Below are 230686 nucleotides of genomic sequence, written 5' to 3' on the forward strand. Positions count from 1 at the left end.
ACAAGCCTCTGATTTGATTAGCCAGCTGTCGTTTCTGCTTTTCAGCTAACGCACGCATTCGCTCTATCGACTGTAAGCTTTGTTGTGCTTGTGTCAGTGATTTACACGGGCGAACATTGGGTGAGAAAGAAGCCGCAGCTATTGCAATGACATCATTTGCATCTGTTTTCTGGCCAACTCTAAATGCTTTGACAAATCGAGGATCTAGAATCACGACTTCATGACCAACACTACGTGCTTTGCGTGCCCAATAATGAGCACCACCACACGATTCCATAACAACTTTACAGCGAGGTGACGTAGTGAGTATGGTCAGTAGCTCTTTTCTGCCCACCGCTTTATTACTTTGAAGTTTTTGATGAAAAAACTTACCGACTTGAAAAACATTTTTTGCCAAGTCGATGCTAATTAGGTTAAATTTTGACATGTATGGATTCCTTATTGGTAAAAGTAATTGTCCAATCTCTTTATACCGTACTCACCCTGTTTGGGGGAGGAGTCCATACATCTCCTACACCTCGCATCTCGCTAACTTTTCAATCTGATAGCTGACGGCTGAAAGCTGATGGCTCCAAACGTTGAGTTTCACCCCGCTCTAACCAACCTACGAGCTAATGAATCAAGCACTGTAGGTCGTCATTTATGGCGACACATAATCGCTAACATTGACGGGCTAAAGCCCGACCTACATCTTGCTTCTGTGGTTTAGATAAGCATCGCGCGAAATAAATTTCACGCTCACCATTTTTTCGACGTTAAAACGCCTACACTCGTATCTCGCAAACTTTCCCCTTTACTTTTGCTAACTTTTCAATCTGAAAGCTGATTGCTCCAAAGTTGGGTTTCGCTCCGCTCTAACCAACCTACGAGCTGACAGCTTCACTCATTAAGTTTTACTTAACACCAAACCAAAACTCAATATCGTAATACAATACTACTGTATTCCTTATAACCCCCTCAATTCATGAACTTACAGTTCAGACCTGTTTTATTACAAATAGGATTGATTCGCATTTTTTTACATGTTTTAATTGCGCCTGTTAAAAATATCTAAACATATACAGGACTCACAATGACACCTAAGTTTATTGTTTCTACGCTTTCGACTGCGGTCGCTTTATCTTTAAGCGCTAATGCTTTTGCAAAAGATGTAACTAAAGAAGAGAAAAACTTCGAGCAAATCACTGTAATTGGCTCTGCATCTGCAATTAACGATATTCCTGGCTCTGCTACTTTTATTGATGAGCAAGAACTAGAAAAGTTTGAATATACTGATATCTCACGTGTTTTAAGTGCTGTACCGGGTGTATATGTACAAGAAGAAGACGGCTATGGCCTTCGTCCTAACATCGGTATGCGTGGTACGGGTACGGGTCGTAACGACAAAATCTCAGTAATGGAAGATGGTGTACTTGTAGCACCAGCACCTTACTCAGCGCCTTCTGCTTACTACTTCCCTACTATGGGTCGTATGGAGTCTATCGAAGTACTTAAAGGTGCAGCTTCTGTTAAGTATGGCCCGCGTACAACAGGCGGTGTTTTAAACTTAGTTTCTCGTAGCCTACCAACTGAAGGTTCTAAAGGTTTACTTAACGCTGAACTTGGTAGTGATGGTTTCTACAAAGGTCATGCTTACTTCGGTAAAAAGAAAAACAATGCTGCGGGCCTTGTAGAAGTATTCACTTACGGTGCAGATGGCTTTAAAGATTTACCAGTAGGTAGCGACAACACAGGCTTCGAAAAGAACGATTTCTTATTAAAGTTTGGCTTTGACTTTGGTGATAACGAAGCACACAGCCTAGAAATGAAATTAAAGTACTCAGACGAGCGCTCTGACGAAACGTACATGGGTCTTACTGACGCTGATTACCAAGAAAACCCTTACCGTCGTTATGCAGCATCGCAAAACGATGAAATGAACACACAACACAATGCATACCAAATCAACTATGCATACCGCTTTGGTAAAGGTTACGAGCTACTTGCTACAGCTTACCTGAACGACTTCCACCGTAACTGGTATAAAGCAAGCAAAGTAGGCACTAGTAACCTTGAGCAATACAGCGAGTTTGAAGCAAACCCAACGAGCGAAGGTATTGAAGGTGTTGGCGTAAAAGCGAATAACCGTGATTACCAAGCGAAAGGCTTACAAACTGAATTCCATATCCCAGCGGGCAACCACTACATCACTGTTGGTGCACGTTACCACGAAGATGAAATGGATCGTTTCCAATGGGAAGACAAGTACACGCTTAACCAAGACCTATCAATGACGCTTACAGAAAAAGGCGTTCCAGGTTCAAACAGCAACCGTTTAGATAGCGCTGAAGCGACTACCCTTTTTATTCAAGATGAGTGGTCACTTGATGCATTAGTTATTAGCGCAGGTCTTCGCTACGAAGACATCACAATCAAACGTGTTGAATGGGCTAAGTCTGATCCAAACCGTGAAAATGGCTTAACAAAAGATATCAGCAACGACACTGAAATCTTAGTACCATCACTAGGTGCGACTTACACTGTAAGCGATAACCTAACGCTTCTTGCTGGTATTCAAAAAGGTTACGCACCAGCAGCCCCAGGTAATGCGGATCAAGAAGAAGAAGAGAGTGTTAACATTGAACTAGGTGGTCGTTACGATTACGCGGGTATTCAAGGTGAAGTAATCTACTTTAACTCTGACTACACAAACATGCACGGTAACTGTACTGCGGCTGTAGGTTGTAGCGATGACAATATTGGCGACCAATACAACTACGGTGAAGTATCTGTGTCTGGTTTTGAGCTAAGCGCAGGTAAAGTGTTTGCTACAAACGCAGCTTCATTCCCAGTACGCTTAACTTACACTTACACGGATTCTGAGTTCGACAATGCGTTTGAATCAGATCTTTGGGGTAGCGTAGAAAAAGGCGATGCAATGCCATACGTGCCTGAAAACCAATTAGCGCTTTCGATGGGTGCTGAGTTCTCAAGCTTCGTATTCGATACGCAAATGCGTTATGTGTCTGATGCACACGCAGACTTAACAGACTCAGGTCGCAATGCAATCGACAGCCGCGTTGTATGGGATTTAGCAGCTAAATACCTAATCGACGACAAACAAAAAGTATACCTAACAGTAGACAACCTGTTTGACAAAACCTACGTTGCAAACCGTGCAAACGGCGGTATTCAACCAGGTAAACCACGTACCCTACAACTAGGTTACAGCTACTCGTTCTAATAAAACGACTTAGCGAAATATCAAAAGCCGTGTGATGAAAATCCCACGGCTTTTTTGTGGGTGTTAGTTAGCAAGTTAGTAGTCGCGATTTTATATCACGCAATTCAATGGATGCTCACAAAGAGGATAAGAGACGCTGCGCTTTAGAGGAAAAGCAACAAAATCTTATGGTCTTTCTCATTCTTTTCTCATTGTCTTCTCTTTGTGCAAAAAATAGTGAACCACAGAGTACACCGAGGCGCTTCGCGCTACATAGAGAAAACATAATTTAAAATAATAATCACAAAGAGGATAAGAGGCGCTGTGCTTTAGAGGAAAAGCAACAAAATCTTATGGTCTTTCTCATTGTCTTCTCTTTGTACAAAAAATTGAACCACAAAAAACAGTAAATTACGCGGGGTAAACGCGCTGCTACGAATTCGGCGTTAAAACGCCACCTACAACTCCTATCTCGCTAACTTTTCAATCTGAAAGCTGATGGCTCCAAGCGCTGGGTTTCGCTCCGCTCTAGCCAACCTACGAGCTAATGAATCAAGCACTGTAAGTCGTCATTTATGGCGACACATAATCGCTAACATTGACGGGCTAAAGCCCGACCTACGTGTTACTTCTGTGGTTTAGATAAGCATCGCGCGAAATAAGTTTCACGCCTACTGATGAGCATTTCAGCTCCTTTGTTTTCAATCTGATAGCTGACGGCTGAAAGCTGATTGCTCCAAAGTTGGGTTTAGCTCCGCTCTAGCCAACCTACGAGCTAATGAATCAAGCACTGTAAGTCGTCATTTATGGCGACACATAATCGCTAACATTGACGGCTAAAGCCCGACCTACGTGTTACTTCTGTGGTTTAGATAAGCATCGCGCGAAATAAATTTCACGCCTACAGGTGAGCATTTCAGCTACTTTGTTTTCAATCTGATAGCTGACGGCTGAAAGCTGTTAGCTTTAGTTTACCCACAAAAAAGCCGCGGTGATGGGCGTACCGCGGCTTTGCCTAACTTGAAAAATTAGTTTGCTGGGTTATTTCCAGCTTCTCATCTTATGGCCTTTTAAGGCGTAGAATAAAATGAATACATAACTTGGGATCATCACAATGTAAGCGCCTTGTGCGCCTAGGCCTGCTACGTTCCCTAAACCGATTAGTAATGGGCCGAGTGCACCACCAGCAATACCCATGATCAGTAAGCCAGATGCAGTACCTGTTAAGCGACCCAAGCCAGCTAAAGCCAGTGGCCAGATTGCAGGCCAAACCATGGCATTAGCAAAGCCTAATAATGCAATGCATAACAATGGGTCTGGTAATTGTGGGCCACCAAATGGCACTAATAATAGGTTTGAAATAATGAACGAGTCATTGCTACCAAGTACCACTAACAACACGGTGATAATACCGGCAATACCCGACATTAATAATGCCGTTTGTTGGCTCATAAAGCGTGGAATAGTCAAAATACCAATCGCGTAACCAATCAACATACACGCCATGGTGTAAGAGGTCATAACTGAGTAGTCAGCAACGCCAATTTGTAAAGCGTACGAGCCAATGGTGTCTGCGGCAATAACTTCAACAGCAACATATAAAGCAATACCCACCACACCTAAAACTAAGTGAGGGTGTGCTAGGGTTTCTTTAATTTCCCCTTTGCCGTTTGATGTTTCGTCTTCATCAAACACTAAGTCAGGCAATGGTGCAAATTTAGCAAAGGCAGCAAATAACATGATTAAAGCAGCAATCAACACATAAGGCATGATAAGGCTATTTGCCATCATGTCTTTTTGTTCTTGCGATAATTTACCTGCGCCATCAACAACACCGCTTACAACTACAGCAGCAAAAATAACAGGCACAATAACACCCGCAAATTTGTTTAATAAGCCCATGATACATACGCGCACAGCGGCTGATTTCTCAGAGCCCATTTTAACCACGTATGGGTTAACAGCGGTTTGTAGTACGGTTTGTCCAACACCTATCATTAATTGTGCGAACAAGAATATTTCGATCATTTGCAGTTTCGCAGCGGGAATATACATCAGCGCCGATAAAGCCATAATCGCACAGCCAATCGCCATACCATTCTTATAACCAACGCGCTTGATCAGCATAGCCGATGGGATACCGGCAACTGTTACCGCAATATAAAAAGAAGAGATGATAAACGAAGCTTGTAACGGCGAAAGCTCAAGCATTTGCTGCAAAAATGGTGTAATTGCACCATTAAGCCACGTTATACACCCTAAGATAAAAAACATTGAGCCGGCCAATATCATTGGCAGCCAGATGCTTTGTTTTGTGTTGTTGTCACACTCAACCGTTGCTTCCATAATTGTTCTCTTAGTTTAATTATTTTTATTTGGTTGGAAACTAGTATACAACCCAACAGAGCTGTTTAATTTCCATACCAATCACAAAAATTTAATCATACACTAACAAAAATGACAGCGCTATCATTTTGCGTTCATATAAGTGCAAAAAAGCCGCGGCTAATTGCTTAGCTGCGGCTTAAACTAAATAGTAACAACTAGTTAGGTGTTATTTACCAATTGCTTCTTTTGCGAACAAATGTTTAATTGGGCCAAGGTTATCAACTAGGCTTAAACCAACACCACGTACAAGTTTTTTCAATGGGTTAGCGCCTGCAAATAGCTCTTTTAAGCCTTGCATCATAGCTATGTGTTTTTGTGCATCAAGCTTACGAGTACGTTCATAATCACGCAGCGTGCGTGCACTTGCAAACTCGCCTTGCTCATTACTTAATAGCTCAATTAAATAAGCGGCGTCTTTTAGGCCAAGGTTCATGCCTAAACCGGCTAATGGATGAATGGTATGCGCTGCATCGCCCATTAAAACCACTTTGCCCGACACCCACTGCTGGGCATAACGCATCTTTAGTGGAAACGCCATGCGCTCGCTTTGCACTTCACATAAACCACATTGGCCATCGAGTGCTGCCATAACCGCTTTATTAAAGTGGCTATCATCAAGTGCTAAAAGTGTGTCGCAATGCTCTGGGCTTGTTGACCAAACAATTGAGTGCGTATGTTTATCTGGCAAGGGTAAAAACGCCAGCGGCCCGGTTGGTAAAAACACTTGGCGTGCCGTGTTGTTATGCTCATCAGCGGTTTTAACCGTGGCAACAATGGCGTGATGGTCATAATCTTTAAAAGTAATTGGCATGTTGAACTGCTTGCGAATAGCCGAGTTAGCACCATCAGCCGCCACTAATAGTTTAGCAATCACAGGCTCGCCGCTTTCAAGAGTAATAAACACATCAGAGTCAGTTTGATGAATTTGCTGATAGCGAGTTTCGAACAATAAAGTAGCATTACTTTGCTTTTCAAGTTCGCCAATTAAAGCGTAGCGAATAATGTCGTTTTCGACGATATGACCTAGTTGCGGTAAGTCGAGATCGTTATGATCAAAATGAATTTTGCCAAAGCTGTCTTGATCACGTACATCCATCGACGTATAGGGTGTAGCACGTTGTTTAATGATCTCTGGCCATACATTTAATGACTCAAATAAACCCTGACTAGCCAAGCTCAATGCGCTCACGCGAAGTGCATAATCATCACCCGGTAAGGTTTGATTTTTACTCGCATCAATCACCACAACGCTGATATCTGCTTTTGCTAAACCAAGTGCTAGCGTAAGGCCCACACAGCCACCACCGACAATACAAACTTGTGCTTGTTTCATATCCGTTTACCTTGCTTAACCTGACCCATAAACTGTTTTGCCAGCGGGGTTTTTAACGAGGAGAATAAATCCATTGAGAAAAGGCCAATGCTGCGACCCAGCGCAAGCAATCGCGATGAGTTTGAGAACAAACGCACTAGGCTGTCTGTGAGTGTCATCACGGTCGTAATATCTTTACTGCGAGTTTGGCTGTAATAACGGGTAAAGGCGTAATCACCAAGATCGCTTCTATTTGCCATATCACACAGTAGTTGCACATCACGCAGGCCTAGATTAAAGCCCTGCCCTGCAATTGGGTGAATAGCATGCCCTGCATTACCAATTAATACCGTACGGTGGCTGCTCAGTGATTCTGCTTTACCATACACAAGCGGATAACTTGCACGCATACCCACTTTACTAAATGCGCCGCCGCAGTAACCAAATGCTTTTTGTAACGCAGCTAAAAAGGCATCGTCTTCAAGCGCCATAGTTTGCTCAATTTGCTCAGGCTCCATGCACCACACCAGTGAGTATCGGTTATTACTCATTGGCAACAACGCCATTGGGCCGTGCTCAGTAAAACGCTCAAAAGCATGATGATGATGACCACCAGCCACTTCGATGTTAGCAATAATCGCCGCTTGCTGATAAGCGCGAGTATTAAATTCAATATTAGCCAGTTTACGGCTTTGCGAATGAGCACCATCGGCAATCACCACAAGCTTCGCGCTTAACTGCTCGCCCGAGTTCAACGTAATATTGGCAAAATCGCTTTGATATTCAAGCTTGGCAACCGTATCTGGGCAAAACAAACTAACATCAGTACGCGTAAGTTGCTGATGAAGGCTGCGCCCAAATGGGTTCACTTCGACCACATAGCCAAGGGCATCATGACCATATTCTTGGCAATCAATATGCGTTTTACCAAAATGACCACGATCAGACACAGTGACTTTTTTAATCGCTGCCGCAAATGGCGCTTGGCAATCAAACGCATTGATTGATTTTAAGTACTGAACAGACTGCTGAGCCAGCGCAATGCTTCTATCATCAAAGCTTGGGTGATAGTCTGCGCTTACTTCATTTGCTTCAATTACAGCGATTGATAACTGCTTATTGCTCTGTTTTAGGCCCAGTGCACAACTTGCACCCGCCATTCCACCGCCGATAATGACAACATCAAACTGCTTTGCCACGCTTGCTCCTAGCCTTTGTTTGCTTGCATCACTGCTTCAATGTCACTAATGGTTTTTGGAACCGAAATGGTCAGGTTTTCATGGCCATCTTCAGTGACAAGTAAGTTATCTTCAATACGAATACCGATGCCTTTATATTGCTCTGGTGCTTTTGCATCTTCGCTAATATATAAACCCGGCTCGATGGTGAGCACCATGCCCGGCTCAAATACGCGCTCTTTTTCATCAAGCTTATATTCGCCAACATCGTGCACATCTAACCCAAGCCAGTGACCAAGGCCATGCATGTAAAACGCTTTGCAGGCTTGGTTTGCCATTAGCTCATCAAGCTCACCGGTTAAAATGCCTAAATCAATAAGCCCTTGTGTTAATACCGTTGAGGCCAGTTCATTCGCTTTCGATAAACTACCGCCCGGCTTTACTTGGCTAAATGCTGCTTCTTGAGCTGCTAATACAATATTGTAAAGCGCCGCTTGTGGTTCGCTAAACTTGCCATTGATTGGGAAAGTACGTGTGATATCTGCCGCATAACCTTCAAGTTCACAGCCAGAGTCAATTAACACTAAATCGCCATCTTTTAGCTCAGCATCATTTTGTGTGTAGTGCAAAATGTTGGCGTTATCGCCACTGCCGACAATCGTGCCATAAGCAGGATGACGAGCACCATTCATTGCATAATGATGATGAAGCTCAGCTTCTAATTGGTATTCAGTTGCGCCAGGTTTGGCAAACTGTATAGCGCGAATATGGCCTTGTGCACTAATTTCGCACGCTGTACGCATAATGTTTAATTCTGCGTCAGATTTAAACAAACGCATTTCATGCACTAAACCACGAATATCTTTAATAGTATGTGGGGCTTTATAGCCTTTTTTAGGTGCGCCGCGAAGAGTGCTTAATAAATCCCAAACCTTTGCATCGAAATTTGCGTAAGTGCCTTGTGCATAAAATAAAATCTGCTGGCCGTTCACCAAATCTAATAATTGTTCATCTAGTTCACTAAGTGGGCAAGTTGCGTCGAATAAGTACTCAGATTTAGCTTTTTCGAAGCCAATTCTACGGCCATGCCAAATTTCAGCTAGTTTATCTTTGTTACGGCAAATTAGGGTACTTGGTGTATCGCTCGACGGGCAAAGCACTAAAACCGCATCTGGTTCGTTAAACCCTGTTAGGTAAAAAAAGTCACTGTCTTGACGAAATGCATATTCAGTATCACGGCTACGTGTTACTTCTCCTGCCGCAGGAATAATAGCCACGCTATTTTTATCCATCATCGCAAGCAAGCGCTCGCGGCGGGCTTTAAATTCAGCTTTATCGATTGCAATAGACGACATGCTAAACCTCTGTAATTTGATTAGTGAAGGGTCTTCTTAGGGTTTTTATCTGCAGGCTCTTTGCCTAATTCAGCAAAACATAAAAGCGCAGAAACACGTACATACTCAATCACTTCGTGCAGTGCTTGGCTGTCTTCTTCGGTCTCTTCAAACATGGTGTCTAGGCGGGTAATTTCACTAAAATCGCTGATCACTTCTTTCACATCAGCAGATAACTTGCCGTAATCTTTTTGTTTTAAACCAAAACCAAGCATAAAACCCGATACCCAAGATACTAAGCCATTGGCTAAATCGATCAGTGTTTCGTCGTCGCTTGGTAAGAATAGGTCAAATTGAAATTCTTCATCGCTAAAGCTGGCAACAACCTGAGAGTACACATCAGCAAAAAATGCTTTTAAATCTTTATTGAAGGCTAAGCCATCATTGAATACATCGCTTAATAAACCTAAGTATTCGTCGGCTTCGATATTGATGCCACAGGCTAATAAACCACTGATCACACCATGGGCTTCTGCTGGTGCGACAAAAATTTCATTCTTTTCTAATAACAATTGGGCTTGTTGGTAATCAGGTAACGTGCTCATAACTTTTTCTTTGTTCGGCTAAGTAACGCCATGCTACCACTCGATAAATCGCAACTCCAATTAATTGTATGATTGAGGTCAAAAAGCAATCTGAAAAGTAAATAAGCAGTTAAAGGTGGGGAAAAACTACGCGAACGATCCGCTTTTTTTTATTCTATGGTTTAAGGATTGAAACTTGTCTTATATACTGAAGGTGTTCCCTAGGGTGCAGGAGCTTGGTTAAGTCCCTGAGCCGATAAATTTTATGTTAGGGTTTCTGTTCGTTTACTATTGTGCAAGCTCGGCATGTACCGAGAAGCCTACGGTAGACCGCAGATCCCCGCCCTGAAACCTCAAGGTTTCAGGACTGACACCGGGCACCGCATACTTGGGGAACACCAACTCTTATTAAGTTATTTTCAACAAGAAAACATTATCCGCGACTTCCTCAAACTTTTCACATTGGCGTAAAGCTTCAATACTAGCCTCAGTAACATAAGTTTCTTTAAAATCCTTTTTACTTTTTTTATCTACAATGTAAAGGCTAAAAAAATCTCCGCATTTAGATACATATAGATCACTTACATTTTCTAATGATATTATGTTGTTATCTATTTTAAGTGATGACTCTTGAACGACTATTGTATTAGGCCAACTTAAAAACCTGAACAAATAAACAACAAAAAATAAACTCGTCAAAGGAAAACTAACAATTACTATAATCCGTTTTACTTCTAATGCCTCCTTTGAAGGCATCAAAATGGCAATCGAAAACCCTACCAAACCAAGAAGTAATAAGATTAAGTGGTTTTGAATATTTTTTAGATTCAACTTTTTATTAAACTCTAAAGTCACAACTTCAGCCTTAGCCTCGATTTCATATCTATAATATAGATGTCGTCATTTATAACGACACATAATCGTTTAATTGACGGGCTAAAGCCCGACCTACGACTTACCCGTTATTTAAGAAATACCGCGCGAAATAAATTTCACGCCTACGGCACCGGGTTTAGCCATAGCAATGTGCTGGCACAATCTAACTTTACTCTTTCCCCTTTCTAACTCGCTAACTTTTTTGTTCTGAAAGCTGATAGCTCCTATGTGTTGGGCTTCATTTCACTCTACCCAACACACATGTTTTCAACCTATCGACCCCTACTTAAAAAATCCCTGAAAGCGCTCCATTAATAGGTAATTAACTGGCACTAATAGTAAGGTGATAAGCGTTGCGAAGATGATCCCAAAGCCAAGGCTTACGGCCATTGGAATAAGGAATTGCGCTTGCGTTGCTTTTTCAAATAACAGCGGCATTAAACCAATAAAGGTGGTTAAACTAGTTAGCATTACTGGGCGAAAACGTGCCGCACCTGCAAGCTTAACGGTTTCAAGTAAATCGCCGCCCTCTTCACGCTTCTTATTAATAAAATCAACCAATACCAATGAGTCATTCACTACAACACCTATCAAGGCAAGCATGCCAAGTAGGCTCATAATGGTTAACTCCATGCCCATTACCCAGTGACCCATTACCGCACCTATCATGCCAAACGGAATAACACTCATCACAATTAATGGCTGCATATATGATTTAAACGGTATCGCTAATAACGCATAAATAATAAAGAATACAAACACCAGACCCCAAGCGAGTGAACCAAATGATTCACGCTGCTCTTTGGCTTCACCTTCGAGCGAGTAATCAACGCCTGGGTATTGCACCATTAGCTCATCTAAGTAGGTTTTTAAGTCTGCTTGCAGTACCGTCATATTGGTATTTGATTTTTCAACATCGGCTGTCACATTCAACGTACGATAGCGATCAATACGATAAATAGACGATGGACTTTGCCCCGGTACTAAGGTCGCCACATGCGACAATGGCACTGTGCCACCCGTTGGGGTTTTAATTAAAATATCAGTTAAATCAGCAACTGAGCGACGCTCTTCAATTGGCAAACGCACCATAACACGTACATCATCACGGCCACGTTGAATACGTTGAACTTGCGCACCAAAGAACGAATTACGCACTTGTTGCGATACATCAACACGGTTTAAACCAAGTGCCAAACCTTGCTCTGTTAGCTCAATTTGCAGCTCGTCTTTACCATCTGACATGCTATCTGCAATTTCGTACACTGTTGGGTAAGTTGCTAAACGTTCTTTTACTTTTTCTGCCACAGCTTCAAGAGTGTCGATTGAGCTGCCACTTAGCTGCACATCAATAGGGTCTGAACTGCGACCAAATTCAGCACGGAAAGTCACACTCTCTGCGCCCGGTATAATACCGATAAGGTCACGCCATTCACTGGCGAGCTCTCGAGAGCCAATATCTGATTCACGTTTTTCGGCTGGTGTGATTTCAAAGCGCACACTACCTGTATTTGATGAACCACCACGGCCACCCGTGGTTGCCAAAATATTTAAAATCACGCTTTGACCATCTTCATCGCGATACTTGTCTTGTAGCTCTTTGGCCTTATCTGACATATCGATGATGTATTTGTTGGTCACTTCAAACGGTGTTCCAGCAGGGAATGTTAGCTCTGCGCGAACGGTTTCACTTGGAATACGCGGGAAGAATATAAACTTCGTCCAACCGCTGGTGATCAGGGTCAAAATGATAAAGAAAATACCTACGAACAAGCTGACCGTTGCTAATTTATTCTTTAGCGCAACATTTAGTAGCGGCTGATAGTACTTCATAATGGCGTGTTCAAAGCCATCGGCAAAACGCTGCTGAAACTGCTGCAGTTTTGACGGATTACTTTTTTCACTTCGTAGTTTTAAGTACTTTAAGTGAGCCGGCAGAACAAATTTAGACTCAATTAAAGAGAACAGTAATACCGGAATAACGACAACAGGAATTTGCGCAAATAAGGCACCACGGTTACCTTCGATAAAGGCTAATGGTAAAAATGCTGCAACCGTTGTAAGTACACCAAAGGTAACGGGTGTCGCAACTTCTTGCGTACCACGTATAGCAGCTTGCTCACCACTTTCGGCTGTTTTTAGGTGGGTGTAGACATTTTCACCGGTCACAATGGCATCATCAACAACAATACCAAGTACCAAAATAAAACCAAATAAACTCATTACATTAAGCGTAATACCAAAAATTGGCATCGCTAAAAACGCGCCCATGAATGACACAGGAATACCAATAAACACCCAAAACGCAATGGCAGGACGCAAGAATAAGGTAAGTAATGCAAGAACTAAAATGCCACCCTGAATAGCATTGGTTGTTAGCGTCGCAATACGGCTTTTCACGATTTCAGAGTCGTCATCCCAAAAGCTTAACTCAAACCCTTCAGGCAGCTGACTTTGATGCTCGGTAATGTAATTTTTTACCGCATCTGCAACTTCAATCGCACTTTGCGGACCAATACGATACACATCAATAAATGCCGCTTGCTTACCATTGAAGCGAGTACGGACTGGGGTTTCTTCGAAGTCATCGGTAATACGGGCAATATCACCTAGGCGAATAATGGTACCATCAGCTTGGTACTTCACCACAACTTGGGCAAACTCATCTTTACGATAGGCTTGGCCTTTAGAACGAATGAGTACATCTCCCCCTTCCGTTTTTAAGTTACCAGCAGAAACATCGGTACTTGAATTACTAATTGCTGAAGAAATGTCCGATAAGCGTAAATCGTATTGGCGCAATGTATCTTGGCTTACTTCAATGGCAATTTCGTAATCTCGCACCCCACTTAGCTCTACCTGAGTGATTTCTGGCAAGCGTAATAAGTCATCACGTACATGTTCGGCATATTCTAAAGTTTCTTTTTCGCCGTATTCACTCGACACGGTAACCGCGATTACTTCACGAGTGCGCTGCGCGAGTGCCACAACTGGTTTTTCGGCATCAACCGGAAAAGTATTAATGGCATCAACCCGACTTTTTATATCGGCTAATAACTCCCGTGGGTCATAGCCGGTATCAACTTCAATTGATACCGAGGCAGAACCTTCTGATGAGCGGCTAGTGATACGCTTTACGCCTTCGAGATCTTGCACCGCTTCTTCAATACGGATAGCGACACCTTTTTCAACATCTTCAGGTGTTGAGCCACGCAGGGTCACACTTACACTAATGCGGTCTGCTTCAAATGATGGGAACACTTCAAGTGGTATTTGCGTCGATACGCTAAATAGCCCCGCTAATAAAATGCTGATCAGCAATAAGTTTGCTGCAACATGATTCTTTGTAAACCAAGCTATCATTATTGCGCTCCTTGCTTACGAGCAGCGCGGCGTTGTTCAATTAATTTTTCAACGGTAATACCTTGCTCTTTTGCTTGCTTTTCAAGCTCTTCACGGCTTGGACGCTGTGCTTTACCACGTGTAGCTTGATACGCTTCGCTTCCCATTACCGTCACTTGGGTACCTGAGCTAACTTGACCAAGCGGCGTAATCACTAAGTGATCTCCTGCTGATAAGCCTTCGGCAACCATAGCTTGAGTCGCGTTTTGCCAAGCCAGTGAGATGTTTTTGCGACGCAACACACCTTGCTCTTCAACATAAACATAGGTGCCTTGATAAATAGCACTGTTTGGGATCACAATGGCATTTTCAATCGCCTTGCCGGTAATTTGCGCTTTGATGTACTGACCAATTTTAATTGGGTATTGATTAGCTGAAGTGGCTTTGTAAGGGTCATTAATTTGTGCAACCACATAAAGCTGCTGCGCGCTTTCATCAATGGCACCTTCGGTGCGAATAACTTGACCTTGCCATTGCTGTTTACCAACAAGATCTGAGCTAAATTTAACGAGTGAACCGGCACTATTTTTAGCACCATCACGAAATTGTTCTGGTAAGTTAATGAACGGCAGATCTTTATTTTTGATCGGTAAGCGAATTTCAACACGATCAATGGCATAAATACTGGCAAGTTCCATGTTATTACTCACCACCTGACCTAAATCTACGCTGCGGCTTAAAACTCGCCCCGCGTATGGAGCAGTGATTTTTGTACGCTCTAAATCAAGTTTCGCTTTTTCAAGCGTCGCTTGGGCAGACAATACACTTGCTTCGGCAGCTGCAAGTTGTGGCTTACGCAGTACCAGGCTACTTGCTTGTTCACCCTTTCCTAAGCGCTCCCAATCGGTAATTGCTTGACGACCACGAGCTTGCTCTTCAAGTAGGCTTTGCTCAGCGGTTAATAAAGCTGCTTGTGCTGATTTTACTTCGGCGCGGTGATCTCTATCATCTAATTGCAACAACACATCGCCTTTTTCGAAAAAGCCACCTTCACGAAATTGCTCACTAATTTCGATAATTTGCCCTGAAGCCTGCGCGACTAGCATACTTTGCGTGCGTGGCTTTACGGTGCCAAAACTATCAATCATCACCTGATAAGTTTCTGGTGTTAGGGTTTTAACAGCCACATTCACTTTTGCTTTTGGCGGTGAAGAAAAGCGGTTTGCTTGAGGCGGATTGCCTTTTATAAACATGATAAGCAGTACCGTCACAACGATCACTACCAATGGAATTAAAATTTTACGTGTCTTGCTATTCATGATTATTGCTCTGCTACTTCGCTGTTTGCTTCACTAAAATCACCACCAAGGGCAATATGTAAGTTGATTCTGTTGATAATTAATTGGTTTTTAAGTTCGATTACCGAACTTTGCGCATTGAACGAACGGTCTTGTGCATCGAGTACCGTGGTGTAGGTAACTAAACCACTTTGATATTGTTCAAACGCTAATGCCTCTGCGGTAATGGCATTTTCTTGCGCTTCTAAGGTTTTTTCGTAGCGTACTTTAAGCGCTTGCTCTTGGCTGATGGCTGTTTCAACATCGTTAAAGGCATCGTAAAGTGTGGCAAGATACGCCTGCTCTTGGCGCTTAACGTTTAACCTTGCTTGTTCTTCATTGGCTTTTAAGCGACCACCTTCAAAAAGCGGCATCGAAATACTACCAATCAGCGACCACGCTAAGCTTGAAGGCGAAAATAAGTCGCTCACTCTATCTGTGCCATCACTGATTGATGCAGAAAGATTTAAGCTCGGAAAACGCTGTTTATGCGCATAAGCAAGCCCAGCGTCGGTGCTAAGCAATTGATACCAGCTTGCCATTAACTCAGGTTTGCGAGTGATAAGCTCTGAAGGTAAACCAAGTGGAATGGCACTGTCGAGTAGAGGTAAATCTGCACTAACGCTTAACGCGCCAGTTGGGTATTGGCCTGTTAAACGCTCTAAATCACGAATTGATTTAGTTAACGTTGCTTGCTGCGCGGCAATGTTTGAGCGCTCAGTATTTAGCTCATTCCGAGCAAGGTAAACATCAAGCGCTTCATTTAAACCTTGGCGATAACCCGACTCAATAATATCTAAATTTTTCTCAGCGTTTTGCTCACGCTGCTTATATAGCTCAAGTAATTTGTGATTCGTAATAACATCAAACCAACCCGCTACCACATCAGCGACTAATTGTTGTTTGCTTTGTGCAAAGGTGGCTTTTTCAGCTAGGTATTCAAGATTTGCTTGTCGTTCTGAAGCTGATAATTTCCCCCATAAATCAACTTCGTAGCTTAATTCTAATGACGCTGAGCTGGCGTTGTTATAATTTACAGGGCGGTTATCTTTACTACGGCTGGCACGTGTTGATAAATCAAGGCTTGGCCATAAATCAGCCCCAGCAGCAATAAGCTGCTGCTCTTTAATCGCGACATCATAGCCCGCTTGTAAAATCGCTTGGTTATGGGCTAATGCTTGCTCAACTAAAGTAAAAACTTGAGGGTCGTGTAATTGCTGCAACCAGTTATCTTCAACAGCAAGCGCTTTGTCGCTAGAAGGGAGTTGCTGCCATGCACTTGGTACTGTCTCAAGCTCAGCAACTCGTTCATTGTGAGTCGGCTGGCTCGCACATGCACTTAGCAAAATTACACTTAAAGCCAATAAACTAGGCTTATATTGCCAATTCATTCTAAAAACCTGAAAAACATCTATTTATGAGTGTAATTCAAGCACCACGTTAAGTTTTGCTCAACTGACTTTACATAACATTACACTGCCTGACATTTGGGGACGATGAACGGTAGGAAAATGGAGGTAAGTTGCAAACTATCAGCTATCGAAAATCTTCCATGTAGTTTTTCTTTTATACAAGTACTTATTATTCTTATTCGCGCGAAATAAATTTCACGCCTACGGCACCGGGTTTAGCCATAGTAATGTGCGGGCACAATCTAACTTTACTCTTTCCCCTTTCTAACTCGCTAACTTTTCAATCTGATAGCTGACGGCTGAAAGCTCTTTAAATTTCACGCCTACGGGAAGTAAAATCGTGATTTGGAGGAGATAAAAACAAAAAAGCCTCGCGATTGCGAGGCTTTAAATTAATGGTGCCCAGAGGCGGAATCGAACCACCGACACGAGGATTTTCAATCCTCTGCTCTACCGACTGAGCTATCTGGGCATAACAAAAAGCTAGATGCTTGATGTTTAAATAAATGGTGCCGACTATCCGAGTTGAACGGATGACCTACTGATTACAAGTCAGTTGCTCTACCAACTGAGCTAAGTCGGCACACTGAATTTGTGTGCTATGCACTTAATCACGTTGTGATTATAAATAATGGTGCCCAGAGGCGGAATCGAACCACCGACACGAGGATTTTCAATCCTCTGCTCTACCGACTGAGCTATCTGGGCAAAATTTAGTTTTATGCAGAATATCCACAAGGATTTTCAATGCAGTTCCCGATGGCTCTACCGACTGAGCTATCTGGGCAAAACAATTAGCTAAATGCTAACTATTAAAATAAATGGTGCCGACTATCCGAGTTGAACGGATGACCTACTGATTACAAGTCAGTTGCTCTACCAACTGAGCTAAGTCGGCACACTAAAATCGTGTGCGTTGTGCACTATAATCACTTTAAAAGAGATTATCAAATAATGGTGCCCAGAGGCGGAATCGAACCACCGACACGAGGATTTTCAATCCTCTGCTCTACCGACTGAGCTATCTGGGCAAAATTTAGTTTTATGCAGAATATCCACAAGGATTTTCAATGCAACTCCCGATGGCTCTACTGACTGAGCTATCTGGGCAAAACAATTAGCTAAATGCTAACTATTAAATAAATGGTGCCGACTATCCGAGTTGAACGGATGACCTACTGATTACAAGTCAGTTGCTCTACCAACTGAGCTAAGTCGGCACACTAAATTTGTGTGCTTGGCACGATATTGATGTTTAAATCATAAGTTAAACACCAATATACTAAATAATGGTGCCCAGAGGCGGAATCGAACCACCGACACGAGGATTTTCAATCCTCTGCTCTACCGACTGAGCTATCTGGGCGTGCGGCGTATTAAACGGGTTTTGCCTTCTCAAGTCAACTTTTTTTTGAGGATTCTAACTGTTTGCACAGTTTTCAATCAAGATTGCTGATTTCAATAGTTTTTAGCTTATTTAACCAACAACTTTTATGCTTTTAAATTGACTCTCATCATAAAAGAGTTACCTCTGTTAAAAACGTGATGAATTTTTCTTCACAGATGGTAGGATTGTCTAAATATCAAGGAAATGTACCTAGCTGTAAAATTGTTGGATAAGAACCATGCCAAGTAAATCGAATTCACCTGTAAAAGGCTTACTACCGCTTTTTATAATTACGAATCTCGTCATCACCCTGTTAGCGGTCGTTGCTTTTTCGTTTTATCCAACTAATGATGAAGCACCAGTAAAAGAGTTGCAGCCAAATTTAACGGCCATTCAAGTTTCAAATCAATTGCGTGCCCCCCTTGTTAGTGCTTTAACAATGCCAGGGCAAGATAAAGTAAAAGAAGTACTGGATTTAAGCTTACTTCTTAATACTGGCTTTGATTACTATTTATATAGATACGAGTTTAACGGTGATGTTTCTTTAGTTTATGCAAACAACAAAGAGCTTATTCAACCCACTAAAGTCAATCAACAACTAGCTGAAAAAACACTAATACATACTGTTCTTGAATTTAATGACCAGCCTGTTGGCGAGTTAATTGTGAAACAACACCCTATTGAGCAGCCTATTACACAATCTTCTGTGCTTTCAATCGGTCTTGCTGGCTTAACGCTTCTAGCTTTAATTATATTATCTGTTGCGCTGAGTATTTTTATCAATAAGCGTTTTAGTAAAAGTAGTTCATCGTTAAATAAAGAGCTAAAAGCTATTACTGACAATGCGGACTACCAAGGGCAAGTAACTGAAACCCTTGACTTTGGCCTAGACTCTGTCGCAAAGCATGTAAATCAATTACTTAAAAAAGTTGAATCAGCAATTACCGAGAACAAAGCAGCACAAGCTGATTTGCAAAAATTACAAAACAGCCTAGAGACAGAGGTACAAAATCGTACTCTCGCTCTTGAGCAAGCAACTCTAAAAGCTGAACAAGCAAACGAAACTAAAACCACTTTCTTGGCTACCATGAGCCATGAGATTCGCACCCCAATGAACGGTGTTATTGGCACAATTGATTTACTTCGCCAAACAGAGCTTGATGGGGCGCAACATAGACTAAGTACAATTATTCGTGATTCTGCATTTTCGTTATTAGGGATATTAGATGACATTCTCGATTTCTCGAAAATCGAAGCGGGTAAATTAAATATCGATAACATTCCTTTTTCAGTATCTGACACGATTGAAGAAGTTGCCCGTGTTTTATCATCGGTTGCCAAAAAGCGTGACCTTGAGCTAGAGCTCGCTATTGCGCCCGATATCCCAACAAACCTAATTGGCGACACAGTACGAGTTCGCCAAGTACTTTACAATCTATGTAGTAATGCAATTAAGTTCACTAGCACAGACGACAAGCAAAAAGGTCATGTAAAAATTTCGGTGGAGGTTGCACAAAACACCACTGATCACTACACATTACGCTTTAGTGTATTAGATAACGGTAAAGGGATGACGCAAGCGCAGCTTCGCGAAATATTTAATCCATTTATTCAAGCTGAAGGGTCAATAACCCGCGAATACGGTGGCACAGGGTTAGGTTTATCGATTTGTAAAAGCTTAACCGAACTAATGTTGGGTACAATTTCTGTAACCAGTGACTTAGGTATTGGCAGTGAGTTTGTCGTTGAATTACCTTTTAGTACACAAGGTAAAGTTGATTATGCTCACAAACAAGTCATGAAAGATCAAAGAGTTGTTGTGGTCTCTAATCATGACGGTCGAAAAAAATTACTGACACGTTATTTATCATTTATGGGGGCAACACCAGTTATCGCCCAAAATAATGAGCAGATTGAAGTTGAGCAGGACCGAAAAGAGCTGATTTGGATCCTTGATGGGATCGAAACCATGGAAGATATTAACTATATCTTACGTCGCTTACTTTACACTTTAGAAGATAATAATCAGCAAGTTATCGTCTTAAGTAGATTAGATGAAGCTGCCGTAAATCATAAGAATATTTTTTATCTAAATGCAGTACCATTATGTAAGTCAAACTTTATGATGTCACTTCTCGTGGCAGCTGGATTACATAAGCCTAAACAAATTTCTTCTACCAAATCATTTAACGACTACCTAAGTGTTGATAAGGCTCGTGAAGAAAACAAGTTAGTACTTCTTGTTGAAGATAACGTGCTAAATCAGCAAGTGCTGACCGATCAGCTACATCTACTAGGCTATGGTGTTGAAATGGCTGAAAATGGTGAGAAAGGTTTAGAAGCATGGCGTGAAGGTAAGCACTCTATTATTTTAACTGATTTACACATGCCAAAAATGTCTGGTTACGATATGGTAGAAAAAATACGCCATGAAGCATCGCAACTTGAAGATATCAACGCCCAGCCTTATGTAATTGCTATAACAGCTAATGCGCTTAAAGGTGAAAAAGAGCGTTGTTTAAGCATAGGCATGAACGATTACATTACAAAACCTGTTGAGCTAAATGTGCTTGAAGGAACACTTCATAAATGTGCTTATAAAGCAAACCCAGAAGCTGCAAAATTAGAAAGTAAAAAACTTACAACACCAATTGATATGGATGTGCTAGGTAAATATGTCAATGATGAAGCGAAGAAGCTACGTTTCTTTAAGATGTATTTAGAACAGAGTAATCAACTCAGTAAAGAGGTAAACGCTGGGGTTATAGAATATGATTTAGATAAAATTATCACTTCCTGCCATCAGCTAAAGTCAATTTCGAAAACCATAGGAGCAATGAAGGTTGCTGAGCTTGCCGCTGGATTTGAACAAACCTGCAAAGAAGGCGAGCCTACAAGCGACGAATTAATTGCACTTAGAGATAGTTTCGAAATTGAATACTCTAAGGTGGCTCAGTTCTTAAAAGAACAAATTAACAAAGCCGAACAAGAAGCTGAATAATACAGATCAAAAAGGGCCATTACGGCCCTTTTTACTTTTGATTATGCGCTTATTTTTCTGGTGGACGGTAGCCTTCTATTTCTACGTCTTTACCTTCAAATAAGAAACCCACCATTTGCTCTTCTAAAAAAGCACGGTGCTCTGGGTCCATCATGTTCAGGTGTTTTTCGTTGATCAGCATTGTTTGCTTGTGTTGCCATTGGCCCCACGCTTCTTTACTGATGTTGTTGAAAATCTTTTCACCAAGCTCACCTGGGTATAGTTGGAAGCCTAAGCCTTCAGCTTCTTTTTGTAACTTTTGACAAAATACTGTACGTGCCATAATTGCTCTCTACTCTTATTGCGTGATGCTATTGTAATCTATTGCGCTTAATTGTTTAACCAGCTTTTTCGTTGGTGCAGCAAGACCAACCTCAACAGACTCATCAAGCGGATACCAAACCAGTTGTCGTTCATTAATGAGATCTGGAATGCTCGGCAAGGTTAAAACATGTGGATTGATGGTTAGCTCAAAATGCGAAAATACATGGGTAAAGGCTTCAAGTGCTTGCGTATTGTTTGATAAACCATGCTGGGCTAAAAATGTTTCTAACTCAGTTAATTCGCTAAACTCAAAAAAGCCAAACAATCCACCCCATATCCCTGAGCTTGGGCGCTTTTCCATAAGCACTTTATTGTCGCAGGCTAGAATGAGCTGATGGCATGACTTTTTCGGTACAGCTTTTTTAGGCTTTGAATGCGGGAACTCTTTTACTTTACCTTCTTTAAAAGCAAGGCATTTACTATTCAAAGGACAAGGCTCACAGTCAAACTTACTACGTGAACAAAGGCTTGCACCTAAATCCATCATTGCCTGATTAAACTCAGTAACCGACTCTTTAGGCGTTAATTGCGATGATAATGACCAAAGTTGATTTTCGACCTTTTTCACTCCGTACCAGCCTTCAACCATAAAAAAGCGTGCTAGCACTCGTTTAACATTGCCATCTAAAATTGGATGATGTTGACCAAGCGATAAAGACAAGATAGCCCCTGCCGTTGAACGACCAATACCCGGCAAGTCCATTACTTCTTCAAGCGTAGTTGGAAACTCACCTTGGTAGTTATCACGGACTATTTTTGCAGTTTTATGTAAGTTACGCGCTCGGGCGTAGTAGCCAAGGCCAGTCCAATGGTGTAACACCTGATCTTCATCGGCATTAGCAAGCGCAATAATGTCAGGAAAGCTTTGCATAAACTTTTCAAAGTATGGAATAACAGTCACCACTTGAGTCTGCTGTAGCATGACCTCAGAGATCCATACCTTATAAGGGGTTTTATTTAACTGCCAAGGGAGAGTTTTACGGCCGTGAAGGTGGTACCAGTCAACCACTTGGTTTGCAAACCAAGTTGACTCCTTATTGCTTAAATTCAAAATAACATCTTTACTTGCTGAAGCTCATTGCGGCCAAGTCTATTGCAGTTGGTTAGGCCAAGCAAGTCGAACAGCCCCTACTTTGCCTAAATAGCTAGCATATGGCTGCAATATTAATCTCATAAGATAAACAAGCCCAGACTATTGTACTCAAGGCGCAGGTCAGGGATAATACGCACCCTTTTTCTATCGTCAGTATTTTTATCAGGCCAAAATATATGAGTGACTCAAGTAACCCAAACCTCGAGCAAGCAAAGCAAGAGGGTAAATATATCCGCACGATTCGTAGTTTCGTAAAGCGCGAAGGTCGCCTCACAAAAGGCCAAGCGGCAGCCATCGAGAAGTGTTGGCCAACGATGGGCCTTGAGCATAAAAATGGCATGCTAAACCTAAAAGAAGTGTTTGGTAACGATAACGATGTGGTACTAGAAATCGGTTTTGGTATGGGTAAATCGCTAGTCGAAATGGCTAAAAACGCACCAGAGCTTAACTTCATCGGTATTGAAGTTCACCGCCCAGGTGTAGGTGCCTGTTTAATGGATGCCGACGAAGCAGGTGTAACAAACTTACGCGTATTCGAACACGATGCAGTTGAAGTTCTAGCTGATTGTATTGCCGATGAAAGCTTATCTAAGCTGCAATTATTCTTCCCTGATCCATGGCATAAAAAACGTCACCATAAGCGTCGTATCGTACAACCAGAGTTTGCGCAAAAGTTACGTAGCAAATTAAAAATTGGCGGTGTTTTCCATATGGCGACTGACTGGGAAAATTATGCTGAGCATATGCTTGAAGTAATGCAAGTTGCTGAAGGTTACAAAAACCAATCAGAAACTAACGATTACGTTCCTCGCCCAGATTCACGTCCACTGACAAAATTTGAGCAGCGCGGTCACCGTTTAGGTCACGGCGTATGGGATCTAATGTTTGAGCGTACTAAGTAACAAAAGGTAAAGCAGCATGAGTAAGTTAACCAACCCAAGTTTATTATTGCTTCGAAATGAAGACGAACTTGTTGGACAATCGATTTTAGTGGTTAACTTTGAGCAAGATGGCTTCTTACGCGAACTTAAAACGCTAAACCCTGACGCAAAAATTACTGCGTTCAGTTATAACCACGCAAATGCCATGTATGCTAGCAAAATTGCCGGTGTACATGCTGTGGTTAGCCACACTATTCCAGATAATAACTACGATTTAGTTATCTATTATTACCCAAAAGCTAAGCCCGAAGCACAAATGTGCCTCGATAACATTCGTGCTGTTAGTAATCAAGACGCGCAACTATTTGTGGTAGGTGAAAATAAAAGCGGTGTTAAATCAGCAGAGAAACAACTAAAAGATCACTGTGGTTTTAGTAACAAAATCGATAGTGCCAAGCACTGTATTTTGTATTTATTCTCTGAGCTTACGCTAAACGATAACTTTGCTATCGGTCGTTATCATAAGCAATTTCAAGTGAAAGCCGGCGATATTGAATTTACGGCGATTAGTGTGCCGGGCGTATTTAACCACGGTGCGCTTGATGTAGGTACCGCGGTACTTCTAAATAATGCGCCAAGTATTAGCAAGGGTAAAGTGCTCGACTTTGCATGTGGCGCAGGCATTATTGCTACTTATTTAGGAAAAAAGCAGCCTGAGCTTGAGTTTGTATGTAGCGATGTAAGTGCTCTTGCTACTTACGCCACAGAGCAAACACTTGCATTAAATAACCTTAAAGGCCAAGCGGTATTAAGTGATGGCTTATCTGATATTAATGGTAAATTCGACTTAATCATCAGTAACCCTCCTTTCCACACCGGTATTGCCACTGATTACACCATTGCCGAGGCATTTCTTAGCTCTGCAAAGCAACACTTGAGTAAGCAAGGTAAACTGACCATAGTTGCAAACAGCTTCTTAAAATACCCACCTATTTTAGAAGCGCAATTTGGCCAATACAGTACCGATTTCAAAAATACAAAATTTGCAGTTTACTCAGCTAAATAAAAGTTGAGTAAATAGCTTATTCGTAGCAAAAATATTTTTTAAAATATTTAGTTACTTTTAAATGTCTTTGCTAGACTAAACTCTTACTAATAAAATAAAAATTTAGGCTTTCTATAGCGCATGTCAATTTTATCGGCACAAACGAGTATTCGTAAGGCATTAACTAATGCGGTTATGCTTGTTACTGCGTTGTGCTTGTCTTTGTCTATCTCTATTTCGACCTACCTAGATGTAAAAGAACAAAAAGCCTTAATTGTCGATAAAATAACTATTCTATCTGAAATTATTGCATATAACGCCCAGGTCACAGTGTTATTTGATGATAACGAAACTGAAACAGAGCGCCTAAAATCTTTCGAGACAGTGCCGCTCATTAAAAACATTCACATATACGCAATTGACGAATTATCGAATGAGCCTGTTTTTTTCAGCAGCTTTAACGCCAATAGAACTCCGCCAGTTCCTATCAAAGTAAACAGTATCAGCGAGCTGTCTGAGCCAAAGTTTAAAGATGATGTAATAGAATTAATAAAACCAATCAAATATGAAGGAGAAGTGATTGGCTATGCCTATGTTCGTGGTGGCTTAGATAGGCTCAATCAGTATATTAACCGTAAAATCTTTATTGATATTTTACTAACCCTATTTGTTTTAGTGTTGGTGTATTTTGTTGCTCTGCGTATTCAAAAACGTATTGCGAACCCAATTGATGAACTGAGTAACTTGCTTCAAGATGTGTCAAAAAACCATAACTATGACACTCGCGCACAAAAAACTAATGTCGATGAAATTAATCAGCTTTCTAGCAGCTTAAATATCATGCTTGCCCGAACCCAAAAGCAAATCGAGCGCCACGAAAAAGACAAACAAGAAATAAAACAGCTTAACCAAAGCCTTGAAGAGAAAGTAAATCAACGTACTATTGCCTTGCGTGAGGCTAACCAAGAACTACTCAATACACTTGAGCGTATGCATCAATACCAAAATCAAATAGTAGAAAATGAAAAAATGGCCTCTTTAGGGCAAATGGTTGCAGGTGTAGCCCATGAGGTAAATACACCTATCGGCTTAGGTATTACGGGTTCAACTTTGCTGCGTGACAAGCTGGCAGAAATCAACACGCAGTTTGAGCAAAAAACACTCACCTCAGCACATTTAAAACGCTTTATAACTGATGGCATTGAAAATCTAGATCTTATCTATCGCAACTTAAACCGAGCCGCAGAGCTAGTCTCAAGCTTTAAGAAAGTGGCAGTTAATCAAGATGTCGAAATAACCACTAACGTAAACTTATATAATTTATTAAATGATGTGATTATGTCGATGCGCTCAGAAATACAATATCGCAATCCTAAAATCACGATTAACTGCAATAATGACTTTAGTATTGAGACTAAATCGGGACCATTACAGCAGGTGTTACAGCAGTTATTGAGTAACTCTGTGATCCATGGTTTTAGCGACGAGCTTGATAACGAGATCACCTTTAACGTTGAGCGCAATGAAAGCAGCTTTATTATTCACTATTTCGATAATGGCGTTGGTGTTGAAAAGACGATTCGAAAACGTATTTTCGACCCATTTGTGACAACCAAACGAGGCGAAGGTGGAAGTGGACTAGGTATGCATTTAGTTTATAACCTGGTAACCCAAGCCTTAGGCGGTACAATAATTCACGATGAGTTAAATACCGAGGGTGCTCATTTTATTATTACTCTCCCCTTATCTGAAGGTAATGCATGATGAAAATCATATGTTGCCTTTTTGCTTTTGTTATTTACGCCACCCCGAGTTTTGCAAAATCACCAGAACAAGTAAAATCTGCGTTTTTATATCAAATTGCTAAGTTCACTAAGTTTACTGAAAGCATGGATCCTCCACCTATTTCTTTCTGTTTTTATAATGTAGAAACAGGGCCTGGGTCGTTCCTAAAGGACAAAAGTGAACTGCAAATTAACAAAAAACCTATCAACGTTATTTTAGTGAAAAAAACTCAGCAAATTTCTGAACTTTCTCAGATTTGTGATATCACATACATTGATGAAACATTAGAAAATGATATACTTCCACTTTGGACCGATACAATTTCATTAAATACTTTAACGATAGGTGAAAGTATTCGCTTTTTAGAGAAAGGCGGAATAGCCTCTCTGGTTCAAGAAGGAAATAAAATCCGACTGTATATCAATAAGCAGCACGTATTGCAGCATAACTTTAAAGTGCAATCTCGATTGTTAGCTATGGCTAAGTTTTATCCAAATTGATTTTACTTGTTAACAATTGGATCTAATCCTATAATCTCTAGTATTCGGTTTTGCTTGATAATACCGAATTTTTGTAAATAAAATTTCCGAAAAGGTTAATATACAATGCAAACGCCAGTCATTCTGATCGTAGAGGATGAAGACGTAACTCGACTAAACCTCGTTAGTTTATTTGAAGCCGAAGGTTACAAAGTTATTGAAGCCATTGATGGCGATGATATGCATGACAAGCTTACAAATAATGATGATGTGAACCTTGTAGTTATGGATATCAACCTACCAGGTAAAAACGGGCTTATTTTAGCGCGTGAATTACGTCAAAAACGTAATGTTGGTTTAATTTTCTTAACAGGTCGTGACAACGACGTTGATCGCATTTTAGGTCTTGAAATTGGTGCTGATGATTACATCACAAAACCATTCAACCCTCGCGAATTAACTATTCGTGCTCGTAACCTTATTTCGCGCACAGCATTAGGTGGCGAAGAAGCGAATATTGAAACAAATGGTGTTATTACATTTAACGGTTGGGAACTTGATGAAAACAGCCGTTGTTTAACATCTCCAAGTGGCGACGCTAAGCGTTTACCTAAAGGTGAATACCGCGCACTTCGTTTAATGCTCGATTCACCGGGCCGTATTTTCAGCCGTGAGCAATTAATTAAGCACATGACTGGCCGTGAGCTTCGCGCAAATGACCGTACTGTAGACGTAACCATTCGTCGTATCAGAAAACACTTTGAAAGCGATAACAGCACCTCTGAGCTGATCAGCACCATCCATGGTGAAGGCTATCGTTTCATTGGTAAAATCGACAGCTAATTAGAATTAATCTTCTAACTGCTGTAAGAATAATTGGAGGGCGTCACGCCCTTCATTTATTTTAACTGCAAGTTCATTAAGCCACTGTTGTAACTCTTCACTACTTTCTTCAAGCGCGCCGTGTTCCATCTTCTTAGCATGTAACTGCACATCGTTTAAGCCTACAGAGCCTGCTGCACCTTTCAATTTATGCGCCACCGATTTGTATTCTTCTCTATCATCTTCAGCTAACGCATCTGCTAGCTCAGTTTGATACTGAGGGTTTAACTTATTAAATAACTCACAGCTACGATTAAAAATAACCAGCCCCATTGAGCCTACAAAGTCTTCGATGGTTTCTATATCGAGAAGCTCAACACGTATACCCGATAAGTCTTTTTCCGTCACGGCTTTAATTGGCTCAGGCTGACAATTTTGTTGCTGTTTGATATCAAATAGCTCGCCGAGCATTTTATCGAGTTTTGTGGTGTTGATAGGCTTAGCGAGTGCACCTTGAATATTAATACCCGCAAGTTCTTCTTCGGCACTACGCACGTTGGCAGTCAAGGCAACGATTGGCAGCTTATCAAAGTGCTCATCATCACGAATTTGACGAGCAACTTCATCACCATTGATGTCTGGTAATTGCATATCAAGTAAAACGAGGTCTAAGTCATCTTCTGTGTAGACAAACGACAGCGCATCTTCACCTGTTTCAGCCCAAATAACTTCGTGGCCACGCTGCTCAAGTAGGTTGGTAGCAATCTCAGCATTTAGCGGCACATCTTCAACTAAAAGAATATTTAAGCTGCGTACCGCATAACTTTGCTCAGCTGGCGCAATACAAAGCTTAAGGGGAATTTCGACAACAAAAACACTGCCCTCACCTTCAGTACTGCTGACATTGATTTCACCTTTCATCGCAGTAACAAGTGCTTTAGTTACTGCAAGACCAATCCCTGAACCAATTGCATTGGTGCCTTTGATATCAGGTGCCTTATAGTACATGTCAAAAATACGGTGCAGCTGCTCTTGAGGAATGCCTTGACCGGTGTCGCTTACACGCATCACTAACCAAGGCCCATCAGCGCGATTCTCACGGCGACATTCAAGCTCAACATGACCCTGTTGGGTGAACTTAACCGCATTATTGATGAGATTCCAAACAACTTGACGTAAACGAGTCGGATCAAGTGACGCATAAACGTCTAACGTACCTTTGCGTTTAATATTGAACTCAAGCCCCTTTTGCTCAGCAATTAAGCCTGCAAAGTTCACCACATCATTTATAAAGTCGGCCACATTGACTGAGTCAGCAACAATATCAAGCTGCTCACGATCAATTTTATCCAAGTCGATAATATCGTTAAATATATTGCCAAGGGTTTCGGCGCTTGAGAATACCGTGTTACACCAACTACGTTGTTGTTTATCAAGTTCTGTATCTAGCAACATGCGGGTTAAACCCACTATACCGTTAAGCGGTGTTCTTAGTTCATGACTTAGAGTCGCAATGAATTTACCTTTATCTTTGTAAGCCGCTTCAAGGGCCTGAGCCGCCTCTTTACGGCTGGTGATATCACGGCCAAAGGCAAGTAAACCAATGTACTCACCTTTTTCATTAATAAAGGGTAACTTACGCATCTCAAACCAACGCTTTTCACCATTAACAGGGTATTCAACGTCAAGTGTAAGAGCTTGGTGAGTTTGAGATACTTTTTTGTCGGTGCGCAGTACTTCTGGTAAATAATCACTTGGGTAGATTTCTTCAACACTCTTACCGATTAACTCATCGCTGCTTTTACCTATCACTTGTTCAAACATTTTATTACAGCCAGCAAATACACCATTGTTATCGCGGTAATAAAATAAATCGGGAGATGAGTCGACAATAGAGCGCAATAGCATGCCTTGTTGCGCAAGTTCTTGTTGGGTCTTCTTACGCTCGGCGATTTCGCGTCTAAGTTCTTCTATTGCTCTGTGCTTAGCATGAAACGCCATTTTACGTTCATCAATCTCTTCGTTTAAGCGACTGATATTGTCTTTTAGCGTTTGATTGAGCAGTTTTTCTTGTTTGGTTGCGCTATCTAGATAACTATAAGATGCTTCTAACTGGCGAATAGAATTGAGCAGCACTGTTATTAATATCGGCGATACTACTGCGGTAAAAAACAACACAGCTAAAACATCAACTAAAGTTACCGTACCGACTGCTACATAATAAAACATGCACGATAAAATCAGCGACATGACCAGTAATAAGGCATAACAGGCAGCGGCAGTTTTAAACTCACCGTACTTAGAAATAAAGCTTGAGAGTGTGCGAGCCCAGGGACTCAAAGAAGAATCAATCATATATTAAAGCTTAGGCACATAATCGAAAAAAAACAGCATAGTTAATTTTATCACTATTCCTTTAGAAATATTCATATTGTGCGATAAACATAGAATTTTTTCATCAACGCCGCTTTTTTATATTTTTTCATGTAAAATACCGCGCTTTAATAATTGCAAAGAATGAGTATTACCATGCAAACCACAATGCCAGATATTGCTGATACGGCTCCCGCCTTACAAACAGGTAAATTAGACTGGGTTGGCATGGGCGAAATTGAACTTCCTTTCATTTTTGAAACTCGCAATATTGCCCCTGTAAACGTAATTGCCAAGGCACGCGCTTTTGTAAACTTGCATAAAGAAGACGCCAAAGGCATTCATATGTCGCGTCTATTTTTAGCCCTTGATACCTTATCAACCGAGCAGCAAGTTAATCCACAAACTCTCAAGCAAGCACTTGATGCCTTTATTAGCAGCCATGATGATTTAAGTGACCAAGCACAAATCGAATTTAGGTTTGAGCTACCACTGCGCCGAAAATCTTTATTAAGTGGCAAAGTAGGTTGGAAAAACTACCCGATTCATCTGATCGCTAAGATCAACCAAGGCATTGTAAGCTTTGAGTTAATGGTTGATGTCACTTACTCGTCAACATGCCCATGTTCAGCGGCTCTTGCTCGTCAATTAATTCAAAACGCTTTTAGCGAAAAGTTTGCAGAGCAAAATGTTGATAAGCAAACTGTTTTAGAATGGCTAGGCACAACTGACGGGATTGTAGCTACACCACACTCACAGCGTTCAATCGCCAACGTGAAAGTAAAACTCGACAGCCAAATTGACAGCTTTGATGTGGTTGGCTTAATTGATGCTTTAGAAGCTGAGCTAAAAACGCCAGTACAAGCGGCGGTTAAACGTGAAGATGAGCAAGAGTTTGCCCGCTTAAATGGTCAAAACCTCATGTTCTGCGAAGATGCTGCACGTAAAATTAAAGGCTTACTTGAACAGCATAACTACGCAGATTACTGGCTACAAATAAACCACTACGAATCACTTCATGCCCATGACGCGGTAGCAATCGCTGTTAAAGGGGTTGCTGGCGGATACACGGCTTAAAAATTTCGGGTAGCTCCATACAGTTAGGCACGCTAATTGCTATTAGTTTTCAGTGTCAATTTGTTGTTGTGGAGTTACCGTATGGAATTCGCTTTATTATCAATTTTAGTATTAGTCGTCGTAGCCTCTGTTGTTGCGTCAAAGTTTACCGATGAAGGCGGAAACCCTTACCCTTTCACTCGTAAGCAAACTGTTTTTACGCAAGTTGAGAGTGCTTTTTTACACCTGCTAGAACGTGCTGTAGGTGACCAGTACAAAATCGTCAGCCGTGTTAAACTGATTGATTTAATCGACTGTAAGCAAGGCTTATCTGTCAAAGCTAAACGTGCTGCAATGGCTAAAGCCAAAAACAAACAGTTAGATTACGTGCTTATCGACAAGGACAAACTTAGCATTGTTGCCGCTGTTGATTTAGTAAATAACACCAACCGCGACGGCCATAAAGCACAACGTGACTGGTTTGTCAGTGGCGCGTTAGAAGCGGCAGGCATTCCGCATATTCGTATGAAAGTAAAATCAGGCTATCAACCAAGAGAAGTGCGTGACGCTATCATGTTTAAACTTGGTAAACCTGCAGCAGCACCGGCAAGACCTGCACGCAATCGAGTAACTAAACCAGCAGTACTATCACCATCACAAGCAAAAGCACACTCAACGGCGCTTGCAGAAATATAGTCCGTCATAATATTGGCAAAAGCAGACTTTAAGGTCTGCTTTTTTGTTTGTTTTAGACATTTTTAGGTATAATCACCCTATTCAACCTAAGGAATCAAATATTATGCACGTTGGTATTATTGGCGCGATGGAGCCAGAAGTAAAAATCTTACGCGAAGCAATGGTAAACCCAAGCATCATGACTAAAGCTGGTTTTACCTTTTACACCGGTGAATTAGCGGGTAACACTGTTACTTTAGTTCAATCTGGTATTGGTAAAGTAGCTTCTGCAGTAGCAACGACACTACTAATCGACAACTTCAGCCCAGATTGTGTGATCAACACAGGTTCTGCAGGTGGTTTTGAGCCATCGCTAAATGTAGGTGATGTCGTTATTTCTTCAGAAGTTCGTCACCACGATGTAGACGTGACTGCATTCGGTTACGAAATCGGCCAAGTACCACAAATGCCAGCGGGCTTTGCTGCGCACCCTAAATTGATTGAAGCGGCAGAGCAAAGCGTAAGCCAAATCAGCGATGTTAAAACCATGATTGGCCTAATTTGTACTGGTGATTCATTCATGTGTGACCCGGTAAGAATTGAAAAAACACGCGCAGAATTTCCAACTATGCTTGCAGTAGAAATGGAAGGTGCAGCAATTGCACAAGCTTGTCACGTGCTAGAAACACCATTTGTTGTTATTCGTTCAATGTCTGACATTGCTGGCAAAGAATCGCCGCAATCATTTGAAGAGTATATCGAAACTGCATCTATCAACTCATCTAAAATGGTTGTTGCTCTTTTAGAGAAGCTAACATCGGTGAGTTTATAAGGTGATTGCAAATATTGTTCAAAACCATTTGGACATTATTGTATTTTTTGTAGCGCTCTTAGCTGAGCGCTTCTTTCCTTTGGTTAGTTGGTATCATCCTAATACCTTTTTAAGCGTTATTTTCTCTGCCCTCAACGATCGTTTATACAACCCAACGAATCCTAAAAGCTATCAATATTTAGCCTCAACTTTGGCTTTTACACTCACTATTTTAGTGATAGTGACATTAGTTGTGCTGTTTTTAGAGTTTGCTTTTTATCCTGAGTTATTAAGCGGCTTAATTTTATATTTGTTACTCAGTAGCCGCGCGCAAGAGAAGAAATCATTACGTATTGCCAGATTGCTCAAGCTCAACCAAAAAGCGACTGCTAGAGAGCTACTCTCGAGCCTTGTTGCCCGTGATGTATCACGTTTATCGGCTTCTGGAATTTGTAAAGCAACCATGGAGTCACTGGTGTTACAAAGTGCGCGGCATTATTTTGCCGTTATATTCTTTTATCTACTTGGCGGCGCTATCCTTGCTTTAGTTTATCGCTTACTGACATTAATTCATCAAGCATGGCGAAAAAACCAAAAACCCAACAACCCATTTTTGGCTCCCATTGCTAAGTTACTATTTGTATTGGAGTGGTTACCCACTCGATTAGTCGCTTTAACGATTGCAGCAACCAATGCCAGTAGACAGAGCATTCATTACATTAAGCACTATGGCAGACACTTTTATCAAACCAATACGGGTTGGCTGTTAAGTGTTACATCGGCTGCTTTGCAAGTGCAATTAGGCGGCCCTGCCCTTTACCAAGGTGAGCGCTTTAATAAAATGCGTGTTGGTACCGATCGCCTACCAGATGCCGATGATATTCCCGCTTTAGTGAATCGCTTAAATCAAGCGAAAGCATTTTGGTTACTACTTATCATCGCCATTGAAGTGGCTACGCTGTTTATTAACTAAAAAAAGGCACAAAAAAACCAGCCGCAGCTGGTTTTTATTCTGTTAGCTTATTTAAGCTAAGGTGATTTTAGCAAACTTACGTTTACCTACTTGGTAAATCTGTGTAGTGCCTTTAGCAACTTCAAGCTTAGTATCCGTTACTTTTTCTTCACCATTAATCTTTACAGCGCCTTGTTTAATCATACGCATTGCTTCTGACGTACTTGCAACAAGGTTCGCTTCTTTTAATAGATTAGTGATAAACACAGTTTCTTCAGCAATTGTTACTGTTACTTCAGGGATCTCATCTGGTAATGCATTCTTTTGGAAACGCTTGATGAAATCTTGATGAGCACCTTCGGCTGCTTCTTCGCTGTGGAAACGTGCAATCATTTCTTTGGCAAGCTCAATCTTAATGTCGCGCGGGTTTGCACCATCTGCAACACGTTGTTTAAGCGCTGCAATCTCTTCGATAGATAATGCACTTAATAAGTCATAGTAACGCCACATTAGCTCATCACTAATAGACATCACTTTACCAAACATGTCGTTAGGCTCATCAGTAATACCAATGTAATTACCTAATGACTTAGACATTTTCTGAACGCCATCAGTACCTTCAAGCAGTGGCATCATAAGTACTGTTTGTGGCTTTTGACCTTCGTCTTTTTGTAATTCACGACCCATTAATAGGTTAAAGCGTTGGTCTGTACCACCAAGCTCAACATCAGCTTCTAATGCAACTGAGTCCCAACCTTGTACCAGTGGATATAAAAATTCGTGGATAGCAATTGATTGACCGTTGGCATAACGCTTTTTAAAGTCATCACGTTCTAGCATACGTGCTACTGTTTGACGCGCAGCCAGTTTAATCATACCTGCTGCACCTAAGTTCTCCATCCAAGTAGAGTTGAATGCAACTGTAGTTTTAGCAGGATCAAGAATCTTAAATACTTGCTCTTTATAGGTTTCAGCATTAGCTAATACATCTTCACGGGTTAACGGTTTACGCGTTACGTTTTTACCCGTCGGATCACCAATCATACCGGTGAAGTCACCGATCAAGAAAATCACTTCATGACCTAGGTCTTGGAAGGTTTTCATTTTGTTGATAAGAACTGTGTGACCTAAATGCAGATCAGGCGCAGTTGGATCGAAACCCGCTTTGATCTTAAGTTTCTTACCAGACTTTAGCTTTTCGACTAATTCGTCTTCAATTAATATCTCTTCTGCACCGCGTTTTATCTCAGCTAGAGCGGTTTGTAAATCCACTGTGTATTACTCCAAAAATTCAGCTACCGGGGCGTGGTGGCCTGTCAGGGTTATAAATATAGAGCTAAAAACTTTAAAATTTAGCTAGTTAGCACCAAAAAGCGACACTAGAAAAAAGCCTAACTTAAATAGTTTAAGAAACAGCCCTGAAGGCAGCGCGCATGATTGTTCTTTATACCGCGTTATTGCAATTTAATGAAGGGACTTTAGTTAACTAATGTAGATTTAGTTTAACCATAGACATCTGCTGCAATTTTAAACAAAAAAGTTTAACGCGCAGGCCAATTCTAGCGTAAAATAGCGCCAGTTTAAATCTACAAAACACTGGTATTTGCTCTATTTTAGGTATATCCTGCGATATTAGTATTTAAATTTCTTGACAGCAGAAAAGGCACGATATGGTTCACGTAGTGCACAAACTTCCCAAAAAACACAAACTGCTTATTCTCGGTTTGGTTTCTGCTATTGTCGGCTTGGCGTTATTGCCTTCTGAAAAAGCCACCGCATCAAAGGACAACAGTGCAAACGCACTTGAAATTGGTAAACGCTACGAATTACAAGTTAAAGTTGATGATAACGAAAAACTAACTGAGCTTAATTCGGAGCAAGCAGCAGCAAAACTTCCAGAATACGAGCTTATCGACCATGAAGTACGTAATGGCGATAATTTAGCACTTATCTTTAAACGTGCGGGTTTCTCAGCGCAAACATTACACAAACTAGTTAATACCAACGCTGAAACTCGTAAGTTAACAAAAATTCACCCAGGCGAAATCTTAAGCTTTGCAACCGCTGAAGATGGCTCTTTAGCGCAGCTTCGTTATGTGATCTCAAAAACAGATACCTTATACGTTACATTAAATGACGAAGGTAACTACGACACTTCTATCGATAGCAAAGAAATCGAAACGCTAAGTAAATCTGCTGGCGGCGAGATCTCTAATAGCTTTTGGACATCAGGCATTGCCGCTGGCTTAAGCGAGCGTCAAATTATGAATTTTGCTGACATCTTTGGTTGGGATGTCGACTTTGCTAATGACATTCGTAAAGGTGACCAATTTGGTCTTATTTACGAAGCTCACTATGTTGATGGTGAATACATTGGCGACGGTAAAATTATTGCCGCAGAGTTTATTAACCAAGGCGAGCGTTACACTGCTATTCGCCATACCGATGGTAACTTCTATACGCCTGAAGGCCGCAGCATGAAAAAGGCTTTCTTACGTGCGCCAGTTAACTTTAAGTATATTAGTTCGAGCTTTAACCCGCGTCGCTTACACCCAGTGACCAAAACGGTAAAACCACATAACGGTATCGATTACGCAGCGCGTACCGGTACGCCAGTTGTATCATCGGGTAATGGTAAAGTGATTAGAGCAGGCTACAGTAAATACAATGGTAACTATGTATTTATTAGCCATGGCACACAGTATGTAACTAAGTACTTACACTTAGACAAAAAGATGGTTAGAACTGGTCAGAAAGTGAAGCAAGGCCAAAAGATTGGTACGGTTGGTGCGACAGGTCGTGTAACGGGCCCACACTTACACTATGAATTCTTAGTAAACGGTGTACACCGTAATCCGAAAACGGTCAAACTACCTAAATCAGAGCCTTTACCGCGCGATGAGTTAGCTAAGTTTAAACCGATTGCTGATAACTTCTTAGCGCAATTACAACGTAACCGTGAGTTACAATTGGCGCTAAATAAGTAGTTAAGTAAACATAAAAAAGCCGCTTCAATTGAAGCGGCTTTTTTGTGCCAAATAAACCCGGCTAAAACTATTATAGACTTTACTAAAATGAGTACTGATGGCACTGCGGTTTAATGCAACTATTACCTTAAAAGAACATAGATAAGTTGAATAATCAGCGAAATCATCACCAGTGGCCAAATGTACTTTGCATACTTTGTCGCGCCATCAAGCCCCATTCTAGACTGATACTTTTCAAGTAGCGGTATCAGAATAACCAAGGCAACAAAAAGGCATAATAAGATAATAAAAACATTCATGGCGGCTTCCTTACACAACTATCATTTAACTACAATTTCTTTAGGGTGACCCTAGTCTATAGGCAAAAAAAAGCGCAGTAAAATTACTGCGCCAGTCGGTTGGAAGTAAATCGACTTAGCCAACAATCGCTAACAGAATACCTGCTGCAACGGCACTTCCTAATACCCCTGCTACGTTTGGTCCCATGGCATGCATTAACAAGAAGTTATGCGGGTTGCTCTCAAGGCCGACCTTATTAACCACCCGTGCTGCCATTGGTACCGCTGACACACCTGCTGCGCCTACTAATGGGTTGATTGGCGATTTAGAGATCTTATTCAGACCCTTCGCCATAAACACCCCTGAAGCTGTACCAATTGCAAAGGCCAATGCACCTAACACCAAAATACCGATTGTTTCTACGGTTAAGAACTTATCGGCCGCAAGCTTTGAGCCTACCGCTAAGCCTAAGAAAATGGTGGTAATGTTGATGATTTCGTTTTGTGCACTATTGCTTAAACGATCAACCACGCCCGATTCACGCATCAAGTTACCTAGGCAGAACATGCCCACAAGCGGCGTTGCTGCTGGTAAAAACAAGATGGTTAAACTAAGCACCATTAACGGAAAAACAATTTTCTCTTTCTTCGATACTGTACGAAGTTGCGGCATTTGAATTTCGCGCTCTGCTTGCGTTGTTAATGCACGCATAATTGGCGGCTGAATAATTGGCACTAGTGCCATATATGAATAAGCCGCTACAGCAATAGCTCCCAGTAAATCAGGTGCCAACTTAGATGCTAAAAAAATAGCTGTTGGACCATCTGCTCCACCAATAATGGCAATGGCCGATGCATCTTGAAGTGTAAACTCAAAACCAGGAATGAAGTTAAGTAGTATTGCACCAAATAAAGTAGCAAAAATACCAAACTGCGCAGCCGCGCCTAACAGCAACATACGCGGATTTGCTATCAAGGCACTAAAGTCTGTAAGCGCCCCCACGCCCATAAAGATTAAAAGTGGGAACACCCCAGAATCAATCCCGATATCGTACACGTAATAAAGCAAACCACCCGGTTCAGATAACCCGGCTACAGGAATATTAGTTAAAATAGCCCCAAAGCCGATAGGTAATAACAATAATGGCTCAAATTTACGGGCGATTGCGAGATATAATAACCCGCAACCTACCGCAATCATTATTAATGCAGGAAAGGTAAAGTTAGCAATACCTGTCGCATGCCAGAGGTTTAAAACACCATCCATCCTCTGTCTCCTATGCTAGCGCGATTAGCGCATCGCCAGTGGCAACAGAGTCGCCCTCTGCTACTAATACTTCAGCTATTGTACCTGAGTGTGCGGCGCGAACTTCTGTTTCCATTTTCATTGCTTCCATTATGATAACCACATCACCTTCATTTACTGTTTGGCCAGCTTTTACTTTCACTTTGAAAATATTGCCTGCTAACGGCGCGTTTAAGGTTTCGCTAACAGACGCTGAGGCAGATTGAGGAATTAACTCACTGTCTTTTAGAGTTACTTCTTTTAGTTCACCACCTTGCGCTACAACGACATCGTAAACTTTACCGTCAACTTTAACGCTGTATTGCTCTGCTTTTGCAGGACTTGAAGCGGCTGGTTTGCTTTCTGACTTAGCAACTTCACCCGTTGGAATTGCTTCAAACGCATCAGGGTTGTTACGGTTTTTAATAAACTTAAGGCCAATTTGAGGGAATAATGCGTAAGTAAGCACATCATCAATCACGTCATCAGCAAGCTCTAAACCTTGCTCTTTAGCTTCACTTAATAACTCTGCTTCAAGCTTCTCAAGTTCAGGCTCAAGCTTATCAGCAGGACGGCAAGTGATTGCTTCAGCGCCATCTAGTACACGTTCTTGCAGCTCTTTATTCATTGGCGCTGGTGTTGCACCATACTCGCCTTTAAGGACACCCGCAGTTTCTTTAGTGATGGTTTTATATCGCTCGCCAGTCAAAACATTAAGTACCGCTTGAGTACCAACAATTTGCGAGGTTGGTGTAACGAGTGGAATGTAACCTAAGTCTTCGCGAACACGCGGGATCTCGAGTAATACTTGATCAAGTTTGTCAGCAGCACCTTGCTCTTTAAGCTGATTTTCCATATTAGTTAACATGCCGCCCGGCACTTGCGCTAATAAGATACGTCCATCAACGCCTTTAAGGCTACCTTCAAATGCAGCATATTTCTTGCGTACGTCACGGAAGTAAGCAGCAATTTCTTCTAATTGGTTTAAATCAAGGCCTGTGTCTCGCTCAGTGCCTTCTACAATTGAAACGATGGTTTCTGTGGCGCTATGACCATAGGTCATACTCATTGACGAAATAGCCGTATCAAGCATATCGATACCTGCATCGATCGCTTTTTGGTAAGTTGCAGTGCTTAAACCTGTGGTCGCGTGGCATTGCATCGCAATAGGAATAGACACAGTTTCTTTTAAACCTTTGATCAACTGTTCACAATCATAAGGCTTTAATAAACCTGCCATATCTTTGATACAAATTGAATGACAACCAAGATCTTCTAGTTGTTTTGCAAGCTCAAGCCACATATCAAGCGTATGGACTGGGCTTACTGTGTACGAAATAGTACCTTGGGCATGAGCACCTACTTTAACAGCAGCTTTAATGGCAGTTTCAAGGTTACGCACATCGTTCATCGCATCGAAAATACGGAAAACATCAACACCGTTTTTGTGGGCACGCTCAACAAACTTTTCGACTACATCATCAGCATAATGACGGTAACCTAGAAGATTCTGTCCGCGTAGTAGCATTTGTTGCTTAGTATTTGGCATTGCCGCTTTTAGCTCGCGAATACGTTGCCAAGGATCTTCACCTAAATAACGGATACACGAGTCAAACGTCGCACCACCCCATGATTCAATTGACCAATAACCCGCATTATCGAGTTTTTCTGCCATGGGTAGCATGTCGTCTAAGCGCATACGCGTTGCCAAAAGAGACTGGTGTGCGTCACGCAATACTAATTCGGTTAGTTTTAATTTAGCCATGTTTAAGCTGCCCCGTTATTTTTGTTTATTTCGAAATTGAGCAATTGCAGCGCTGATTGCTGCAATATGTGCCTGTGGCACACCCTGTTGAGGTTGAATTTTTGCTGTACGCGTAGGTTCTGCAATTGCAGGATCATCAAATCGACCCACTACCTTTGACATTAAAGTGACTGCTGAAATCAAAATAGTCAGAAAAACAAACACGCCTACCATGCCTGTCACCATCAAACTGGCCGCAGTGGTGAGTAATCCACCTATATCCATACGACTCCCCTCGCTTACTTAAAATAAAAAGTTATTTTTGTTAAATAATTATGCACCAATAATAACAAACAAAATTCATTTGTATAGCACCATTGTAAATTGGTAAAACCAATTAAATTTAAAATAACATGACGTACATATAATTAACACCCCACTATTTATGCATTTAAAGCCCCGCTATAGATGATATAAATAATCAATATAGCCAGTCGTTATATGCTGAACTATTAATTAATAGCAACAAAATGGCTAAAAACCACACACAACAAGGTGTTAGAGGTAGCCAACCCAAATAAAGTTAAATTGGTCTTACCATTTATTGGTGCATTATCTCTTTTTCTCATGCATCTCAATATGAAAAAATATCACTATGAATAAGTTACATGCTTACTCGTAAAAGTTACCAAATGATGAACCCTCTAAAGAACAATAAAAACACACAACCCATTGAAATATATAAAATAAAAGTTCTGGCACAGAACTCGCTTCAGTTACATCGAACTTAAGAAAATTTAAATAGCCAAGGAGACCACTATGTTACGCTGGACAATTACTTTTCTAGTTATCGCGTTAATCGCAGCAGTGTTAGGTTTTGGCGGTATCGCAGGAGCCGCTGCAGGCATCGCTAAGATTATCTTTTTTATATTTTTAGTATTACTTGTTATTTCGCTGGTATCAGGAGCACTTAGAGGCAACGTCCCTAAGTAGTTAAAAGCAGATAACCACTTACTTTATTTTTAAATTTACAAGGAATTTCATTATGAAAAATTCAACTTTAAAAGCCGCAACTATCGCCCTATTTTCAGGTCTTTTCATCATGGGTTGTGAAGACAACTCCGCTGAAGACGCAGGTGAGCGTATTGACGAAGCAATTACTGATACACAAAATGCAGTTGAAGATGCATGTGAAGAAGTAAAAGAAGGTGTTAACGCAGAAGAAACTAACTGCTAATCACTCACCTTACCTAAGAAAAGCGGCCAAGTGCCGCTTTTTTGTTTTTTAAATGATGCATGAGATCTGAGATAATCGTAGGAATGGTTTTAACCGTGAACTTTTGGCTATAGCGTGAGTTTTTCGGCGTTAAAACGCCTCCTACAAGTCTTAACTTGGGTTTAAAGTCTGATGACTTTATAAACCACCGCGCGAAATAAATTTCACGCCTACGTGAGCCTCAAACTCGATAACTTTACTCTTTCCTCTAGAAATTCGCTAACTTGTTGGGTTTCACTCCGTTCTATCCTACATCATGTAGGTCGTCATTTATGGCGACACATGTTTTATTACTCATACCTGACGGGCTAAAGCCCGACCTACGACTTACACGTAGATTTAAGAAACATCGCGCGAAATAAATTTCACGCCTACGTGAGCCTCAAACTCGATAACTTTACTCTTTCCTCTAGAAACTCGCTAATTTGTTGGGTTTTAATCTGATAGCTGACGGCTGAAAGCTGATAGCTCCTTTCTCTAAAAACTCGCTAACTTTCAGCTTTCATTTACAAACCTTAGTGAGGGGCACATTTGTCGTTATACTTGCTATATGCCATTGGCCGTCGATAAAACTTACTTTTGCGACATCGCTTACAGCAAAATCTCCGGGGACATTTAAACGCGTTAAGTTACTCGCTAACTGCTGCTGGCAATATGGGCCGGTATCGCCATGCATTACAAGTACAGGCTTATTGGTGTGCTTTGCGAAGTCGCTGATGGCATCTCGGTATATTTTAAATGCATCACAATTAGAACGTTGTGATTCACTGCAAGCGGGTTTACTGCTTGGATGGTAAATATCAGCCTGAAAGCCAAACACATAGGCCTTAGCATCTTGTTGAACAAGTGCTTGTTTTAACCAAATTAAGTTGTACTTATCACGTTTATCAGCGGCATCAAGTGCTGCGTTTTTGTCACTTTTTAAAATTTGTGAGCGACCATTAAAAGTGCCCGGTATATGCAAAGTACGAAACTCAATACCATCAAACTGCCAACGGGCATTCTCTAGCATTTCAGCTTGTGTGGCATAACCCTGTAATTGCTTCGCTTTTTGTGTATAAGCCTCGTCGAACATTAGGCCTTTAACAAAGCTTAGCCGCTCAAGTTCATCAAAACGCACCGATAGCTTTTCTCGGTCGCAATCGGTCCATTCATTATCACCGGGGGTATAAATAAAAGGCTGTTTGGTCAACGACGTCAATAACGCTTTATTTGTTTGCAAAAGCTTGTTCGTGCAAGCAAGCGCCCCGGATTTCATATCACCAAGATGTATTAAAAAGCCATGAGGTGTTGCTGCGATTGCCTTGGTAATTTTTCCGTCTTTGGCGAGATTAATTTCATCAATCGGGGTGTATGGCATATCGCCCATAACTAAAAAAGTATTTGTGGTCATTGCAAGTGCTAATGACATTGAACTAACAAACATACAACTTACGCCTTTAAAATACACATACCTTAAGCTCTCACAATGACAACTAAATGAAAACCAACTACGGCAGATTTTTTCTATCAATGTTAAACTGCTGTCAGCAAATTAAGTGAGCCCACGAATGACATTAAGTACAACTTACACATTAGATAAACCGTATTATTACGAATGCTTTGATGAGTCTTTGCCTTATTCATCTCAAGCCAAGCCTAAATACCCGCTGTTGATATTGTTAATAACCTTAGGCTTATTGGCGTTTTATCAATTAGAGAACCATTACCTTGGTAGCTTTATGATTATGCTTGCCGTCGTTGAGTGCTTATCGTTTTATTACAAGCGCCCATGGTGGGTCGCAAGACAAATGATGAGCCGTGCATCAGGCAGCGAAGTGACTATCGTATTTGATGATGATGGGGTGAAAGCCGAAAACCCGCATAAAAGCTACCAATTAAGCTGGCAACAGATTAGTGAGATTATTGAAACTGAGCGAGGTTATATTTTAAAGGCACAGCGCGGTATGCAATATATTTCTAAACAAGCGCTAAATGATGAAATGACAGCCGAACTAAATAAAAGAGCCACTCAGTGAGTGGCTCTTAAAATATCTGTCGCTGATTAAACGTTGCCCGGATTTGGGTTAGATTTCTCTGCTTGAATTCGCATGTAGATTTCTTCACGATGTACTGATACATCTTTCGGTGCGTTTACACCAATGCGAACTTGATTTCCTTTAACACCAAGAACAGTAACTGTTACTTCGTCACCGATCATTAGGGTTTCACCTACTCTACGAGTTAGTATTAGCATTCTCTTGCTCCCATGTTCCAAAAAATTAAAAGATTCCGCGTCAAAAACATTCTAATGAAATCTAGACTTAAAAGTAAGTAAAAACTCTAGATCTTATTCATTTTCGGTTAAAAAAACTTTGTGTAGCGCACGTACAGCCAGTTCTAAATACTTTTCGTCAATTAAAACTGATATCTTTATTTCTGATGTCGATACAAGCATCACTTTGATGTTTTCATCGGCAAGGGCATTAAAAAATAAACTTGCCACACCAGAGTGAGATTTCATCCCTACACCTACTGCAGACACCTTGGCAACATTGCTGATCCCTTTAATAGATTCTGCGCTGATACCATCTTGGTTACTGGTCAAAATTTCAAGGGCTTGCTCAAAATCATTTGTGTGCACAGTAAAAGCATAGTCTATTTTTTCAAAGTTATGATTAACTTGATTAATCATATCTATTTCGATGCCAAATTCTGCAAAAAGTTTCAAAATTTTTGCAAGGTTTTCCGTTCCTTGGTGTACGCCATTGACGTAAATCAAGCTTTCGTCACGATTAAAGGCGATACCCGACACAATGTTTGCTTGCACATCCGGCTCCTCAAAACTGATCAAGGTCCCTTGATCCGGGTTAAAACTCGATAACACTCTGAGCGGTATATTGTATTTTCCTGCCGCTTCGACACTACGAATATGCAGTACCTTAGCCCCAAGACTAGCCATTTCGAGCATTTCTTCGAAGGTGACATGGCTCATACGTCGCGCATTAGGCTCAATACGTGGGTCGGTGGTGTATACCCCATCAACATCGGTGTAAATTTGACATTCATCGGCATTGATAGCGCCTGCAATCTCAACCGCAGAGGTATCAGTACCACCGCGACCAAGCGTGGTGATATTGCCTTCAATATCGCGGCCCTGAAAGCCCGCTATTATAGCAATACGGTTATGTTCAAGTTCATGCTTTAGACGAGTCGCCGCAATCTCTTCAATCCGCGCTTTACCAAACATGTTATCGGTGCGAATGTTGACCTGATCAGCAAGTAAGCTTACCGCTGAGTGACCACGTTTAATAATAGCCATAGCGAGTAAAGAGACCGACACTTGCTCACCGGTGGTTAGCAATACATCAAGCTCACGAGCACTGGGTCGAGAATCGATTTGTTTAGCGAGTTCAATTAGACGGTTAGTTTCTCCCGACATCGCCGAGAGCACCACCACAACTTGATGGCCTTGTTGTTTGGTTTTTACAACAAGGTCGGCGACGGCCTCAATTCGCTCTATTGAGCCAACTGAGGTGCCACCGAATTTTTGGACGATAAGTGCCACTAGTGATTAAGAACGCTCAGTTAACCAAGCCGTTACACTTTCTAAGGCTGCAGCTAGGTTCTCTGGCTGAGTACCACCTGCTTGCGCCATATCAGGACGACCACCGCCCTTACCGCCTACTTGTGCAGCCATGTGATTTACAAGTTCACCAGCTTTCACTTTACCTGTTAAGTCTTTAGTTACACCGGCAATTAGGCTTACTTTGTCGCCATTAGCTACACCAAGGGCAATAACACCTGAACCAATCTTCGTTTTCAGGTCATCAACCATGCCGCGTAGTGCTTTAGACTCAGTACCTGCAACATCAGCAACCAGCAGTTTAATACCGTTCACTTCAACAACAGAGTCAAGTAACGATGCACCTGCCGCACTTGCTAGCTTGTCGTTAAGCTGTGCAATTTGCTTCTCAAGGCCTTTTGATTTCTCAAGTAACGCAGTTACTTTTTCAAGTACTGTGCTGCTATCACCTTTAACTAGCGCTGCAACATCATTTAACTGTTGCTCTTGCTCACTTACATAAGCAACTGCTTCAGCACCCGTTACCGCTTCAATACGGCGGATACCGGCAGCGATACCGCTTTCTGATACGATTTTAAATAAACCGATATCACCAGCACGCTTAACGTGAGTACCACCACATAGCTCGATTGAGTAATCACCAATGGTTACTACGCGCACTTCGTCATCGTATTTTTCACCGAATAATGCCATCGCACCTTTTGCTTTTGCATCTTCGATAGCCATTAGCTCAGTTTCAAGCGCAAAGTTACGACGGATTTCATCGTTTACCGCGCGCTCGATTTGACGTAATTCGTCTTTTGTTACCGCTTCAAAGTGTGAGAAGTCAAAACGTAAACGTTCAGGGTCAACTAGTGAACCTTTTTGACTTACGTGCTCACCTAAAATTTGGCGTAATGTTTCATGCAAGATATGCGTTGCAGTGTGGTTTTTCTTGATGCTATCGCGACGTGCTGCATCAATGGTTGCCTCTGCTTTATCGTTTGTACCAATACGACCTTGTACACGACCATGGTGTGCAAATGCATTACCAAGTTTCGTGGTGTTAGTCACTACAAACTCACCACCAGCTACTTTTAACACACCCGTGTCACCAACCTGACCACCTGATTCAGCGTAGAACGGTGTACGGTCTAAGATTGCGATACCTTCTTGACCATCTTCAAGTACAGAAACCGATTGACCTTCAGAGAAAAGTTCAACCACAGTACCTGTGTAATGTTCTGCATCGTAACCTTTAAAGTCTGTGTGTTTTTCAGACTTAAGTTGTTGGTTGTAATCAGCACCAAACTTACCCGCTTGCTGTGCTTGCTTACGCTGAACAGCCATACACTCTTGGAAGCCGTGCTCATCAATCGTCATGAAACGCTCACGCGCCACGTCAGCCGTTAAATCAGCTGGGAAACCGTAAGTGTCGTACAGTTTGAATACCAAGTCACCTGGGATCACATCACCTTCGATGTCAGTTAGGCTTTCTTCTAAAATAGCCAGACCACGCTCAAGTGTTTTACCAAACTGCTCTTCTTCAATACGCAGTACTTTTTCAATAATTTCTTGTTGCTTAGCAAGCTCTGGGTACGCTTGACCCATTTGCTCAATTAGCGCAGCAACTAGCTTGTAGAAGAATGCACCTTTCGCACCTAGCTTGTTACCGTGACGAACAGCACGACGAATGATACGACGTAATACATAACCACGGCCTTCGTTTGACGGCATAACGCCGTCAGATACTAAGAACGCACACGAACGAATGTGGTCAGCCACAACGCGTAACGATTTATCATCTAAATCTTGTGCGTTTGTTACTTTAGCCGCTGCTGCAATAAGCGCTTGGAATAAATCGATTTCGTAGTTTGAGTGCACGCCTTGTAAAATTGCAGAGATACGCTCAAGACCCATACCTGTATCAACAGACTGCTTAGGAAGCGGCTCCATTGTACCGTCGGCATGGCGGTTATACTGCATAAATACTAGGTTCCAGATCTCGATGAAACGGTCACCGTCTTCTTCAGGTGAACCTGGAGGACCACCCCAAATTTCTTCACCGTGATCGTAAAAGATTTCAGAACATGGACCACAAGGACCTGTATCACCCATTGACCAGAAGTTATCGCTAGTTGCAATGCGAATAATACGGTCTTCACTTAGACCCACTTCTTTATGCCAAATGTTGAAGGCTTCTTCATCATCGTGATAAATAGTAACAAGGAGCTTTTCTTGCGGTAGTTTTACAACGTCAGTTAAAAACTCCCAAGCAAATTTGATTGCGTCTTGCTTGAAGTAATCGCCAAAGCTGAAGTTACCTAGCATTTCAAAGAATGTATGGTGGCGTGCAGTGTAGCCTACGTTTTCAAGGTCGTTATGTTTACCACCTGCGCGTACACAACGTTGTGAGCTGGTTGCACGTGAATAAGGGCGGCTTTCCGCACCTAAAAATACATCTTTAAATTGCACCATACCGGCGTTATTGAATAATAACGTGGCATCGTTACCCGGGATCAGCGAGCTTGAAGGAACAATTTGGTGTTGTTTAGAGGCAAAAAAGTCTAAGAACTGTTGCCTGATCTGTGCGGTAGTCATATGCTGCATGTGAAAATCTCACCCGTTTATTGCTGTGCTTGCATTGCAAAATCAATTTGTTCGTAATTAAAGCCTCGATACATCAAGTAGCGTACACGTTTCGCTCTTTCTTTCTGGTCGAGTTCTTTACCTGAATTTGAAAACTTCTTTAAATATGCGTCCTTTGCGAGTTCAAACCAATCGATTTCGAACTCCTCGAGCGTCTTGTCTAGTAGTGCTCGATCTATCCCTTTTGCCATTGCTTCGCTCTGAATGCGTTTTACACCATGATACTTAGCTAAATGGCGGCGTACAAACCCTTCGCAATAGCGCTGTTCGTTAATAAAGTTGTGTGATTCACACCAATCTAACAAGCGCTCTGTAAACTCAGGTGTCGCCTCTTTTTGCTGTAACTTTCGCGTTAAATCCCGACGCGAATAATCTTGTCGGGACAATAACCAAAGTACGTAATTCTTTAACTTTTGTTCTTTATCATCCATTACGCGTCAAAGCGTCCTGATTGTGACTGTGCTTCAGGTGCTTTTGCTTGGTCATCACCTCTTGGCACAACTGGCATAAAAATGGCCTGAAAAGACACGAAGAAGCTAATGTAACAAATTGGCATTAAAACCAATAGTGGAATAAACGATAAAGGAATACAGATCACCATTAAAACAGCGCAAATTAGGCCATAAACACCAAGTGGCGCCATATTATGGTAAAACACCATGAATGAGGTTTTTAAAACCTGAAACATATTGCTTTGCTTTTGAAAATAAACCAAAGGCACTGCATAGGCAAAAGCAGTTAAATACACACAGATCGCCAATAGAAATACCGCAACTTGCCCCATTGAAATGCTTGCTAATAAATCGGCAATATGTGTTTGGTTTTGTGGGTCGAAAGTTTGACTCGAAATAACTGCGTAGGCATCTGCAAAAATGAAATTAGACAGTAAGGCTAATAAAATACCTGCCGCCATCTGATACACGGCAATGCGCACTAAACCTATACGGTTCCCTTTATTACTAAATGGCTTAAAAATATCAGCTTGGCTGATAGTCCCGCCTTGCTGCTTTGTTAGCACAGCTTGATAAAAACCTGCCATCAAAAATGGCGTCACAAATGCACCAACAACTTGCAGTAAAGGTAGCAGCAATGCCAAAAAGCTAATTATCACGATTAGCAGATGCATTAAAATAAAAGTCAAAGGTTGCAGCTTAAAGATTTCCCACCCAGCTTTAAACCATTTAACGCCCGCATCAGCTTTAAAAATACGTACTTCGATCGACATAGTTTCTCATTCAATAACGACAAAACGCACCGAGTATAACTGGGTGCGCCGCTTGTTTATAGTCACCTGTTGTGAAATTTACTCAGGCTTTTTAATTTTTTTAATATCAAGCATGTGCGAGCCATGTTTGATTTTCGTTTCAAGGTAAGCTCGGTTACCTACCACACCCGCTTTAATGTGCGCATGAGTGCCAACCACTGAATCAACTTCAATACCCGCATCACGCAGTGCTTTGAGCTTATTTGGGTTGTTAGTCATTAACTTAACATGCTTTTGATTCAATGCTTCGAGCATTAATACAGCGTCTGAAAAATCACGTAAATCATCAGCAAAACCCAAATGGTTATTTGCTTCATAAGTATTCATACCTTGCGACTGTAATACGTAAGCATCAATCTTATTGTATAAGCCAATACCACGGCCTTCTTGGCGTAAATACAGTAAAATACCACCTTGCTGGTGCATCATCTCGATACACTCATTTAATTGCTCACCACAATCACAACGTGAAGAGTGAAATACATCGCCCGTTAAACACTCTGAATGCATTCGAATTAAAGGAACATCTTGCTCTGTGTCTGCTTGATTAAACACTAAAGCAACATGTTCTTGGCCATCATTTAAGCCACTGAAAGATACGATTTCTGCAGGGATATCACTGTTTTTGCCAACATTCAGCTGGACTCTTGCTCTTACTTGCGCCACGACAAATCCAAATTAAAAAATAAATGCGATACTGCAAATGTGATTACAACAGCTTGAGGTTGTAAGGATGCAACATACGACGAGTGATAACTAATATTGAGGCAGTTACCAGCAATTCAAGTATTATACACTCAAACCACCCCAAGATACGAGCTTTGCGCCTCGCTTTAGTGGCGCTCATCAAACACTTGAAAACTCGCCGTCATACAGCTACCTAATTGAATTGTAATGCGTTTTAAAAAATCACATTCAAAATATTCGAAAAAATAGATTAGTTTAATCTCGATAAACAGTCAGACCTTGTTCAAATTGTTAATAAAAACATACTATGTATCTTAATATTCAACAGTGACACAGCGAGTGTAACTTGCTACCTTGCACCTAATGATGATAATGATTATCATCAACTAGTATTAATTCCCTTCTCTATCTCAGGGCAAAATAATAAGGAATATTATGACAAAGAGCTCGCTTGCCTTATGCATGGCACTTTTATTTAGCCAGCAAAGCATGGCTAATGAAACGACCACCCAAGAGTTTAACGACACCTACCGCGCTTATGTCGCCGCTGTAAAAAATCAGCAAGACAGTAGTGAGCTTGCAAAAAAAGCGTTTGAACTAGGCAAAAAAGTTTATGGCGAAAGCGCCGACAACACTGCGAACCTTGCTATTAACTATGCAAACAGCCTAGATAAAAGCGAGCAAGAGCAACGCTTTGAGTTATATCGTACAGCCTACGAAATACTAGAACAAAATCACGGTAAACTCAGTGCACAAGTGTATGACTCATTAATCGGCATGGCAGAATCAACACCTTCAGCTAAGCGTGCAGATACGTATTTAGATGATGTCATTGCCATTGCTGAAAAACAAAACTCCGCCAAGCTTGTTGCAGATGCAAAAATGACCGCCGCTCGTATCCTTGCATATAAAGGCACTGGTGAGCGCTATTACACAGCAAAGAAATATCTTGAAGAAGCCGATGATTACTATCAAGAGAATTTACCCAATAACGCTGTCGATCGTATTAGCGCTGACTTTTTAGTTGCCGCATTTGCAGAAAATCAACGTAAATACAGCACCGCCATTGAGCGTTTAAATCACGTGGTAAGCGTATTTGATCAAGAGCTAGACTTTGATCATCAAACCGAATTAAACGCCCATTCAAAGCTAGTTCACCTATACGAAAAAACAGGTAAAAGCGACGAAGCAACTAAACATTGCTTAGCGATTGCGAAAATGGTGCCGTGGAAAGAAAGCCAAGAACAAGAGCCGTTATACCGCGTACATCCTAAATATCCAAAATCAAAAGTTCAACGTATGGAAGATGGCAGTGTCGTAATGGAGTTTGAAGTAACCCCGTCAGGCTTTGTAGACAACATTACTGTGGTTGGCTCTGAGGGTGGCTCTGCATTTGAAAGAGAAGCTGTTAAAGCAGTAAAACAGTGGCGTTATGCCCCTAAGTTTGAAAATGGGCAAGCTATTGCTGCGACTTCTCGGGTGCAATTAAATTTTAAAATCAACAACTAAATAACAGGGTCGCAGTGCGACCCTATCATATCTTGTTAAGTAGTTTATCTGCTGCGTTCTCAATTAAATCGAGTACTTTTTCGAAGCCTAGATCGCCACCATAGTAGGGATCAGGGATCTCGCTTTCCCCTGCGTCACCATGACTTAAAAATAGCGACAGCTTATATTGTAAGTGCTCTGGACACTGGGCTTTTAAATCAGCAAGATTTTGCTTGTCGGCTGCGAGGATTAAATCAAACTCATAAAAATCAGCTTGAGTCACAGGTCGCGAATAAATTCCTTTAAAACTATAGCCGCGCTTTTCGGCTGCTGCTTTTGAGCGAGGATCAGGTGGATTACCTTGGTGATAACCAATGGTGCCAGCAGAATCAACTTTGACATTAATACCTAATGACTTTGCTCGACTACGAAGCACCGCTTCAGCTGTGGGTGAGCGGCAAATATTGCCTAAGCAAACAATCAAAATCTTCTTCATTAAAATGAACCACCTTTATTATTTGCTTCAAAAAATTGCTTAAAACTCATAACTCAAGTTGATACCACCATCAACACGTTTATCATCATCGCTTGAGGCTTCACCGTACCCTAATTCAAACCTCAATCGCCAACCGTCTTGGTTTAAGCCACTGAAATTATAGCTGTAACTAAGCCCAATACCATTAGTGGTTTCTTCATCAAACGCTTCAGCGAGAGCACAACCAATTGCGTTGGCAAATGCTGCTGTAAGTTCATCGCTATTTTGAGATTCATCGCACTGAGTATCTACTTCTCTGTTTCCTAATGCGCCAACCAGCAAGCCGATTGCATGTTTATTATTATCACTTATAGCTTGCTCAAAACCCACAGCAAATCCATCATCAAGGCCTATCTTATAATTGCCATACCAACGCTGGCTTAAGTCAGCACTAGCAACAGATACTTCAGGTATTACAAAGTACGGATAGCCACCACCAATCGAAAAACTAATATCATTAGCGCTAGCAAAAGTGGGGCATAGTAGCAGCAACGAGACAACTGTATGTGTTATTTTTTTCATTGTTCACAATCTTTAAAATTTTGACGCAACAAAAAATAAAGCAAAATAGGTACAAAGACAACTTTTTAGTATTGATTTAGTATCTTTTCGTCATACTTATCAACATCTAAAGTTAAATTGTACTGCTGCGCAACACTATCAAGCTCAGCCTGCTTAATTGCCAACTCATCCATGGTAATAGTGTTGTCATCAAGCTGCCATAACAAACGTGACCCCGCATAACTGTATTGAATTGCTAATAAAGCATCGGCATTGCCCTCACGCCCTGCTGCTTTTAACTTTGGCATTTTACGGGTGATTTTATTCAGCGCTTTTTTAAGCTCCCATACATAGACAATTTCAGTCATGTAATCATGATTACGGTACTTATTAAGCACAAAGCCCACCAGCAAACTACACACAACAACACCTAATAGGTTCCAATGAAAATGGCTACCGCTTGGATCAGGAAATAACGCTATCAACGTTTGTGAAATGGCTAAACTGCCAACGGCTAAAGCAATTACACAAGCAATAATTACTTGGTTTAAATGTTTACGGTAACGGGCTTTATCTATTTGAATAAGTTTCATAACAACCTAAAAAACTTGTGAAAAATAAAAAGTGAAAAAAATTTCACCCCTTTTTTATTTGCCAGCCGTTTTAGCTATGAAAGCAATTATCCAAAGAGGAACGGCTATGCATACTTTACCACTAAACTCAGCAAGCTTGAATAACAGCAATGCTGCTTTAAAGACAACCGCAGCAATTATTGGTGGTGGTGTCATGACCTTTGCAGCATTTGCATTTATGCAGTACTTAATTTCTGCTGAGCAAAGAGCCGATGTAGAAACAGGCCCAGACATCACGGTTGAAATTTATGAAGTACCGGAAGACTCAAAAGTACAAGTAAAGCAAACACTGCCGCCACCGCCAGTTGCAAAAATGCCACCAAAAGTGCCACCGCGGCCAACCATTGATACGACCGAAACAGTTGTGGTAGCTGATTTAACACCAACAATGACATTCGATAACATTGGCGACACACTGAGCAAAACTATTAATCAACCAACAGGAGATGCAACGCCAATTGTGCGTATTAACCCTAAGTACCCTCCGGTAGCAGCTCGCGACGGCATTGAAGGTTGGGTGCAAATTAGCTTTAGTATTTCACCGACTGGTGAAGTGATTGATCCTGTTATAATTGATGCTGAGCCTAAACGGGTATTTGACCGTGAAGCAATTCGCGCGATTAAACGTTGGAAATATCGCCCTAAAGTTGTTGAAGGTGTGGCACAATTGCAAACAAACCAAAGCGTTCAACTTGATTTTAAAATAGATGGATAACTGCCTATGCTAATGAGCATCAAGACATGGTTATTTGACAAGCCAAACACAGATTGTTTGGCGCAGTATGCCAAAACGGGCGACAACCGTTACCTTAACCAACTCGTTGCTCAATACGGGAACGATCTTTATCACTATCTAGTTACACAAAGTGATAAAGATCTTGCCCTTGATATATGCCAGCAAACCTGGTTAAAAGTTATTGATAAACGCGACTTTTACAATGATCAAAACAACCCAAAAGCGTGGCTTTTTCGCTTAGCTCGTAATTTATTAATTGATGAATTTCGTAAGCAGCAAAAGTTCGTTGAATTAGAAGACAACCAACTATTTACCGAATCTCAGGATGCAAGTTATCACTACGACTATGAAGCCTTTGATAAAGCACTTATGGCGCTTAGCTTTGTACAACGTGAAGCGCTGACCTTACAACAAGAAGGCTTTAGTCTCGATGATATTGTAGCTATCACACAAAGTAACCCAGAGACCATTAAAACTCGGCTGCGATATGCCCGTCAAAACCTGAAACAACAACTAGGAGGCCATCATGAAGCGTAACGACGAGCAACTCGATACTGATTTAAAAGCACATTTTCAAAAACGTAAGGCAGAACACAGCTTAAGCAGCGATGAGCTTTCACACATGCAAAAACCACTCTCAGCAACGCCAAGACCACAGCGCTTTTTAGGCCTACAAATGACCGGTGTTTTTGCTGCTTTAGCGATTCTTGGTTTTGTCATGCTGCAATACAACAACCGTGAATTAACCGATGTTTACGCCGTGGATTTATCAGATTATCAATGGCTTGAGGTACACGAACTCGACGCCAAAGGCAGCTATGTGAGTAATCTTAAACAACAAAAACAAAACCTAGATGCGAACTACCAACAAGCATTAGCCAATCACCAAGCCCGCACCAGCTTCACCGGCCGTCTAGTCAGTGTTGATAACGACTGGTATATCGCCGACTGCGAGCAAAATGTCATAGTACAAATTAAACAATCACTCCTTGAAGAACTACAAAAACACGGCACCCTAGATACACATATTCACCAAGGTGACCTACTGGCCCTAGACCAGAACAAACAAGGCCAAATCATCGCACTCAAACAACTGACCCATGAGGCGGAAAATTGTACGAGTTAGCGAGCTCGTAGGTTGGGTAGAGCGTAGCGAAACCCAACACACTCAGAGCAGTCAGATTTAAAAAAGTTAGCGAGCTACAAGGGGAAAGAGTAAAGGAGTACCGTGGGCGTGAAATTTATTTCGCGCGATTCTCTCAATTTATGCGGCTGTAAGTCGGGCTTTAGCCCGCCACGTATGAGTGATAAAACATGTTTCGCCATAAATGACGACCTACGTGACGTTGGTTAGAACGGAGTGAAAACCAACACACTCAGAGCTTTCAGCTATCAGATTTAAAACAACCTAGCGAGTTACAAGAGTAAAGTCGCAAGTTTTTAGGTAGCAGCTGGTTTACCCCACGTAGTTAGTCTTCAGATGTCAGATCATTCTTCTGACATCTGATCCCTAATATCAATATCAATCTCACTCCCCTACCTTCGGCAACATGCTTTTACTAATCACTTCAAATGTATCTAAGTCTACCAGCATAGAGTAAACTTCATCGTTGTTGATAAATACAACGAATAAATTGCCTTCAGCGTTGAGGTTAGACTCTACAATGCGGTTGTAACCTGAAATAACTTCGCTGTAGTTTGAGCCATCAATCTTGCTTAGCGCGAAGGTGCGCTTATCTTTGCCATCGAGCAGTTTGTCGTTGTTGGTATCGTTTTTGATAACTTCGTAAGAAACGGCCTTAGGAGCATTGGCTTTTTGCTCATTGTAAACTCGAGTATCAAACTCTTCGTTATGGCTTAAAGCACCAAACTCTATGATCAACTGATCCGTTGTTTTAAATAGCCACTTGGCGTGATTGGTTTTGTCATTAAGAAACAAAATGTTCTTTGAGCGCGTAGGTCTGTATTTATAACCACCGCTAAAATTATTGTAAACTGTTACATCAGCTTTCACCTCGATATCCAGTTTTTCTGATTCCAACGGGATAAAGTAAAAATCACTCCCCTCGACCTTACGGGGGTAACCCAGTTTCCACTTTTCTTGCTGCTTTTCATCTTCAGCTAAGTTTAGTGTTTGTTGCTGAACATGGTTATCGGACTTTAGTAAGTAAGCAACAAAATTATACCCTATTGCTGCAGCTCCAATGATTAAGCCCATAAGTAAAATTAGGCCGTTAACATTCCACACCCATTTAAAAAACTTTTCTGACTTCATACGACTGGTTAAATCCTTTTAAGAATAAGAACTCGCTAAGCTAGCAGATTTAAAACAAGTTAGCGAGCTACAAGGGGGAAAGAGTAAAGGAGTACCGTAGGCGTGAAACTTATTTCGCGCGATGGTTCAACGAGCCATCAGCTTTCAAACTGACGGCTGACGGCTAATACTCCACTCTTTACCTCGCTTTTCCTACCAATAATCGCACATTGCTCTAATGTTAATAACAATTTAATGCTGAACCAGCTAGGCTAGTAACATCGTGTTTAAATATTATGGAGTTACCATGAAAAGGTCTTTGTTTAACAGTTTAATCATTACCTCAATTAGCTTGTCGAGCTTGCAAGCGTGCGCTCAGCCGGAGCAAAAGATCCCTCTGGATGCTAGCGCTAATGACTACAAACTAGAATTAGTAAGTGAAGGAATTCAAATTCCGTGGGGTATGGCTTGGCTTAACGAGCGTGACTTACTCGTTACCGACAGACGTGGCGAGCTTAGATTAATTCGTGATGGCAAACTCGTTGAGCAAATAGTTAAAGGCACACCTAAAGTACATGATGAAGGTCAAGGGGGCTTATTAGACATAGAGCTTGATCCGAACTTTGCCGACAATGGCTGGATTTACTTTTCGTACTCGGGCTATGAAGGCGATGGTGAGGGTTATAACACCTCGATTATGCGCGCCCGCTTTAAAGATATGGCTCTTATCGATCAGCAATTATTGTTTGATGGCGAGCCTAATATTGAAACAACAAAACACTATGGTTCGCGTATTGAGTTCGATAAACAAGGTTACTTGTACTTCTCTATTGGCGACCGTGGCAAAAGGGACGTTCACCCACAAAGCCTTAACTATGATGCAGGCAAAATTCACCGTATCAATAGCGATGGCTCTATCCCTAAATCAAACCCGTTTTATAACCATAAAACAACTCATAAAAGCATTTATTCATATGGACACCGTAACCCTCAAGGTATGGCGATGCACCCAGAAACTGGGGTTATATGGAGTCATGAACATGGCCCCCGTGGCGGCGATGAAATCAACATAGTTAAAGCAGGTGCTAACTATGGTTGGCCTGAGATCACTTATGGGATCAACTACATTGGTACAAAAATTACTGACGAAACCAGTCGCGAGGGAATGGAACAACCTGATTGGTATTGGGTGCCTTCCATTGCCCCTTCTGGAATGGAATTTATCACCAGCGATAAATACCCGCAGTGGCAAGGTCAAATTGCCGTAGGTTCGATGAAGTTTGGTCACCTTGTGTTGGTGAAACTTGATGGTGACAAAGTAACAGGCCACAGCAAGGTATTTGAAGGTGTAGGTCGCGTGCGCAGCCTTGCCACTCACCCTAATGGTGATTTATATCTTGGTGTTGATGGTGTCGGTGTTTATAAGGTTGTACCTAAATCGTAGGTTGGATAGAGCGAAGCGAAACCCAACACACTCAGAGCTTTCAGCCGTCAGCTATCAGATTTAATACAAGGTAGCGAGTTTCAAGGGGAAAGAGTAAAGGAATACCGTAGGCGTGAATTTTATTTCGCGCGATGGTTCAACGAGCCATCAGCTTTCAAACTGACGGCTGACGGCTGACGGCTGACGGCTGACGGCTGACGGCTATCAAACTTGAACATACGACTTACGTTACAAGCAATAAAAAACCACAGACTCCTCTGTGGTTTTTTACTTATAACTTAAGGCTTAAAGCTATTACTTATAAAACAATTATGCTCGTCACTAGGTAAGCAATAAAAGTTAGCGCACCGCCGAATAAAGCGTATGGCATTTGGGTTTTTACGTGAGTTAATAAATCACACCCTGATGCAATGGCCGATACCGCGCTGGTATCTGAAATTGGCGAGCAGTGATCGCCAAACACACCACCACCTAGAATAGCAGCAATGACCAATGAAGGTGGTAAACCTAATGCTTGAATGAGCGGTACACCAATTGGAATAAGTATTGCGAATGTGCCCCACGAGGTACCTGTGGTAAATGAAATTACTGCACCCGTTAAAAACAGCACTGGCACAACCAAGTAAATAGGTAAGAAATCACCGACTAGCCCGGCTACAAACACACCCGTACCTAGGTCTTTTAAGCTTGCACCTAAAGTGAGTGAAAGTAATACAATAGACACTAATGGCAGTAACTCACCCATTCCTTTAAAGCCAATATCAACCAGCTTATGATGCGTAAATTCACGCGAGCTAATCATTAAAAAGTAAGCCACAACACAAGCTAAAATAGTTGCATACAGTACTGATTTAGAGCCGCTGCCGCTGGCAATATCGCCATCGCCAGTCCAGAACATAAAGCCAACCATGCTACCAATTAAAGTGATAAGTGGCACAAGCATGTAACGCGCTTTTGAGCCTTTGACTTCTTCTGCAAGCTCCGTTTCTTGTTGTTCAAAATTTTCTTCTGCTTGCTTTAATGGGCCATGTACCTTGTCGAAAGTAATCGTATAAAACACGATAAGTAGCGCGATAATGGCATAGAAGTTATAACCAATACTGCCCCATAATACCGATACAGCTGACTCTTCCATTTCGTAGTTGCCAAGCAAGCCCAACACATAAGCGCCCCAACCATTTAGCAAGATTAAGATACACACAGGTGCACTAGTACTATCGATAATGTAAGCAAGGCGCGCTCGGCTCATTTTAAATTTATCAAACAAACCACGCGATAAAATCCCCGAGGTTAATACACTTAAATTCGATTCAATGAACACCGCAATACCTGAGAACATGGTTAAGTAACCCACTTGGCGCTTACTTTTTGCAACCCCTTTGTTCATCAGTAAATTAACCGTCGCAGCCACACCGCCAGATTCACGAATGTAGGCAAGTAAAGCACCGATTAGAACACTAAAAATAAGGATACGGCTATTACCAGGGGAGCTGGCAACTTCAATGACTCGCTCTATGGTATTGATAAAGGTGAAAAACAAGGTATTACCTTCACCATTCAGAGCAAGTAAAAACTCAGACGACGCAACCGCGACCAATAACGCCATGATCACTTCTTTGCGCCAAAACACAATTAAGATAGCAATCAAGGGTGGTAAAATTGAATACCAAGACATAAAAACCCTTTTAAATTAAGAACAACATTTTATTTTTATTATGCGAAAACTTGCTAAGCTTAATGGCTTTGCCACCAAACTCAACTTAATTCGACTAGTGATTTAATATACTCTCATAAATCAGTGAGATAATAGAGCCATACTTACCTGTTTCGAAACGCTTGCCGACAAACTGGTAATTTTCTTGCGACCCTTCAATAGGGGTATGACGCGCATTGGTTAGTAGTACAATAGCAAGGTCGTATTCGGGGTCAATAACGGTTACAGTGCCTGTCCAGCCCGTATGACCAAAAGCCCGCGGGCTAGCATAAGGGCCAAAATGCCATTTGCGCGCTTGATGCCCAGCGCGTCGCCACCCTAACCCATAGGTCTCATCGCTTGCTTGGGAGTTTGTGAATTGCTCAAGTACTTGTGGCGTAAAAATTTGTTTGTTGTCGTAACCGCCACCATTGAGTAACACCTGCATAAGTACGGACAAGTCACCAGCGGTACTAAATAGCCCCGCATGCCCCGCTACACCACCTAAAGCATAAAAGGCTTTTTCATCATGTACTTCACCTTGCAGTACATTGGTTCGAATGTTTTCAAACTCAATGCGACCACCTCGGGTGTTGCCGTTAATCTCAGTAGCGGCAATCTGTGAAGCTAAAAAGCCTTTTTGCAATGGATTATAAACCGTATGTGTTAAACCAAGCGGCTGATAAACTTGGCTCTCAACATAGGTATCGAGCGCCATACCGCTGATACGCTCAACTAATACACCAAGCAACATATAATCGATATCAGAATATAGGTGTTTTACGTTACGACCAGCCACAAAAGGCACGCCTGTTAATAACAGGTTTTTAGTACGCAGGCTGTTTTGAGAAAAAAAGCGCTCACCAAATTTATTGTCCTTACGATGAAAATCAACCACTGCTGGGTAACCCGCACTGTGGGTGAGTAAATCTTTTACTAAACGCTGTTCACGACCGCTGCCTCTAAATTCTGGTAGGTAATAAAACAGTGGCTTTTCTACGTCGAGTTTCCCTTCGCTGACAAGCTTCATCAGTGCAAAGTTAGTGGCAAACATTTTTGAATTTGAAGCTATATCAAACAAGGTATCGTTTTGCATGGCTTGTGGGCTTGCAAGCTCACTGCCATCAGCATGGTACTTTTTAGCCGCGCCATAATGGCTTAGTTTGATCAACTTGCCATCTTTAATAACGGCAAGTACTGCGCCCGGAAAGCCCTCTTTAATCTCATGATTAATTAACTCATCAACGGCACTAAAACGCTTTTGACTGTTGTTTGTATCAAGCGTTGGGTAAGGAAAACGTAAGGTTAAGCTTGCCCCTTCAGGCAACACATTCTCTACCTTATAAGTGTTAATGCCATCGCGGGTGCGCTTAGCTAAACTGTATTGATATATTTTTTCGGCTGTTAATGGTGAGGCAATATTAATTTTTTCACCATTAATGAAAATATCAGCACTGGTTGCATCTTGATTTTCTATGATGATTTCACCGCGACCTTTATAGGCTATAAAAGTGCCTCTGTCGTTCACTAGCGCGCGGCTACTCGGATCAAGCGCCGGAATACGCGCTACAACTTGTGCATTGGCCAGTGTTTTTGGCGCAGACTCAACCGCTTGCTGTTGCTGCTGATATTCTTTAAATAACCGCTCAAGCTTTTTAGGAAAGTACTTATCTAGTAATGCAAATAGCACAGCGGCACTTCTTGCATCACTATTACCGCTTACATGCCAAGGCAAAAAGTGCATTTGAAAAGCACTTAGGGCATCGAGCGTTTGCGAATCAAGCTGACCCGTTGCAATCACCTCATAGCCGTAACTACGCAATGCTTTTTGCATTAATTCAACAGAAGGTTTTGATGCGCTAAATAACTGCCAATACTTATCAACGGTGTTGCTGTCATACCACGCACCGATACCTGCTTTATACAGTTGATACCAAGGAAAACGCGGACCTGGGTCGTTCTTTCGGCTTGGAGCAATATCAGAATGGCCAATAACTTGAGTTGGGCCGATATCTGGGTTACGAGCAAGAATATCTTTGCTTAGCTTGATTAGTAGCTCTATTTGCTTAGCGTCGTAGTCAGGAAAAATACATAACTTGCTGGCGTCATTTTCCATCGCAAGCTTAGTTTGCTCCGGAATATGGCAGCTTGGTACATTCACTATTTCAATACCAATTGAATGATCATTTAAATCTTCTCGGCCCTGCCAAAAGCTGCGTCCGGCGTGCCATGCTCTATCTTTTTCATCAACTAGCTGAATAATTTCTAAATCATCTTTTGGGTAACTAGGATCGCCTGATTCGGGTAATAAATAATGTGAACTCAATCCCCCTTCATCCACGAGCGCACGCATTGATTTTTCGTAATCAATAGCGGTGTAATGCATCACTAAAAACTTAACACGATGGCTGTAATTAGCTGATTGTGTGTAGGTATATGGATTACTGGCACAGCTTACTAATAATGCCGCACTACTGAGATAACACAGCTGTTTAAGTAATGTTTTCAAAGGGGTAAAACTCATAACAGATTCATACCTGATGATTTAAGCATTGACGATTCTCAGCAATACAGTAGCAACACCCACTTAACATGTAAAATATTTTATTTCACATTTAAAGAATAAAAAGCATACATTATCGCTAAGTTACTAAAAATAGGGCTTTCTCAATAATTAGTGTTGTATCTATTATGGAATAAAACTATATTATTCCATCTAAATTAAGAAAAATATTCCAAACTTAGGTCTGCTAAAACAAAAATAAGTCGTCGTGTTAAGCAAACAATGCGCCCAAGCCCTGTGTTTATAATAGAACCATCGCTTTGCGTTTTGACTAAGTTAAGCAAACAAAGTGAGCCCTATGTCTACTTTTGTAAAAATTAAAGCCTTACGCCAATCTCTATCGAGCAGCGAAGCTAAGCTTGCTGACTTTACGTTAAATTCAGCGAATGCGATTCGTAATTTATCATCGGTTGAACTAGCAAAAGTGGTTGGTGTAAGCCAATCGAGTGTGGTGAAATTTTCGCAAAAGTTAGGTTATAAAGGCTTCCCTGCTTTTAAGCTTGCGGTAATTGATGCCCTTAACGATGAAACGAGCGAACCTAAGCTACATGGCAAGATCACCCTGAATGACTCGCTAGAGCAAATCGCCGAAAAACTATTAAGCAGTAAATTGGCGGTGTTAACCGAAACAAAAAACCTCAACGAAGCGCCTGCCGTCGAAAAAGCGGTAGAGCTATTAAAATCAGCAAAACGTATTCTGATTTGTGGTTTAGGTGGCTCAGCGCTGGTTGCAAAAGATTTTTCTTATAAATTACAAAAACTCGGTATGCCTGCGATTGCAGAGCCAGATGGGCATGCACAACTTGCGTATGTTGCGACCTTTTCGAAAGGTGATTTGGTCATCGCGATTAGTGAATCAGGTATGACTCGCGAAATTGCCGAAGTCGTTAAGCAAGCCAAGAAAAATTCAAGCTCGGTGATCTCAGTGACAAAATTTGGCAATAGCCTTGTTGCCGACTCAGCTGATGTAAAACTTTACTCGGTTGCTGAGGGTGAGTCTGTACGTTTATCGTCAATCTTAGCGCGAACGGCACAAGATTTTGTCATTGATATTTTGTTTATAGCCCTAACGCAATCAAGCCGTCAAGGCCGTAAGTTACTAGAACATTCTAATGAAGTTGTTGGCGAATTTAAGAATAACTAATTTCTTCATTAAAGTTACTAAAATACTAAAAAGCAGCTTAGGCTGCTTTTTTTGTGTCTATTTTATATTTGTAATTAACAATACATTTTTACCCTCTAAATCATTTACTCGTTTAGCTAAGATACTGACCAAAAAGTCATAATTTCTTACAAAGTTTTGCTAACACTAAATTAGCCACTCGCTAAGGCAAGCCATTGCTAAGCTTTACCTAAAATCGGTTATATATTTTATTCCTAAAAGAACAACTTGAAATAAAAAAATATTCTTGACCACATCCAATAACACCTGTTTAATATATGGGCAACATAATTTTAAAGTTCATAAGTCTCAATTGGGTAAGTAGTCCAGCAAAGCATATAAATATAAGGACGGGAAACAATGAAACAACATGCATCCACACTCGCAATGAGCTATATAGCAAAAGCGACTAGCAATGCACTTCGCGCAAAGAAAACAGCCTTAACCGGTGTTGTTATGGCCGCGGCACTCGCCAGCGCGCCAGCCTTTGCAAATCTAACCGGGGGGATCAAAGGTAAGGTATCATCACCAGAAGCACAGCAGTCACTGGCGGGAATCACCGTTACAGCAAAAAGTAATGTGATGCCAAAACCACGTACTGTCGTTACACGAGAAGACGGCAGCTACGACTTACCACAATTAAAACCGGGTACTTATGAACTGACTTTCACCGATAAAAACGGTGTAACTCAAACCATGACTGTGGATGTTTTACTTGAACAAACTTCGAGCCTAAACGTCACTATGGGTGGTGCTAACGAAAACGTTGAAGTCATCACGGTTACCGGCAGTAAATTATTCCGCCAAGGTAAGTCTGCACTAACTAACTCATTAGGTGAAGAAGCAATCAACAGCGTGCCTGTTGGTCAAGATTATCGTGACCTATTAAAACTTGTACCGGGTGTTGAGCTTTCGGCAAATACAATTTTAGGTCCGTCAGCGGGTGGTTCTGGGGTTGATAACTCTTATGGATTTGACGGTGTAAATGTTTCAATGCCAATGTTTGGTAACTTAGCATCAGAGCCATCAACTCACGACGTTGCTTACGTTACTATGGACCGCGGTGGTGCAAAAGCGGTTGGTTTTAACCGCTCAGGCGGCTTCTCAATCAACACCGTATCAAAATCAGGTACTGACGAGTTTCACGGCAATGTAGAGTACAAAGTACAACCAAAAAGCTTTGTTGCAACACCTGTTGGTGAAGAAAGCTATGAGCTCGATAAAAGCTGGTTAACAGCAAGTTTAGGCGGTCCACTTATTGAGGATACCTTATATTTCTATACCTCTTATTATCGCCCAGAAGAAACTCGCTCGAATAAAGATACTGCCTATGGTGGCGTTAAAGAATATGAAAGTATCCGTGATGAATACTTTGGTAAATTAACTTGGGCGCCAACTGACGATATTTTAATTAATATTTCACAACGTACATCCGACAAAGAAGTTAAAGGTGATTCAATTGGCGCTTACGAAACTGACAGTGTATCTGTCGGTAGTAAAGCTGACCAAGATATTTTTACTTTGGATGGCTCTTGGATTTTAGGCTCTGCAACCACTCTATCATTCCAATACAGTAAGTTTGAATTAGAAACAGGTTCGAAACCAGATACAGAGTTGAGTGTCGTACCTTCATTAAATAGTCAGCTTGATGTTAACAACCTTACTCAGATGGGTTACTTCTCGGTACCAAGCCTTAGAGACTATGATCCTGAAGAAGGCTTCACTGAAGAACAAATTGCTATTTACAATGCTGGAGCTACCGGATTAATTAATACCTACGGTTACACGGAAGATGGAGTGTTAAAAGGCGGTGGTGGAGTTGGCGCTTATTCACAATATGACAATATTAACTTCTATCGTGATTCGTTTGAAATTAGCTTAGAGCATGAATTTGACTGGGGTGACACATACCACACGCTTCATTTTGGTGCTAAGTGGGAAGAAAGTGAAGAGCAACTTACCCGATTATCAAATGGCTGGGGACGCATCTCTTACCTTGGCGGTTTAGTCGATGCTGATGCAGACACTGAGGGCTTTGACCCTGCCGACGCTATATATAGAGCACATGTACAACAAATGAGTCTGGCAACTGAAGATGGAAGCACAGTCTCAGGTATCGATTCTGAAATGCGCAGCCTCAATTTCGAAATAAACGATACTATTGAGCATGGTGACTGGACTTATAATATCGGTTTACTTGTGAGCCAAGATACTTGGTACGGACAAGGCTTAAAAGCGAAGTCAGGAACCGTTTCAGGTTATGAGTTGGCTCCAGGAAATAAGTACGAAATGTATAAAACAGATTGGAGTGATATGCTTCAACCTCGTTTAGGTGCAACCTGGACATACTCTGGCGAAGATTCAGTATTTGCGAACTTTGCTATTTATAACCCTGAAGCAAGCTCTTTGGCTCGTGCAGCTTCATGGGATCGTAATACTCGCGCTGAAATTGAATTACTACTTGATGAATCAGGTAATATTCTTTCTGCATCACCTCGACGCGGCTCGTCAGGTAAAGCATTCCAAGAAGGCATGAAGCCTCGTCGAATTAATGAGTTCACGCTTGGTACCACTAAATACGTGGGTTCTGATTTAGTATTACGTGCTCACGTACGTCACCGTAAAGGTATGCATTTTTGGGAAGATATGCCAAACACGGCACGCTTAACTGACTACTCTGGCGTTGATGCTGATGGCGTACCGCAACATATTGCAGATAAAGGTTTATATGTAGATAACCTAGATGAAATCCGCGATGAAATTGGTGGTTCTTCTTATGTGATTGCTGAAGTCGATGGCGGTGAAACCAAATATTGGGAAGCCAGCATCGAAGCTGAATACTTAGGTGAAAACAGCTACATCAATGCTTCATATGTTTGGAGCCATTACTACGGTAATTTCGACCAAGACAATACCACAACAAGTAATGATGCAAATAACTTTATCGGCTCATCATACTATGGTGATGGTCGCGGTCGTTACTCATGGGATAACCGATACGGGACTCTTTCCGGTGATAAGCCACATAAAGTTAAAGTGTATGGTTACTACACTGTGCCGTGGGAAGCAAACATTGGTGCTTACTTTGTATTCCAATCTGGTCAAGCTTGGGAAAACTGGGATGGTACTATGTATGGTTATCCAACCAGCCATGTTAGCCGCTATGCCGAGCCTGCAGGTTCTCGAAGAACAGCAAGTCACTGGCAACTTGACTTAAACTACACCCAAGACTTTAAGTTCTCAGGTGATATGGAATTACAATTCCGCGCAGATATATTTAATGTCTTTAACCGCCAAACAGGTTACAACAAAAACCCATATGTACTTGATGAAAACTATGGTGAATCACGCAGTTACTATAACCCGCGTAGTTTGCAGCTTTCAGTTAACTTCAAGTTCTAAGTTAATCAATCCTGTTGGGGCCGCTATTGCGGCCCTTTTTTATGCCTCAAAAAAAGTAAAAGACAAAGCTTAAATTGTACAAAATGCTTTTGCAGCATCTATATTAGCCGCCTCTTTCATGAAGTAGTCTAGCTGCACCGTTCGGGTTATCGCTCGCGACTCGCTGTTACTTTTACTTGCCTGCCACAGCCAATGTTTAAGTGACTCTCGCGACACATCGACAAACAACCCTTCAGGGAAGCTCTCTACAAAACGGATATCGGTGGTATTACCTTGTTTATCAATAGTAATAATAAAGCGCGCACAGCCTGTCTGCTTAGATATTAAAGCAGCTTGAGGATAGTTGGGCTTTGTTGCATGTTTAAGTGTCCACAGCTGCTCTGCTGCGTTTTTATCATCACGAAGGTCGAGCAAATCGGTTGAGTTACTTGTTGCACTGTTTGGGAGTTGTGAGCAGCCAGTGAGTAAAGAAAATGCAGCAATTAAATGAACTTTCATGGTATATCCTTATAAATCAAGTCCCTGAACATACCACAATTAATTTTTAGAAATATAAAAAACGAGGCAAGCGCCTCGTTGTTATTTATCTAGTTATCTAATTATTATTGATACAGCAAATATGGCGTTCGCTTGCGTTTAAAAGCACTTAAATCGGCTTGCCAGCTTTTCTTTATTTGCTGCTCAGTTTGGCCAGCTTCAATCGCTAAACGCAATTTATCAGTACCTGCAAGTTTATCCATAAAATCAGCGCGTTCAAAAAACGTTTGCTCATTCGCGCTCAACTGTTGATAAGCCGAAATAAACAAGTTTAAATCTAGGCCATGAATATCAGCATCTCGTAAGTCTTGACCAAATACTTCAACCCCTTTGAATTTAGGGTGCATTGAAGCGCCTTTAATTGCCCTTGGGGTAAAACTAAATTCGCCCAGTTTAACTGGCGAGTAACCGACAACTTGAAACGGAAAATCAGTGCCACGGCCAATAGTTACAGGCGTTGCTTCAAAGAAACACAATGATGGATAAAGCGCAATTGATTGAGCATTCGGTAAGTTAGGGCTTGGCTTTATTGGTAGCTCATAGGCCATAGTACGGTCATAGTTTGTAACAGGCACGACACTTAGCTCAAGCTTATCAGCGTCATTTATCCAGCCTTCGCCTTTGATCATTTGAGCAAGTTCAGCCACTGTCATACCGTGTAGAACAGGAATTTCGTGCATGCCAACAAATGAGCGAAATTGTGGGTCAAGAATAGGCCCATCAACATAGGCAATATTCGGATTAGGTCTATCGAGTACCACAACCTGTTTACCATTTTCAGCGGCAGCTTCCATTACGTAATGCATTGAGCTGATGTAAGTATAAAAACGCACACCAACATCTTGAATATCAAAAATAATGACATCTAGATCTGCAAGCATCTCAGGGCTTGGCTTTTTATTACTGCCATAAATCGACACAACATCAATGCCGGTTTTAGCATCTACTGTGCTTTTAACGTGAGCACCGGCGTCATGATCGCCGCGAAAACCATGCTCTGGGGCAAATATTTTGCCGATCACTACGCCATTATCAAGTAATGCATCAACCAAATGTTGACCATTCACCACTGACGTTTGATTAACGACCAAGCCAACACGTTTACCTTTTAATGCAGGAACATAAGCTTGAAAATTGGCTGCGCCAACCTGTAAAGGCTGTGCATTTTTAGGCGCTTGTGCAGGTGTTTCTTGGCAACCTAAAAGCGCAAAACAACTAAGAAGTAAAATAACTAATAAACGCATTATTCTTCAACCGCCTTACGTAAAAAGCCACCTGCTTTTGACAATAACTGTTTTGCTTCAGGAGCTGGTTTTCCGGTCAACACAATTAAAATAGCCAGTTTTGCGCTTTGCCCTGCTTGCTTTAATGCATCAACGGCTTGCTGCTGCGAACACTCTGTTGCTTGCATCACAATACGAATAGCACGAGCATGTAGCTTTTCGTTACTGGCATTTACATCAACCATCAGGTTTTTATAGACTTTACCTGTGCGGATCATGCTGGCTGTACTTAGCATATTCAACACGAGTTTCTGTGCAGTGCCCGATTTCATACGTGTAGAACCAGTCACAGCTTCTGCACCAACTACAGGGCAAATACCAATTTGTGGTAAACGCATCACAGCTGAGTCTGGGTTACAAGTAACACCCACAGTGACACAACCTAACGATTTAGCGTATTCAATTGCCGAGCAAACATAGGGGGTACGGCCACTGGCAGCTATGCCAACCACGACATCTTTACTGGTTAAACTCACATTTTTTAAATCTTCAACAGCAAGTGTTGTACTATCCTCAGCGCCTTCTACGGCTTTTTTAACCGCGGTGTCACCACCTGCAATAATACCGAGCACTTGCTGATCGCTAACGCTATAGGTAGGCGCACATTCAACTGCATCCAAAATACCTAAGCGACCACTGGTGCCAGCGCCAATGTAGATTAACCTGCCACCTTGTTGAAATGCGTCAACCACATGATCGACAGCTTCACTAATTTGTGGGATCACTTGTTTCACGGCACCCGCTACTTTGTGATCTTCATTATTGATCTTAGTGAGGATCTCAGTGGAGCTGAGCAGATCGATATCCAAAGTGTCTGGGTTTTGCCCTTCGGAGACAATACCGTTTAACTCTTCGAGTAACTCACGTTGTTGCTTAAAGACGTGCTCAGGGCTCATTGGGTTGTCCTTTTTCAATAATGTCATGGTAATGCTTTGCCGCTAAAATGGCGGCACCAGTTAATGAATCTCCTTTACAAGGAGATAATTCGTTTTGTAAGGCTCGTGGCAATAATGGTTGGCTGACTTTCGCTAAACCACCAATTAAAATCACCGGTAACGGCGAGTTACCTCGGCTTTTATCTATTAACCTAACCACCGATTGGGTATGCTCTGTTAATACCGTTTTTGCCGCCTCACAGTCGTTTTGTAAGCTAAACACTAATGGGCTAAATGCTGCATAATCCGCAGGTTTTGCTTGTTTAAGCCAACTACTAATTGTTTGACGAGTGCATCCTAGCTGCTCACTCAAACGAACCGTTAATCGACTTTTTGGTAAATCATAAATATCTATATCGTTTAATAATTGCTGCACTGCCATCAGGCCGATGCGGGCACCACCGCCAAAATCATCAACGGAAAAGCCCCAACCGCTCACCAACTTTGTTTGCTTTTGGGCGTTTAATCGTGCACCGACAGCACCGGTGCCAAGGGCAATAACCACACATGGGTCACCAAGATTAGCACCATATAATGACGTAATTGCATCGCTGGTAATTTGCAAACTGGCAAATTCTATTTCGTACACTAGCTTGAGCATCACTGTTAATTGTTCAGCAAGACTCTGCGATGAGCCACCAGCAACCCCCATAACGGTGACAATTTCACTTGGCTTTGCGCCACTTTGCTGACAAACATCACGGGTCACTTTAACAATGTTTTCTAACGCTAAATCAAGATCATTCGAAATTGATGCCGAACCCGCTTGGGCACGGAAAGTCGCACCACTTGCCTGCTCTTTTAGCTCAGCTAACACTTTGGTGCCGCCGCCATCGATGGCTAAAATATAGCGTAAGGCCATTTATGCGCTCTTCTCGTGTGCCGCTTTACCTAGGCAACATACAAGTGTTGCGAGCAATGTACCTATGCATAGCTGCCAAGTAAATCCTAAGTAAAAGCGCATTGACTCAGGTAGTAGCCAGTCAATCATGTAGGGCTGCATTAATAAGGTCACCATAAAGCCCGCTATTAGCGCCGCTAACACTGAACCTTCACTACCTCGTTTGGTGAACAAGGTAGTAAAATACACACCTAACAAACCGCTGTACGAAAACACCATGACACTTAGCGCAAATTTTAATAATGGCATATCACTGTATTGCTGCCAGAAATAGCAAAGAATAGCCATAAGCGCTAAGGCAAGGCTTACTAGAGCCATACCTACACGACCCGCTTTTACAAAGTGATGGTCATTTACTTGTTTATTGTGTTTTTCCAAGTAAGGGCGATAGATATCTTGTACGATGACTGAAGACATCGAACTAAGCCCAGAGTTCAAAGTAGAAATAGCGGCAGCAATAATACCCACGCTGACTAAACCTTTAACCCCGGCTGGTACTTCGTTTAATACGTAGTACATAAAGATAGTAATTTTTTCGCCATTAAATTCTTGTACGACCGTTTGCCCAGCTTCGCTATTCATTAGTGCAGGTTGCTGATAAACAATATACAGCAGCAAACCAATAAAGATAAAAATAGCCATAACTGGGATCACCATCACCACCGATAGTAATAACGCTTTACTGCCTTCTTTTGGACTTTTACAGGTTAATAAGCGCTGCGTCATATCTTGGTCTAAACCAAATGCAGCGATGTTTAATAGCACAAACCCCGTTAACACAGAGGCCATGTTAAACACACCTGACGGGCCAAAATCTAAATCAAATTTAAACAGCGCAAGTTTTGAATCTGCACCAGGACTTGGCTCACTCAAAGTTGCAATAATGGTTGAGAAATCAGCCGGAATAACACTCAACAAGCACCAAATAACCGCAATAGCCGCACTGACATAAACGATACTTTGCAGTACATCAGAATAAATAACGCTGCGAATGCCACCTAAAAAGGTATAAAGCAGACCCGCAAGCGCCAATACTAAAGTCGCGATGACCACACTATCGGCATCGATATTGCCATACAGAATCATCGCCACAGCAATAGCGGCCATGTATAAACGGGCGCCACTGGCAAACACACGACCAAATAAATACATCATGCCACTACGGCGCTTGGCCTTTGGTCCGATACGTTTTTCAAGCAATTCGTAAACGGTATACACTTTTTGCTGGTAGAACTTCGGAATTAAAAATGCCGATACTATGAAGGCCGCAATAAAGGCACCGATATTAGTCGCAATATAAGAAAAATCACCTTGATAGCCTTGATCAGGCCCACCAATAAACGTTGCCGCTGATTGCGAAGTCGCTAAAACAGAAATAGCCACCATCCACGTTGGCATACTATTTCCGCCTAGAAAAAAATCTTGGCTTGAGTTAGCGCGTTTGCGATTAAACCACCAGCCACTTAGCAATAAAATTGCACCGTAACTTGCGAATACTAGCCAATCGAGAAAAGCGTAATTTGCACTCATTTATTATCCTAACCCAAACCTTAATGGAATATATTATTCCATCATTATGACAAAATTAAAATACTTTTATTTCATTATTTTTATTTAGCTAAGTTAGGTAATTGCCACTGACTTTGCTTTTGTTGATATTGCGCTTTGGTTAAGCTGACTAATAGCGGCTTTTTACGCTCATCTAACCACGCAAGTAACGCATCCATATTGCTTTCTGTCATTGCTGTGCAACCTGCTGTAGGCTTACTTGGCGCCCGCCATAAATGCATAAAGATACAACTGCCCGCGCCATTGATATTGCTTGGGTTATGCTTAACAACAATGCCTTTTTTATAAAGGTTATCTTGGCTGTAAATATCACGACGCATCCATTCTGAAGAGTCTTTTACGGCATCTTCACCAACTTGTGCTTTATCAACCAATTGGTTGTAAAACGGTGAGCCTTTCACATCGATACAATAATCATTTGCTGTCATTGCTTGATAACTAAGGTTCGTTTGTAATGAATCTAGATAGCCAAAAGCAGTACCAAGCTCAAAAATACCTGCCGGCGCTTTACCATCACCTTCTTGTTTTTGCTGACCCGGCTGTGCAGGATGCAGCCCCACTCCCCACGCAAGGCCAGTACGACCCAGTACCACCGCGTGTTGCTGGCCTTGTTGTTGCCAACTACCAGCGGTTTTTTCAAAGCGATACAAGGTAGCATCAATGGCATCACTGTCATTGGCTACCACCACCACGAGCTGTTGATGACTGTTATCAATAATAGGTTTAGGTAACTCTTTACTGGCACAAGCCGATAAACTCATAACTGCAATAAGACTGACTAGTTTTTTCATGCTGGCCATACTCCGTTTGTAATTAGTTCAAGCCCCGTTATTGATTCAATACCAAGACCTGGGGCTTCCGATAAGCGTATTTGTGGGCCGCTAAATTCAACGCCCCCTTGCACAGGGTCATATTGACCAAGGGCTGGACCATCTAAATCGATTTTACTGATTTGCTGCGCTTTGGCAGAGGCTAAATGTGCAGCACCTGCAACGGCAATACTGCCTTCTAGCATACAACCTATCATGCACTCTGCTTGGTATTGGGCTGTGATATTAGCAATCTCAATTGCTCGGCTTAAACCGCCCGTTTTCATTAATTTAATATTGATAATATCAACTGCGCCAAGCTCTAAAAGTTGGATCACTTGCTTCGGTGAAAAGGCGCTTTCATCGGCCATAATCGGGGTGCTCACTCGCTCAGTAATATATTTGAGACCTTGAATATCACTGCTTTTTACTGGCTGCTCAACCAACTCTAATACCACGCCTGCTTGCTCAAGTTGCTGCAGTGCAAACACAGTTTGTTTGGCATTCCAGCCTTGGTTTACATCTAAACGCAGCTGCGCCTTAGCGGCAAAGCCTGCATGGATTGCTTTTACTCGCTCAATATCTTGATTAAGGTTATTGCCGATTTTTATTTTTAATACATCAAAACCTTGCTCAACCGCTCGCTGACAATCACTGAGCATTTTATCTATGTTATCGACACTAATGGTGATATCAGTTTTCAGCGCTGAATTACCACCACCAAGTAGCTTATACAAAGGCGCTTGATAGAACTTGCCCCACAAGTCGTAAACTGCTAACTCTAAAGCCGCTTTTGCACTACTGTTACCAACCACCGTTGATTGAATAATGTGGGTAAGCTGATTGATGTTTTCGATTTCTTGCCCCACTAATTTAGGGGCAATAAACTGCTGAATGACTGCTATCATTCCTTGATGGGTATCGCCTGTAATAACCGGTGTTGAAGCCGCAGAACCATAGCCAATTTGGCCACATTCGGTGTCGATTAAAACCACTAAATCCTCAATAAAACTCACTTCTCTCAGTGCTGTTTTAAATGGGGTAACTAATGGCACTTTGAGCTTTGCAAAGCGAACAGCTTTAATTTTCATACTGGCCTCTAGCGAATACGCTTAATGTTATAGATACGATCTAAGTAGCTGGTTTCTTGAGATAATCTAAGTGGCAATAATGGCGTGACCGACACCCCATTCAAGGCACTATTATAAAAACTACCATCGCCTTTGTTATAACCTAAGCCTTTAACGTCATGAATAACATAAGGCTCACCATGATGCTCTCCTAAGTACATCATTACATGACCCGGAATATAAATTAGATCGCCAATCGCCATGTTTTTAACCTTTGGCAACTTATCATCTGCCGCAGTATTTTTATCAAAACGACTATTTTGCCCGTATTCACTACTGCCTTGCTGACCTGAATTACGCGGCATTAGTAGGCCAAAGCTCTTATAAATTTCACCAACAAAGCCAGTACAGTCGCGACCATTGTAATCATGGCCCCAACCATAACGCTCGCCTAAAAACTTAAAGCCTTGTTTAATCAGATTTTGTTCGTTGTAGTCTAGGTAGCCTAAGTTTACATCGGCAGTTTTACTGATCATCGCCGGTTTAATTACAAGTTTGCCTTGCTCATCGCGGGTTGGTAGCTGTACAACATGGCTAGCATAGCTGTTTTGACCATTTAGCAAATACGGTACTTGCTCACTATCAACTAATGGTAAGCGCACTCCCATATCGAGCTGAACTTCTGAGAGGCCTTCATCATTTGGCACATAAGCAGTATTTACTTTTGCACCGGTTACCACCAAAAAGTTATCTTGTTCGCGATAGGCTTTAATTTTATCTGCATCAGCAAAGGCAAGATCTTCGGCAGGCGTCCACGCAAGATAGTTGTAAGCACGTACTAACAACCATTTTTTATCTGCGCTTTGATGCAATACAGCAACCGCTTCGCCCGGGAACATTCCGCTTTCTTGAAAGCGATCTAAGTCTTGATCAAGGCCGCTATTTAAAACCCGATCCCAGGTTGGAAAAGTGCGTAATGCGGTGCGCTTAACGACCACAGCAAAGCGTACCTCATTGTTATCTCTGACTTTGTTAAGGTTTAAGTTTTCCTGATATTTAGCAAAATCTTTCGCTGTGAGTTGGCGGCCATCGGTAAAAAAGCGCGGGCTTTTTGGAATTGAACTTGCCGAATGAATGGCGCTTGTTAGCTCGTCTTTACTGAGCAATTTTTGAAATGAAAGAGGATCAACAATGTATTTATTATCTTTTACTAGTTTCTCGTTGAAGGCTGCAATTTGCGCCTCTGTCATGATCACTTTTGCTGATGCACCTTGTGCTAGCCAGTAGCTGGGCGAAAGCTGTGACTGCGTGACCCCGATAACATCAGATTGCCAACCCTCAGCATGCATAGGTGCACTAAAAGCAACACCTAAAGTAATTGATAAAGCGATAATTGAACGACGCATAGCTGTACCTTAATTCTTATTGAACGCGTGAATCTAATAATTTTGTAAAAGCATGCTGCAATTTTTGCTGCATTTGCTTACCGACTGTTGGCAAATTGGCTTCGTCGGCTCCCAAAGTTGACTGCTGCACACTAAATGTAAACTCACGGCCACCTTGATAATTGCCTAAACACACATGTGCCAACATAACCGTTTCTGTGGTGGAGCGCGTTTCACTTGGCCCCCAACCAATTTTTTGCCAAACACGCCACTGCCCATTCGTTGCACCATCGAGCACTTCCTTTACTGAGCGACTATCATTTGGTGCAATAACATTTGCCAATGCATTTGTAACGATATGACTGATACCTACCATCATACCGCCAACTTGAGCATGTTCATTTGTATGACCTGTGCCGTTAAGTAGCACGTCAACATCAGTTGCTTGTAAATAAGGCATTTGCGTACTTGGTTCACGCTGATGACTAACCAGACGTTTTAACCATTCCGCTTGAACAAGTGTGGTCATTGCTTTGTTGCCCGTTAAACCACAACCCTCACAACGATACCCTAAATAGCCAGGATCATCACTGCTTGCTTTGAACCGACTTATCTTTGCATCAAGCTCATTATTAACAGGGTTATGCCAGTATTCGTCTGATGGCATAAACTGCTCTGAGCCATATGCGCCGTTAAATAACAAACGCTGATCCTGTAGTTTTAGCCAGCCATCATTAAAAAGCCCACGTAAATATTCGCGCCCTGCGACATTGACAAAATAACTGGCTATCGCATTTGAGTTACCATCAGCTTTACCAAATGCTTCGTAACTATTAATACTGCTGATCAAATCAGCGAGTGCCGTATCACCAGCAAAAGAAGCTGCGCCAAGCTCTGGGTGAGTTTGCTTTACTTTTGACAGCGCACCGCTAAACGCTTGAACCTTCGATGAGCTCCAAGGTTCATACAGCTCATTGTGGCTGCCGTCACTTAAATACCGGTAAGCTAATTGCCCTGCTTGAACTTGATAATCGATTAGGAGTAGCTTGCCCGGTTGCTCTGGGGCTAAAAAATACTGCCAGTCGGCTGCCACTCTGTTTTGCCAACCCACCTGCTGGTAATTAACCTCAGCTGCTGATTTATAGCCTTGCAGCTTAGTTTCACTCTCAAGCGATAAACAGCCGGTATTGGTTAAATCGTTTGGCAAAATAGCAGGCGCTAACATTACCTGCTCGAAGTATTGTTGGTCGGTTATCGGGGCTTTTTCAGTGCTTGTTTGACAACCTGCCAAGAGTATCAGGGTGCAACTTATAGCCAGCCTGTTTTGATATGCACCTTTCACATACATAAAATAAAATTCCCACTTGTTATTATTTTTGGAATATTTTATTAAATCTAACACAAATTGACCATGAAGCAAATTAACTCAATTTTTTAAACGTTTCTTGCATCCAATATTAGCAATTACTCGTTTGTTGATTAGCACCTTTCAAATAAGGATCTTTCAAATGAATAAGCTATGTATCAGTGTTGTAACCTTCTGCTGCTCTTTTAACGCGTTTGCTAATATAGAAAAAATAACGGTTTATGGTCACCGTACTGGATTAATTGGTGAGTCTATAAGCGCCTCTAGCGGTATTATTGGTCAGGGTGAAATAGAAAATAGACCCATGCTTCGATCTACTGAATTGCTTGAGTTAATTCCCGGTATGGCTGTCACCCAACACAGCGGCTCTGGAAAAGCGAATCAATATTTTATTCGTGGCTTTAATCTTGATCATGGAACAGACTTTGCCACGAACATTGATGGTATGCCTATCAATATGCGCAATCATGGTCATGGGCAAGGCTATACTGACTTAAACTTTATAATCCCAGAAACAATTGCCACTGTTAGTTATCAAAAAGGCAGTTATGATGTGCGCCAAGGCGACTTTTCAACGGCTGGCAGTGCTTATTTTCATTTATCTGACAACCCTAAACATGATCAGCTCAGTATCACTGTAGGGGAAGATAACTTCTATAGAGGTGTTGCATTAGGGAGTACCTCAATTGGTAGTGGCAAACTGGTAGGCGCGACAGAGTGGCAAGTTTATGATGGGCCTTGGCAGGATATTAATGAAGACGTTAATAAAAAAAACGCATTGCTACGTTATAGTCGTGATTCAGAACAAGGTAACTTATCAATTACGGCAATGGCTTATGACAACAGTTGGAATTCAGCAGATCAGATCCCGCAAAGGGCTATTGAGCAAGGTATCATTTCAGAGCTTGGCTCACTCGATAAAACACTTGGCGGAGAGTCAAGTCGGTATAGCTTATCGACAAATTGGCAAGGACAAAACTTATCAGTAAGTGCATACCTCATCGACTACGAGCTAAATTTATACTCTAACTTCTCATATTTCCTTAATGATCCAATTAATGGCGATCAGTTTAACCAACGAGATAACCGCACTATCTCAGGTGGAACACTAAGCTATCAATTTACAGCTAATGTAGGTGATATTCCCGTTAATCATACCGTTGGAACAGAGCTTAGGCATGATAATGTGAATAAAGTTGGCCTATACAATACACAAGCCCGAAAGTACCTTTCAACAGTACGACAAGACAGTGTCGAGGAAACAAGCTATACAGCATACTGGCAAACACAACTTCATTTAAGCCAACAGTTAGAGGCAACCCTTGGTGTTAGATATGATTATTTAGATGCTCACGTTGATAGCGACAACAGTTTAAATTCTGGAGATGCAGATGATGATTTACTCGGCTTTAAGGCGAGTCTAACTTACTTATTTACTGATAACCTTGCTGGTTATGCAAACTGGGGGCAGTCTTTTCATTCAAATGATGCTCGAGGCGCCACCATTACCCAAGATCCAGTGTCACTTGAAGCAACAGACACCGTTGACTTATTGGTCAAGAGTGAGGGCGCTGAAGTAGGCATGCGTTACTTCGATGAGCAGCAATTTAACTTCTCCGCGGCACTTTGGTGGTTGAAACTTGATTCAGAATTACTTTTCGTCGGCGATGCAGGTAACACCGAAGCCAGTGATGCATCACAGCGCTATGGTTTAGAGCTGAGTGCCTACTATTGGCTCGCAGACACATTAAGCCTAGATGCAGAAGCATCCTTTACCCACTCACGTTTAAACGTTGACAGCCAAAACGACCGTATTGAAGGAGCCGTTCCTGTTGTTGCAAGTGCAGGTGTTAATTGGCAGTTTGCTCAGCAATGGCAAACCTCATTACGACTACGTCATATTGGTAAACGTATGCTGAGCGATGATGGTAGCAAACGTTCCGAACCGCTAACTGTGGTGAATGGTTTAGTTGCTTATCAGCAAACTCACTGGAAAGCAGAGCTTGAATTACTTAACTTGTTTGATAGTAATGACCATGACATTGATTACTACTACTCATCAAGACTAGCGGGCGAACCAACAGAAGGGGTAGAAGATAATCACTTTCACCCCATTGAGCCACGCACAGTTCGATTAAGCATGAGTTTTTTATTTTAAAGAATTCGCGACTGAAGTCGCTCCTACAACCATACCTACGCGAATTGCAGGCACAAAAAAACCGACTTTCGTCGGTTTATGTCACTTTCAAGAAGAAAGTGGCGGACGCGGGACGTATTTTGAAACAGTGAACCTCCGGCTGCGTGGTTCAAAGTCGCCTAAAGAATAATAAGGTGCAATAAAACGGTATATTTATTCACGACTGAAGTCGCTCCTACAACCACACCTACGCGAATTGCAGGCACAAAAAAACCGACTTTCGTCGGTTTATGTCACTTTCAAGAAAAAAGTGGCGGACGCGGGACGTATTTTGAAACAGTGAACCTTCGGCTGCGTGGTTCAAAGTCGCCTAAAGAATAATAAGGTGCAATAAAACGGTATATTTATTCACGACTGAAGTCGCTCCTACAACCATACCTACGCGAATTGCAGGCACAAAAAACCGACTTTCGTCGGTTTATGTCACTTTCAAATAGAAAGTGGCGGACGCGGGAGGATTCGAACCTCCGACCGCCTGGTTCGTAGCCAGGTACTCTATCCAGCTGAGCTACGCGTCCGCAGTATGTTTCGCATGTTTAAGTCGCGCATTGACCATGTCTTAAAGACAAAAAAACCGACAGCTTGTCGGCTTATATCACTTTCTAAGAGAAAGTGGCGGACGCGGGAGGATTCGAACCTCCGACCGCCTGGTTCGTAGCCAGGTACTCTATCCAGCTGAGCTACGCGTCCGCAGTTGCATTTTATAATCTTGCAATGATTTTATCTTTATACTCGATGTGAGCTTTCAAATATGGCGGTTGCGGGACGTCTCTTGAAAGAGTGAACCTCCGACCAAATTTGTATCTTTATACTCGATGTGAGTTTCAAATATGGCGGACGCGGGAGGATTCGAACCTCCGACCGCCTGGTTCGTAGCCAGGTACTCTATCCAGCTGAGCTACGCGTCCACACGCACATTTGAACATTGCTAATTTATTCTCTTAGCAAGAGACTCAAGTTTATACTCGATGCAGAGTCAAAGTAAAAAGTGGCGGACGCGGGAGGATTCGAACCTCCGACCGCCTGGTTCGTAGCCAGGTACTCTATCCAGCTGAGCTACGCGTCCACACATATTACTTTCAAGACATGCCATTTTAAAAAAAATGGTGGAGAAGGAGGGATTCGAACCCTCGATAGAGCTACAAACCCTATACTCCCTTAGCAGGGGAGCGCCTTCGGCCACTCGGCCACCTCTCCGTCTTGTGGGGCGTATAATAAAGACTTCAGGAAATATGTCAAACACTTTTCAAGGAAAATCGTACAGATGGTTATAGATTATCCACAACGCACAAAAACAACTCGTTTTTGTTTACCCTTTAGTCGTTTTTTCTTTATCACTCAACGGCTCAAGACCCGTCAGTGGGATTAGTTCATCTGTTAATTCGGCTAGGTATTGGTCTTGATAACCCAATTGTTGGAATTCGGCGATGCAGGCACGATAAAAAGCTTCACGTTGATGCTCGCTTGGCGTTGTCTCTACTGAAGACTGCGAAGGCTTTTTTGTCATTATTATTAAGTCCGTTTAAACGTTGAAGAGAATGGCGTAATGATGTCATATCTTGTGTAAAAATAATACTATCGGACTTAGAATTAGTAGAAAAACTTTACAACTTAGTAACTTCGTTTGAAGAATAATTCAGCATTTTCTTTTAGATCAGCTAATTACAATTAAATATAAAAATTGAGAGCAATAAAAATCAGAAAATTCTGATAACAAAAACGCCGCTAAAAAGCGGCGTTTTCAGAACATTTAGCTGATTAGTCAGCTTGAGGACGCATGTGTGGGAATAGGATCACGTCTTTAATTGTTGGTGAGTCAGTAAATAACATCACTAGACGATCGATACCAATACCCTCACCCGCTGTTGGTGGTAAGCCGTACTCTAACGCACGAATGTAATCTTCATCGTAGTGCATTGCTTCATCATCACCTGCGTCTTTCTCTTCAACTTGACGAGCAAAACGCTCAGCTTGATCTTGTGCATCGTTAAGCTCAGAGAAACCATTTGCTAATTCACGGCCACCTACGAAGAATTCAAAACGGTCAGTCACAAATGGGTTTTCATCGTTACGGCGCGCAAGTGGAGACACTTCCCACGGGTAAGCGGTAATGAAAGTTGGTTGAATTAACTTATGCTCAGCAGTCTCTTCGAAGATTTCACACAAGAACTTACCTGGGCCCCATACGCAGTTTTCTGGGATCTTAACGTGTACTTGCTTTGCGTACGCTTTAAGTTCTTCAAAATGGTTTTCAGGGTCATTAAATACCGCAGCATCAAAGTCTGGGTTGTACTTAAGGATAGCCTCGCTCATTGTTAAACGAGCAAAAGGTTGTCCAAAGTCGTACTCTACTGAATCAACAACTTCACCATTTTCATCTTTCGTTGTGTTTACCACAATTGGTGAACCAAGTACGTCTGTCGCAACAGTACGTAACATGTCTTCAGTAATGTTCATCAGGTCAATGTAATCCGCATATGCTTGGTAGAATTCGATCATCGTGAATTCTGGGTTATGACGCGTTGATAAACCTTCGTTACGGAAGTTACGATTGATTTCGAATACACGCTCAAAGCCACCTACAACTAAACGTTTTAAGTAAAGTTCAGGGGCAATACGTAAGTACATGTCGATATCAAGTGCATTGTGGTGTGTGACGAATGGACGAGCAGACGCACCACCTGGGATCACTTGTAGCATCGGTGTTTCAACTTCCATGAAGTCACGATCAGCTAAGAAACGACGGATACCTTCAACAACTTTTGAGCGAATACGGAAAGTTTCACGTGTCGCATCATTCGTAATTAAATCAACATAACGTTGACGGTATTTAGTTTCTTGGTCAGATAAACCATGGAATTTTTCTGGTAACGGACGTAATGACTTTGTCAGTAACTCGTACTCTGTCATTTCTACGTAAAGGTCACCTTTACCTGATTTATTTAGTGCGCCTTTAACACCGATGATGTCACCGATATCAAGTTGACCGTATTTTGCTTTTAATTCTTTTTGTACGTCTTTTGATGCGTACGCTTGAATTTGGCCTTTCATGTCTTGTAACGCAAGGAAAGGACCTCGTTTTGCAAGAATACGACCTGCAACTGATACAACATGTTGCTCAGCAACTAATTCTTCTTTCGATTTATCACCAAACTCAGCTTGCAAATCAGCCGTGTAATGTTCACGACGGAATTGGTTTGGATGACCGTTGGCTGGGCAATTTTCGCGGATTGCGTCTAATTTGCCACGACGCTCAGCGATTAACTTATTTTCGTCTTGGATTTGATCAGTCATTTTTTAGCTCTTTTTTAGCTTGGTGGTTATAGGCCAGATTTAAGGCTGGCTTCAATAAATTTATCTAAGTCGCCGTCAAGAACCGCTTGTGTATTACGGTTTTCAACGCCAGTACGTAAGTCTTTAATGCGCGAGTCATCAAGTACGTATGAACGAATTTGACTACCCCAGCCAATATCAGATTTAGCATCTTCTTGGCTTTGTTTCTCAGCATTTTGCTTTTGAATTTCAAGTTCAAACAATTTCGCTTTTAACTGCTTCATTGCTTGGTCTTTATTCTTGTGCTGTGAACGCTCATTTTGGCACTGTACAACAGTGTTGGTTGGTATGTGAGTAATACGAACCGCTGACTCTGTTGTATTTACGTGCTGACCACCTGCGCCTGATGCGCGGTAAACGTCAATACGTAAGTCTGCCGGATTAATATCAATTTCGATATTATCGTCGATTTCTGGGTAAACGAATGCCGATGCAAACGAAGTATGGCGACGACCACTTGAGTCGAACGGGCTCTTACGCACTAAACGGTGAACACCTGTTTCTGTACGTAACCAACCGTATGCATATTCGCCAACAAAGCGCACTGTTGCGCCCTTGATACCAGCCACATCACCATCAGTTGCTTCAACCAGTTCAACTTTAAAGCCTTTTGCTTCACCCCAACGTAAATACATACGCAGTAGCATGTTGCACCAGTCTTGGGCTTCAGTGCCGCCAGAGCCTGATTGTAAATCAAGGTAAGCATCGTTTTGGTCATGGTCGCCTGAGAACATACGACGGAACTCTAGCTTTTCAAGCTGTGCGTTTAAATCGCCTAATTCAGCTTCAGCTTCAGCGAAGGTTTCTTCATCTTCTGCTTCAACAGCAAGCTCGACTAAACCTTCAACATCTTCGGTACCAGACACTAGATTATCAATGGTCTCAACAATAGCTTCGAGTGCCGACTTTTCACGGCCAAGTGCTTGAGCTCGCTCAGGCTCATTCCACACTGCTGAATCTTCAAGTTCTGCGTTAACTTCTTCTAACCGCTCTTTCTTAAGAGGGTAGTCAAAGGTACCCCCGAAGCAGTTCAGTACGTTCGCGAATTTCCTTGATTTGATTAATCACAGGATTCACTTCAAACATGTACATTACTCCAAAATGGCTGATTTACCGCGCACCGATATCGACAATAAATACGGTAAATTATCTACAAATATTAAAAACGCCCGATTTTAACAAAAAACCGAGCGTTTTATTAGCCTTTTATGTCGATTATAACGATATTTTTATGTCGCTTTTTGTAGCTCTCGAATAATCAACTGTAACGAGAATTTACCACGGAATTCATTTATATCGAGTTGATAAGCAGCTTTTACATAACGCACTTCGGTATCTGGCCATGCACGCACATCAACCCCAAATGCAATGCCGTCAACTAACCGTCCAGACTGATGTTTTAAAACCAGTTTTAAGTGCTTTTCACCAACAATGCGCTGCTGTATTACTTCGAATACATGTTCAAACACTGGCTCTGGAAATTGCTGACCCCAGGGGCCGGCATTTTTTAGCTGGTTTGCAAACTCCATCGAAAAGCACTCATTAGGCAATTCACCATCGGTAAGTAAAATACTTTGCTTATGCTCTTCAGTGAGTGTGTCTGTCACCATTTGCTCAAACACGGTTTTAAATTCAGTAAAACACTGCTCATTGATACTCAGCCCCGCCGCCATGGCATGGCCACCAAATTTACTGATCAAATGCGGGTAGAGCGTATTTACTCGCTCAAGCAAATCACGCATATGCAGCCCTTCAATAGAGCGGCAAGAGCCTTTTATTTCGCCGTTATCACCCGCTGCAAAAATAATCGTCGGGCGGTGATATTTTTCTTTTAAGCGGCCAGCCAAAATACCAATCACACCTTGGTGCCAATCAGCTTGGTATAAACAAATGGCATCAGGCACTGACTCGGTTTTAAATGCTAAACGATCAAGCACCGCTTGTGCTTCAGTTTGCATACCCTGCTCTATTTCACGGCGCTCATGATTGAGGCTGTCGAGCTCACTGGCAATACGGCGAGCTTGGTTTATATCGCTTGATAACAAACAGGCTATACCTAAACTCATATCATCTAAACGCCCAGCTGCATTTAAGCGTGGTGCCAATGAAAAGCCAAAGTCACTGGCACTTAAACGGGCCGCATTGCGATTTGCCACTTCAATGAGAGCACTAATACCAGGGCGTGTTTTACCACTGCGAATACGTGCTAAACCTTGATGAACTAAGGTTCGGTTATTGGCATCAAGCGCGACCACATCGGCAACGGTACCAAGGGCTACAATATCAAGTAACTCAGCCAAATTTGGCATTGGATTTTGCTGAAAGTACCCTTGTTCACGTAAGTGGCTACGTAAAGCAATGAGCAGATAAAAAGCCACCCCAACGCCTGCTATCGATTTCGATGGAAACTGACAGTCATGGCGATTCGGATTCACGATAGCATCTGCATTTGGTAGGGCTTCACCTTGTAAATGATGATCAGTTACCAGCACCTTAATACCTGCTTGCTTTACAATGGCAATGCCATCGATACATGAAATACCGTTATCAACGGTGATCACAAGCTCGGGTTGCATGGTTACTATTTGCTCAGCAAGTGCGGGGCTTAGGCCATAACCTAGGCTGAATCTGTCTGGTACCAAGTAATCAAGGTTCTTTAAGCCGAACATAGCAAGACCTTGCATTAAGGTTGCTGTGCTGGTTGCACCGTCGGCATCAAAGTCACCGACGATTAACACGCGACTTTGATCCGCGAGGGCTTGTTGTAATAGCACAACAGCTTTGTCGATATCTTTAAACAGCTTAAAGTCATGTAATGTTGCAGCGCTATTATCGAGTTCAGTGGCACTTTGCACCTGCCGAGTCGCATATATTTGCTTAATTACAGGATGTAAATGGTGTGGTAAATGCGAATCATCAACATGAGGACGAGCTTGAATTATTTTTTCCATGTCGGAAATGGTACTTCTTTGCTTAAGACAAATAAAAAAGGCCTAAGACAAATAGGCCTTTTCGTTAAAAAAATCAGTTATGAAGATGTTTTTGGTAAAGCATCAAGCGCTTGGCTAATTTGCGCAGCTGATTGATAACCAGGGATCATGGTACCATCTTCTAAAATAATTGCCGGTGTGCCCGACATTCCAAAGCTTTGACCTAGTTGGTAGTGCTCTGCAATTGGTGCGTTACAACCAGGCACGACAGCGACTTCTGCACCCGCTTTTGCTTCTGTTAATGCTTCAGCAGGGTCTTTAGCACACCATACATTCATTAAATCTTGGTAACCTTTACCACGTAAACCACCACGTGGGAAAGCAAGGTATTTAACCGTGATACCCGCATCTAAGAAGTCATCAAGTTCACGGTGTAATTTACGACAATAACCACAGGTGATATCGGTAAAGACTGTGATCGAATGCTTTTCGTCTTTCGCTTTGTAAACGATCATTGAGTCTTCGTACTCAGCAACACCTTCTTTACGAACGTCACTTAGAGCATGCTCTGTTAAATTAACTCGATTATTAAGGTCAATCAGTGTTCCTTGCATTAGAAATTGACCGTCAGGGCTTGCGTACAACACACCTTTGTCAGTAATTAGTTCTTTAAGACCTGCCACTGGGCTTGGGTTGATTTGCTTAACGGTTACGCCTAATTCAGCAAACTTAGCAATGATAGGGGCATCAGCAGCGTCTGTTGTTGATACGCCATTGGCAAACACATTTAAGCTTGTGCCTAGTAGTGCTGTGGCTAAAACTAACTTTTTCATAAATATCCTATATCCTGATCATTTTTTATATAGACCGGTACATCTTTAAAAATCTTGCACTAAGCACGTGGATGATGTTGCTCGTGTACCGACTTCAATCTTTCATTCGCTACATGGGTATAAATTTGTGTTGTTGATAAGTCACTGTGACCTAACATCATTTGCACGACTCTAAGGTCCGCCCCATGATTAAGCAAATGCGTTGCAAACGCGTGTCTGAGCGTATGCGGTGATAACGGCGATTCAACTGATGCCAAAATAGCATAGTGTTTGATGCGATGCCAAAAAGTTTGTCGTGTCATGCCAATCCCGCGCTTTGATGGGAACACAAAGTCAGTGGCATGTTTAATCATTTGCGAACGACCCACTTTTAAAAACTGCTCAAGCCAGTACATTGCTTCTTCGCCTAAGGGAACTAAACGCTCTTTATTACCCTTACCTTTTACAAAGACCACCGCTTGGCGCAAATTAATTTGCTCCATTCTGAGTCCTACTAGCTCTGTAACACGAAGCCCAGTAGCATATAACAGCTCAAGCATAGCTTTATCACGAAGCCCCATTGCATCTTCTATGTCTGGGGCTGCAAGCAAAGCTTCGACTTCGGCTTCTGACAGTGTTTTTGGTAATGACTGCCCAGCTTTTGGCTGAGCAATATTGACCATCGGCGAATCGGCAATGGCTTTTTCGCGTACAAAATACTGATAAAAACGCTTAAGTGCACTGATGCTTCGCGCTGTACTGCGCGACTTCAGTCCTAAATCAACACGGTATGCTAAATACGCTTCAATATCATCTGAGCGGACAGCCAGTAGGTCTTTATCTTTTAAAAATTGGCAAAACTTTTCAAGGTCACTGCGATAAGCGGCGAGTGTATTTTCGCTGACTCCCTGCTCAAGATACAGCGTATCTAAAAATAACTCTAAATGTTCGGCGTTATTTGCTGTTATTACACCTTTTTGGGCTTGTGAATTATTATCAGCCACGCGTACTCTCATCCTTATCAAGGTATCAATTGATTATACCTTACGGTAAACTTACGCCTATCATATCAGGCAAATACACAGTGATAAATACGATGCAGATTGGTTTATTTTATGGTTCTACAACCTGCTACACAGAAATAGCGGCAGAGAAAATTCGCGATATTATTGGTCACGACATCGTGAGCCTTCACAATATCAAAGATGAGCCATTAAAAAATGCAGAGCAATTTGATTTCGTGATCTTCGGCATTTCAACTTGGGATTTTGGTGAGTTGCAAGAAGATTGGGAATCAATCTGGGACGACATTAAAGATGTTAACCTAAACGGCAAAACCGTGGCTCTGTTTGGTATGGGCGATCAACAAGGTTATGGTCAGTGGTTCCAAGATGCACTTGGCATGTTACACGATGAAATTTGTGATCAAAGCATTACCTTGCTAGGCAAATGGCCTAACGATGCAAGTTATGAATTTGAGGCTTCAAAAGCACTCACTGAAGATGGCAAACAATTTGTTGGCCTAGCCCTTGATGAAGACAGTCAATATGAGCTTAGTGATGAACGTATCGCAAGCTGGGTTGAACAAGTCATGACTGAGTACAGTGAAAGCTTGTAAGCCATGAATAAAAAGCCAAGCATTGCTTGGCTTTTTTAATGGTTATTCAACGCGTTGCCAATATTGATTTCGATAGAAAAATGCAATATAGCCGCGTACTTCAAGCACCTTACCTTGTTCTTGTGGCGTCAGTTTAAGGGTATAGGTTTTACCATTGTTCGGGTCAAGAATTTCACCCTCTTGCCAGCTACCATCACCGGCATCTTTAGCACCTTCTATAATTTGTAACCCTAGAATAGGTTGATTTTTCTTATCGCCTTTGCACTCTTCGCAGATTGCGTCTTGCTTGGCTGGGTTAAGGATTTTTTCAACACTGCCAACCAATACACCATCTTGCTCACTAATACGTACTAAAGATTTCGCTTCATTCGTTTCTTCGTCAATGGTTTTCCAAAGACCCACTGGCGTCAATGCGGCATAGCTCAACTGAGAAAATAATAAGGTAGATAAAACAATTGATAAACGGAACATAAAAAACTCGTATAAAACTTAAGACTTTGGCACTATATCAGGGCTTAAGCAAACACACCATTTAGCTTAGCTCTGAAATCGACACAACATTGCGAGGGAACACAATGAGTCAATTCACATTAATTACCGGTGATATTGTCAGTTACGACAGTAACCAGGTAGCTACAATTAACGCCACGGGCGAAATAAAAATAAATCGCTTTGCTGAGCCATTATTTATTCCTGACAGCGCCAAAGCCGCCATTGAGCTGGGTCGGCTTGATGATAACTTATTTAATTTAAAAAAATTATTACGCTCAGGCTATGCTGACCCTTGTCCAACAACCCGCGTACTAATTGAAACTACACATCCTTTACCTGACATCGAAGGTCTGCTGATCAAGCGTCGCTTTAGCATTATTGATTTTTGCAGCGCCGAAATAGAAAAGTCGCACAGTAAAGCTGTATTAAATACCCTATTAAAGCTTGAATATGTGCAGCAAATTCAGCTTGATGAAGTCATGCAATTACAACCACCGGTACAATTTAGCAAACAATAAAGGTACAATGACTTTTTGTTTAGCCTAAACAGCTCCTTCATTTGTAAAAGGAATAACAATGAAAAGTGCGCTACCAATAATAGCTGCCGCAAGCATTTTGCTCGCAGGGTGTGATGAATTAGAAGTTGAAGAAACTCATAACTTTGGCGACGAAATGTATGAGAACAATTACACGCTCGTAAATACCACTGATTTAGAAGTGGATTATTACATGGCGAACACTGATTTATTTGGTGATGCTCAAGAGTTTAAAGACTCTAAATACTATGTTGATACGCTTGCATCGCAATCACCTCCCGTTGATGTAACACATGCTCACAATGAACGCAGTCGTATTTCCTTTTATGTAGTCGATCACAGCGACACAAGTAACTCAGCCACACAGATGTATCAGGTAGCTCAAGATCAACCTTATCATTTTATTGCTTGGCAAAATGCTGAAAAGCTCCGTTTAACACTCGTCAAAAAAGCCAATGATAATAAAGATGACTTTTTTGCGATTCGTATTCTCGCAACTGAAAACCTTCGCTTAAAAGTCGAAAAACAACTCGTTAATTTATATCAGAATCAATTAAGTTACTGGTACCACATTGATGACTGCGCTGATGACTTGAAAATATCAAGAATTAACGATGAGGATAAGCGAGTCTATGAACCCGTCTCAATCTGCGACGCATCATATGGGCAGTCATATACCTTGCTCTTAAGTGAAGATGGCCTTGAAGCGAGCATTGCTGAATAACCATTACATCTTTAGGTAAAAAGCTTTACATAGCTCCTTATAATCTTGGCTGTAGCTGCCATCAGCTGCATGTATGGTTAACGACGTTGTTTCGCATTCACCGTTGTTTTGGCTGAATAGCATCAGGCTTCTGCTCGCTTGCTTTTTGTCGCTGGTGCGAACCAAGCAATGGCGGTTTAAGTACCAGCCAGCTTGCTCGGCAACAGCAATGAATTGTTGTGCCTCTACGCAAGGCAAGATCACATTCAAGCGCGTTTTGCCATGACTGAGCCTAGTACATGTCGCTATTAATTCGTTGAAGCTAAGGCCGTCAGTATGGCGGGCAGTGTTTCGAGCATGGTTTTCACCTTTTAGGCTCGCATTAAAATACGGCGGGTTGGTGATGATTGTATCAAAAGGCTCTGCTGCACTAAATGACTGCACAGCTCCTTCGAAAAGGTTTATATCAGGCCAAGGGCTAGCCGCAAAGTTGTCTCGAGCATCATTACAGGCATCAGAATCAATTTCAATGGCACTTACTTTTGCATCAGGCATTCTTTGTTTTGCCATTAACGCCAACAACCCTGTGCCTGTACCAATGTCTAAAATGTGCTTAGCACCACTCACATCAGCCCACGCCCCTAACAAAATACCATCGGTCGATACTTTCATCGCTGCGCGCGTTTGCGTTACCGTAAATTGTTTAAACACAAAGCCTGACATTTTTTCACCTTTTCATTCACCACAGCCGCGTTAACGCGTATAATTAGGCTCAATTGTCCTCTATTTATGTCACTCTATGCAATTTTCTGAATTTGATATCGATAACAAGCTGTTAAATGCCATTAATAAAATGGGTTTTGATACGCCAACCAGTATTCAACAACAAGCGATCCCTGAAGCACTTCAAGGTCGTGATATTTTGGCATCTGCCCCTACTGGTACGGGTAAAACAGCCGCGTTTTTGATCCCTGCAATTCAATACTTGCTTGATTTCCCGCGTCGCGATCCTGGCTTTGCACGCGTATTGATCATGACACCAACCCGTGAGCTTGCTTACCAAATTCATGAGCAATGTGAATTACTCGCAGCACAAACTCATCTTAAAATTGGGGTTGTGACAGGTGGTATAAACTACGGGACACACAGAGAAATTTTCGAAAGCAATAACGATATTCTCATTGCCACACCAGGGCGTTTAATGGAGTACCTCGAAACAGAGAACTTCCATGCTGAAAACGTTGAAATGCTTATTCTTGATGAAGCTGACCGCATGCTAGACATGGGTTTTCGTAAAGAAATGCTACGCATTTGTGATGAAGCACGTAACCGCCGTCAATGTTTCTTATTCTCAGCCACCCTTGAAGGTGACAGCGTTGAGTTATTTGCAGAGCGAATCTTAAACGATCCGGCACTGCTTGAAGCCGAATCTTCACGTAAAGAAAAAGGCAAAATCCATCAATGGGTTCACCTTGCGGATGACTACGACCACAAGCTAAAAATGTTGGTTGAAACGTTAAATGGTGACGACATTCATAAAGCAATTGTGTTTGTTAAAACTCGTGAACGCCTTGAGACACTGGTTGGCGAGCTAAATAACGAAGGTCTTCGTGTTGCTTGGTTACGCGGTGAAATGCCACAAGATAAGCGCATGAAAGCGATGGAAAACTTTCACTCTGGCCGCAACAATATCCTAGTTGCAACAGATGTTGCTGCTCGTGGTATTGATGTTGCTGATATCAGCCATGTTATCAACTTTGATATGCCACGCACCGCAGACGTATATGTACACCGTATAGGACGTACTGGCCGTGCTGGTAAAAAAGGCATTGCGATATCATTTATTGAAGCTCATGATGTGGCAATTGTTGGTAAAGTTGAGCGCTACATTGAGCAAAAGCTTAAACGCCGCGTAATTAAAGGGCTTGAGCCACAGCACAAAGAAGCGAAGATCCCATCTAAGAAGAAAAAAGATCCAGTAAAAATGAAGGCAAAGAAAAAAGCCAAAGCTAAAACGAAGAAGAAAAAGTAGTTTTAACTTTAACATCATAAAAGTAAAAATGCCGAGCTTGCCTCGGCATTTTTGTACCCTACCCTTTTTACTTATTTAGTGTGTAATTAGTTCACACTTTCTTACCCATACAGACCGGCAAAAATAGAAAATCAATTAAATTCAAAAACTTAAAAAATGGAATAATAATTGTAACTGGTTCAGCAATAGTTCACAGCAGACTAGAACAACGAGGGAATTGTATGAGCCGCTTCAAATTAACCATAGTAATTACTTTATTAAGCTGTATTTTTTTACTTGCTTGCGCAACGAATGTGAGTGCCAATACTAGCGTGCTAACAACCAGCACATCGGCACAACCTCGCCTACAACAAATGGCCCTGAAAAAGTTAACAAATAATCCGAATTTTAAGATTAAGCATCTTCAGGTGATTATCGATGGCAATACTGTTGAATTAAAAGGAATTGCAGAAACAGGATTTCAACGTGCTTTAGCGCAGAAATTTTTGGAGCACAGTCATGGTGTAACCCAGATCAGAAATAACCTTAAAGTGAACGCATTAAACAACCCGACACTTTAAGGTTAATAATTTAACAGAGGTTTATTTACCGCTTGCTTGTAAATTAATGTAGCTAGCTAATTCTTCTGGCTGCCCCATTAACGCCATAATCTGTTGGTTTATCTCCATCATGGTTTTTCCTTCAGGTAAGCTTGCTGACACAGTTAATTCAGACAATCCACTTACGAAGTTTGTGATAGCAGCTGCTAGCTCTTCACTTACTGGCGCCTGTTGTAACTGCATGGCAACAGTCTGTTGGAACTGCTCGTGGCTCATACCTTGTGCTTCTAAGAAACTATCAACAACTGCTTTAAGCTCACCTTCGTCGGCGATCGACATATTAATGCTACGTGGCTCAAGTTGAGTCATTGCAGCCATCATTTTTGATTGCTGTTGCAGTTGTTGCTCTAAAGTCAGCTCTGCACCTTGCGCTTCATTTTGCATTTTACTTATTGCCATTGATGCTTCCATTAATGGCGTTGAGTTGGCAAGGCCTAAGTTAAAACGCACATCAGCAACTTGGTTTGCAATAACGTTTAAAGCAAAATCACTGCTACCAGTGTCTTTATCATAATCTAGCGATGAATTTACGTCATAGCTTGCAGATGCTAACTTATTGTTCGCATTTTCAGGAAGTTGCGCTAAAAAGTCATCACTAAAACGAAAGCTCTTCATTACAAAACCAGTGTGAGGCGGCACTGCATCGACTTCATATCCTGTCACTTCAATATTGTCGATTGTGGCAATCATCTCATCACCAGTATAGCTTTGTACCTTAATCCCTGAAAGCTGCATGCTGCTAGCAAATACATTTGCTGAAATATCATTGTAAGTAATATCTACACCACTTTGCGCTGATAATGCACTTATTTGCTGATCAACGACCTTTTTTACTTCCTGTGTAGCTGCGTAGTTTGCGTAAAACGCACCGCCAACAGCCGCAGCAACAACCGCTGCTATAATTAACTTTTTCATTTTATTTCCTTTAATTGGTGTAAATTTTTAGCAGTGTATCATTAGTTGATTAACGACAATAGTTCATGCACGGTTTTCACTGGCGTGATCTTAGCGCCAAGCCCTTCCATTGATTTATGGTAATTGCGATGCGGAATAAAAATCTCTGTAAAGCCGTGTTGCGCAGCCTCCTTCACTCGAGGTACGCCGCTGTCGATTGGTCTTACATCACCATTTAAACTAAGTTCGCCCATAATACAGGTGGTGCGTGGTACAACAAATTCGTTCAAGCTGCTTAATAACGCTGCAACCAATGCTAAATCGATACAAGTCTCTGACTCATCGATTTTTAAGCCACCGACAATATTAAAAAAGGTGTCGTGAAAGATTTTTGTCTTTGTGTGTTTACGTAAAATTCCCGTGAGCATCTTAATACGGTTCATGTTCAAACCAACACATACCCGCTGTGGAAACTCAGCTTCGGTTTCTGTAGTTAAACATTGAATTTCGAGTAGTAAGTTACGGTTACCTTTACGTATACAGGTAATGGCTGAGCCTGGGGATTCTGTGCTTGAACCTGATAAAAAGATTTCGCTCGGGTTATCAACGCTCAGCATTCCGCGTTCACACATTCTGAAAATACCCACTGTGTCGATATCACCAAAACGGTTTTTATTGGCACGCAATGTTCTGACTTGCCCATCGTTAGTATCAATATGCAGTAAGGCATCAACTATATGTACCAGTGTTTGCGGCCCAGCAATTTCGTTATTTTTGTTTACATGGGCAATGATGAACATAGTTACATCGTTTTGCTTACAGTATTGCGTTAATGCTTGAGCTGCACTTTTTACCTGTGACGGTGAACCTGGACTACCATTTGCCGTTTCTGTCACCACTGCCTGAATTGAATCGATAACTGCAAATTTAATTTTGTTTTTATCGAGTTCTTCAATGATTGCTTCAACACTGGTTTCAGAAAGCAAATAAAGCTCATCTTCGTTATAATCTAAGCGCAAGCGATTCACTCGGTTTTTAAACTGAGATAAAGACTCTTCCGCTGTACAGTATAAAGACGGCATCAGCTTTGACATACGTGCAACTAAATCAGACAACAAAGTCGTTTTACCGGCACCAGGGTCGCCTGAGATAATGTTGACGGAACCTGTCGTTACACCACCGCTTAATACTCTGTCTAACTCACCGATTTCGGTAAGGCGTTTTTCTGCCTCGGTGGTTGCAACTTCGTTGATTTTCTTTGAGCCACCGCTTGCGATACCGGCATAGCCTGCCACTGCAGCACGACTTGCCGCTTGCTTTGATTGCCCTGCCGATGGTTTAAATTCTGCAAGTGTATTCCATGCACCGCACTTACACTGCCCTTGCCAGCGCTGATAGTTCATGCCGCACTCAGTGCAAACAAATTCGATTTTTGCTGATTTTGCCATTCGGCCTTACCTATTGAATTATTCTATTTTGACTAATTAGTAACTTAAAAAACTGACTAGCTAAATATTTCATGTATAGTAGTTTTATGAGCTGAAGCCTTTGAACTTAAATCTGTTCGGCTTTTTTACACAGCTATAAGCGCAATAAAAAGTGCTTTAAGGCACATTTTTTGCTTATAAATAAAACTTTACAAATCTTGCCATTTATTTGGCAGGTACTTATAACAATAACTAATACAATAAAAAAGTAGCGATTACTCAAGTTTTAATAATGTACTGCCTGCAAGTATACCTACTTTTTTAGATAGACGGTGATGGTTTTATAAATGGCTGAAGACATTTTGCTTAAATATGAGAGCCTAGTTGAAGAGCTAAAGGCGCATTTAGGCACTCCTAAGTTTGACAAACTATTTAAATCAAAGACAGCTAGCTTAACGAAGCCAGAGCAGTTTTTGATTAAAATGGAAATGTCACGCTTATCTCAGCCAGTAGCTCGCTTTATTGATTTACGTGGTCAAGTAACTGGTCAAGTCAAACCCTACGAATATGATGGCAAACAACACTTTATGGACGATACCGCCATTGAAGTGTTCGAAGATGCTATAAAACGCCACGGTGGTTATACTCTTGCTGTTTACGAAGCGGTAATGAACACCGAAAACAATCACCGGGTAATGCAGAAAAAAGCCGCTGAGCAAGCTTTAGCTGACGATAGTGCCGCTACAGAGCAGCCAGCTAAGGTTATTAAGTTTGCATCATACGAGAGTCGCCGCGAAGAGCGGATGAATTACTCAATTAAAATCACCGTTGAACTCGATAAAGACAACAAAGTTGCAGCATCAACGTCTGATATTTCTCTGAGCGGCGCTAAAATAAAACTAGCTCCACGTTATCAAGTTAAAAAAGGTCAGTTAATAGGTCTTCGCTTAGTTGGCTTAGAGCAAGATTTTGAGCTTGGTTTAAAAAACGGTATTCAATATGAAATCGTAGCGGTAGAGAAAGTTTCTCGTGAATATAACCATATACGCCTAAAGCGTACCTTTATTGAAAATAACGAAAAATTTGATGAGTTTCTAGAAAGCTTTATCCATGGCAATAAACGTCGCTATAAGGTTAATCTCGACAACACCTTAGATGCTGTTGTTTCAAAAGGCTACGAGCAATACTATATCCCTCGTGTTACCTCACTTTATACCTTTTTAAGCCTACAGGGTGATAAGCTATATCCTAGCCTTGCGCTAACCACAGAAAATAATATTTTTATTCAACGCTATTTTTGTGATGAGCGTAAGTTGTCTTGCCTGTACAGCATCATCAATCAACAACGATTGGGAGACTTACTAAGCTCTCCAGAAGCTGTTAAAGAAGAGTATTTATATACTTTTACTCATACCGTTGCCGGGAAAATTTATTATTATTCTGCAACTCGATCTGAGCTTGATAGCCAACCAAACTTAAAAAATTTATTTTTAGGATTTGGTAGCCAGAAAGATAGCTGGCAATGCTTTAAGCTTCAGTTGATGCCAAGCCATCCGGAAGATTCGTATATTCCACTGTCGCTACCAAGCAGTGCTGGTAAAAACATCGAAAAACTAAATAAGCCACCGACACCTCGTGTGCAAGGGTTGATCAAAGATGTTAAATATCTACTTATTTTGACCTCAATCGGTACTAAGTTTGAACAACAAACGTACCAACAGCTTGATTACAATAAAGATGCGGTAAACCAACTTAAACAGTTTGGTCACAGTAAGCATAAAACGCCCCCTCATTTAGAGCCTGTGGCGCTTGAGTATGTGAACCTTCGTGCTCATAAACGCTATTTATACAAAACAGCTGTAAGTGTAGAACACCATGAGCAAACTATTACAGGCCATACCCGTGACTTATCTGTGATGGGCTTACAAATTGAGTTCGACCAGCCTGTTGAGTTCAAAAAAGGCGATATCATTAAATTAAACTTGCCTGAATTGCAAAAAATCACCAAAAAGCATGATTTAACAAACCTTGCTTATGAAGTCATGGCGGTGAGTAAGTCACTGACGACCGTGAATTTAAAAGTGCATCGAATTACTGACTTACCGCATATGGCAATTAAGTTTTTCACGGTATTAATTGATAACAACAAAGACAAGCTACGTGTTTGTGAAGAATCCCCTAAAATTCCAGGGCTATCAACTGCACTAAGAAATATGGTGACTAAAAGCGTATGCCAGTTTCCGTTTTATTTACATAAAGAAGCAGCGCATTTTAAAACCGGCGCTATTGGCCAAGGCTTATACCCAAGCCCACTGCATGTTTTATTACAAAATTTTGGATTGTTAAATGAAACAACTAGTATCGATGGTTTCTTATCGACAGATCAAATTACAGAAGTGATCACACCGCTGATCAAAGACCGTAGTCGCCAAGACCCACCGTTACCATTCACTTTATTTGTTCGCTTTGACCCACGTAAAACTGTTATAAGCGATGCCATTACTAGTCGTTGTATTAGTGAAGATGACTATAAACCACAAACCTTGTTTGTAAAAAAAGCACTAAAAAGCGATTTAGTATATATTTTCAGGCTGTACATTTCTCGCACAGGGCGGCCTGATATTGATTATTTGGCGAATGAATTGAAATATATTAGCCAGTACGCATTACATAAAGCAAAAGATCTTGAAGAAGCGCTATGGGCAGTAGCTGGCGTAGGCGATATAATTGATATTACCGACGAAGCGCTTACCCATTTTGATATTGACCAAAGGTTGATCAATGAAATGAGTAAACGCAAAGCAACATGGTTAAAGCGAGTAATCTAATGGTAGGCCAAGCAAGTAGGCAACTTGTAGTAATGAGCCTTCATTAATTGCTGTTTGTGCTTGCTCAACTACTTTCTGTTTACCGTGCACAGCAACACCAAGCCCTGCAGCAGCCATCATTTTTAAGTCGTTTGCTCCATCACCCATGGCAACAGTTTGGCGGTTATTTAAGGTAAGCCTTTGTTCGATTCGTTTAAGTACACGGGCTTTTTCCTCAGCATCAACTATCGTGCCTATGACCTTGCCTGTTAAACGATTATCTTTGAACTCAAGGGTATTCGCATGCACTTCATCTAAATCAAGCAGTGACTGCACTTGCTCTGCAAAAGGCACAAAGCCACCTGATGCGATTGCTAAATGCCAATTATGCGCTTTTAGGTATTGGCATAATTCACTCACCCCCGGCATCAGCGGTAAACGCGCTTTCAAGCCATCAATTAAGTCACCATCGATACCTTCAAGCTTAGCAACACGCTGCTTTAAGCTTTGTGCAAAATCTAGTTGACCAGCCATAGCTTGCGCGGTTACCGCTGCAACTTCGTCATAAACATCGGCTAGGCGCGCAATTTCGTCGATACATTCAATAGTAATAGCTGTTGAGTCCATATCCATCAGCAATAAGCCTGGTTCATTTACCGTTGGCGGATCCGTTAATTGCACCAATTGAATACCCAATTGCTTAGCAAACTCAACTAATACTAGTGGACTAAGTACTGTTGTTGTTTCGCTATGAAAGCCCCACGCTACTGGCATGTCTGCGACTGGCTGGTAACAACAAAGCGATAAATTACTAAACCCTTGCGCCGCTAAAAAATCACTAATCGCAAGTAATTGCTCAGCATTAAGCTCATTACCAAAAGCAATACTGAACACGCCTTGATTTGCTTTTGGCGTAAAGTCTGTTGTAATAAGGTGTTTATTTTCAATTTTATACCAGCAATTTAGGCTGATTTGTTCAGCTAAATTTGCTGAAGGTGTAGCAGCTAAGCTAAGCTGTGACATAGTGGCTCCACATTAGACTTATGTCTGTCCTTGGAAGTGCTTTTGGCACTCGCACTCAAGGGGCTGTTAAAGTTATCATGTTGTACCATCAAAATTAAATGCTGTCAGTAACGTATACGGTGACTATGAAAAATAACCAACTTAAAATTCCCTTTTCAGCCACTTATCGCCAACGTGTTGTGCGCTTAAGCTTGGCTACAGCCTGTTTTGTGCTGTTAAGTTGGGTTGCCATGAATAGTAGCTTTCAAAGCCACCAATTACTTTATGATAGCGCTGATAGCACAGCGATAAGCTTAACCAAGTTTATGGCACTGAATGCCAAAACGCCGCTACAAGAAAAAAATAAACCTGAATTAAATGCGTTGTGTAATCACATTGCTGAAGATGAGTATGTGTTAGCGGCAACGATTTACGATCAGCAAGGAATCCAAATTGCTGCCAGTGATAATTGGCAAAGCCACCACACCTTTGGTTTATTACCCGATTCAACCCCAGGTATAAGTAAGCTTAAAACCCCATTTGTAGAGCCTGTGATAAGTGATAATGAAAGGCCTATTGGTTTTGTATCGATAACCTATTTAACACAGGCTTCTATTGCAACCAGCCACAGTAATTTCCATGACTTAGGGCGACAAGTGTTATTAATGTTGGTGATCACCTGTATATTCACTTGGCAATTGGGTCGAGGCTTGAAGCTTTGGCAAATAAATCGTTATATCAAGAAAAGTTCAGAGCAAGAATCGTAGAGTTCTGCAGCCAGTTGCAGCTTTGCATCGCCTGTCGCGCCTTTAAGCTCACATAAATGAGTAAATACATCGCGCACCTTTAGCGGCGTATTAACCTGCCCTTGAAAACCTGCCAGCGGCATTGATGGCGAGTCGGTTTCAAGCACTAAATGCTGCAGCTCAATTAAGCTGATAACTTTACGAGTTTTAGCAGCACGAGGGTAACTTATCACACCACCAACACCAAGTTTAAATCCTTGTTTTATATAACTCTGAGCTTGTTGTTCTGAGCCAGAAAAGGCATGAATTACCCCGCCAAACTTTGGTTTGCAGCGCTTAAATGAGCGAGCAATTAAATCATGGCTTTGCCTATGATGCACAATAAGTGGTAAAGCAAGTTGGTTGGCAAGCTCTATCTGTCCTTCAAATAACTGCGTTTGTTTATCGAGGTTATCGATGCTTCGATCAAGGCCGCACTCACCGATGGCAATAAACTGCCCTGAATGGGTTTTCGCTAATTGCTCTAGTTCAGCGAGATGATGAGTTTGGTGATCAGATAAAAAATAAGGATGTAAACCTAAAGCTACTGAAATACTTGGCTCTGATTTAGTAAACGATAATAGTTTTGTCGATTGCGCCAAGCTCACACCCGGCACAATAAAGTGCTCGATCCCTACTTGCTTACATGCTGTTATGAGCTCTGTGCGAGTCTCATCAAATTCGCTAAAATCAAGGTGACAGTGGGAATCGATAAAACGCATTTACGGATTTAAGCGACCAAACTGCCAACTACCATCGGCTTGGCGTTGATACATAAAGCGGTCATGTAAGCGGTGTGCTCCGCCTTGCCAAAATTCAATTTTAGTAGGCTCAACACAATAGCCTCCCCAAAAATCAGGCAATGGAATTTCACCCTCAGAAAACTTTTGCTTCATTTTCGCAAATGTTTCCATTAATACCTTACGTGATGACACAGGACGACTTTGCTGAGAAGCCCATGCAGCTAACTGGCTTTCTTTAGGACGCGATAAAAAGTACTTAGCCACAGCAGTTGTTGGTAAGGGTTTAGCCTCGCCGTAGACTATGACTTGTCGCTCCATGTGGTGCCATGGGAAATGCAGAGAAATTTTGTTATTACCTTTTAGCTCCTGCGCTTTGCGCGAGCCGGTATTAGTAAAAAACACAAAGCCATTTTCATCAAGATGCTTTAACAGCACAATACGCTGCGAAGGCTGACCATGCTCATCAACCGTTGCAACGACCATCGCCGTAGGATCAGGCAAATTAGTTGCAACAGCTTGCTCAAGCCATTTCTCAAACTGCTTGATTGGAGATGCATCAAGCATGTCTTCAGATAAACCATCCTGTAAATATTCACGGCGAATATCTTCAAGTTTCATAAAATTCCCTCTATCGCTATCAGCTATCAGCTATCAGCTATCAGCTATCAGCTATCAGCTATCAGCTATCAGCTATCAGCTATCAGCTAAAGATTAATCAAGGTTGTTGAGCTGTCAATTTTGTTGGGTTTCGCTACGCTCTACCCAACCTACGAAGCTAGGTTCTACAAGCTACTCCCCTAGCGCCTAGAGTCTAGGGCCTGCGATTTATGTTGGGTTTCGCTGCGCTCTACCCAACCTACGAAGCAGAGTTCACCTAGGTAGTTTAGCCTAAGACAAGGCGGAAAACCGACTTATCCCTACGAGCTCTTAAACGTTCTGCAAGTGTAGGAGTGCTGACAAGGCGAAGTGCTTTTTTATACCAAGGAGCATACGTGTTTTGTATGTGACTTCGGTTAAAAAAGCACGACAACGCAGTCAAAGCGAACTACACGAAGCAGATTACATTTGCTCCATGACTTCGATACCTAAAAGATCCAATCCTGACTTCAGTGTCTTCGCAACCAAATTACACAGTACTAAACGGCTGTCACGAACATTTGGCTCTACGCCTTCTTTTAGAACTGGGCATGCTTCGTAGAACGTCATGTATAGGCTTGCTAGTTCGTATAGGTATCCACATAATACGTGCGGTGTCGCTTCGCTGATCATTAGATCGAGTACTTCTTCTAGCTGAAGAAGTTTAAGTGCCAGCGCTTTTTCTTGCGGCTCGTTGATTGCAACGTCTGCTGTTAATGACGCCGCATCAATACCTGATTTACGGAAGATACTGCGAACACGTGTATATGCATATTGTAAGTAAGGCGCTGTCGCACCTTCAAAGCTCAGCATTGTGTCCCAGTTGAAGATATAGTCGCTAGTACGGTGCTTAGAAAGATCCGCAAATTTTACTGCGCCAATACCTACTTTACGGGCAATTTCGCTACGCTCTTCGTCGCTTAAGTCTGACTCACGCTCAGCTAGTTTAGCTGCGGCACGAGTGATTGACTCTTCAAGTAAATCAGCAAGCTTAACGGTACCGCCAGTACGTGTTTTGAATGGCTTACCGTCTTCACCCATCATGGTGCCGAATGGGCAGAACTCATAACTTGTTTCATCACGTAATAAACCTGCTTTACGTGCGGTTAGCTCAACTTGATTGAAGTGTAAGCTTTGACGTGCATCTACAAAGATTAAGATGCGATCAGCACCCAGTTTATTTGAGCGGTAATCACAAGCAGCTAAGTCAGTTGTCGCATATAAGAAACCACCACCTGATTTCTGTACGATAAACACTGAAGGCTCGCCGTCTTTGTTAGCAAGCTCATCTAAGAACACGACTTGTGCGCCATCAGACTCAACGGCAATATTTTTGTCTTTCAATAGTGCGATGATGTTTGCAAGTTCACTGTTGTAAGCACTTTCTGCCATGATGTCATCTTGCGTAAGTGTTACGTTTAGACGCTTATAAACTTCTTCAGAATGCTTTACAGAAGTGGCAATGAATAACTTCCACAGCTTTTCGCAGTGTGCGTCGCCGCTTTGTAATTTAACAACGTAATTACGGGCTTTGTCGGCAAACCCTTCTTCATCATCAAAGCGTTTTTTCGCATCACGGTAGAAGGTTTCAAGATCGGCCAGCGCTACAGACTCTAAGTCTACACCTTGGTTGATTTGATCTTCTAAGTGCGCGATTAACATACCAAACTGAGTCCCCCAGTCACCCATGTGGTTTTGACGAACAACTTCATCACCACGGAACTCAAGGGCACGAACAACCGCATCACCAATGATGGTTGAACGTAAATGACCTACGTGCATTTCTTTAGCAAGGTTAGGTGATGAGTAATCAACAACGACTTTTTGTGCTGTTGCATGTGGCTCAACTGCTAGCTTTTCGTCTTCGTTTGCTGCTTTTAAGCTAGCTGATAAAAACTCAGGCTTTAAGTGAATGTTGATAAAACCAGGGCCCGCGATTTCTGTTTTTTCTGCGATATCTGCAAGGTCTAGGTTATCAATAATTTTTTGCGCAAGTTCACGCGGGTTTGATTTTAATTTTTTAGCCGCGCCCATTGCGCCATTGATTTGGTAATCACCAAACTGTGGACGTGTGCTTTGTGTTACCGCTGGATTAGTGTCTTCAGGTAACCCTGCTGCAACCATAGCAGCAATTGCTTTGTCGATTAAAAGAGTACGAATATTCATTGTAATTTTTACCTTTATGGCCCGCTGTACGGGCACTTAAATTTGAAGCAGACTTAGCGTATTAGTTTTCGCGCGTATGGTTAAACTTGATGTCTGGATAGCGTTCCATCGACAAGTTTAGGTTTACACGGCTTGGCGCGATATAAGTAAGGTTATCGCCACCATCAAGCGCTAAGTTGCTTTCGCACTTACGCTTAAACTCTTCAAGCTTTTTGGTATCGTCTGAGCTTACCCAACGTGCAGTGTTAACACTCACACCTTCGTAAATCGCATCAACGTTGTATTCTGCTTTTAAGCGCGCAACAACTACGTCAAACTGTAGTACACCGACCGCACCAACGATAAGGTCGTTATTAATAAGCGGTCTAAATACTTGCACAGCACCTTCTTCAGATAACTGAACTAAGCCTTTTAACAATTGCTTTTGTTTTAATGGATCTTTTAAGCGAATACGACGGAATAATTCTGGCGCGAAGTTAGGAATACCACCAAACTTCATTTTTTCACCTTGCGTGAAGGTATCACCAATTTGAATTGTACCGTGGTTATGTAAACCAATGATGTCACCTGCGTAAGCATCTTGCGCTCGCTCACGATCACCAGCCATAAAGGTTACCGCATCAGAAATACTCACTTGCTTACCAATACGCACATGGTTCATCTTCATACCTTGGCTATATTTGCCAGATACTATACGCATAAAGGCGATACGGTCACGGTGTTTAGGGTCCATGTTCGCTTGGATTTTAAATACGAAGCCAGAGAAGTTATCTTCTGTTGCAGCAACTTGGCGGTCTTCTGTTTCGCGTGGTAATGGCGCAGGAGCCCACTCAGTTAAGCCATCAAGAACATGGTCAACACCAAAGTTACCAAGTGCTGTACCAAAGTAGACTGGTGATAGTTCGCCCGCTAAGAACAGATCTAAATCAAACTCGTGTGATGCACCAATTACTAACTCTAGCTCTTCACGAAGCTGCTCAGCAAGTTCGCTACCAATCGCAGTATCAAGCTCAGGATTATCTAAACCTTTGATAACGCGAACTTCTTGAATTGTGTGGCCTTGACCTGTGCTATACAAAATCGTTTCTTCACGGTGGATGTGATACACACCTTTAAACTCTTTACCACAACCAATCGGCCAAGTTACCGGCGCACAGGCAATGTTTAGCTCAGTTTCAACTTCGTCTAATAACTCCATTGGATCACGAATATCACGGTCACACTTATTCATGAAAGTTACGATAGGTGTGGTACGTAAGCGTGTTACTTCCATTAATTTACGAGTACGATCCTCAACACCTTTCGCTGCGTCGATGACCATTAGGCATGAGTCAACCGCAGTCAGTGTACGATAAGTATCTTCAGAGAAGTCTTCGTGTCCCGGAGTATCAAGTAAGTTAACTAGACGCTCATTGTAAGGAAATTGCATAACAGACGTAGTTACCGAGATACCACGTTCTTTTTCCATTTCCATCCAGTCTGATTTTGCGTGCTGGTTTGAGCCACGACCCTTTACGGTACCCGCTTTTTGAATCGCTTGTCCGAATAACAGAACTTTTTCTGTAATCGTGGTTTTACCCGCATCCGGGTGCGAGATGATCGCAAAGGTGCGTCGTTTATTAATTTCGGTAGTTAAATTAGACATGTAAGCTGCTTTTAGTCATAACAAAGCGCACTTAACTGCCTTATAAATTATAAAGCTCGGTGCGCACTGTAAAAATAAAATAGAATTGCCGAGCATTATACCTTGTTTGTCTTAGCCAAAAAAGCAGCGATTGCGAGTAATTACTCCCTTTTAGTTGGGTATTTTCGTTGTTCACTTTTTTGCTAGGCTTGTGTAATCAAGTTGTAACGCATACTATTGATAAATTGCACGGAGGGATGTCAATTTAGGTCATGAAAACCAGTAAGCTCAGTATTCGATTATTGTGGTATATCACACCATTAGTGATCTTACCTTTGTTGTTTTTAGGTGGCTTTACATTAACAAATGTGACCAATTCAACAAAAAAACAAGCTGAACTTATTGTCAGTCGCTTTGTTGAGCAACAGCAACAAAAAATCTTTAATTACATTGACTCATTTCACTCGATTACTAAGCTACTCTCAACCTCTCCTGTATTAGCAGACTTTTTAGCCCGCGAACCTGACTCAAAAAACCAATACATTGAACGTCTTGGCGAGTTGATGAATGTATTTGCAAGCTATTCAGAAGCTTACCCAGATATTGTTAGCATTAATTATGTTGCCCCAGACGGTAAAAGCGATGCATTTTATTCAAGTCAATTAACTCCAGCACCTAAAAGTTACCCGTTTTTTGAGCAAGTGCTACAATCGAATTTACGCCAGCAACAATTCATGATCCCCAAAGAAGATGGCTCTACTAGCCTCTACTTTGTGCACCCCATTTATAATATTGATTACTACTTAAAACAGCCGCAGCAACTGGGGTTTATTGTTGTGCATGTAGAACCATCAATATTGAATGCTAGTATTCTAGAAGCACCATTTAATAACACGCTAAATTTATTTTTAACGACTAAGGGGCAGATTTTATTTAGCTCCGACTATGACTTACGCGGCAATTATTTAAGTGAATATGAGCTTGAGCAAATTAAACAACTCGCTAACTACGGCAAACTTGCCAATATCGAACTTTCAAGTATTGATAAAGAAGAACGCATAATTTACGCAGTTGAAATGACTGATGGCGATTATTTGATCTCAACCACCCCTAAAGATTTACTCTACCAGTCAGGTAAAGCCATTAGTTTAATCACAGCACTTATAGTTATTATTTCTGTGATTTCGCTGCCTATTCTTATCTACATTGTAGTACGCAACTTACTGCTGACCCCAGTTGAACTATTAGGTGCGGCAAGTCATCGGGTTGGTGATGGTGATTTATCTGTGTACTTGCCAGCCCACACAAACGATGAAGTAGGCGTGCTTTTCAACGATTTTAATCACATGGTGAACCAAATTCGTCATTACCAAGACGAGCTTGAAGAATATAAACATCACCTAGAAGAAAAAGTAGAGAGCAGAACGAAAGCACTCGAAGCAATGAACAGCAAGCTAGAAGTAGCCATTGCGCAAGCTGAACAAGCAAACCAACTTAAAAGCCGCTTTTTAGCGAATATGAGTCATGAAATTCGTACTCCACTTACCGCAATTATGGGCTTTACAGAGCAACTTCTGCACAACAAAGATGCGGTAAATGATGAACAGCATTTAAGCACTATTTTACGTAACTCTAAGCACTTGCTTGAGCTTATTAACAACATTCTTGATTTATCAAAAATAGAAGCTGAAAAACTCGCCGTTGAACGCGGACCATGTAATGTAGTGCAGCTTATACATGATATTGATTCAATTATTCGCCCACTGGCTAATGAAAAACAACTTACATTTAATATTAACTACCAACTACCAGTACCCAAAACCATTAATAGCGATACCACACGTTTAAAACAAATCTTGATCAATATTGCCAGCAACGCAGTTAAGTTCACTGAGAAAGGCAGCATCTCGATTGATATTAGCTACAACAGCAATAAACAACATTTAGAGTTTGCGATTCAAGACACAGGTATTGGTATGTCAGAGCGTGAGGTTGAAAGGGTATTCAAACCGTTTGAACAAGCCGATGCGACGACAACTCGCCGCTTTGGCGGTACAGGTCTTGGTTTGTGTATTTCAAAGAACTTAGCCCAGTTGCTAGGCGGTGATGTACAGCTTATTAGTGAACCTGGAAACGGCAGTTGTTTTACCATACAAGTTGCTGCTCATTTAAACGCCGAGCAGTTACAAGCAGAGGCGTTTATTCATAGCTACGAGCAACTCTCACCAAGTAAAGACGTTCAGCTTTCATTCGCAGCGAATAGCTTTGATGCCAATATACTAGTGGCCGAAGATAACCCAGATAACCAGTTGCTGATCAAACTATTGTTACAAACCTGGGGACTTGAGCCTGACATCGCGAAAAACGGTGCAGAAGCAGTAGAAATGGCATTAGTTAATGATTATCAGCTGATCATCATGGATATGCAGATGCCAGTCATGGGCGGCTTAGAAGCAACGCAAATGCTACGTCACGCAGCCTATGATGGCCCTATTATTGCGCTTACGGCCAATGTAATGAAGACTGATGTTGATACCTATATTGAAGCGGGCTGTGATGAAGCACTCGCCAAACCAATCGACAAAGATGCCCTAGAGCAAGTACTTGTAAGCTACTTGCATATCGAAAAAGACAGTCAAAACAAGTGGGAAAACTTACTGAAAAGTGAGAAGTTCCAACAAATTAACGACAACTATCGCTCAAAACTACCTGATTATTTAAGCCAAGTCGTGCAGTTGTATCGTGCTAAAGAATGGGAAGCGCTACGTTCATTAGCACACAGCTTAAAAGGCAGTGCGGGGTGTTTTAGTTTTGAAGCTATTCACAAGACTGCGGGTCAGCTTGAAAATGCGCTACGCAGTAATCAAACTGATCAGGTAGAGCAATGCTACGATGCACTTATCAATGCCCTTGAAGAAGCATCTTAAAGGCTAAAGCTCATCCCCATCAAAATAGCGTCTTCATTGCCTGTTGCGGTTGGATAGTAGTTCTTGCGCACCGACATATGTGAAAAGCCAGCACTTTCATACAGGCCAATAGCGGGTGCATTAGACTCACGCACTTCTAAAAATAGGTTTTCGGCTTGGTGCTGCTCGCCGTGCTCAATAAAGGCATTTAACAACTGCTTAGCAATGCCCTGCCCTTGGTACTTCGGCGCAACACAAATATCCATTAAAGTGTAATCTGGGCCCGCTTGTTCACCGATATAAAAACCTAGCATCTCATCACCTTGAAAAGCGGCCAGGTTAAAATAACGCCCAGCTAAACACGACAGCATGGTTTTCTCTGTCCAAGGGTGACTATGGCAGGCGTTTTCGATAGCCATTAACTGGCTAATATAGGTTGCATCTACAGGTTTAAAGCTTATCAAGTTGTTCACCGATTAAAGACCAAAGTTGTTTTTTCTGTTCGCCATTCAGCTTATCGCTTGGTAAGCCTAAGCAGCCCTCTTGCCAGCTAATATTTGCTGTTTTAACGATTTGAGTAATAACTAACGGCGCAAATGCCTTTTCGAGGTCTTGGTGAAACTGTAACGGGAGTGTCAGTGTTTCTTGTTGAGTGTTTGGCATCTGTTCGCCAGAAGTAGCAGGCGCAGTTCGATAGTGTTGATTCAACTCTAAAGATTGTACAGAGAATATCGCAGCGTAACTTGGATTCATAACAACTCAATCATGATTAAGAGCAAGTAATATAGGGAGATTTGCGATTAAAGTAAATAAGGAAGAAATGGCAGGGGCGGAGAGATTCGAACTCCCAACCGTCGGTTTTGGAGACCGCTGTTCTACCAATTGGAACTACGCCCCTGCAATGACGACGAATTATATAGAGCTTTTTTCAAAGGTAAAGTAAAAAAACACAGTTTTTAGTTTAACTGCTTCTTAAATAAACAAAGCGGCGAATTAGCAAGCTATCAAAGCTCATTTTAAACATACCCAAGTTATCTGCGGATAATTAAAAGAGCCAAACACAGTTATAATAATTTAAATAGCTTCACTCATCTGAAAGATAGTGTTGCTGAATCACAAGTTGCAGGTACTCAAGAAATGCTTTTACTTTTTTGAACGGATATCGACGCCCAGAATAAAAAGCGTACAAAACTAAATCTTCAGGCTCATCAGCTAGGGAATCTATTTTTATTAACAGTCCTTCCTCTAACTCTTGTCTGCACGCGTCATAAGGAAGTATCGCAAAACCTAACCCTTTAAGGGCAGCTGACTTTGCCATATGTCCACTATTTACTTTATAACGAGATGAAACGTTAACCGTGCCAGCTCGTTTGAATTTCCATGGCATGCCTTGTAGAACTGATAGGCTTGTAATACAGGGAAGCTTAACGAGTTCAGTCATTGAATTTGGTTTAGGATGTTTATCTAGTAAACTAGGAGAAGCTACGACACAACTTGGCCAACGAACGAGCTCTTTTGCAACCCATCCAGAATCCTCCACTGGGCCTCGCCCAAAACGTATTACTATATCAAATCCTTCTAATAGCCCCTCTTCGGGATTAAGCTGAGTATCACAACTTAACTGAATGTTAGGGTATTTATGACAAAACTCAGCTATAGCGTCCGCCAAAAACGGCAAATCAGGCGTAATGACTTTTAAGTGGCCGGAAACTAAATCATTACTTTGATAGCTTTCTTGTAAAACATCCCCCATCGCAACAAGCAACGGAGTTAAGTTCTGGTAAAGAAGTTCCCCCGCTTCTGTTGCAACCATTTTTCGTGTCGTACGTTCCAATAATCTTACATTCAACGCTTGTTCTAAAAGTGCAACATGACGACTCACATTTGATTTTGGAATTTGGCTGAGCTCAGCGGCCCGCTTAATACTTAATTGTTCATATACTTTTTGGAAGCTTAGAAGCCACTGTAATTCAATATTGCTTATCAAAACTATCTCATCAAATGGGATTTACAAACCAAAATTACCATATTTATCCTATTTAGTAGATCAGTAACAATCATTTTTTTCTTAGCAACTAGGATATTTAAATGAGTTCAGTTAAACATATAGCCATTATAGGTGCGGGAGTTGCAGGCCTTGCTTTAGCGATATTTGCAAGAAAACAAGGCATCAAGGTCACATTATTCGAAAGAAACAATAGCTTTTCTACAATCGGTGCCGGTGTTACGTTATGGCCTAATGCGACCTTTGTGCTTAAACAATTGGGTCTATTAGATGATTTCACCCAATATGGTGGTCTGCCAGTTGCTATGCGGCAGTACGATAAACAAGGCACTCAACGGGGTGAGTTTAACATTCAAACACTAAACTCTCTGTGTGGCTTTCCAACTATTAGCATATTACGTCGTGACTTAATAAAGATACTCGCTGAGCGACTAGAGAAACTGGATGCCACTATTCACTTCAATCAAACCATCAATACTCAAGACATTGCGCAATTAAAAGATAAGTTTGATCTTGTGGTGGGCTGCGATGGACGAATGAATTCGAAAGCACGAGAGTATATGTATAAAGTACCTATACCAACTAAATACCACGGCTTCGTAAATATAATAGGCACCTGTGAAATTGATCTGAATCCTTTTGAGCAGACAATTCATGATTTTAGAGATAATAATGAGCGTTTTGGTATAGTACCCGTTGCAAATCAATGTTGTTACTGGGCTGCGGCATGGCCTAGTGACCTTGATAATACAAGACCAATAAAGCAGTGGTTTGAAGAAATGCATGAGCGTTTTCAGGATTGGCCTAAAACAGTTCAGCAGGTACTTAATAACTATAACCCACGCAGTTTAAAACGCATATTTGTACATGATATTGACCCACTCCCCTATTGGCACAAGGAGAATCTCATTATTATTGGAGATGCTGCACATGCTTCCTTACCCACATCGGGGCAAGGTGCTAGCCAAGCGCTTGAAGATGTTTGGCACCTAGCTCAATTATTTAAGACAGGATGTAGCCTCAATGTTATTTTGAAAAAGCTATATGAAACTCGTATTCATAAAACCTCCAGCGCCCAAAACACTGGTAGACTAATAGCTCAGCATATCTTTCAACAATCACCTCATTCAACCACAGATGCACCAAGTATATCCGCAGATCAACTCAGTCAACTCTATATGCAAGGACTAGACTTAACTCACACCAAATGCTAACCGTCTAAATAACAAAAGCCCGCTTCAAAAAAGCGGGCTTTTGTGTCTTTATAAATATTCAGTACAAGTGACTAGCTTACAGTGGATTATTCCCACTCGATTGTTGCCGGTGGCTTACCTGAAATATCGTAAACAACACGTGAGATACCATCGATTTCGTTGATAATACGGTTTGAAACCACACCTAAGAACTCATATGGTAAGTGTGACCAACGTGCTGTCATAAAGTCGATTGTTTCTACACAACGTAGTGATACAACCCAGTCGTATTTACGCGCATCACCCATTACACCTACCGATTTAACTGGTAAGAATACCGTGAAGGCTTGGCTTACTTTGTGGTAAAGCTCAGCTTTGTGTAGCTCTTCAATGAAGATAGCATCTGCGCGACGTAGTAAGTCACAATACTCTTTCTTGATTTCACCAAGTACACGAACACCTAAACCAGGACCCGGGAATGGGTGACGGTAAAGCATGTCGTATGGTAGGCCAAGCTCAAGACCAATTTTGCGTACTTCATCTTTGAATAGCTCACGTAAAGGCTCAACAAGACCCATTTCCATATCGTCTGGTAAACCACCTACGTTGTGGTGAGACTTGATTACATGTGCTTTACCTGTTGCTGATGCAGCAGATTCGATTACGTCTGGGTAGATAGTACCTTGACCTAACCATTTAGCACTTTTCAGCTTTTTAGCTTGCTCGTCAAAAACTTTAATGAAGGTATGACCAATCGCTTTACGCTTATCTTCTGGGTCTGACTTGCCTGCTAAGTCTGCTAAAAATTGATCTTCAGCATCTACTTTAACAATGTTTAGGCCAAACTTGTTGCCGAACATGTCCATAACTTGCTGACCTTCGTTTAAACGAAGAAGACCGTTATCAACGAATACACACGTTAGCTTGTCGCCGATTGCACGGTGAATAAGCATGGCAACTACAGATGAATCAACACCACCTGATAAGCCTAAGATAACTTCGTCATCACCAACAGTTTCCTTAATACGCTCAATCGCATCGTCGATGATTTTAGCTGGTGTCCATAGCTTTTCACAGCCACAGATATCAATCGCGAAGCGCTCAAGTAAGCGTAAACCTTGGTGAGTATGAGTTACTTCTGGGTGGAACTGTACGCCGTAAAAACGTTTTTCTTCCCAAGACATTGCAGCATGTGGACATGTTGAAGTTTTAGCCGTTGTTTTGAAAGTCTCTGGTACTTCCATCACTTTATCGCCGTGACTCATCCAAACGTCTAGTACGCCTGCACCGCCGTCAGTAATGTGGTCTTCGATAGCATCGAATAACGCACAGTTACCTACTTTTTCAACTTGTGCATAACCAAACTCTTTCTTATCAGAGCTGTGTACGCTACCACCTAGTTGCGTTGCCATTGTTTGCATGCCATAACAAATACCAAGTACTGGCACGCCTGCGTTAAATACATACTCAGGAGCACGTGGGCTGTTTTCAAGTGTTGTAGACTCAGGGCCACCCGACAAAATAATACCTTGTGGATTAAATTCGCGGATTTGCTCTTCAGTTACATCCCATGCCCATAGCTCACAGTAAACACCAATCTCACGTATACGACGTGCGATTAACTGTGTGTATTGCGAACCAAAATCTAAAATGAGAATTCGTGAATCGTGAATGTCTTTGCTCATGGAGTATCTCGTTAGTCAGGAACTGCTCTCCCAAAGGGAGATGATCAATAAATTAGGGCTAGCAAATGCTAGCCCATGTAATTTCAATACCTTAAGGTAATTAACCTAAGCGGTAGTTTGGCGCTTCTTTAGTGATTTGCACGTCGTGAACGTGTGACTCACCCATACCCGCTGAAGTCACGCGAACAAATTGAGGTTTAGTATTTAACTCTTCAATTGTTGCACAGCCAGTTAAGCCCATTGCACTGCGTAGACCACCCACTTGTTGGTGAATGATTGTCGCAATAGGGCCTTTATAAGCAACGCGGCCTTCGATACCTTCAGGAACAAGCTTGTCTGCTTCGTTCGATTTTTGGAAGTAACGGTCTGATGAACCTTCTTTTTGGTCCATAGCACCAAGGCTACCCATACCACGGTATGATTTGTAGTAACGACCTTGGTATAGCTCAACTTCACCCGGTGCTTCTTCAGTACCGGCTAACATTGAACCCACCATTACACATGATGCACCGGCAACAAGTGCTTTTACGATGTCACCAGAGAAACGAATACCACCGTCAGCAATAACAGGAATATCACGGCCTTTTAAGCCCTCAACTGCGTCAGAAATAGCAGTAATTTGTGGAACACCACACCCTGTTACGATACGAGTAGTACAGATAGAACCAGGGCCGATACCAACTTTAACAGCATCTACACCCGCATCAGCAAGGGCAATCGCGCCTTCAGCTGTTGCAACGTTACCTGCTACGATTTGTAGATCTGGGTATGCTTGACGTGTTTGTGCAACACGGTCGATAACACCTTGTGAGTGGCCATGCGATGTATCGATAAGTAATACGTCAACACCTGCTTCAACTAGGGCTGCGATACGCTCATCAGTACCAGCGCCAACACCAACAGCAGCACCTACACGTAAACGACCTTGCTCGTCTTTACATGCATGCGGCTTGTCTTGTGCTTTTTGATAATCTTTTACAGTGATCATGCCTTTTAGTTTAAATGCATCATCAACTACGAGAATTTTTTCGATACGGTGCTCGTGCATTAGACCTAAGATTTCATCACGGTCAGCACCTTCTTTAACAGTCACTAACGATTCTTTTTTCGTCATTACTGTAGAAACAGGTTGCTCAAGTTTCGTTTCAAAACGCATATCACGGCTTGTCACAATACCAACAAGGTTATTGTCAGCGTCGGTTACAGGGAAGCCTGAAAAACCTTTGTCTTCTGAAAGCGCGATAGCATCAGCAATTGTAAGATCCGCAGTCACAGTAACAGGGAAAGAAACAATGCCCGCTTCGTAAGTTTTAACTTTACGAACGTTTTTAGCTTGCTCTTCGATTGTCATGTTTTTGTGGATGAAACCTAAACCGCCCTCTTGCGCTAGCGCAATCGCTAAGCGTGCTTCTGTTACAGTATCCATAGATGCTGAAACTAGCGGCAAGTTAAGATTGATACCACGCGTTAAGCGAGTTGAAATATTTGCCGTGTGTGGCAAAACAGTAGAATGACCTGGTACTAAAAGTACGTCGTCAAAGGTAAGAGCTTCTTTAGCAATTCTTAGCATAGTGCAACTTCTCACATGTGGATCTGAGTATAAGGAATTGCGGCCAAATTTTATCAGCGTTGTGAGCACGAGTAAATAAAATTATTTATTTATTTGTGTTAAAGTGCACGGAGAATTTTTTACTGGGATTTTTAATGGCTTTTACGCACTCAACACAGCCTGTTTACACGGTCTCGCGCTTAAATAAAGAAATTCGCCATGTTTTAGAACAAGGCTTCTCATCGCTTATCTTAAATGGTGAAATTTCTAACTTTATAGCCCCAGCATCTGGACATTGGTACTTCACGTTAAAAGACGACCGAGCTCAGGTAAAAGCGGCAATGTGGCGCGGCAATAATCGCGGCCAAACTTTTCGCCCGAGCAATGGTGCACAAGTAACCGTGCGTGCCCGCGTCTCTTTGTATGAACCTCGTGGTGATTATCAGCTGATTGTTGAGCATATGGCCCCTGCTGGCGAAGGCTTATTAAAACAAGAATTCGATGCGCTAAAAATGCGCTTAGCTGCCGAAGGCCTTTTTAGCTCAGCCCACAAAAAACCATTACCAACCAATATTAATCGCGTTGGGGTGATCACTTCAGCCACTGGCGCGGCTATACGCGATATTCTAACGGTACTAAAACGCCGTGCTCCGCAGCTTGAAGTCGTGATTTACCCTGCGATGGTGCAAGGTGCAGATGCCCACAACCAATTAATAGAAAAAATAAACATCGCCAATCAGCGCAACGAAGTAGATGTGCTTATATTAGGTCGTGGTGGTGGCTCACTCGAAGATTTATGGTGCTTTAACCATGAGCAATTGGCTCGTGCTATTTATGAAAGTCGCTTACCCATTGTTAGCGCCGTTGGTCACGAGGTCGATACTACGATTAGTGATTATGTTGCCGATATTCGTGCCGCAACGCCGTCTGCAGCCGCAGAACTTGTTAGCCCAAATACCGAAGAGCTACATAACAAGGTTACGCAGTTAGTTAGGCACTTAAATCATGCCTTTAAGCACGCTTTAGCTGTAAAACGAAGTACTGCCACTCAATTTGAACACCGTTTGCAGCTATGCCATCCGCGCAATCAACTCAATCAACAAGCACAAAAGTTAGATGAGCTTAGTTTGGCCTTACATGGCGCGATGAGTAGTAAAATCCAACAATATGAGCGAGTACTTGCTAACTTAACACCACGCTTAATGCAACGCTCACCCGAAAAGCAGCTAGCGAAAAGCGAGCATCAACTGGCACAATTGCATGCCCGCCTTACACAGGCGATGCAACAGCAACTTTCAAGTTCTCGAAACCAGCTTTCTTTACAAGCGAGCCGTTTAGATTCTGTGAGTCCGCTTAGTGTGTTAGCGCGTGGTTATAGCATTACTAAAAATCAGCACGGTGGCGTTGTAAAATCAGTTAACGATGTAAGCTCTGGTGAGCTTATAACTACCGAGCTTGCTGATGGTCAACTGCAATCAAAAGTTTTGTGATATCTTTGATATCACTGCGTGCTTGCGATGATTGTTAGACTATCGTCACTTGAGGTGGTGGAGGTAAATTTAAATTGCTTCCACCAGCTTTGCTCCATCATTTTATCGGTCATGTTACGCCAATAATGACTCGGCAAATCATCAACACCCTCTGGTTGCAATAGCTTAAACTGACACACAGAGCTTTTGCATGTAGAGACACTGAGCTGTGGTTGCACAGGTAAGTCTGCCATGATTAAAAAATCGCTCATGGCTGTTTCAACTTGGTAGGCCCACGCCTCATCGCGAGATTGCTCTTCTAACAAGGTATAAAGGTCATCTAGATGTGAATCGATTTGTTGTGGAGGTATCGCACTTGAACGGTAACTGGCAATCACCGCTTGTTGGTTTTCGACTTGCAACTTAAGCTCTGCTACTTTTTGCTCAAGATCGCTTTTTTTCTCAGTTTCTGGTAAACCAGCTTTAGGAATAACGATTTCTTTATGAATTGCGAAGGCTACAGGTTTGGCTTGCGATTCTAGTGCTTGAGCTATTTGTTCTTCAACAAATTGTTGCTGATAAGTTTGTGGCTGTTGTTGTGGATCAGACTGAAAAAATGACATAGCGACAGCGCCACAAATGAATGACGCTATAACAGCTGATGCGAAGGATAATTTAGACAATTCCCTTGCTCTTTTCTAGTGTAAAACTACAACATAGCACTGGTGTGGGAGGCATTACTAGCGGTAGTTGTGCCATCATCTAAAAAGTTTTGGTTCATGCTTTCGGCTGGACAGGGACAGCTCGGTTTGCCAACCACTTTAGCAGGGACCCCTACTACAGTTGTGTGTGCAGGAACGGCACTTAACACGACAGAGTTTGCACCAATTCGCGCCCCCTCTCCTACTTCGATATTACCCAGTACTTTAGCACCTGCGCCAATCAAGACACCGGCACGGATTTTCGGATGGCGATCACCTTGTTCATTACCTGTACCACCTAAGGTTACAGATTGTAAAATCGAGACGTTATCTTCAATAACCGCTGTTTCACCAATTACAATCCCAGTTGCATGGTCAAACATAATACCATGACCAACTTTACAAGCAGGATGGATGTCAACGCCAAATACTTCTGAGGTTCTGCTCTGAATGAAGCGAGCAAGCTCTTTGCGGTTTTGTTGCCATAAACAATTTGCGAGTCGGTGTGCTTGTATTGCATGGAAGCCTTTAAGATTCAGAATAACAGTTAAGTAACTATCGGCCGCAGGGTCACGATCTTTAACTGCTTTTATGTCATGAGCCACATGCGTCAGCATTAAGTCACATTTAACAAAGGCTTGATCAAATAGTTCACGGATAGTAAACGCCGATACTACTGCATCAGCAAGTTTATTAGCGACAATAAAACTGAGCGCCGAACCTAGGCATTCATGATTTAACACACACGAATAAACGTGACTTGCTAAAAGCGGTTCACGGGAAACGACTTCGTTTGCTTCTTCTCGAAGCTTTTGCCAAATTTCATGACGCATAATATTGCCTTTCTGGTTGTACCTAACTGCTAAGCTTTAAGTTTAACGGATTTGTAGCAAGATGTACTAACCCGTTGTTTATTTGTTCTGGTTATATCTAATAACCAGAGTAACTACACCTATTTTTACTCTTTTTGCTGTGCTTTTTAGCCAACCACATATGACAGTAGCAAATTCTAACTCTAGCCGAGCAAATTAATTAAAGTGCTTATTTTTCAATAACAAGACAGATATGACATCTTGTCTGTCATATGCCAAAATAGGCACTGACATATCGCTGACGGCGTAAAAAACAAAAATAATCATTAAATTTACATCATCAACTTAACAAGGAAACGATGATGAAAAACGACGTACTAAACTCACACAAGCTAGGATATAAATTTTACTTTCAAGATGGTGACAACCAAATCGCATGCTTTGGTCACATTATGAGTGGTAAAGAAAAAATATATGTAAACGACGAATTGGTTAGTGAAAAGCGCAGCTTTGGCTTTAAAAGCCATCACGACTTTAACTACCAAGGTAATGCTTATGCAGTCGATTTTGCGATGCAAAATATACTTACCGGCAAGCTTGAATGTTCGTTTTATAAAGCTGACAAATTAGTTAAACAGAGCACACAAACCTCACTTACTGATAATCCAAAACAAGTAGCTTTGGTTACCTTAGGCTGTTTTATTGGTGGCGCAATATCGGGTTATGCAGTTGTTACTTTTATTGAACCATTTCTTGGGAAGTAAGTAATGCAGCTGAACCCTAATACAATAAAAGCACTTAGACTTAAATTCGATTGGACGCAGCAGCAATTGGCCGATGCCTGTGATGTAAGCCTACGTACCATTCAACGAGTTGAAAAAGAAGGTGCGGCATCAAAAGAAACCACCATGAGCCTATGCGCAGTATTTGAAGTGCGCCAAGGTGAGCTTATTAAGCTCGATGACGAAGCACCAGAACAAAGCACAACACATGCAGTGAGTAAGCAAAATCTCGCTGCAATCGTAGCAGCTTCTTCGTTTGTCAGTTTTGCCCTTGGTATGGCAACAGTATTAGTTATTTTTTAGGAGTGAAAGATGACCAAAGAACAACGCGGCCACACTACACTTATCGGCTTTGTAATAACAACCATACTCTTTGCGCTAGCTGTTAAAGTTAGCTCACTACTTTAGTTGATAATAGGTCAATATAGAGCCCAGCTACATCACGGCTGGGCTGTATTTATGTTACTGCTTTAATTGATAGCGATTAAAGGTTGCAGTAGCTAACGCAACAGGTATATCAGGCGCATCTGATTTATAAACATTAGCAATAACCGTACATAAGGTTCTTCCCTTATGGATCACTTCTGACTCTGCAATAATTTTATCACCTGGAGAAAGCGGTTTAAAAAACTTTACGTTAAGCTCAACAGTACTGCACATTTGGCCTTTATCCATAATCGTTACCATCGCACAGCCTAAGCTTGAATCGAGAAACCCAGAGACAACACCACCATGAACAGCCCCTGTTGGTGAGACATGATCACGTCTAATTAATAATGATGTAATAACTTTATTTTCTTCCTTTTTGACTGAATCAATTTCAAAACCTAGCCAATCGCCATAGCTATCGCTTTGCTGGAAAGAAATACCGATATGTTCAGATAAAAAATCTAGCGTTTTCAACTAACCACTCCCCTACTTCTTTAAGATTTTAAAGGCCTAGTTGCGCATATACATCTATTAGTTCTTCATGTATTTTTGCGTTTGCGTATTCAAGCCCATCGGCGCGCCGAGGGTCATCAATGACCTCTACCCATTTTTGCCCATACTTAACAACCTCGTCTTCACCACAAGCATCTGCATTAAACATGTACAATGGCTGAGAATAATTCATTTTGGCTAAGTTGGCTGTAAGCTGAAATGGTTTTAAAACCTCAGGTACAGTAGCGAACATATGAAAGCCATTGTAATTTTTTGCTTGTCCTCCAGCAGAGCAAATTATTTGTAAGTCTTTGCCTTTAAGCTTGTCTCCTTTGCTTCCGTATGCAAATTGATATTGTAAAACATCATCAAGCCACTTCTTAAGAAGAGGAGTCATTGACCACCAATAGATAGGAAATTGAATCACGATTCTGTCATGAGACAACAACAACGCTTGTTCTTTTTCGATATCGATTTTAAAGTCAGGATATTCCAAATACATATCTCTACTTGTTGCTACTTTACCTGACTGCTCTAATTGCTTCTTCCAAGTATTATTGACTCGTGATGCGTTGAGATCGGGGTGAAATACTAAGTGTAAGATTTTCATAAAGATCCTTACTTTATTAATTTAAAATGTTTAAGTGCTGCAACAGCAACGGTGTCTCCAAATTCCTGCACAAAATGCCCTGCATTATTTATTTCTAGAGGTTCAGGGCAATTTTTGATTACGCTTTGCATAAAATTCATAACTGTAGGTCCTAACATTTTGTCTTTCATACCTATTGCCATGAATGATTCGCCTTGCCACTCACTTTTCCAAAATTGAAATGCTCGAGTTGAAATTTTTACGCACTGAGGATCTGGCGCAGCAACAATTTTAGGGAACTTTTTGACGCCAGCTTGATAACTTGCATCTGGATATGGAGATGCATATGCACTCGCTTCATCGCTGTCAATTGTTGGCGCATACTTTTTGAAAAAACTAGCGAGATTTAATTCATTTGGCAGAACGATATCGTCATGCCATTTTAAGAATTCAGGACTGCTCACAGGCTCAACCAGCAACCCTGTATTCATGATGATTAATCTTTTAAAACGCTCTGGCATATCTTGAGGCAATGTAAGACCCAAAAGCCCTCCCCAATCTTGGCAAACCAAAGTAATATTATTTAAATCTAACCTCTTAATAAGTTCGATTAAGTAGTTACGATGAAACTCAAACGTATAAACATTCTCATCAATTGGTTTATCTGACTTACCAAAGCCAAAAAGATCTGGGGCTATCACCCTGCCTCCGACGTTAACAAATTCAGGGATCATTTTTCTGTAAAGGTAACTCCAAGCAGGCTCACCATGCAGACATAAAAAAATTTCTTCAGAGTCAGGATTACCTTCATCAAGGTAGTGACCCCTCAAGCCTTCATATCCATTCAAGTCACTAAAGTAATTAGCTTTAAAAGGATAATCTTTAATATTATCAAAGCTACTTTGTGGTGTGCGTTTACTATTTATCATGCCTATTCCTCAACAATAAAAACAATTAGGTCAAGTGACCTATTTAAAATTTAGGTCAGATGACCTACAATGTCAACATTGAATTTAACTGTTGAGTACTCGTAAAATGATAAGGTTTGATTACTAAGCAGAAATACTTTGAGATTTTAATGAAGAAAAATGCCAAAACAGATTTAATAATAGATACGGCTTTGCATATTCTTAGACACGAAGGTGATTATGGCGTGACAATGAGAAAAGTTGCCAACGAAGCTGGTATGACTTTGAGCAATGTTCAATATTATTTCAAAAATAAAGATGAGCTTTTAAAGGCGATGGCAGATCGCTATTTCAAATCATGTCTTGACGATATGAGACAAATGGATCCAATAAGCAACCTAGAGAACCCAAGCAATGAGCTCCATTCGCTGCTAGAGAGCTTTCTAAGTCATGGTTTGAAATTAACCCAAATGTGCAGAATATTTAGGGAGTATTGGGCTATATCGACACGAAATGAAGTTATCAATCAACATATAAAATTTTACTACGAAGAAATGGCATTGATCTTAGCTGATAAATTGCGACCTATTTCTCACTCAGACTCAAACGTTTCTAGAGCTGTATCTATATTTATCCCATTTGTAGAAGGTTACTCAATCACTGCACAAGCTATGCCCGAACGTATTGATTCAATTTCAAAAATAATGACTGAAGTTATACTTAACTTACTCACTGATGAGCATGAATAAATTAAACTACACATATATCTTCGTAAGTTATCATCTGTAAAATTTATTCAATCACACTCTTTTTTACTTTTAACCATGCAATCTAATAATTTATTGCTACTCTTTAGAAAAGTGTAAAGCAGGAATTGGTGTGCTTGAGTCAAAGGAATTTTTAAGGTTAATACTCGATACTCTCCCTGAGCATATTGTTGTCATCAACGCCGAAGGCGATATCAAATTTGTAAATCGCAGCTGGCAAACATTTGGCGAACAAAATAACTGTGCGTGCAATGAGCAATGGCAACAACAAAATTACCTCGCAATTTGTAGGTCAGCGGCTTGCCAAAACGATGAGTTTGGAGCAAAAGCGTTTAATGGAATAAAACAAGTAATTAACCATCAGTGCGAAGAGTTCTATCTTGAATATCCATGCCATAGCGACATGGAAAAGCGCTGGTTTTTAATGCGAGCAGCTTCTCTTTTTTATGATAATCAGCGTTTTATCGTTATAAGTCACTTAAATATCACCGAAAGAAAGCTTGCTGAACAACAAGTCCAACAACTTGCTAGAATTGATGGCCTAACACAAATAGCTAATAGACGATTTTTTGATAGCTTTATTTTACAAGAATGGAGTCGTTGCTCGAGATTAAATTTACCTGTTTCGTTAGCTATGATTGACCTTGATAATTTTAAAACGCTAAATGATAAATTTGGTCACTTAGTTGGTGATAGCTGTCTAAAAGAAGTTGCAAAACTACTGCCTGAATTTACTCGCAGGCCCGGCGACTTGTGCGCCAGATACGGTGGTGAAGAGTTTGTACTGGTGCTTGGCAATACACAAAGTAAGCAAGCACAAAGTCTAGTAACACGCTTAATAGATATGATCAGTAAATTACAATTAGCTGAACTTACAGGTCATCCATTAACGGTTAGTATTGGTTTAGCTACTATTTACCCTAGTAGCGATAGTGATGCCATGTTACTCATTGAAATGGCTGATTGCGCGCTTTATCAAGCAAAAGAAGCTGGCCGAAATCAACTTGTGGTTGCTGATAACATCGAGCCATTAAACCTAGAAAAATGCCCCTAATTAGGGGCATTGATTAGAGCTTGTTTATCCAGTTATTACTGAAATACTTTTTTGACATCAAGTACTTTAATATTTTTTGCTGGAATTGCGAGCTTATAGTCTGCAATGACTTTATCTTCAGCAACAAGTTCTGCTGGTTTTTCAGCGTTATACACCATTGGTGATGTTTGCTCTGAAGCTAAGCGTTTTTGCATGTCTTTGCCATCACCAGTAATAAACACATAGTGGATATTCTCTGTTTGCAGGTTATCGCGAATAACACGGTTAACATCATCAAGGGTTAGCTTTTCAAGCTTGCCACGCACATAGTCAACAAAGCTCTCTGTGTTATAGAACTCACTATCAAGGGCATAGCCTAATTGGCGGTCTTGGCTTGCAACCATTTGTGGCACAAAGTTAATTAAGAAGTTACGAGTCGCTTCAAAATCTTCTTTGCTGATGCCATTTTTAATTAGCTTATCAAGTTCAAATAATGCCGTACGTGTTGCAAAGTGCGCATCGTTATTAGAACGAAGCGGACGTAACCATACTTGGAAAATTTGCTCGGAACGGCCTAAGTTAGCATCTGGTTTAGTTTGGAACATACCACGCGGGAAGTACTCAATGTATGCATAGTCACCATAGTTCATACCACGGGTTTGACGAATACGCTGATACAAGAAGCTGTTTGAGCTGCGGTGTTCGCCAAAGTAAGAGCGCACTAACCAAAGCGCAGTCCAGTCATCACTGCTACGAATTGTATCGATTGGGAAACCAAATGACACAGCGGTAGATTGCGCTGATTTTTCAACAATCGTTGCATGATGACCTTTAAGTTCTGGCGCATCAGGGATCGTTAAGCGGCTTTCTTTACCTTGTGGAAGCGATGCTAAATCTTTTAGCATAGTCGATTTAACATCACTCGGAATCGCACCAATTAGACCCACTGTTAATTTAGATTGAGTAAACTGGTTAGCATAAAACGCTTTTACATCGTCAAGTGTCAGTGCTTCAAGATCTGATAAATCACCATAGTTATAGCTTTCATACGGATGGCCTTTATAAAGCTGATGATATAGCACCTCTTTGCCTAGCTCTTCGTCATTAGATGCTTTAAGGCCTGCTTTAATGCTATCAATAAGCTCTTTTTTCAAGCGCTTGAAGTCATCTTCTCTAAAGCCTGGGTTTAACATCTGGTCGCTAACAAGTGCATACCACTGCGCGGCATTGTCTTTATGTACACGGCCGCGTAAAGAAATCATCTCTTTATCGATTTGATAGCCAAAGCTTCCCGCTAGTGGGTATAACGCTTTTTGAATATCTTTGTAGCTCATCGTTTCTGAGCCACCTTGCGCTAGCATTGCAGCTGTTAATGCCGCTAAGCCTTTTTTGCCTTGGGGATCAGCCGCTGCACCGGTATTGAATAACCAGTTCACATCAACCAATGGTGAGCTATTTGTTTTATCAAGTACTTTAAAGTGGCGCTCTGTTGGGGCTTTCTCAATACTGGCAACCAAGGCATTTAAATCAACCTCTTGCTCAAAACCCGCTACTTTATCAAGCGCCGACATTGTCACCGTGGTACGGCTTGAATCAACAAAGTACTTGTTTGCTACCGCTTTGATATCTTCTGGCGTGATGCTATCAGCAGTTGCGTACAGTTGGTTAATAACCTCAGGGTCGCGTTCAAAATGCATGTAGCTTGCAAGCGTTGACGCAATTGACTGCGATGAATCAAGACCATTAATAAAGCTATATTTTAGGTTTGATTTTAAATCAGCTAACTTTTGCGCATCTACTAACTCAGTACGCGCTTGTGCATAGGTACGGTTAATCGCATCACGGGCTTTAGCAAGGTCCGCTTCGTTCTCTACTTTAACAAAAACATGTAATAAACCTGGATCTTTAGTATCTGGGTTATAGGTAAACATTTGGCTGGCAATTTGTTTATCAACAACAAGTTCTTGATAAAGTGCCGAATTATTAGAGAAATACAGCTGTGAGATCAAATCAAGAGCGGCACGGTCCTTTTGAGTAGGATCCCATGCCGTGCCTTTGTATGACACAAGCAACCAGTGGCCTGGTAAACCATCATTTTTCTCATGTACATATTTTGCTGTTTTTTGCTTTGGCTCAACAGGAATGTCTGCTTGGTAATCGCCTTTTTTCCAGTTACCCCAATGCTTTTTCACCATCGCCATGGTTTCTTGTGGATCAACATCACCAACAATGACTAAAGATACATATTCTGGTTTATAAAATTTAGCGAAAAACTCTTTACCGTACGCCATTTGATCAGGCATTGCTTCAATGTCTTCGAAAAAGCCCATTGTAGTGTGCTTATACGTATGCTTTTCGAATGCTTCGTTACGAACTGCAGAAAGTAACTTACGAATTGGGCTAGCATTATTCTTTAAATACTCACCTTTTACAGTCAGCGCTTCGGTGCGGAACTGCTCTTCGCTGTATGTCAAGTTTTGGAAAATATCAGCTTCGATTTCAAGTACTTTATCTAAGTGCTCTTTTGAGAAGTTTAAGTGATAGTTCGTGTAATCGTTGGTCGTATACGCGCGATTATCAACACCCGAGTTCTTTAAAATATCTGAATACACATCTTGCGGGAATTTTTCAGAGCCTTTAAACATCATATGCTCAAAGAAGTGGGCAAAACCGGTTTTACCTGCTTCAACTTCATTACGTGAACCAACCGATACCGGAATTTGCAGTGACACAACATCTGGGTAATCCGTTTTAACGACCATCACGCGAAGGCCGTTTTCAAGCTCTTCTAATAGGTAATCTTGGCTAAATACACGGTTATCACCTTGACTGACTCGCTGCTCAATTTCGACTTCTTTAACCATAGTTGACTGTGAGTTACTTGCGCAGCCACTCAGCGCCAGTGTTACAGCAACACTGGTTGCTAATAATCTAAATTTCATAATGTTCCCTTGTTAGTTATTTTTCTCATAATCATTGCTGCTTGATTATGCATCAAAGCGCCAGAAAATATGAGGGTCAGCGCAATAATTTATGTAAACAGGTGTGTCAATTTAACTAAACGCTCAGCTTTAAACTTGAGTAAAATTCATAGTCATTGAAAAACTTTCATGAAAAAAATCTATCTAGACGTCTAAATGGCTGCTATATTATTTGTCATAAACATTAGCACGAGCTGGAATGAGGATTATGGCTTTATCATTACAAGAGAAAATTGAAGACACCAACCAAGGCGTCTACCTGATCGGTACCACACCTCCAAAGTCAGGGACTGATAAAGCACAGCTTGAAACCATTGCCCAAAAGCTACTTGGTCGTTTACACGAAATTGAATACGATGGCGTGATTATTTACGACATTCAAGATGAAAGTAGCCGCATTGCAAAGCCGCGTCCTTTCCCATTTAAAGAAACAGTGGATCCACGTGAATACAGCCAATTACTTCGTAGCTTGTCACAACTAGATGTGATCACATACAAAAGCGTAGCGCAACGAGGTGAAGCTGAATTTACCGAATGGCTAAACGAAACACGTAACGACTTCGAATTAAAAAACTTAGTGTTAGTGGGTAGTCCATCATCTCATGGCGATATCAAACTAAGCCTTCCTGATGCATATAAAACGCTTGCAAAACAAAGCAGTGATGTGTTTTTAGGTGGCGTTACTATTGCCGAGCGTCATGCTAGCAAACGCAATGAACATGAGCGTTTAGTTGAAAAAACAGCACAAGGTTGTAAGTTTTTCATCTCACAAGCCGTTTACAATGCCCAAGCAACGATTGATTTGATCACCAGCTATGCGCGTAGCTGTAAAGCACAAGGCACAACACCAAAACGCATTATTCTAACGTTTACCCCTTGTGGTGGTGAAAAAACCTTAGAATTTATGGAGTGGTTAGGTATTTCGGTACCAGAAGCAACTAAGTATCGCATGTTAGATTCTGCAAATACATTGAGTGAATCAGTGCGTATTTGCCGTGAGAATCTCGATTTAATTTTACAAAGCTGTGCGCATTTAGATGTACCGCTAGGTTTAAATATTGAGAGCTTAACTAACCGTAAAGAAGAAATTGATGCGTCAATTAACCTTTACCGTTTACTTAAAGCAACCATGGAATTAAACCTAGCTGAAAAGCAAATAGCTTAGCGGGCAAGTTTAGAGGCTTGCTTTTTCTCATACATATCTTCATCAGCCCGCTTTAATAGCTCAGCAAATGTTTCTTTAGGTTGAGCTACAATACCTGAGCCTATACTCAAATTAAGTTCAGGTATTGCCATATGTTTAAGGTTTTCTTTAAACGCTTCATTAAGTTTGTAGCTAATCGCTTCGATACAGTTGTTACTTTTCACTTGCAGAACCGCAATAAATTCATCTCCTCCTAAGCGGCCAATAATATCAGCCTCTCGTAGATATTGCTTCAATGTATCAGCCAGACATATCAGTGCTTTATCTCCTACTTCGTGACCATGCTTATCATTGAGTGGTTTAAAGTTATCTATATCGATAAACAAACAACAGATATTAAAGCCCAACCGGGCGGCAAGATTTAATTTATGTTGACAAAGTAAATTGAGTGCGCGGCGATTATAAATATTTGTGAGGGGGTCTAGCATCGCAATTTCACGCATTTGGGTGAAATTATCAAGTAGAGCTAAATCATCTTCCACCATATCCCTAAGCTGTTCGATGAGTTCTAAAAGACTATGCTGATAATCAGTTTTCTTAAAATCCATTACACAAAAAGTACCAAACGGTTCCCCGCTCGGCCAAGTTATAGGCACACCTAAATAGGATTCAACGCCATCGACAGTAAGTGGACAATCATCCCATTGATTATCTAGACTAACTTGTGGAATGTATAAAGGAGCCATATCTTTTAATACCTTTTTGCAAAAGATATTGTCGTCAATGGCTAACTCGATTCCAGCATGGTAAGGGTTTTCTCGTTGTTCGCTAGAAACAATTATGCGGTATGCTTCATCTGTCTTATGAACAATAAAGCCTGCAGGCGCTGAGAATAACTCGGTCATTAAATCGACTGTTTTTTGCCATTTTTGCAAAGAAAACTGGTTGTCAGGCTGACAAAATGACCATTTATTAACTTCTAACATACTACACACTTATTTTAGTCAGTGGATAGTATAAATATACGTCACTTTTTACGGTGTCTCATACTTTTTTGACCCAAAATACGCTTTTTATCTCGCGAGCGACGAGCTTTATTAGTGTTTTTTCTTATATTTTTAGGCTCTTTCGTTAAATCTGGCTCATACCCCGGTAACCACTGAGGAGTAAGTCTGGTGCCCAGTAAAATGTCTATTTCATCTAATAACCATTGTTCATCAATGCTAACTAGCGACAACGCTAACCCTTTTTCGCCAGCACGACCTGTACGACCTATTCGATGCACATAATCTTCAGCCACATAAGGTAGCTCATAGTTAATGACATATTTTAAAGAGGCAATATCAAGGCCGCGAGCGGCCACATCAGTCGCGACTAATACCCTAGTTACACCAGATTTAAAGTTTTGTAATGCTTTATCTCGCGCCCCTTGGCTTTTATCACCATGAATTGATTCGGTTTTTAAGCCATCTTTAGACATTTCTTTAGCAAGCACATCAGCAGTTTGTTTAGTTCGGGTAAATATCAGTACTTGCTGCCAATTTTTCATGCCAATCATGTGTGACACCAGCTCACGTTTACGGTCTTCATCAACCGCATAAACTAGCTGCTCAACTTCAACCGCTGCCGAGTTGCGTTTATTCACTTCAACTAGTTTAGGATCATCTAGTAACTGCTTACTAAGCTTAAAGATACTGTCATCAAATGTGGCTGAAAAAAGTAAGGTTTGGCGTTCTTTCGGCACATGACGCAAGATACGTTTTATCTCGTCAATAAACCCCATATCAAGCATGCGATCAGCTTCATCAAATACCAAGGCATTAATACTAGAAAGTTTAATACTGCCTTTGATCAGATGATCAAGTAAACGCCCCGGAGTTGCAACAACAACCTGCGCCCCTTTTATGGCTTTAATTTGTGGCCCAATACTAGCGCCGCCATAAGCCAATGCCGCTTTTATTTCAGTATGCGCAGCATAACGCTCTACACTTGCAAAGACTTGCTGTGCGAGCTCTCGGGTTGGCGTTAAAATTAGGACTTTAACAGCATCAGGGAGTACTTCAGCAGATAACAAATTGTGCAGTAGTGGTAAAACAAAGGCAGCAGTTTTACCCGTACCAGTTTGTGCGCTGCCCATTACATCTGCACCCGCTAAAATAAGTGGGATGGTTTGCGCTTGAATTGCTGTGGGTGTGTGATAATTCTCTTCTTGCAAGGCTGTTAGCAATGCAGGTGCAAGATTTAACTCTGAAAAGGTCGCTACTGACATAGTCTGAAGTATATTTAGCTATAAAAACGCTATTGTACGCTGAACATCAGCAACAAAAAAGGCGCAATAAGCGCCCTTTGTCGTAATTGTAAAGATTACGCCGGTTTAAGTGACTCTTTACGGTGATTATAAAAACTAATTAGGTCATCAACCGTTGTTTGGCAGTAATCACGAATGCCAGATACAAGCATGTGCTTTTCACCCGCCCCTACTTTTTCGCCATTTTCTAACAGGTTGAAGCGAAGCGTAATTTTTCCGCGTTTGCCAGTAAACTCAAAATCAGGCTCAGCAAACTCTAATTCAGGTGCACTGATATCAAGGCGGTCAAGGTTAATCAACATTGATTCGTAAATCACCATTGGGCGGGCTGGGTTGATCATCACATCTTGCTTGCCCATTAATGGAATGATGACATGTGGGAAGGTAGTACCAGAAAACTCAACATAGTTTTTTATTAAGCTATTTGTTAACTCAGGACATTGGCTAACAGCCCCTTCACGCTTTACTTTTAGCATCACTTTTTCGCCATCGGTGATAGCAAACTCATCAGCACCTTCAGGAAAAGTCAGCTTTGAATTTTCATCAACCATACCGGCAAAAGTGAACTCCATTTTTTCACTAATACCATAGCGGTTTAAAACCAGCGAAAAAAGTAAATCGCCCGGCACACAAAACTTTTTAGCATCTTTATCGTGTAACGGATTGAAATCATCCGCCACTAACTTAGCAAAGCGACAGCCTTGCTCGCGTGAGATAGAAACGTAATCAGCATGCTGCTGATAATAAGGACTTAACATATTTGTTCACTGCTTAAACTACTTATAACCTATCTATACTATCAGAAAAAAAGCACACAGAGGTCGAATCTGTTGAGTATCATTTTCTATATTAACTTTGTGAAAGACTAATTACTTTCAGAGCGCGCACCAAATTGTATCAATTTGTACGAAACAATTAACAAATAAGCGTGAATAGTAAAAACTAATAGCGCATTTATATAGTGAAAAATTATTACATAAAAACAAATATAAATTCACTTTATCTTTTAAAACAACAAGCTAATAAAGATCTGAACGAGGCACTACAAAAAACTCTGAAACACAAGCTTTAATGTAAGGCAATTTGTAGCTAATGAAATAAATGAGGTATGATAAGCGCGCTTTTTTATCATGAAATAACTCATATAGACTGCATAAATAATAATGATAATAAGCGGTAAATAAATGAATACTCACTATGATTTTGAATGGTTTCATCTGTTTTTAATGGTAAATATTGCTTTGAAATTTAGACGACCAATCGCTCAGGGACTTGGTTAAATGATAAACCGATTAAGCTGGGCGGCTCTGCTTTTTTGTTTTTGCTGCTACTCTCAAGCTGAAGATAAAGCTGAACAGGTCTTTTTTAAAGTTTCACCAACAGTCTGTGTGACAGAAGCAAAACAAAAAGCCTGCGAGTTTAATGTGCAAGTTCATTTTCGAGTTGCTCCTTATGAAGAACTTTGTTTAGAAGTAACCCAACGCCCTCATTACACTCAGTGCTACACGCAAACAGGATTAATAGCCAAACAGTTTTTAATCAAAACAGAATACCCTCTTACCGTTAAGTTAATTAACCCTTTGAGCAGCAACGTTGTTAAACAGCAGCGTCTCTCAATAGTTAGCTATGAAGCCAAAGATTACCGTATAAAGCGGCGCTTTGGCTGGAGTTTATGATGCAGCATATTTTTTTAATTGAAGATGATGTGAAACTAGCCAATTTAATTCAAACATTTTTATTAAAACACGGCTATACCATTGATGTATTTAATACAGCTGAAGATTACCGTAGTAGTGAAATTACCTTTATTCCCTCATTGATTATCTGTGATGTGATGTTACCTGATGGCAATGGTTTTGAATTAATTTCACAACTAAAAGAAAAATACACCTGTCCTGTTATTTTTTTAACAGCTTTAGACTCAGTGCAATCACAAATTAAAGGCCTAAACTTAGGTGCTTACGACTACTTAATAAAGCCCATTAAACCTGAGCTATTATTAGCGAAAATTAAAACAATCATCGCCCACACTGTAAGCCAAGATAACTTTTCAGATCACAGCGACTGTTTACGCATAGACAGTAAAAAGCGTGATATCTACTTTCATAATACTGCTCTGAACCTAAACGAGAGTGAATTTGATATTATCGCCTATCTAGCGAAGAATATGCCGCAGCCAGTCTCTCGCGAAGTGCTGTTTAAACATGTCATTGGCCGTGAGTATGACGGACTAGACCGCGCTATAGATTTAAAAGTGAGCCGATTACGTAAAAAACTCAAAGATACGATAAGCAGCCACAAAAATTCGTTGGATATTAAATCGGTGCGAGGCAAAGGCTACAGTTTGGATATTTCAAAACTATGAAGCAGCAATTTTTTAAGCTTTACCTGATTATCACAGTAAGCTTAATTGCTTTAGTTCTTGCGTTTGGTCAGCTTTATAATGAGTTTTTTTCTAAGCATGTGCCGAGTATACAAATTAGTGTTGCTGAACTTACACAAATAGCAGAGCAAAAAGACTCGCGGATCAGTAGCCTAAGCATAAGTGAAATTGCATTGCCTGATTCTTTGCTCAACACGTTTAATCAAGACGGTATTATCAGTGTCACTGAGCATAATCAGCAATTTATATATCTCAAGGGCAGTAATGGTAGCATTCAAAAAGTTGGCCCCATTAACCTGATTTCACACGCAAAAACTGACTGGTTTGCTTTTTTCGCCTTTTATTTTTTGCTTGGTGTGATGATTTTATTGTTTATACGCCCAGTGTTTCGTGATTTGAGCTTATTGCAACGTGCAGCCTACCGCTTCAGCAAAAAACCGCAACGAATAGAGCTCGATATAAAGCCAAATTCATCCATTGCACCGCTTGCAAACACCTTTACTGATATGTCTGAGCGTATCAACAAATTTGTGCAGCTTCATAGCGATTTATCCCGCATTATTTCTCATGAAATTCGTACCCCACTCTCGCGTATGCGATTTGCGTTATCAATCGCAGAGCTAGATTCGTTAGAAAGTAGCCAAATAGAGCGTGATATCGATGAGATTGAATTGCGCTTAGAACAATATTTATCGTTTGCTCGTTTAGAGCATCAACAAAGTGTGTTTAATCAGGAGAAAGTTAACTTAACTAAACTGATCAACACGGAAATAGCTAAATTTGATTTATACAAAGAACTCAAATTTATTCCAACTCTTGAGGTTGACGCTGCTTTTTGCGAAACAAGCTTTATGGCAATCGCGGTACAAAACTTACTGATCAACGCCACAAAATACGCAAAACACACTATTTATATAAGCACTGAAGAGAAAGCAGGTAATTACTTGATAAGCGTCACAGATGATGGACCAGGGTTGCCTATAAATGCTGATGCGTTAATTGAACCATTCAAACAAGGTGAAGGAGATAAATTGGCGAGTGGTTATGGATTAGGACTTTATATAGTGCATCGTATTGCTAGCTGGCATGGCGGTAAAATTGGTTTAGCCAATAACCTCGAAACCGGCGGCGCTCAAATCTCAATCAGTTGGCCTAAAAATGGTATGTAATGCCAGTAAAACCTGAGAAATAGCCATTTTTATTAATCATATGTGAGTTAGCTAAATTGCTATCAAGCCAAGTGTGCTTTAGTTTGAAATCAACACTAAAATTATCACTGATCGGATACTCGTAACTTACTTTTAAATAGTAATTGGTGGCACTTTCTAAATTATAACTTAATAAGCGAGTTTTGCTCTCAGTGGGGCTAACCGTGTAGTAATAGTCAATTAACTCTTCATTTTTGTAGTTTATACCAGCCTCAATGCCAGCAATACCGGAAAACAGTGTAAATGCTTGGTAGCCATTGAATAAGATTTCATAGCCATTATGAACATTGGTTATATCGTGCACGTATGCCGCACTCAACCAAATGTCGTCATAAATATTTAAAGCTGATGAAAAGCCAGCCATATAAGAAAGGTTGCGCTCTATCGGTGTTAAGTTAATTGGTGAAGCACTTGGAATTGTAGGTCGACCTGAACTAGAACGAACCACACCTGTCGCGTAGAGTTTATCTACCCCATCTAACTCAAAGAAGAAGCCATCATCATTAAAGCGCCCCAGTAAATCAATATAAAATTTCTCAGATTCAAATAAGCTGTAACCAATAGAAAAATCATCGAAATACCAGCTATCACCATAATAAGCCAAGCTTGGCAGAATTGGCGAAATAACATCATCGGCATCAAGTACTGGGTTCTCAATACCACCGTAGCCTAGCGTAACGCTTGCATGAAAAGTAGACTTTTTAATCAATTGCGGCTGCTTAACATCATCCTGCGCAAATGCAGTTGATGCAGCTAAGCAACACATTGAACCAAACAACCTTTTCATTAACGTAACTCACCTTAATGCCGTAATAAACGACTACTATACTAACTTAATAAACTAAAACTCTTTTAGCCCTTTCTGTGCTGGGGCGATCATAGCGTTTGCATACATTTTTGTATAATTTTTTTGCCACACAACGCAGTAAAATGACTTATTTTATCTACTATCGTCAAACTAACATACTGAAAGAAATATTAAATAGCTTGTACATTTTGCTACATAGGTTTTCAGTTTTAGTTATTAAATTCCATTATTTAATTTACTCAATGACAAAAAAAGGGCCCGAAGGCCCTTTGCTACATAACACACTTAGGGAGTGTTTAGTCTCGTTTCATACGGCGACGAAGACCGGCAAAACCAGCTAATAACACTGTTATCCATGCTAAAGAGCCGCTTGAGCCAGAGCTTGATTGCGCTTCTTCTTCAGGAACGACTGTTGTTTCTTCAGCCGTTACTGTCACAGCAACTCCTAGTTCCATCGCTTCTATTCCATCACTTACCAATACAGTAAACTGATGCTCACCAGCCGTTAGACCTGATACTTCAGTGATTGCTGATGTTGGACTTGCGATAGTACCTGGGCCTTGCCATGAGAAAGTTAACTCATCGTTATCTAAATCATGAGATGCTGAGGCATCTAGGGTAATAACGCTGCCTTCAGTGACTTGCTGAGAACTTGCTTCAACAACCACAACAGGTGCGTCGTTTACTGCCTCGACTGTTAACATAAAGGTTGTGCTTGCTGCGTCTGATGGGTATTCAATATCAGACACCATTACAGTTACTTCTGTCTCACCAGAGAAGTTTTCATTTGGTGTAATAGTTACTGTATCGCCATCAACTTCGTAGCTTACATCATCAGAAATTACCGAGATTTCATTCTTCGAGTTCTTTTCATCAATGTGATAAACGTCGAAGCTAATTGGTGTTTCCTCAGTTGTCACCATATCATCAAGTGCAATCACTGTGATGTTACCAGGGATCGCCAGTGTTGCAGTTGAAGTCATGTCATTCAGACCCGAGATTGCTGCTTTAGCTGCAACTTCAAGTGTTTGACCTGTAGCGGTTGGCATAACTTCGGCCCATGCGGTGACTTCAAATTGTGATGACTCTGGACCAACATAGTCCATACATACTACGTATCCATCGCTGATTACTTCATCTAAGTTGTTATAAGCAATCTGAATACCGCGATAGCTTTCAAGAGGACCGTATTGATATTGTGCACCGCGGAAACCTTGTAAACCGATACTTCCAGCAGGACGAGTAGTACCAAAATCTAAATTATCGTATGCATAGTAAATTTCATGCTCGCCTTTACCAAAGCGCGTATTGGCATTAAACAGCACTTGGAAGTCAAATGAGTTATCACGTTTAGTGTAAGTGTATTGACCCGTTTCACGATCATAAACAGGGTTGTCGTAATCTGACGCGTTATCCCACTCAATAATACCCCAACCTGTTGTTGTACTTGCAAGTGAGATCCCTTCGTTAGACGATAAACCCACTGACATTACTGAACGTAATAAGCCGCTCTCTGCAAACTCCCAACCACGCCATAATGGACCCATATTCTCATAAGGGAATGTTTCATAAGGAAACGGATTATGCACTGGGAAGAAGTAACGACTACCGCCTGTATTCACTGTCCCCATACCACGAATTTGAATTATCGAGTTTTGGATATTTGTATTATCAGCATTGTTATACAGACTGAATGTGTCAAATGCACCATTGTAAAAGCTTGCTATTGGTAACGAATAACCACTTCGTGAATTATATAGATTACTTTCATCGAAGCCTGAAAGCATAGGCATAATGCCAAACTCAGATAAGTCGACATAACCGCCTGGGTTTGAGTTACCAAAATCAGGTGTACGACACATTTCATCAGTGATGTTATCAGTGACGATGTAATCTGGCTCTACATCTCGGGTATCCGCTTGTGTGCCCGTTACAATAACTTTACCATCAGCAATTTCAACGTTGATTTCAGATGCTGTTGAAACCATTACATTTTCTGCTTTGATATCAAGACCAGCAGGAATATCAAGTTCTAGTGAGAACTCACGATCTATACCTGAGTTATTCGCTAATACTTCAAATGTGTAAGGCACCATATCGCCCACTTTTGCACCTGTATATGGCGCATCAAGATGAGCAACATCATTGCCACGGTTAAGCTTAAATGGAATAGAGCCTAGATTGCCATGATTTACGGCTGATGTGCCCACATCAAGCAAAGAGTAGTAAACGCTGTCTGAATCAAATTCCATATCCCAATTAACAGTCATTTCAACAGTGTTTTGACCATCACTGCTAGGAAGACTGGCTGTCATTCCTGACGCCTCTTGGTCAGACACAACGGCTGTGGCAAGTTTAAAGGTTTCTTCTAACGCACCAACCGATGATTCATTTGAGTTGTAAATTACAACCCAGTATTCACCTTCTTCTGGGTTGTTAATATTACAGAAGTTATTGTAAATGATATGGTTAGATACACATAAGATCTCGTCTTGCGGCTGAACAATACCATCACCGTTATAATCTTTACCTACATAGACGATAGCATTACCGACTTTTAAAGTACCTTCTAACTCGGATTCAACACCTACGCTTTCAGCAATAAAACGTTTTGCGTTCGCAGGCACAGTAACAAACTTAGTAAATGTTGCTTCATCTAGAATATCACTAGCATCAACTTCTTCTGTTCGATTCATAGCCCACGGGAAAGTACGCTCATCATCTTTTGGCAAAGTTACTGTCGTGATATCTGCTTTAACCGGCTCATATGCGCGTGCAACAGGTGCTTCAACACTCGGTAATACAATACCTTTAGCAACATAAGTGCCTATATTTGAATGAGCAGTTGTTTCTAATGAAGATGGTAAATTACCGCGGTCATATTTAAACGCTACTGGCCAATGTGCATCTGGGATACCAGCTTCTTCAGCTTGGAACACAAGGTTGGTATGAAGCTCAACTTCTGAGTTACTAAACCAATCTTGGGTATCCATGATTGATGCTTTAACAATGATTGTTTGCGTTTCACCTTTTTTCAGTGTGAAAGTTTTCGGGAAGATATCAATATTCACACCATTTTGAGCGGTTTGTGAATTAACATCAAATGCCCAGTTTTCAACATCTTCATGGCTTACAGTCCAGGTTCCATCTTCTGTTGCTTTGATAGTTCGAACCCATTGACACTCTGGTGCACAAGAAAAGTTAACCAAATTTGGTAAGTTAAGTTTGTGAGGTGTACCGCCATTATATGGATCAGCCGCTAAGAAGTTGTCGGCTGTTTCGTCCATAACAAAACCTGCTTCAGCTGCTAATGCAACATTGATTCGACCTGCACCAGCACGGTAAATTTTAGCATCAGCAACAACATCATTTTCACTGTTTAAACGATGGTACTTAACTACGTTTTCGGCAGTCATTGATAGTGCAGATTGAATCTCGGCCGCACTCCACTCAGGATGAATCTGACGCAGTAATGCCATAGCACCGGCAACATGAGGTGATGCCATAGACGTGCCGCTAATCGCTGCATAATCTTGACCATGTGGTGCCACAAAAGGATGCTCATCAGAGTATGCCGCATAAATATCAACACCAGGAGCTGCAAGTGTTGGAGCTAGTACTTCAACATTCGAATAAGATGGACCACGCGATGAGAAGGTTGCTAACCAATCAGCATCTTCAGCATCAACACGGCGCTCAATCACTGTTGGCTTAATAGTGATCATATGACCTTTCTCTGATGTGCTATCAACCCAATCTTCTAAACCGTCATCGGGCCACACACCATTCCATTGATCATAGGTAAAATGAACGCCTGGTAATGAGTAAGCCTCAGGTACTGTAGCTTGATCACTGTCACGGTTGAACATAATGAAACCATCAGCGCCACCGGCTTTTACATGATCTACTTTTGCGGTACGAGCATTGGCAGCTGTATCTGTAGCTGAGTGACGTTGACAGATTACAATAACATTCGTGCTGCCATCAGCCGCACCAGCTATTTCTGTCCCATCGTTGTAGAAATTAAACGTATTTTCAGGATAATCGGCAGTACAGTATCCATCAGAGTCTTTAAAGCCATTGACGTCTTCATAGTCTTTAGCCCAGACAACAACGCCGGTAATTTCTTCGCTATTAATGGCACCGCCAACTAACCCCATATCTGACCAACTTGGTACTTCAGAACCCATCGTTTCATCAGCAAAGCCCGCATATTCAACTGCAGTTTCAACGACAACAGTACGGCCATGTGTTGTTGCTGCAACTTGCGCAAGCCACGGCGACGAGTTATCTAAATAGCCAAAACATTCAGCTGCGCCACACCCCTGACCGCTGTTACCTGCTGCCGCGGCAACATTGATGCCCGCTTCACGCGCTGCTAAGAATGCAAGTTGTACTGGATCGGCCCAAACGTTTGAGTCGGCTCCACCAATTGAGAAGTTGATTACATCAACCCCATCAGAAATTGCATCTTCAATACCTGCTACAAGCGCTTCACCAGGACAACCTGCGTATTCTTCACTTGATGGGTAACATACTTGATAAGAAATAATATTTGCATGCGGTGCAACACCTGAGATTTCAGGGAATAAACCCTCTTTCAAGATATTGCCATCAGTATTTTCACCAAAACTAGGTAGCATATATGGAACGTCTTTGACTACGTTACCTGCCGCAGTTGACGCAACATGCGAACCATGACCTTGATAATCTTCACCAATCGCTGGCCAGCCTGGGATCATGGCATCAAACGCATCTGTGATCACATCGTAAGAACGTACACCAATTAGTTTGTTATTACATTGAATCTCTTCTGGCTCTTCAACACAGTCACCAACATAAACGCCCGCACCAAATGGGTTTTCATGCTCATAACCATCAGCACCCACAGCTGCAAATGACGGGTGATCTGAGTTAATACCTGTATCAATAATACCTATGATTTGGCCTTCACCTTTGCCCTTGATCCCACTTGGAACACTTGTTCCATCCCAAATTTGATCAGCACCGATGTGCTTAGGGCCTTCATCTGAAAGTAAATCATAATTTTTAGAACGCATTACTGATACAACAGAGCCAAGCGAAGCGACCTGTAATGCCTCTTGCTCTGTCATTTTTACAGAGAAACCATTTAGCGCTTTAGTGAATTGACGGCGCATCTCTGTACGCCCTGTAACTGCCGTTACGTTTTGCATAACAGCACGTTGTTTCGAATAAAGCTTGTTTTGATATTCTGTAACGGCTGAAATTGCAGGCTGACCTTTTTCAAAAACTTTGGTAATACCTTGAGCTTGCATAGATTTTGATAAAGACGAAGTTAAGTCTCTAGCTTCAAGAGCAACAGAGTTATCACGTAAACGAATAATATAAATATGTTCGCCACCCAGACCTTCTTCTTTAAATTTGCTTGCTTGGCTATTTAATTGAACATTTAAACCATCGTTTTGTAGCATGCTTGAAGAGTTACCTTGCTCGAACTCTTTGGAAAATGCTTTCACTTCTTCAAATGTAATATTTGGTGCTTTTAATTGGTGCTTAACTTGATTGTTCTCAACACCGACTGCATGTGCAGCACTAGCACTATAGAGAGCTGCAGCAACAGCGATCGAAAGTGTTTTGACTTTCATAAAGTATCCCCTGGATAGTTAGTTTGAATAGTTATTCAAGCTTTTTGAATTTCCATTTCAACGCTTGTAGTAACAATATAACCACAGGGAGAATCAAAAATGACGTACATTCGTGTAGCGTTTTGTACACACTGTTAACATTAAAGTTACCAAAGGTGGGCTAATATAGCGTTTCTATATACAATATCTCTGAGTACAAAATAGAAGTAGCATATTTAATTTAGGTAAGAAATGAAGATTAAATTGATTTATTAATCAATTAATTATGATTATGCAGTGGTAAATCGTATAACTCTTATGCAACTATAACTTGAGCTGGATCATGGTTTTCAAATTCTAAGCAGTAAAGGCTTTACCAGCGATGAGCAAAACTGTCATTTTGCAACATTGTGTTCTGGTAAAGCCTATCGTTTTTAGCGGTTTAACGCTTGCTGAGAAATCATTTCAGCAACACTACCCACTTGTACTGACATACTCTCTTGACTAGGCGGAAATGCCTTAAAGGTTTTTACAAACTCTGCAATTTGATTACCTGCTGGGCCTAAAATCCAACTACGGTTTTCTGCCCACTCATCATACCCCCTAGCATCAATGAAACGCTCAAATGGATCCATTTTTAGGTTAATAATATAAGGTGTAGTAAGGGCTTGCTGTGTAGACCTAAACCAATGATTTTGTTCCGTAAAGATTAATTTCCAGTCACCGTAACGCATTCCATGAAAGGTCGTTTCGGTGAAATAATAAAACTCTTTACGCTTTGTTTTACCATTGTTTAGTAAGATATCACTTTGATCGAAACCATCTAAATGAACCTTATACTTTTGACCATTGATTTTGGTACCTTTTAATAAATTAGCTTTTAAATCTTTATCGCCAACCCACGACATAATCGTTGGCATCCAATCTTCCATTGTCATGAACTCACCGGTGCTCACACCTTTAGGAATATGGTCCGGCCATTTAACAACCATAGGTACTCTGAAGCCACCTTCCCAGCCACCAACGCCTTTTTCACCATGAAATGGCTGATTACCACCATCTGGCCATGAGTTTGATGCGGCACCGTTGTCGGTAGAAAACATCACTATTGTGTTATCAGCGACTTTAAGTTCATCAAGTAAGTTAAGTAACTCACCTACATCATCATCCATTTCGGTTATACCATCAGCATATAAACCAAAGCCAGTTTTACCGTCATAAGCTTTATTAAGGTTAGTTTGGTAATGCATTCGAGTTGTGTTATGCCACACGAAGAAAGGTTTATTCTGTTTTACTGCATCACGAATAAAGCGTTTTGACTCTACAAGTACTTCTTGGTCTAAATTACGCTGACGCTCTTTCCCAAATGGGCCAAGATCTTTAATCTCTTGTTTGCCATTTCCAAGCGCTTTTGAATGAATGACTCCACGCATTTTTAAGCCTAACTTTTCTTGTGTTTTAGCGTCTTGAGGATAATCTTGCTGCTCTGGATACTCACCTGCATTGAGGTGATATAAGATACCAAAAAATTCATCAAAGCCATGATTTGTAGGTAAGTGTTCATCACGATCACCTAAGTGATTTTTACCGAATTGGCCTGTAACGTAACCTTTTGATTTGAGCATGGTTGCTAAGGTTGGATCTTTCTCTTGCAAACCTTGTGGTGCGCCAGGAAGACCTACGGTACTGAGACCTGTACGCATAGGATACTGACCAGTAATAAATGCAGCGCGGCCAGCAGTGCACGAGGCCTGTGCGTAATGATCCATAAATATCATGCCATCATTCGCAATGCTATCAATGTTAGGTGTACTGCCTCCCATCATACCTCGATGGTAAGCACTAATATTCCACATACCAACATCATCGCCCCAAATAACAAGTACATTGGGTTTATCAGCAGCGACACTTGGTAAACTTAAGCCTAAAATGGCCACGCAGGCCAGTATGTATTTAAACATCACTTTCTCCTTGAAAACTGACTAAAGCATTTGCCTTAGCTTCAAAAATCCCTCGCTTGCAGTCACCTTATACTGCTTTCTTAAGATATTCATACAAGTGATAAATTGTGCATGTTTAATACTATTAGAGCAGTCACTATTTACAAGTTAAATCTGGGGTAACTTTGATTTAAATATAAAAAAACCGAGCATAAAGCTCGGTTTATAAAACTAAAGGATGATTAAGCTTGCGGATAATCGCGGTATGCACGCTCAATTTTTTTCGCTTGCTTTTTAGACACACCAAGATGTGCTAAAGCAACACGTAAACGAGCACGCGATAAGTCAGAGCCTAAAATTTCCATCGCATCAAGTACTGATGTTGAAGATGTCTTACCTGTGATAGCCACAAAGATTGGCTCTAGGAAGTCTTTAATCTTCAACTCATGGAAAGTCGCCACTTCTTTTGCGATAGCAAAAATCGCTGGTTTTTCCCAACTACGTAAACCTTCTAATTGCCAGATGAAGAACTGTAATGCTTGACGGATTACATCTTCATCAGCTTTACCTGCTGTTAATAGCGCAGGATCATAACTTGGAATACCACCTACAAAGTGGCCCGCAAGGTCAACCATGTCAGAAAGCGTATTAATACGTGTTTTTGCTTCTGGCAATACTTTAGCGAATAGCTTGGTATTAAATTTCCAATCAACAAAACGCTGCATTAGCTCTGCATCAGATAAGTTTTCACGGATCCACATACCGTTTAACCAACTAAGCTTATCGATATCGAAAATTGGGCCGCCAAGCGACACTCGTTTCATATCAAAGTGTTCAATCATCTCTGCTAAGGTGAACTTTTCACGCTCGTCTGGCATTGACCAACCCATACGGCCTAAATAGTTTAATAGTGCCTCTGGAAGGTAACCCATTTCTTTATAGTAGTTGATTGAAGTTGGGTTTTTACGCTTCGATAATTTTGACTTATCTGGGTTACGCAGTAACGGTAAGTGACCTAGTACTGGCGCTTCCCAACCGAAGTCTTCATATAATTTTAATAGCTTAGGCGCTGAATTGATCCACTCTTCACCACGGAAAATGTGGCTAATTTGCATGTGATGATCATCAACAACGTTGGCAAGGAAGTAAGTTGGGAAACCATCTGCTTTAAGTAGCACTTGCATGTCTACATTTTCCCATGGGATCTCAATTTCGCCACGTAGGTAGTCGTTAAACTTAAACGTGCCTTCGCTTGGGATCTTCATACGGATTACGTAAGGCTTACCCGCTTCAAGGTTTGCTTTAATTTCATCTTCAGAAAGATTTAAACCACGACCATCGTATTTAGGGCGTAGACCTTCGGCCATTTGCTCTTCACGCATTTGGTCTAGTTCTTCGCTCGTAGCAAAACAGTAAAAAGCTTTACCCTGTTCAACTAACTGATGCGCGAATTTCTTATATAAATCGCTACGCTCAGATTGGCGGTATGGGCCAAACTCACCGCCTACATCTGGACCGTGATCCCAGTTTAAGCCTAACCATTGTAAGCTATCCATAATAGCTTGCTCTGATTCTGGCGTACTACGAACTTGGTCTGTATCTTCAATACGTAACACAAACTCACCGCCTTGCTGCTTAGCAAAACAGTAGTTAAATAATGCGATATATGCAGTACCTAGGTGCGGGTCGCCAGTCGGTGACGGAGCAACACGGGTGCGAATTGTCATGGTTATATCTCTCAAAAGACAATTAAAAAATTTGCCCAAATGCTAGCACAGCACGGGCTATAATCGAAGTGAAAAGCCGCTTTATGCCGCGACTTTATCTAAATAAGCAATGATATCGTTTGATTCATACAACCAAGTCACTTGGCCGTTTTCTTCAATGCGTAAACAAGGAACTTTTACTTTTCCGCCCTGCTCTAATAGCTCCTGGCGAAATTGCTCGTTATCTTTGGCATCACGGGTTTCAACTGAAAGGCCTTGACGTTTAATGGCACGGCGTACTTTCACGCAAAATGGACAGGCTTTAAATTGATATAGTTTAAATTGTGATGTCACTGAATCAAGCGCGGCTTGCTCTGCTGCTGGGCGCTTTTTACTACGTGGCGTGAATACAAAATCAAAAAACAAAATGATGCGGCCTAACAACCAACGAACAAACTTCATCTTACCTTCTCATAGGGTTCAAAAAAATAGTGGGCAATTTTAACACAGCTAAGCGCGCTGCAACACCTTAAAACAGCTCAATTGAATCATCTTGAGGTTGGCTTTGTTGAATATCTAGTTCGGAATAGGCAGTGACACAATTACGACCGCTGTTTTTAGAATGGTATAAGGCCTGATCGGCTTTTTGCACAAGGCTGGCAACCATTTCAAACTCGTAGATTGGCATAAAACCACTACTCACTGTTAAGTTGCCTACTTGAGGAAATGGGTATTGAGCAACACAGGAGCGAAAACGATTAAGTGCATTTCGTGCATCTAACTCGTCACTTGCTTGAAATAACACAGAAAACTCTTCGCCGCCGTAGCGAAAAACGTAATCTTCAATACGAAAGTTATTTTTTAAAAGCTGTGCCACAAGTAAAATAACCTCATCACCAATTACATGACCATAGTTATCATTAACACGTTTAAAATGATCAATATCGACCATAGCAAGGAACCAATGACACTGCTTAGAGTCATGCTCGACCGCTGTATTGGCAGCTATCTCAATCACTTTTTTATCAAATGTTTGCCTGTTAAGAAGTTCAGTAAGTGGATCCTGCTGTGATTTATGTAATAAAGAGAGCTGATTCGCATAGATATTCAGCATATAAATAGCTAGCATACTGCAGCGCTCGGTTAACTCTTTATCAGATTCAACAACAAGTATACCGACGACATTGCCAGTGTAATAAATTGGCACATATGTCGATATCACCCCACAATCACGGCTAATCCGAATTTTATTGCGACTGACTTTTGCCAATAAGTCTAGGACTTCTTGCTCGCTAAGCTCCTCAATGGCTGTGTTCTTATTTAACAGCCGTGCGGGAAGACCAATATTAAAGGTTTTATTAATATAGATTGCAAAACGTGTAAACTCACCTAATTCAGCAACAGCATTTATCAGTGCACTGTCTAACTCAGGCTCTTCTTCCTGTTGCGTTATAGTGACTACCCAGTCATGCCCGCAAGCATTAGAAGCCATTTAGAAGCCCCCAAAATAAAACATAACTTTAGTTTAGTTAAGTTTGCTAGAATTACTAAAAAACTATAACAAAATCATATCATCTCGGTGAATGACTTCACTGCTTGGTGCAAATACAAGCAACTCAGTTATTTGCGATGAATGACAGCCTTTAATTTGATCAATTTCTTGATGGTTAAAGTTAACAAGGCCTTTAGCAATACATTGCCCTTGGCAGGTCACCACTTCAATCACATCACCACGCTCAAACTGCCCTCGCACTGTTTTTACGCCTTTTGCCAGTAAGCTTGCGCCACGTTCTCTAAGCGCAAGGCTTGCGCCATCATCAATCACTAATTGCCCCGTGCTTTTAGGCCCTGCAAGTAACCATTTTTTGCGGCCATCTTTTGGTGCGGTGAGTTTTAAAAAGCGTGTACCAGGGAGCTTGTCGGCCATGCAATTTAAAATCACATTTTTGCCTGCGCCTTTGGCAATAATTACCTCAACACCGGCGCGACGTGCAATATCGGCTGCTTGCAGTTTGGTTGCCATACCACCAGTACCTAGGGTGGTGCCACTGCCACCAGCGAGCTCTCTAAGCTCATCATTAATATGCTCAACTTCATTGATAAGTGTTGCATTGGCATCAGAGCGAGGATCGCCTGTAAATAAGCCTTCTTGGTCAGTTAACAATAACAGCTTTTCAGCATTCGCTAATATTGCGACTAAAGCAGATAAGTTATCGTTATCACCCACTTTAATTTCTGCGGTTGCCACGGCGTCGTTTTCGTTAATAATTGGTACTACATTGTGAGCGAGTAGTGCATTTAAGGTATCGCGGGCATTTAAGTAACGTTCACGGTCTTCTACATCGGCGCGGGTCAGTAGCATTTGCCCTACATTCACACCATACAAAGCAAACAGACTCTGCCAAATATGAATAAGCTGTCCTTGGCCGATTGCGGCAAGCATTTGTTTTTCAATCAAAGAACGACCACAGGGGGTAATGAGTTGCTCGCGACCTGCGGCAACCGCGCCGCTTGATACTAAAACAACCTGATAACCCTGTTTTTTTAATTCACAACATTGGCGAACAAGTTCAACCATGTGTGCTTTATCTAATTTGTCGGTACCGCCTGTCAGCACGCTTGTGCCCAGCTTTACAACAACGACATGTGGTCTTTGCATTTGATTCTTATATTCTGCATATTGAGGTAGTTTGGGTATATATATACCAGCTAACAATTTTTGAACAAGTTAAAAAAATTCATGCTAGGATCGCGCTCTCGTTTTTTTACTCAATAGCGACGCCTATGCCAGCCAGTTTATGCTTAATTATCGCGACCTTTTTATGGGGTAGCTCCTACATTGCTTTAAAGCATGCAATCAATGTTTATGACCCTGTGTTAGTGATTTTTTTAAGAATGCTAACCACGTTATTGATTAGTTTATGTTTATGGCGCTATATAATCCGCTTTGAGTTCAAACCAGGTGACTGGAAGTACTTAATTGGTATGTCACTGGCTGAGCCTTGCTTCTATTATTTATTTGAAGGGCATGCTCTTGAATACACTTCAGCATCGCAAGCTGGGGTGATTGTCTCTTGTTTACCAATTATCGTCGCTATTTTGGCGTTCTTAATATTAAAAGAGTACATCAGTAAAGCCATTGTCGTTGGTTTTACCTTGTGTATTGGCGGCAGTATTTTATTAACGCTATTATCACCAAGCACAGAGCAAGCCCCTAACCCACTGCTTGGTAACTTTTTAGAATTGATGGCAATGGTGTGCGCGGCGTTTTATACCGTGAGCGTAAAACACTTAGTCGCGCGTTATTCACCGCTGACCTTAATAGCAATACAAGGATTTAGTGGTAGCTTATTCTTTGCGCCTTTTTTATTTTTCATCGAACTACCCAGTGAAAACCAGCACGACTTAAGTGCCCTACTGAGCATTTTATATTTAGGCTCATGTGTCACTTTAGGCGGCTATGGCATGTACAATTACGCCATCAGTAAGGTGTCGGTATTAACCGCTGCCGCCTACTCAAACCTCATTCCAATTTTTGCGTTGATTTTGTCTGCCATTTTACTTGACGAAGTTCTGACACTTTGGCAATGGGTGAGTATTGCGGTGGTATTTGCCGGTGTTATTGTTAGCCAACGTCATCAAGAACTCAAAGTTGACGTAGACGATAATTTATCAGCCGACACCAATAATCTAAAATCAGTCCCAGAAGCTAACGAGTCAAAAGGGTAACAGGTTAATAAATAAAGGCCTGATTGTGCTAAAAAGCCCTGTTCGCTTTGATGAATAACATCAATGCTGCGAACTTGATAGTGTTCAATTTGGCCATTTTGCAATTGCATACTGAATTGCTCACCCACTTTGACATGTCTTAGAAATGCAAAGTGGGTGTCGTTATGACCCGCAATCAACACCCCATTTGTGCTGCCAAGTTCACCGCTTGGCAAAAAATGCCCGGGGGCAAACGCGAGGTTTCGCCCCGATGCACCAGCAAGTACAGTCAATTCTTGCTGCTGGCTTGGCCATTCTATGTGTGCAGTGACATAACCATCGGCGTAAAACCAAGGCCTCACTTGCTGATTAGGACTTTGCAAAGCTTGCTGCCAAGCAGATTCAATCAGAGCCTGAGCCAGCCAAGCTTTCGCCTGCATATATCCACCACTCACAAACAATGCGATGCCAAGTAAGGCGCTGCAAACTGGCAGCGCTTTTTTTAGCGTCGCCATTGCCATAACCACGAGAATGAAAGCAGAAACAATCCTAGTAACATAAACACCCGGCTTTGTCCGTCGGTTTGCGGTAGCGTCATGCCGTTAGGAAGTTTGTTGCGTACTTGCATTGAACGCTCTGCAATCTCATTATCCGCATAGTTATCAACTGCAATAAAGGCTGTAAAAGGGCTAAGTAAATGATGCTGAAGTGCTAATGTCTCGACTTCTGCGCGTACCGCATCCTTTTCATTATAAAGCAGTAGTGACTTAATTTTTTGTCTTGCCCAGAGTCTAGCGATACCTTCGCCGTTTGCGGCATTGGCCGTTGCTAAATTAATCGTCATTGGCCCTGTGTTTGTTTGCCCCTTTAATGTTAAGTGCTGACTGCCATCAAGCTTCACAGCAACCAAAACCGGCTCTGAAAAATACAAGTCAGGTAATGGCGATGGCCAATACTCAAGGGCTGCTTTGTCGCCTTCAAGTGCAAGTTCTGTAACTGCTGGATGCGCCAGCTTATCAAAAAGTAGCTGCATTTTTGGCTGTACTTGGCTGGTGCTACTTATAAAAGTAAATGTACCACGGCCAATATCAGCAGCTCTGGTCATAAAAAAGCTATTAGGCGCGCTACCAATACCGACGGTAAAGAGCCGGCTGTCACCTAAATCTGTTTGAATTTGTTTAAATAGCTGCGTTTCGTTACCCACACTGCCATCGGTTAAAAATACTACTTGGCGTACAAAGCCATCATGCTGTTTACCATCAAGTACCTGAGTCAGTGCTTTTGCTATTTCGGTGCCGCCATCGGCTTGTAAGCCATAAATAAAGCGTTCTGCACGGCGAATGTTAAAGTCATTGGCAATTATTGGCGTGTCACTTAATACCGACACTTCGTTATCAAAGCCTATGATGTTAAAACTGTCATTTTCATCCAATAATGAAAGGGCATAAAACAAGGCTTGTTTAGCCTGCTCCATTGATTGGCCATGCATTGAGCCGGAGGTATCTACAACAAACACCATTTCACGAGGCAGTCGAGCTTGCGAGATAAAGTGATCGCTTGGCGGTACTAACATCAGTAAACCATATTCTTGCCCTGCTACTGTTTCGGTAAAAAATGCAGCCTGAGAGTGAGCTTTATCAAGGGGTTTAAATGTCAGCTCAAAGTCTCTATCCATTGGAACATCACGATTAAGTGATAACTGGTACCGACCAAAACTTGGATTATCGATTTGCATGCCCGCTAAATTAGCGTTGATATCACTGAGTTCAAGGCCAATATCCATCGAAATAGCAAGGTTTAGGCTCGCATCAGACTCTTGGCTTTGTGCACGATGAAAAACAGGCTTTAGCCACGCTGATGCCAATTGCGCTGTATCAGCTGTTGCGTCGCTCTGTTGTTCTGTGTCTTTTGTTTCTAGATTCACTTTTTGCTGCAGTTCTGCCGTTAAAGGTTCGTAGCGCGGAGTAATAGTGGTTGGAAAACGCAGTGAAAACACACCATCTCGAAAACCGATTATCTCTTGGTATTGCAAGGTAATTTCAATCTCTTCCCCTGCTCCAAGGTTTGCTACATCAGTAGAGAAAATGTTCGCGCGTTGCTGACGTACTAAAGCGGCGCGTTTACCCTGTTTTTGGGCTTGCTCAAATTGCTGTTCAGCCTGCTGCTTAAGGACAATATTACCGGTGATAATGCGCTCACCAATTTGCATTTGCATGGCATGAACTGCGCTTTCATCTGGTAACGGAAACACATATCGGGCATTAACCGCAAACGGGTGCGGGTTTTGATAACGCTGTTTAACAACAACATGATTAATAAGCCCAGTGAGCGTCATAGTGACATCGTTTTTCACTAATAAGCCCGACGACACTTGGCTATTAGAATCATCATAAAAACGTAGTTCGGCACTGGCATTGGCTGCAAATGCAGGGTTAACTGCATAACCTAATAAGAGGATAAAAAGGCTCCCAAAAAGGAGCCTTTTGGTACGGTTACTCAACATAATATGTCACTCCATCGACCGATGAATTAGTGGTTACTTTGTGCTGTGCGTAAGCTGCTTTGTGAAACAGGGCGTGTCGTTAAGGTTACGCGGCGGTCAAACACGTTGTCTTCGTAGTTATTTGAATCGGCAACACTTTGCTGCTCACCAAAGGCGGTAGCGGTTAAGCGCGTATGAGGCACACCTTGTTTAATTAAGTAGCTTTGCACTGCATTTACACGCTGTTTTGAGAGCATTAAATTAGCCAACTCATCACCACGCTGATCTGCAAAGCCATTTAAGTCGATAGCCAGATTTGGCTGAGCAATAAGTAACTGTGCGACTTTATTGAGCTGGTTAGCAAAGTGTGGGGCAATTTCGCTAGAGCCAGTTTTAAACTGTACCGTCATGGCCAATAAGGTGTTCAATTGGGCTTGTAGTAACTGCTCTTTTTCGTCAGCTAATAATTCAAGCTGCTCACTTAAGACGGCGTTATCGGCAATTACTTGTTGGTAATCAGCGGTTTGCTCTTTCATTACAACTAATGCGTGTGCTTGTTCATCAATGGTGTTGTCTGCCGCTTCTTTTTCGCCAATTAAGCCACCAGCAAACGCGCCAATAAATGCACCCACTGGGCCGCCGACTAGGCCGCCAACAACGGCACCTGCACCTAAGCCAATGGCTGTTTCTTTTGGTGTTTCTTGTTTAGCTTGACTCGCAGCGTCTGCAAAAGGGGCTACAGATACAGCAGATGTGATAACAGCGGCAATAATTAATTTTTTCATGGTTTAATCCTTTTTCTACTTAATTGCTTGGCAACATTGGTTGGTGTTGCGAACTTGGTATGGAGCTATTAAAACAAGTCGAAATGGCAATAAAGGGGATCAAAAAAGGCAAACTGCTGAGCAATTGTGGCAGAAAAATGGCAATCGCGTTTTTGCCAGTACGCAAGGCAAAAAATTAGGTATAGTTCGCTATAGAAAGAATTTAAGTAAGTATTAACAATGAAGAAAATAGCAATCGTTGAAGATGAAACAGCAATCCGCGAAAACTACACTGAAATGCTCAGCGCTCAGGGCTATCAGGTTGTAGGTTTTGCTGACAGAGCCAGTGCTGAATTAGCATTTAGTCAATCTTTACCAGATTTAGCCATTGTTGATATTGGCCTTGGCCATGAAGTGGATGGTGGTTTTTTACTTTGCCAAACATTACGCAGTCTTTCTAAAACCTTACCGATTATATTTTTAACCGCCCGCGATAGCGAAATTGATACCGTATGTGGCCTGCGCATGGGTGCTGACGATTACTTAACCAAAGACATCAGTATGGCGCATCTTGCTGCTCGCATTGGTGCCTTGTTTAGACGCCTTGATGCTTTCGATCAACCCGCCGATCAAACTGCTCTTTTGCATCGTGGCCCGTTAAAGTTAGATACCCAGCGCATGCAGGTTTTTTGGCAAGAGCAACTGGTTGATTTAACTGTGACAGAATTTTGGATGGTACATTCACTTGCACAGCGTCCAGGCCATGTAAAAAGCCGCAACGAATTAATGAGTGATGCGAAAATTTATGTTGATGACAGCACTATTACCTCACACGTAAAACGCATTCGTAAAAAGTTTATTGCTTTAGATGGTGCATTTGACTGCATTGATACCGTTTACGGTATGGGTTATCGCTGGGAGCAAGCTTAATGCTGCGTTTGGGGCTTAGAACAAAGTTTATTTTCTTATCCTGCTTTTTATTTTTATTGCCTTGGCTTGGCTATGAATATGTGTGGGAAATGGAAAAATTCTTAAGACAAGGGCAAGAAAAAACCTTAGTGGGCACCACCCGCGCACTCGCAACCGCATTACATGAGCGCCCTGCTTTGTTTGACTCGCAAACCAACTTTTTAGATCAAGTTGTAAAAGGCCGAGATTTATATGCCTATAACCTAAATAACCCGATTCAACTTGATGGTAAATTGTCAGAGTGGCAGCCTTATCAAAACCTATTTTGGCATTACGACGAGCGCTATTTACAGGGGTTAAGCCATGAGCATCATGATAGTGATCTAAGTTTTGATCATATGGTGGGCAAATACGAAAACTACCTCTATGCGGCTTTTAAAGTCACTGACAGCTCACTGGTGTATCGTGCTAAAAATGTGCTTAGCTTTACCCGTAATGATCACTTACAGATCATGTTAAAAACACCTGAAGGTGAGTTTAAAAGTTATGTGGTGGCTGCCCGCCAAGATGGTTGGGTTAATGCCTTTGATGCTGCTACACAAGAGCCGGTCACTAAAATCCAAGGCTATTTTAAAAGCACCAACGCGGGTTACAACATAGAGCTGCGTTTTCCACTTTCGATGCTAGGTAATAAGCTTGGTTTTGCTATTGAAGATTGGGATGAAGACAAGGTTGAGCCTCAGCTTATGTCGACCTCAAATCTACAAAACCCCAATGATATCGGCTCTGTTTTAGTGCCTTCGCCAGAAATTAACCGTATCTTGAAAGGCATGGGCCACAGTGGCAGCCGAATTTGGGTCGTCGATAACCATCATCGTGTACTTGCACAATCTGGCTCAATTCATCATGCCGATGGCGTTTGGGCAGACGGCCTAAAAGATGCGCCCGCAACAACCTGGTGGCAACGCTTTGAGCAAGATTACTTACACCCACTTTACTATAAAATTTTAACTCGCCCAGAAAATGAGTTTATTGATACCTTACATGATGTCGCAGCGATGCAAGGTACTCACATAGCCAGCGCTTTAAATGGTAAACCCGCATCATCATGGCGCTTAACCCCAGATAACAAAGCCGTTATTTTATCGGCGGCCTACCCTATTTGGATCCAAGACAAAGTAATAGGTGCAGTAATCGCAGAAGAAACCACCAACGGCGTGCGTACTCTGCGTAATAAATCGTTAGAAAAGCTATTTAATGTCATTTTAGCGGTGATGCTTGTTGGTACTGTGACACTGTTCTTTTTTGCTTCAAGAATTTCCAGCCGTATTCGCCGCTTGCGTGACAACGCCGAACAAGCCATTGATGCTCAAGGGCGGATCACCGGCAAAATTACTTATGCCGATTCGAATGACGAAATTGGCGATCTTTCTCGCAGCTTTGCCAACATTGTTAGCCGTTTAAGTGGTTATACTGATTACTTAGAAAATATGTCATCACGACTCTCCCATGAACTGCGTACGCCCGTGGCTGTTGTGCGCTCATCGCTTGAAAATTTACAAATGCAGCCGCAATCTGAACTGAGTCAAAAATACCTCGACCGTGCCAGTGAAGGGGTTGAGCGGTTAGGTAAAATTATTACCACCATGAGTGAAGCAACGCGCCTTGAACAAAGTATTCAAAGTGCCGAGGCAGAAGAGTTTGACCTGACCAAGGTGATCACCGGCTGCATGCAGGGCTATCAAATAACCTATGGTGAAAGCCTATTTACATTGTCGCTTTGTAAAGAGCCGTTAAATGTTAGTGGCGCACCAGAATTTATTGCCCAATTACTCGATAAGCTCATCAACAACGCACTTGAGTTTAAAACCCCGCAAAGCACAATTTCAGTCAGCTTAACCAAGCAAGAGCAGCATGCATTATTAAAAATCAGCAACCAAGGGCCTTTGCTCCCTGACGGTTTAGTTGAACACATTTTCGACTCAATGGTCTCGGTGAGAAGTCAGCAACATCAGCAGCAGCCACACTTGGGTTTAGGTCTTTATATTGTAAGGCTTATTTGCGATTACCATCACGGTAAAGTATTGGCAGAAAATTTAGCTGATGGCACAGGTGTTGTGTTTACTGTGGAGCTGCCTATTAAATAAGCATATTTGCGTTACATATGATTACAGTTTAATGACTAGGTATTCACCGATAATTCAGATTACAGGACGTAATATTTGTAATACAAAAGGCAAATTATTCTTTGGAGGGCATCATGCGATCTGGATTACAACGTGAAGAGATTGAATTCATTATGGGGCTGTTTAGCTATAATGAAGCAACCGATAAACCAGCGGCTCCAAAAAAGCAGCCTGTAAAAGCTGACACTAAAAAAGTTGATACAGCGCAATATAAAGCAAACTACAAAGCAACTTATTTGACCTAGCTAAGGGTAGCTCATTACAATGGCGCACCTTTGGAATATAACGCCTTGTAATGAAAAAACACTCACCTAAAAAAGAACTGATTTTACTGCCCGTTTTATTCGTGGCTATTTTACTTTGTGTTGCAGGTCACTTCCTACTCCAGCCCAACTATCAAGACAGCCATACCGTTGAGTATTTACTCGCTGCACTGCCATTTGCCTTGTTTGGATTGGTGATTATCGCCTTTAAAGTTGCCAGTAAAAACGATAACCAAGAATAGATCACAACACGTGATAGCCAAACCAATCGGGCTTCATTGCTTGTGCTTGCCCGCTTGGCGTTAATTTGATTGATAAGTTGCTATCTAACAAGTCAATCGCAAAACAATCGTCTACATCGTGTAAATCATCTTTATGAAGATGAGTCATTCCCGCCAATAAAGACTCTTTAGCGCGTTGCTTTGCTTCTTCACTGCTACGCGCAACGTACAATGCAAAATCATGCTGCTCTGCAAGGCTATCAGCTCTATAGGCACCTAAGTTCACAAAATACAGTTTTTCGGCTTGGTGATGCGCACTATCAACCACTTCGACCTGATAACCATCAATGTGCTGAATTTGCATGTAGCTATCCATGTGTACGTTGCTTTTATCACCCACCCATTGTGCTTTTAGTTTTGAGTAGGTTTGCTCAATGCTATCGCCTACGACAAATCGAACGTCGTGCATTTCAATGTGGCAACCTTGAATACGACCGCCCAGATAGACTAAAAAAAGCGCCATGTTTTTCCTTATATTAAGCTTTCAACATTAATGTTGTGCTTTTTGATTAATTTATAAAAATCTGAGCGATTACGTTTCGCAAGCTTTGCGGCTTCGGCAACATTACCCGCTGACATTTTCAGCGTATTAATTAAATAATCTCGCTCAAATTCTTTTTTTGCATCATTTAACGAAAGTGGCTCAGCAATACTAACATTACTATTTAATGCACTTTCAACTAACTGAGCAGCTATCACTTTACCAGGTGTAAGGGCTACTACCTGCTCTATCACATTTTGTAATTGACGGATATTACCCGGCCAATCATAGCGCACCAAAGCATGCATCGCATCATTGGCAAACTGCTTTTGCTCTTGCCCCATACGTTTAGCAATTAGACCTGCAAAATGCTGTGCTAGCAAACTAATATCTTCTCGGCGTTCACAAAGCGGAGGCAGTTTTAAGTTCACCACATTTAATCGGTAATATAAATCTTCACGGAACTGCTGATTATTGATTGCCTCTGGGAGGTTCTTATGAGTCGCCGACACCACCCGCACATCAATTGGGATCTCTTCTTGAAAGCCCACAGGGCGAATGGTTTTCTCTTGTAAAACCCTCAGTAGTTTTACCTGTAAATTTAGCGGCATATCACCAATTTCGTCTAGAAAAAGGGTCCCACCTTGAGCTTGTTGAAACAAACCTTGATGGTCTTTGACTGCGCCTGTAAACGCGCCTTTTTTATGCCCAAACAATTCAGACTCTAAAAGCTCCCCCGGCACAGCGCCGCAGTTAATTGCCACAAATGGCCCGTCACTAACATGGCTATGTTGATGTATTGCTTGTGCAAGCAACTCTTTACCTGTGCCGCTAGCACCGGAGATCAACACATTCACTTGCGTTGGACCAAGCAATTTAACTTGCTCAAGTAAATGCAACATCGCGCCGCTACGGGTGACAATATTTGTTTGTGTCGGTGTTTCATCACCGTGTACACCATGGATCTCAATAGCTTTAGCAAGGCTGTCGAACAGCTCATCTTTATCAACTGGTTTGGTAATAAATGCAAAAATACCTTGCTTCGTCGCTTCCACTGCATCAGGTATCGAACCATGTGCTGTCATCATAATCACCGGCATTGAAGGGTAACGACTTTGTAACTGGCGATGTAGAGCCATGCCGTCCATTTCATCCATTCTTAAGTCAGTGATCACCGCATCATAGGTTTGGTTTTTTAGTGTTTGTAATGCCTCAATGCCACTTTCAACTGTGTTTACCAAATAGCCTTTAGACTCAATTCTAATCGCTAGTAACTTTAATAAACTCGCATCGTCATCTACTAATAAAACCCGTGGTTTTGTTACTTCATTCATGGTTACTGCTCCTTGGTCTCTTCACGTAGCAGAAGTTGTTGTTCGATAGTCGCAAGCGACGATAAGGTTTTTTCCATTTCATCACTCAGTGCTTGCTTAGCTTGTTTTGCCGCTAAATTCTGTTGTAAATATTGCTTTTGTAACCATAGATACTGCTTAATATCATCTGGCCAATAAAAAGCATGGTCACTTTTTTCAAGCTGACTAAGAGCTTTTTCTGGCTCTGAAGCACCGAGTAAACAAATCGACTCAAACAGACGCTTTAGCTCATTTTCGCCAACATAATTTGCTTTATCAGAGCTTGCTTTAAAGCCACCGCACTTGGCAGCATGCCAAGCAATGACTGTACTTGCAGGCGGGTATAACGGCTCACTTTTCGGCCGAGGCTTTGGATTAGGTTGCCCTTGAGATTTCACATCTGCTGTCGGCTCTATTTGCTCTGCCTCAACATGCTTTTGCGTGATCGTGCACCCTGTTATAAAAAGTGTGCCTATAACAAGCATAAAACTGGCTTTATTCGCTAAGCCCATATCAGTTAACTCCTTGGGTTAATTGAATTGGTAAAATGGCTGTAAATACACATCCTTGCGGCTCATTATCAGTAATAGAGAGCTTACCGTTTAATTGTTCAACAGTTTCTTTAACTATGGTTAAACCGAGTCCACTGCCCATTTCAGTATGTTGTTTTGCATTCTTGCCTTGGTAAAAAGCCCCAAACACGGCGGCTTTTTCAGTATCTTCTATGCCTATTCCTAAGTCGCTGACACTCAAAATTAACTGTCCCTGCTTTAAGCTTGCTTTTATTGTCACTGACTCATGTTCTGGCGAAAACTTTAACGCATTTGAGGTAAGCTGAATAAGCACCATTTCAAGTAGCTCAATTGAGATAAACAAAGCTTTATTTGGTAATTCATTCACCCACACAATGGATAAGTCACGCGCTGATAATCGGTGCTCAAAATGACGCTCAATTTTGTTCATCATCAAATTAAAGTTAAGCTCGCTTAGGCTTTGCTTACTGGTGCGAATGGCATTGTAACTCAATAAGCTTTCAATCATGGCTCTGAGTCGCACCATACTTTGCGTTATTAGCTCAAGAACGGCTTGTTGCTCGCTATTGATAGGACCAACAATTTCATCTGCGAGTAAGTCTGTGCCTTCAACCATCGAAGCTAGGGGCGTTTTTAATTCATGTGTCACATGGCGTAAAAACGTATCTTTTTGCTGCTCAAGCATATGTAACTGCGCTTGAACCCACTCTAATTTATTACCTAATTCAACTAACTCTGACGAGCCGCGAACTTGAATTTTTTGCTGCCAGTGACCTTGTCCAAGTTTATCAATCACATGTGTGAGTTCTCTGAGCCGCCCGCTGATCCGCCAAAGAAACCCGCCCCCGACCAATAACGTGAGTGGAATTAACGCAACTAACCAATTAATAAATGAAGCTTGAAGTGCTTTTAATTGTTGCTGATTTTTTGTTATGCGTAATTCATTTTGCTCTTTGAGCCAATTTGTTTGCTCACTGATAAGCTTACTAGCGGGTGCAAACAGCTCACCATCTTGCTTTTGTTCTACTAATAAATGTTGATGCGCAAATTGTAATACCTCAGCCAATTGCCGCCACTGCGAGACATAATCAGCGGTTGGGCTTAAGAAAATGAGCTCATCGACACTTTGCAGTGACGATTGCCATTTGTTGGCAATTAAGCTATCGAGGGATTCACTTTTAAGCACCCAGTTTTGTCGAGTTGCTCGTTCAAGGCTATTTAAGTCTTGTTTGAGGTTGTTAAATGCTTTGGTAATTTCGTAATTGTCACCGACGATTTCTTGAGTCACTGCAAGCTGCTTATTGAGCGCATTTAAAAATAAAATCACCACCAAAGATAACGGTAGTAAAGACAGCAAAATGCTACAGACGAACTGGCCAATAAGACTAGGTCGCCAATTGAGTAACTGTTTTATTTTTACCGCTACTGTATTTTGCATATTCACTCTCAACATAATTGCAGATGCTGATTATTAGCGAACAAACTTAGACACTCGCTGAATCCGACCTTAAAAAGCACTGATTTTCCCCCAAAAACCGATACAAAGTTGCTATTTGGCAACAAACTAACTCATTGAAATAAAATAGATAAACTTTTAACACCTGAAAATCGTTGCAAAAAAGACACAACACCCTGTAACTATTTCGCATTCAAAACCACACAAAAACCATAACCAACTGATAATTAATAACTTTTAATATTGGCACTGATTTTGATTAGTACTAAGCAAATTAGTTATTTAGGACACAAAATGAAAGTAACGGCCCCGGTAGCCACCCTGCTTATAAGTCTGTTCTCAGTTCATAGTTACGCACTTGATTTGCAGACAACATTTAATGAGCTAGATAAAGACAGCAATGGTTTTTTGAGTGAAGCAGAAGCATCTGAAGATGCCTTGTTGCACGGCAACTTTACGCAAATTGATAGTAATCAAAATGGCCAAATTTCATTTTCTGAGTTTCAGTCGTTTATTCAATAGGAGATTGTAATGAAACAACTTTTAGCTGCATTTTCGCTGATGTTTTTAGTTATCAGCGCCACCGTTTTAGCATCACAAATGGATGTTCGATTTGCTAAATTTGATACAAACGCCGATGGCGAGATTTCATTAACTGAAGCAACCAAACACGATAACTTACTTAAGCAATTTGCCGATCTGGATGAAAACGGCGATCAGGTTTTGTCTGAACAAGAGTTTGAAAAATTCAAACCTTAACGGCTTAAAGTGCTTGCCATAATCCCAGAGGGAATGTGTAAACGGATTTAAATTTTGGGAGTTAAATTATGGCAAGCACTTTTATTTAGGAGACAATTATGAGAATTTTCTGGCTTGCTCCATGCACCTTAATTACTATAAGCTTCAATAGCTTAGCATTGGACGTAAAACAACGCTTTGATCACCTAGATAAAGATAAAAATGGCTTTTTATCTGAGCAGGAACTGTCATCGCAACCGCACTTGCAAAAACGCATAGCGCAGTGGGATACAGATAAAGATCAACAAATCTCGCTCCTTGAGTTTAAACACTATTTAACAAACAAGAGTTAAAGTAATGTCAAAATTAACCTTTGCCAGCCTAGTTTTAAGTTGTGCATTTAGCACAATGAGTTTTGCTGCAGATAGTATTGGTGAAAAATTTAAACAACTTGATCGTAATGACGATGGTTACCTGACTCGCTCAGAGTCTGCGAGAGACCCAGCTCTGTGGTCGCGATTTAAAAATTACGACAGTGATAAAGATAATAAATTATCCCTCAGTGAGTTTAAGATTTATGCGAGCAAATAAAGAGTTATAGTTAACTATTAATCTCTGCTGAGTTGCAGTTTACTGCAACTCTGATACTGTTTTCATAAATCAATAAAAACTATTAGAAGATTATGAAACTCATCATCAGCTTACTCGCAACAGCTTCACTTAGCTGTTTTGCCAACACCACTGTTATTTATAATGTAAATGGCTATACGCCTACCTATAAAGGCGAAACCCAACACTTTTCTGCACTGGTTTTTAAAGACGGTAAAATCGTAAAAACAGGCAATGACTCAATTAAAAATAGCTTCCCTGATGCCGCCGCAATTGATGGCAAGCAAGCCACATTGTTACCAGGCTTAGTCGATGCTCATGGCCATGTTATTGGTTTAGGTAATAATCTTTCACAACTTGATGTAAGGAATACGCGCTCGGCAGATGAGGTTGGCAAAATGCTGGCTGAGTTTGCCAAAGATAAACAAAGTTGGATCATTGGTCGCGGTTGGAACCAAGAGCAATGGCCTGGCGGTGAGTTTCCAACTGCAGCTGATTTAGACAAATACGTAAAAGACAAACCTGTGGTGCTTTCTCGCGTTGATGGTCATGCTGTGTGGGTTAACTCAAAAGCCATGGAACTTGCAGGTATTGCCAAACAAACTCCCTCTCCTGCTGGCGGTGAAATTTTAAAGCTAGATTCTGGCTTACCTTCAGGGGTATTCATTGATAAAGCCGAAACGCTTATTACTCAGCATATACCAAAAGTAAGCCATGCCAGCATAAATACAGCATTAGATAATGCAGGTAAACATCTACTAAGTTTAGGCATCACATCAACCCATGATGCCGGTATCGATTACGACACGTGGCAAGTATACAAGCAGCGCTCTGAGCAAAGTACTCTTCCTGTCAGAATCGTAGCCATGCTAAGTGCTGCCGATCCTCAATTAGAAACCATGCTCAAAGCGGGTAAATATAAAGACATGAATGACATGCTGTCGATTCGCAGTGTCAAAGTGTATGCGGATGGTGCTTTGGGAAGCCGAGGCGCAGCCCTCATTGAAGAGTACGCTGATCGTAAAAATCATCATGGCTTAATGCTTGAAACTCAAGAAAAGCTTGAGCAGCTATTTAACCTAAGCTTTTCCCATGGCTTTAGTGCAAACACTCATGCAATTGGTGATAAAGCCAATCACGTAGTACTCGATGCCTATGAAAATGTATTTAAAAAAACCGGTGGTATTTTACTTCGTAACCGAATTGAACATGCACAAATCGTGACTCCTGAAGATATTCCTCGTTTTAAAACATTAAAAATTATTCCATCAATGCAGCCTGTTCATGCAACCTCTGATATGCATATGGCTGAGCAGCGCCTGACTGAAAAACAACTTGAAGGGGCGTATGCTTGGAAGACCTTTTCAGCACAAGGCTCAGTGATTGCAGCGGGTTCTGACTTTCCAGTGGAGCTTGCTAACCCATTTGATGGTTTATATTCGGCCATCACCCGAATGGATCATAATCAATTACCAGAAGGCGGCTGGCGACCACAAGAGCTGCTATCGCGTGATGAAGCTTTGCGTGCATTTACTTTAGGTGGTGCTTATGCTGCACATCAAGAGTTTAAGGTAGGCAGTTTAGAGCAAGGTAAATGGGCTGACTTTATTTTGATTGATAAAGACTATTACAAAGCGCCAATCTCAGAGATCCACGATATAAATGTGACGCAAACTTGGATTGCGGGCGAGCTGAAATATAAAAAAGAGGAATAATATTACTCGGCGTCAGCTTTTTGCTGACGCTTTAATTTAACGATGTGGTAAATATTCACAAACGCCAGTAAGCCATTAGTGAAGGCAACGGGCACGGCTCCTATTGCTAATCCGTAGAAGGTAAATGCAATACACCCTGCTAAGTTAAGCCAACGTAGTTTTACTACATCGCTCATTGTCAAAGAAGCAACCAACAGTGCTGACGCTAAATAGCCTAAATATTCCCAACTCAATTGTTCTCTCCTAGGCTTTAGGTTAGCATTGGAGCTTGTCATTTTTTTTGACGCACTCTGTGCTATTTTGACAATAAAATAAAAAAGCTAACTTACTAAAAACCTTGTAAAGCTTAAGAATAACCTTGGCTTTAAAATCATTACACGGGAAATGAAGGTATCAGTAACGTGAAACACCTTACTAGCAAGTTAGCGTAAATTCTTAGAATCTTAATGCTAACGTCATTAAGATGTAATAAATAGGACAATTGTCCGAAGAGCGGCGTTAATGTTTCAATATCATTTTTCAAGCTATCTTGTTGACCAATTACTGACATTTGCTGGCAGCAGTTTTCAACAAGCTAAAAAAGAGGTGCTGATCCACCAAGATCAACCCTTGTCAAAACTCGTATTAGTGAGAAGCGGCACAGTGTCGTTCAGCTATGACGTGGGTAATGGCCGACGCCTTCTTTTAGGCCAGCTTGATTGTAACAACACACTGATAGGTGAAATTGAAGCTCTGAATAACTATCCGTGTATTTATACAGTTACGTGCTTTAGCGATGTAAGCTATAACCTAATAGAGCTCAAGCATTGGCGCGCACTACTGTTAGAAAAGCCAGAGTTAAGCTTGTACACAGCGCAAACAATTGCCGCTAAATTCCAAGAAAACCAAAAAATAAACTTAGATAAGCTGCTATTACCACTTAGCTACAACATAGCTAAAGATTGCTTATTAAGAGCTGAAAACAGCAACCCAACGTTACTGCGTGCCTACCCTACCGTAAATGCTGAAGCTGAGCGCTTTGCTACCACCGAAAGAGCATATAGACGCGTCGTTACAGAGTTAGTTGAAAAAGGCTTAGTGCAAAGAAGTAATCAAGGTTTACAAGTAGTAGATATCGACAAGCTTAGTGATTACGTCGATAGTTTTGCGCAGTTATAAGTGTAGGACACACTCATAACTGCAAGGGTATTCAAACTTACTTTTCTACAAGTAAATCATGAATATTAGCTAAATCTGACTTACCTTCGATAATTTCGTCTGGCGTTAGGCCTGAAAGCTCATGAGGGAACACAAGCCACTCTTCAGACTCATGAATGAAGTAATCTGGCACCATGTCTACTTTTGAGTTCTTCGGCTTGTAGTATGGGCAAGCAACGCGAATATCACGTGGTAGGTTTAAACGCATTAACTCCGAAAGCTTTTCTTTTAATGCAAAAATACTGCGGCCAGAATCGAACACGTCATCAACGATTAGTAATGAATTGTCTGCATTGGCATTTTCAATGATGTAATGCAAACCGTGAACTTTAATTTCTTTAGATTGCTGGTTAATACCGTAATACGAAGAAGTACGCACTGCGATATGGTCAGTTTCGATGCCTTTATAATCGTAATATTCTTGAACTGCGATACCAATTGGAGCACCACCACGCCAAATACCAATGATGAAATCAGGACGGAAACCATCTTCATAAACTTGTGCCGCAACACGAAATGAATCTTCAAGAAGCTGCTGCGCAGTGATATAGCACTTATCTGACATAAATAGAGACCCCAGTGTGAAATGATCATTCTAGTGTAGCTAATTTAATAAAAACTAACCACAGGATGAGAAAATGTGGGGCGGGATTTTATACTAATTTACTCAAAAAAGCTTGTATCAGTTTGTAAAATTCCCCTTTAGATCAAAAAAGCCCCTTAACTTAGATAAAGTTAAGGGGCTTTGAAAAAGTAAATTGCTTATGCTTTTTCTAGTAAAGTTCTTGCAACGGTACGCATACCTTGTGTTGTTGCGCCTGCAGCCCACTCGCTTGTGCTACCCATGTTAAATGCAGCAGCAAGGTCAATGTGCACCCAACCTTTGCCTTCATTTGGTACAAAGCGTGATAAGAAACCAGCCGCATTAGAAGCACCACCGTAACCACCACCTTTTTGAGGACGGCTATTTGCGGTATCTGCATATGGCGACGGGCAATTTTGTTGATGCCATTTTTCAAGTGGTAATGGCCATGCAGCTTCCATTTCTTGCTCTGCAAAGTCTTGTACGTCACGTACAAGCTCTTTATCAAGACCGAACAATGCATTGTACTCTTGACCAACAGCAACAAGCGCAGCGCCTGTTAGTGTTGCCGCATCAATGATTAATGGCGCGCCAGACTCACCTGCAGCCATTAAGCCATCAGCTAGGACTAAACGGCCTTCAGCATCGGTATTAACGATTTCAACTGTAGTGCCATTTTTATACGTTAAGATATCACCAAGTTTGTAGGCATGACCTGAAATTAAGTTTTCAGCACAACATAAAAACAATTTAATACGTTTGTTGATACCACGGCTAATAGCAAGTGCTAAGCCTGCAGTTACTGTAGCAGCACCGCCCATGTCGCACTTCATGCCTAACATGCCTTCACTTGCTTTGATTGAGTAACCACCTGAATCAAACGTAATACCTTTACCAACTAAAGCGGCAGCAACAGGTGCATTTTCGTCGCCCGTTGGGTTGTAATCTAATGCTAATAATACCGGTGGACGCTCACTACCACGGCCTACCGCGTGAATACCAATCCATTGTTGCTCTAATAAAGCATCGCCTTTAATGATTTGGTAGCTTACGTGCTCAGGCGCTAATGACTGAATAAACTCAGCAGCTTTACCAGCTAGGCTCTCTGGGAAAATATCATCCGCAGTGCCATTGATCATTTGACGAGCCCACGTCGCAGCTTGCTTTAACGAAGTCAGCTCTTTGCTGTCTGTTTTTGCATTTTCAACAAACTCAATTGCGTCTAAATTCTTTGGTGATACAAAACCTTGATAAAAAGCCCACTGTGTTTCTGTGCACCAAACATCGCCTACTAAGGCAATATTTTTTAAGCCTTGATTAGCTAACGTACGTGCTGCTTTTTGTACGTTTTTAAGTGTATCTTGCTCAGTTAAATGAACAGTTGCGCCTTGTTCAGTAAAAGAAAGAGCGGCTTTTTCGCCCCAATGTGCGGCAGCGCCCTGCTCGCTAAGTTGAACTAGAAATTTTTCTGACATGTTAGAATACTCTTTGCGCTAAAAATGTTGATTGAGTTTACTACAGCCAACGTCAGTTCCCAACAGCTTGCGATAAATAGCGTTATGAAGTGTGGTTTAATCCGCGTAATGAATCACTTACAATAAAGAAAAACCAATCAGGTAAAGTCATGAAGTTTACTCCTGCATTACAATCAGCCACCTTAATTAAGCGCTACAAGCGCTTTTTAGCCGACTTAAAAACTGCCGATGGCGCAGAGTTTACAGCTCACTGTGCTAATACAGGCAAAATGACGGGCTGTGCAGAGCCTGGGTTTAAGGCTTTTTATTCAACCAGTGATAATGCTAAACGTAAGTACCCTCAATCCTTGCAATTAACTCAGAACCAATTCGACCACTTAATTTGTGTTAATACCGCTATTGCAAACCAGGTTGTGCTAGAAGCTTTAAATACAGGCGCGATTGCTGAACTTGTTGGCTATCAAACCATTGCTGCAGAAGTAAAATACGGCCAAGAAAATAGCCGTATCGACTTTTTACTAACAGATGAACATAAACCCCATTGCTATGTAGAAGTAAAATCTGTGACATTACTTTCACAAACAGAACCACACTCCGGACAAGGGTATTTTCCGGATGCAAAAACTGAACGTGGCCAAAAACATGTCAGGGAATTAGTAGAAATGGTACAGCAAGGGCATCGTGCCGTTCTGCTTTTTGCAGTTTTACACGACGGTATCAATCAAGTAAGTGCAGCAGAACATATCGATCCGAAATATGCCCAGCTTTTGACTGAAGCTATAAAAAAAGGGGTTGAAGTGATTGCTTATAAAGCAGAAATTTCAGCCAGCCAGATCAGACTGGCTGAAAAAGTACCTTTTATTGCTTAGTCATTGACAGGTCGACTTCATCAATCAGGTTAAGCTCAATATCTTCATCTTTAAAAAGTAAAGGTCTAAGCTTAGCCGACTGAGAATAATAGCGACTTTGATCATCAAAATGTTCTGAATGTGAGTCTGAACTTTGTGACATGGTTAACAAACCTTTTGCCTCAGGGCCATTTTCTGTAAAGTTCATTACAAACATCCAACTAGAGCCATAGTTAACAGGGTATCCCTGCGGCGTTAAGTTTGATGCAAGAGGTTTACCCGTCACAGCATCATTTAGAACAGCATAATCCGTGTAAGGGATCAGTGTCGAACGCGTTAAGTTACTGCGATCATATCTGAACACGTTAAACCCACCTTCCACATGCATAGGACCAGCCCAAGGTAGCTTTTCACCTGAGCCACTGCCACCGGCAAGTGATTTTTCGACAAACTGTAATTCATCTAAGCGACTATCCAGTGCAACATTATTTGCTTGTAAATTATAAACAGCATGTGCCAATGCAGTTAAAGCAACTTTATCTTTGCGTAATGTATTTGGCGTATTAGCAGGGTTAGTCACATCAAAATTGTCATAAAGATGCTCTTTTGCGTTAAATAAGTGCGCAAACTCGCGAAATAAAGCAGCACCTTGCGTATCTAAGTTCATTTTACCATCGGCATTAGCTAATAAATCACATGCTTGGCTGATATAAACTTGCGTACCGTTACTTAATTCAATTGGTAAGTCCCCTTGTGCAAAACATTGTAATGCCAGCTCTTCAAACACTAAACTCTCAAGGTAAAAGTGATTACCAACTAATGCCTGCTCTAACTCATCCAAGGTAAATTTAGCATCTTCGCCTCCTCCTTGCTGAAGAAGCTTCAATCCCATTCTTGTTCTTAGTGATAGGGGTTTATGCACATCACCATATTGAGCCGCAAAGCCGATGAGTGGCTCGTTAAGATTAGTAACCCAATAGCTGTCATTAGAATTTTGTACATAATCTGTGCGTGTTAATTGCGGCGCTTCGTTAAATGGTACTTTGCCTTGGCTTTCAAATAGCTTCATATTGCCAGGAACAATGTCAAAGCCGACGGACTCTCTCAAAGCAACAAGCTCTGGTTGTAATCGAATGGCTAAGTTCGCTTGATCGTCAAGCTTTAAAACCGTGCTATCGTCAACATAAAAGACATTACCTTCTTTGTCTGCTGCCATGGTGTTATTGAAAGACACACCATCAAACTCAGCAAAGGCTGCTTTCATATCTTCAAGGCTTACAGCTTGGTTTAAAGCCGACCACTGAGCAACGACATCCATATTAAATTCGTTAGCATCTTTTATCGTAAATGCTTGAGTATCACTCCAACCTAAGCCATTTTCTACAGGTGTTTCGAGCATTAATCCATGATGGCTATAATAAAAGGCCTTGCTCAACTCAATTGTACTGCCAGCACCAGTAGCCACTTCAACAGTAACGACTTTTTCAGTAATTGAGTACTGCTCATCTTCAACACTATAACTCATTCTATCATTTTCATTTAAAGCCAATTGATAAATTAAAAAGTGACGCGCAGTCGAAAAAGTATGCGTCCAAGCTACATGCTCGTTAAAGCCAATATTAATAACGCCCGGCATTCCCTGAAGACTCCCCCCCATTACATCCATAGCACCAGGTATGGTCAAATGAGACTGCCAAAACCGCAAATTTCCCTCATAAGGAAAGTGTGGATTAGCGAGTAATCCTCCTTTGCCATTGGCCATCATGTCTTTACCTAGGCCCCAACCGTTTGAACCCAAATGTTTATATTTTTTTTCAAGTTTAAATTGCGCAGCTTGCTGAGCAATGTTGTTAGTGATACTAGAAACAGCTGAAGGAGCACCGCTCATTGGTACAGGTAAATATTCATTGCTATCCCCAGGGTTGGCAAAAAAAGCTAACTCTAAAAAATTAGCTGAACTGGCTAACTGCACGGTAGCCATTGAATAGGCAAGCATATCTTGTGCTGTTAGTTGGGTAACCCAAGGTTGCGATGCACACTCTGGAGCAAGGTTTTCAACACCGGTGTCTGTTACGTATTTATTAAACCCCTGTACAAACCCCTCGTAGTGGGCGCGACTGTCTTCATTGAGTTCATCATAATGTTGCAGTGCGTACTCATTCACTCCTAATGCTTTATAACCAAAGTCTGATATTAAGTGCTGTGAATCTCCACTTCCAGCAACCTTATCTGGGCCATAGTATTTTGAGCGTTCGCCTCGCACTTTAATAATTTGGTCCATTAATAAGCAAGCATGATCTTTTGCATATGCAAACCCTGCTCCAAACGCCAAACTCTCTAAATTTGCTGCTGTGATATGGGGTACACCATAGGTTGTCCATCGCACATTCGCTTGTAACGTATTGCCTTCGGAAAATGCAGGAATATCTACTTTTACAACTGGATCTGGGTCAGGGGTAACAACGGGAGCTGTGGTGTCATTGTTATCTTTATCTGAATTACAGCCGACGAGCAAAGCCGCAGCAATACCGATTAGCAGGGGATTGAGTTTCATTGTGGATCCTTATTATGATTGTATGTCCACCCCCCAGCTTGCCTTAAATAGTAGGCTAAATCTTGACCTTTCACGCAAAAAATTGACTTTGCGCGCCAACTAATGCAGCGTTACTTCTATTAAAATAATAATAACTATGAATGACCTATGTTTTATATCAGTTGCCAGATAATTCGCTCACTTGTATTTTTTTTAGAACGCCAAGGCATGTGTAGCAAACAAATTGAAGCTTTGCTCGGTGAACGACTGAAAGATTTGGACGATGTAAGCGCCCGCTTTCCTATCACTGACTATGAGTCACTCATGCACTATGGCGATAAAATATTACAACAAGAGCATATTGGGCTGGAGTTTGGCAACTCTTTAAAAGCACAAAATTGGGGGCTACTAGGTCATGTTGCATTAGTGAGCAAAAACTTAGAAAAAGCACTGGAGCATGCACAGAGATTAAGCAAAACAATACGAAACATTGGTCACATTGAACTCGTTTCTGAAGACGAGTTTTGTCGTCTAAGCTGGCATGCTCAAAGTAACATACAGCATTACATGGTAGATGAATTATTTAGCAGTTGGCTTTCATTTGCTAAGCACTGTTGTCACAATCATGCCGATGTTAGCCTTGAAAAAGTACAGTTGACTAGACCCACCCCAACCCCAGAAAGTTTAACTGTTTATAAACAGGTTTTTAATTGCCCTATTGAGTTTTCAGCTAACTCAAATTCTCTTATTTTTAGTAAATCGATTCTTAAATGTCGACTGCAATCTCCTAACCCCGAGCTTGAAAACATTTTATTATCTCAAGTCGATACAGCTGTATCACAGCATGATTATGCCTCGCAGTTAGTTACTTTCATTAATACCCGATTGCCTCACATACCGACCCTTGAGCAAGCATCAATTCAACTCAATATTAAAAAACGCACTTTACAACGTCACCTTTCAAATCAGCAACTTAGTTTTTCTAAACTCATTGATCAGCAACGAAAACTGCTTGCAAAAGAGATGCTTCTAAAAGGCCTATCTGCACTGGAAATTAGCAACAAGTTAGGCTTTTCTGAACAAAGCGCTCTACAACGCGCCTTTAAGCGTTGGTACAAAACCACGCCAAAAAAGTTTTTAGCTTTATATACTATTTAAGTTGTATTATTTTTTTTTGCCCATATAACTTAGCAAATTTAAAAAAATGACGAGTAGTTAAGGGCTTACCAAACCGCCCATAATTATTTGAGCAATCATTAGCACAAGGTCAAGAGGATTAATTAAAAATAAATTTGCCTCAGTCTAATGATTCTGCTATTTATAGCCGCCGGCTAACGCTGGGCAAAATATTAAGGATTTAGGAGAAAGTTATGCCAGACCAAAAAAGACTAGGGTTATTGGCTCAGGCCGGGTTGGAACCATACCAAGAACAGCCAGGTGAAGAGTACATGAATGAAGCACAACGTGCTCATTTCAAAACAATTTTAGAAGCTTGGCGTAACGATTTACGTAACGAAGTAGACCGTACTAAATCGCATATGCAAGACGAAGCAGCTAACTTTCCGGATCCAGTAGACCGTGCAGCACAAGAAGAAGAATTCTCATTAGAACTTCGTACTCGTGACCGTGAGCGTAAACTGATCAAGAAAATTGAAAAAACGATTCAATTAATCAAAGAAGATGACTTTGGTTTCTGTGAATCATGTGGTATCGAAATTGGTATCCGCCGCCTAGAAGCGCGTCCTACAGCTGATTTATGTGTAGACTGTAAAACGCTTGCGGAAATTAAAGAAAAGCAATCTGGACGCGGTTAATTACATCCTTTAATTAGCCCATGTCTACCACAGCCGTTAACACGCCAATGCGTGAATATCGTGGCCGCTTTGCGCCATCCCCTTCAGGGCCATTACATTTTGGCTCACTTATAGCGGCTGTGGGTAGCTTCCTTGATGCAAAAGCAAATCAAGGAAAATGGTTAGTACGCATTGAAGATATCGACACAACGCGTGTTGTAAGCGGTGCTAGCGACGATATATTACATACCTTAGAGGCTTACGGCCTTTACTGGGACGAGCCTGTCATATACCAAACCCAGCGTCATGAGCAATACCAAGCCATTGTTGACGAGTTAATTTCGCAAAACCTTGTTTATGCATGTCATTGCACGCGCAAAGAAATTAAAGCAATCGGTGGAATATACCAAGGCCACTGCCGGTATAAAAACCACGCTTTAACTGATTCAGCGCTACGTTTAACCCAGCAATTTGCAACCAGTCACTACCATGATTTAATTCAAGGTGAAGTGTATGTTGATAGCCAACTTGCCAAAGAAGATTACTTAATAAAGCGCAGCGATGGTTTATTTGCTTACCAACTGGTCGTAGTCGCCGATGATATCGCACAAGGTATTACAAGAGTCGTTCGCGGCGCTGATTTACTCGAGCCGACTGCACGACAACTCAGTTTGTTTAAGCAACTAAATAAACCGGCCCCAGAATACGCCCACCTTCCTTTAGCGGTAGCTAAACCTGGTTTTAAGTTATCAAAGCAAAATTACGCCCCCGCAATAGCAAAATCAAATCCAAAGCCCGCGTTGTTCGATGCCTTGCGCTTTTTAGGTTTAAAGCCAGAAAGTTCACTATTATCGTTAAGTACCGAACAGATGTTAGCTTGGGCTGTTGAAACTTACCGCCTTGAACACATACCAAAGGTGCAAGAAATACAAGTTAGCGAGGATCCTAACTCTCCTTTTTGTAACTTTGTTACTATTGAAAAATAAATTGCCAATTTTAAAGGCCGAGTAACTTAATTTTTCAGCCCTGCTGGTATATGATAGCGACCCAAAGTGTGCGAATCATCAACACCTTAATTTAGCGCCATTTAAAACACACTGATTACACGTCAATCTCACATCGGCGAAGTATCAAACAAACGCTATACTTGATGAGTCGCAAAGTCCGCGTCGTAGGAGACAGATTATTATTTCTAAGCTTTTTCAATTTTGTCGGCAGATTATTGGCCCAAATGCCACGACATCAAGTGATGCTTTGCCAACGAGCGAGTTACCTTTGGTGATCGAACGCAGTGAACATGGTATTTCGCGCAAACAATTTAGCCCAAATGCAATCAAAGTATTGTACCGCCTTAAAGAAGGTGGTTTTGATGCCTACCTTGTAGGTGGTTGTATTCGAGATATATTGTTAGGCCAACAACCAAAAGACTTCGACGTTGTAACAAACGCAACCCCTGAGCAAATCAAAAAGCTATTTCGTAACTGTCGTCTAATTGGTCGTCGTTTTCGTTTAGCCCATATCGTGTTTGGTCGAGAAATTATTGAAGTGGCGACCATGCGCGGCCATCACGAAGCCGAAGAAAGCAAAAATCAAATTAGCCAATCAAGCGAGCACGGCCAACTCCTGCGCGACAATGTCTATGGCAGCATCGAAGAAGATGCCGAGCGCCGTGACTTTTCGATTAATGCACTTTACTACTCAATTAACGACTTTTGTATTTATGACTATGCCAATGGCATTAGCGCGATAAAAGCAAAACAAATTGAGCTGATTGGCGACCCAGAAACACGTTACCGTGAAGACCCTGTGCGCATGTTACGCGCAGTGCGTTTTGCCACCAAACTAGGAATGAGCATTGCACCTGGCACCGAAAAGCCAATTAAAGGCCTTGCTAATTTACTCGACCATATTCCGCCAGCTCGTTTGTTTGAAGAATCACTCAAGTTGTTCTTAAACGGCAAAGCAGAAGAAAACTACTTAATGCTTCGCCAGTATGGTTTATTCAAAGCATTATTCCCTGCGCTTGATAAGATCTTAGATGCCAACCCTGAAGGCTTTGAACATACATTTATCCTGCAAATGTTTAAAAACACCGATAAACGTATTAATGCTGATAAAAAAGTCACTCCAGCCTTTATTTTTGCAGCCCTTTTGTGGTTCCCATTACTGAGCATTGCTAAAAAATTACAACAACGCGATCAACTTTCAGAGTACGATGCATTTGCACAAGCGATGAACAAAGTACTGAGTGAAAACGCACAACATGTAGCAGTACCAAAACGCTTCACACTGGGTGCACGCGATATTTGGCATATTCAGCAACGTCTTGATAAACGAGGTGGTCAACGTGCTTATAGGCTGACTCAACAGCCTCGCTTCAAGGCAGCCTATGATTTCTTACTTTTGCGTGTGCAAGCTGGCGAAGAGCAGCAAAAAGAGCTTGCTGATTGGTGGACAACCTATCTAAGCCAAGACATCAACGGCCAAAAAGAGATGGTTAAAAATTTAGGACACCAAGGTGGCCCTAAGCGCCGTCGTCGCCCACGCAAGAAAAAAGTAGACTAAGTATGCATACCGTTTATTTAGGTTTAGGTGCCAATTTAAACGCGCCACGTAAACAAATTCATGCTGCTGTCGCTGCCCTAAAAGCATTAGAAGATGTTGAGTTTGTTTGTGTATCCCATGATTACGCAAGCAAACCCATGGGGCCACAAGATCAACCCGATTATGTAAATGCGGTCGCATGTGTTAAAACTGCACTTATGCCAGAGCAGTTGCTTGATTTAACGCAAGCCATTGAGCTTGAGCATGGCCGTGTTAGAAAAGAACAGCGCTGGGGTCCGCGTACCCTTGATATAGATATTTTATTGTTCGGTAATGACGTAATAGACACCCCTCGCTTAACCGTGCCTCATTATGGCCTAACAGAGCGAGAGTTTGTTGTTTACCCCTTGTTGGAAATTGCACCAACACTTGTACTACCGAATAATCAATCACTTGCTGATATAACAAAAACGTTGCCTTTAAACGATTTACAACAACTCCCTCAGCAGTAATCAACCAAGGCTAAGCCTTAGAGGAAATTATGTCTAAAATCACCGTTTCAACCTTGAATAAAATGAAACAAGAACAACAAAAAATCACCGCATTAACAGCTTACGATGCCAGTTTTGCTAAATTGTTTCATGATAATGGCGTCGAGGTGATTTTAGTTGGTGACTCTTTAGGTATGGTATTGCAAGGTGCTGATGACACATTAGCAGTAACCAACACAGAGATTGCTTATCATACACGCTGCGTACGAGCAGGTAGCCGTGAATTATTTGTAATTGCTGACTTACCCTTTATGACCTATGCCAACCCAACTGATGCCTGTAAAAATGCTGCAGAGCTGATGCGTGCTGGGGCAAACATGATCAAGCTTGAAGGTGGCGAATGGCTGCACGACAGCATTCGTGCGATGACCCAACAAGGTATTCCAGTATGTGGCCACCTAGGCTTAACACCTCAGTCAGTGCATGTATTTGGTGGTTTTAAAATTCAAGGTCGTGAGCAATCTCAAGCTGATAAAATGGTTAGCGATGCGAAAGCACTTGAGGCGGCAGGTGCGCAGTTACTTGTTTTAGAATGTATTCCAAGTGAGCTTGCTAAACGTATTACTGATGAGCTGAACATTCCTACCATTGGTATTGGTGCAGGTAATCAAACTGATGGGCAAATCTTAGTAATGCACGACCTAGTTGGTATTTCGGCAGGCTATATTCCTAAGTTTTCAAAGAACTTTTTATTAGAAACCGGCAATATGCCAGCAGCAGTGCAAAAGTATTGTGAAGATGTAAAAAGTGGTGCTTTCCCAAGTACCGAACACGAGTTTAAATAAATGCAATCAATCACTGAAATCAAATCGTTACGCAGCCAAATCAAAGCTTGGCGTCAAGCGGGCCTGAGCATTGCACTAGTGCCTACTATGGGCAATTTACACCAAGGTCACTTTTCACTGGTTGAAAAAGCCAAAACCTTAGCTGATAAAGTGGTTGTGAGTATCTTTGTGAACCCAATGCAGTTTGGGGCTAACGAAGATCTTGATAGCTACCCACGTACACTTAACGAAGATAAACAAGGTTTAGCTGAACTCGGTACTGATATCGTGTTTACACCATCCGTTGAAACGATTTACCCAAATGGTTTAGGCGAGCAAAGCTTTGTCGATGTGCCGGGTGTTTCTATGGGTTATTGTGGCGGCTCGCGCCCTGGTCACTTCAAAGGCGTCGCAACCGTTGTTACTAAGTTATTTAATTTAGTACAGCCTGACTTTGCTTGTTTTGGTGAGAAAGACTTTCAGCAGCTGCAAGTGATTAAAACCATGACACGCGATTTATCTATCCCTGTAGAGATAATTGGCGTACCTACTTGCCGTGAAATCTCTGGGTTAGCAATGAGCTCTCGTAATGGCTATTTATCTGATGAGCAAAAAGACACTGCAAAAGTACTGTTTGCCACGTTAAATAATACAGCAACAGCACTGAAGCAAGGCAATGCAGACATTGCTACACTTGAGGCTGATGCAAAAGCACAGCTTGAAAGTGCAGGCCTTAAACCTGACTATTATGCGGTAGCAGAGCGCTCAACATTAAAGCCGGCAACAACGGCTGATAAACAACTTGTTATTTTAGCTGCTGCTTATTTGGGCTCAGTACGTTTAATTGACAATTTACAAGTTGAGCTGGATTAAATAGCAATAATCTGGGTAAGATGGATTGCAAATAAAAGACATAAACTAGGGATAAGCATGAAAAAACTACCTGCAATTGCAGCAACATTATTTGCTATGACATTACTGTCTGCTTGCTCAAATAAAATTGAAAACCCAGAAATGCAACAATGCGCTCAACAAAACTACCAATGCGAGGCAAGCTGTGAACAACAAAGCACCGCTGATGGCTTAGTTCATAAGGTGTGTAGTAACAAGTGCATTGAAGCTTATAATCAATGTAAAGCTAATGCCGAAAAATTAGGTGAAGTTAAATAATACTTACTTTTAGCTCGCTTATTAGGGCACTGAAACCTGTTCGGTGCCTGCACTTCTCTTCTCGATTACAATTTCATTTCCATAATTAAGCCTCTGGTAATTTTGTTCATATTTTTGTTTACCCTTTAATCTATTCATATTAGGGCAAGCTTTCGTTCATTAAACTTCTCTATATTGGTGACGAATAAACAACTGCAACCATGTAATTGTTTCTCACTAATTTCAAAATTTTACTCTTCGCATTTAACTGCACCAACTCAAAGTCATTGAGATTATTAGTTTTTATTTTGGGTTCAGTAATTGCTAAGGGATATGAATGAATTAACGTGATTTACGGCTAAAGGAAAATTGAATGAGACCAGAAACTCGAACCAAGCTCTTCAGTGCTGCTAAAAAGAAGACCTTATTGGGCGTATTATTAGCCATGAGCGCAGGTCATACATACGCAATTGAAGAACAAGAGCAATCAAACGTAACTAAAACAGAACAAACAGCCGTTAAAGTTCAAGCAGCCGAAAATGAAAAACTGGCCTCAAAGGAAAAGGCTGCTGTTGAGCTTAAGCCTGAGATGATCACTATTCCCCAAGAAAAGCTATTTGATGTTATCACTGCGCGTGCTAAAAAACTCGCTTCAGAGCCTTATGTAGCCCCGAAAGATCTTGAACTTGAGGCGCTCACAAGCATCAATTACCAAGACTACCGTGCAATCCGTTTTCGTACTGAGCAAGCAATTTGGAAAGATCAAAGCCTTTATGAAGTGCAGTTGTTCCACCCAGGCTTTTTATATCGTTCACCGGTTGCAATTAATACTCTTGAACAAAACGCTGAAGTAAAAAGTTTACCTTTTAAAACAGATTACTATCGTTATGATGCAACTGCTGCCCCGTTAGAGCAAGAGATCAGTACTGCGATTGCCAATACACAACTTGGCCATGCAGGTTTTCGTTTGCATTTTCCACTGAACAACAACCAGTACAAAGATGAAGTGGCTGTGTTCCAAGGTGCTTCATATTTTCGTTTAGTTGGTCCGCACCAAGTATATGGTCTGTCAGCCCGTGGACTTGCGGTGGATACTGCTCTTAGTTCAGGTGAAGAATTCCCTGTATTCAAAGAGTTCTGGTTAGTAAAACCAGCACCCGAAGATACCACTATCGTGCTCTACGCATTATTAGATAGCCCATCTGTGTCGGGCGCCTATCGTTTTGAATTAACACCTTCGACCAACACTGAAGTGAAAACTCAAATGCAAATTTTCGCCCGCAAAGACATCAAAAAGCTTGGTATTGCCCCGCTAACAAGTATGTTCTACCACGGTGAAAACAGTACAAAGTTCTTCGACGACTACCGCCCTGAAGTACATGACTCTGACGGCCTTCTAATGCAATCAGAACAAGGTCAATGGGTTTGGCGCGCACTCAATAACCCGAAGAAGCTAAGTGTCACTTCGTTTAGCTACGAGAACCCGAAAGGCTTTGGTCTTGCACAGCGAGACCGTGACTTTAATAACTACCTTGATACCGAAGCACATTATCACAACCGTCCGAGTATGTGGATTGAGCCAGAAGGTAATTGGGGTAAAGGGCGCGTTGAGTTAGTAGAGATCCCAACAGATACAGAAACCAACGACAATATTGTTAGCTACTGGGTGCCAGAGCAGCCAATGAAAGCCGGTGACAGCTTAAGCTTTAGTTACAAGCTTTCGACTTTCAATGCCACGCTTGCAACTCAAGATAAAGCGAGTGTGTTAAGAACTCGAATTGGTAGTGCAGCATTACCTGGTGAAGACAATCCACCACCAAAAAGCCACCGCCAATTTACCGTTGATTTTAGTGGCGAAACCATTAATCAACTATCAGCTAATTTTGCCATGCAAGCGGATCTTACACTCTCTGCTGGGCAAATAAGCGATAAAACGGTACAGCAGTTACCAAACAATCAAGGATGGCGCGTAGCCTTTAAAGTGGCGCCAGAGGGAGATAAGCCAGTTGATATGCGCTTATCGTTAAAACTACGTGATAAAGAAATCAGCGAGGTATGGAGCTATGTCTGGTATCCAAACGACGTCCAATAGTAAAGCGTTAGAAGCAACAGCAATGCCATTTAAGAAAACCCGCGCTTGGCTTTTTTCGAGCCTAGCGCTCAGCATTACCGCCTATGGCGTGTGGATCATGTTCGATATTTTAAATTCTAACGGCATGACACCGCTTGAGTACGCTTTACTGGCATTATTTACAGTCACCTTCGCGTGGATTGTTACAGCCTTTTGTAGTGGCTGTATGGGCTTTATCTTGCAATTATTTCGTATTGACCCGTTGACCTTAAAACGTCAAAAGCCAATCGAGATTAATCAGCATGCCTTGAGCCAAACGAAAACAGCCATTGTTATGCCTATCTACAACGAAGATACAGAGCGTGTAATTGCCGGTTTTGAGGTTAGCCTTCGCTCGCTGGCCAAAACAGGACAAATGCCACATTACGATTTTTACTTACTTAGTGATACGCAAGACCCTGAAATCGCACGTAATGAACTAAAAGCATGGAATGCTCTCACTAAGCGTTTAGGTGATTTAGCTGCGCATACTTTTTATCGTCGCCGTGAAGACAACAAACACCGTAAAGTAGGTAACTTAACTGATTTTTGTGAACGTTGGGGCAGCCAATACGATCATATGATTGTGCTTGATGCCGATAGCATTATGACGGGTCAATGTATGCTTGAACTGACTTCTAGCATGATCAGCAATCCAAAATCAGGTTTGATCCAGACGATCCCTATTCCGGTTCGCCAAGACACGTTTTTTGGTCGCTTTTTACAGTTTGCATCGATTTTATATAGCCCAATGTTGGCAACTGGTTCTGCTTTTTGGCAAACAAACCAAGCAAACTACTGGGGTCACAATGCAATTATTCGCGTTGAAGCATTTACAAAATGCTGCGGCCTGCCAGTTTTAAAAGGCAATGCCCCATTTGGCGGTGAAATCTTAAGTCATGACTTTGTTGAAGCCTCACTGCTACACCGTAGTGGTTGGGATGTGTTACTGCTGAGTGATGTTGAAGGTAGCTACGAAGAAGTGCCAAGTAACATTCTCGATTACGCAATTCGAGATAGACGATGGGTGCAAGGAAATATCCAGCATTTAGGTTTATTGCCTAAATCTGGCCTTAAGCTAATGAGTAAAATGCACTTTTTATTTGGTGCCACAGCGTATATTTCATCGTTAATCTGGTTATCAATGCTGGCATTAAGTACCTTAGATGCAGTGACTCGTGCTCTTAATAGCGACGTATACTTTAACCATGCTTATCAGCTTTTCCCAACCTGGCAAATTGCCAAAACGGATCTAATTGATTCGTTGTTATTCATTACTGCCGTATTACTGTTACTACCTAAATTAATGGGTATTATTGTGACTTTAGTACACCGTAATAAAGCCTTTGGTGGCACGATGAAGCTAATTGCAGGTTCACTCATCGAAACGGTTTTTGCTATTGTGATTGCGCCGCTAATGATGGTATTCCATAGCTATTTTGTCGTGTGCGTATTTTTAGGTAAAAAAGTGAGCTGGGATGCACAGCCTCGTGAAGGTAGAATGGTACCGTGGAAGGAAGCGATTGGTTATACGTTATTTTCGACTATTACCGCGATTATTTGGGGCTCGGTTGCTTACTATTACACACCGACCTTCTTTTGGTGGTTATCACCTATTTTAGTGGGCCTTATTTTAGCAGCGCCAATTGTACGTTACTCAAGCAGCATCGGCTTAGGTGTGAAAATGCGTAAAATGGGCTTATTCTTATGTCCAAGTGAAGTTGAAAACGATGATACCTTAGCGGCACTTCGTGTACATCAACAAGAAATTGGTTTACCTAAGGATGAGCACGCTAACTTTAGTGTACCTGCACTACCTAATGAATATCCAACGGTAATGCCAATTCAAAGCTTTAAGGCTCCCTCGGGTAAAAAGCGTAAGCAAGTACGCCTTGCTCAGCAACGCATTAAGGCAAAATTATTTGCTAAAAGCTAAACGAAAAAAAACCGCTCACTGAGCGGTTTTTTCGTCTATGTCTGTATGGTTGTTACAGAAGGCCTAGCTTTTTAAGTTCAGCCATTGCCATTTTACCTGAAAGTGGCACATAGCCATCTTTCTCAACAATTTTTTGACCGTCTACAGAAAGAACCATTTTTAAGAACTCTGCATCGATTGGTGAAAGCGGCTTGTTAGGGTGCTTGTTCACGTAAACGTATAAGAAACGAGATAGTGGGTATTTACCTGTTGCTACGTTTTCTAATGTTGCATCAACAAAGTTGTCGCCTTTCTTAGAAAGTGGAACCGTACGTACACCTGATGTTTTATAACCGATACCTGAGTAACCAATCGCGTTCACTGAAGAAGAGATTGACTGAACTACAGATGCAGAACCAGGTTGTTCGTTTACGTTGTTACGGAAGTCACCTTTACAAAGTGCTTTCTTCTTGAAGTAACCGTAAGTACCCGATACTGAGTTACGACCGTAAAGCTGGATATCTTTTGCTGCCCAATCGCCCTCAAGACCTACTTCGCTCCAACGATTAACCTGTGCATCAGCACCACATTTACGTGTTGAAGAGAAAATCGCATCAACTTGGTCAATACGTAAACCTTTGATTGGGTTATCTTTGTGTACGAATACAGCAAGAGCATCGATTGCAACGCGTACTTCAGTTGGCTTGTAGCCGTAACGCTTTTCGAATGCTTCAATTTCTTTTGACTTCATACGACGGCTCATTGGGCCGAAGTTTGCTGTCCCTTCAGTTAATGCTGGAGGAGCAGTTGAAGAACCCGCTGCTTGGATTTGAATGTTTACGTTTGGATAGAAGCGCTTGTACTCTTCTGCCCAGAACGTCATCATGTTTGCAAGCGTGTCAGAACCTACAGATGAGAAGTTACCAGAGATACCACTTACTTTAGTGTACTCAGGCATATCTTTATCAACTGCAGCTGCTTGTGCTGATACAAATGTTGTTACAGCCACACCCATTGCGGCAACGAGATTTTTGAATTTCATAGGGGTTACTCCGATTTGTTCGTCCCATTTCCTAACTGCGGTCTACTCTAATGACACTAGATGACAGTTAGATTACCCTTAAATGACATTTTTATGACTTTGCAGTTTTCTTAATATTATCTGTTAAACGCACGACTTTTTCGCTACCAAATGCAAACGCAAAGGTCGAGCCTTGGCCTAATTTACTGCTGATATCTAAACGACTGTCATGCCTTGTAAGTACATGTTTTGTAATCGCTAAACCTAATCCAGACCCACCTGTAGTGCGGCTACGAGCCTTATCAACACGATAAAAACGTTCCGTTAAACGGTTAATATGTTCAGCAGCAATACCATCACCATTATCGGTCACACTAAATGCGGCTTGGTTATTTTTAAGCTGCCAATCAACCACAATCTTGCCACCGGGCTTGGTGTAATGAATGGCGTTAAACACAAGGTTAGAAAAGGCACTTCGTAATTCATCTTCGGCCCCTTTAATGTCTAAGCTCGCATCAACATTAAAGATAAGCTCATGGCCTTTGTCTTGGTTTAATGACTGTGCTTCGGTTTGAATATAGGTAAGTAACTGCGGCACATTAACCGGCTTATCGTTATCTTGACGACGTGCCCCTTCAATACGCGACAACGACAATAATTGATTAACCAGACTGTCCATGCGCTTACATTGTTCAAGCATGGTAGTTTGCGCTTTTTGCCACATTGCAGGAGGTGGTAAGCTATCTGAATCAAGCATTTCTAAGTAACCGGTTACCACTGTAAGTGGTGTTCTCAGCTCATGAGAAACATTGGCCACAAAATCTTTACGCATCTGCTCAAGTTGCTTTAAGCGAGTAACATCACGCACCACCATCATCAACTGTGAACTTGCATAGGGCATAACACGAAACTCTAAGGTTTGATCGTAGCTGTGGCCACCATCAAGCTCGAGCGGTTCATCGAAACAGGCTTTATTCATGTACTTTGCAAACTTAGGATCGCGAATAAGATTATCTAAGCGTTGCCCATGATCGGTAGGCCACTGTAACCCTAAAACCTTTAAAGCCAATTGGTTACACCAAATGATGCTGAGATCTTTTTGTAAAACCACTACCGCATCAGGCACAGCCTCGGCGCCATCACGAAAGCGGCGTATTAAGTCTGCAAGTTCATTACGTTTTTTACGGTTTCGATGTTGTAAGTGATAGATCCCTTCAAAGACTTGCTCCCACGCTCCCTCCCCTTCGGGTGGGTTGAAACTACGTTGATTAAGAAGCCAATCGCTGAGGCGATATAATTGATGATAATGCCAAATTAGCAGTGCAAAAGAGCCTAAAAATAAAAGCAAAAAAGGCGCACCTACAAGTACGCCAACTAATAACAAGGGTAAGAAATACATAAACAGGCGTTTTGCTAACGCCTGTTTATTCACTACTCGATACATACACTCACTTTACCTTAAGTATGTAAATTAGCTTGTTAAGGTCATTGCTATGACACTTATAATTTACTTGAAAAACGATAGCCTGCACCGCGAACGGTTTGTACTAAACGGTCATGCCCTAATGGTGCAATCGCTTTACGTAGACGACGAATATGTACATCAACTGTACGGTCTTCTACATATACATTTGTTCCCCATACATGATCAAGTAATTGTTCACGGCTGTAAACACGTTCTGGATGTGTCATGAAGAAATGGAGTAATCTAAATTCAGTAGGACCCATATCTAATTCACTCCCTTCTGATGTTACACGGTGTGAGATTGGATCAAGGCGTAAACCATGAACTTCAATGGCTTCTTCTAATGAGGTTGGTGAAACACGGCGAATAACCGCTTTAATGCGCGCCATTAATTCTTTAGGAGAAAATGGTTTTGTTACGTAATCATCAGCACCTACTTCAAGACCGCGTACTTTGTCTTCTTCTTCACCGCGAGCTGTTAGCATGATGATAGGAATTTGACGAGTGTATTCGTTTTGCTTAAATTTTTTCGCAATTTGAATACCGCTACCACCTGGTAACATCCAATCTAATAAAACCATATCTGGGTATGGTTCTACCATAGCTTCAATTGCAGAGTCATAATCTTCTGCTTCAATTGCTTGAAAACCATTTTGCTCTAGAACAAAAACCAGCATCTCTCTGATAGGCGCTTCGTCATCGACGACTAGTACTTTACGTGACATTCCAATTTATCTCTTTCGTTAGCGAACTGGTTTCATTATTATGACTAAGTATGACATTTTTATGAAAGTCTAACGAGTAATTCAAAAAGCGCAAAAAAATCAATGCAAAAATAGCCATTTTTTACGCTTTAATAGTAAATTTCGGATTAAAAGTCATACCTTAAAGTGACTGCCAAGTGATCTTCATCAGCATTATTATCTAGTGAAAACTGCGTATACCACATGTACATACGTGCTTGTTTTGACAGGCTTCGTTCAACGCCAACAGAGGTACCACTCCCCGAATCTTTTAACTTACCGAAGTTACCATCAGTATCTTGGTATTGCGCCAATAACTTATATTTATCTATTTTGTAGGATGCACTTACCAAAAAGCCATCTTCTTTATCAGAACCAGCTACTTTTTCGCTTTGTTGATACATACCACCTAAGGTTAAATCGCCTAATTTACCTTGCGCCGTAAACCGTGTTGTATCACAACCGGCTACTTTACTGTCGTGGGCAACACTGACAAAGTAAGGCGCTTTTTTAAATTTACTATCACCATACATAAAGGCCGCAGAGATACCGGTTTCTTCGTCTTGTTTAGAATTATCTTCAGCAATATAGGTGACCACAAATTGCATATTGCCGACAATTGGCGAGCTATAATGAACCACATCGCCAAGGCGATTTTCGCCATTAAATAAGGCTTTAACATCACCATTAAAGTCGTTCATTAAATCAATTTTACCCTGCGATACTTTTAACGCTGTATCATGTCGACCAAGCACTACCTGCCCATAACTGCCTTGAAGACCAACATATTGGTTACGAGCGGTAATATTCTCTTCTGTTTTACCATCGCTATCTTGATCAGCCGCATTTACTGCAAATTCAAACTTATATACAGCTTTTAATCCATCACTTATTTCACCACTGCCTTTGATACCCATACGTGAACTGTAGCTCTCAATAGACGTTTCGCTGCCATCGCCAGTGTCGCTATTAGCAATTCCTAAATGGGCCCGACCATACACATCTACAGCTTCGGCAACACTATGAAAAGAAATAAAGCATATTGCAAAGCTCGACAACATCATGGCAGGTTTGTTCATGGTAGCGATCCTTAATTTAAGCAGTAACTTAAAAATCGAACATAAAGGGCTTTTGGTCAAGGCAAGGTGGCTATATTTCACACAAAAATCACGGATCACTGATCTACTAACTCTATCAGATCAAGATCAGGTTTTTACTAAGTTGATCAGCCCGAGATCAGTATTTTACTTAGAGAATAAGATAACTTGTTGATTTAATGTTAAGGGGATCAGTATTTAGTTTAAAAGCTGAGCAAAGAAAAGCCGATGATCAGTGCGTAACTAGTAAAATAATGATCCGTGAAAGCGAAGGTTAGTAAAACACTGATCCTGAAAAACACGAGTAAGTAAATCGCTGATCCGTCTTGATCAAGGCAATAAAAAACCGGCATGCAAGCCGGCTTTTTCAACTTATTATCAATTACTTGATTTGTGGATCAAGTTCACCTGATAAGTATTTAAGGTGCATATCATCTAAAGAGATAGGCTTGATCTTACCAGCTTGGCCTGCCGTACCAAACGCTTCGTAGCGAGCAACACAGATCTCAGTCATTGCTTTCGTTGCTTCAGCTAAGTATTTACGTGGATCGAAGTTAGCTGGGTTTAAAGCTAAGTGGCGACGAATTGCACCTGTAGATGCTAAACGAAGATCGGTATCGATATTTACTTTACGAACACCGTATTTAATACCTTCGATGATTTGCTCTACTGGCACACCATAGGTTTCAGGGATTTCACCACCGTATTGGTTGATCACTTCTAACCACTCTTGTGGCACTGAAGACGAACCATGCATTACCAAGTGCGTGTTAGGAATACGCGCGTGGATCTCTTTGATGCGATCAATCGCTAAGATATCGTCTGTTGGTGGACGCGTGAATTTGTACGCACCATGTGATGTACCACAAGCAATAGCAAGTGCATCAACTTGAGTTTTACGAACGAAATCAGCGGCTTCTTCAGGATCTGTTAGCATTTGATCAGTAGATAATTTACCTTCTGCACCCACGCCGTCCTCTTCACCTGCTTCACCTGTTTCAAGTGAACCTAAAACACCTAACTCGCCTTCTACAGACACACCACAAGCATGTGCCATTTCAACAGTTTGACGAGTAACATCAACATTGTATTCATAACTTGAAGGAGTTTTACCATCAGACATTAATGAGCCATCCATCATAACTGATGAAAAGCCTAACTGGATTGAACGCTGACATACACCTGGTGAAGTACCGTGGTCTTGGTGCATTACGACTGGAATATGTGGCCATTCTTCAACGGCAGCTAAAATCATATGACGAATAAAAGGGGCACCAGCATAGGCACGCGCGCCTGCTGAACCTTGTACAATTACCGGGCTGTTTGTTTTGTCAGCCGCTTCCATAATTGCGCGCATTTGCTCTTGGTTATTAACGTTAAAAGCAGGTACGCCGTAACCATTTTCAGCTGCATGATCAAGAAGTTGTCGCATACTGATTAAAGCCATTTGGTATTCTCCAAATTGTATCGACAGTAGTTTCCTACTATCTAGTTTGAACGGATAAGTTATTTTTTGATGCATCACTGCATCACGAAAAGCTCGCGCCTACCGTAACAGCTGTAAATAAAACGAGGGTGAGAGGTATTTTATTAACAGCTAAACCAGCGTAATTACCTAATAACTACGCTGGCATACGCACTAATTACTTAGCACGTTCTTCAAGCATAGCAACTGCTGGTAATTTTTTCCCTTCTAAAAATTCAAGGAAAGCACCACCACCGGTTGAAATGTAAGAAACTTTATCGGCAATGCCGTATTTATCAATCGCTGCAAGCGTATCACCGCCACCAGCAATCGAGAATGCACTTGAGTTAGCAATCGCATCAGCAATAGCACGTGTGCCGTTGCCAAATTGGTCAAATTCAAATACACCTACTGGACCATTCCATACAACGGTGCCTGCATTAGCAATGATTTTTGCTAATTGGTTTGCTGTATCAGGACCAATATCGAAGATCATGTCTTCGTCTGTTACTTCATTCACATCTTTTAGTGTTGCCACTGCAGATTCTGAGAACTCATTACCTACAACAACATCAGTTGGTACCGGGATTTCACCGTTATTAGCTTTTGCTGCCGCACTTAATTTATTTGCTTCATCAATTAAATCAGCTTCAAATAAAGACTTACCTACTGGGTGACCTGCTGCTGCGATGAAGGTATTAGCGATACCACCACCTGTTACAAGTTGGTCAACCACTTTAGAAAGTGAATCAAGTACAGTTAACTTAGTCGATACTTTAGAGCCACCAACGATAGCAACTAAAGGACGAGCTGGGTTATCAAGCGCTTTACCTAGTGCGTCTAACTCTGCCGCAAGTAGTGGACCTGCACATGCAACATCAGCAAATAAACCCACACCGTGAGTCGATGCTTGTGCACGGTGAGCCGTACCAAATGCGTCCATTACGTAAACATCACATAATGCAGCTAGTTTTTTAGACAATGCTTCGTCGTTTTTCTTTTCGCCAGCGTTAAAACGCACGTTTTCGAAAACAACCACTTCGTTATCAGCAACGTCTACGCCTTCTAGGTAGTCTTTTTCAAGACGAACTGTTTGCTCAAGGGCATCATTTAAATAATTAACCACAGGGGCAAGTGAAAACGCTTCATCATATTCCCCTTCCGTAGGGCGGCCAAGGTGTGACATCACCATTACTTTAGCGCCTTTTTCTAACGCTAATTTGATAGTTGGTAATGCTGCACGAATACGCGCATCAGAGGTCACTTTACCTTCTTTTACAGGCACATTTAAATCTTCACGAATTAACACGCGTTTGCCGTTTAAATCTAAATCTGCCATTTTAATGACCGACATGGACTTCTCCTTAGTTAACGATACTAATATTATATTTATAAATTATTGGCTTACAGCCATCATCGCACGCGCAGTGTCGAGCATACGATTCGCAAAGCCCCACTCATTATCGCACCACACTAACAACTTTATCAGTCGTTTATGACTAACACGTGTCTGAGTGCCATCTATGATACAAGAATGTGGGTCATGATTAAAATCTACCGATACCAATGGCTCTTCAGTGTAACTTAAAATACCGTCAAGGCGGTCTTTTGCAGCTAACTTAAGTGCTTGATTGACAGTCGCTAAATTCACATCGGTATTCACTGTTACACTTAAATCCATCGCCGTCACGTTGATAGTGGGTACCCTAACAGCAATGGCTTCAAAGCGACTATGAAACTTAGGCAAAATACGCTCAATACCACGAGCAAGCTTTGTATCTACCGGAATAATAGATTGGCTTGCAGCACGAGTGCGGCGTAAATCATGATGATACGCATCAATCACTTGCTGATCATGCATCGAGGCATGAATCGTTGTAATAGCCCCAGATTCAATCGAAAATGCGTCATCCAGCACTTTAATCACTGGCACAATACAGTTTGTGGTACATGAACCGTTTGAAACAATCGTATGTTCAGCTTTTAGCTCATCATCGTTAATACCATACACAATTGTGGCATCGACATCAGCATCTGCAGGCTGCGAAAACAATACTTTTTTTGCACCAGCAGCTAAGTGTAGTTCTGCATGTTCACGAGAGTGATACACCCCAGTACATTCAAGAACCACATCAACATCAAGCGTTTGCCATGGCAGTTCTGCAGGGTTTTCTTCTGCAAATAAGGCTATAGAGTCGTTAGCAACCGTTAAAGTATCTTCGCCAAGATTAACTGGAAATGAAAAGCGGCCATGAGATGTATCGTATTTAAGGAGATGGGCAATGCCCTTAGGGTCGGCTAATTCGTTAATAGCGACAATTTTGATTTGATCTTCAAGCCCAGACTCATACAGAGCACGGACGATGTTGCGCCCAATTCGACCAAAACCATTAATTGCAAGTTTGATTGCCATGAAGAAGAAAATCCACTCTATTTGCTTGCAGATAAAGGCAGCTGCCTTTTAGATGGCGGTATTGTAATCGACCTGAAGAGTTTTTATAAGAGGTCAGCAAAAATAAAAATTGCTTAGCATATTTTAGATGGCGCAGTTTTGGTAATCGACCTTAGACATTTTTATAAGAGGGCAAGGTAAATAAAACTGCGTTAGCAACCTCAATCTTACTTTTTTCCTTTATAGCCAGCGACGAACAGATTTTTGGTATTGCTGGTATGCTGACCCAAACTTCTCAGCCATAAACGTTTCTTCTGGCATAATTTGAAATCGATTCATATAGAGAATAAATATCGGCAGCATTATAAAACTCGCAATATTACCAAGATAAATTCCCCAACCGACTAGCATTAGTAACATACCAACATACATTGGGTTACGGCTAAATTGATAAACACCACTTGTAACAAGACTCGCTGACTTTTCTGGAATTCGAGGGTCAACAGTCGTGCCTTGCTTACGAAATTGATAAACCCCTAATAAAGCAAACATCACACCTGAAAATGCTATGAGTATTGCTACAAAAGATGATGCAAAAAACGAGAAGCTAAAACTCGTAAACAACTCTGCTATGCCCCACATCATCAACGCAATGATCAGCAGTAGCACAACTGGGGGCACTTTTAATTCTAACTGATTCACACAAGCTCCCCTACTTTCAATGCCTTACCACGACTAATTTGATGACACTGGGCTAAGAATAACTCGGCCGTTGCCATGGCATCAGTCAGGGCATGGTGCGAGCTGTAATGCGGTAAGTTGTAGCGCTTACGGCATTCGCTAAGTGTTAAATCATCGTGGCCAATTTCGTGGCCTTGCTGGTGCAAGCGTTTTTTTTCAATAACGAAGGTATCAAGAATTAAACGCGCTTTTGCATCTAAACCAAGTGTTCTGCAGGCCTGTTTTAAAAACCCCCAATCAAGTGCCGCGTTATGAAACACTAAAATGCACTCACCAAAATGCTGATGCAGCTTGCCAAGAATGCTTTCGAGGCTTTCACCTGTATCTATGTCTTGTTTTGCAATACCGTGATAAATCGGGCTTTGCTCTAAGCTTTGCACGTCTTTATTTATTAAGTGCTGCGCACCGCTGAGTTTAATGCATTGTTCTTCTATCATCACCCACGCCACCGAGACAATTTCGTGCTGGCGAGGATCTAGGCCCGTTAATTCCATGTCTATCACTACGTAGCGTTCTTTATAGGCATCGGCTGCCAAGAGTTGCTTGCGCGCTAAATACCGACTTAACCAGCGTTTAACCATACCCTCTCCTATAAACTACCGCGAGCAAATTTAAATGCGGCAGCTTGCTGTGCCTGTTTAACCAAATAAAATGCTTCTTTTAATTGATGTCGCTCCAATGAATTCAACGCATTTGGGTTAATACAGTTGCTTGGCAATCCCTCTTCGTTAATTTGTGTGCCTAAACGCAGCTGGGTTAAAAAGCGCCAACAGTCTTTTAGGTTATATAAATCATCTTTATTGAGTAGCGAAAATTTCATTAATGCATCAATACGCTCTTGCGTATTAGCACGCTGAATACCCGCTTTGAGGGAATATAAACGTACTATGTCGTTAATGATCACCACACCGCGTTTTTTTAAGTCGAGGTACTTATGCTGCTTTTCGTCTTTCTCTAATTTAAATTGATTAAACAAACCAATGGGCACTGGCGTATTTTTAATGTCGCTGGCCATAGCCGCATAGAATAAGTCATTTTTAGAAATGCGTTTTAGCTGCTCACAAAAGCGCGCATATAAGGTAGTGGAACCTTCAATAAAACGTAGGTCAAAAAATATCTTACAATTGAGCATCGCCTCTGGTGTAGGTGAGGTGATCCACTTATGAAACTTTTCTGTCCAAGCATTAATGCCCATACGGCACTGTGCATTGCTCGCCATAATATTGCCAGGGCAACGTTTTATACCGCACTCAATTAAATGCTCACAGACATACTCGCCCATGCGCTTAAAGTAATCGTGTTGTTCTTCTGTTAAATCATCAGGTAGCAACAGGCCATTATCTTGGTCAGAATGCAGTGTTTGTTCTTCTCGTGCTTGTGAACCAAAACAAATAAAACTAAAGCTGGTTGGTGCCGCACCATTATCTTCTTGGAACAAACGAATTAACCGCGAAGTCAACGCATCGGTTAAGCCACTTAATAATTTACCAATCAAGGAGATGTCATCAATATTGTTTGAAAAACCTTTTAATAAACCGGGTATCTCTTGCGAATAACGCTTTAAATCAACCACGCTGTGCGCTTTGTAAATTCGTCCAATCAATTGTACTGGGTCGCTTTTTTGCTGACGCAGTAAATCAGTACTGGTGAGCATACCAAGCGGTTTGTGATGTTCATCAAGCACAGGTAAATGGTGAATATTGTGCTTAAGCATTAAGTGTAGCGCCGAAAACACGCGGTTATTTTCAAAAATAAACTTGGGCTTACACGTCATGATGCTACTTACTGACTCTTGTGGGTCAACCTCATCGGCTAATACGCGGTTGCGTAAGTCTCTGTCGGTCACGACTCCTACAAGACGCTCATGTTCAGTCAACATAATCGATGAAACACCCTGTTGTTTCATTTTTTTAGCGGCTTGACGAATACTTGCATCTGGCGCCAAGGTGACGGCTTTGCGATTCATCAACTCGCAAATTTTTTTCTCCGACCAACTGTCGTTTTGACTTTTATAATGAGACGACAATAAACGGTTTTTATGGGCACGAACAAAGTATTGCTCAAACACTTTATACTCACGGCGTAAGTAATCAAATGCCGCTTGGTTAAGCATGTAAACAATGCCTTCCTTTTGCACTGAAATGCTATTTTGAATTGCTTCGCCAGTTAACAATGAAGGAAAACCAAAGTAATCGCCACTTGATAACTTAGTGATCACATCGCCTTTTGGGTCAACTAAATCATAATCGCCAGAGCGAATTAAAAATAATCTTAGATTATCCGAACTTAACCACTGATTTTGATTCTCACGGGTCAAATAAATAATATCGAGATGGTTTACAAAATACTCACTGGCAGCGCCATCAAGCTGATTAAATGGCGTTTGCTGCATCACAAATTGGGCGACTTCCTGTTGCTCGGTATTCATGGTCATTCTCGCTATATAATAGAGACAATATCTACACTACCCCTGTTTGAAATAAATAAAAAGCCCGACTTAAGTCGGGCTTTTAAACGTCAAGAGTGTGTTCTTATAAAATGGTTTTATTAGTGCGCGTGTGCTGCGCTCGAACCTTTAGGGTTACGGATACCTTCAACCATTTCTTGGATTTCAACTGGTGTTTCAGCCGTTAGTTTAAGTACGATAGCTGCAACTACAAAGTTAACAATCATACCAATAAGACCGATACCTTCAGGTGAAATACCAAATAACCAGTTTGCCGGTGTATTCAACTCAGGGCTTACGAACTTGAAGTAGATAATATAAGCCGCTGTGAATGTAATACCTGTCACCATACCCGCAATCGCACCTTCTTTATTCATCTTCTTAGAGAAGATACCCATAATGATGGCTGGGAAGAAGCTCGCCGCTGCTAAGCCGAAGGCGAAGGCAACAACCGAGGCCACGAACCCTGGCGGGTTAATACCAAAGTAAGCTGAAATCACAATCGCTATCATCGCAGCTAAGCGCGCTGCAAGTAGCTCTTGTTTGTCACTTATATCTGGTTTTAAGGTACGTTTTAATAAGTCATGGGATACCGAGGTCGAGATCACCAATAGTAAGCCTGCTGTTGTTGATAGCGCTGCTGCGATACCACCTGCTGCGACTAATGCAATCACCCATGCTGGTAAGTCTGCGATCTCAGGGTTTGCAAGTACCATGATGTCGCGGTCAACTTTAACTTCGTTTGCGCTGTTTGGATCATCAATCTTACCTGCTGAGTAGAACATTTTGCCGTCACCATTTTTATCGTTAAAGGTGATTAGGCCTGTTCTTTCCCAGTTTTTAACCCATGCTGGTGCTTCTGCGTACTCTGTACCGCTTCCGTCTTTACCGTTAATTGTATCAATCATGTTTACACGAGCGAATGACGCTACAGCAGGTGCTGTTGTATAAACGACTGCAATGAAAACAAGTGTCCATGCAGCTGAGATACGCGTGTCTTTAACACGTGGAACAGTGAAGAAACGAACGATTACGTGCGGTAAACCTGCAGTACCAACCATTAATGCGCCTGTAATTGCGAATACATCAATCATGCTCTTCGAGCCTTCGGTGTACTGCGCAAAGCCAAGCTCGGTACTGAGTCCATCTAGTTTATCAAGTACAAACTGTCCTGAGCCATCGCTAAGGGTTGCACCGAAACCGGTTTGTGGGAAGAAGTGACCTGTCATCATCATTGAAATGAAGATTGCTGGAACAAGGTAAGCAAATACTAGTACACAGTACTGAGCTACTTGCGTATATGTAATCCCCTTCATACCGCCTAATACAGCGTAGAAGAATACAATCACCATACCAATGTAAACACCGGTCTCAATATCTACTTCTAAGAAGCGAGAGAAAACCACACCTACACCACGCATTTGACCTGCGATATATGTGAAACAGATAAAAATAGCACATAAAATTGCAACAACACGTGCAGCTTGTGAGTAATAACGGTCACCGATGAAATCAGGTACCGTGAACTTACCAAACTTACGTAGGTAAGGAGCTAAACAAAGTGCAAGTAGTACATAACCACCTGTCCAACCCATTAGATATACACCACCGTCATAACCCGCAAACGAGATAATACCCGCCATTGAGATAAACGATGCTGCACTCATCCAGTCAGCAGCGGTTGCCATACCATTTGCTAGCGGCGGTACACCGCCCCCTGCAACATAGAATTCATTTGTTGACCCAGCACGAGCCCAGATTGCGATGCCGATATAAAGCGCGAAGCTTAAACCGACGATAATAAACGTGAGTGTTTGAACATCCATTGCTTAGCTCCTATTCGTCTACGCCGTATTTTTTATCTAACGTATTCATTTTGAAAACGTAAACAAAAATCAAAGCAACAAAGGTGTAAATAGCGCCTTGCTGGGAGAACCAGAAGCCGAGTTTAAACCCAAAGAAACGTATCTCGTTAAGTACGTCTACCAGTAAAATGCCGAAGCCAAATGACACGACAAACCAAATTGCTAATAATTTAAATAGCAGTGCGAGGTTTTCCGCCCAATAAGCTTTTGCTTGTTCTTCATCTTTAAAAGCCATTTTTTATCCCCTTATGCATTACAAGAAAGTAATGAGTGGTATTAGTTGTCATTAACTAAGTTAGCAAGGGTTCTGATTTATGGAATTGAGACCATAGTCGTAACAGTTAGTTTACGTTTACGTAAACTGCAAAACACCGTTTGTTAACGAATGGTAAAAAGCAATATTTAACAACAACTTAACCTATAAAGATAAATTTGCGAAATAGCGAAAATAGTAAAAACGAATGATCTGCGACATTAGTCTAATAACAGCGCATAAAACAGTACTATCTTTTAAATATCAACAACTTGCTTTTTATTAATTTTTATTGCAAAAAATCTAGCCATCGAAATCGCGCATAATTCTGGTAAGGTAGTGTTATTACAATAATTACTGAATTTAAACATGACAGCTGCGCTTTTATTTGTTGCACTCGCCTATATTGGCGTGTTGTTTTGGTTGGCAAATTGGGGAGACAAAACCACTCCTCTTGCAAAAAGAATTAGTCACCACCCATTTGTTTATTCTTTTTCACTAGGGATTTACTGTACGTCTTGGACCTACTATGGTTCGGTTGGTACAGCAGCCACCAGCAGTTGGAACTACTTACCTATTTTAATTGGCCCTGCGCTGCTATTTTTCTTCGGCCAAGGGTTTTTACGTAAATTAGTACTGGTCAGTAAAAAGCAAAATATCACGACCATCGCCGACTTTATTTCTGCTCGCTATGGTAAACGGCAAACCACCGCGATTATGGTAACGATTATCGCTTTATTAGCGACTATTCCGTATATCGCACTGCAATTAAAAGCACTAAGTAGCAGCTTCTTACTGCTGCAAAACGACGATCGTATTTCGGGATCTATGCTGGCCCTTTCAGCAACACTTATCATGGCAATGTTTGCGATATTCTTTGGTACTCGTAAGGTGGATGTAACCGAATATCGCTCGGGGCTGATGCTGGCTGTTGCCTTTGAATCGATGATTAAATTACTGGCTTTAGTGGCCGTTGCTGGGCTTGCTTTATACACATTATTTAATTTAACTTCGGTGCAAACCGAGCAACTAAAGGGCTCTATTTGGCAGCACTGGCATAACTTCGACTTTTTTAGCTTTAACTTTATCGGTCAGTCATTAATGGCAGCTGCGGCGATTATCTGTTTACCAAGGCAGTTCCATGTAACTGTGGTCGATAACCAAGATAAACGCCATCTTTATACAGCCCGCTGGGCATTCCCCCTGTATTTGTTACTGACTGCGGCAATGATTTTCCCTATTGCAACAGCAGCTATACACCCAGGCATTGGAAGTGGCTTCTCTCCAGATAGCTTTGTATTAGCCCTACCGCTGATGCACGAAAACGCCTTTTTAACGACCTTTGTATTTATCGGTGGTCTATCTGCGGCTACAGCGATGATTGTTGTAGCCACACTCACGCTCAGCACTATGATCTCAAACGATGTGGTATTGCCGCTAATGCTGCGTCGTAAGTTTAAACGTAACCTCATCACCAGCAGCTATAAATCACAAATTCTGTTAGTTAGACGATTCACAATTGCTGGCATTTTGATTTTGTCGTATTTCTACCAGCAATGGTTTGGCCATGGTAAAGCTTTGGCTAGTATGGGTTTAGTGGCCTTTTCTTTAGTGTCGCAATTACTGCCTGCTATTGTGGGTGGTCTATATTGGCGAAAAGGCCATGCTTATGGGGTTTATGCGGGATTATTAGCAGGCTTCATTTGCTGGGTTTTATTCTTAATGCTACCTATTTTAGATGCAGGCAATACCTTAAACGCAGAGCTACAACAAACACTCATTACTCGTGGCACCCTCATTGCTTTATTTGCCAATATTGGCTGTTACATTAGTTTTTCGCTCGGTGCAGATGAGCGTTTAATTGATAAAATTCAGGCAGCTGCCTTTGTTAATCCTAAAGATCAAGCTGTGTTTGCTAGACGCTTGAATAAAAATGTGAAAGCCACCGTCTACGACTTTAAGGTTCTGCTACAAACCTTCTTGGGCGTACAGCGCTCGCAACAAGTTTTAGCCCATTACTCCTTAACTCATAACTTAGATAATAATAACGCACACCCAGAACCTGAGTTTATTGCCTATTGTGAACGCGCCTTAACTGGTGTGCTTGGTGCCTCTTCAGCACAGGCGCTGATCCACACAGTTGCCTCTGGTAAACGCATGGCCTTTGAAGAAGTCGTTAACTTTTTTGATGAAACCACACAAGCTCTGCAATTTAACCAAAACCTATTATTCACCTCACTTGAAAACCTCAGCCATGGTATTTCTGTTGTTGATAAAGAGCTTAATTTAGTGGCATGGAATAAGCGCTACGCAGAAATGTTTGACTACCCAGAAAACTTTTTAGAGGTTGGTCAACCCATAGAGGAAGTGATCCGCTACAATGCCGAGCGCGGCGAGTGTGGTCCAGGTGAAGTTGAGCGCCATGTAGAAAAGCGCGTGCAGCATCTTAAAAACGGCACGCCCCACCACTTTATTCGCCACCGCCGTAATGGCCAAGTGTTCGAAATGATTGGTAACCCACTGCCAGATGGTGGCTTTGTAACAAGTTTCTCTGATGTTACCACGCATATCGAAACGCAAAATGCGCTTGAAGAAGTAAACATGGACCTTGAAAACCGTATTGAAGCGCGTACTCAAGAAATCCGTACTATCAATAAAGATTTACAAGCACAAATCGATAGCCGAGTACAAACTGAGCAAGCACTTACTTTAGCTAAAAAAGAGGCAGAACAAGCTAATGACAGTAAAACGCGATTTTTAGCCTTAGCAAGTCACGATATTTTACAACCGCTGAATGCGGCGCGCCTGTACCTTGCAGCCATTGATGATAAAACCCTCTCGAACAACAACTTAAATAACTTTGAAAAGCTTGGCGCAAGTTTAGATTCAACGGTGCATTTGATGTCTGCGCTGTTAGAAATTGCCAAGCTCGAGCAAGGGGCAATGACGCCAACTCCACGTCACTTTAGTATTGATGACATACTTGCCCCGCTTAAGAACGAATACGCCATTATGTCGAGCGAAAAAGGCTTAAAGCTGACGGTGCGTTCAAAAGGAGTTATCGTTCACAGTGATATCACTTATTTACGACGAATTATTCAAAACTTGGTGTCAAATGCAGTTAAATACACTGATAGTGGCCGAGTTTTAATTGCTTGTCGCAAACGCAAACATCATTTACGTATTGAAGTATGGGACACAGGCCCCGGCATTACAGAAGTAGAGCAAGCGAAGATCTTTAATGACTTTTATCGTATTGAAGCCGGTGATAACAAAGGGGTTGGCCTTGGCTTAGGAGTTGTAAAACGAATGGCCGACTTACTTTCTTTACGATTAGATGTCAGTTCAACGCCTGGCAAAGGTAGCCGCTTTAGTATTGAAGTACCTTATGGTGAAAGCCAATTTATTCAACAAAAAGAGGCACCTAAAAAAGGTGTTGAGAACCGCAGTGCAATGAATATTATTGCGGTGGATGATGACCCAGAAAACCTTAATGCCATGGCAAGCCTATTGCAAAAGTGGCAGGCCAATTATCAGCTCTTTGATCAAGTTGAAACCGTGATGGCCTATGCCAAAGAGCACCGAGCGCCCGATGTGATCTTAATGGATTATCAGCTCGGTCATGATTGCGATGGCATCACGCTTATTAAAACCCTACGAGAAATTTGGCAAAGCCCAGTACCGGCGATTTTAATCACAGCGGTACGTGATGAAACGCTAAAACAGCAAACCAAAGAAGAGCAAATTCATTACCTTAGTAAACCTGTTAAGCCCGCAAAACTCAAAGCACTGCTTAACCACAGTACTTAACAAAAGCGCTGAACTAACGTTTTTACCAACAGCGCTTAACAATACCAATTTAAGGCAAAGCTGCGGGCTTTGCCTTAAATTTTTGGAACAACCAACTAAGCGCAACTAACGACAAGCCTAAGCCGATAAACGAAATAGCCCGCAATAATCCAGTTAAGTTTGCCATATCAATCAAGAACACTTTTAACACCACCAGCGCCAATAAGCCAAGGCCAAGCTTTTGTAATAACGTATTGGTTTTTAAATGCCCTATCACAACTAACATAGCACCGATAATAAGCCAAACTAAAGAATAACTGTAAAGCTCGGCATCTGAGGTTGGCAAAGCAATATTTATAAACTCGCCTTGCCAGTTGTGGCGAATTTCCGCATTGATATATAAAACACTCATCACACCTGCAAGTGCTGTAAACAGCTTTTGTAAATAGTGTTGAGATTTCGTCAGTCGGCTTGCCCAAATTGCAATTAAAGCTGGTACTAACCAAAGTAATAGTAACCAGTTAATAATCGGCCAGCTGCCTATATTTATCGGTTCAAAAAACGGATTTACAGCGGTAAAGCTTTTCACTACTAGCAAACCGCTTAATGTTAATAACGCAAAACCAGCCATTTGATAGAGCTTAGCCAATTGCGCAGTAAAGCGTGAGCGCAGTAAGTAAACACAGCCCAAGATGCCCCAGTTACAGGTCAGTAAAATATGCTCATACACAGACAAATTCTCAAAGTCAGGATAACGCCCTACTAACTGATAGCTCGTCTCTGTGGTAATAAATAAAGCAATGCAATGTAGGGCTGCACCCTCTAGCCACATTCGAACAGATTGCTGCTGCCAATGCCTTGCTGCCAAGTAAAATAAGCAAGCACATACAGGATAAACAACCAAACTCCAATGTACACCGAGCAGCAGCGCATCACTGTAATCCGCTGACCAAGGTGCAAAACTTAATCTAATGAGTAAAGCACCAACTAAACCTTTAAGCGGCCAAGTCAGTATGCTGAGTGACTGTTTATTCACATAAAAACTGATCAACAACACTTGCACAGCAAGCGCTAAGGTCAAGCTGCTACCTTCAAGGAGCATGGTTAATGCCAAACTAATATTGGCATTACCGCCGAGCCAGTAACTAAATACTCGCATTGGATTTGTGCTATTGATGGATAACTTAAATAGCCAGGCAGACAGTGCCAGTAATACAAAGCACCAAACCGGGTATGCCGTCATCAAGGCATGGTCGGGAGTGATGAGATATAAGCAACTAATAATCACAAAACTTGAAAGTGATGCGAGTAACGTAAAGCCAAAGCGTTTAGGGTATTTACGACCAAATAAAAAACCATAGCCTGCAAACAGAGCAATAAAGAACAGCCCTGCTCCGTAGTTTTGCCTAAAAACAAAAAGTTGCTCAGAATAATCAACAGTATTATTTTGCCCTGTCAGCAAACACACCACACTCACCACAGATATTATTAGCCAGTGATCCCATGTACTGTTTTTTAATACCAAAAACAACAGTAAAGCCACTAACAACAACATACTCAATTGCCAAGTAAGCAGTTGGTTACTACTCATGAGTAAAAGATAAAGTGGTACGACAACCGCTAATAACAAAGGGTTGTCGGGCAGTTGTTTCAGTAGCGTTTTAAAGCGATGTGGGCGGTATTCAATTTGCTTAAAGCCCAGCCCAAGGCGTGGAATAGCAATTAACAATATGATGCTAAATAGAGCATAAAGATTAATAAACCAATGCAGGTTTTTAGATACTGTCAATGCAACTAAAATGTACCAACCTAAATGACCTGCCCATAACAGATACCACAGCCAATGACGTTTTACATAATGCGCTACCAGCGAAGCAGAAACACTAACAAAAGCAACATAGGTAAGCAGCGCTATAAAATCATTATTCCCAGTATTGACCCAAACCGGCACGCTGTAGGCGCCAATAATACCAATGACCGCAAGCACTGGACCAAAACGCAGCGCCATCCAGCTTGCAGCTACAGAGATTAAGGTTAAAACGCTAAATGCAGGTAATGCTTGGAGTAAGCCATAATGGCTGTAGGCCAGTAAAGTGAGCGCAAAACAACTGATAAAGCCGCCGCTAGCAAGCGCAGCGGGAATATAGTTACTAAACCCATCAAAGATAATACCTTTACGATGTAACACCTCAGCCGCAACAATTAAGCTCAGACCAAAAATAGCCCCAAGTGTGAGTCGCATAGTTTCGGATAATAAGCCTGCTTCCAGTGAATAGCGGGCTAAAAAGATACCACCAAAGGCAAGTGCAACCGCTCCTACCCAAGTTAGCCAATTGGCTTTGATTTGTGTAACGAGTTGGCTTACTAGCGGATTTAAAATGGCAGGCTTGGGTTTTGTTGGCTCTGGCTTTTTAGGGATAGCCTCAATCGGCTTAATAATGACTTTCGGCTTTGGTTCAAATTTTGCTGAGTCAGTCAGATCTTCGTTTGAATTTTCAAACGTGTTTGCAGTATTTGTTTGAGGGTTATTAACATATGTCGCGTTAAGTTTTACTCGAAGAGCAGCCACCTCTCGCTTTAAACTAGAGAGTTGAAAAAGGGCAATAATGCCAGCAATTGAGCCACCTACAACAACTAGTGCTAGTAAGACTAGTAACGCAATACCGCCGTCCATACTCTCTCCTTGTGTATACTTTAAACAAAAAAGCAAAAGCCTTAATTGTTTATACAATAAACACTTAGCAAGAGTAAATAAACAACGATATTGCGTTTTAGCCGGTTAAGACTGTTCAGTCACCGTACGCTCTAAGGTCATCTTGTAACCTGAATCAGTGGTTTCATCGTGTTCAATCACCAAGATATAGTTACCTTCTTCGGTAAAATCCATATCGCTTTGTTGCAAGAGCACAATCTGTTGGCCGTTATCTTCAAACACCACATAAGTTGTATAAACTTCGTTATCAACCACCTGCTCTTGTTGGTCGTATTGATCTAACCCTTCAACAACATTGCTAGTATCTTCAACCGTTTCGCCATTGAGGGTAAAGTACACATCGACTTCGTCTATCTCTTGCCCTGCATAGCTATCAATTAAGTTAACCACAGTAACTGCGTGGCTGTAGCTGCTTGGTGTTAGATTTTCTTCAATGGTCATCATACGAGGGCCGTAATCTTTGTCATTGTAGAAAAGACCAACCGCACTTTGCTCACGCTCTAATGTCATTAAGAAATTATCTACAATCGTGTCGCCAGCTTCATCTAACATGGCGACGCTGTAACTATTTGGCGACATACTCATGTATTCAGAGTAACTATCGTTGCTAACAACTTCGGTGTTAGTCGCCGTTGTGCCTCGGGTTACTTTAAACTGGGTTTGCGTGTAATCATCAATGGTATTAATAAAACGCAGCTGACCTTGCGCGTCTTGGTGGTTTAGTTGTGTTACAGAGCTACTTGCCGTAACGACATCAAGTGTAATGCCATCTTCTTCTGTTGCATAACTTGGGCGGATCATCGCCATGTACGTTGCTTCATCATTAAAATACACGGTTGGTGATTCAAAAATCACATCTGTGCTGCCGCTAGCGGTAATATAAATAGTGTAATAACCTTCCTCAAGCGTCGCTAATTCTGGCTCAACGAGGTATTGCGAAGTCATTAATAACTCTGCGGTATCAAATACACCGTCGTCAGTGGCAACATATACATCGTAAAGATTGTCTTCGCCAACAATATTAAAAAAGCCGACATTGAATTCATCTTCATCGCTTGACGTCGGCACACTTAGCTCTGTAAAAATTGGTTCAGCAAAGTCACCATTCATTACTAATAACTGAGTTTGATCATTTTTTATATTGATAGTTTCTTCGTCAATCGTAATATAACTGTCGTTGGCATCAACATATTCAAAACTGAGATCATACTCCCCCGAACTGTAGTTATGACGAGTTGATACATCACCAAAGTCTGCCCCCGAGCGCTCAGTGTCATCAACAAATAAACGCGTGTATGGGCTGTTGTAAGAGCCATTGTACAGTTGCACATAGCCACTATTGCTACTGCTGCTGTCATCGCTTGAGCAGGCAGCTAGTACCGAAAGCAAACTTGAGGCAACAATTGTTTTAAGCAGAGTGCTTTTCATGGAATTTTTTCCTTATTGTTTGTAATACCCCATTCTGACTCGAATAAATCGAAAAAATTCTATGTTTTACAAACTATTACCTTCACTTACAGTTACTTACGATAAGGTTAAAAAGTGTAGAAAATGATGTAGAAAAGCACTTAATTAATCATAATTATGGACAGAAAATCACATTTATAGTGAAAGCAGCTTACTTTTACACGAAAAGTAAATAATGGTTACATTTTAGGCGTTTATGCAATCAAATCAGATAAATTATTAGATAGTTAAATTTGCGCTATGCAGCACAAAAAAATTAGCAAATAATGGTGTTCACACAAACGGGATTAGAATGAGGACTATGAACACGATTTTAACCACACAATGCGATGATGATGTTGGTCTAATTGCCAAGATCACTGGCCTTTGTCATCAGCATAATTTAAACATTACGCGTAATAACGAATTTGTAGATAAAGACGCTAAACGCTTTTTTATGCGTACAGAGTTAAGCGGTGTTATTGCTGAGGACTTTTTACCAAGGCTTGCTGAGCTACTTCCTGATGGCGCAGAGCTTGCCCTGCACAGCAGCGAAAAAACGAAAGTGGTATTGCTTGCCACTAAAGAAGCGCACTGCTTAGGTGGTGTATTACTTAAGCAGTTCGAAAAAGCCTTAAACATCGAAGTACTGGCTGTGATTGCCAACTACGCTGATTTAGCGCCATTGGCTGCAGGCTTTGGCGTGCCATTTCATGTGGTATCGCACGAAGGTTTAAGCCGTGCGGAGCATGATCAAAAAGTCGGTGATTTAATTGCCAGCTATCAGCCTGATATTATCGGCCTTGCAAAATATATGCGTATTTTAAGCCCTGAATTTGTGGCGCGCTTTGAAGGTAAGATTATTAATATTCACCATTCATTTTTGCCTGCCTTTATTGGTGCAAAGCCTTACCATCAGGCGTTTGAACGCGGTGTAAAAATTATTGGTGCGACCGCCCATTTTGTTAATAATGAGCTTGATGAAGGGCCGATTATTTTACAAGATGTGACGCATGTCAGCCATGCGGATACCGCAGAGATGATGGCAAAAATGGGTAAAGATGTAGAGAAAACAGTATTCTGTAAAGCGCTGCAACTCGCATCTGAACATAAACTGTTTATCAATGGTAATCGAACCGTGGTGTTCGCTTAAGCAATAAAATGAAGAGGCTGAATGGCCTCTTTATTATTTTTATTATCGTTTGTTATGCCGACTCAATAGGCTCTAGTTGCAATTTAGAGGCAATTAATACCGCTTGAGTACGGTTATACACACCTAGCTTTCTAAAAATTGCTGTAATGTGTGCTTTAACGGTTGCTTCAGAAATATGTAACTCGTAAGCAATCTGTTTGTTTAACAAGCCTTCGTGTAAGTATTGCAACACCTTGTATTGCTGCGGTGTCAGTGAAGCCACTTGCGCTGCAATTTCTTTGTCTTCGCCATCTACAGCAGCCACTTTATCTTTAAGTTCAAGTGGCAGCCAAACATCGCCTTCAAGAATGTGGTTGATTGCCAGCGCAATATCATCTGATGAAGATGATTTAGGAATAAATCCCATCGCACCATAACCCATTACTTTAGAAACTACATTGATGTCTTCGCTGCCAGAAACAACAGCTATTGGTAAGCTTGGATAGTCTTCGCGAATGCGAATAAGGCCGTATAAATCGCCATTGCCTGGCATGTGAAGGTCTAGTAGTAAGATATCAAGATCTTCTTGCTCGCTTAGCACCTGCAAAGTGGTATCAAAGTTTTCCGATTCAAACACTTCTAAATCAGCGAACTTAGCACTCAATGCCCCTTTCAGCGCTTCACGAAATAACGGATGATCGTCCGCTATTAAAAACTGACTCATGGTTCACTCCTAATAAATTCGGCTGACACCTATTTCTAAGTGACAGCCGATATACTACGTTTAGAATCAACTTCTAATCAAGTTTTTAACGCGATTTTAACGATTTAATCGGTTTTCGATTAGCTCATCAACAACGCTTGGATCGGCTAGTGTAGAAGTATCTCCAAGCTGTTGGTGCTCATTTGCCGCAATTTTACGTAAAATTCGACGCATGATCTTACCAGAACGAGTTTTCGGTAAACCCGGAGACCATTGGATCATATCTGGTGATGCAATTGGGCTTAACTCTTTACGAACCCAGTTACGTACCTCTTTTGTTAGTTCATCACTCACTACAACACCCTCATTTGGAGTGATGTAAACATAGATGCCCTGACCTTTAATATCATGCGGGTAACCAACTACAGCCGCTTCTGCTACTGCTTCGTGAGCAACCAATGCACTCTCGATTTCGGCAGTACCTAGGCGGTGGCCTGATACGTTAAGTACGTCATCTACACGGCCTGTGATCCAGTAGTAGCCATCTTCATCACGACGACAACCGTCACCAGTGAAGTACACACCAGGGTATGCTGAGAAATAGGTTTGTTCAAAGCGCTCATGGTCGCCATAAACTGTGCGAGCTTGTGATGGCCAGCTGTCTAAAATAACAAGGTTACCGTCAACCGCGCCTTCTAATGTGTTGCCTTCAGCATCAAATAGTGCCGGTGCAATACCAAAGAACGGACGAGTTGCTGAGCCTGGCTTCATATCTGTCGCACCTGGTAATGGTGTGATCATGATGCCACCAGTCTCTGTTTGCCACCACGTATCTACGATTGGGCAGTTTTCGTTACCAATATGCTCGTAATACCATGCCCACGCTTCTGGGTTAATTGGCTCACCTACAGAACCCATAACACGAAGACTTTTACGAGTTGAAGTCGCTGTTGGCTCATCGCCTTTCGCCATTAGAGCACGAATAGCAGTCGGTGCTGTGTAAAGGATAGTCACGTTGTGCTTATCAATTACTTCACCCATACGCCCCGCTGTTGGGTAAGTTGGTACACCTTCAAATACGACTTGCGTGCAGCCATTCACTAATGGGCCATAAGCAATGTAGCTGTGACCTGTGATCCAGCCCACATCGGCACTACACCAGAAAATATCGTCTTCTTTAAGATCAAACACATATTCATGTGTCATCGATGCATAAACAAGGTAACCACCGGTAGTATGAACCACACCTTTTGGTTGACCCGTTGAGCCTGAAGTATAAAGAATGAAAAGCGGATCTTCTGCATTCATTGGTTCAGGTTCGCACTCAGCTGGTAAATCAGCGACAAGCTCATGCCACCAAACATCATGACTATTCCATTCAACTTCACCACCGGTCAGCTGATGAACAATAACGTGCTCAACGGTGGTTACCGAGTCTTGTGATACCGCTTCATCAACATTTGCTTTAAGTGGTACGCAGTTGCCAGCACGGCGACCTTCGTCTGAAGTAATTACCACTTTAGCGCCTGAGTCATTAATTCGGTCAGCAATCGCTGATGGAGAGAAACCACCAAATACTACAGAGTGAATCGCACCAATACGCGCACACGCTTGCATAGCGTAAATAGCCTGCGGTGTCATTGGCATGTAAATAGCGACACGGTCACCTTTCGATACACCTAATTTTTTAAGGCCATTAGCTAATTTAGCGACTTCGTCGTGAAGCTTTTGGTAGCTGATGTTTTCGTTATGTTCAGGGTTGTCGCCTTCCCAAATGAGGGCTGTTTTATCGGCTTTAGTAGCAAGGTGGCGGTCAATACAGTTATAAGATGCGTTTAGTTGGCCGTCTTCATACCAGCGAATACTGATGTGGCCTTTGTCGAATGAAGTATTCTTTACTTTATTATAAGGAGTTGACCAATCAAGACGTTTACCGTGTTCTCGCCAAAATCCCTCAGGGTCATCAATCGATTGCTTATACAGTGTATTATATTTATCGTTATCAACTAATGCAGCATTCTTGATATGCGCTGGTACTGGATAGATACTTTCTGACATTGTTGTCGTCTCCATTTTAATTACTTGCCTACGGCCTGCATCAAGGATCACTCAGCAAAGCCCCTGAAAGTATTAGACCTTAGTTGTATATCTTGTCATTTAACAAAAAACGTCGAAATCGCCTTCTATAATCTAGTTCAATGTTAGATTGGTTGTGATTTAACCAGATATTCCACCTTAGTCTAATAGACCAATAGATAATTGAGAGAAGTCTTATCTTAAACAACAGTGGTACAACAACATTATTAAAAAATCATTAATGCAACAAGTAGCTTCGACAGGAATACACATTATGACAACAACAAAAGTAACCGCATTAAAAACACTAGCAGCTTCAGCTGTTTTATCAGCACTTGCCAGCAATGCTAACGCTGCAAACATTGGTAACACAGAGGTTTCTTATGGTGGCTATGTAAAACTTGATGCCATGTGGAGTGATTACTCAGCAGGCGTACCAGCCGGTGGTAGTATTGGCCGTGACTTCTATGTACCAGGTACAACACCAGTAGGCGCAGACAGCGACAGCGATGCTGTATTTGACATGCACGCGCGCCAATCTCGCTTTAACCTAGGTACCGCAACAAAGTTAGACGATGGCAAAACCATCAAAACTAAAATTGAAATCGACTTTATTGCTTCAGCACCAGGCGGTAACGAACGCGTTAGTAACTCTTATGCGCCACGTATTCGTCAAGCATTTGTAACTTATGATGGCTGGTTATTTGGTCAAGCATGGTCAAACTTTCAAAACGTAGGCGCATTACCTGAAACACTCGACTTCGTGGGACCTGCTGAGGGTACCGTGTTCGTACGCCAAGCACAGGCACGTTACACTACTGGCAACTGGTCATTCTCTATCGAAAACCCAGAGAGCACAGTCACAGTAGACGGCGCTCGCGTAGCCACTGATGATGCATCAATGCCTGACTTTACAGCACGTTATGCACATAAAGCTGATTGGGGTGAATTAGTATTTACCGGTCTTGCTCGTCAATTAACTTACAAGCAAAATGGCATTGATGCAGATACATCATCGTTCGGTATCAGCGCCTCAGGTAAAGTTAATTTTGGCCAAAACAACCTAAAATTCATGCTAACTCAAGGCTCAGGTTTAGGCCGCTACATTGGTTTAAACGTAGCAAATGGTGCTGTGCTTGATGGTGATGATTTAGATGCGATTGATTCAACATCAGGTTTTATTGCCTACCAACAACACTGGAACAGCCAATGGCGTTCTACTTTCCTTTACTCATTCTTCTCAGCAGATAACAACACAGATTTACTTGCAGTGACTGGCGACCCTACAGAAATGAGCCAAAGCTATAGTGCCAACCTTTTATACTCGCCTGTTAAAAAGCTCACCTTTGGTGTTGAGTTTAAACATGCCGAGCGTGAGTTAGAAAGCGGTGCTGACGGAGATATGGATCGTCTACAATTTTCTGCAAAATACGTTTTTTAAGATTTAAACTTATTTACTTCCTGAAGCGGCTTCGGCCGCTTTTTTTATATCTCCTTTTTATATTTCTGTGCCCTTTAAACTTTTTTGCAATCAATTATTCACTAAAACAGCAAACCTTAATTGCAAATTATTTTCATTTAGATTAGATTACGCATTAATTTCACGATTCATTGAACTAATTGGAACTTTGCATGTCATCAACAAAAATTTTGCGCTTATCTCAATTAAGCCTTGTGACCTCAGCACTTTTAAGTGGCCACGCTTTTGCAGAACAACAAAAAGAAGAACAAGCAATTGAAAAAATTGCCGTGTATGGCCAGCATCATAAAAACTACATCACAGAAGAAGCACAGTCTGCGACCAAATTAGGGCTAACAATTAAAGAGACACCACAGTCAATCTCTGTTGTTTCACGTGCATTAATGGATGACTTCTCACTCGATAATCTAAACGCTGTACTTGAAAGCACACCGGGTGTGACTGTTGAGCAAATTGAAACTGATCGTACTTATTTTAAAGCTCGCGGTTTTGAAATCACTAACTTCCAGGTTAATGGCATGGGTATGCCACAAGACAACGGTTCAATCCAAGGTACTCTTGATACCTCTATTTTTGATAGTGTTGAAATTGTACGTGGTGCCAATGGTTTAATGACAGGTGCGGGTAACCCTTCAGCAACCGTGAACATGGTTCTAAAACGCCCTACTTATCAAACACAAGTAAATGCGTCTGTATCGTATGGCTCTTGGGACAACAAACGTTTAGAGCTTGACGCTTCAACAGCTATCAACGAAAACCACGCTGTACGTGCAGTATTCACTAAGCACAAAACTGAGTCATACCTTGACCGTTACGAGCAAGATAAAACAATTTATTACCTAGCCTACGAAGGTCAATTAACTGATAGCACAGTAGTCACTGCAAACTATGTAAATCAAAAGAAAGATGCCGACAGCCCACTTTGGGGTGCCTTACCACTTTATTACAGCGATGGTTCAGCAACAAACTTTGATGCGTCAACCAGCACTGCTTCAGATTGGTCATATTGGAATAACACAACTGAGCAGCTGTTCTTATCAATTGAGCAAGCAATCACCAATACTTGGTTCTTAAAAGCCAGCTACGCGCACTTAGAAAATGAGCAAGATTCTGAGCTTTTCTATGTTTACGGCACACCAGACAGAGAAACAGGTCTTGGCCTAACTGGTTATGCGAGTGAATATGACCACAAAGATAAGCACGACATTTTAGATATCTACGCAACAGGTAAATTTGATTTATTTGGTATGGAACATGATCTGTCGTTTGGTGTAAACCAAGCAGATATGGATAACAAAGATAAATCATTGTATGACCGTACAACAGGCAATGGTTTCCCTGCGATGCCTGAGCTAGGTGGTTGGGACGGTGTTGCGCCAGTACCAACACTTACTGATGGTTTAACAGGTGCTGATATCACTAGTCGACAACGCTCTGCATATATTTCAACACGCATTCGTGCAACTGACGCATTCAGCATTTTAGCGGGTGTAAGCCAAGTAAATTGGGAAACGGAAGGTGCCTCTTACGGCGTTGCAAAAGACAAAGATAGCGACCAAACAGTGCCGTACTTCGGTGTTGTTTATGATATCAACGAAAGCTTCTCAACTTACGCAAGCTACACAGAAACCTTTGTTCCGCAAACAGAGCGTGACGTAAACGGTGATTATTTAGATCCAATCACAGGTAAAAGTAGCGAAATTGGTGTAAAGGCACAGCTACTTGATGACGACTTATTTGTAACTGTAGCCTACTTTGATGCAAAACAAGTTGGCCTTGCTGTTGCTATCCCAGGTTCATTACCTGATGACACTCGCTACTATGGCGCAGATGGTATTAACAGTGATGGTATTGAAGTAGAGCTTAGTGGCAAAATCAACGAAACGCTGAGCGCGAGCTTTAGTTTCAGCAATCTAAACATTGATGGTGATGAATTAGTTAAAAACTACACACCTGAAAACCAATTTAAACTTGCTGTAACTCATAAAGTGCCTGAAGTTGATGGTTTAACCTTTGGTTTAAACTACCAATGGCAAGACGACACTAAACGTGTACAACCTACTCAGCCGTCTGGCGTTGTTCCTGTTACTAAGCAAGATGCTTACGGCTTATTAAATCTAATGGCAACATACGATATTAATGACCACATGAGCGTTAACTTAAACGTTAATAACGTAACTAACGAAAAGTACTTACATAGCTTGTTCTGGGAGCAAGGTTATTACGGCGCACCGCGTAGTTATTCAGTATCTTTCAACTGGCAGCTATAATTTTATAAAGCGACAAGTTTTAAGCTTTAAGTACATGAAAAGCCGCATCATATGCGGCTTTTTTATTACCCCATTTTACTCTAAGAGCAAAAAACATAGCGAATAACCTTCACTTCATTGCACCTTATAAATTTTTCTGTAGTGTATTAAAAAATGAATATTTTAGTTATTTGGTACAGATTAATGGATGCTAAAAAATCGAAACGCTCTAGAAGATGTCCAGATTGTGGATGGAAGTTTCCAATAGCCAAAGCGAGTACACCAATAGACAGGGTTGACGGTAAACTATTCACTTGCCCTGATTGCCAAACAGCTCTCATATATCGAACTGATACAGAACTTATGTATCGAATTTTCACGCTGATGACAATACCAGCTACCAGCTTGGCATTCATATATGACGATAATGCGCTATTTGAAACAATAGCGATTTTTTTGATAATCCCTCTTGCAACCCTTGCTGCTATTTTATGGCGTCGTAGCGAATATATTGAACGTGTAAAATAACTTAAAATTGTCACTGAATTGAAAATGCGACAAACTACTGCCTACTCCAACAACTGCGGGTATATCCCGCATTAAGTTCTGCAATTAAACGCGATATAAAATCGCTGCTACAAACAACCATAAAAAAACCGCTAACTGTGTAGCGGTCTTTTTGTGTTAAGTGCGGGTCAAATCACGCTTAACTATACTCTTTTGCGGTGTTTATAGCTCGTCTTCAGCTAATAGGCCTGCATCTTCACCATCTTCTGGTTGCACAGTTGCTTGAAGTAATAGCATCTCACGTAACTTACCTTCGATCTCATCTGCGATCTCTGGGTTGTCTTTTAAGAACTTAATTGAGTTTGCTTTACCTTGACCAACTTTGCTGCCATTGTAGCTGTACCAAGCACCTGATTTTTCAACAATCTTATGCTTAACGCCTAGATCGATTAGTTCGCCTTGTTTAGAAATACCTTCACCATACATGATGATGAACTCAGCTTGTTTAAACGGCGGAGCAACCTTGTTTTTAACAACTTTAACGCGGGTTTCGTTACCAACAACCTCATCGCCTTCTTTCACTGAACCAATACGACGAATATCGATACGTACTGAAGCGTAGAATTTAAGTGCGTTACCGCCTGTTGTTGTTTCAGGGTTACCAAACATAACACCAATTTTCATACGGATTTGGTTGATGAAAATACATAGTGTGTTTGAACGCTTGATGTTACCTGTAAGCTTACGTAATGCTTGTGACATTAAGCGAGCTTGCAGACCCATGTGTGAGTCACCCATGTCACCTTCGATTTCAGCTTTAGGTGTTAAAGCTGCTACCGAGTCAACAATCACAACATCAACAGCACTTGAACGAACTAACATGTCACAAATTTCTAATGCTTGCTCACCCGTGTCTGGCTGAGAAACAAGTAAATCATCAATGTTTACGCCCAATTTTTGTGCGTATACAGGATCTAAAGCGTGCTCAGCATCTACGAATGCACACGTTTTACCTTGCTTTTGAGCTTCAGCGATAACTTGTAAAGTAAGTGTTGTTTTACCTGATGATTCAGGACCATACACTTCAACAATACGGCCTGTAGGTAAACCACCAATACCTAGTGCGATATCGATACCAAGTGAACCTGTTGAGATTGCTTCAATATCTAGGGCTTTGTTGTCGCCCAGTTTCATAATTGAGCCTTTACCAAATTGACGCTCAATTTGTGATAAAGCAGCGTCTAAGGCTTTTTGTTTGTTATCGTTCATTCTGTTCTCCAAATCCGGCTAATGCAGACAGTATACTGTATGAAATCACAGTATCAAGCTAATTTTCAGATTTTATCAATTCAATTATGTTTTTTAACGAATAAACAATAGCTTGCAGTCTAACTTCAGCTCTATCACCAGCGAAAACCTGTTTGCTTGAGTAGTTTTGACCAGCCAAATGAATACAAAACCACACTAATCCCACAGGTTTATCCAGTGTTCCACCACCGGGGCCTGCTATCCCCGAAATAGCTATTGCAATATCGGCGTTTGCAGCTTTTGCCGCCCCCGATGCCATTTCAACAACGGTTTGTTCACTCACCGCGCCAAAGCTGTTTAAGGTTTGCTCGCTAACGCCAATGAGCTCATGTTTTGCTTGGTTACTATAAGTAACAAACGCTCGGTCAATATAATTAGAACTGCCCGGGGTATCGGTGAGCGCATAACTCACTCCACCGCCAGTGCATGATTCTGCGGTAGTGATCCATAAGCGTTTATCCGTTAAAATAGCTCCTAATTTCGCAGCAAGTGTTTTAATCTCTTGATGTAATTCCATATTCAGCCTTTGGGTAAATACATGTCGTTTGATCTTTATGCACCGCACACTATAAAACAACAAACCCCTATGATGCAGCAGTATCTAAAAATAAAAGCCGAGCATCGGGATATTTTATTGTTTTATCGTATGGGCGACTTTTACGAACTTTTCTTTGATGATGCCAAGCGTGCAGCACAACTTCTTGATATTTCTCAAACCCACCGAGGTAAAGCCGGTGGCGATCCCATTCCAATGGCGGGTGTGCCCTATCACGCAGTAGAGAACTACTTAGCTCGCCTTGTACAAATGGGTGAGTCGGTGGCTATTTGTGAACAAGTTGGCGACCCAGCTACTAGCAAAGGCCCTGTTGAGCGTAAAGTTGTGCGCATTGTTACACCGGGCACTATTTCTGACGAAGCGTTATTACAAGAACGCCAAGACAACTTGCTAACCAGTGTGTGGCAAAGTAAACAAGGCTTATATGGTATTGCTTATTTAGATATTAACTCTGGCAGATTCAATGTGTTAGAAGTAAATACTGATGAAGCATTTAGCTCAACATTACAACGTTTAGCCCCTGCTGAGCTGCTCTATAGTGAAACATTTGCAAATGTGCATTTAATTGAACATATCAAAGGCGCACGTCGTCGCCCAGAATGGGAATTTGATTTAGATACTGCACAGCATTTACTTTGCGACCAATTTGGCACCAAAGATTTAGTTGGTTTTGGTGTAGACAAAGCACACGCTGCTTTGGTGGCTGCGGGCTGCTTAATGCAATATGTAAAAGACACTCAACGTATTGCCCTGCCGCATATTCGTGCGATTACCCTTGAGCAAAACGAACACGCGGTGATCTTAGATGCCGCAACCCGTAAAAACCTTGAACTAACAGTTAATTTATCAGGCGGCTACGAAAACACGCTTGCACAAGTACTTGATAAAACAGCGACTGCGATGGGTTCACGCTTATTAAAGCGTCGTATTCATACACCAGTGCGCAGCAAAACAGAGCTCAACTCTCGACTAAACGCTATTAGTGCAATTATCGATGCGCAATTATGTGGTGAGCTACAAGAGTCATTAAAGCAAATTGGCGACATTGAGCGTGTTATCGCCCGTTTAGCGCTTTGCACAGCACGCCCGCGTGATTTAACGCGCCTGCGTAGCGCACTGCAAGCTCTGGCACCATTACACGAATTACTTTTGGACGCCAACGATCCGCGTATTAGTCAAATAATAGCGCAATCACAGCAATTACCTGAGCTACAAGACTTACTAGAACGTGCTGTCATCGAAACCCCACCGGTACTTATTCGTGATGGGGGTGTTATTGCCCCGGGTTATAACAGTGAGCTTGATGAATGGCGTGCCCTAAGCCAAGGCGCAACCGATATTCTCGAAAAGCTTGAAGAACGTGAGCGTGAACGCACAGGCATTAGCACTTTAAAAATTGGCTATAACAAGGTGCATGGCTTTTTTATTGAAGTAAGTCGCGCTAACTCGCACTTGGTTCCTGCCGATTATATTCGCCGTCAAACGCTAAAAAATAATGAGCGCTATATTATCCCTGAGCTTAAAGAGCACGAAGATAAAGTACTTGGTAGCCAGTCAAAAGCGCTAGCACTTGAAAAACAGCTTTACGAGCAACTCTTTGAGTTTATTGCTCCGCACATTGAGCAGTTACAAACAATGGCAGCTGTTTTAGCAGATTTAGATGTACTGAACAATTTGGCCGAACGTGCGCAAGCGCTCAATTATGCTAAGCCAACACTGTGCGATAACGATAATATCAGTATTAAACAGGGTCGCCACCCAGTGGTAGAACAAGTAATGAAAGACCCGTTTATTGCCAACCCTGTAGAGCTTAATAACGACCGTAAAATGTTAATTATCACAGGTCCAAATATGGGTGGTAAATCGACCTATATGCGCCAAACCGCACTTATTGTTTTGATGGCTCACATTGGTTGTTACGTTCCTGCTGATAGTGCAGAAATTGGTAATATTGACCGTATTTTTACGCGTATTGGCGCAAGTGATGACCTAGCATCAGGGCGCTCAACCTTCATGGTTGAAATGACCGAAACGGCAACAATTTTAAATAACGCCACAGCGCAATCACTGGTACTGATGGATGAAATTGGTCGCGGTACTTCAACTTATGATGGTTTATCGCTTGCCTATGCAACGGCTGATTATTTAGCATCAAAAATTGCTGCTAAAACTTTGTTTGCAACCCACTATTTTGAGCTAACCGAACTGGCCGAGCAAAAAACGGGGCTGGTTAATGTGCACCTCGATGCCATTGAGCACAACGACACCATTGCCTTTATGCATACCGTGCTTGAAGGCGCAGCAAGCAAGAGCTTTGGTTTACAAGTTGCTGCTTTGGCTGGTGTACCAAAAGCGGTTATCCAACAAGCAAAACAAAAGCTTAAAATGCTTGAGAATCATCAACCTGTTACTGCCCCTATTGAGCAACAACAGCAAACATTAAGTTTTGATGATGAGCCTTCTGAGCTTGAATTAACCTTAAAACAGCTTGATCCAGACAGCCTAACGCCAAGACAAGCACACCAACTACTGTATCAATTAAAAGATTTATTGTAGTGCAATAAAAGAGCTATAAAAAAAGCTGACATGACGTCAGCTTTTTTGTGTGTTCTGAACCCGTGGGTTCTATACCCTTGATCAGATATTCATTGTTGTCAAATCAGGTGAATTGGTCGAATAGGCTATCTGTACTTAAACCTTCGTGTTGCAAAATGTCTTTTAAGCGACGTAATGCTTCCACTTGAATTTGTCTTACACGTTCACGTGTTAAGCCAATTTCACGACCAACATCTTCAAGGGTTGATGGCTCATAGCCCAGTAAACCAAAACGACGAGCAAGTACTTCACGCTGTTTCGGGTTTAACTCTCCAAGCCAATCAACAATGTGCTTGTTGATGTCATTGTTTTGTACTTCGCCTTCTGGACCGTAGTCTTTCTCATCGGCGATAATATCTAATAACGCTTTGTCATTTTCACCACCGATAGGTGTATCCACCGAGGTGATTTTTTCGTTTAAACGCAGCATCTTAGTAACATCTTCAACCGGCTTATCTAAGCACTCTGCAATTTCTTCTGCAGTGGGTTCATGGTCAAGTTTCTGCGTTAATTCACGGGCTGTTCTTAAATAAACATTAAGCTCTTTGACCACATGAATAGGTAAACGAATCGTACGTGTTTGGTTCATGATGGCACGTTCAATGGTTTGACGTATCCACCAAGTTGCATAAGTTGAAAAACGGAAACCTCGTTCTGGGTCAAATTTCTCAACGGCTCTGATAAGGCCTAAATTACCTTCTTCAATAAGGTCTAGTAGCGCAAGGCCACGGTTGTTATAGCGGCGGGCAATTTTCACCACTAAACGTAAATTACTTTCAATCATTCGCTTGCGAGAGGCTTCACAGCCTTTCAGTGCTTTTCGAGCAAAATAGACTTCTTCTTCTGCGCTTAACAGCGGAGAAAAACCAATCTCACCAAGATACAGCTGTGTAGCATCTAAATTCTTGGCAACTTCTTCTTTTGCAAAAATTTCATCTTCGTTGTCGACTTCTTCAAGTAATTCAGAAGACTCTTCTTCGACTACCGTGTCATCAAATTTATCGTCAATCGCGTCAGTTTTTTTCTCAAGTTTTGCTGTGTGACCCATAAGCGTCCTCCCGAGCAAATATGTGATTGAGCTAAATCACTTTATCAATACCCTAAATGGCTAAGGTAGATACTTAGCAGGATTGACTGCTTGACCCCGATAACGAATTTCAAATCTCAAAGCCGTAACCGTAGAGTCTGAACTGCCCATTTCTGCTATTTTCTGCCCCGCCTTTACTTCCTGTTTTTCCTTTACAAGCAACTTTGAATTGTGCGCGTAAGCACTTAGGTAATCATCATTGTGTTTCAAAATGATTAAATTACCATACCCCCTCAATGCGTTGCCCGCGTATACCACAGTTCCATGTGCAGCAGCTACAACAGAAGCCCCTTGTTTATTAGTGATCTGTAACCCTTTAAAGCCATTCTCTTTATTAGAGAAGCGTTGCGTTACTTTACCTTTAGCAGGCCAGTTCCATACAACTTTTGCATTAGAATTACGTTTTTTTTCACTAATTATTTTGTTGGCTTGTTTCTGAACATACTCTCGTTGTTTTGGCTGATCAAGCTCTTTCTTTAATTTTTTGTTATTTTTTTGTATAGAAACAGTAGACTTTTTACTCGGATTCGTATATTTTTTCGTCTTTTTTTGTTTTTGTGCCGATTTTATGAGCGAAATATTCTGCCCAGGGAAGATGGTATAAGGTGCTGGAATATCGTTTATTTTTGCGAGGGTTCGAAAATCTTGCTGAGCACTAAAAGCAATTGAATATAAAGTATCGCCCTTTTTGACTACATATTTTGAACCTGAGATATTAACTTTGCGTGTGGCGGGTTTAACTTTATTATCTAAACTACTCACCGGTGCTGGGGCTTCGCGAGAAGTACAGCCAAAGAGCAAAATACTAAGAAACAAAGTAACATAGACTGTTATCTGCCTGCTCATCGTAAAATGCTCCTTATCGTACTAGTTTAATGGTTTTACGGGTTATCGCAGTAAAAAGTACGCAACCACAACTAAAACAACTAATCCCCAGCCAAGCGCTTCAACATATTGACGTAATTTCTGCTCCATTTTAACGCCGCCCCACTTCATTAAAGCCGACACTAAGAAAAAGCGTGCGCCACGACCAATTGCCGAAGCAATTAGAAACGGCAGAAATGCCATTTGCATCAAACCTGCACCTATGGTGAAAACCTTATAAGGTATGGGGGAGAATCCCGCTAAAAACACCACCCACACACCGTAGTTTTCAAACCAACTTAGCGCTGTGTCAAATTTCGCTTGCCAACCCATTTGCGCAATCAGCGGCTCGACCACAGGTTCGAATAACCAAAAGCCAAGTAAGTAACCTAAAATACCACCAATCACTGAAGCAATCGTCGTAAAGCTGGCAAAACGCCATGCTTTATCTGGTTGAGCAAGTGACATAGGTGCTAGCATGACATCCGGTGGTACCGGAAAAAAAACAGATTCAGCAAAACTCATCCCTGCTAAATAACGCTCTGCATGGCGATGTTTAGCCCATACCAGTGCCATATCATATAACTTAGTAAACAACTTCAAAGTTTAACGTCCTATTCAATATCACCAGGTACCAAAGGTACAAATCTTACTGGTGCAACTTTATGTTCTGTGAAAGTATCGCCATTTCTAACGACCATCATTAATTGCTGATCTTGCTCACCGATAGGTGCAATCATAACGCCCCCATCAGCCAATTGAGCAAGTAACCCTTGTGGCATAGTGGCGGCTGCAGCTGTAACAATAATCCCCTCAAACGGCGCTTGTGATTGCCAGCCTTGCCAACCATCACCATGTTTCATGGTGACATTATATAAATCGAGTTTGTGCAAACGGCGTTTTGCTTGCCACTGTAGTGCTTTTATACGCTCTACCGAGCACACTTTAGTGAACGTTTTTGCCAGTATTGCCGTTTGGTAGCCAGACCCTGTGCCAATTTCGAGCACTTTATCACGTACGCCCGCTAAGCGAAGTAGCTCAGTCATACGTGCGACAATATAAGGCTGCGAAATCGTTTGTCCTTGACCAATTGGCAATGCGGTATTTTGATAAGCTTTGTGCTGTAAAACATCATCGATAAAAATGTGTCTGGGTGTTGAGGCTATCGCTTCAAGCACAGTGCTGTCTTCTACACCTTCGCGTTTCAATAACTCTGCTAATGCCAGTGCGCTGCGATTATAATTAGTCAGCACTATTAATCTCCATATTTGCTAACCAGCTATCGACTGCTTGTAAACTTTCTTTCGCTGTCATATCAACACTAAGCGGGGTCACTGATGCGTAACCATTATTTATGGCGTAAAAATCAGTGCCTTCACCTGCATCACTTTCAGCACCAAGGGTACCATACCAATAAATGTCACGGCCCCATGGGTCTTGTTGTTTCGTCATGGTTTCAGCTTTATGACGCGAACCTAAACGGGTTACCTTGACTCCTTTTAGCTCAGTAAGTGGAATATCTGGCACGTTTAAGTTGATGATTTGATCTTTCGGTAATGGGTGCGATGCCAATTCTTTGATAATACTCACCGCAACCGCAGCTGCAGTTTCAAAGTGATTTCCTTCTTTAGAGCATAACGACACAGCAATGGCAGGAAGTCCTAAGTGGCGACCTTCAGTGGCGGCGGCAACAGTACCTGAATACAAGGTGTCATCACCTAAATTGGCGCCGTGGTTTATTCCGGCTACCACGAGATCTGGCTGCTGCTCGGTTAACTCGTTAACCCCTAAGTGTACACAGTCAGTCGGCGTGCCATTAATTGAAATGAAACCATTATCAAGGGTAGTTGCACGCAGCGGATTCATTAACGTTAATGAATTACTTGCGCCACTGCAATTGCGATCTGGCGCCACTAAGGTCACATCTGCAATTTGCGTTAATGCATGATACAAAACCGCAATCCCTTTAGCATGTACGCCATCATCATTGCTCAATAAGATTTTCATTTACGCATCCTTTTGTTTTTGTTCTCTGGGGCTTGCATCTTGATAGTCCACCAACTCACGCAGTAAGGCAGTAGCAAAACAGCCTTTTGGTAGACCAAAACTTAACTTTAAAGTAGTTTCGTCAATCGTTTCAACGGCTAATGAGTCTGGGATCAGTCGTAACATTCTACGCTCATTCTTAAGGCCAAGTTCGCTAAGGCCTTCTATCCAAGATTGATAAGGTTCTAGCCACACTTTTTCGGTTTCGGTCAGGCCTTTTTCGCCTTTACCAACCATGGGGGCCGACATCACAATATCACCAGACGCTAAGCGAGCAATATTGTCATCACTAATGTTGTCTTCAAAAAATGCATTACTGCCGCAGAGCATAAACACTTCGTGGTGCATTGTTTTTGCAAGGCCATGCTCGGCAACCCGCATACTCACAATTTCATTAAATACATAAGATCGTGCAGCTGAAATAACTAAACCACGCAATTTTTTATCGCGGATACGCTCTCCAGCAAACATGCGCTTTGCCATTTCAAGGTTGTGACCACCATGCCCAAAGCGCTGCTCACCAAAGTAATTAGGCACCCCTGCACGCACCGCGTTGATACGGCACAAAATATCCAGCGGCTCAGTCACGTTGCGTAACGTAATGGTAAAGCGATTGCCTTTATGGCAACCCGTTCTGAGCTTACGATTATGACGCTGTTGCGAAATTACAAAAAATTGCTCGTTATTCAGTTCACTAAATTCTATGTGCTTTTTAATTGGTACTGGCACGCTAAACCACTGTGTACACACGCCATGACGGTCTTTTAAGCCTGCATAACTCACGTCACGAGGGGATACCCCTGCTTTTTCGGCAATGCGTTTCGCAATAAACTGAGTATTTTCGCCTTTTTTTACAACCTGCAAGCAAACATGTTCACCAGAACCAGTAAACTCAATACCTAAGTCTTCATCAACCATGAAGTCTTCGGCGTGAGTTTTAAAGTCAGCCTTAGAAAGAGGTTTACCGTATAGGTAGTTTAACTCACTCATGCGCTTAGTTTGCTCATAATCACCACTGCGTGGCTTGAAATACCTTCTTTGCGGCCTTCAAATCCTAGCTTCTCTGTGGTTGTTGCTTTCACATTAACTTGTGAAATATCAGCTTCAAGGTCTTGGCATAAGTTTTCACGCATTGCTTGAATATGTGGCAACATTTTTGGTGCTTGCGCAACAATCGTCACATCGGCATTGCCAAGTACGTAACCTTGCTCTTTAGCAAGCCCAACCACGTGGCGTAGTAAAATTCGGCTATCAATATTTTCGTATTCGCTCGCAGTGTCTGGAAAATGCTTGCCAATATCCCCCATTGCTAATGCACCTAAAATAGCATCACACAATGCGTGAATGGCAACATCACCATCTGAATGCGCTAAAAAGCCTTGTGGGTAATCTATTTTTTCACCACAAATTACCAACGGGCCTTCGCCGCCAAATTTGTGTACATCAAAGCCATGGCCAATTCGAATCATGAGGTACTCTCGTTTTGTTGTTTTTGCAGTAAAAATGCTGCTAAATCTAAATCTTCTGGGGTGGTGATTTTAATATTGTCACTGCGACCGGCAACCAGCTTAACAGGCTGCTTAGCCCATTCAATTGCCGATGCTTCATCAGTGATAGTCACACCATTTTTAAGGGCACTTGATAGCGCATTAGTCAGCGCTTGATAAGGGAAAAACTGAGGAGTGAGTGCCTGCCATAAATCATCACGAGGCACTGTTTGCTCACTGTGGGTATGACCGCGCTTAATGGTGTCTTTTACTTTTGACGCTAAGATACCGCCTTCATTGGCAGCGATGCATTCTGTCATTAAACGCTGAATATCAGCCAAACACACTAACGGCCTTGCCGCATCGTGCACAAGTACCCAATCAGGTGGATTATCAGCAAGTGATAGCAAGGCGTTAAGCACTGAATCAGCGCGCTCTTTACCACCACTCACACGCTCAATACGCTTATCTATGTGTGGTAAATCAGCAAAGTAGCCGTCATCATCGCTAATTGCTACTTTGATGGTGTTTAATTCGTTAAGTTCTGCAAGTTTACTCAGGGTGTGTTCTAAAATAGTTTTACCCGCCAGTTCAATATACTGCTTTGGCGCCGAATGCTGCATTCGACTCCCTACCCCCGCAGCGGGAACAATGGCGGTTATAGTTTGCTTAATTTTCATTTTGTTGTTGGCCCGGCAAAACGCGAATAAAGGTTTCGCCAGGTTTAATCATTCCTAATTCATTACGCGCGCGCTCTTCGATACCTTCTTGACCAAGCTTTAGATCTTTTATATCTGCTTTAAGTACAGTATTGCGCTTTAATAATTTCGCGTTAGTGTCTTGATGAGAGGTAACCGCTTGTTTCAGACGAGTGTAATCTTGCACACCATTATGACCAAACCATAAACGATATTGCAGAAATAAAGCCAAACATAACAAGGCGAATTGAAAAACCCGCATTGAACACTCCTTCGCGGTTAAATTAAGTCAAAGGGCGTTTTAAATTACGCCAATTTATATTGCTTGCTAGTAGCATTTCTCTTAATGACAAACGCTTAGGTGTGATGCGTTTATTAAATTGCCATTGATGACCGCAACACGCCGCCGCCATCACTGCCTTTGCAGGCTTAAGCAGTTGAATATGCGTGTTTTCTAGCGATTCACCTGAAGTATCAAACCAACCAAGCTCGTTGCAATGTACCTTATTGTCGCTTACTTGATCTAAGCTGTCTATGCGCACAGTTGTACATTGCTCGTCATTAATTAGCACGGGAACAATTAACCCGCGCTTAGCATGTTGACTATAAAAGTCTTTTGAGTCTTTTTTATTATAAACAGGTGGCGTTGTTTTTTGTTTTTCAAGCCAACTGCCATTTTGTGAATCAAGCTGTAATGGTGCATCGCCACTAACTATACGCATGGCTAAACGCTCAATATAGTAAGGCAAACTTGCTAATAAGCGTTTAAGCCTTGCAGTATCAGGTTCATCGACTAAACGCGGGATCTCACGAGCATAAAATGCATTACATAACTGCGCATACAAAGCACGTTCGGCATCAGTTTGCCAAATTTCGGCTTGTTGCGAGTGTTCGCTCTGTGAAGTTGGTTTAGACAATGCGCGCTCTTATAAAACAATTGCTTGACTGTTTTATAGCATAGAGCGTTTATTGAGCGCTACTTTACTGCGCCTTTTTTACCCAATTTTGCATTACCAGATTCTAAAAACTGCACCACCGCATCACGCTTTTTACCTAGTAACAAACTACCATCAGCTAAAAACATAAAGTTTTGCCAACAACGCTTAAAAACGGCAAAGCTGGTTTCAATGATATTATCGCGAGCCATACAAAAATAGACCGTCGTGTTTGCTTCCCACGCTAAGTGGTTTAGGATTTCTTCAGGTAACTGCTCGTCGCCCGCTTCCCATGCGTTTTCCCAGTTAATGGTCTCTGAAAAGCTGTCGTCTTTGCCGCACCAATCTGTTTTATCAAAAAAGTCAGGGTGATCATGCTCTCGGCTCACCATGGTAGTCCATAAGACCGCAGCGCGTTCAGCACTCATTGGCTTTATTTGCGCTGCGTCTTCGCTGCTTATCGGCATATCTTTATGACGAAAAACCCAGGCTTTTTTGTATTCATCTAACGAAATATAATTCATAGTTCAGGCAGTTTGTTTCAGCGTAAAATGTGCAAACTGCAATTATACCCAAATGACTCCAAGATGCGAGATAAACACATGACAATCAAACCCGGTATTTACCAACATTACAAAGGTCCAAAATACAAAGTTGAATATGTTGCCACTCATAGCGAAACGAATGAGCCATTGGTAATTTATCAAGCGCTTTACGGCGAATTTGGCATGTGGGCACGCCCACTTAGTATGTTTACAGAAGTAGTTACTGTAGAGGGCAAAACGGTACCGCGTTTTGCATACCTTTCAGACGCCGACTAACTGTGGCATCATGACGTTATTAATCACTGCTCAGACCAGATAAGGTGACATCGTGCTTTTTAATTCAACCGATAACTACATTGCCAGTAACTCATTAAAACAAGCGGTTAACGCAGCGATATTGCTCGAAAAACCCCTGCTTATAAAAGGTGAACCCGGCACAGGTAAAACTATGCTGGCCGAGGAACTTGCAAAAAGCTTAGACACTACGCTAATTCAATGGCATATCAAATCAACCACTAAAGCGCAGCAAGGCCTGTATGAATATGATGCGGTATCTCGTCTTCGCGACAGCCAGTTAGGTGATGAGCGTGTGCACGATATCAGCAACTACATTGTAAAAGGGAAATTATGGCAAGCCTTTACCTATGGTGAGCAACATAACAAGCGCCCTGTGCTATTGATTGATGAAATAGACAAAGCCGATATTGAATTTCCCAACGACTTGCTATTAGAGCTCGATAAAATGGAGTTTCATGTTTATGAGACTGGCGAGCGCGTTGTTGCAAAGCAACGCCCGATTGTAATCATCACGTCAAATAACGAAAAAGAGCTGCCAGACGCCTTTTTACGTCGTTGTTTTTTCCATTACATTGATTTTCCAAGTAGTGAAGAAATGGCACAAATTATCGATGTGCATCACCCGCATGTTAAACAAGATTTAGTTCGCCAAGCACTTGAGGTGTTCTTTAATCTACGTGACGTAAACGGCATTAAGAAAAAGCCATCAACCAGCGAATTACTCGATTGGTTAAAGCTACTAATGGCCGAAGACATTGATGCTAAAACACTGCATGATAAAAGCCAAAAAGGCGGCCTAATGCCCATGTTTGGCGCGTTATTAAAGAACGAGCAAGACATTAGCTTAATCGAAAAACTTGCGTTTATGAGCCGACGTTAAGATGTTAATTGCGTTTTTCTTTAAGCTTCGCGAATACCGCTTACCAGTTAGTTTGCGAGAGCTACTTGATTTGATCAATGCGCTCAAGCAAGGGGTTATTTTTGCTGACGTTGACGCGTTTTATTATTTAGCGCGTACCATCATGGTTAAAGATGAAACCCACTTTGATCGTTTTGATAAAGCCTTTGCAGATTACTTTAGTGGCGTGGCCGACCTTGATCTGCTCGAAAGCTTAAAACAGCAACATGCCTTGCCTGATGATTGGCTACGCAAAGAGTTTGAAAAGCACTTAAGCGAAGAAGAAAAAGCGCAATTACAAGCCATGGGCGGCCTTGATAAACTCATGGAAACCCTCAAGCAACGCCTTGAAGAGCAGCAAAAACGCCATGCTGGGGGTAATAAGTGGGTGGGTACCGGTGGCACTTCACCATTTGGCGCCTATGGGTATAACCCTGAAGGTGTGCGCATTGGTCAAGACGGTAACCGACATCGCCGTGCGGTAAAAGTGTGGGATAAGCGCAGCTACCGAAACCTTGATAGTGACCGTGAAATCGGCTCGCGCACCATTAAACTCGCTCTAAAAAAACTGCGTAAATTTGCCCGTACTGGCGCCAGCGACACTCTCGATTTAACCGAAACCATCCGCGCAACCGCAAAACAAGGCGGCATGCTCGATGTGAAAATGGCACCAGAGCGCCATAATGCGGTAAAAGTATTGATGTTGTTTGATATCGGCGGTTCAATGGATGATTACATTCATACCTGCGAAGAGCTATTTAGCGCCGCCCACAGCGAGTTTAAACACCTTGAGTTTTACTATTTTCATAACTGTTTATATGAGCATGTTTGGCAAGACAACGAGCGTCGTCACTCAAACGTCATTGATACCATGACCTTGATTAACAAGTTCACCAGCGACTACAAGGTGATCTTTGTTGGCGATGCCACCATGGGCCCTTACGAAATCGCCTACCCCGGTGGCAGCGTTGAGCATTGGAATGAAGAGCCCGGTAGCGCTTGGTTAAACCGCATAACCAATCACTTTGATAAAGTCGCTTGGCTCAACCCACAGCCCGTTGAACACTGGCGCTATTATCAATCAATTGATTTTATAAAGCAGTTAATGGATAACCGCATGTACCCACTCACGCTAGATGGGATTAGTAATGCGATTAGGGAGTTGAGTTAGAGCTATCAGCCGTCAAACAGCATAAAAGCTGAGAAATGAATGTAAAGTTATAATTGTTTATAAATACAAATAACTAAGCCCCTTCTCGATCAGCTATAAACTGACGGCTGAAAGCTGACAGCTCCCATTTACATTCCCTTCCAAACCAAAAACACCAGCGCAAAGCCCACTAAGTAAACCAAACCTAGCCAGCTTAGGGTGCGTAATAAAGGTGAGTGATGAATGCTGGGTTCTGAGCGCACTAAACTAAAGTTCAGCCACGCAAATACTGGAGTAGTAACAAAAGCGAGGGTCATAGCAAAAGTGAGCATTGGGCCAAGGGCTGATTTAAAGAATAAAATCACTGCCATGCCAGAAAATGCTTGTAGTAATAACCACATATTTAAACTGTGCTTAGATTGTTTAATCGGTAGCAGTTTATGCGACTCATTTAATGTTCTCGCGTAGCCATCAAGTACCGTAAGCGTGGTGCCAAACATACATAAAAAAGCGATACCTGAAACCAGAGGCCTTGCCCACTCGCCCATGGTGAGGGCATACATATCAATTAGCTGCTTGGCAAAGGCGACTCCACCTAATTGCACTGCTTGTGCTTGGCCATATTGCACTAATACGCCTAATGAGAAAAACACTAACGCAAGTGCTGCGGTAAGCCAGTAGCCCAAATTAAAATCAAACAAGCCTTGTTGTTTTGTCACTGGTTGTTGGTGCTGCTTTTCTTTTAACCACAGTGAGCTAATTGATGATATTTCGATAGGCGCAGGCATCCAGCCCATGAGAGCGACCATAAAGCCGAGCATAGCAAGTTCGTACGGCGACGGCCCCACATAGTCAACCGGTGCCATTGGGCCATTATTAATAGCAACAACTAGCGCAGCTAAAGTGGTAACTGTTAGCAGCCCCATAATGAGCTTTGAAACGTTATCGAGCGCCTTAAAGTGCCCTAATAATAAAATGAGCAAACACACAGCCAAAATCAGCCAGCATAATAAGGTTACAGAAACTGTGACAGGTAATGCATAGTGCAGTAGGCTGGCCGTTAATAATAAAACCCCCGCAGTATTCACTACGGCGGCGACTATATTAAGCGCAATAAAGCTATAGAAATACCCAGGTCCTTTTTTCTTGTAGCCCTCAACTAAACTTTGTTTGGTCGCAAGGGTGTACTCCATACCGAATCGAAAGAATGGGTACTTCAATACGTTAACTACAATGATTAGCCAAAATAGCTGCCAGCCGAATAACGACCCGGCTTGTGTTGATGCTACTAGATGTGAGCCACCAATGGCGGCTGTAGCCATTAAAATCCCCGGCCCTAAAGCATTTAATTTAGACTGCCAATTTGATACTGCTGATTGCATAAGTTGTGTGTGTTTTATTCTTAGTTACAAGCAACTTACAGCGTTTTAGGTGAGATTGGAAGGCAATAAGTTCTATAAAACCAATTTGAAAAAATATAGTAATTATCTATTAAAATTCAAGTATTAGAGTTTCTAATATGATAGCAGGTAAAATCTTTCAACCAATTTAGGTTTTTGCGTACGTACACTCTATCTTTACGGTGATTATCTAAATAAATATGCTCAAAGCCAAATCTATCTAGATGCCTACTTGAGTGCTTAATATCAATTACCGCAAACGTAAAATTTATTTTCGACAAACATTCTAAATCCAATACCTCTAATAGCTTTTTAATTAAGACAGAACCATCTTTACTATTTAAAAAATACGCAAATGAAAAGTAAATGCAATCACACTCATTTATTAACCCTTGGTTAAAAAAACCTTTTTCATCAATATCTCCTTTACAGTAAAGTTCAAATAAAAAACTATCTGTAAATGCAATTTGAAGTACAGATCTAAGAGTATCACCTTCAATTATTCCAATACTTATAGTCTGATTTGACAACAGTATCTCTCTTTGTTCTTTGTAGCTATAAGATACTCCGTTTATTTCGTATTCTCTTTCTTTATTTATAAACTGCTCTAAGTAAGGTAACAAATCAGCATTGGTTTTTATTGATATCACCATCGATTATAAAATTCTACTCTAGCTTTATTGCTTGTTGGTGTATTGTGCCTTGCACTTGTAATCACTTCACCTTCTGCTAATTGAGCTAAACTATCTAATTTGTATAAAGCACTACCAAAAACATCGACCCCATTATCTGTACAATAGAATGACAATTGAATATATCGTGATTCTGTTATTTTTCCTTTAAATTTATAAATAGTGTTACTATTTATAGCTTTTATTTTACCACGAATAGATGAGCCAAACTGTTTTACTTGAACATCCTCTTCATGGATATAATTTTCTCCATCATAATATGATACTTTCCAGCTCCCCTTTAATTTTGGAATTCCTCTAAACTGTATTTTTCTTATTACATTCACGGAATTTAGTAAAACCCCTCCTAAAACAACACCAAAAACATTAATTAACACTTCTTTGTACATCAAACCTCCTTTTGAAATAAGATTAAAGTGTAAAGCCACATACCACCATCTAAATAAACTAGATCTATTATCTTTATAGATCTACCAAACTTAAAACAAGTAAAAATATAAAAAATCAGTCTATGATAATTAGCCAAGTTTGAAAATCGTTGAAAACAATTAATAGTTAACCTTCATACACGAAAATATCACTATAAAAGTGCTTTGATTTGATAATGGGGTATTATTTAGCTTCATTTCATAAATATATTAAAACCAAAAAAGCCAAGCGTTTCGCAACGGTTGGCTTTTTCAGATTTAGTTTAAGGCTAGCCAATTAGGCTAGCGCTCTGTGATTAGCTCAGGTTCATTTCCTGAATGATTTCGTGGGCAATTTCCGGAGTTGTACTTACCGGCTTTTCGTGTAGTTTGGCTTTCATTTGCCCTTTACGATGTTTCAGTGATGCATCAAGTTTTTTTGCAGCATTTGCAATTGCTGGGTACATCACCTCGTCTTCACCTTTTACTGATAAACGCGCACCTTCATAGGTTGTACTGATCTCAGCTTGGTGTTTGTGATGTTCTTTTGAAAGAATAATATCAAGTGATATTAATGATGGAAAATGGCTAGCAATTTTCGAGAATTTCTCGTTGATATGAGCTCTAACAGCCTCAGTAACGTCAACATGATGACCAGAAATATTAATCTTCATAGGGTATCCTTTTTTCTTGTTACCTCACAGTTAGTATTGGGGGCGAATTGAATTAACACAAGCGAAAATTGCAGATAATTAGTAATTGATTGTAACCACAGATGATTTAGATCATGCGTTGCGGATAAAATATGCAAAAGCCCGCATCGCACGGGCTTTTCAGAGAGGTTAACAACTGCTCATTAACTATACGAACAACAGTAATCAGCAAATTCGCTGACCTTTACTAGAAAGGTAACATTTGCATCAACGGTAAATGACTCTCCAGCTTGCATTGTTTGCCATTCGCTCTCACCGGGTAAAAGCACTTGCCAACTGCCACCGTTAAGCTCCATCAACTCTTTTTTGCTCGTAGCAAATTCAAACTCACCCGGTTGCATAAAGCCTAACGTCTTCGTGCTGCCATCAGCAAATACCACAGTACGGCTAGACACTTTACCGTCAAAATACACATTGGCTTTTTTCAGCACACTTACATTATCAAACTGAGACATCCTCACTCCTGTTGTTTTGTTATTAAGCTACAGACAGTGCCAGTTGTCGGTTTAGCATTCAAGGGGGACTGAGTGAGAAATAATCAAGTCGGGTTAGCTGTAAGCTGTCAGTTTTGAGCAGCTCGTGCAATTGTGGTAGATCGTGCTTTAGCGCGAGAATCTCAATATTATTGCTTTAGTTTAAGTTCAAAAATATGGCTTGAACGCTTTGTTACACACCTTGCATCCAAGTTCAATAGATACCACAAATAGGTATCTAATGGTATTAAGAGCCATATCATGGCTAAACACACTAGCATTACTTTGGGTGACCATTTTGACAGTTTTATAGCAAATCAAATTCAAAGTGGTCGCTATGGATCAGCGAGTGAAGTCATACGCTCCGCTTTACGTTTACTTGAAAGCCAAGAAACAAACATGAACATTTTACGCCAATTACTTGTTGAAGGTGAAAATAGTGGAGTTGCGGATTATGAACTTGATTCGTTTATCAATGAGTTAGATAACGAAGAAAGAAAATGAAGCCCTTTCAATTAACTAACAAGGCAAAATCTGACTTCTGGTATTCAACCAAAAAGCATAACTTTTCACGCGAAATAAATTTCACGCCTACGGTGAGGGGTTTTTAAAGCTGATGGCTGACGGCTGAGAGCTAAAACCGTTGGGTTTCACTCCGTTCTACCCAACCTACCAGTCAAACACAAAAAAGCCCGCGCTGTGCTATACAGGGCGGGCTTTAAAATTTTAGCGGCTTAAGCTTAGAACAAGGCGTTTGCTTTGTTTACGATGTTTTCAACAGTGAAACCAAAGTGCTTGAATAGCTCGCCTGCAGGTGCTGACTCACCGAATGTAGTCATACCAACTACTGCGCCATTTAGACCTACGTATTTGTACCAGTAGTCTGCGATGCCCGCTTCGATTGCTACACGGCGTGTAACGCTTGCTGGTAGTACGCTTTCTTTATACGCAGCGTCTTGCTCATCAAATAAATCAGTTGAAGGCATAGATACCACACGTACTTTTTTACCTTGTGAACGAAGTTCTGCAGCGGCATCTTGTGCAAGCTGTACTTCAGAACCTGTTGCAATAAGGATAAGCTCTGGCTCACCGTCACAGCTAAGTACGTAACCACCTTTTTTCACATCGGCTAACTGTTGTGCAGTACGCGCTTGTTGCTCAAGGCCTTGACGAGTGAAAATGAGTGACGTTGGGCCATCTTTACGCTCAATAGCTTGTTGCCATGCAATCGCTGACTCAACTTGGTCACATGGGCGCCAGTTAACTAAGTTAGGCGTTAATCGCATGCTTGCGATCTGCTCTACCGGTTGGTGCGTCGGACCATCTTCACCTAAACCAATTGAATCGTGCGTGTATACGAAGATACTTGGTTGCTTCATTAGTGCCGCCATACGTACTGCGTTACGTGCGTATTCCATGAACATTAAGAATGTAGCACCGTAAGGAATAAAGCCTTTATGCAGTGCAATACCATTCATAATCGCTGACATACCAAATTCACGTACGCCGTAGAAAATGTAGTTACCGCTTGCATCGTTTGCTTCTAGGCCTTTTGAGCCATCCCAAAGTGTTAAGTTAGAACCAGCAAGGTCAGCAGAGCCACCCATGAATTCTGGTAGTAACGGACCAAACGCGTTTAATGCATTTTGTGATGCTTTACGTGTTGCAGGGTTTGCAGGGTTTGCTTGTAGCTCTTCGATGTAAGCTTGTGACTTTTCAGCCCAATCTGCCGGTAGCTCACCGTTTGTACGGCGCTTAAACTCAGCAGCAAGTTCAGGGTATGCACTTTCATAAGCTGCAAATTTTTCGTCCCAGCTTGCTTCTAGTTGCTTACCTTTTTCTTTGCCATCCCACTCGCTATAGATATCAGCTGGGATTTCGAATGCATCGCCAGTCCAACCAAGGAACTCACGAGATGCTTTAATTTCGTCTTCACCTAGTGGTGCACCGTGACAATCATGGCTACCTGATTTATTAGGTGAACCATAACCAATCACTGTTTTACAACAGATTAATGATGGCTTATCAGTAATGCTACGCGCTTCTTCGATAGCGGCGCGAATTGCATCAGGGTTATGACCATCAACATCGCTAACTACGTGCCAGCCGTATGCTTTGAAGCGCGCTGGTGTGTCATCGCTGAACCAACCTTCTACTTCACCATCAATTGAGATGCCGTTGTCATCCCAAAACGCAACTAGTTTACCTAGGCCTAATGTACCGGCTAATGAACAGGCTTCGTGTGAAATACCTTCCATTAAACAGCCATCACCCATGAATGCATACGTGAAGTGATCAACAATATCGTGGCCTTCACGGTTAAACTGTGCAGCTAGCGCTTTTTCGGCAATTGCCATGCCCACTGCATTTGTGATCCCTTGACCTAATGGACCCGTAGTAGTCTCAATACCTGGTGCATATCCATACTCTGGGTGACCCGGTGTTTTTGAGTGCATTTGACGGAAGTTTTTAATTTCCTCTAGTGGTAAGTCATAGCCACTTAAGTGCAGTAGAGAATAGATCAGCATTGAACCGTGGCCATTCGAAAGAATAAATCGATCTCGGTCTGCCCACTCTGGATTCGTTGGATTGTGCTTTAGATAATCGCGCCATAGTACTTCTGCGATATCTGCCATGCCCATAGGGGCGCCAGGGTGACCAGATTTGGCCTGTTGTACTGCGTCCATTGATAAGACGCGAATAGCATTTGCAAGTTCTTTGCGTGATGGCATGAATTCTCCTACCTTTATGTATTTGCGCTGGTTGTTTATGAAGCCCCATTCTTACTTATTGTAAGGGTACAGTGCAATTAAAAATCCGCATTAAATGCACCATTTATGGGCGTTTGTTAAGAACAATACGTTATTACTAATTTTAAATGGACGTCTAGGCGTAAAATTACTATGCAAACATATTTGTTTTAGATAAAATACGCCCCTTAATTTTTTAGCGCTATTACCGACGTTTGTGAAGCGCAATATTTGTGAGCAGAAATACAATGGCAAAACATTTATTTACTTCTGAATCTGTTTCTGAAGGTCATCCGGATAAAATCGCGGACCAAATCTCTGACGCGGTTCTAGATGCTATCTTAGAGCAAGATTCTCATGCCCGTGTTGCATGTGAGACTTACGTTAAAACTGGCATGGTGATGGTTGGTGGTGAAATCACAACTAGCGCTTGGGTTGATATCGAAGAAATCACACGTAAAACAGTACGTGAAATCGGTTACACGCACTCAGACATGGGTTTCGATGCTGACTCTTGTGCAATCCTAAACACTATCGGTAAACAATCTCCAGACATCAACCAAGGTGTTGACCGTGCTCGACCTGAAGAGCAAGGTGCTGGTGACCAAGGTCTAATGTTCGGTTACGCATGTAATGAAACTGACGTGTTAATGCCTGCACCAATCACTTATTCACATCGTCTAGTTCAGCGCCAAGCTGAAGTTCGTAAAAGCGGTGAGCTTAACTGGTTACGCCCAGATGCAAAATCTCAAGTAACGTTTGCATACGAAAATGGCAAGCCTGTTGGTATTGATGCCGTTGTTCTTTCAACTCAACACTGTGATTCAATCTCACAAAACGACTTAGTTGAAGCGGTAATGGAAACGATCATTAAGCCAGTTCTTCCAGCTGAGCTAATCTCTAGCGCAACTAAGTTCTTCATCAACCCAACTGGCCGTTTCGTAATCGGTGGCCCAATGGGTGACTGTGGTCTTACAGGTCGTAAAATCATCGTTGATACATACGGCGGTATGGCCCGTCACGGTGGTGGTGCTTTCTCTGGTAAAGATCCATCAAAAGTTGACCGTTCAGCTGCATATGCTGCTCGTTACGTTGCTAAAAACGTGGTTGCTGCTGGCCTTGCTGACAAATGTGAGCTACAAGTTTCTTACGCTATCGGTGTTGCAGAGCCAACATCTATCAGCATCGAGACATTTGGTACAGGTAAATTAGAAGAAGCGCGTCTAATCGAATTAGTACGTGAGCACTTCGACCTACGTCCTTACGGCTTAATCCAAATGCTTGATCTTGAGCGTCCTATCTATCAACCGACTGCGGCATACGGTCACTTCGGTCGTGATGAGTTCCCTTGGGAGCGTACAGACAAAGCAGACGCACTTCGCGCAGCTGCTGGCCTGTAATAGGTTAGATAAAATGAAAAAAGCGCCTTTTGGCGCTTTTTTTATGAACACGAACCTAACTGACTTATTAAGTTATCTCGCGAGAACTGATTATTGGTTAATTGCTCTGTCAGTGCTTGTAGCGTTTTATAAACGCTTTTTAGCGATACCTTATTGCTCAACCAATGCGGGATTGAGCCACCCGGATCAGCATAGGCCTGATGGCTTACCAATAAATTACTTTGCTGCTCTTCTAAACGCCAATAAGCCCTGAGCTCTTTAATACGCACAACCCCAGAGACTTCTGCTTTAGCGTATGGCTGACTGATAATTTTTAGCTCTGTTTTATGTTCACCTAAGGCATGATAACAAGAGTAACTCACCAAATCGCGATCTAACACCGGCCAAGGCGAGTTAAAGTGAGTGTAAACAAGGGTTTCTGAGGGGCTTAAGCGCTCCATTAAAGTCACGCTTTTAACATTTTCGAGCCAATTGGGCGCGTTGTCGGTATCACTTAACAGCGCCATAAAGTCACTGGCCTTAGCATTTTTTACCAGCACAGAAGCATTAATTTCTATAATGCCAGTTTCGTGCTTTTTATAGCTAACCTTTATATCGTCTTGCTGTTTGTAGGTTTGCCATTCAATAGGGTTAGCCACTGCCGAGAGACTCAAACATGCTAACCCTATCCATAGGCACAAGCGCATTTATTTAAAACCAATAAGGGTCTGTATTAAATGACGCGTGGCGACTTTGCTCCATTGCACTGACCAAAAATTCTGACTTTTGATCAAGCCATGATTGAATTTTTGTTAGCTCTAAGTCGTCTTGCCCTGCACATAACTGCTTTAAGTACTCAAGGGTGCTTAACTCATAAATACCATGAGAGATATCAACCCACGGCATACGAAACTCGTTTCGATCTTCTTTATCGAACAAAGCGCCTAAGCAGTTGCCGCTGAGTAATGAGTTTTCAAGGCGGGTGCGCAGTGCCAAATAGTCTTTATCTGTAAACACTTGCTGCTCAGGAATAAGTTCGTGCATATCGTGCCAATCTTTAGCAAATAAACGCTTAGCAATATCGGCAACAGGTTTTTCAGCAGCTTGAAACTCAGTTTGCCCCCATGACTTACGCCATTGTTTTTCAATCAACCAGGTTGTTAATTGTAATAATAAGCGATTGTATCGGGTGCTATGGAAAAGTTTTTCGATATCTTCAATGCTTGGCTGCAACTCTTTTAAGTCATTAATAACTTGAGTGAGCTCAGGCGCACTGTTGATTTTTTTGTAGTACGCATGGCGCTTAGATGTGTAGGTTTTTAGCTGAATAGCATTTTCAACCCATGCTAATTCGCTTAATAACCACTTTAATTCTGTACGTAATGAGTCGGTATCGTCTTTACTAACAATATCGTCAAACAGCCAAAATGTATGGCGAATCAAACGAATACCGTCGGTGACACGCTTAAGGGTTTTTAAGCTTGGTTTTATGAAGTAGCAGGCTTCATGTTTTTGTACAAAGCGAATCGCGTAGTTAATGCTTTCTACTAAGGCTTGTTCTTGGGTTGCACCACGTTTTAGTGGTACAAAACCAATTGATTTACTTGCTTTTAATGGTTTGTCATCTGCAAGACGATAACCTCGAGCAGCTTTAGAATAAAGCCCTAAGCGAACATGGCTTTCACTAACCAGTTTATCTGCCAAAGCAAACAACTCATTGCGACTACCTTCAATCAGTTCGATTTCAAGTTCAGAGATTGGCTCAACTTGGCCCGATGCCGCCACTTCACCTTTATCTAATACCACTTCAATTTTTGCGCCATTTTCGGTTTCGAGTAACCAAGTACGGCGTATAAAGTTAGTGCTAAAAATTGGGTATAGGTTTTCTGCGATGGCAGGCACTTGCATACCATGCGGCCAAATAGCAGCATCAAATGCAAGTAAATCAGGGCGATTACCTGACAGTGGCAAATTGTATTCAGGGCGCTGATGTAAGCCACCCACCACTTCGCCAGCAAGCTTGATGGTTTGCTCACACTCACCATCACAACAGCGAGTACGAAGGCCAATATCTAAAGCACGTAATTCTCGGCTTGGCGTATCGTAATAAGCATTTTGTAAGTTGCGTGACGGTTTATTGGTAACGGTTTTTGCAAATTGGGTAATTAATGCGGGGATCAGTGGAACAACGGCATCTGACACCAAAAACTTCAGTTCTATCTCAGTATCCATTCGCTTTGCGGAGTACATTTAAAATAAATAAGTGATCAAAATAAACAAAGCAGACTGTTAATGCAAATTTTTTCCTGTTTTTTGCGGTTAAGCCCACGCACGGATTACAATATCAGCCTTGCTATTAATAGTTGAAATCCCTACTATCTCTATACATAAAGAAATTATAAATTTAGCCACTTCTAGGCAAGATCACATTAACAAGGTAGATTGATGTTAAAACAGTGTATTTTTGGGTTGCTCCTTGCGGCCACCTCTTTTATTAGCTACGCAGAAGAAGCACCAAGCAGCGACAGCCAAAACACCGCCTACATAGTCGATAACCTGTACACCTTTATGCACTCAGGTCCAAGCAAAAACTACCGCATTTTAGGTTCAGTCGATGCAGGCACACAAATAGTGTTATTGTCGGGTGAAGATAATGGCTACTTTAAAATTCGTGATGATAAAGATCGTGAAGGTTGGGTAGAGTCAAAATTTGTTACTGAAAACGCGGGTATTCAACAACAGTTTCAAGCGCTGAATAACGACATGACGGTAATGCAAGAGCAGCTTCGACAAGCTGAAATTGAACTACCACAACTACAAGAGCAGAACAAATCACTAACAGAGCAAAACCTAGCGCTTAGCAAGCAAATTGAAGCACTTAAAAGTACCATTGAGTCTGAGCGTAACGCTAAGCAAACAGCCAGTGCCAAAGAGAAACGTCAGTTATTAACTTATGGCGGCGCAATTGCGTTCATCGGCTTACTACTTGGTATTATCCTAACTGTGGTGTTATCTCGTCGTAAACGTTACGACGGCTGGGCATAAACCTCCTCCCCATTTTGACAAAAATAAACCCTGCATTTTGCAGGGTTTATTTTTTTAAACTTATCCACTTTTTACTCAAGAGCATTTTTGTCTAAGAGTATTAAACACTTCTTGCTTTAACACTAAAAACCCCTCTTTGTAACCTAAGATAAGCAATAACAATATCAAGCCTCCAGGCAATAGCACTGCAATAAGCAGAGGGCCTAAGATAAAGCTATAAAAGCAAATACCAGGTACGAATAATACATAACCAATTAAGCGTTTTAATTTATTCATAGTGCAACCATCCATTTAATTGAGCGCGCTCATTTTAATATTGAGCACGCTCAATTTACAACACCTTTGATTGAGTTTTTTTTAATTTCTGGTTAAATAGCATAAAAATTGGAGTGTTCAGTGACCAAAAAAGAGCAAACAAAACAACAGATACTT

General features: G+C 41.6%; 200 protein-coding genes, 13 tRNA genes and 1 other RNA gene (1 of these 214 cut by a window edge). 77 read left to right on the forward strand and 137 right to left on the reverse strand.

Annotation, left to right across the window (positions count from 1 at the left end; all coding sequences use genetic code 11):
* The coding region (locus IRQ78_RS07475) for an IS110 family transposase (RefSeq protein WP_194441738.1) at positions 1–427 on the reverse strand (427 nt) is incomplete at its 3' end.
* 645 nt (positions 428–1072) lie between these two features.
* Between IRQ78_RS07475 and IRQ78_RS07480 the strand changes: the two genes are divergently transcribed.
* Positions 1073–3223 (forward strand): TonB-dependent receptor family protein, encoded by a 2151-nt coding sequence (locus tag IRQ78_RS07480; RefSeq protein ID WP_194441739.1) that lies wholly within the window; start codon positions 1073–1075, stop codon positions 3221–3223.
* A 1020-nt stretch (positions 3224–4243) separates the two neighbouring features.
* Here the strand turns inward: IRQ78_RS07480 and nagP are convergent.
* The 5 genes from nagP to IRQ78_RS07505 all read right to left on the reverse strand — a co-directional run bounded on the left by nagP (position 4244) and on the right by IRQ78_RS07505 (position 10019).
* The gene (nagP, locus tag IRQ78_RS07485; protein ID WP_194441740.1) at positions 4244–5548 is read right to left on the reverse strand and encodes an N-acetylglucosamine MFS transporter NagP; all 1305 of its coding nucleotides are present in this window, start codon (positions 5546–5548) and stop codon (positions 4244–4246) included.
* A gap of 208 nt (positions 5549–5756) precedes the next feature.
* A complete protein-coding gene (locus IRQ78_RS07490; RefSeq protein ID WP_188726910.1) occupies positions 5757–6923 on the reverse strand; it encodes an FAD-dependent monooxygenase in 1167 nt (388 codons plus the stop codon).
* Complete coding sequence (gene ubiH / locus IRQ78_RS07495) at positions 6920–8101, reverse strand: 2-octaprenyl-6-methoxyphenyl hydroxylase (protein WP_194441741.1); 1182 nt, start codon at positions 8099–8101, stop codon at positions 6920–6922. The genes IRQ78_RS07490 and ubiH overlap by 4 nt, the downstream gene beginning before the upstream one ends.
* Positions 8102–8109: 8 nt before the next feature.
* Complete coding sequence (gene pepP, locus IRQ78_RS07500; protein ID WP_194441742.1) at positions 8110–9435, reverse strand: Xaa-Pro aminopeptidase; 1326 nt, start codon at positions 9433–9435, stop codon at positions 8110–8112.
* A 20-nt stretch (positions 9436–9455) separates the two neighbouring features.
* Positions 9456–10019, reverse strand: coding sequence for a UPF0149 family protein (locus IRQ78_RS07505; RefSeq protein WP_054551315.1), 564 nt, complete (start codon positions 10017–10019; stop codon positions 9456–9458).
* Between the two features lie 194 nt (positions 10020–10213).
* Between IRQ78_RS07505 and ssrS the strand changes: the two genes are divergently transcribed.
* A non-coding RNA gene (gene ssrS / locus IRQ78_RS07510) (6S RNA) lies at positions 10214–10397 on the forward strand.
* A 9-nt stretch (positions 10398–10406) separates the two neighbouring features.
* Here the strand turns inward: ssrS and IRQ78_RS07515 are convergent.
* The 11 genes from IRQ78_RS07515 to IRQ78_RS07565 all read right to left on the reverse strand — a co-directional run bounded on the left by IRQ78_RS07515 (position 10407) and on the right by IRQ78_RS07565 (position 18331).
* A complete protein-coding gene (locus IRQ78_RS07515; protein ID WP_194441743.1) occupies positions 10407–10853 on the reverse strand; it encodes a hypothetical protein in 447 nt (148 codons plus the stop codon).
* Between the two features lie 303 nt (positions 10854–11156).
* Positions 11157–14237 carry an efflux RND transporter permease subunit gene (locus IRQ78_RS07520; protein WP_054551313.1) on the reverse strand — a complete coding sequence of 1027 codons (3081 nt, stop codon included), beginning with the start codon at positions 14235–14237 and terminating at the stop codon, positions 11157–11159.
* Positions 14237–15535 (reverse strand): efflux RND transporter periplasmic adaptor subunit, encoded by a 1299-nt coding sequence (locus tag IRQ78_RS07525; RefSeq protein ID WP_194441744.1) that lies wholly within the window; start codon positions 15533–15535, stop codon positions 14237–14239. Before IRQ78_RS07525 ends, IRQ78_RS07520 begins: the two co-directional genes overlap by 1 nt.
* A gap of 2 nt (positions 15536–15537) precedes the next feature.
* The gene (locus IRQ78_RS07530) at positions 15538–16944 is read right to left on the reverse strand and encodes a TolC family protein (RefSeq protein ID WP_194441745.1); all 1407 of its coding nucleotides are present in this window, start codon (positions 16942–16944) and stop codon (positions 15538–15540) included.
* Positions 16945–17361: 417 nt separating this feature from the next.
* Positions 17362–17437 (reverse strand) — tRNA-Phe (locus IRQ78_RS07535).
* Between the two features lie 35 nt (positions 17438–17472).
* Positions 17473–17548 (reverse strand) — tRNA-Thr (locus tag IRQ78_RS07540).
* A gap of 49 nt (positions 17549–17597) precedes the next feature.
* Positions 17598–17673, reverse strand: a tRNA-Phe gene (locus tag IRQ78_RS07545).
* 114 nt (positions 17674–17787) lie between these two features.
* Positions 17788–17863 (reverse strand) — tRNA-Thr (locus tag IRQ78_RS07550).
* Positions 17864–17920: 57 nt separating this feature from the next.
* Positions 17921–17996, reverse strand: a tRNA-Phe gene (locus IRQ78_RS07555).
* A gap of 113 nt (positions 17997–18109) precedes the next feature.
* Positions 18110–18185 (reverse strand) — tRNA-Thr (locus IRQ78_RS07560).
* 70 nt (positions 18186–18255) lie between these two features.
* Positions 18256–18331 (reverse strand) — tRNA-Phe (locus IRQ78_RS07565).
* Between the two features lie 259 nt (positions 18332–18590).
* Here IRQ78_RS07565 and IRQ78_RS07570 point away from each other — a divergent pair.
* Positions 18591–21353: an ATP-binding protein gene (locus IRQ78_RS07570; RefSeq protein ID WP_194441746.1), complete on the forward strand. Its 2763-nt coding sequence runs from the start codon at positions 18591–18593 to the stop codon at positions 21351–21353.
* Positions 21354–21402: 49 nt separating this feature from the next.
* Here the strand turns inward: IRQ78_RS07570 and IRQ78_RS07575 are convergent, their stop codons facing one another.
* A complete protein-coding gene (locus IRQ78_RS07575; RefSeq protein ID WP_036970432.1) occupies positions 21403–21675 on the reverse strand; it encodes an oxidative damage protection protein in 273 nt (90 codons plus the stop codon).
* A 15-nt stretch (positions 21676–21690) separates the two neighbouring features.
* Positions 21691–22767, reverse strand: a complete 1077-nt coding sequence (gene mutY / locus IRQ78_RS07580) for an A/G-specific adenine glycosylase (protein WP_206004068.1) — start codon at positions 22765–22767, stop codon at positions 21691–21693.
* Between the two features lie 218 nt (positions 22768–22985).
* Here mutY and trmB point away from each other — a divergent pair, with 218 nt between their 5' ends.
* The 5 genes from trmB (at position 22986) to arcA (ending at position 27842) form a co-directional block, all read left to right on the forward strand.
* Positions 22986–23711: a tRNA (guanosine(46)-N7)-methyltransferase TrmB gene (gene trmB, locus IRQ78_RS07585; RefSeq protein ID WP_054551299.1), complete on the forward strand. Its 726-nt coding sequence runs from the start codon at positions 22986–22988 to the stop codon at positions 23709–23711.
* A gap of 16 nt (positions 23712–23727) precedes the next feature.
* Positions 23728–24756 carry a 16S rRNA (guanine(1207)-N(2))-methyltransferase RsmC gene (gene rsmC / locus IRQ78_RS07590; protein WP_194441747.1) on the forward strand — a complete coding sequence of 343 codons (1029 nt, stop codon included), beginning with the start codon at positions 23728–23730 and terminating at the stop codon, positions 24754–24756.
* Between the two features lie 120 nt (positions 24757–24876).
* Complete coding sequence (locus IRQ78_RS07595) at positions 24877–26499, forward strand: ATP-binding protein (protein WP_187490255.1); 1623 nt, start codon at positions 24877–24879, stop codon at positions 26497–26499.
* The gene (locus tag IRQ78_RS07600) at positions 26496–27020 is read left to right on the forward strand and encodes a YfiR family protein (RefSeq protein ID WP_228290684.1); all 525 of its coding nucleotides are present in this window, start codon (positions 26496–26498) and stop codon (positions 27018–27020) included. The genes IRQ78_RS07595 and IRQ78_RS07600 overlap by 4 nt, the downstream gene beginning before the upstream one ends.
* A gap of 105 nt (positions 27021–27125) precedes the next feature.
* Positions 27126–27842 (forward strand): two-component system response regulator ArcA, encoded by a 717-nt coding sequence (arcA, locus tag IRQ78_RS07605; protein ID WP_054551295.1) that lies wholly within the window; start codon positions 27126–27128, stop codon positions 27840–27842.
* A gap of 6 nt (positions 27843–27848) precedes the next feature.
* Here arcA and arcB read toward each other — a convergent pair whose 3' ends face one another.
* Positions 27849–30176, reverse strand: coding sequence for an aerobic respiration two-component sensor histidine kinase ArcB (gene arcB, locus IRQ78_RS07610; protein ID WP_194441748.1), 2328 nt, complete (start codon positions 30174–30176; stop codon positions 27849–27851).
* A 174-nt stretch (positions 30177–30350) separates the two neighbouring features.
* Here arcB and folE2 point away from each other — a divergent pair, with 174 nt between their 5' ends.
* The 4 genes from folE2 (at position 30351) to IRQ78_RS07630 (ending at position 33709) form a co-directional block, all read left to right on the forward strand.
* Positions 30351–31271: a GTP cyclohydrolase FolE2 gene (folE2, locus tag IRQ78_RS07615; protein WP_194441749.1), complete on the forward strand. Its 921-nt coding sequence runs from the start codon at positions 30351–30353 to the stop codon at positions 31269–31271.
* Positions 31272–31352: 81 nt separating this feature from the next.
* The gene (locus IRQ78_RS07620; RefSeq protein ID WP_054551292.1) at positions 31353–31946 is read left to right on the forward strand and encodes a DUF2726 domain-containing protein; all 594 of its coding nucleotides are present in this window, start codon (positions 31353–31355) and stop codon (positions 31944–31946) included.
* Between the two features lie 103 nt (positions 31947–32049).
* Positions 32050–32757 carry a 5'-methylthioadenosine/S-adenosylhomocysteine nucleosidase gene (mtnN, locus tag IRQ78_RS07625; protein ID WP_054551291.1) on the forward strand — a complete coding sequence of 236 codons (708 nt, stop codon included), beginning with the start codon at positions 32050–32052 and terminating at the stop codon, positions 32755–32757.
* 1 nt (position 32758) lies between these two features.
* The gene (locus IRQ78_RS07630; protein ID WP_194441750.1) at positions 32759–33709 is read left to right on the forward strand and encodes a cobalamin biosynthesis protein CobD/CbiB; all 951 of its coding nucleotides are present in this window, start codon (positions 32759–32761) and stop codon (positions 33707–33709) included.
* Between the two features lie 51 nt (positions 33710–33760).
* Here IRQ78_RS07630 and tyrS read toward each other — a convergent pair whose 3' ends face one another.
* Entirely contained in the window at positions 33761–34960 is a 1200-nt protein-coding gene (gene tyrS / locus IRQ78_RS07635; RefSeq protein WP_194441751.1) for a tyrosine--tRNA ligase, read from the reverse strand.
* 398 nt (positions 34961–35358) lie between these two features.
* Between tyrS and IRQ78_RS07640 the strand changes: the two genes are divergently transcribed.
* Positions 35359–36675: a peptidoglycan DD-metalloendopeptidase family protein gene (locus IRQ78_RS07640; RefSeq protein WP_054551288.1), complete on the forward strand. Its 1317-nt coding sequence runs from the start codon at positions 35359–35361 to the stop codon at positions 36673–36675.
* A 414-nt stretch (positions 36676–37089) separates the two neighbouring features.
* On the opposite strand, the gene IRQ78_RS07645 is transcribed toward IRQ78_RS07640, so the two are convergent.
* Genes IRQ78_RS07645 through IRQ78_RS07655 form a run of 3 tightly spaced genes read right to left on the reverse strand, consistent with a single transcriptional unit; the run spans position 37090 to position 40267 of the window.
* Positions 37090–38220, reverse strand: coding sequence for a sodium ion-translocating decarboxylase subunit beta (locus IRQ78_RS07645; RefSeq protein ID WP_194441752.1), 1131 nt, complete (start codon positions 38218–38220; stop codon positions 37090–37092).
* A 10-nt stretch (positions 38221–38230) separates the two neighbouring features.
* Positions 38231–40003, reverse strand: a complete 1773-nt coding sequence (gene oadA / locus IRQ78_RS07650; RefSeq protein ID WP_054551286.1) for a sodium-extruding oxaloacetate decarboxylase subunit alpha — start codon at positions 40001–40003, stop codon at positions 38231–38233.
* 15 nt (positions 40004–40018) lie between these two features.
* The gene (locus tag IRQ78_RS07655; protein WP_054551285.1) at positions 40019–40267 is read right to left on the reverse strand and encodes an OadG family protein; all 249 of its coding nucleotides are present in this window, start codon (positions 40265–40267) and stop codon (positions 40019–40021) included.
* Positions 40268–40801: 534 nt separating this feature from the next.
* On the opposite strand from IRQ78_RS07655, the gene IRQ78_RS07660 reads away from it, so the two are divergent.
* Both IRQ78_RS07660 and IRQ78_RS07665 read left to right on the forward strand, forming a co-directional pair.
* Positions 40802–40975 carry a DUF1328 domain-containing protein gene (locus IRQ78_RS07660; RefSeq protein WP_064485886.1) on the forward strand — a complete coding sequence of 58 codons (174 nt, stop codon included), beginning with the start codon at positions 40802–40804 and terminating at the stop codon, positions 40973–40975.
* Positions 40976–41027: 52 nt separating this feature from the next.
* A complete protein-coding gene (locus tag IRQ78_RS07665; RefSeq protein WP_054551284.1) occupies positions 41028–41219 on the forward strand; it encodes a hypothetical protein in 192 nt (63 codons plus the stop codon).
* Positions 41220–41760: 541 nt separating this feature from the next.
* Here the strand turns inward: IRQ78_RS07665 and IRQ78_RS07670 are convergent.
* Positions 41761–42684 (reverse strand): hypothetical protein, encoded by a 924-nt coding sequence (locus IRQ78_RS07670; RefSeq protein ID WP_194441753.1) that lies wholly within the window; start codon positions 42682–42684, stop codon positions 41761–41763.
* Between the two features lie 124 nt (positions 42685–42808).
* Here IRQ78_RS07670 and IRQ78_RS07675 point away from each other — a divergent pair, with 124 nt between their 5' ends.
* Positions 42809–43276, forward strand: coding sequence for a YcxB family protein (locus tag IRQ78_RS07675; protein WP_054551282.1), 468 nt, complete (start codon positions 42809–42811; stop codon positions 43274–43276).
* 26 nt (positions 43277–43302) lie between these two features.
* On the opposite strand, the gene csrA is transcribed toward IRQ78_RS07675, so the two are convergent.
* From csrA to IRQ78_RS07705, 6 genes are all read right to left on the reverse strand, one after another.
* Positions 43303–43494, reverse strand: coding sequence for a carbon storage regulator CsrA (csrA, locus tag IRQ78_RS07680; protein ID WP_036970495.1), 192 nt, complete (start codon positions 43492–43494; stop codon positions 43303–43305).
* A 93-nt stretch (positions 43495–43587) separates the two neighbouring features.
* Positions 43588–44805 carry an aspartate kinase gene (locus tag IRQ78_RS07685; protein WP_054551281.1) on the reverse strand — a complete coding sequence of 406 codons (1218 nt, stop codon included), beginning with the start codon at positions 44803–44805 and terminating at the stop codon, positions 43588–43590.
* A gap of 6 nt (positions 44806–44811) precedes the next feature.
* Positions 44812–47412: an alanine--tRNA ligase gene (gene alaS, locus IRQ78_RS07690; RefSeq protein WP_054551280.1), complete on the reverse strand. Its 2601-nt coding sequence runs from the start codon at positions 47410–47412 to the stop codon at positions 44812–44814.
* A gap of 17 nt (positions 47413–47429) precedes the next feature.
* Positions 47430–47882, reverse strand: coding sequence for a regulatory protein RecX (locus tag IRQ78_RS07695; protein ID WP_138601891.1), 453 nt, complete (start codon positions 47880–47882; stop codon positions 47430–47432).
* On the reverse strand, positions 47882–48676 hold the full coding sequence (locus IRQ78_RS07700) for a BPSS1780 family membrane protein (protein WP_194441754.1): 795 nt from the start codon (positions 48674–48676) through the stop codon (positions 47882–47884). The genes IRQ78_RS07695 and IRQ78_RS07700 overlap by 1 nt, the downstream gene beginning before the upstream one ends.
* A 78-nt stretch (positions 48677–48754) precedes the next feature.
* Positions 48755–49381 carry a GTP cyclohydrolase II gene (locus tag IRQ78_RS07705; protein WP_054551277.1) on the reverse strand — a complete coding sequence of 209 codons (627 nt, stop codon included), beginning with the start codon at positions 49379–49381 and terminating at the stop codon, positions 48755–48757.
* A 456-nt stretch (positions 49382–49837) separates the two neighbouring features.
* On the opposite strand from IRQ78_RS07705, the gene IRQ78_RS07710 reads away from it, so the two are divergent.
* Positions 49838–50911, forward strand: coding sequence for an energy transducer TonB (locus IRQ78_RS07710; RefSeq protein ID WP_194441755.1), 1074 nt, complete (start codon positions 49838–49840; stop codon positions 50909–50911).
* Between the two features lie 25 nt (positions 50912–50936).
* Here IRQ78_RS07710 and IRQ78_RS07715 read toward each other — a convergent pair whose 3' ends face one another.
* The 3 genes from IRQ78_RS07715 to IRQ78_RS07725 all read right to left on the reverse strand — a co-directional run bounded on the left by IRQ78_RS07715 (position 50937) and on the right by IRQ78_RS07725 (position 52519).
* Entirely contained in the window at positions 50937–51386 is a 450-nt protein-coding gene (locus tag IRQ78_RS07715) for a low molecular weight protein-tyrosine-phosphatase (RefSeq protein WP_054551275.1), read from the reverse strand.
* A 39-nt stretch (positions 51387–51425) separates the two neighbouring features.
* Positions 51426–51947, reverse strand: coding sequence for a hypothetical protein (locus IRQ78_RS07720; protein ID WP_194441756.1), 522 nt, complete (start codon positions 51945–51947; stop codon positions 51426–51428).
* 65 nt (positions 51948–52012) lie between these two features.
* On the reverse strand, positions 52013–52519 hold the full coding sequence (locus tag IRQ78_RS07725; RefSeq protein WP_054551273.1) for a DUF3087 domain-containing protein: 507 nt from the start codon (positions 52517–52519) through the stop codon (positions 52013–52015).
* A 106-nt stretch (positions 52520–52625) separates the two neighbouring features.
* Between IRQ78_RS07725 and IRQ78_RS07730 the strand changes: the two genes are divergently transcribed.
* The 3 genes from IRQ78_RS07730 to IRQ78_RS07740 are packed head-to-tail and all read left to right on the forward strand — an operon-like array spanning position 52626 to position 54420.
* Positions 52626–53273: an energy transducer TonB gene (locus IRQ78_RS07730; protein ID WP_194441757.1), complete on the forward strand. Its 648-nt coding sequence runs from the start codon at positions 52626–52628 to the stop codon at positions 53271–53273.
* Positions 53274–53279: 6 nt separating this feature from the next.
* Positions 53280–53831, forward strand: a complete 552-nt coding sequence (locus IRQ78_RS07735; protein WP_194441758.1) for an RNA polymerase sigma factor — start codon at positions 53280–53282, stop codon at positions 53829–53831.
* Positions 53821–54420: a hypothetical protein gene (locus IRQ78_RS07740; RefSeq protein ID WP_194441759.1), complete on the forward strand. Its 600-nt coding sequence runs from the start codon at positions 53821–53823 to the stop codon at positions 54418–54420. Before IRQ78_RS07735 ends, IRQ78_RS07740 begins: the two co-directional genes overlap by 11 nt.
* A gap of 402 nt (positions 54421–54822) precedes the next feature.
* Here IRQ78_RS07740 and IRQ78_RS07745 read toward each other — a convergent pair whose 3' ends face one another.
* Positions 54823–55569, reverse strand: a complete 747-nt coding sequence (locus IRQ78_RS07745; RefSeq protein WP_194441760.1) for a hypothetical protein — start codon at positions 55567–55569, stop codon at positions 54823–54825.
* A gap of 286 nt (positions 55570–55855) precedes the next feature.
* On the opposite strand from IRQ78_RS07745, the gene IRQ78_RS07750 reads away from it, so the two are divergent.
* On the forward strand, positions 55856–56992 hold the full coding sequence (locus IRQ78_RS07750) for a PQQ-dependent sugar dehydrogenase (RefSeq protein WP_194441761.1): 1137 nt from the start codon (positions 55856–55858) through the stop codon (positions 56990–56992).
* Between the two features lie 298 nt (positions 56993–57290).
* Here the strand turns inward: IRQ78_RS07750 and IRQ78_RS07755 are convergent, their stop codons facing one another.
* Together IRQ78_RS07755 and pbp4b are read right to left on the reverse strand one after the other, a co-directional pair.
* Positions 57291–58667 carry a Na+/H+ antiporter NhaC family protein gene (locus IRQ78_RS07755; protein WP_138601972.1) on the reverse strand — a complete coding sequence of 459 codons (1377 nt, stop codon included), beginning with the start codon at positions 58665–58667 and terminating at the stop codon, positions 57291–57293.
* Positions 58668–58761: 94 nt separating this feature from the next.
* On the reverse strand, positions 58762–61209 hold the full coding sequence (gene pbp4b / locus IRQ78_RS07760) for a penicillin binding protein PBP4B (protein ID WP_194441762.1): 2448 nt from the start codon (positions 61207–61209) through the stop codon (positions 58762–58764).
* Positions 61210–61546: 337 nt separating this feature from the next.
* On the opposite strand from pbp4b, the gene IRQ78_RS07765 reads away from it, so the two are divergent.
* Both IRQ78_RS07765 and IRQ78_RS07770 read left to right on the forward strand, forming a co-directional pair.
* The gene (locus IRQ78_RS07765; RefSeq protein WP_194441763.1) at positions 61547–62392 is read left to right on the forward strand and encodes a MurR/RpiR family transcriptional regulator; all 846 of its coding nucleotides are present in this window, start codon (positions 61547–61549) and stop codon (positions 62390–62392) included.
* Positions 62393–62770: 378 nt separating this feature from the next.
* Positions 62771–65812 carry a carboxypeptidase regulatory-like domain-containing protein gene (locus tag IRQ78_RS07770; RefSeq protein WP_138601976.1) on the forward strand — a complete coding sequence of 1014 codons (3042 nt, stop codon included), beginning with the start codon at positions 62771–62773 and terminating at the stop codon, positions 65810–65812.
* A 69-nt stretch (positions 65813–65881) separates the two neighbouring features.
* On the opposite strand, the gene IRQ78_RS07775 is transcribed toward IRQ78_RS07770, so the two are convergent.
* The 9 genes from IRQ78_RS07775 to IRQ78_RS07815 all read right to left on the reverse strand — a co-directional run bounded on the left by IRQ78_RS07775 (position 65882) and on the right by IRQ78_RS07815 (position 75526).
* Positions 65882–66310 (reverse strand): energy transducer TonB, encoded by a 429-nt coding sequence (locus IRQ78_RS07775; protein WP_194441764.1) that lies wholly within the window; start codon positions 66308–66310, stop codon positions 65882–65884.
* 104 nt (positions 66311–66414) lie between these two features.
* Positions 66415–67593 (reverse strand): exo-beta-N-acetylmuramidase NamZ family protein, encoded by a 1179-nt coding sequence (locus tag IRQ78_RS07780; RefSeq protein ID WP_194441765.1) that lies wholly within the window; start codon positions 67591–67593, stop codon positions 66415–66417.
* The gene (murQ, locus tag IRQ78_RS07785; protein ID WP_138601982.1) at positions 67593–68528 is read right to left on the reverse strand and encodes an N-acetylmuramic acid 6-phosphate etherase; all 936 of its coding nucleotides are present in this window, start codon (positions 68526–68528) and stop codon (positions 67593–67595) included. The genes IRQ78_RS07780 and murQ overlap by 1 nt, the downstream gene beginning before the upstream one ends.
* A complete protein-coding gene (locus IRQ78_RS07790; protein WP_138617553.1) occupies positions 68518–69429 on the reverse strand; it encodes a BadF/BadG/BcrA/BcrD ATPase family protein in 912 nt (303 codons plus the stop codon). Before IRQ78_RS07790 ends, murQ begins: the two co-directional genes overlap by 11 nt.
* The gene (locus IRQ78_RS07795) at positions 69430–70998 is read right to left on the reverse strand and encodes a sodium:solute symporter (protein ID WP_194441766.1); all 1569 of its coding nucleotides are present in this window, start codon (positions 70996–70998) and stop codon (positions 69430–69432) included. It abuts the gene before it with no gap.
* Positions 70999–71078: 80 nt separating this feature from the next.
* Complete coding sequence (locus tag IRQ78_RS07800) at positions 71079–71828, reverse strand: L,D-transpeptidase family protein (protein ID WP_194441767.1); 750 nt, start codon at positions 71826–71828, stop codon at positions 71079–71081.
* Positions 71825–72937: a mandelate racemase/muconate lactonizing enzyme family protein gene (locus IRQ78_RS07805; protein ID WP_194441768.1), complete on the reverse strand. Its 1113-nt coding sequence runs from the start codon at positions 72935–72937 to the stop codon at positions 71825–71827. Before IRQ78_RS07805 ends, IRQ78_RS07800 begins: the two co-directional genes overlap by 4 nt.
* A gap of 8 nt (positions 72938–72945) precedes the next feature.
* Entirely contained in the window at positions 72946–74322 is a 1377-nt protein-coding gene (locus tag IRQ78_RS07810) for an SH3 domain-containing protein (protein WP_194441769.1), read from the reverse strand.
* A gap of 16 nt (positions 74323–74338) precedes the next feature.
* Positions 74339–75526 (reverse strand): hypothetical protein, encoded by a 1188-nt coding sequence (locus IRQ78_RS07815; protein ID WP_194441770.1) that lies wholly within the window; start codon positions 75524–75526, stop codon positions 74339–74341.
* 283 nt (positions 75527–75809) lie between these two features.
* Between IRQ78_RS07815 and IRQ78_RS07820 the strand changes: the two genes are divergently transcribed.
* Complete coding sequence (locus IRQ78_RS07820) at positions 75810–77825, forward strand: TonB-dependent receptor (RefSeq protein WP_194441771.1); 2016 nt, start codon at positions 75810–75812, stop codon at positions 77823–77825.
* A gap of 480 nt (positions 77826–78305) precedes the next feature.
* On the opposite strand, the gene IRQ78_RS07825 is transcribed toward IRQ78_RS07820, so the two are convergent.
* The 11 genes from IRQ78_RS07825 to xerD all read right to left on the reverse strand — a co-directional run bounded on the left by IRQ78_RS07825 (position 78306) and on the right by xerD (position 85907).
* Positions 78306–78382, reverse strand: a tRNA-Arg gene (locus IRQ78_RS07825).
* A 95-nt stretch (positions 78383–78477) separates the two neighbouring features.
* Positions 78478–78554, reverse strand: a tRNA-Arg gene (locus IRQ78_RS07830).
* Positions 78555–78695: 141 nt separating this feature from the next.
* Positions 78696–78772 (reverse strand) — tRNA-Arg (locus tag IRQ78_RS07835).
* Between the two features lie 81 nt (positions 78773–78853).
* Positions 78854–78930: transfer RNA gene (locus IRQ78_RS07840), tRNA-Arg, on the reverse strand.
* Positions 78931–78968: 38 nt separating this feature from the next.
* A tRNA-Ser gene (locus tag IRQ78_RS07845) sits at positions 78969–79061 on the reverse strand.
* A 112-nt stretch (positions 79062–79173) separates the two neighbouring features.
* Positions 79174–79371, reverse strand: a complete 198-nt coding sequence (locus IRQ78_RS07850) for a hypothetical protein (RefSeq protein WP_054551252.1) — start codon at positions 79369–79371, stop codon at positions 79174–79176.
* 251 nt (positions 79372–79622) lie between these two features.
* On the reverse strand, positions 79623–81158 hold the full coding sequence (gene lysS / locus IRQ78_RS07855) for a lysine--tRNA ligase (protein ID WP_054551251.1): 1536 nt from the start codon (positions 81156–81158) through the stop codon (positions 79623–79625).
* A gap of 26 nt (positions 81159–81184) precedes the next feature.
* Positions 81185–82283, reverse strand: a protein-coding gene (gene prfB, locus IRQ78_RS07860) for a peptide chain release factor 2 (RefSeq protein WP_105181232.1) whose coding sequence is annotated in 2 segments (ribosomal slippage) — positions 81185–82207 and positions 82209–82283 — 1098 coding nt in all. Because the reading frame shifts where the segments join, the coding sequence is not laid out codon by codon here.
* A gap of 143 nt (positions 82284–82426) precedes the next feature.
* Positions 82427–84148, reverse strand: a complete 1722-nt coding sequence (recJ, locus tag IRQ78_RS07865) for a single-stranded-DNA-specific exonuclease RecJ (RefSeq protein WP_054551250.1) — start codon at positions 84146–84148, stop codon at positions 82427–82429.
* A gap of 77 nt (positions 84149–84225) precedes the next feature.
* Positions 84226–84960: a bifunctional protein-disulfide isomerase/oxidoreductase DsbC gene (dsbC, locus tag IRQ78_RS07870; protein ID WP_054551249.1), complete on the reverse strand. Its 735-nt coding sequence runs from the start codon at positions 84958–84960 to the stop codon at positions 84226–84228.
* Between the two features lie 59 nt (positions 84961–85019).
* The gene (xerD, locus tag IRQ78_RS07875) at positions 85020–85907 is read right to left on the reverse strand and encodes a site-specific tyrosine recombinase XerD (protein WP_229677541.1); all 888 of its coding nucleotides are present in this window, start codon (positions 85905–85907) and stop codon (positions 85020–85022) included.
* A 128-nt stretch (positions 85908–86035) separates the two neighbouring features.
* Between xerD and fldB the strand changes: the two genes are divergently transcribed.
* Positions 86036–86557: a flavodoxin FldB gene (gene fldB / locus IRQ78_RS07880; protein WP_054551247.1), complete on the forward strand. Its 522-nt coding sequence runs from the start codon at positions 86036–86038 to the stop codon at positions 86555–86557.
* 42 nt (positions 86558–86599) lie between these two features.
* Here the strand turns inward: fldB and IRQ78_RS07885 are convergent, their stop codons facing one another.
* Positions 86600–87028 carry a DUF2147 domain-containing protein gene (locus tag IRQ78_RS07885; RefSeq protein WP_054551246.1) on the reverse strand — a complete coding sequence of 143 codons (429 nt, stop codon included), beginning with the start codon at positions 87026–87028 and terminating at the stop codon, positions 86600–86602.
* Between the two features lie 104 nt (positions 87029–87132).
* On the opposite strand from IRQ78_RS07885, the gene IRQ78_RS07890 reads away from it, so the two are divergent.
* Together IRQ78_RS07890 and IRQ78_RS07895 are read left to right on the forward strand one after the other, a co-directional pair.
* Entirely contained in the window at positions 87133–87567 is a 435-nt protein-coding gene (locus IRQ78_RS07890; protein ID WP_194441772.1) for a hypothetical protein, read from the forward strand.
* Positions 87568–87625: 58 nt separating this feature from the next.
* A complete protein-coding gene (locus tag IRQ78_RS07895) occupies positions 87626–88309 on the forward strand; it encodes a hypothetical protein (protein ID WP_054551244.1) in 684 nt (227 codons plus the stop codon).
* Positions 88310–88312: 3 nt separating this feature from the next.
* On the opposite strand, the gene IRQ78_RS07900 is transcribed toward IRQ78_RS07895, so the two are convergent.
* A complete protein-coding gene (locus IRQ78_RS07900; RefSeq protein WP_194441773.1) occupies positions 88313–89011 on the reverse strand; it encodes a tRNA1(Val) (adenine(37)-N6)-methyltransferase in 699 nt (232 codons plus the stop codon).
* Positions 89012–89087: 76 nt separating this feature from the next.
* Between IRQ78_RS07900 and srmB the strand changes: the two genes are divergently transcribed.
* Entirely contained in the window at positions 89088–90320 is a 1233-nt protein-coding gene (gene srmB / locus IRQ78_RS07905) for an ATP-dependent RNA helicase SrmB (protein WP_055198154.1), read from the forward strand.
* Positions 90321–90541: 221 nt separating this feature from the next.
* Positions 90542–90880: a BON domain-containing protein gene (locus IRQ78_RS07910; protein ID WP_054551241.1), complete on the forward strand. Its 339-nt coding sequence runs from the start codon at positions 90542–90544 to the stop codon at positions 90878–90880.
* Positions 90881–90901: 21 nt separating this feature from the next.
* Here the strand turns inward: IRQ78_RS07910 and IRQ78_RS07915 are convergent, their stop codons facing one another.
* Positions 90902–91834 carry a hypothetical protein gene (locus tag IRQ78_RS07915; RefSeq protein ID WP_138619821.1) on the reverse strand — a complete coding sequence of 311 codons (933 nt, stop codon included), beginning with the start codon at positions 91832–91834 and terminating at the stop codon, positions 90902–90904.
* A 41-nt stretch (positions 91835–91875) separates the two neighbouring features.
* Positions 91876–93261, reverse strand: a complete 1386-nt coding sequence (gene radA / locus IRQ78_RS07920; RefSeq protein WP_054551239.1) for a DNA repair protein RadA — start codon at positions 93259–93261, stop codon at positions 91876–91878.
* 326 nt (positions 93262–93587) lie between these two features.
* On the opposite strand from radA, the gene IRQ78_RS07925 reads away from it, so the two are divergent.
* Complete coding sequence (locus IRQ78_RS07925) at positions 93588–96068, forward strand: PilZ domain-containing protein (RefSeq protein ID WP_138619822.1); 2481 nt, start codon at positions 93588–93590, stop codon at positions 96066–96068.
* Here IRQ78_RS07925 and serB read toward each other — a convergent pair.
* Positions 96051–97070 (reverse strand): phosphoserine phosphatase SerB, encoded by a 1020-nt coding sequence (serB, locus tag IRQ78_RS07930; protein ID WP_194441774.1) that lies wholly within the window; start codon positions 97068–97070, stop codon positions 96051–96053. The two genes, IRQ78_RS07925 and serB, sit on opposite strands and share 18 nt — an antisense overlap.
* A 125-nt stretch (positions 97071–97195) precedes the next feature.
* Between serB and IRQ78_RS07935 the strand changes: the two genes are divergently transcribed.
* Positions 97196–97816: an AhpA/YtjB family protein gene (locus IRQ78_RS07935; RefSeq protein ID WP_054551236.1), complete on the forward strand. Its 621-nt coding sequence runs from the start codon at positions 97196–97198 to the stop codon at positions 97814–97816.
* Here the strand turns inward: IRQ78_RS07935 and IRQ78_RS07940 are convergent.
* From IRQ78_RS07940 to prfC, 4 genes are all read right to left on the reverse strand, one after another.
* On the reverse strand, positions 97783–98556 hold the full coding sequence (locus IRQ78_RS07940; protein WP_138619825.1) for a TatD family hydrolase: 774 nt from the start codon (positions 98554–98556) through the stop codon (positions 97783–97785). The genes IRQ78_RS07935 and IRQ78_RS07940 overlap by 34 nt on opposite strands.
* Complete coding sequence (pdxH, locus tag IRQ78_RS07945; protein ID WP_055020972.1) at positions 98557–99195, reverse strand: pyridoxamine 5'-phosphate oxidase; 639 nt, start codon at positions 99193–99195, stop codon at positions 98557–98559. It lies immediately after the preceding gene.
* Positions 99196–99636: 441 nt separating this feature from the next.
* On the reverse strand, positions 99637–101379 hold the full coding sequence (gene argS, locus IRQ78_RS07950) for an arginine--tRNA ligase (RefSeq protein ID WP_194441775.1): 1743 nt from the start codon (positions 101377–101379) through the stop codon (positions 99637–99639).
* 61 nt (positions 101380–101440) lie between these two features.
* Complete coding sequence (gene prfC, locus IRQ78_RS07955) at positions 101441–103024, reverse strand: peptide chain release factor 3 (protein ID WP_054551232.1); 1584 nt, start codon at positions 103022–103024, stop codon at positions 101441–101443.
* Between the two features lie 251 nt (positions 103025–103275).
* On the opposite strand from prfC, the gene IRQ78_RS07960 reads away from it, so the two are divergent.
* On the forward strand, positions 103276–105930 hold the full coding sequence (locus IRQ78_RS07960; RefSeq protein ID WP_054551231.1) for a hybrid sensor histidine kinase/response regulator: 2655 nt from the start codon (positions 103276–103278) through the stop codon (positions 105928–105930).
* Here the strand turns inward: IRQ78_RS07960 and rimI are convergent.
* From rimI to IRQ78_RS07980, 4 genes are all read right to left on the reverse strand, one after another.
* Positions 105927–106373 (reverse strand): ribosomal protein S18-alanine N-acetyltransferase, encoded by a 447-nt coding sequence (rimI, locus tag IRQ78_RS07965; protein ID WP_054551230.1) that lies wholly within the window; start codon positions 106371–106373, stop codon positions 105927–105929. The genes IRQ78_RS07960 and rimI overlap by 4 nt on opposite strands.
* Entirely contained in the window at positions 106360–106662 is a 303-nt protein-coding gene (locus IRQ78_RS07970; RefSeq protein WP_138616322.1) for a hypothetical protein, read from the reverse strand. Before IRQ78_RS07970 ends, rimI begins: the two co-directional genes overlap by 14 nt.
* Before the next feature lie 68 nt (positions 106663–106730).
* A tRNA-Trp gene (locus IRQ78_RS07975) sits at positions 106731–106807 on the reverse strand.
* A gap of 186 nt (positions 106808–106993) precedes the next feature.
* On the reverse strand, positions 106994–107896 hold the full coding sequence (locus IRQ78_RS07980; protein WP_054551228.1) for a LysR family transcriptional regulator: 903 nt from the start codon (positions 107894–107896) through the stop codon (positions 106994–106996).
* A 101-nt stretch (positions 107897–107997) separates the two neighbouring features.
* Between IRQ78_RS07980 and IRQ78_RS07985 the strand changes: the two genes are divergently transcribed.
* On the forward strand, positions 107998–109128 hold the full coding sequence (locus IRQ78_RS07985) for an FAD-dependent oxidoreductase (RefSeq protein WP_194441776.1): 1131 nt from the start codon (positions 107998–108000) through the stop codon (positions 109126–109128).
* An 86-nt stretch (positions 109129–109214) separates the two neighbouring features.
* Here IRQ78_RS07985 and guaA read toward each other — a convergent pair whose 3' ends face one another.
* Both guaA and guaB read right to left on the reverse strand, forming a co-directional pair.
* A complete protein-coding gene (guaA, locus tag IRQ78_RS07990; protein WP_054551226.1) occupies positions 109215–110792 on the reverse strand; it encodes a glutamine-hydrolyzing GMP synthase in 1578 nt (525 codons plus the stop codon).
* Positions 110793–110892: 100 nt separating this feature from the next.
* A complete protein-coding gene (guaB, locus tag IRQ78_RS07995) occupies positions 110893–112362 on the reverse strand; it encodes an IMP dehydrogenase (protein WP_054551225.1) in 1470 nt (489 codons plus the stop codon).
* A 134-nt stretch (positions 112363–112496) separates the two neighbouring features.
* Here guaB and xseA point away from each other — a divergent pair, with 134 nt between their 5' ends.
* Entirely contained in the window at positions 112497–113831 is a 1335-nt protein-coding gene (gene xseA / locus IRQ78_RS08000) for an exodeoxyribonuclease VII large subunit (RefSeq protein ID WP_194441777.1), read from the forward strand.
* An 11-nt stretch (positions 113832–113842) separates the two neighbouring features.
* Here the strand turns inward: xseA and IRQ78_RS08005 are convergent, their stop codons facing one another.
* Complete coding sequence (locus IRQ78_RS08005) at positions 113843–114433, reverse strand: hypothetical protein (RefSeq protein WP_194441778.1); 591 nt, start codon at positions 114431–114433, stop codon at positions 113843–113845.
* A gap of 86 nt (positions 114434–114519) precedes the next feature.
* Positions 114520–115344 (reverse strand): serine O-acetyltransferase, encoded by an 825-nt coding sequence (gene cysE, locus IRQ78_RS08010; RefSeq protein ID WP_135925949.1) that lies wholly within the window; start codon positions 115342–115344, stop codon positions 114520–114522.
* A 338-nt stretch (positions 115345–115682) separates the two neighbouring features.
* Here cysE and IRQ78_RS08015 point away from each other — a divergent pair, with 338 nt between their 5' ends.
* Positions 115683–116087 (forward strand): hypothetical protein, encoded by a 405-nt coding sequence (locus IRQ78_RS08015; protein ID WP_323741533.1) that lies wholly within the window; start codon positions 115683–115685, stop codon positions 116085–116087.
* Positions 116088–116090: 3 nt separating this feature from the next.
* Positions 116091–116408 (forward strand): helix-turn-helix transcriptional regulator, encoded by a 318-nt coding sequence (locus tag IRQ78_RS08020; RefSeq protein ID WP_054551220.1) that lies wholly within the window; start codon positions 116091–116093, stop codon positions 116406–116408.
* Between the two features lie 159 nt (positions 116409–116567).
* On the opposite strand, the gene IRQ78_RS08025 is transcribed toward IRQ78_RS08020, so the two are convergent.
* The 3 genes from IRQ78_RS08025 to IRQ78_RS08035 are packed head-to-tail and all read right to left on the reverse strand — an operon-like array spanning position 116568 to position 118544.
* Entirely contained in the window at positions 116568–117008 is a 441-nt protein-coding gene (locus tag IRQ78_RS08025; protein WP_054551219.1) for a PaaI family thioesterase, read from the reverse strand.
* A 28-nt stretch (positions 117009–117036) separates the two neighbouring features.
* Positions 117037–117636, reverse strand: coding sequence for an NAD(P)H-dependent oxidoreductase (locus IRQ78_RS08030; protein ID WP_054551218.1), 600 nt, complete (start codon positions 117634–117636; stop codon positions 117037–117039).
* Between the two features lie 8 nt (positions 117637–117644).
* A complete protein-coding gene (locus IRQ78_RS08035; protein WP_138599622.1) occupies positions 117645–118544 on the reverse strand; it encodes a haloalkane dehalogenase in 900 nt (299 codons plus the stop codon).
* Between the two features lie 149 nt (positions 118545–118693).
* Between IRQ78_RS08035 and IRQ78_RS08040 the strand changes: the two genes are divergently transcribed.
* Positions 118694–119272: a TetR/AcrR family transcriptional regulator gene (locus IRQ78_RS08040; protein WP_138616334.1), complete on the forward strand. Its 579-nt coding sequence runs from the start codon at positions 118694–118696 to the stop codon at positions 119270–119272.
* A gap of 130 nt (positions 119273–119402) precedes the next feature.
* Entirely contained in the window at positions 119403–120344 is a 942-nt protein-coding gene (locus IRQ78_RS08045) for a sensor domain-containing diguanylate cyclase (RefSeq protein WP_166340633.1), read from the forward strand.
* A gap of 35 nt (positions 120345–120379) precedes the next feature.
* Here IRQ78_RS08045 and IRQ78_RS08050 read toward each other — a convergent pair whose 3' ends face one another.
* A complete protein-coding gene (locus IRQ78_RS08050; RefSeq protein ID WP_187490228.1) occupies positions 120380–123265 on the reverse strand; it encodes a M16 family metallopeptidase in 2886 nt (961 codons plus the stop codon).
* 247 nt (positions 123266–123512) lie between these two features.
* Here IRQ78_RS08050 and IRQ78_RS08055 point away from each other — a divergent pair, with 247 nt between their 5' ends.
* Positions 123513–124469 (forward strand): methylenetetrahydrofolate reductase, encoded by a 957-nt coding sequence (locus IRQ78_RS08055; RefSeq protein ID WP_054551213.1) that lies wholly within the window; start codon positions 123513–123515, stop codon positions 124467–124469.
* Here the strand turns inward: IRQ78_RS08055 and IRQ78_RS08060 are convergent.
* The 3 genes from IRQ78_RS08060 to IRQ78_RS08070 form a co-directional block, all read right to left on the reverse strand.
* Positions 124466–125434: a sensor domain-containing diguanylate cyclase gene (locus IRQ78_RS08060; protein ID WP_194441780.1), complete on the reverse strand. Its 969-nt coding sequence runs from the start codon at positions 125432–125434 to the stop codon at positions 124466–124468. The genes IRQ78_RS08055 and IRQ78_RS08060 overlap by 4 nt on opposite strands.
* A gap of 41 nt (positions 125435–125475) precedes the next feature.
* The gene (locus tag IRQ78_RS08065; protein ID WP_187490227.1) at positions 125476–126717 is read right to left on the reverse strand and encodes a DEAD/DEAH box helicase; all 1242 of its coding nucleotides are present in this window, start codon (positions 126715–126717) and stop codon (positions 125476–125478) included.
* Between the two features lie 95 nt (positions 126718–126812).
* Positions 126813–127514 carry a DUF3581 domain-containing protein gene (locus IRQ78_RS08070; RefSeq protein WP_138599615.1) on the reverse strand — a complete coding sequence of 234 codons (702 nt, stop codon included), beginning with the start codon at positions 127512–127514 and terminating at the stop codon, positions 126813–126815.
* A 522-nt stretch (positions 127515–128036) separates the two neighbouring features.
* On the opposite strand from IRQ78_RS08070, the gene IRQ78_RS08075 reads away from it, so the two are divergent.
* Genes IRQ78_RS08075 through IRQ78_RS08085 form a run of 3 tightly spaced genes read left to right on the forward strand, consistent with a single transcriptional unit; the run spans position 128037 to position 130308 of the window.
* Positions 128037–128432, forward strand: a complete 396-nt coding sequence (locus IRQ78_RS08075; protein WP_054551209.1) for a DUF3019 domain-containing protein — start codon at positions 128037–128039, stop codon at positions 128430–128432.
* Complete coding sequence (locus tag IRQ78_RS08080; protein ID WP_138616348.1) at positions 128429–129121, forward strand: response regulator transcription factor; 693 nt, start codon at positions 128429–128431, stop codon at positions 129119–129121. Before IRQ78_RS08075 ends, IRQ78_RS08080 begins: the two co-directional genes overlap by 4 nt.
* The gene (locus IRQ78_RS08085; protein ID WP_194441781.1) at positions 129118–130308 is read left to right on the forward strand and encodes an ATP-binding protein; all 1191 of its coding nucleotides are present in this window, start codon (positions 129118–129120) and stop codon (positions 130306–130308) included. The genes IRQ78_RS08080 and IRQ78_RS08085 overlap by 4 nt, the downstream gene beginning before the upstream one ends.
* Here IRQ78_RS08085 and IRQ78_RS08090 read toward each other — a convergent pair.
* From IRQ78_RS08090 to proB, 7 genes are all read right to left on the reverse strand, one after another.
* Positions 130292–131134, reverse strand: coding sequence for a MipA/OmpV family protein (locus IRQ78_RS08090; RefSeq protein WP_138599612.1), 843 nt, complete (start codon positions 131132–131134; stop codon positions 130292–130294). The two genes, IRQ78_RS08085 and IRQ78_RS08090, sit on opposite strands and share 17 nt — an antisense overlap.
* Before the next feature lie 317 nt (positions 131135–131451).
* Entirely contained in the window at positions 131452–136782 is a 5331-nt protein-coding gene (locus IRQ78_RS20740; RefSeq protein ID WP_194441782.1) for a S8 family serine peptidase, read from the reverse strand.
* 413 nt (positions 136783–137195) lie between these two features.
* On the reverse strand, positions 137196–138722 hold the full coding sequence (locus IRQ78_RS08100; RefSeq protein WP_194441783.1) for an arylsulfatase: 1527 nt from the start codon (positions 138720–138722) through the stop codon (positions 137196–137198).
* A gap of 221 nt (positions 138723–138943) precedes the next feature.
* On the reverse strand, positions 138944–140428 hold the full coding sequence (gene gltX, locus IRQ78_RS08105) for a glutamate--tRNA ligase (protein WP_194441784.1): 1485 nt from the start codon (positions 140426–140428) through the stop codon (positions 138944–138946).
* Between the two features lie 81 nt (positions 140429–140509).
* A complete protein-coding gene (locus IRQ78_RS08110) occupies positions 140510–140869 on the reverse strand; it encodes a glutathione S-transferase N-terminal domain-containing protein (RefSeq protein ID WP_054551202.1) in 360 nt (119 codons plus the stop codon).
* 67 nt (positions 140870–140936) lie between these two features.
* Positions 140937–141899 (reverse strand): GGDEF domain-containing protein, encoded by a 963-nt coding sequence (locus IRQ78_RS08115; protein ID WP_054551201.1) that lies wholly within the window; start codon positions 141897–141899, stop codon positions 140937–140939.
* 63 nt (positions 141900–141962) lie between these two features.
* The gene (gene proB, locus IRQ78_RS08120) at positions 141963–143066 is read right to left on the reverse strand and encodes a glutamate 5-kinase (RefSeq protein WP_194441785.1); all 1104 of its coding nucleotides are present in this window, start codon (positions 143064–143066) and stop codon (positions 141963–141965) included.
* Positions 143067–143191: 125 nt separating this feature from the next.
* Here proB and IRQ78_RS08125 point away from each other — a divergent pair, with 125 nt between their 5' ends.
* Positions 143192–144136, forward strand: coding sequence for a DMT family transporter (locus tag IRQ78_RS08125; RefSeq protein ID WP_194441786.1), 945 nt, complete (start codon positions 143192–143194; stop codon positions 144134–144136).
* Here IRQ78_RS08125 and IRQ78_RS08130 read toward each other — a convergent pair.
* The 3 genes from IRQ78_RS08130 to pdsO are packed head-to-tail and all read right to left on the reverse strand — an operon-like array spanning position 144046 to position 147382.
* Entirely contained in the window at positions 144046–144630 is a 585-nt protein-coding gene (locus IRQ78_RS08130) for a class GN sortase (protein ID WP_194441787.1), read from the reverse strand. The two genes, IRQ78_RS08125 and IRQ78_RS08130, sit on opposite strands and share 91 nt — an antisense overlap.
* Positions 144618–146618 carry a marine proteobacterial sortase target protein gene (locus tag IRQ78_RS08135; RefSeq protein ID WP_194441788.1) on the reverse strand — a complete coding sequence of 667 codons (2001 nt, stop codon included), beginning with the start codon at positions 146616–146618 and terminating at the stop codon, positions 144618–144620. The genes IRQ78_RS08130 and IRQ78_RS08135 overlap by 13 nt, the downstream gene beginning before the upstream one ends.
* A 26-nt stretch (positions 146619–146644) precedes the next feature.
* A complete protein-coding gene (pdsO, locus tag IRQ78_RS08140; RefSeq protein ID WP_194441789.1) occupies positions 146645–147382 on the reverse strand; it encodes a sortase-associated OmpA-like protein PdsO in 738 nt (245 codons plus the stop codon).
* Between the two features lie 219 nt (positions 147383–147601).
* Between pdsO and pdsR the strand changes: the two genes are divergently transcribed.
* From pdsR to IRQ78_RS08160, 4 genes are all read left to right on the forward strand, one after another.
* Entirely contained in the window at positions 147602–148291 is a 690-nt protein-coding gene (pdsR, locus tag IRQ78_RS08145; protein WP_054551197.1) for a proteobacterial dedicated sortase system response regulator, read from the forward strand.
* Positions 148291–150417, forward strand: coding sequence for a proteobacterial dedicated sortase system histidine kinase (gene pdsS / locus IRQ78_RS08150; protein WP_054551196.1), 2127 nt, complete (start codon positions 148291–148293; stop codon positions 150415–150417). The genes pdsR and pdsS overlap by 1 nt, the downstream gene beginning before the upstream one ends.
* 113 nt (positions 150418–150530) lie before the next feature.
* The gene (locus IRQ78_RS08155; protein ID WP_156426462.1) at positions 150531–150701 is read left to right on the forward strand and encodes a hypothetical protein; all 171 of its coding nucleotides are present in this window, start codon (positions 150531–150533) and stop codon (positions 150699–150701) included.
* Between the two features lie 50 nt (positions 150702–150751).
* Positions 150752–150961 carry a hypothetical protein gene (locus IRQ78_RS08160; protein WP_054551195.1) on the forward strand — a complete coding sequence of 70 codons (210 nt, stop codon included), beginning with the start codon at positions 150752–150754 and terminating at the stop codon, positions 150959–150961.
* Between the two features lies 1 nt (position 150962).
* On the opposite strand, the gene IRQ78_RS08165 is transcribed toward IRQ78_RS08160, so the two are convergent.
* From IRQ78_RS08165 to IRQ78_RS08180, 4 genes are read right to left on the reverse strand one after another with little or no spacing between them, the layout of a single operon-like run.
* Complete coding sequence (locus IRQ78_RS08165) at positions 150963–151463, reverse strand: DUF1543 domain-containing protein (protein ID WP_054551194.1); 501 nt, start codon at positions 151461–151463, stop codon at positions 150963–150965.
* Positions 151464–151471: 8 nt separating this feature from the next.
* Positions 151472–152815, reverse strand: a complete 1344-nt coding sequence (locus IRQ78_RS08170) for a sigma 54-interacting transcriptional regulator (RefSeq protein WP_054551193.1) — start codon at positions 152813–152815, stop codon at positions 151472–151474.
* A gap of 2 nt (positions 152816–152817) precedes the next feature.
* Positions 152818–153345, reverse strand: coding sequence for a hypothetical protein (locus IRQ78_RS08175; RefSeq protein WP_054551192.1), 528 nt, complete (start codon positions 153343–153345; stop codon positions 152818–152820).
* A gap of 1 nt (position 153346) precedes the next feature.
* Positions 153347–154804, reverse strand: a complete 1458-nt coding sequence (locus IRQ78_RS08180) for a HAMP domain-containing sensor histidine kinase (RefSeq protein ID WP_054551191.1) — start codon at positions 154802–154804, stop codon at positions 153347–153349.
* A 312-nt stretch (positions 154805–155116) separates the two neighbouring features.
* Here IRQ78_RS08180 and IRQ78_RS08185 point away from each other — a divergent pair, with 312 nt between their 5' ends.
* From IRQ78_RS08185 to IRQ78_RS08205, 5 genes are all read left to right on the forward strand, one after another.
* Positions 155117–155344, forward strand: a complete 228-nt coding sequence (locus IRQ78_RS08185; protein WP_054551190.1) for an EF-hand domain-containing protein — start codon at positions 155117–155119, stop codon at positions 155342–155344.
* A gap of 9 nt (positions 155345–155353) precedes the next feature.
* Entirely contained in the window at positions 155354–155581 is a 228-nt protein-coding gene (locus IRQ78_RS08190; RefSeq protein WP_054551189.1) for a hypothetical protein, read from the forward strand.
* Positions 155582–155679: 98 nt separating this feature from the next.
* Entirely contained in the window at positions 155680–155913 is a 234-nt protein-coding gene (locus IRQ78_RS08195) for an EF-hand domain-containing protein (RefSeq protein WP_054551188.1), read from the forward strand.
* A 4-nt stretch (positions 155914–155917) separates the two neighbouring features.
* On the forward strand, positions 155918–156151 hold the full coding sequence (locus IRQ78_RS08200; RefSeq protein WP_054551187.1) for an EF-hand domain-containing protein: 234 nt from the start codon (positions 155918–155920) through the stop codon (positions 156149–156151).
* Positions 156152–156243: 92 nt separating this feature from the next.
* Positions 156244–157884 (forward strand): amidohydrolase, encoded by a 1641-nt coding sequence (locus IRQ78_RS08205; RefSeq protein WP_194441790.1) that lies wholly within the window; start codon positions 156244–156246, stop codon positions 157882–157884.
* A 2-nt stretch (positions 157885–157886) separates the two neighbouring features.
* Here the strand turns inward: IRQ78_RS08205 and IRQ78_RS08210 are convergent, their stop codons facing one another.
* Positions 157887–158117 (reverse strand): YgjV family protein, encoded by a 231-nt coding sequence (locus IRQ78_RS08210; RefSeq protein ID WP_054551185.1) that lies wholly within the window; start codon positions 158115–158117, stop codon positions 157887–157889.
* Between the two features lie 268 nt (positions 158118–158385).
* Here IRQ78_RS08210 and IRQ78_RS08215 point away from each other — a divergent pair, with 268 nt between their 5' ends.
* Positions 158386–159042, forward strand: coding sequence for a Crp/Fnr family transcriptional regulator (locus tag IRQ78_RS08215; RefSeq protein WP_054551184.1), 657 nt, complete (start codon positions 158386–158388; stop codon positions 159040–159042).
* A gap of 37 nt (positions 159043–159079) precedes the next feature.
* On the opposite strand, the gene IRQ78_RS08220 is transcribed toward IRQ78_RS08215, so the two are convergent.
* Entirely contained in the window at positions 159080–159646 is a 567-nt protein-coding gene (locus IRQ78_RS08220; protein ID WP_054551183.1) for a phosphoribosyltransferase, read from the reverse strand.
* Positions 159647–159843: 197 nt separating this feature from the next.
* Positions 159844–161139 carry an aminopeptidase PepB gene (gene pepB, locus IRQ78_RS08225; protein WP_054551182.1) on the reverse strand — a complete coding sequence of 432 codons (1296 nt, stop codon included), beginning with the start codon at positions 161137–161139 and terminating at the stop codon, positions 159844–159846.
* Between the two features lie 149 nt (positions 161140–161288).
* Between pepB and sfsA the strand changes: the two genes are divergently transcribed.
* A complete protein-coding gene (gene sfsA, locus IRQ78_RS08230) occupies positions 161289–162008 on the forward strand; it encodes a DNA/RNA nuclease SfsA (RefSeq protein ID WP_054551181.1) in 720 nt (239 codons plus the stop codon).
* On the opposite strand, the gene IRQ78_RS08235 is transcribed toward sfsA, so the two are convergent.
* Positions 161998–164541 (reverse strand): penicillin acylase family protein, encoded by a 2544-nt coding sequence (locus IRQ78_RS08235; protein ID WP_194441791.1) that lies wholly within the window; start codon positions 164539–164541, stop codon positions 161998–162000. The genes sfsA and IRQ78_RS08235 overlap by 11 nt on opposite strands.
* 147 nt (positions 164542–164688) lie before the next feature.
* Here IRQ78_RS08235 and IRQ78_RS08240 point away from each other — a divergent pair, with 147 nt between their 5' ends.
* The 10 genes from IRQ78_RS08240 to mdoH all read left to right on the forward strand — a co-directional run bounded on the left by IRQ78_RS08240 (position 164689) and on the right by mdoH (position 175367).
* Positions 164689–165678 (forward strand): AraC family transcriptional regulator, encoded by a 990-nt coding sequence (locus IRQ78_RS08240; protein WP_194441792.1) that lies wholly within the window; start codon positions 164689–164691, stop codon positions 165676–165678.
* A 212-nt stretch (positions 165679–165890) separates the two neighbouring features.
* Entirely contained in the window at positions 165891–166334 is a 444-nt protein-coding gene (gene dksA, locus IRQ78_RS08245; RefSeq protein ID WP_054551179.1) for an RNA polymerase-binding protein DksA, read from the forward strand.
* Positions 166335–166354: 20 nt separating this feature from the next.
* Positions 166355–167299, forward strand: a complete 945-nt coding sequence (gluQRS, locus tag IRQ78_RS08250) for a tRNA glutamyl-Q(34) synthetase GluQRS (protein ID WP_138599596.1) — start codon at positions 166355–166357, stop codon at positions 167297–167299.
* Between the two features lie 292 nt (positions 167300–167591).
* Positions 167592–168878, forward strand: a complete 1287-nt coding sequence (pcnB, locus tag IRQ78_RS08255) for a polynucleotide adenylyltransferase PcnB (protein WP_235373295.1) — start codon at positions 167592–167594, stop codon at positions 168876–168878.
* 2 nt (positions 168879–168880) lie between these two features.
* Positions 168881–169369, forward strand: a complete 489-nt coding sequence (gene folK / locus IRQ78_RS08260) for a 2-amino-4-hydroxy-6-hydroxymethyldihydropteridine diphosphokinase (protein ID WP_054551177.1) — start codon at positions 168881–168883, stop codon at positions 169367–169369.
* Between the two features lie 29 nt (positions 169370–169398).
* On the forward strand, positions 169399–170193 hold the full coding sequence (panB, locus tag IRQ78_RS08265) for a 3-methyl-2-oxobutanoate hydroxymethyltransferase (RefSeq protein ID WP_054551176.1): 795 nt from the start codon (positions 169399–169401) through the stop codon (positions 170191–170193).
* Complete coding sequence (gene panC, locus IRQ78_RS08270) at positions 170194–171045, forward strand: pantoate--beta-alanine ligase (RefSeq protein WP_054551175.1); 852 nt, start codon at positions 170194–170196, stop codon at positions 171043–171045. It abuts the gene before it with no gap.
* Between the two features lie 96 nt (positions 171046–171141).
* On the forward strand, positions 171142–171342 hold the full coding sequence (locus tag IRQ78_RS08275; protein WP_370625252.1) for a hypothetical protein: 201 nt from the start codon (positions 171142–171144) through the stop codon (positions 171340–171342).
* A 352-nt stretch (positions 171343–171694) separates the two neighbouring features.
* A complete protein-coding gene (locus IRQ78_RS08280; RefSeq protein ID WP_054551173.1) occupies positions 171695–173413 on the forward strand; it encodes a glucan biosynthesis protein in 1719 nt (572 codons plus the stop codon).
* Entirely contained in the window at positions 173385–175367 is a 1983-nt protein-coding gene (mdoH, locus tag IRQ78_RS08285; RefSeq protein WP_054551172.1) for a glucans biosynthesis glucosyltransferase MdoH, read from the forward strand. Before IRQ78_RS08280 ends, mdoH begins: the two co-directional genes overlap by 29 nt.
* Positions 175368–175419: 52 nt before the next feature.
* On the opposite strand, the gene IRQ78_RS08290 is transcribed toward mdoH, so the two are convergent.
* From IRQ78_RS08290 to IRQ78_RS08345, 12 genes are all read right to left on the reverse strand, one after another.
* On the reverse strand, positions 175420–176388 hold the full coding sequence (locus IRQ78_RS08290; protein ID WP_054551171.1) for a PstS family phosphate ABC transporter substrate-binding protein: 969 nt from the start codon (positions 176386–176388) through the stop codon (positions 175420–175422).
* A 91-nt stretch (positions 176389–176479) separates the two neighbouring features.
* Positions 176480–177811: a phosphate regulon sensor histidine kinase PhoR gene (gene phoR / locus IRQ78_RS08295; RefSeq protein WP_054551170.1), complete on the reverse strand. Its 1332-nt coding sequence runs from the start codon at positions 177809–177811 to the stop codon at positions 176480–176482.
* A gap of 56 nt (positions 177812–177867) precedes the next feature.
* Positions 177868–178557, reverse strand: coding sequence for a phosphate regulon transcriptional regulator PhoB (phoB, locus tag IRQ78_RS08300; protein WP_054551169.1), 690 nt, complete (start codon positions 178555–178557; stop codon positions 177868–177870).
* Positions 178558–178703: 146 nt separating this feature from the next.
* The gene (locus tag IRQ78_RS08305) at positions 178704–179654 is read right to left on the reverse strand and encodes a porin (RefSeq protein WP_054551168.1); all 951 of its coding nucleotides are present in this window, start codon (positions 179652–179654) and stop codon (positions 178704–178706) included.
* 400 nt (positions 179655–180054) lie between these two features.
* Positions 180055–181119, reverse strand: a complete 1065-nt coding sequence (gene fba, locus IRQ78_RS08310; protein WP_054551166.1) for a class II fructose-bisphosphate aldolase — start codon at positions 181117–181119, stop codon at positions 180055–180057.
* Positions 181120–181315: 196 nt separating this feature from the next.
* Positions 181316–182491: a phosphoglycerate kinase gene (locus tag IRQ78_RS08315; RefSeq protein ID WP_054551165.1), complete on the reverse strand. Its 1176-nt coding sequence runs from the start codon at positions 182489–182491 to the stop codon at positions 181316–181318.
* A 42-nt stretch (positions 182492–182533) separates the two neighbouring features.
* Positions 182534–183550, reverse strand: coding sequence for an erythrose-4-phosphate dehydrogenase (gene epd / locus IRQ78_RS08320; protein WP_054551164.1), 1017 nt, complete (start codon positions 183548–183550; stop codon positions 182534–182536).
* A gap of 219 nt (positions 183551–183769) precedes the next feature.
* Entirely contained in the window at positions 183770–184231 is a 462-nt protein-coding gene (locus IRQ78_RS08325) for a methyltransferase family protein (RefSeq protein ID WP_138618566.1), read from the reverse strand.
* Positions 184228–184851, reverse strand: a complete 624-nt coding sequence (locus tag IRQ78_RS08330; protein WP_138618564.1) for a 3'-5' exonuclease — start codon at positions 184849–184851, stop codon at positions 184228–184230. Before IRQ78_RS08330 ends, IRQ78_RS08325 begins: the two co-directional genes overlap by 4 nt.
* 8 nt (positions 184852–184859) lie before the next feature.
* Positions 184860–186698, reverse strand: a complete 1839-nt coding sequence (locus tag IRQ78_RS08335) for a DUF294 nucleotidyltransferase-like domain-containing protein (RefSeq protein WP_054551335.1) — start codon at positions 186696–186698, stop codon at positions 184860–184862.
* Between the two features lie 119 nt (positions 186699–186817).
* Positions 186818–188542 (reverse strand): sodium:solute symporter family protein, encoded by a 1725-nt coding sequence (locus IRQ78_RS08340; RefSeq protein ID WP_054551161.1) that lies wholly within the window; start codon positions 188540–188542, stop codon positions 186818–186820.
* Between the two features lie 10 nt (positions 188543–188552).
* Positions 188553–188816 carry a DUF4212 domain-containing protein gene (locus tag IRQ78_RS08345; protein ID WP_054551160.1) on the reverse strand — a complete coding sequence of 88 codons (264 nt, stop codon included), beginning with the start codon at positions 188814–188816 and terminating at the stop codon, positions 188553–188555.
* A gap of 387 nt (positions 188817–189203) precedes the next feature.
* Between IRQ78_RS08345 and IRQ78_RS08350 the strand changes: the two genes are divergently transcribed.
* Positions 189204–192644, forward strand: coding sequence for a PAS domain-containing hybrid sensor histidine kinase/response regulator (locus IRQ78_RS08350; RefSeq protein WP_194441793.1), 3441 nt, complete (start codon positions 189204–189206; stop codon positions 192642–192644).
* Positions 192645–192693: 49 nt separating this feature from the next.
* Here IRQ78_RS08350 and IRQ78_RS08355 read toward each other — a convergent pair whose 3' ends face one another.
* Positions 192694–195297 carry a DUF2339 domain-containing protein gene (locus tag IRQ78_RS08355; protein WP_194441794.1) on the reverse strand — a complete coding sequence of 868 codons (2604 nt, stop codon included), beginning with the start codon at positions 195295–195297 and terminating at the stop codon, positions 192694–192696.
* Positions 195298–195402: 105 nt separating this feature from the next.
* On the reverse strand, positions 195403–196764 hold the full coding sequence (locus IRQ78_RS08360; protein WP_138599723.1) for a DUF4397 domain-containing protein: 1362 nt from the start codon (positions 196762–196764) through the stop codon (positions 195403–195405).
* Between the two features lie 340 nt (positions 196765–197104).
* Here IRQ78_RS08360 and purU point away from each other — a divergent pair, with 340 nt between their 5' ends.
* The gene (gene purU, locus IRQ78_RS08365; RefSeq protein WP_194441795.1) at positions 197105–197935 is read left to right on the forward strand and encodes a formyltetrahydrofolate deformylase; all 831 of its coding nucleotides are present in this window, start codon (positions 197105–197107) and stop codon (positions 197933–197935) included.
* A 52-nt stretch (positions 197936–197987) separates the two neighbouring features.
* Here the strand turns inward: purU and IRQ78_RS08370 are convergent, their stop codons facing one another.
* Complete coding sequence (locus tag IRQ78_RS08370; protein WP_054551155.1) at positions 197988–198638, reverse strand: response regulator transcription factor; 651 nt, start codon at positions 198636–198638, stop codon at positions 197988–197990.
* 96 nt (positions 198639–198734) lie between these two features.
* Positions 198735–200675 (reverse strand): acetate--CoA ligase, encoded by a 1941-nt coding sequence (acs, locus tag IRQ78_RS08375; protein ID WP_138618556.1) that lies wholly within the window; start codon positions 200673–200675, stop codon positions 198735–198737.
* 292 nt (positions 200676–200967) lie between these two features.
* Between acs and IRQ78_RS08380 the strand changes: the two genes are divergently transcribed.
* From IRQ78_RS08380 to IRQ78_RS08390, 3 genes are all read left to right on the forward strand, one after another.
* Entirely contained in the window at positions 200968–202134 is a 1167-nt protein-coding gene (locus tag IRQ78_RS08380; protein WP_138618554.1) for a DcaP family trimeric outer membrane transporter, read from the forward strand.
* 191 nt (positions 202135–202325) lie between these two features.
* Positions 202326–204443 (forward strand): TonB-dependent siderophore receptor, encoded by a 2118-nt coding sequence (locus tag IRQ78_RS08385; RefSeq protein WP_138618552.1) that lies wholly within the window; start codon positions 202326–202328, stop codon positions 204441–204443.
* 153 nt (positions 204444–204596) lie between these two features.
* Positions 204597–204950, forward strand: a complete 354-nt coding sequence (locus IRQ78_RS08390) for a hypothetical protein (protein WP_138599726.1) — start codon at positions 204597–204599, stop codon at positions 204948–204950.
* Between the two features lie 201 nt (positions 204951–205151).
* Here the strand turns inward: IRQ78_RS08390 and recA are convergent, their stop codons facing one another.
* Together recA and IRQ78_RS08400 are read right to left on the reverse strand one after the other, a co-directional pair.
* Complete coding sequence (gene recA / locus IRQ78_RS08395; protein WP_054551150.1) at positions 205152–206198, reverse strand: recombinase RecA; 1047 nt, start codon at positions 206196–206198, stop codon at positions 205152–205154.
* 58 nt (positions 206199–206256) lie between these two features.
* Entirely contained in the window at positions 206257–206754 is a 498-nt protein-coding gene (locus tag IRQ78_RS08400) for a nicotinamide-nucleotide amidohydrolase family protein (protein WP_138618550.1), read from the reverse strand.
* A 21-nt stretch (positions 206755–206775) separates the two neighbouring features.
* Between IRQ78_RS08400 and mutS the strand changes: the two genes are divergently transcribed.
* Positions 206776–209349 (forward strand): DNA mismatch repair protein MutS, encoded by a 2574-nt coding sequence (mutS, locus tag IRQ78_RS08405; RefSeq protein ID WP_138618548.1) that lies wholly within the window; start codon positions 206776–206778, stop codon positions 209347–209349.
* Between the two features lie 103 nt (positions 209350–209452).
* Here the strand turns inward: mutS and rpoS are convergent, their stop codons facing one another.
* From rpoS to IRQ78_RS08460, 11 genes are read right to left on the reverse strand one after another with little or no spacing between them, the layout of a single operon-like run.
* Complete coding sequence (gene rpoS, locus IRQ78_RS08410; protein ID WP_054551147.1) at positions 209453–210436, reverse strand: RNA polymerase sigma factor RpoS; 984 nt, start codon at positions 210434–210436, stop codon at positions 209453–209455.
* 60 nt (positions 210437–210496) lie between these two features.
* Positions 210497–211321, reverse strand: a complete 825-nt coding sequence (locus tag IRQ78_RS08415; RefSeq protein WP_194441796.1) for a peptidoglycan DD-metalloendopeptidase family protein — start codon at positions 211319–211321, stop codon at positions 210497–210499.
* A gap of 42 nt (positions 211322–211363) precedes the next feature.
* Positions 211364–211942 (reverse strand): YqaA family protein, encoded by a 579-nt coding sequence (locus tag IRQ78_RS08420; protein ID WP_054551145.1) that lies wholly within the window; start codon positions 211940–211942, stop codon positions 211364–211366.
* Between the two features lie 11 nt (positions 211943–211953).
* The gene (locus IRQ78_RS08425) at positions 211954–212592 is read right to left on the reverse strand and encodes a protein-L-isoaspartate(D-aspartate) O-methyltransferase (protein WP_054551144.1); all 639 of its coding nucleotides are present in this window, start codon (positions 212590–212592) and stop codon (positions 211954–211956) included.
* Positions 212582–213346 (reverse strand): 5'/3'-nucleotidase SurE, encoded by a 765-nt coding sequence (gene surE / locus IRQ78_RS08430; RefSeq protein ID WP_054551143.1) that lies wholly within the window; start codon positions 213344–213346, stop codon positions 212582–212584. The genes IRQ78_RS08425 and surE overlap by 11 nt, the downstream gene beginning before the upstream one ends.
* Positions 213347–214375 carry a tRNA pseudouridine(13) synthase TruD gene (gene truD, locus IRQ78_RS08435; RefSeq protein ID WP_187490649.1) on the reverse strand — a complete coding sequence of 343 codons (1029 nt, stop codon included), beginning with the start codon at positions 214373–214375 and terminating at the stop codon, positions 213347–213349.
* Positions 214372–214854 (reverse strand): 2-C-methyl-D-erythritol 2,4-cyclodiphosphate synthase, encoded by a 483-nt coding sequence (gene ispF, locus IRQ78_RS08440; protein WP_054551141.1) that lies wholly within the window; start codon positions 214852–214854, stop codon positions 214372–214374. The genes truD and ispF overlap by 4 nt, the downstream gene beginning before the upstream one ends.
* Entirely contained in the window at positions 214851–215552 is a 702-nt protein-coding gene (gene ispD, locus IRQ78_RS08445) for a 2-C-methyl-D-erythritol 4-phosphate cytidylyltransferase (protein WP_054551140.1), read from the reverse strand. The genes ispF and ispD overlap by 4 nt, the downstream gene beginning before the upstream one ends.
* Positions 215542–215832 carry a cell division protein FtsB gene (gene ftsB, locus IRQ78_RS08450; protein WP_054551139.1) on the reverse strand — a complete coding sequence of 97 codons (291 nt, stop codon included), beginning with the start codon at positions 215830–215832 and terminating at the stop codon, positions 215542–215544. Before ftsB ends, ispD begins: the two co-directional genes overlap by 11 nt.
* 22 nt (positions 215833–215854) lie before the next feature.
* On the reverse strand, positions 215855–216487 hold the full coding sequence (locus IRQ78_RS08455) for a hypothetical protein (protein WP_054560904.1): 633 nt from the start codon (positions 216485–216487) through the stop codon (positions 215855–215857).
* Between the two features lie 59 nt (positions 216488–216546).
* Entirely contained in the window at positions 216547–217029 is a 483-nt protein-coding gene (locus IRQ78_RS08460) for a DUF2947 domain-containing protein (protein ID WP_063703236.1), read from the reverse strand.
* 63 nt (positions 217030–217092) lie between these two features.
* Between IRQ78_RS08460 and IRQ78_RS08465 the strand changes: the two genes are divergently transcribed.
* From IRQ78_RS08465 to IRQ78_RS08475, 3 genes are read left to right on the forward strand one after another with little or no spacing between them, the layout of a single operon-like run.
* Complete coding sequence (locus IRQ78_RS08465; RefSeq protein ID WP_407681614.1) at positions 217093–217326, forward strand: DUF1653 domain-containing protein; 234 nt, start codon at positions 217093–217095, stop codon at positions 217324–217326.
* Between the two features lie 52 nt (positions 217327–217378).
* Positions 217379–218227 carry an AAA family ATPase gene (locus tag IRQ78_RS08470; RefSeq protein ID WP_138618538.1) on the forward strand — a complete coding sequence of 283 codons (849 nt, stop codon included), beginning with the start codon at positions 217379–217381 and terminating at the stop codon, positions 218225–218227.
* Position 218228: 1 nt separating this feature from the next.
* Complete coding sequence (locus IRQ78_RS08475; RefSeq protein ID WP_054551134.1) at positions 218229–219416, forward strand: vWA domain-containing protein; 1188 nt, start codon at positions 218229–218231, stop codon at positions 219414–219416.
* Between the two features lie 128 nt (positions 219417–219544).
* Here the strand turns inward: IRQ78_RS08475 and IRQ78_RS08480 are convergent, their stop codons facing one another.
* The 5 genes from IRQ78_RS08480 to ppnP form a co-directional block, all read right to left on the reverse strand.
* Entirely contained in the window at positions 219545–220717 is a 1173-nt protein-coding gene (locus tag IRQ78_RS08480; RefSeq protein ID WP_407681615.1) for an NRAMP family divalent metal transporter, read from the reverse strand.
* Positions 220718–220893: 176 nt separating this feature from the next.
* Complete coding sequence (locus IRQ78_RS08485) at positions 220894–221448, reverse strand: hypothetical protein (RefSeq protein WP_194441797.1); 555 nt, start codon at positions 221446–221448, stop codon at positions 220894–220896.
* Positions 221442–221876 carry a hypothetical protein gene (locus tag IRQ78_RS08490; RefSeq protein WP_194441798.1) on the reverse strand — a complete coding sequence of 145 codons (435 nt, stop codon included), beginning with the start codon at positions 221874–221876 and terminating at the stop codon, positions 221442–221444. Before IRQ78_RS08490 ends, IRQ78_RS08485 begins: the two co-directional genes overlap by 7 nt.
* Before the next feature lie 335 nt (positions 221877–222211).
* Positions 222212–222568: a ribosome hibernation-promoting factor, HPF/YfiA family gene (gene hpf, locus IRQ78_RS08495; protein WP_194441799.1), complete on the reverse strand. Its 357-nt coding sequence runs from the start codon at positions 222566–222568 to the stop codon at positions 222212–222214.
* A gap of 182 nt (positions 222569–222750) precedes the next feature.
* Positions 222751–223062 (reverse strand): pyrimidine/purine nucleoside phosphorylase, encoded by a 312-nt coding sequence (ppnP, locus tag IRQ78_RS08500; protein ID WP_054551131.1) that lies wholly within the window; start codon positions 223060–223062, stop codon positions 222751–222753.
* 279 nt (positions 223063–223341) lie between these two features.
* Between ppnP and IRQ78_RS08505 the strand changes: the two genes are divergently transcribed.
* Positions 223342–223584: a type II toxin-antitoxin system ParD family antitoxin gene (locus tag IRQ78_RS08505; protein WP_194441800.1), complete on the forward strand. Its 243-nt coding sequence runs from the start codon at positions 223342–223344 to the stop codon at positions 223582–223584.
* A gap of 236 nt (positions 223585–223820) precedes the next feature.
* On the opposite strand, the gene tkt is transcribed toward IRQ78_RS08505, so the two are convergent.
* A complete protein-coding gene (gene tkt / locus IRQ78_RS08510) occupies positions 223821–225812 on the reverse strand; it encodes a transketolase (protein ID WP_194441801.1) in 1992 nt (663 codons plus the stop codon).
* A gap of 266 nt (positions 225813–226078) precedes the next feature.
* Here tkt and metK point away from each other — a divergent pair, with 266 nt between their 5' ends.
* A complete protein-coding gene (gene metK, locus IRQ78_RS08515) occupies positions 226079–227230 on the forward strand; it encodes a methionine adenosyltransferase (protein WP_054551125.1) in 1152 nt (383 codons plus the stop codon).
* A 41-nt stretch (positions 227231–227271) separates the two neighbouring features.
* On the opposite strand, the gene IRQ78_RS08520 is transcribed toward metK, so the two are convergent.
* The gene (locus tag IRQ78_RS08520) at positions 227272–227883 is read right to left on the reverse strand and encodes an START domain-containing protein (RefSeq protein ID WP_171041494.1); all 612 of its coding nucleotides are present in this window, start codon (positions 227881–227883) and stop codon (positions 227272–227274) included.
* Between the two features lie 37 nt (positions 227884–227920).
* Complete coding sequence (locus IRQ78_RS08525) at positions 227921–229441, reverse strand: CYTH and CHAD domain-containing protein (protein ID WP_054551123.1); 1521 nt, start codon at positions 229439–229441, stop codon at positions 227921–227923.
* Between the two features lie 213 nt (positions 229442–229654).
* Here IRQ78_RS08525 and IRQ78_RS08530 point away from each other — a divergent pair, with 213 nt between their 5' ends.
* A complete protein-coding gene (locus tag IRQ78_RS08530) occupies positions 229655–230254 on the forward strand; it encodes a TIGR04211 family SH3 domain-containing protein (protein ID WP_054551122.1) in 600 nt (199 codons plus the stop codon).
* A gap of 75 nt (positions 230255–230329) precedes the next feature.
* On the opposite strand, the gene IRQ78_RS08535 is transcribed toward IRQ78_RS08530, so the two are convergent.
* On the reverse strand, positions 230330–230530 hold the full coding sequence (locus tag IRQ78_RS08535) for a hypothetical protein (protein WP_054551121.1): 201 nt from the start codon (positions 230528–230530) through the stop codon (positions 230330–230332).
* 120 nt (positions 230531–230650) lie between these two features.
* Between IRQ78_RS08535 and IRQ78_RS08540 the strand changes: the two genes are divergently transcribed.
* A protein-coding gene (locus IRQ78_RS08540; RefSeq protein ID WP_194441802.1) for a TetR/AcrR family transcriptional regulator crosses the window boundary here: on the forward strand, positions 230651–230686 show its start. The gene runs 492 nt beyond the window's last position; the window shows 36 of its 528 coding nt (coding positions 1–36); its start codon is at positions 230651–230653; its stop codon lies off the right edge, out of view.

It is taken from the genome of Pseudoalteromonas simplex, from assembly GCF_015278155.1.
Lineage (GTDB): Bacteria > Pseudomonadota > Gammaproteobacteria > Enterobacterales > Alteromonadaceae > Pseudoalteromonas > Pseudoalteromonas simplex.

What these genes read in the sequence shown, in the direction of transcription:
- ispD (WP_054551140.1), bottom strand. Translation starts at nt 215,552, where the DNA reads ATGAAAATTAAGCAAACTATAACCGCCATTGTTCCCGCTGCGGGGGTA.
- murQ (WP_138601982.1), bottom strand. Translation starts at nt 68,528, where the DNA reads ATGAGCCCTGAGCACGTCTTTAAGCAACAACGTGAGTTACTCGAAGAG.
- IRQ78_RS08130 (WP_194441787.1), bottom strand. Translation starts at nt 144,630, where the DNA reads ATGGCGACGCTAAAAAAAGCGCTGCCAGTTTGCAGCGCCTTACTTGGC.
- IRQ78_RS07985 (WP_194441776.1), top strand. Translation starts at nt 107,998, where the DNA reads ATGAGTTCAGTTAAACATATAGCCATTATAGGTGCGGGAGTTGCAGGC.
- folK (WP_054551177.1), top strand. Translation starts at nt 168,881, where the DNA reads ATGCATACCGTTTATTTAGGTTTAGGTGCCAATTTAAACGCGCCACGT.
- IRQ78_RS08305 (WP_054551168.1), bottom strand. Translation starts at nt 179,654, where the DNA reads ATGAACAAACCTGCCATGATGTTGTCGAGCTTTGCAATATGCTTTATT.
- ispF (WP_054551141.1), bottom strand. Translation starts at nt 214,854, where the DNA reads ATGATTCGAATTGGCCATGGCTTTGATGTACACAAATTTGGCGGCGAA.
- IRQ78_RS07620 (WP_054551292.1), top strand. Translation starts at nt 31,353, where the DNA reads ATGGAATTCGCTTTATTATCAATTTTAGTATTAGTCGTCGTAGCCTCT.
- IRQ78_RS07795 (WP_194441766.1), bottom strand. Translation starts at nt 70,998, where the DNA reads ATGAGTGCAAATTACGCTTTTCTCGATTGGCTAGTATTCGCAAGTTAC.
- csrA (WP_036970495.1), bottom strand. Translation starts at nt 43,494, where the DNA reads ATGCTAATACTAACTCGTAGAGTAGGTGAAACCCTAATGATCGGTGAC.
- truD (WP_187490649.1), bottom strand. Translation starts at nt 214,375, where the DNA reads ATGAGTGAGTTAAACTACCTATACGGTAAACCTCTTTCTAAGGCTGAC.
- hpf (WP_194441799.1), bottom strand. Translation starts at nt 222,568, where the DNA reads ATGAAGATTAATATTTCTGGTCATCATGTTGACGTTACTGAGGCTGTT.
- IRQ78_RS07850 (WP_054551252.1), bottom strand. Translation starts at nt 79,371, where the DNA reads ATGACAAAAAAGCCTTCGCAGTCTTCAGTAGAGACAACGCCAAGCGAG.
- sfsA (WP_054551181.1), top strand. Translation starts at nt 161,289, where the DNA reads ATGAAGTTTACTCCTGCATTACAATCAGCCACCTTAATTAAGCGCTAC.
- IRQ78_RS08050 (WP_187490228.1), bottom strand. Translation starts at nt 123,265, where the DNA reads ATGAAATTTAGATTATTAGCAACCAGTGTTGCTGTAACACTGGCGCTG.
- argS (WP_194441775.1), bottom strand. Translation starts at nt 101,379, where the DNA reads ATGAATATTCGTACTCTTTTAATCGACAAAGCAATTGCTGCTATGGTT.
- ppnP (WP_054551131.1), bottom strand. Translation starts at nt 223,062, where the DNA reads ATGTCTCAGTTTGATAATGTAAGTGTGCTGAAAAAAGCCAATGTGTAT.
- IRQ78_RS07710 (WP_194441755.1), top strand. Translation starts at nt 49,838, where the DNA reads ATGACAAAGAGCTCGCTTGCCTTATGCATGGCACTTTTATTTAGCCAG.
- IRQ78_RS08110 (WP_054551202.1), bottom strand. Translation starts at nt 140,869, where the DNA reads ATGAAGTTTGTTCGTTGGTTGTTAGGCCGCATCATTTTGTTTTTTGAT.
- IRQ78_RS07790 (WP_138617553.1), bottom strand. Translation starts at nt 69,429, where the DNA reads ATGGCCTTACGCTATATTTTAGCCATCGATGGCGGCGGCACCAAAGTG.
- IRQ78_RS07820 (WP_194441771.1), top strand. Translation starts at nt 75,810, where the DNA reads ATGAATAAGCTATGTATCAGTGTTGTAACCTTCTGCTGCTCTTTTAAC.
- IRQ78_RS08020 (WP_054551220.1), top strand. Translation starts at nt 116,091, where the DNA reads ATGCAGCTGAACCCTAATACAATAAAAGCACTTAGACTTAAATTCGAT.
- serB (WP_194441774.1), bottom strand. Translation starts at nt 97,070, where the DNA reads ATGTCACAGCTTAGCTTAGCTGCTACACCTTCAGCAAATTTAGCTGAA.
- IRQ78_RS08040 (WP_138616334.1), top strand. Translation starts at nt 118,694, where the DNA reads ATGAAGAAAAATGCCAAAACAGATTTAATAATAGATACGGCTTTGCAT.
- IRQ78_RS08125 (WP_194441786.1), top strand. Translation starts at nt 143,192, where the DNA reads ATGCCAGCCAGTTTATGCTTAATTATCGCGACCTTTTTATGGGGTAGC.
- IRQ78_RS08240 (WP_194441792.1), top strand. Translation starts at nt 164,689, where the DNA reads ATGTTTTATATCAGTTGCCAGATAATTCGCTCACTTGTATTTTTTTTA.
- IRQ78_RS20740 (WP_194441782.1), bottom strand. Translation starts at nt 136,782, where the DNA reads ATGAAAGTCAAAACACTTTCGATCGCTGTTGCTGCAGCTCTCTATAGT.
- IRQ78_RS08340 (WP_054551161.1), bottom strand. Translation starts at nt 188,542, where the DNA reads ATGGATGTTCAAACACTCACGTTTATTATCGTCGGTTTAAGCTTCGCG.
- IRQ78_RS08280 (WP_054551173.1), top strand. Translation starts at nt 171,695, where the DNA reads ATGAGACCAGAAACTCGAACCAAGCTCTTCAGTGCTGCTAAAAAGAAG.
- metK (WP_054551125.1), top strand. Translation starts at nt 226,079, where the DNA reads ATGGCAAAACATTTATTTACTTCTGAATCTGTTTCTGAAGGTCATCCG.
- IRQ78_RS07960 (WP_054551231.1), top strand. Translation starts at nt 103,276, where the DNA reads ATGAAAACCAGTAAGCTCAGTATTCGATTATTGTGGTATATCACACCA.
- IRQ78_RS08490 (WP_194441798.1), bottom strand. Translation starts at nt 221,876, where the DNA reads ATGTACAAAGAAGTGTTAATTAATGTTTTTGGTGTTGTTTTAGGAGGG.
- recJ (WP_054551250.1), bottom strand. Translation starts at nt 84,148, where the DNA reads ATGGAAAAAATAATTCAAGCTCGTCCTCATGTTGATGATTCGCATTTA.
- IRQ78_RS08390 (WP_138599726.1), top strand. Translation starts at nt 204,597, where the DNA reads ATGAATATTTTAGTTATTTGGTACAGATTAATGGATGCTAAAAAATCG.
- pepP (WP_194441742.1), bottom strand. Translation starts at nt 9,435, where the DNA reads ATGTCGTCTATTGCAATCGATAAAGCTGAATTTAAAGCCCGCCGCGAG.
- IRQ78_RS07750 (WP_194441761.1), top strand. Translation starts at nt 55,856, where the DNA reads ATGAAAAGGTCTTTGTTTAACAGTTTAATCATTACCTCAATTAGCTTG.
- IRQ78_RS07935 (WP_054551236.1), top strand. Translation starts at nt 97,196, where the DNA reads ATGAAAAATAACCAACTTAAAATTCCCTTTTCAGCCACTTATCGCCAA.
- dsbC (WP_054551249.1), bottom strand. Translation starts at nt 84,960, where the DNA reads ATGAAAAAGTTAGTTTTAGCCACAGCACTACTAGGCACAAGCTTAAAT.
- oadA (WP_054551286.1), bottom strand. Translation starts at nt 40,003, where the DNA reads ATGGCTAAATTAAAACTAACCGAATTAGTATTGCGTGACGCACACCAG.
- IRQ78_RS07755 (WP_138601972.1), bottom strand. Translation starts at nt 58,667, where the DNA reads ATGTCTTGGTATTCAATTTTACCACCCTTGATTGCTATCTTAATTGTG.
- IRQ78_RS08475 (WP_054551134.1), top strand. Translation starts at nt 218,229, where the DNA reads ATGTTAATTGCGTTTTTCTTTAAGCTTCGCGAATACCGCTTACCAGTT.
- gluQRS (WP_138599596.1), top strand. Translation starts at nt 166,355, where the DNA reads ATGTCTACCACAGCCGTTAACACGCCAATGCGTGAATATCGTGGCCGC.
- IRQ78_RS08175 (WP_054551192.1), bottom strand. Translation starts at nt 153,345, where the DNA reads ATGGGCTTAGCGAATAAAGCCAGTTTTATGCTTGTTATAGGCACACTT.
- radA (WP_054551239.1), bottom strand. Translation starts at nt 93,261, where the DNA reads ATGGCAAAATCAGCAAAAATCGAATTTGTTTGCACTGAGTGCGGCATG.
- IRQ78_RS08075 (WP_054551209.1), top strand. Translation starts at nt 128,037, where the DNA reads ATGATAAACCGATTAAGCTGGGCGGCTCTGCTTTTTTGTTTTTGCTGC.
- fba (WP_054551166.1), bottom strand. Translation starts at nt 181,119, where the DNA reads ATGGCTTTAATCAGTATGCGACAACTTCTTGATCATGCAGCTGAAAAT.
- IRQ78_RS08415 (WP_194441796.1), bottom strand. Translation starts at nt 211,321, where the DNA reads ATGAGCAGGCAGATAACAGTCTATGTTACTTTGTTTCTTAGTATTTTG.
- IRQ78_RS08090 (WP_138599612.1), bottom strand. Translation starts at nt 131,134, where the DNA reads ATGAAAAGGTTGTTTGGTTCAATGTGTTGCTTAGCTGCATCAACTGCA.
- trmB (WP_054551299.1), top strand. Translation starts at nt 22,986, where the DNA reads ATGAGTGACTCAAGTAACCCAAACCTCGAGCAAGCAAAGCAAGAGGGT.
- IRQ78_RS07660 (WP_064485886.1), top strand. Translation starts at nt 40,802, where the DNA reads ATGTTACGCTGGACAATTACTTTTCTAGTTATCGCGTTAATCGCAGCA.
- IRQ78_RS08360 (WP_138599723.1), bottom strand. Translation starts at nt 196,764, where the DNA reads ATGAAAAGCACTCTGCTTAAAACAATTGTTGCCTCAAGTTTGCTTTCG.
- IRQ78_RS07740 (WP_194441759.1), top strand. Translation starts at nt 53,821, where the DNA reads ATGAAGCGTAACGACGAGCAACTCGATACTGATTTAAAAGCACATTTT.
- IRQ78_RS08035 (WP_138599622.1), bottom strand. Translation starts at nt 118,544, where the DNA reads ATGATAAATAGTAAACGCACACCACAAAGTAGCTTTGATAATATTAAA.
- IRQ78_RS07895 (WP_054551244.1), top strand. Translation starts at nt 87,626, where the DNA reads ATGAAAAGTGCGCTACCAATAATAGCTGCCGCAAGCATTTTGCTCGCA.
- mdoH (WP_054551172.1), top strand. Translation starts at nt 173,385, where the DNA reads ATGTCTGGTATCCAAACGACGTCCAATAGTAAAGCGTTAGAAGCAACA.
- nagP (WP_194441740.1), bottom strand. Translation starts at nt 5,548, where the DNA reads ATGGAAGCAACGGTTGAGTGTGACAACAACACAAAACAAAGCATCTGG.
- IRQ78_RS08275 (WP_370625252.1), top strand. Translation starts at nt 171,142, where the DNA reads ATGACATTACTGTCTGCTTGCTCAAATAAAATTGAAAACCCAGAAATG.
- ftsB (WP_054551139.1), bottom strand. Translation starts at nt 215,832, where the DNA reads ATGCGGGTTTTTCAATTCGCCTTGTTATGTTTGGCTTTATTTCTGCAA.
- guaA (WP_054551226.1), bottom strand. Translation starts at nt 110,792, where the DNA reads ATGAGCAAAGACATTCACGATTCACGAATTCTCATTTTAGATTTTGGT.
- recA (WP_054551150.1), bottom strand. Translation starts at nt 206,198, where the DNA reads ATGAACGATAACAAACAAAAAGCCTTAGACGCTGCTTTATCACAAATT.
- IRQ78_RS07735 (WP_194441758.1), top strand. Translation starts at nt 53,280, where the DNA reads ATGCTAATGAGCATCAAGACATGGTTATTTGACAAGCCAAACACAGAT.
- pdsR (WP_054551197.1), top strand. Translation starts at nt 147,602, where the DNA reads ATGAAGAAAATAGCAATCGTTGAAGATGAAACAGCAATCCGCGAAAAC.
- IRQ78_RS07505 (WP_054551315.1), bottom strand. Translation starts at nt 10,019, where the DNA reads ATGAGCACGTTACCTGATTACCAACAAGCCCAATTGTTATTAGAAAAG.
- IRQ78_RS08190 (WP_054551189.1), top strand. Translation starts at nt 155,354, where the DNA reads ATGAAACAACTTTTAGCTGCATTTTCGCTGATGTTTTTAGTTATCAGC.
- purU (WP_194441795.1), top strand. Translation starts at nt 197,105, where the DNA reads ATGAACACGATTTTAACCACACAATGCGATGATGATGTTGGTCTAATT.
- IRQ78_RS07655 (WP_054551285.1), bottom strand. Translation starts at nt 40,267, where the DNA reads ATGGATATAGGTGGATTACTCACCACTGCGGCCAGTTTGATGGTGACA.
- IRQ78_RS08485 (WP_194441797.1), bottom strand. Translation starts at nt 221,448, where the DNA reads ATGGTGATATCAATAAAAACCAATGCTGATTTGTTACCTTACTTAGAG.
- fldB (WP_054551247.1), top strand. Translation starts at nt 86,036, where the DNA reads ATGCAGATTGGTTTATTTTATGGTTCTACAACCTGCTACACAGAAATA.
- IRQ78_RS07805 (WP_194441768.1), bottom strand. Translation starts at nt 72,937, where the DNA reads ATGAAAATTAAAGCTGTTCGCTTTGCAAAGCTCAAAGTGCCATTAGTT.
- IRQ78_RS08055 (WP_054551213.1), top strand. Translation starts at nt 123,513, where the DNA reads ATGGCTTTATCATTACAAGAGAAAATTGAAGACACCAACCAAGGCGTC.
- proB (WP_194441785.1), bottom strand. Translation starts at nt 143,066, where the DNA reads ATGCAAAGACCACATGTCGTTGTTGTAAAGCTGGGCACAAGCGTGCTG.
- IRQ78_RS08115 (WP_054551201.1), bottom strand. Translation starts at nt 141,899, where the DNA reads ATGGCTTCTAATGCTTGCGGGCATGACTGGGTAGTCACTATAACGCAA.
- IRQ78_RS08200 (WP_054551187.1), top strand. Translation starts at nt 155,918, where the DNA reads ATGTCAAAATTAACCTTTGCCAGCCTAGTTTTAAGTTGTGCATTTAGC.
- pdsS (WP_054551196.1), top strand. Translation starts at nt 148,291, where the DNA reads ATGCTGCGTTTGGGGCTTAGAACAAAGTTTATTTTCTTATCCTGCTTT.
- IRQ78_RS07810 (WP_194441769.1), bottom strand. Translation starts at nt 74,322, where the DNA reads ATGCGTCGTTCAATTATCGCTTTATCAATTACTTTAGGTGTTGCTTTT.
- IRQ78_RS07675 (WP_054551282.1), top strand. Translation starts at nt 42,809, where the DNA reads ATGACATTAAGTACAACTTACACATTAGATAAACCGTATTATTACGAA.
- IRQ78_RS07640 (WP_054551288.1), top strand. Translation starts at nt 35,359, where the DNA reads ATGGTTCACGTAGTGCACAAACTTCCCAAAAAACACAAACTGCTTATT.
- IRQ78_RS08380 (WP_138618554.1), top strand. Translation starts at nt 200,968, where the DNA reads ATGACAACAACAAAAGTAACCGCATTAAAAACACTAGCAGCTTCAGCT.
- panC (WP_054551175.1), top strand. Translation starts at nt 170,194, where the DNA reads ATGCAATCAATCACTGAAATCAAATCGTTACGCAGCCAAATCAAAGCT.
- IRQ78_RS07770 (WP_138601976.1), top strand. Translation starts at nt 62,771, where the DNA reads ATGAAACAACATGCATCCACACTCGCAATGAGCTATATAGCAAAAGCG.
- IRQ78_RS07815 (WP_194441770.1), bottom strand. Translation starts at nt 75,526, where the DNA reads ATGTTAGCGCCTGCTATTTTGCCAAACGATTTAACCAATACCGGCTGT.
- IRQ78_RS08135 (WP_194441788.1), bottom strand. Translation starts at nt 146,618, where the DNA reads ATGTTGAGTAACCGTACCAAAAGGCTCCTTTTTGGGAGCCTTTTTATC.
- IRQ78_RS07745 (WP_194441760.1), bottom strand. Translation starts at nt 55,569, where the DNA reads ATGAAGTCAGAAAAGTTTTTTAAATGGGTGTGGAATGTTAACGGCCTA.
- xseA (WP_194441777.1), top strand. Translation starts at nt 112,497, where the DNA reads ATGGCTTTTACGCACTCAACACAGCCTGTTTACACGGTCTCGCGCTTA.
- IRQ78_RS07940 (WP_138619825.1), bottom strand. Translation starts at nt 98,556, where the DNA reads ATGCGTTTTATCGATTCCCACTGTCACCTTGATTTTAGCGAATTTGAT.
- surE (WP_054551143.1), bottom strand. Translation starts at nt 213,346, where the DNA reads ATGAAAATCTTATTGAGCAATGATGATGGCGTACATGCTAAAGGGATT.
- alaS (WP_054551280.1), bottom strand. Translation starts at nt 47,412, where the DNA reads ATGCAGCATATGACTACCGCACAGATCAGGCAACAGTTCTTAGACTTT.
- IRQ78_RS07775 (WP_194441764.1), bottom strand. Translation starts at nt 66,310, where the DNA reads ATGAAAGTTCATTTAATTGCTGCATTTTCTTTACTCACTGGCTGCTCA.
- IRQ78_RS08345 (WP_054551160.1), bottom strand. Translation starts at nt 188,816, where the DNA reads ATGGCTTTTAAAGATGAAGAACAAGCAAAAGCTTATTGGGCGGAAAAC.
- IRQ78_RS08355 (WP_194441794.1), bottom strand. Translation starts at nt 195,297, where the DNA reads ATGGACGGCGGTATTGCGTTACTAGTCTTACTAGCACTAGTTGTTGTA.
- IRQ78_RS07780 (WP_194441765.1), bottom strand. Translation starts at nt 67,593, where the DNA reads ATGCGTTTATTAGTTATTTTACTTCTTAGTTGTTTTGCGCTTTTAGGT.
- pdsO (WP_194441789.1), bottom strand. Translation starts at nt 147,382, where the DNA reads ATGAAAAAATTAATTATTGCCGCTGTTATCACATCTGCTGTATCTGTA.
- IRQ78_RS07915 (WP_138619821.1), bottom strand. Translation starts at nt 91,834, where the DNA reads ATGAAAAAGTTAATTATAGCAGCGGTTGTTGCTGCGGCTGTTGGCGGT.
- IRQ78_RS08160 (WP_054551195.1), top strand. Translation starts at nt 150,752, where the DNA reads ATGAAAAAACACTCACCTAAAAAAGAACTGATTTTACTGCCCGTTTTA.
- IRQ78_RS07925 (WP_138619822.1), top strand. Translation starts at nt 93,588, where the DNA reads ATGGCTGAAGACATTTTGCTTAAATATGAGAGCCTAGTTGAAGAGCTA.
- IRQ78_RS07885 (WP_054551246.1), bottom strand. Translation starts at nt 87,028, where the DNA reads ATGTTCCGTTTATCAATTGTTTTATCTACCTTATTATTTTCTCAGTTG.
- IRQ78_RS07800 (WP_194441767.1), bottom strand. Translation starts at nt 71,828, where the DNA reads ATGAAAAAACTAGTCAGTCTTATTGCAGTTATGAGTTTATCGGCTTGT.
- gltX (WP_194441784.1), bottom strand. Translation starts at nt 140,428, where the DNA reads ATGACAATTCGCACCCGTGTTGCTCCGTCACCGACTGGCGACCCGCAC.
- phoB (WP_054551169.1), bottom strand. Translation starts at nt 178,557, where the DNA reads ATGTCACGTAAAGTACTAGTCGTCGATGACGAAGCGCCTATCAGAGAG.
- IRQ78_RS08330 (WP_138618564.1), bottom strand. Translation starts at nt 184,851, where the DNA reads ATGGTTAAACGCTGGTTAAGTCGGTATTTAGCGCGCAAGCAACTCTTG.
- IRQ78_RS08165 (WP_054551194.1), bottom strand. Translation starts at nt 151,463, where the DNA reads ATGGCGCTTTTTTTAGTCTATCTGGGCGGTCGTATTCAAGGTTGCCAC.
- IRQ78_RS08155 (WP_156426462.1), top strand. Translation starts at nt 150,531, where the DNA reads ATGCGATCTGGATTACAACGTGAAGAGATTGAATTCATTATGGGGCTG.
- folE2 (WP_194441749.1), top strand. Translation starts at nt 30,351, where the DNA reads ATGCAAACCACAATGCCAGATATTGCTGATACGGCTCCCGCCTTACAA.
- IRQ78_RS08370 (WP_054551155.1), bottom strand. Translation starts at nt 198,638, where the DNA reads ATGAGTCAGTTTTTAATAGCGGACGATCATCCGTTATTTCGTGAAGCG.
- IRQ78_RS08005 (WP_194441778.1), bottom strand. Translation starts at nt 114,433, where the DNA reads ATGTCATTTTTTCAGTCTGATCCACAACAACAGCCACAAACTTATCAG.
- IRQ78_RS08060 (WP_194441780.1), bottom strand. Translation starts at nt 125,434, where the DNA reads ATGTTAGAAGTTAATAAATGGTCATTTTGTCAGCCTGACAACCAGTTT.
- IRQ78_RS07910 (WP_054551241.1), top strand. Translation starts at nt 90,542, where the DNA reads ATGAGCCGCTTCAAATTAACCATAGTAATTACTTTATTAAGCTGTATT.
- IRQ78_RS08180 (WP_054551191.1), bottom strand. Translation starts at nt 154,804, where the DNA reads ATGCAAAATACAGTAGCGGTAAAAATAAAACAGTTACTCAATTGGCGA.
- IRQ78_RS08530 (WP_054551122.1), top strand. Translation starts at nt 229,655, where the DNA reads ATGTTAAAACAGTGTATTTTTGGGTTGCTCCTTGCGGCCACCTCTTTT.
- epd (WP_054551164.1), bottom strand. Translation starts at nt 183,550, where the DNA reads ATGGCAATCAAACTTGCAATTAATGGTTTTGGTCGAATTGGGCGCAAC.
- pbp4b (WP_194441762.1), bottom strand. Translation starts at nt 61,209, where the DNA reads ATGAGTTTTACCCCTTTGAAAACATTACTTAAACAGCTGTGTTATCTC.
- IRQ78_RS08205 (WP_194441790.1), top strand. Translation starts at nt 156,244, where the DNA reads ATGAAACTCATCATCAGCTTACTCGCAACAGCTTCACTTAGCTGTTTT.
- IRQ78_RS08185 (WP_054551190.1), top strand. Translation starts at nt 155,117, where the DNA reads ATGAAAGTAACGGCCCCGGTAGCCACCCTGCTTATAAGTCTGTTCTCA.
- IRQ78_RS07480 (WP_194441739.1), top strand. Translation starts at nt 1,073, where the DNA reads ATGACACCTAAGTTTATTGTTTCTACGCTTTCGACTGCGGTCGCTTTA.
- mutS (WP_138618548.1), top strand. Translation starts at nt 206,776, where the DNA reads ATGTCGTTTGATCTTTATGCACCGCACACTATAAAACAACAAACCCCT.
- IRQ78_RS07490 (WP_188726910.1), bottom strand. Translation starts at nt 6,923, where the DNA reads ATGAAACAAGCACAAGTTTGTATTGTCGGTGGTGGCTGTGTGGGCCTT.
- acs (WP_138618556.1), bottom strand. Translation starts at nt 200,675, where the DNA reads ATGTCAGAAAGTATCTATCCAGTACCAGCGCATATCAAGAATGCTGCA.
- IRQ78_RS08290 (WP_054551171.1), bottom strand. Translation starts at nt 176,388, where the DNA reads ATGAAATTCAAAAATCTCGTTGCCGCAATGGGTGTGGCTGTAACAACA.
- IRQ78_RS07725 (WP_054551273.1), bottom strand. Translation starts at nt 52,519, where the DNA reads ATGAAACTTATTCAAATAGATAAAGCCCGTTACCGTAAACATTTAAAC.
- IRQ78_RS07765 (WP_194441763.1), top strand. Translation starts at nt 61,547, where the DNA reads ATGTCTACTTTTGTAAAAATTAAAGCCTTACGCCAATCTCTATCGAGC.
- guaB (WP_054551225.1), bottom strand. Translation starts at nt 112,362, where the DNA reads ATGCTAAGAATTGCTAAAGAAGCTCTTACCTTTGACGACGTACTTTTA.
- IRQ78_RS07900 (WP_194441773.1), bottom strand. Translation starts at nt 89,011, where the DNA reads ATGTCAGGCTTTGTGTTTAAACAATTTACGGTAACGCAAACGCGCGCA.
- IRQ78_RS07595 (WP_187490255.1), top strand. Translation starts at nt 24,877, where the DNA reads ATGTCAATTTTATCGGCACAAACGAGTATTCGTAAGGCATTAACTAAT.
- IRQ78_RS07525 (WP_194441744.1), bottom strand. Translation starts at nt 15,535, where the DNA reads ATGAATAGCAAGACACGTAAAATTTTAATTCCATTGGTAGTGATCGTT.
- prfC (WP_054551232.1), bottom strand. Translation starts at nt 103,024, where the DNA reads ATGTCTAATTTAACTACCGAAATTAATAAACGACGCACCTTTGCGATC.
- pdxH (WP_055020972.1), bottom strand. Translation starts at nt 99,195, where the DNA reads ATGAAACTTGAAGATATTCGCCGTGAATATTTACAGGATGGTTTATCT.
- IRQ78_RS07520 (WP_054551313.1), bottom strand. Translation starts at nt 14,237, where the DNA reads ATGATAGCTTGGTTTACAAAGAATCATGTTGCAGCAAACTTATTGCTG.
- cysE (WP_135925949.1), bottom strand. Translation starts at nt 115,344, where the DNA reads ATGCGTCATGAAATTTGGCAAAAGCTTCGAGAAGAAGCAAACGAAGTC.
- IRQ78_RS08015 (WP_323741533.1), top strand. Translation starts at nt 115,683, where the DNA reads ATGATGAAAAACGACGTACTAAACTCACACAAGCTAGGATATAAATTT.
- IRQ78_RS08535 (WP_054551121.1), bottom strand. Translation starts at nt 230,530, where the DNA reads ATGAATAAATTAAAACGCTTAATTGGTTATGTATTATTCGTACCTGGT.
- srmB (WP_055198154.1), top strand. Translation starts at nt 89,088, where the DNA reads ATGCAATTTTCTGAATTTGATATCGATAACAAGCTGTTAAATGCCATT.
- IRQ78_RS08460 (WP_063703236.1), bottom strand. Translation starts at nt 217,029, where the DNA reads ATGAATTATATTTCGTTAGATGAATACAAAAAAGCCTGGGTTTTTCGT.
- IRQ78_RS07570 (WP_194441746.1), top strand. Translation starts at nt 18,591, where the DNA reads ATGCCAAGTAAATCGAATTCACCTGTAAAAGGCTTACTACCGCTTTTT.
- IRQ78_RS08100 (WP_194441783.1), bottom strand. Translation starts at nt 138,722, where the DNA reads ATGTTTAAATACATACTGGCCTGCGTGGCCATTTTAGGCTTAAGTTTA.
- IRQ78_RS07730 (WP_194441757.1), top strand. Translation starts at nt 52,626, where the DNA reads ATGCATACTTTACCACTAAACTCAGCAAGCTTGAATAACAGCAATGCT.
- rpoS (WP_054551147.1), bottom strand. Translation starts at nt 210,436, where the DNA reads ATGGGTCACACAGCAAAACTTGAGAAAAAAACTGACGCGATTGACGAT.
- IRQ78_RS07720 (WP_194441756.1), bottom strand. Translation starts at nt 51,947, where the DNA reads ATGAAAAAAATAACACATACAGTTGTCTCGTTGCTGCTACTATGCCCC.
- IRQ78_RS08235 (WP_194441791.1), bottom strand. Translation starts at nt 164,541, where the DNA reads ATGAAACTCAATCCCCTGCTAATCGGTATTGCTGCGGCTTTGCTCGTC.
- IRQ78_RS08220 (WP_054551183.1), bottom strand. Translation starts at nt 159,646, where the DNA reads ATGTCAGATAAGTGCTATATCACTGCGCAGCAGCTTCTTGAAGATTCA.
- IRQ78_RS07600 (WP_228290684.1), top strand. Translation starts at nt 26,496, where the DNA reads ATGATGAAAATCATATGTTGCCTTTTTGCTTTTGTTATTTACGCCACC.
- panB (WP_054551176.1), top strand. Translation starts at nt 169,399, where the DNA reads ATGTCTAAAATCACCGTTTCAACCTTGAATAAAATGAAACAAGAACAA.
- IRQ78_RS07715 (WP_054551275.1), bottom strand. Translation starts at nt 51,386, where the DNA reads ATGAAGAAGATTTTGATTGTTTGCTTAGGCAATATTTGCCGCTCACCC.
- IRQ78_RS07695 (WP_138601891.1), bottom strand. Translation starts at nt 47,882, where the DNA reads ATGGATGATAAAGAACAAAAGTTAAAGAATTACGTACTTTGGTTATTG.
- IRQ78_RS08505 (WP_194441800.1), top strand. Translation starts at nt 223,342, where the DNA reads ATGGCTAAACACACTAGCATTACTTTGGGTGACCATTTTGACAGTTTT.
- IRQ78_RS08170 (WP_054551193.1), bottom strand. Translation starts at nt 152,815, where the DNA reads ATGAATGAAGTAACAAAACCACGGGTTTTATTAGTAGATGACGATGCG.
- arcB (WP_194441748.1), bottom strand. Translation starts at nt 30,176, where the DNA reads ATGATTGATTCTTCTTTGAGTCCCTGGGCTCGCACACTCTCAAGCTTT.
- rsmC (WP_194441747.1), top strand. Translation starts at nt 23,728, where the DNA reads ATGAGTAAGTTAACCAACCCAAGTTTATTATTGCTTCGAAATGAAGAC.
- IRQ78_RS08030 (WP_054551218.1), bottom strand. Translation starts at nt 117,636, where the DNA reads ATGAAAATCTTACACTTAGTATTTCACCCCGATCTCAACGCATCACGA.
- IRQ78_RS08385 (WP_138618552.1), top strand. Translation starts at nt 202,326, where the DNA reads ATGTCATCAACAAAAATTTTGCGCTTATCTCAATTAAGCCTTGTGACC.
- IRQ78_RS08400 (WP_138618550.1), bottom strand. Translation starts at nt 206,754, where the DNA reads ATGGAATTACATCAAGAGATTAAAACACTTGCTGCGAAATTAGGAGCT.
- IRQ78_RS08085 (WP_194441781.1), top strand. Translation starts at nt 129,118, where the DNA reads ATGAAGCAGCAATTTTTTAAGCTTTACCTGATTATCACAGTAAGCTTA.
- IRQ78_RS08315 (WP_054551165.1), bottom strand. Translation starts at nt 182,491, where the DNA reads ATGTCGGTCATTAAAATGGCAGATTTAGATTTAAACGGCAAACGCGTG.
- IRQ78_RS07890 (WP_194441772.1), top strand. Translation starts at nt 87,133, where the DNA reads ATGAGTCAATTCACATTAATTACCGGTGATATTGTCAGTTACGACAGT.
- IRQ78_RS08465 (WP_407681614.1), top strand. Translation starts at nt 217,093, where the DNA reads ATGCGAGATAAACACATGACAATCAAACCCGGTATTTACCAACATTAC.
- IRQ78_RS08525 (WP_054551123.1), bottom strand. Translation starts at nt 229,441, where the DNA reads ATGGATACTGAGATAGAACTGAAGTTTTTGGTGTCAGATGCCGTTGTT.
- pepB (WP_054551182.1), bottom strand. Translation starts at nt 161,139, where the DNA reads ATGTCAGAAAAATTTCTAGTTCAACTTAGCGAGCAGGGCGCTGCCGCA.
- tkt (WP_194441801.1), bottom strand. Translation starts at nt 225,812, where the DNA reads ATGCCATCACGCAAAGAACTTGCAAATGCTATTCGCGTCTTATCAATG.
- IRQ78_RS08080 (WP_138616348.1), top strand. Translation starts at nt 128,429, where the DNA reads ATGATGCAGCATATTTTTTTAATTGAAGATGATGTGAAACTAGCCAAT.
- IRQ78_RS07530 (WP_194441745.1), bottom strand. Translation starts at nt 16,944, where the DNA reads ATGAATTGGCAATATAAGCCTAGTTTATTGGCTTTAAGTGTAATTTTG.
- IRQ78_RS07645 (WP_194441752.1), bottom strand. Translation starts at nt 38,220, where the DNA reads ATGGATGGTGTTTTAAACCTCTGGCATGCGACAGGTATTGCTAACTTT.
- IRQ78_RS08065 (WP_187490227.1), bottom strand. Translation starts at nt 126,717, where the DNA reads ATGTCAGTAGCGACCTTTTCAGAGTTAAATCTTGCACCTGCATTGCTA.
- mtnN (WP_054551291.1), top strand. Translation starts at nt 32,050, where the DNA reads ATGCACGTTGGTATTATTGGCGCGATGGAGCCAGAAGTAAAAATCTTA.
- IRQ78_RS07970 (WP_138616322.1), bottom strand. Translation starts at nt 106,662, where the DNA reads ATGAATCCAAGTTACGCTGCGATATTCTCTGTACAATCTTTAGAGTTG.
- IRQ78_RS07700 (WP_194441754.1), bottom strand. Translation starts at nt 48,676, where the DNA reads ATGTCGATCGAAGTACGTATTTTTAAAGCTGATGCGGGCGTTAAATGG.
- lysS (WP_054551251.1), bottom strand. Translation starts at nt 81,158, where the DNA reads ATGACTGATCAAATCCAAGACGAAAATAAGTTAATCGCTGAGCGTCGT.
- phoR (WP_054551170.1), bottom strand. Translation starts at nt 177,811, where the DNA reads ATGTATCGAGTAGTGAATAAACAGGCGTTAGCAAAACGCCTGTTTATG.
- IRQ78_RS08335 (WP_054551335.1), bottom strand. Translation starts at nt 186,698, where the DNA reads ATGAATACCGAGCAACAGGAAGTCGCCCAATTTGTGATGCAGCAAACG.
- IRQ78_RS07670 (WP_194441753.1), bottom strand. Translation starts at nt 42,684, where the DNA reads ATGTTTGTTAGTTCAATGTCATTAGCACTTGCAATGACCACAAATACT.
- IRQ78_RS08070 (WP_138599615.1), bottom strand. Translation starts at nt 127,514, where the DNA reads ATGTTAAGTCCTTATTATCAGCAGCATGCTGATTACGTTTCTATCTCA.
- dksA (WP_054551179.1), top strand. Translation starts at nt 165,891, where the DNA reads ATGCCAGACCAAAAAAGACTAGGGTTATTGGCTCAGGCCGGGTTGGAA.
- IRQ78_RS08480 (WP_407681615.1), bottom strand. Translation starts at nt 220,717, where the DNA reads ATGGCTACAGCCGCCATTGGTGGCTCACATCTAGTAGCATCAACACAA.
- IRQ78_RS07665 (WP_054551284.1), top strand. Translation starts at nt 41,028, where the DNA reads ATGAAAAATTCAACTTTAAAAGCCGCAACTATCGCCCTATTTTCAGGT.
- arcA (WP_054551295.1), top strand. Translation starts at nt 27,126, where the DNA reads ATGCAAACGCCAGTCATTCTGATCGTAGAGGATGAAGACGTAACTCGA.
- IRQ78_RS08350 (WP_194441793.1), top strand. Translation starts at nt 189,204, where the DNA reads ATGACAGCTGCGCTTTTATTTGTTGCACTCGCCTATATTGGCGTGTTG.
- IRQ78_RS08215 (WP_054551184.1), top strand. Translation starts at nt 158,386, where the DNA reads ATGTTTCAATATCATTTTTCAAGCTATCTTGTTGACCAATTACTGACA.
- IRQ78_RS08195 (WP_054551188.1), top strand. Translation starts at nt 155,680, where the DNA reads ATGAGAATTTTCTGGCTTGCTCCATGCACCTTAATTACTATAAGCTTC.
- IRQ78_RS07575 (WP_036970432.1), bottom strand. Translation starts at nt 21,675, where the DNA reads ATGGCACGTACAGTATTTTGTCAAAAGTTACAAAAAGAAGCTGAAGGC.